Consider the following 230,686-nt stretch of genomic DNA (forward strand, 5'->3'; position numbering starts at 1 on the left):
CTTGCCATTGATCTGAACGGGCATTTCCATCTGAGATTCCACCAGCAGTGCCTCATCCCACGTGGGCCATGGGATGTATGCCAGCGTGGTATCGTGCCCAAGTACCTGCCACAATTCCTCTGCCACGTGGGGTGCGTAAGGCGAAAGCAACAGCACCAACTGTTCCAGCACCGTTTTCGATTGGGTGGGCAGTCCATTCAGGTGGTTGGTGAACTCCATCATCGCGGCAATCGCGGTATTAAATCTCATGCCGGCGGTGTCTTCGCTCACCTTTTTAATGGTGCGGTGCAACATGCGTGCGGTTTCTTCCGCAGGTTCGCTCTCTTCCACGTGAGGGTGTAGAATAGGTGTTTCTGCACGTTCATCGACAATCAACCGCCAGACACGTGCCAGAAAACGATAGACCCCTTCCACACTTCGCATGTTCCAGGGCTTGATTGCTTCCAGCGGGCCCATGAACATTTCATACAGTCTTAATGAATCGGCCCCATATTCGGAAACCACGGTATCGGGCGAGACCACGTTGCCACGCGATTTCGACATTTTGAAGGCACGTGCGTCAATCCGCAGGTCGGGCTGGCCTTTCAGGACAAATCCCTCGCCTTTTTTCTCCACCTGTTCATCCGTCAGGGGAATCTGGGCCAGTTTTGCCTGAGTTTTGCGGTGCGTTGCCACCGAACCATCGAATTTTACATCTTTGGCAGAAATCCACTCCCCCAGTGGGGTGATTTTTTCTTTGGTTTTGCCTGGTCGCTCTTCGTCTGGCACCTGTTCTACCAATGCGGTCTGAAAGCCGGTGTGTTCGGTATCGCCCAGAATCATCCCCTGGTTTACCAGTCTCTGAAATGGTTCCGGCGTCGGAACATAACCCCGATCGAACAGCACCTTATGCCAGAAACGGGAATACAGCAGGTGCAGCACGGCATGTTCTGCCCCACCGACATACAGATCAACGGGCAACCAGTATTTCACCTTATCTGCGGCACAGAATTCCTTATCGTTGTGGGGATCTAAATAGCGAAGATAATACCAGCACGATCCCGCCCACTGTGGCATGGTGTTCGTTTCGCGAACGTAGCGTTTGCCGTCCCGCACCACGTGGATCCAGTCCTGGGCCTTCATCAGCGGGCCTTCCGGGCTGCCAGTGGGCTTAAAGTCTTCCAGTTCCGGCAGTTGCAGCGGCAACTCTGCCACATCCAGTGGCACAATTTTGCCTGTTCGTTGCCCCTGTTCATCCACCTCATGCAGGATGGGGAACGGTTCGCCCCAGTACCGCTGCCGACTGAATAACCAGTCGCGCAACTTGTAATTGACCTTTTTCTGCCCCAGCCCACGCGATTCCAGCCACTTGATCATCGTGGCTTTCGCTTCAGCAGTGGGCAATCCATTCAAAAAGCCCGATTGAATCGCCTTCCCACCTTCCGTGTAGGCAGCCTTCAATTCTCCCACGGTGCTGCCGGTTTGTTCCAGCCACTCTGGCGTGGGTTCGACAACCGTCACCACGGGCAGGCCAAATTGTACGGCGAATTCAAAATCCCGTTCATCGTGGCCGGGTACCGCCATAATGGCACCGGTGCCGTAACTGGCCAGCACGTAATCGGCAATCCAGATCGGGACCGGTTCCTGATTCGCAGGGTTGATCGCGTACGCACCTGTGAACACACCCGTTTTAGTTTTTGCCATTTCGGTGCGTTCGAAATCGCTCTTCGATGCCGCTGCGTTCTGATATTCGGTGACAGTGTTACGTTGTTCGTCCGTCGTAATACTGGCCACCAGTGGGTGTTCCGGTGCCAGCACCATATAAGTGGCACCAAACAGTGTATCCGGTCGGGTGGTATACACTCGGATTGTCGCCTGATTGTCAGAATTTTCCCCCTGTAAGCGAAAATCAACCTCCGCACCTTCGCTCTGGCCGATCCAGTTGCGTTGCATTGTTTTGATCGATTCCGACCAGTCGAGTGGTTCCAGGTCGTGCAGCAGGCGTTCTGCGTAGCTGGTGATGCGTAACATCCACTGCCGCAAGGGTTTACGCTCAACGGGGTGCCCACCTACTTCAGAACGACCATCAATTACTTCTTCGTTGGCCAGCACCGTTCCCAGGGCGGGGCACCAGTTGACGGGGATTTCTGCCTGATAGGCCAGGCGGTGCTGATCGCGATACTGGGCAATGGCGGATTCCCCACCTGCGGCCACGTCGGGTGGGATCGGCAATTCGCTGATGGGGCGACCTTTTTTGGCGTCGGAATCATACCACGTATCGAATAGCAGCAGGAAAATCCATTGGGTCCACTTCACATAGTTTGGATCGGTGGTATCGACTTCCCGCTGCCAGTCGTAGCTGAAACCGAGCGACTGAATCTGCCTGCGAAAATTCGCCACGTTATTCTGCGTGGTAATTCGCGGGTGGACGTTATTTTTGATTGCAAACTGCTCTGCAGGCAGCCCGAACGCATCCCACCCCATTGGGTGCAGCACGTGGTAGCCTTTCATACGGTGGTAGCGGCACAGAATGTCGGTCGCGGTGTACCCTTCCGGGTGACCCACGTGCAGCCCCGCCCCACTGGGATAGGGGAACATATCCAGCACGTACAGCTTACCAGTGACCGTGAGTTCCGCTTCCCCAGGGTCGGGACAGCGGAAAGTCTGGTTTGTCTGCCAGTAATTTTGCCATTTCTGTTCAATAATCGCAGGATGGTAGTGCGGCATAATTCAGTTCAGGTAATCCACAATCGGTAATCTTTCAGTGTATACGAACGAGCAACAACGGGAGGCAAAAGTTCGAGGCGAATTCAAATGTGTCGCCTGCAAATGGTGGTAAAAGTTTGGTAACATCGCTGTGAATTGATTCAAAGACGCAAACACGAATGTCATCGAGTTAACTGATTTTAAATGAGATCACTTTGGGTGCCATTGCGGCCCAATTTGCTTCCGGGAAAATTGAAGTACGCCCGGATGAACTGAACCGTATTATTTGCACGTGTGCTTTTTGACGCAACTAATAGGAACATTGCGGTCGTTGGTCAATTAACATCTGCAGAAAGGAAATTATGCGTTAATTTCATCCGGGCCAATGATCTCTACAACAAGCAACTCCCCCTCACTGTCGAGAAAATATTCTTTCTTAGTTCGCTTGCGAAATCGCAAGTATTCTGTGGTGCCAACCTGCATGGTATGGCCTGCTTTTAGTTGAGCATCTGATTCCCAGAGATATGAAAATATATTCTCAAAGATGTCAAAATACTTCTGGCCTTCTTCGTGATCAGAGGCATAAACCGCAAAATCAGGGAGCGCCAAGAGATGTGCTCCGTAAGTTCGCATCCATACTCCAGATGTACCTTCGACTTCGTATTTAACGAATCCACAGTAAAGGACCAATAGTGGTAATGTTCGCAATAGTTCAACGATATCGCCACTAATGTCCGCCCCAGATAATGCTGCAGCAGGAAACGATGTGCATGCGTCCTCATTAAGCACTACTATGGCACCAAGCTGAGATAATGCACCAGCTACTGATGCAAGAGCGACATATTGTTCATGCGGTGATTTAACGTATCCGACATAATAGAGCAACACATGACTACTGTGTGCCCTTGCACGGTTTTTTAATTTCTTTGGGTAGTGGGATGGGGCAATACATGATTCAACAGGTTCTGCAGGCATTGGCAAATTGAATCCTACCAGTCTGACAACATGTTTTCCCCAGCCTACAAGTCCAATGATGGTACCTTCTTCGGCGAGAGCTGAATCAATCTCACATCGTGTTGCTGACATCGAGTAGTGGTATGACCGTAGTGCATCTGTCATTTTTTTTGACTGCAATCGGAATTGTCCATCAAAGAGAACCTGAAGGCTTAGTGACTTTTCGATCTTTGGATTCGCAGTCAAGGCTGAATGTTGATCGTCAGAACCTGTTTGACCAAAAAACCGTGAGAACAAACCCATCATCAACTCCAACGATTAAGCTCGCGAGCTTGCAATAGCAAGAATGAATTTATTGCAAACGCAGTTTAATTAATTTTGTTACGCCTACATCCATTGAATAAGTATATGATTCAACATTAAAATTGCAGTACTTTGGTAAATTTTCAGGTGAAGCAGATTCAATGAAAAAACGAAACCGCTGCTATCAATCACTCAGGAATTACGATCAAATTTTCGAATCCAAGACTTTGGGTGTCCACGAATGCTATGTTTTCCGAGGCGTCAAGAACAATTAGCAGTAGTCAAAACTGTTTGTTAGCTATACTCCCAACGTACAGGCCCGCCCCACTGGGATAAGGGAACATATCCAGCACATACAGCTTACCAGTGACCGTGAATTCCGCTTCCCCAGGGTCGGGACAGCGGAAAGTCTGGTTTGTCTGCCAGTAATTTTGCCATTTTTGTTCGATAATCGCAGGATGGTAGTGCGGCATAATTCAGTTCGGGTAATCCACAATCGGTAATCTTTCAGTGTATACGAACAAGCAACAAGGGGAGGCAAAAGTTCGAGGTAAACAACGCTGAATTTAAGTAATAGCTGCTACAACATTAGCAGGATGCTGCAGAAGCCGTCAGCTAAATACCATCAAAATTTGAAGGGCGTATAACAAGTTCCAATTTGAAATTTGCTGTATGAAATTGCAACTTGATCGTTCTAATCTCTTCAATTTTTGAAGGATTTGCTTAGCGCGGTTCGAATTACCCTGATGTAAGGTAATAACGCTTAAAACCTTGAAAACAAGTTGTGTTACTTTGTTTGACCAAGTTTGTGGATTACAACTTCACAACGTCGAGCAGCATGATGTTCTGCAATGCAGACTATTTGAGATGATTTAGGATGAATCAAATATTGGACTACAATTGGAGTAACGCCTATTTTGCTCTGTATTCCATATGACTCTATTGCCTTGCCATTGAAGTCGAATCGCACGCCCAAATTGGCTTCAGTAATAATACGTGCGTTCATGATAAAAAATTTCTTATCATCATGTAAAGAGATATTAAGAGCATCCATTGGCAATACTACAACTGGTTCTGGAAAGCTTGCATCACTTAACAACAACGTTGATTTCGTGACTCCAGGCCGAGTGTCTGCCGACGAACTGACTGTAACAAAATTGCCTATCGACGATATTTGAAAACCACGTTCACCACTAGTAGTAGTTTTTAATTTGATAGGAGAATCTAATATAGAACCACTTACAGGATATTGCGACATAAAAAACCGATTTGATGTATAAATAAATTCGCCACTCTTAGACATGTCTAAATTTTCGAAAGTTGTACCGGCTGGCATGCTTCGAGAGTGTAATACCCTCAACAGTTGCCCAGTTTTAATTTCGTAAATATAAAGAGAGGACTCGCCAATATTAGTAATATGTGCAACGTAAATATGCTTTAATCCATACTGCGATACAGCTCGATGGCCTTTTCGCATTTTGATAGTACGAGTGGTTTTAAGGTTTACAGGATCAACAATATAAATTTCATTTTTTTCGCTTCCAGTGACGAGCAATCCGTCATCGCAAACTGATAACCATGCACAAATACTGTTAAATGATAATTCTTTTATTATTGATAAGCTTTGAAAATCTAGTTTGTACAAAATCCCTTTTGATGGATTAAGGACAAAAAAGTGTTGATAGTCTGTTGACCATACAGCACATGCTTCATAGTAAAAGCTTTTAGAGTATGGACCCCTAGGAGAATCTTCGTCTGTAGCAAGATCTTCGGTTTTTAAATCGCATAAAGACTTGCTAATGATAGGTTTTAGTGGCAAAAGTTTTGAAATTGATGTTCGGAACTCTTGTTTTGAAGGGGTAAAGAGAATTGATCCAACTTGAGCAGAAAGTTTGTTGATGACCAGTTCAGGTTCGCTTACAAATAGTTTTGAATCAACATAATATTTCACTGCAACAAAGCTTTTGTTTACAATGCCAGTGCTGCGTGGCGTTTTGATAGTTACTGCTGCTTTTCCTTCGACAATTTCTATTTCGTAGCTCTTGCAAAATTTGTGATTCTCGATGGTTTTTCCAGGATTACTTGCATCCCATTCTCTAGCAAGTTTCAGCCCGTCTTCATCTGCTGGGAAATATAATAATGTGCATTTATTAATCTGTTTAAAAGGATCTAGAAATTCTGCCGTTAACAAATAGCTAATTGTTTGCTCGTCATGACTTACAATTTTTAGGGTATTTCTCGTTAGGCTGCCCTGTGCGATTTTATTAAGTTTGTACTTAGGTACAATAACATTGACATTTGTCCCAATGATTCCAGCTTTAGAAATCCCAATAAGTCTTCCTTTTTCATCAACTACAGGTCCTCCGCTACAACCAGGATTAATATCTGCATCAATCTGAATTAACTCTAGCTTGCCATCGTCGTCTTCACGCAAACTTGTTACTGCCCCTTTGCTTATCGTAATGCTAGGGTTGCGGTTGCTCCCGGCAACAAGTTTTCCAAACGGAAATCCAAGCGCATATACAGTCATCGTTTCAATTGGATCTACTTTATCAATCATACTCAAAGGTTCAGGGATGTTTTCTGATTCAATTCGAAGTATTGCAAGATCAGATTGTTTATCGGAAAAAACAACAGATCCTGAGATGGTTTTTTCTTCACTCGGCCTGCCACTATTCAATACTATGTCAATTGATTCAATTTTCTCTGCCTTAAGGGTTGGCATTACTACATGTGCATTTGTTGCGATATATCCAGTTTTACTATTCTTGTAAACGATAAACCCAGATCCAGTACCAAACGCATAATTCGATCTTACCTTGATAAATACGCTTGCAGCCTTGAGTTTTTTCAGAGATTCTGCAGTCAATCCATCAGCATAAAGAGACGTTTGCAGATAAATTAACAAAAGAGTACAGGCAAATATTCGAAGCACTTTTTTACTCCCAGGCAGTAGCAAACTTTCAAACTGCTTTATAACACGGCTTGTTGCAGCGTTCAAGCAGTTACCTGGAATTTTTGGTGAAATTCTTATTGTTGTGCTATTCTAATCAAACCTTGATCAGTTGCATTTGAGAATCAAAGCAGGTTTATTCCGTTAGACAATGCCCCTACATTCGAGATTCAATGGATGCGAACGCTCGACAACCGGAGCAAAATGTCAATCCATGTTGGTTGGTGGCGAAAGGCGTTTGTCTTCGTTGATTCATCGTTGGCATTTGGCAACATGAACAAAGTGATCATCGCAATCTCTTAAATCTGTGGGGGTGACCAATTTCCAGATTCATTAATTATCACTCATTTTTGTTGCCATGTACCACAGGTGTTCGTCGCTGCGTGGAGTTATTTTGTTCTGCAAACAAGATGGGTGCCTTTTCCCCTATCTGAAACCCAACTTGGGAAGGTACTGGTAACACAAGATTTTTTCCAAAAAGCACCAAAGTGTTGACTTGCTTCTGAAAATGAGATACAATCTCATTGAGATCGAATCTCAGGAGCATTGAGATGTCTTGTCCCTATGATGGAGACTGCAGCCAGTGCCACGACAGCACCGACGAGCTGATTTGTCGGTGCCTCGGGGTTACCCACGATGAAGTGGTGGGGGCTGTTGTTAGTTTAGGTATTCGCACAGTGCGGGAAGTTCGCACCGCTACGGGTGCTGGTGATGGCTGCACCTGCTGCCACCGAAAAATTGCTGCGGTAATCGAAATTTATTCCGCATCACCCGACATATTGTGTGCCAGGTAGTTGGACAGTCCCACGTTTTCGATTAAGTTTAATTGCGTTTCCAGCCAGTCGATATGTTCTTCCGAATCAACCAGAATCCGCTCCATTAAGTCGCGAGTGGCGTTATCGCCCAATTGAACAGCCAGGGCAATACCGGCGTTGTACGCTGCTGCACCCTTCGATTCCAGTGCCAGATCGTTGACAAACTGCTCTTTCACGTCGGTGCCCACGCGGATCACATCGTAGCGGGCAATTTCCGGCACCCCTTCCAGAAACAGAATGCGGTCAATAATCATATCGGCGTGTTTCATCTCGCCCATCGATTCTTCCCAGTGCTTGGCAGCTAACTTCATATAGCCCCAGTCTTTGCACATTTTCGATTGCACAAAATACTGGTTAATCGCGGTCAGTTCGATGGTCAGTGCGGCGTTCAACGCGTCAATTATTTCTGGTTTCCCTTTCATTATTCTCTCATACCTGTGTTCGGTGCGTGGGAGATGCCCCACAGCTTCATGAATAGGCCATTTTATGAAAAAATGCCCACCCACAGTAGAAAGAACTGATTACGATCGTTGACGTACTCGCACCCCGAAGTCTTGGCGGTTGATCGAAATCGTTGAGGAAAAAGACTTCACACTCAATCTACAGCATGTCCTTAGTTCTTTGGCAAAGACGGAGTCTCTGTTGGTAAGCCTCGGTCGATATTGTATCCCGGGTCTAGTAGTGTATCACCTTGGAATCCCAGGAAATCGATCTGGGCTTTCATCCACTCACTCTGCTTCTGCTGTTTGGCATAGGAGAGAAGCCGCGATTCAAGATCCTTTACCACTTCAGGGTTCTGGTCCGCAACATTCTCCTTCTCGCCAGGATCCAATTCCAGATCGAATAGTTCTGTTTTACCCGGCAGGAGTGCTATTTTGACGAGTTTCCACTTACCTTTTCGGATTGCCCCACGAAATGCCTCCACATTAATGAGAATATCCTCATGTGGCGATGGTTTTCCTTCCATGATTGTCGCAGTAGCATCCTTGCCATCAAAAGGTTTTGTCGGGTCACCTTTACCTTTGACAATAGACAGAATGGTTGGCATGACATCGACATGGTGTAAAGGTGCGTTCACCACTGCCGGTTTCAGTTTTCCGGGCCAGTTGACGATTGCGGGCAACCGGACTCCACCTTCGTGCAAACCACCCTTGCCACCCAGATAGGGTGCGTTTGAAGCAGGAGGTTTGGATCCAAGTTCAACACCCCCGCTGGCTTCCCGTTCTTCCGGCGAACGAGCACCCGTTGCAAAAAGTGCACTGGTCGCCCCACCATTATCAGAAGTAAACAGAATCAGTGTGTTATCTCGCATCCCCTTCTTTTCCAATGCCGAAACAATTCGACCAACCTGTGAATCAAGCCCAGTGATCATCGCGGCGTACTCACGCTGTTCTTTATTCGGGAATATATCTTTGTATGCATCAACATCTTCTTTCGGGGCTTGATAGGGAGCATGTGGAGCAAGTGAGGCAAAGTACAAAAACATTGGTTTTGATTTATTATGGCCTTCAATCAGTTTGACCGCCTCATCGCCAATCTGCTCGGTATAGTAGCCTTCTTCTTTGATGAAAGTGCCGTTACGCTGCCAGTCAATGATCCCGCCACGGTCTTTTGTGAAGTAATCTACTTCACCAACCACATTGCCATAAAAATGGTCAAATCCTCGCTGGTTCGGCCAGTATTTTTTGTCTGCATGGCCCAGGTGCCATTTTCCGACCATATATGTGCTGTAATTTACCTCTTTGAGAGCTTCTGGAAGGGTTTTCTCGTCAACAGGCAGGCCGTATTTATGGCTTGGGAAAATGACCAACGTCTGTAACCCGTGTCGCATTGGGTAACGGCCAGTCATTAGTGCTGCACGTGCAGGTGTGCAGACAGGCAAACCGTAGTAAGATTCTAACCGAACGCCGCTCTTAGCAAGTGCATCAATATTTGGAGTTTTGATCTTACTGCCACGGTAACCGAGGTCGGCGTTTCCGAGGTCATCTGCCAGAATAATGACAATGTTTGGTTTGTTGTCAGCGAGAGATATACTGTTCGAGTAACTCACACATATGGCAAAAAAGATAGATTGCCTGAAAAATCGTAACATACTGATCCTCCAAAATAGATAGGCTTCCGTTAGACTCGAACGGACCCCTTCGTTGCCTAAATTGTTCATAGCTTGTAGTCATTTGAATCAGATGATACGCACTGGCAGCCCTAATTTCTGTATTGACTTCGGACAAACTACACTTCCAGTATATGCCGTCCATTACTGCGGGTAATCAAATACAGGGATAATGCGATCAAACTGATTTCAGCTCTCATGTTTTGAAGTTATTCAAAGGAATCCAGCCACTTCAGGCAGTGGTGCTGGATATTCACTGGCAATTCCTCCCCACCGTAACGGTGGGCATCCAATGCTGCCAGAATCGATTCCATTTCATCGGCTAATTCTGTCGTAAATCCTATCAAAATAAGCAGTTGAGACAGTTCCGCTGGGGTCAGATGCTCCACATTCTGCTGGCACCGCCAAGACAGGTGGTTTGTCAGTATTTGCCGCAACTCATCTCCGCTGCCAGTCCAGTTTTGTACCTGTTCTGTAGCCCACGTGGTGTCGTACATTGCAATTGGCGTGGGTGGGATTCGCTTTCTTCTGCGATATTCATACCAACCCAGGCTCAGCAACAATATTCCGCCCCCCACGAGAACGATTCGCCACCAAATCGAGCGGGTGCTGCCCTTTGGCAAATCTGGTGGGGCCTCGACTTCCAGTTTCTCCCGCAGATTGCTTAAATCGGCCGCAGTTTCCACTTGTGGGACTTTAATGAATATTGGATCCGGCATTTCGATGGTGAACTGGGGATTCCCACCTGATTCGATCGTCAGTGGGGCAAGCTGCAGTGGCAAGTCCCCCGGATGAAGTGGAGAATATCGGTAACGAATTTCCCAAACTGCTTGATTTGTAAGCACTTGCGTTACCGGCTCCGTTGTGGACAGTGCCAGCCAGTGGGGATTGTCCAAAAGAGGATTGCTGGCAATTTTCACCACCAAAGGTGCAGGGCCCGAAACCTTTATATTCAAGCGAATGTCTTCATGAAGTGCCACTTCTGCCTTGTTGATGAAGAATTGCACCGTGACCTGCTGACTTCCTGAAAAGCGTGTCGCCTGCCATTGTGGTTCCGCACCCAGACCCAGTGTGGGGAGGAAAAGCAACATCAGCACGGTTGATTTCACTGGCGATGTTTCCTGATTCGTTGTTCTCGGCGGGCAAACAAATCCACCAATTTCGCAAAATGGTCGTCGGTGGTTGAAACTTCCAATAGATCAACACCCACCGTGCGGCAGGAATTTGAGGTATTTTCTGAAATTTTCTGAATTGATCGCAATATTTCGGCTTGAACCTGGCGATCGGAGAGGTTGAGCACCACTTGCTGTTGTGTTTCCGCATCGCGTAGCGTGCACCACCCGATGGTGGGGAGTTGTTGTTCCAGTGGATCGGTAATTCGGACGGCAATCAGATCGTGACGGTGGGCCGCAATACGAAGCTCTTTCTGGTAGTGCTGATCGATGAAATCGCTGAACAGCACCACAATGGCTCGTTTGGGAAGCAATCGGTGCGTATTCGCCAGCAGGTTCGCTAGCGAACCGCCAGGGTGCTTCGGTTGAAAGAACAGGATTTCCCGCACCAATCGTAACATGTGGGAATGCCCACGCCCAGGTTGCAGAAACAATTCCAGATCGGTGCTGCCCAGAATCAGTCCCACCTGATCGTTATTGGCCATCGCACTCAACGCCAATACGGCTGCCATTTCCGCAGCAACGGTGCGTTTCGTCCGGACGCGGGAACCAAAATCGTGGCTAGTGCTGACATCCACCACAATACACAGAGTTTGCTCTCGCTCTTCTGAGAATCTTTTAATAAATGGCTGGTTCATCCGTGCGGTAACATTCCAGTCGATGGTACGCACATCATCGCCGGGCTGATATTCGCGAACTTCGTCGAAAATCAGCCCACTGCCTTTGAAAATCGAGCGATAATCCCCACTGAGGCGGGATTGAACCAGTTTTTTGGCCTGCAGGTGGATTCGCCGCACCTGCTGAAGCATTTCTTCTGTCAGCACAGCCCACGTGGGGGTAAATTACATTCCTGTTATATTAGCAGTTTGAAATGCGAGTTTTGTTAACGAACCTGACCTTTTGCACGCACCGCACTAAGAATCTTTTTCAGTTCAGCCACCTTCTCTGGCATTTTTTCGTAGAGGTTCTGTTTTTGGGCGAGATCATTTGCCAGATTGTACAGTTCGCCTGGCTGGTTGTTTTTGGGGTAGCCGTTTTCCTGGTTGAACCAGGCGGGAACCGCACTGATACCGCCTGATTTCGCATCGATCAACACCCAATCTTCGTGCCGGACGGCATAACCATTGGCATTAGTATTGTGAATGATCGTTTTCCGTGGGCTGGTGCCGATTCCTTTGAAAGTGGAGAGTTGATCGTAGCTATCTTCTGCTGATCCCGCAGGGATCTGCGAACCAACCACGCTGGCGATGGTGGCAAAAAGATCAACCTGGCTGATCAGTGCATCGTTTACTTTGCCTTCAGGAACCACGCCTGGCCACTTCACAATGAAAGGCACGCGATGCCCACCTTCCCATAAGTCTCTTTTCAGCCCACGTAGCGGCCCCATACTGCGGTGCTGAAAATTTTTGATGCGATCATACGCATACCGTTCCGGGCCGTTATCTGCGGTGAAGATCACCAGGGTGTTTTTCTCAAAGCCATGTTTCTCCAATGCTGCGAGGATTCGGCCCACCGTGTCATCAGTCTGTACCATGAAGTCGCCGTAGCCGTTGGCCTTGGATTTGCCTGTAAATTCCTTCGTTGGCACAATCGGTGCGTGGGGCGAAGTAAACGGCATGTATAACAAAAATGGTTTATCTGCCTGCTGTTTGCCTAACCACTGCTCCGCTTTTTTGGTCAATTCCGGCATCACTGCCCAGAAATCCCAGTCCTTCACCGATGGTCCTTTGCGGGCTTCCCAACTGCCTTCTGCAGTTTTTGCCGTGGTTGTCAAAGAAACAGTGGGCACAGTGATCACTCGATCGTTTTCAAACCAGGCGTAAGGCGGGAAGTTCGGCACATCATCGCCAAAATAATAATCGAATCCGTGGGACAGTGGCCCACCGGGAATTGGCTTACTCCAATCAAAATCTGTAGGGGCATATCCCACATTTCCTTTTGGTTTCACACCAGCTTTTTTGATCGCATTCCAATCCCAGCCCAGATGCCACTTGCCAATGCAGGCGGTGCTGTAGCCTTTTGTTTTCAGCATTTCGGCAATTGTCTGCTTTTCATCATCCAGAATTGGTTGATCAAACGAATTCACGATCCCGTGAAACTTCCGCCAGTGATACCGCCCTTGCAGTAGTGCATAGCGACTGGGGGTACAGATCCCGGAAGAACTGTGGGCATCTGTAAATCGCATTCCCTGTGTTGCTAATCGATCCAGATTGGGCGTGGGAATCTTCGATTGTGGGTTCTGAACACCCAGGTCGCCATATCCCATGTCATCGGCATAAAGGATGACGATATTTGGCAATCGGGTGGCTGCCGGCTCCGCACTGCTGAGTGGTGCTGCGAACAAAACGGCACCCATTATTGCCAGAATGCAAAGCACTTGTTTCGAGAGGAAAATGTTCATTTGATACCACGAATGTAAAGATGTCTTTCTGAGCAAACATTAATTAGTATTTTATCATTTGCTTACATAGCAATTAACAAGCAAATAATTATCTTTGCAGTAAGATACTTACCGCTAAGTCAAATTCACTGCCAATTGGTAAGGATTGGTGCCCTGGGCTGGTGCCTGATCTCCCAGCGTTGCCAGTTCTTCTTCACTGCCGATCTGGCGAACATCGCGAATTCCCTCGGCGAGGAGTCTGCCTTGTGCAATCAGCTTTTCTTCAGGGTCTTCCAGCCCCACGATAATGACCGACACCGCGAATCCCTGGCGTTTCAAGTTGCCTAGTGCGATGGAAGAATCCACGCTGATATCCGCCACAATCGCAATCACGGTGGCGTCCCGCGGCAGGCGGTGCGTGGTTTCGGCCAGCAAACGGGGCAGAGTCATCTCATCGGTCAGTTCCATGCGGGCCAACGCTTCCCGCACCAAGGTGATCTGTTCAATCCCACGTCGCGTGGGAACGTGCATCGGTTCTAATCGATCAATAATTTCTGCCGCCTCTACGGCAGTGCGGGCCTGTTCGCGGGAAATAAAGCCCACTTCCACATCATCCCCACCTTCCTGGTCGATTTTCTGAAAACGGTACAGTTCTGCGGCATCCTTGGCATTGGAAACCAATCCCAATTGCTGGTTTTCCATCACCACCGCATAAGCCAGCGAAGCTGCCACCGTCGTAATCAGGTCCGAAGTAAACGGCTCTCGACGTGCGGCAAAATTCGATTGATGAAAATCGATTAATAAAGTTGCACCGGTCAGGGTGGTGGGTTCATAAATCTTGCACTGCAATTCGCCAGTCCGTGCGGTGGCACGCCAGTGCACCCGTTGCAACGGGTCGCCCCACTGGTATGGTCGCACGCCAGCGTTGCGGGTGGGGTCTTCAAAAAGGCGATGTGCCGAGTTCAGTTCGCCAATCGGCCGTTGTGAGCTGAAATTGTAATGGGGTAAAGGCACCACTTTCGGCAGCACCATCAGATAATAAGGAGGTGCCACCACCCGGTGGCGGCGGTGCATGCCAAACAGATCGCCCGTTTCTAGCAATACCGGACCTAACTGAAAATAACCCCGCCGTTCGCAGATAATGGTGTATTTCAGGTGCCGCACCCCACCAGTGGGAATACTGCACAGCTTTATTCGACGCGATTTGATCCGCACCCGCGGGGGTCGCATGCGTAAAAATGATTCCGGGAACAGGTCTTCCACCAGCACCCAGCCGATCGGAATGGTGCCACGATTGTGGATATCCAGTTGAATTGTTACTTCCGCACCAAGTTCCACGGGTCCGGTTATTTTCCACTGTCGTTTGACTTTGAGGCTGGCAATCCAGCGTTTGGTTAACCAGCGACTGGTCAGAAACACACCCAGCAGAATATACATGAAAAAGGCGATCAGCCCCGCCTGCAGGATCAACGCCCCCAGCAGCACGGCAAACAGAATCAGCAGCATTTTTCCCATATCCACAGTTTATGGATGTGGCAGGGAGAAGTGAAACTTCAGGAAGCCGATGTATCTTCATCAACCTGACTGCAAGGGGAATGAACCGTGGGACGAAGTGACTCCAGTCAGTTGTTGCCTAGCATGGATTCCCTTCTACCTCAGAGGACAAGTTGTAGTGACATTAGTCTTCAGTTGGAGTTGCTCCTGGGGCGTTAATTGTGCGGTGGAGACCGGCCACACAGACTGCCAGCAAAACTGAATCCCACCCGCGAACAGCAGAAACTCCCATCGTCCTCCACCCAGGTCTGTACAGTCAAACCCAATGATGTCCCAGGGAAGCGATGCCTCTTCTGGTTGTGTATCTGTGACTCCGCACACATGCTGCAATTGTGCAGCTTCAAACACTGCTACGGTGACAGCTTTCGTATCGGACCACGGAGCCACGGAAACCATCACTTTTTTCACGGAGATAGAAAGTTCCAGGAGTGCATGAGTGCCATAAGGGCCGTATAAATAGTTTTCGATTAGTGACGACACTCGCCCTCCATTTCCTGACAGTGTCCGCGATTGAGCAGAGCGCGGAGTGAATACGAAGCGATTCCTGCTCCAATCGCTAATTTAATTCTGTTTCTATCACGTGATCATATACTCAATCGGGACTTGCTTAGGTCCCGGGAGTTATCCTCGCCCCGCAGATGCGGCCACCTGATTTCCCCACGCAAGATGCTCCGCGCGAACGCCTTCTCTCGTGACCGGGCGCATTGTTGCGATGATGTCCAATGCCTCGGATTCGGTGATGCCGAGCCAACGTAAAAGGGCAAATGCCAGCATGCCGGTGCGGTGGATACCGGCCGAGCAGTGAACCAGTACCGATTCCCCCACCTCCATTGCTGCCACAAGCACTGCAAGCCCACGACGCAAATACATATCAGCTTCATCATCAGGGGCTTTGCCGTGGCCAACCGGGACCCACGTCCACGGCAATCCGACGGCCTTCGCCGCCCGCTCGATCTGGCCTGGCAGTTCGTTGCGACCCTGAATCGTGACAATCCGCTGACAACCAGCGTCGGCTAGTTTGGGGATGTCTTTGAGTTTCGGGCGATTCGACAACGCTAGCCGGCCTTGACCCAGCAACACCCAGGAAACTTCCACAGACAAAAACCATCCCAAGCTGAACAGGATCCGCGATTGAGCAGAGTCGCGAAAGTGGATACAAGGCGATTCCTGCTCCAATCGCTCACTTAGGTCGCTTGCGGGCAAGCTCCCAACCGACAACAACATTCTACTCGCGGGCGTCGCCGGTCAACTTCATCAGTTAGTTCGCCGTCGAACTAACTTCCGACCAACAACTTGTACTTTGTTCCTTCACTCGCAGCCAAGCCCTCAAAGAAATGATGGTCGGCGTCCTTGAAAAACTCTACTGTCTCATTGTTGAGCGTGAAGAGAGCCTCCCCCATCGTGAGCGCCCTGCCTCGCTTTCTCAAAACAACCTCGATCGTGTCGTCCTCGTCTTTCCATCCTGCTTCGTACACGACTGTAATGGGTGTGTTTGAGATTTGCTTGTTCGGATTCCATTCCGTCGAATCGGGGCTGATCTCCTGATTATAGTCGGTCACTTCAGCGACAAAGCCGTCGTAGGTGGTGTACTTTTTTTGACCGAGTGCCCAGTAAACATTGCTCATCAGGGTGCTCACGAGCGAATCTCCCGTATGTCGGACTATACTCGGCAGTACCCCCCGGCTTTGAGGTGCTTTGAGGGAGTGTCCAGTGCAGTGAATTGTAAGGATTGGCTTCACTCTCCGGTGCACTGATCCCGATGCGATTCCCACCCGGCGAAGCCACCGCTGAGCAACCGGCCCAACTCCTCGGGTGAACCGACAACGACGGCTGACGGCCAACGGCTCTTGACTCGCTGAAATTGCTCAGGGCTCGCGACGACCACCACAGCGTCTTCCATGACCGGTGTGGCGGCCATACCGCCGACGTGACACAGCTCCCACAAGAACTTGACCACTTCCGGTGTCAGGCCTTGAAGCGAGACCATCAGGCCGTCACATTGTTCGGTCCCGGTTAACTCAGACGCGAACACCTCTGCCGACCCGCCGTCTTTGAACTCGACCGCGTAGCACCCGAATTCGTCGGGCGTTGCGGCACCGGCCGACTTGAGCAGCTTGCGGACAGCCACGCGCTCCGAGTCGGTCAGGCCGTCGTCCATCGGCACCGACTGCATCTTGCCGGTGAAAGGATTTTTCCGCTTCGTAGTCCGCGTACCGAGGTTGCAGGTTTGGAAGTGTATGTCGAAGCTCACTCTCCGTCTCCCAACTGATTCGCGATTGAGCAGAGTCGCGGAGTGATTACGAAGCGATTCCTGCTCCAATCGCTTGTTAGGCTGCATGTGACCGTCACCTTTACTATATGCTCAATCAAGGGACACGTTAAGCCGGCCCCAGTCCAGCTTAACGCTCACATTCACCGGGCCGCGGCGAATGATTCTGATCTTGCCAAGCCGCGCGGCCCGCGGCTCCGGTGCAATGTGTGGTTATGCACCTTTTCGACGGAGTAGACAACCTCTTTGCAGTGCGGTCGCTTCGATGTCTCGATTGTTTGCGAACTTGCCATAGTCTTGATCGACTAATGCAAACAGAGCAGTCGATGGCGACTTTCCAGATGCGATTTGAAAGGATCCAACATTCGCGTCAATTTCGCCGAATGATTCGATCACCAAGACCGGGAGTTGCGACCATGTCCGAAGACTCGCTTGAAGTATCGGCCCGCAGTTTTCAAGTGTGATCTCATCTTCTGGAACAATGCAGTGAAACTCAATTCTGGTTTCCAAGTTCATTAGAAATACGCGACAAGAAGAAAACGGACTGACTCGGAGCATTATCTGGCGATAATCGTGGGACACATCCTGTGTAAATCCAAGAGTAAAGTCAGAGTCGAGTTTTGATTGATTCCATTTAACGATCTCGTCGTATGGCATTGCCGGGTCACAGCCCCACGGAAACACGCCGTCAAATGAAAGGTTGTCGTCCATAAATGCGGCGTAGAAGCGAGAAACAAGTTGGTGTCGTTCCTGCTTCGAGAATTCCCAAGTGATGGAGGTATACCCCGGCATGAGTCAGTTACATAACGGGGCCGCGATTGAGCAGAGTCGCGAAAGTGGATAAGTAGCGATTCCTGCTCCAATCGCTCAATTAGGCCGCCTGCGGCCATCACAGAAAGTATATTCACAATCGTGGAAAGGGTACGCTGGAAACACAGCGGGAGACGCATTCACTCACTGTCATCTTCCTCATCGTCGTCAACACCCTCATCTGCGTCGTCTCCCTGAAACTGTACTTCGCAAGGGCCCCCATTTGCCTCGGCGACTGCCTGCGAGAGCGCATTTTGAACTTCAGGAATCCACTTGTAGGAACTGCTGATGATCACCGGATAGTCAGGATTGCTGCGTGAGGAAAGCGTACGCGTCGGACCATCAGAAAACTCTTCGATCGACGACATGTCGTTCCCAATATCCTCTCTATCGAAAATCGTCTGGATTGCCTGCTTGATCTCGCTGATGCGGCTTGGATCGTAGCCGCTCACTTTGACCGATAGATGCAAGTTGACAGACATAGATGAAGCCTCAATCGTTTGCGGGTCATTCCGCCGCCGAACGGTCCAGGCCTGCTTAACGACCAAGCTAAGCAGCGGATGATTCGACGGTCCTTGCTCAGTACCTCCACCAAGCCTGCGACCCGTCAATGTGCAGCAAGAACTCGTCGATGTCCTGCCCCGCCTTCACCGACACCAAACGCAGCCCGGGGGCGGCGATAGACTCCCAAGCGGCCTCCCACTCGTCCATCCGGCCGGCGTTGAGTAGGGCCAACTCCCGCTCGAACAAAGGGCGCACGACCTCGAACTCGGTAGTCGGCTCGAACGTACCGTTGTGCCACGGGAAGTCGTCGTCGGTGTGCGTAAGCTCTCAGAGCAACTCGTCACCACGGTAGAAGCGATAGTCCCCCACAGTGTCCTCCTCGGCCTAACGTAAAAGGCTCAGTTGCCACCCGCCCGCGGAGAGCAGGCTCCAAACCGACAACCATATCATATAGCGGGAGTTGCCAGTCAGCTGCAACCGGTGGTTCCATCAGGGAACTCCCAGTTACCTTCTATTACCACACGAACGCCGATCTCAAATGGTTGATGTCGCATAACCACTGCGCATGCAAAAGTACAATATGAGGAACACCCTCAATTTAATGTATTTTACTCAGTCGATCCAAGGAGTGCAACGAATAAACGCGAATGCTATACAAAAACATACAGGACATGGGCAAATCTAGATTCCCGCCTGAGCGGGAATGACGGGAATTGTGCTAATTCAAAATGTTGGCAATAGTTCGGTCTTCCTGAACTCGATTCCCCGCCTGCGTGGGAATGACGGTAATTGTTCTAATTCAGAATGTTGGTTAAAGTTCGGGCTTCTTGAACTGGAATCCCACCTGCGCGGTAATGACGGTTGTGGGTACAGTCTGAAGGCAATCGCGGTTCATGCCGTCGGCTCACAAGGCACTCCCAATTAATATGGTAAACAAACTCCATGTCGCGAAAAAATAATTCTCCATAACCACTTATCAGAAAAGAACTTACAGAAATTTTTCCAAATTATTCCCCAAAAGTCTCCATTTTTGTGCAATAAAAAAGTTTACAAAACGAATAGAACTTTGAAACTTCCATTCTTGTAACCAAGTAATCATTTCAGGTGCGTTTGAATCAGGAAGATGCTGCACTCGTAAAACGCTGCCTCGCACGCGAACCTGGTGCGGTGGAAACGCTGGTTGACACCTATTCCAACCAGGTGTATGCCGTCTGTCTGCGGTATCTGCGCCATGCACAGGATGCCGAAGATATTACCCAGGAAACGCTGGTGCGTGCGATCCGCAACCTGCACCAGTGGGACCCGGAACGGCCGTTGAAGCCATGGTTGTACAGAATTGCAGTTAACCGTTGCAAAACGCTATTGGCTCGCAAACCACTGAACACCGTGGCTCCTGAGGTGCTACAGGCGACGACTTGTACCCGCACCCACGATGGGGATGGGGATGAATTATTAGAAAATATTCATCTTGCCCTCCTTCAAGTACGGGACGACTACCGCAGTGCGTTCCTGCTGTTCCACGAACAGGGGTGCAGCTACGAAGAAATCGCCGAAATCCACGAACACCCCGTGGGCACGATCAAGACCTGGCTGTACCGCACGCGGGGGGTTGTTTTTGCGTATTTAAAGGAAAAAGAATTGCTGCCAGCGGACATGGACCGTCCTAACGCCTGATCAATATCGAGAATGTAGATGAAGCTGGACGATACGAACACGAATATCCCACCGGACTGCCAGGCAGCCCAGCTGACATTGCAGGTGCTGCTGGATGGCGATCCCCACTGGGATCGGCCGGAAGTGGCTGCTCACCGTGCCGTGTGCCCATCGTGCATGCACGATTTTCAGATGGCCGTGCAAATGAATCGAGCTTTTGCGGGTGCATTGCCACCTGCGATGCGGCAAGGTTTTAAGGCAGAACTGCTTACAAACGTAGTGGCACATACAGCGGCACCGGTTTCCCCACAACCCTCGTCACGCACCGTGCGGAAGCGTGTGGGCAGTGTCTTGATAGCCGTTTCGTTATGTATTGCGGTTGTGTTTGGCCTGCAACCCACCGAACAGCACGTGCGAACTGGCAGTTATCGCATTGTGGCAAAATTAGCCCCCACGCCAAAACAGGAACGCCTGGGCACGTCTATTGAAGAAATTCGCGACTCTTTAGCCCAGATCGGCGAAAAATTGACCCCCACGCTGCCAGATTGGAAGCTGGGCAAAGTCGATCCGCTCGTCGATCCTGAATTGCCCGCACCAATGGGTGAAATGGACAATATTCTTGTCAGCACCCGAAGTGGGGCGAAACGCAGTGTCGAACCACTCTCCAATTCCGCCCGCAATGCAGCGAACTTCTTCTGGAAGACTACGCCGAAATCGTTATGGAAGGCCCAGCCATGAAGCCAATCTTCTCCCGCTTCACTGTCGCTTTGTGGGTTGCTCTCGGATTTTTTATCAGTCTCTTGCCCGCAGTCGAACCGATTGACCTGGTTCCCAACGACAGCGAACTGGTTGTGGTGCTGCGAAATCGGTCCACGGACAGTGCCACACCCAAACGAATCGATGTCCTGCAGGTTGTGCAACAGATCCCACTGCTGCAACAGGTGGGAGTTGATGCGATTGATCTGCAAAATTTGTTAAAGAATCTTAATGGGATTCTTGCCACGTTGGAGGTAACCCCACAGCAATTGCAGCAGGAAATCATTGGCGAGCAGTTGTTGTTTTATTACCGAGAAAAATCGAACGTGCGTGCAGAAGAAGGTGCCGTGGTGGTACAACTTCGTGATACCGCTCGGTTCACCACCTTGCTGGAAAAAATCAACCAACTGCAGGTGGAAGGAGGGGAACTTGGCAAAGTAGTCTCCTACAAGACCGATACTGGCACCATTTTTGAACGCACCAAGCCGGCAGGTGTTGAAGACACCAGCGAATTTTACATTCTGAAAGACAAAATTTTTGCGATCAGCCCCAACAAAGAATCGCTGGAAACGTTGCTGGCCCAACTGAGTGGCAGAAAAAAGGCAGAACCGTTCTGGCGGCAACAACTCGAAGCCCACCAGCTCCAGCAGCACCCCGTGCTGGCAATGGTCAACCCGCGGGCACTGGATGCCACGTTACAGAACGATCTGCAACAGGCAGGTGCGGGTGAAAAAGCCTTTCTTTCCGAGTTCAGCAAATACTGGCAGAAAACCGAATCGATTGGCCTGGGCCTCACTGTGGGCGAAAATCGGCTCGATCTGCAGCTTTCGTTTCGCCTGCAACCGCTGAATCTGCCCACTGCGGAACGGACGGCTTTGGAATTGTTGGCCACGCCATCTGACCTGTGGCAGATCATCCCCAATGATGCGATGTTTGCCTACAGTGCCCACACAGATTGTGCGGCACTATCCACCATCTTCAGTCGCTTTCTGCTGCCTGCAGATCAACAGGAAATTGTGAGCGAACTATCAAATGTGCTGCACCCATTTCTGGAAGAACACCCACTATCTGATGTGGTTGGTGGGATTTCCGGCCCCAACGCACTGTGGGTGGCCCTGCCCACTGCAAAAAAACAATGGGTGCCGAATGTGACGCTGGCTGTCAAAACTAAAGCGGGTGATTCGGGCGAACCAGCACGCAGAACGTTTCAGCGGTCGATGGATTTCACCTCCCGACTGGTGGCCCTGCAATGGAAAGGTTTTCGCGTGCGAACCGACCAGCTCGGCACGGTGAAACGCACCACCGTGCGGTATGATAAGCACTTCCCAACTGGGCTGGCACCCAGCTTTGCCGTCAAAGACGACTATCTGCTGCTGACATCGCAGCCGGATCTGATTGCCGATTTCACCGCACCCACCCCACAGGTGGGGAAAGAAACAGGCACCACCTTGATGCGGATCTCTTTTCGGTCGTGTCGCACCTATCTGCAGCAGCACAGTGGGGAGATCAGCATGTACATGCAACGCGAATTTCCCGGCAGCATCACGAAGGCAGAATTAGCCACCATGGAACAGGCACTGACCGGGCTCGATCAGATGGAATTGAAACTCCGCCCCACGAAAGATGGATTTCGTTTCAATCTTCAGTTACAATTGACACCCAAATAACAGGGGTTTCCCATGCAACTTGGTGCGTTTTCCATCAGCCTGGCAGTCAAAGACCTGCAGGCATCCCGAGATTTCTACGAAAAATTTGGTTTTACGGTGTTTGGCGGCGATCCCACGCAAAACTGGCTGATGATGCGGAACGGCGACCACGTAATTGGGCTATTTCAGGGCATGTTTGAGAAAAATATCATCACCTTCAACCCCGGGTGGGATCAGCACTGCAATACCTTGTCCGATTTTGCCGATGTGCGACAGATTCAGCAGCACCTGAAGGCGGCGGGGATTCAACTGACTGCAGAAGCTGATGAATCGGGCACTGGCCCCGCCCACTTGACCGCAATTGACCCCGACGGCAACCCGATCCTGATCGACCAGCACGTGTAGGTTAGGCAAATTGATTGCCATTCATCGTCATTTCACCAGCACCGCCGGGAAACCAGTGCTGAAATCCTGAAGTCTACCCAAGAAATTGACACCCACCGATAACCGTCATTCCCACGCAGGCGGGAATCCAGTGCAGTTGCTATTCCAGTTCGACGGATTCTTTGTAGCAGACTTCTCTGGGCCCGCGGGCATCAATTGCATCGACTAACTATTAGAGTTTGCATAAATCTCAGTTAGATTAAACGGTTTTTGGCCGCCTCCAAGTTAACGCATCCGTGATTGCGATATACTAAGGGGAATAGCCGCAGGCTGCCTGCGCGGACAATGAGAAGCATGGATAATGGCCTAGAAACTCGCTTGGATCTAATCAAATGGGAAGATTTTCTCATCCATGTGGTTTCGATTCGCGAGAAATCCCATCGCTTATCGTCGAACTGAATAGTGATTGCGAACGTGTGAACCTGCACGCTGCAAATAAACTTTGGAATGTGATTTCTCACCAAGGTAACGTTGGCTCAAATTCTGTACCAACGCTGCCATTCCTGATTGAGCGACTAGCGACGAGCAGCATAGTTGTTCAGAGTGAGATATTGGACATCATTTTCCTATTTTCATGCGCTGCCTGTCCAAAAAATGCAGAGAACTGGGCAGTTGAATTGCGTGCATTACTCACTGCGAATCGAACTCATTTTGAAAGACTGTTAGAATCTCAAAACGAAGAAATTACTTCATATGCGGAATTGATTCTGGAAAAGTTGGATGCAACCAGTTGCAAACACATCGACCACTGAACAGCGGAGGCTTGAAGGTGACGATCCTTGAAAAGTTTGAGTTGCGTTTGATTTCAGTCGGGCCACATCGGCTCGAAGTGATTCGGTTCGTTAGTCGGTTACTTCAACTTTCGTCTGCCGAGGCACGACGCCGAATCGATGTTGGTGATGTGCTTCTAGCCGAAGGTGAAGGATACCTCGTCCCACCAATGCGACTTACCGAACTCCACGACGAATTCGGTCGTTTGGGCGCAAGTGCACTACTGGTAAAGATCGATCTAATGTGATTGACTAAATGTTCTCGTTTTTCGTTGCACTAATCACACAAGAGATTATTCTGAATTCAATCAAGGCGGGCGGCCAAAGTGAATGATTGGATAAGGAATCGATTCATGTCCACTTTGAGTGCAACCGGTCATCCGGGCAAGGGTAATAAGTGGGACAGATTGAGCTGTTTGCGGAACCTGTCTGTTCTTTGGTATTCCTGGTTAGCCAGGTAAATATGAAAATCTCTGGTTCGACCTGCCAGATCAATTGCTCGGGCGTGTAGCATTGCCTGGGCCCCTTTCGTTTTCCATCTCATTCCCGTGCGGCACATTCGATCCATCACCAGGTGCCGACAAGCCCCTTCAATCACCCCAGTTGCAATCGGCAGCCCTTGCTGCAAATAGCTGTCATATCTCATCCGGTGGTAGTTCTTTTCAAAGTAGTTGCAAACCTGATTAATCTTCTTTAACTTTTCTGCTTTCAATTCGCTTTTTGTCGCTTTCTGACGGATTCCCGAAACCACACTTTTCACATCTCCCTTCAGGATTCTCAATAGGCGGTCTCGAGCAAACGCTTCCTGATGTTCACGGTGAGACTCAAACACTTTTGCCGCATCCACACATAACTGGCAACATGAATGATATCCAGGATATCAATTGTTTCGTATGAATCGAAATTGACATCAGATGCTTCCCACAAACTGGTCTGACCATCCATCAGCCGTACCAAAGGCTGACCTGATTGGTGGCGACGTTCGACCTGTTCTGCTGCCCACACCATCGCGTGGTGCGTGCCTCTGATCAGCACCCTCCGCATCACATTGCGACAAAAATCCCGCAACCACTTTGCCCACCGGTTCGGGGCGTTTCTCCTCACGATTCGAGTTTTCTCGAAATAACGCTGCGACAATCTCTTCAGCCGTTCGAAAATATTCATTCACGGAATATACGGTCGCCAGCGTCGCCATACGCCGATTACCAGGAAAATACCGTTGATCAAACGCTGGAATCGCCTTCGTCTTGCGAACCATGGGGACTCCTTTGGCATCGGCACTCACCACCAGAATCTTTCCCTCTGCTGTTGGTGCAGGAATTGGGATCTCATTCAGAAACTGTTCTGCAGATTCACTCAGATTGTGGATATTTCGTTCCAGAGTATCGACCGGACTCTTTTGCAGATACAACAAAGAAATCACATCTGATGATTCCTGATACGACATCTTTGTGCTGAGATAATGCATGACCTCGCGAAACCACGGAGAATATGTGTTTGCTGGCATCTGAATCATGACATCCACAGGATACAAATCATCTTGCGGCCAAGATCGACGCCATAAACATACTGCTCAAACCGATGCTCACCAAAGATCGTTCGGATGGACCGTTGTCGGGGTTCTTCGCTGCGATGAAGCACTTCACCTGTTTCTGTCTGGATCTTTTCTCCCACGTCGCCATCGCCAAGCATTTCCAGGTACAACGAGATTGCTGAAGCACCAATTTGAGCAACCGATTGTTGAACATGTTGCTCGAAATCACGAATCGGCATGCATTCCTGTACAGCACGATTGACTTCTGATGCGAGTCGATCAAATAGGCCAAACAGGAAGTTGGGGTTGATTGAAGAAGATGTGTCTGGGATAATCATTATTGGGTCTCCTGCGATGTTTGGTTGTCAGAACCCCTGATATCGCAGAAAGACCCATCTTTTTACACCCCAATTTGCTAAATCAGTTACCCAACCCTCCCGAATGACCGGTTGCACTCGTCCACTTTCGCGACGCTGCTCAATCACAGTACCAATAAACCGCAACGCAACATGTCACTTACACTATTAAAAAACATTATTCCGCCACCAGCAACTCCATCTGAGGTCGGTACGCTCTCTCAATGGCGAGACTTTGAAAATTCACTCGGTATTCAACTACCGGCGGACTATCGCGATTTCATTTTCACTTATGGCAGCGGGCTCTTCGCCGGCTTCTACCTAGTTTACAATCCGTTCTCAACATCGCAGTACATCTCGCTATTGCCTTCGATCACTCGTGTGTGCAGTATCAATCGGGAATCCAAGAAAGAGTTTCCCGATCGGTTTCCTTACTCGTATTATCCGGAAACGAACGGCTTGCTTCCGTGGGGCAATGATGAAAACGGCAATGACTACTTCTGGCTGACAAAAGGTAAACCAGATGAGTGGCAAGTTGTACAGGATGAGAATCGTGGAAAAGGTATCCAGACTCACCCGTTTACTTTTACTCAGTTCCTCGTCAGTATACTCAAAAAGGAAACGCCACCTCTAGCTAGTGGCTACAATAGAAGAAGATTACGTGTTTGAATCTTGGACTGGATCATGAAGACCGATTCAACATTTTTCTTCCAACGTCCAGTTTCATTCCTAAATTCCGTCGACAAAGCTACCTGGATTAAACATTGAAGTCAGATCGAGGAAGTGCCCAAAATTCAGCCAAGCTAATAACAGAATGCTGTTACCGACGCCGGGCAATAAAAAATGAGAGGAACCTAATTTATTTCGTCGGAATCGGGGTGCAAGCGCTGCAAATGCTCAATTGCTTCTTTCAATTCCACCAGGGTGGGGTTTACGGACAACGCACTCTGGAATGCCGCCAGTGCCTGACGTGGTTTGTTCATTCGCAAATAACATTGGCCGGAACCCGCGATAGCACCAAAGTGAAATTGATTCAAATCGAGCACGCGGTGGCAATCATCGAGCGATCTCTTGTATTCCCCACGTTGAAAATAAACGATTGCCCGCTGATTGATTGCCTCGGCAAAATCCGGCTCTTCATCAATCAGTTCGTTCAATCCTGCCAGAATCTGCTGTGATTCTGTCAGACGCAGCAACCGCTTCAATTCCGAGGTGGCAGCCACAGAACCCGCGCGGAACCAGAGTTCCCATAGTGCGTCCGAGGCCATTTTTGCGGTATCTTCATCTTTATCGTGCAGGAGTGCCGCCAGATAAGGATTTGAACCCATGGTGCCGACCAGGCTGAGTGCCAGTACTGCCGCCCGACGCATTTCGGCATTCTGGTGCTGCAAGGCACGTTGCAAAGTGCCTTCGGAATAGCGAGTCTGCACTTCACTGCGGTAAGTGCGCAGAGCCTGCCGCATCTCGTATGCCCACAGATCAATGTCATCGGCGGGCATTCGTTCGGGAAGTTGCTGGTACAGGTCAATCAATAATGGCTTTGGCACCGTGGCATCTCGTCTAATAATGAATGAAAAATTAATGAATACACCAGCAATGATTATCGATTCCCTGACTTTGCTTTTGGCATCGGAACAGCCATTGGCATTGGTGGGGTGGTTACCACCGGATTCGCATTCTTTTTGAACTTTGTCACTTCGCTGGAAAGCACTTCGACCGATTTCAGCAATTGAGCATCATTCCCTTGCTGCGATTGTTCGGGAAGGTTTTCCACAACGAAATCTGGCTGCACGCCCACTTTTTCCATGTTGGTTCCTGTCACGGTAAATACTCCTGTCCGTGGTAGACGTAAACGCGAGCCATCAATCAGTGTGGTGCTGGTGGTTCCAATCACATACCCACCTGTAGGTACACCAACCAGTTTTCCATAACCCAATGTGCGGTAAGCACTTGGGAAGATTTCGGCATCGCTGTACGATCGCTGATTGATCAGCACGGTGGTGGGTTTTGTCCATTTGCGATCGTCACTGCGGAGCACCAGACCATCCCCACCTTCACGGCGACGGAAAATAGTATGTTCCCTGGCACCCAGATAGTTCAGCACCTTGTCGTGCGTGAAACCACCACCGTTGAACCGCACATCGATAATAATACCGTCCTTGTCAAAGTGGTCGGAGTAGAGTGAGCGGACAAACTTTTCCAGGCCATTATCATCCATGCTGGGGATGTGAATATAGCCAAGTTTCCCGTTACTTGCTTTCAGTACCGCTTCCTGATTCTGTTTCACCCAGCGATCATACACCAGCGGGGAAATAGTGCTGTTGGAAACCCCACGTACCAGCACAACGGTGCTGGTTTTCAGATCGGCGGGATCATCCGCGACCAGCAGTTCCACCATCGAATTGATTTTGCCATTCAGCAGGCTACTGACATTGACAGAATCTTTGATGGCCACTTTGTTGATGGCAATCACAAAACTGCCTGGTTTCAATTTGCTGCCACGCACATCAGCGGGGCCGCGTTCCAGAATCGCCTTCACTTTCAGCCCCACCCCACGGTAGGTGGGGTCGAATTCAATGCCCAGGTCCGCAGTGGTTTCTGCAGGCGATGTCGAACTGCCGGAAATCCCCAGGTGGGAGGCGTTCAACTCACCCAGCATCAGGCTGATCAGTGCATACAGGTCTTCTTTCGAAGTTACGTGGGGCACCATTGTACGGTAGGTGGTGCGAACCTTGTTCCAATCCGCACCGTGGTGGGTGGCATCGTAGAAGCCTTCGCCCAGTTTTCGCCAGCTCTGCTCAAAAATCTGCATGTATTCCACATCGCGATCAATATTCATTTCAGCGGCAAAACTGATGGTCTTGGGATCGGCAGGTGGGGCGGTGCTGTTCAGCGTTGGTGTGGCCACCCGCAGGGCACCCGATTTATCCAGGAATGCCAGGCTGCCCGTCTTCGTCCAGCGCATGTAACGTGGGGCCAGGTTCCCTTGAGTCAACCGGACATTAATATTGCCCGTCACAGAAACCAGCCACAAGTCATCGCCACCGGTACTGCCTCGGTAGGCCACCAGTCGGCCATTTTTGGAAATCACCGCATTGCGTGCCTGGTTACTGCCCAGTCGTTTGGTTCGCTGGTGAATATCGTCCAGGTCGAACTCTTTGGGGACCGAAAAACTGGGTGGGGCCAGACCAGTAGATAACGGCTTCGTCAGCGGAATCGCATACACACCCATATTGCCTGATCGGAGGCTGAGAAAAGCAATATGATCCCCACCCCACGTGACATCCATATTGGAAGTCGCATAGCGGGTAATGTTCAGTGGGGGTTTGCTGCCATCGGCGGGTATCAGATACAGTTCGCTGGCAAAAAATGGATCGGATGCTGAATACACCAGCCATTTGCTGTCCGGCGACCAGTCGTAGTCACCCACCTGTGGGGTGGAGACAATCTGTTTTTTGTTGCTGCCATCGGCTTTCATCGTCCAGAGCATCCCTTTACTGATGTAGGCGATGGTATTTCCATCCGGCGAAAATGCTGCGTTGGTTTCTGCTTCTGGAGAATTGGTGAGCAATTTTAACTTGTATTTGCTTGCGGAATAGAGATCGGTGGCTTTGGGTTCATCAATAGTAACCAGCAACAGATCTTCCTGACCATTGCGGTCGGAAGCGAACATCAGGCTTTTACTGTCTGGTGCCCAGTTGATACCATGTTCAATCCCCCGCGTGGTGGTCAGTCGTTTGGTGGTGCCACCAGCCATTGGGGTCAGAAAGATTTCGCCGTGCACCACCAGTGCGGCTGTTTTATCGTCCGCACTCAGGGCAAATTCGCTGGCGTTGTCGGTAAAGCGTTTCTTTTCAACCGGATTGGATTTATCATCCGCAAATACTTCAATGGTAACTACTTGCTGCTTGCCGTTCTTGGTATCCAGCAGGCAGATGTTGGGCCCACATTCATAAACAATTTTCGACCCGCCGTGGGCAATTTTTGCTTTGCGCACCGCGTAATCTTTATGTTGCGTGACACTTTTTGGTGGGGCCAGTTTCGAGGAATTGACTGCTGAAAAGTCTTCTGGCAGTTCCTGCGAAACGATATTGGACAAACCATTGACTTCGGAGACGTAGTACAGCGTTTTCCGATTCGGGTGCCACATCGGGCTGCTGTCCTGGCCTTCGAACGGAGTGACCAGTTTTGCCTGGTCGCCATTTTTGGTAACCAGCCACAGATCATCATCGGAAGACCCACGATAGCCCTGTCGATACCATGTGCCACTGCCACGAGTAATCACCACATTACCTGTGGTGGGGTGCACCGCAATTTCCTTCGCTTCCAGGTAGGGAAGTTTGCGGACAAAACCACCAGTTACGGGGATTTCATACAACGCAGGTGTGGAAGGGTAAGTGACTTCTCTTGTGGAGAGAAAATAGATCGATTTGCCATCATTCGACCAGCCACTGACAATGTCGGTAGCGGAATCAAATGTTAAGCGTGTGGGTCGTCCCCCCATCGCCGAAACGACAAACACATCGTACTGGCCGTAACGGTTGGAAGAAAAGGCCAGCATTTTCCCATCGGGACTGAACGATGGGTAATATTCGTGGGCACTATGCTGGGTAATCGCCCGTGCCACGCCACCACTGGCAGGAACGGTCCAGATATCCCCCTGATAGCTGAACGCAATGGTATCTCCATTGGGAGAAATATCGGGCGTTCTGCCAAACTGAATCGGTGCCGCCTGAAGTGGGGTGATGCCGATTGCAACAAATAAACAAATAATAACGGTTTTCACGAATATACCTGTTAAGTAGACCAGCGAAACGAAACAGCTTATGTGGGCGTATTTCGTCTTTCTTCACATTAAACTCTTCAGACAATTTTAGCAAGCAGTCGTTACTTCTTTCCCAAATTACCCATCCTCAAGTGGTTCCGTTGTACCCAATAATCCGAAAATGAGTGATTATGTGAAGAAAATGAGTGAAGAATTCATGAGATAAAGCCGAACATGGCGGTTATTTTAACATTCAAACAATTTTCAGTGTTCCACGTGGAACACTGACACATGTACGAATGTCAGCGCAATTTGATAAATGGTGGGTGTAGTCCATGTGGAATTGGAATTAGTGGCTGCAGGCAGTACAGCCAGGTCTTGAACGTTCCCATGGGGGTGTCTGTAGCTGTAGGTGATTGCTTCATAACTGCACACCAGCTAGTGGCACTGCAGAATCATCACCCTCCAAATATTATTGATGGAGTTGTACACTAACAGCAATTTCCTCTTCGCTTCATCCGTTCGTTGGAAGCTCACTGGAGGGTACTTGGTGAATATGGTCTCTTTGTTTGTGTTATTCTCTTTTTGCAACAACTTGTGTGGACAGCTTTCTGAACCTGCCGCAAGCGAAATTCAGAAAATGCAACAGCAGTTACACAGTGATACTGCAGAGGAACGACTGAAAGCGGTCATTTTCTGGAACCAATATGCAGATTTAAAAACCGTTCGTCAGGTGCTGCCCATGTTAAGAAAGATGGTGCAACACGAAAATGACGCGAAAGTACGGCAATTTACAGTCGAATCTTTGGGAATGATCTCTTTCAAACAAAAACTACCATGTCCCACAGAATTGATTGAGGCAATCCATGATCGGGAAGAATTTGTCCGATATCAGGCGCATGCTAGCTTGTTAATGTTTCCTGAATTGCCTGATGCAGGGTTCCCGATTATCGCCAAAGGGATTCAGTCAAAAGATTTGGGGATAATCTGCGATTGCCTTTACCTGTTGGGCCGTTATTACCCAAGAAATGCACAGTCAAAAACACTAGTTGCTGAAGCAAAGAAATATCCCCACCTGGAAGTCCGGCATTCTGCCAGATACGCAGAGTTTCGCATGACAGACGATTTGACAGTTTATCTGAAGTATCTCGTGCAAATGCGGGAGCAACCGGAAACAGTGCTTACATCTGGCGTATCTGAAGAACAGAGAACGAAGGAACGACAGTCCCGAAATTTATTCAACATCGGAAGCGCGATATCTCTGATTAAATGGAGCAACGATTCTCCAGAGAAATTGGGGAAAGCTTTATTAAGGCTGATAGACGATGCCGATTCCAATATCAGGCTGGGTGCGGTGCGAAACATTGAATTAACGGCACAAAAACGCGAAGTTCCAAGAAATAACCCGCTTGATGAACTGCTGAAACCGATGGAATTAATCAGTCCGGAGAAAAAGAAGGGGCCAGAAAAATCTGCTGTTTTACGTTATTTAGAAGAGAAGAATATTATTGAGAAACTGGATATTATTGCCCGTACTGATCGGGAAGAAGAGATTCGGGAACTGGCAAAAAAAGCAATCCGCACTATTCAACAACTGCCAAATTAGGGCATCATCATTTTATTTTTATTCTCACCGGGCCTATGGCTCTGAGATTCCCATGTAGGGTTCCCGGAAATATTTGGTAATTTCTAATATTGAAAGTGCTTTACTTTGTAATTGTTATTGGCACCATCAGTCCACGCCATCCACTAGTGGTTCTAGATGCCACAACCAGGGCTGGCTCGTCTCCGGCGACTCGTGCGAGCACAGCACCATCCGGACCCCAGATGGTGCTGTTACCCACCGATGCAAGGGTGCTACGGGATGCAGCCTGATTAGCCATCACCACCAGCATGCCATGCTCCACGGCTATCCGTGGGAATCGTGGGGTATCTGTGGCGTACCATTCGTTATTCAGGAAGACGCTGGCAGCGTACACAGAAACCCCCGCTGTTGCGTATGCCGCTGGGTGGGAACTTTTCGATGAATCTGCACAGATTGAAAGGCCTATAGTTTCGCCGTGGGTTTCAATATACTTGTGTGTCGTCCCAGCCGTAAAATAGTCTGATTCGTTCCCACCTAAATGCATTTTGGCATAGATATCGACCGTTCCATGGTCACTGAATACGAAGGCGCCCAGATATGGCTTCGATTGCTGGTTCTGAATTGCCGATCCAACCACGATCTGCATTTGGTGGTGCTTCGCCAGGTTTGAAATGGCGGCCACACTGTCATCGGAGGGGCTAAACGCACAGTTTTCTGACATTTAAGGCTCGTAACCCATGAGAGAAAGTTCAGAAAACACTAGAAAATGGACATGGTGACGTGCTGCCACCTCAATTGCAGTGATGTGTTCTTGCAAATTGCCGTCGAGATCGCCACGATTAGCGGGAATCTGGGCGGCAGCGATTTTCAACGGGCTCATGCTCAACTCTTCGTTTTGTTCTACGACGGAAAGTTTATGGACGCTGCAGCACTTCAATCGAACATTTTTTCATCGTTTCTTTGGGGCCGGATAATCGAAATTCCAGATCCTTCACAAAATTAAACCGGATTACATACTCCCCATCTTCGGGAAAGACCCCCTTAAACGTTTTTCGGTCTACTTCCAGTTTGTTGGCCCACCAGGCAACCTCCACCATGTGCTTTCCAGGTGGGAGGTCGGCTTTCAGATCGAATCCGGTAAGCAGACTGCCTTCGCCCCAATACTTACCATTTAAGTAGACTTTCAGAATATTGGTTTCCAGTTCCTGTTGGTTGCTGGTTTCCACCCAGAGTACATTTTTCCGCACCACCGGTTCTGGTGGGCAAAAAAAGCGAAACTGCACCACTTCCCGTGTTGTTTTTTGAACTGGCGGAGGTGGTGGGGGAAGTGGGGGTAGTTTTGGTGCGTCGAGCTTCGGAGGCAACGGTGGCGGAACTGATTTCCGGGTTTCTACCTCCAGTTTGGGTGCCATTTCATGAGAGATCTCTAACAACTTGGCGAGCACCGCCGTAAATGATTGTGGGCGATAGCTGGGTGCATCATCCAGACAGCTATCCAGTAACTCCCGCAGACTGTCCGGAGCAGATTTTTCTTTGAAGTGCCTCGAACCTGGATTTGGTGTCTGAAATAGTGCGTAGCAGACTGTTTTCGCCCAGCCGTAGACATCCGAGTACGGGCCAGGCAGCACCCCAGGCAGTTTCCCCATCTGTTCAGGTGCGGCGTAATCGATTGTGCCTGCAATGGTACTTCCCATCAGCGTCTTCCGACGTGCGGTGCTGGCATTTGAAATCGATTCCACTGTTTCACGCTTTAAGGCGAGGCCAAAATCGATAATTTTGGCTCGCCAGCCTCCCTGGGTGCGTCGCACCATTACGTTGGCGGGTTTCAAATCGCGATGCAGCACCGCCTGACTGTGGGCCGCCACCATTCCTTCTGCCAGAATTTTCGCCAGCTCAAGCCCCGCTTCCAGATCCACTGGGCCATTGGTAGCCACGTAACTTTCTAAGGTGTGGCCTGAAAAATAATCCATGACTAAAAATGGACGCTGCTGATTCACTGGGTCGGTATAGCCACAATCCTGCATCCGAATGATTGCTGGGTGGTCAATTTTGCGTAACAGGCGACCTTCAGCGAAGACCTGATCGGCCTGTTGCTGCATCTGGTCGGCCAGCAGAGTTTTCACCGCCACATGGTCTTCCAGTTCGCGGTGCCGACATAAGAAGGTTACGCCAAAGCCGCCTGCGCCTAAGATCTTATCTGGTAAATACTTACGCATATCAAACGGCATCAGGCCCGGATTCAGTTCCACCGCACAGAGTAATTCTTTTAAGGCAAGCTCCCAATCGCTGGTGCTGTTCGATGATGCCGCACGTTCCAGAGCCACGCGATAAGAATTGAAGTGGGCCTGGGCGAGGTCGTCTTCTTCCAATAGCAGTTCGGGAAGAATGGAAAAATCTTCCTGAGCCTGTTCGAAATCCCCTGCGGCAAACTCAAGTTTTGCCACTGCATTCAACAAGGCAGGCCGTTCTCGACGTTCGCTTTCCGACATGGCCCGATATTCGGCTAAAAACTCCCGCACTTTCTGCCGTTCATCTTCCGAACGGATCGACATCCCATCATTCGGCTTCACTTCCGTTCCCTGGATCTCCAGACGATCCAGACGTTGAAGGACTTCTTCGTAGAAGGCACGGTTTTCCGCGGATTGGGACTGCATTTCGTCTTCGATCCGCAGCACCCCTTTGTGGGTGGCTTCAGCCAGTTCGGTCAGTGCCTGCAAGTGCTGCTCCAGCACCTGTTGGTGCTGATCCATCACCATGAGTAATTGCTGAAAATGGTTTTCCTGTGCCTGCTGGCTTGCTTCGAGGCGGGCAAATGTCATCCCCTGAAACAGCTCGCGATCTTCTTCGATGGCCCGCCGAAAGTAGTAACGCACCGCAATGGTGAGAAACGGTATTTCCCCACTGCGAAAACGGAGGAAACGTGGCAACGACTGCTGGCCGGCTTCTTCCAGTTTTCTGGCGATCTGGTCTGCTGACACCCATTCTGCATGCAATACAGAGGTGGGGTCGGTGAATTGAGCCATTTGTTGTTCGTGCTGCTTTAACTCCGACGCGCCAATAATCGCACCGCGCAGAGCCTTCGATTTGTTCAGGTGCCGGATTTCTTTCAGGCATTGCTTAAAAAACGCCTGTTTATCTTCGATCGTGGGGTCAAAAGGCACATTTAACAGTGCCAGCCTTAGCTGTTCCGCAAGGGTTCGATCATCGGCCCGTTTGGTGATGTTGTGCCAGATCGAATCGCCCGCAAGCGTTAATTCCAGCGTCTTCCAGGCTCGCTCAGTGACCCACGTGAGGGTTTTTGGCAGCCGTTGTGATTGGTCGTTAAAGCGTTCGAAAATGAAATTAAACGCTCGACCACCGTTAACCGGAATACCGGTCGCTTCAAAGGCCCCACCCACCACAAAACGGACAGCAATCAAGGAAAGTTCGGAAAAAAACATGTCTCACTCCTCGAAAGATAATTCCATTGTATTTGTGGGTGCGGCCGAATAATGAGGATTTTATCACAAATATGATTGACGCACCGTTTTACATGTCAGGCACGCAGGGGTGAATTTGAATTATTCAAAGAGACTTGCAAATTTCATCGGGAGAAGTCCTTTTGAAAACTTTCCTTTAAACAATGTACTGCCTGTTCGCATTGTTGTGAAATCGCTGACCAGCTCTGACGGTTTGGCTGCAGGTGCTGAAAATCGAGTGGTGGGCCTATCATGAGTTTGATCGTACCTTTCCGGATCATTTTCTTACCAGGTGGCAGAGCCTGAAAGCACCCGCTGAGGTAACACGGCACCACTGGCACGGGCAAACCTGCCACCAGCATACCCAATCCGGCCTTGAAAGGGGCCATTTCCCCAGTGCGACTTCGGGTGCCTTCCGGAAAAATAATCAGACAACAGTTTTCCTGCAACAGTTTATCACGCATCTCCAGCAGCGTGCGGTGGCAATTCTGATATCTCCAGATTGGCAGAGCGTTCAACAACCGTGTGGCCAGCAATGATTGCCACGACGTTTGAAAAAAATGATCCCCCGCAACAACCGGATAGGTAATTGCCCGCACCGATGCTTTCAGTGCGGAAGTCAATACGAATGCATCCAGGTGGCTACTGTGGTTGGCAATCAGAATGTAGGGCCGTACTTTTGGCAGATTTTCGAGACCATGGAAAGTACAACGATGAAATACCCGCAGGTACTGCCGGGTAAACATGCCGATCATGCAGTTCAGGCTGGTGGTAAACAGTCCTGGCTCTCGGCGCATGCTGTTGAGTGCCGAACCCGATTGCAGGGCAACATCGCGTGCTGGTTGATATTGCCAATCCTGCATAGTGCGAACTCCTTAGAGTGAACCTGCTGGTGTGTGATTGCCCACACCCATGAAATAATTGAGGTAATAGAAAATCGCCGGTGCCACCAGAATAATACTGTCAAACCGATCCAGCAAGCCTCCATGGCCAGGTATCAAAGACGACATATCCTTGATGCCGATATCACGCTTGACAGACGAAAGCATGAAATCGCCGCATTGCCCAAGCATGCTGATAATCAGCCCCATGAACAAGCGGTGGAGAGGATGTTGCAGGGGTGTGTTTTCAAACACATAATACCCCACGGTGAATACGAAGAGTGTGGTGAAAAAGATCGAACCTACCGCGCCTTCAATTGTCTTGTTTGGGCTGGTGTGGGGCAGCAGTTTATTCCTGCCGAATAGCTTACCCACGGTAAAGGCTGCGATATCGTTCAGTTCCACTGCAAGAAAAATCAGAATGAGAATGGCTCGGTAGTTATCATCATTAGAAAGATAGCTCAGGTGCCCCAGACAGCTTCCAAACAGTGCAAAACCCAGCGTTGCCATGCCTATTCGCTGGATATACCCTTTGGGTTGATCCTTCCAGATTGCCACGATGGCAATGCAACTGATCGACAGAGGAAAGATTGCTACGAAAAAGCGATACCATTCATCCCATGCAGCAAAGTTCAGCAGCAGGATTCCCAAAACCACCACCCCACTGACGAGGTGTTCGCGAAAAAGTCCTGTTGCGCGGGCATACTCCCGGTAACAGAGCAAACTAAGCAGAGTAATGGCAGCAATCGTGGCAGATTTGTGAACAATAATCGGAATCAGAATAATCAGTGCCAGGATCAGCCAGGATCGATAACGTTGCTGCAGTTCCTGCACCAATGTCCGACTGATGCTGGTGCCACGCTTCAATATTTGAATAATCAGATAGCTGATGATAAATAACAGAACCAGAAATGCGATTAGAAAGGTTGTTTTCGCATCATACACCACCGGGAAGTGCTTTTCAAAATACTGGATCATTGTGGGGCTTCCCGAAGTTGATGTGAAATTCGCCACAGTCGCCTGAAACTGGTGATTGCTGAACCGATGACGATCACCATCAGAGCAATTGCGGGCAGATCATAGCTTTCATGGTGCCAGACCAACGCGCGTGGGAAAGCACAATAAATAGCGGCTACAATCACGACTGCCATGCGATGTTGCTTTGCCATCGGCCCGCAATAGTAGTGGGGCGTACCTGCAGCCTTGCCTGCCGTTCGGAGATATGCTGTGAACAGTGCAACCAGAGCAGCAATATACCCCAGGGTACTGTTGCCACCATGAGCATAACCTAACCCTATGAGTACACAACTATCTGAAATGCGGTCAGGTAATTCGTTGTACAATTCACCCACTTTGGAAGCGGTATTGCTGGCGATTGCCACCATGCCATCGAGCATATTTGCCAGTAAACGAACTGCAATCAGTAATGCGGCCAACAGCCAAAGCCACCACATTCCCGGTAGATGCCCGGTGGCATACAGGCACCCACCTGCCAGTATGCCAGCGCCCATCCCTGCCAAAGAAATGGCGTTGGCGGAAATTCCCAGTTTTACAAGAACATCTGTCAGTCGGTGGGAGAACTTCCACTCTCTGGCAGCAATTGGCCGACGATCAACTGGTTGGTAAGAAGGATCTGCCATATTGCTGCATGAGAATGATTCACCAACTCTTTGATCCAGAAGATCGAAAATTATTCCAGAGAAATCGATGACGGGTCATATTCTCTCGAAACTAAGCAAAAACGGAATGAGTTACTGGCCGGCGATGAAGATCAGGGGGCGTTTAGTGGTATCCGGTTCTGCCCGGCGGAGAAGTTCCCGCACCATCCATGGGACGTTACCTTCACCAAACAACAGAAAGCCCAGCGTGCCGCTCATTGGTGATTCTTCCGTCCAGCCAAAATGAATCTCCGGTGGGCGATCTCCCACTTTGCTCATTTCCAGTGCCACTGCCGCCAGTGTGTGCGAAATCGAAGCCGCATTACTGATTTTCATCACATACTTCCCTTCCTGCTGCGTAATTCGCAAGGTGGGTTGCTGAATGAACTCACTTGGGTCTGATTTTTCCACTTCAATGAAGGTAATCATCAACTCCGGTGGGATACGGTGCTCTTTGCGGACTATCGCTTCCTTTTCTTCCAGTGATCGCTGGCCTGGACGGTGGGGCACCAGAATGGAGGCTTCCAGGTGACGAATCGCATCCCACAGTAGTTTCGAAGTCACATCTGGTATCACAAACCCTTTGAATCGCAGTTCACGGGATCGCAAAATCCGCGATGTCAGTGACAGCACCAGTATGGTCAGAATAAAGCAGGCTGCGATCTTGATCCCCGCTGATTTTTCGATGATGTTATCGACCAGGGTATAAAGCAGCACAAATGTAATGATGATGTAGCCTTTGTGCAGGCGTTGCCACCTGCTCCCTTTGCGATTGCGGAAAATATCAATCACACTCGACAGCCCATCGCTGAACATCAACACTAACACACCCGTAGCATAGGCGGCACCCTGGGCCTCCACATTCGCACGGAAGATCAATGTCACCAGTAAGTTAATCGAAGTAAACATCAGCACCAGAGGTTTGATGGCAGATGCCCACTCAGGTGCCATCCCATACTTCGGCAGATACTGTGGGACAATGTTTAATAAACCAGCCATGGCACTGGCACCAGCAAACCAGAGAATCAGGATAGTGCTGAAGTCGTACAATGTGCCAAAAGAACTGCCAAATAAACCACAGATTTTCCTGCCATCAGGCGATTCACCATGCGCCAGATACGCCAGAGCACGCCCCGCAGCAGGTGGGGATGGCCATTTTTCTGGGTTCTTGATTGGTTTGCCCGCTTCATCGACAGGTGGCTCGCCAGTCGCACTCACCGGTGTAATATCGCCCGGTGGGATCAGAATAGTGACAACCATCGACGAACTCATCAGCATCACCGACATAATGCAAGCTGCTGTCAGCAGTAATTTTCTGGTGTTGCGAATCCGCCCAGTAGGCTGTTCTGCAGTGTCGCCCTCTTCACCTTTCACCAGTGGCATCACAGCAATGCCCGTTTCAAAACCGCTAAGCCCCAGAGCGAGCTTGGGAAATAAAAGCAGGCAGACAACGATTGTGGTGAATAACCCCGTACCGCGGATCGGTGTATCGTGCAGATACCAGTTGCCCACGCGGACATTATGAAACCACGCCTGAATCCGTTCGGGATGGTCGATGAGAAACAATAATCCGCTGCCCACAACGACCAGATTGAGCACCAGAAAGAGGCCAACAATACCCACAGCCAAACCAATCACTTCACGAAATCCGCGCATAAATACCGAACCGAGAAGCATCAGAAAGAACATTGTTACCAGCACTTGTGGGAGGGTGCCTTCTTTCCAGCTATCAGGCAGTTGCCCCTTCAGCACCGGATTGTGTAACAAGTGTTGCGAAGCATCTGCCGCCGACAATGTTTTCGTAATCACAAAATCGGTGGCGGCAAAACCCAGCAGGGTCAGCACAAGGATTTTGCCAGGCCAGCCACTCACCAGACGGGCCAGCATGCCCAGCGAACCCTGGCCGGAAAACGAACGAGATGCCACATATCGATAGAGTGGAAGTGCCCCAAACAGGGTGATACAGACCAGCACTACCGTAGCAAAAGGTGCCAATAATCCTGCACTACGATAAGCAATGGCAGGTTGATAACCGAGGGTGCTGAAATAATCGACCCCGGTAAGACACATGACCCACAGCCAGAAATGTTGTGGGTGTCGCGGGTGGGCATGCGACGATGCAGAATCCGACATAAAGAACGGTTGCTCTTTGCAAGTGCACGTTGCTTTAGGCAGCAACGTTCGAGTACATTTGTCGCTTATTGTACAACGATTTTTCGAAGCAGGACCCGCACCAGTGGGTTATTTCGTGGCATTCCCCGCCTGAGGTGCTTTCAATTCTGCCGCTGCGGACAGTTGTTCCTGCCAGAAGGTCAGTTGTTTCTGTACCTCATGTGGTGCAGTGGAACCATAACTGCAGAAGGCATTTAACGCATTTTCAACGCCCAGCACCTGGTACACTTCTTCTGAAACACCTGGGCAAAACTGCTGAAACTGCTCCAGTGGAAGCTGGTTTAACCTCAGGGAATTTTCTTCGCAGTGCCGCACCAATTGCCCCACTGCTTCGTGGGCGGTACGCATCGGAACGCCTTTCTTGATAAAAAATTCCATCAGCGTGGTGGCATCCAGAAAACCATATTCCAGTCGGGCGATAATGCGATCCTTACGAAACTGGGCGGCCTGTACCAGCGGTGCTGCCACGCGGAGTGCTGCCAGCACGTTATCGAACGCATCGAAAATGGCTGGTTTGTCTTCCTGCAGATCGCGATTATAGGCAGTGGGTAAGCCTTTCAGCAGCATCAGCAGATGGGTTAAATTGCCCAGCACCCGCCCGGTTTTGCCGCGGGTCAATTCCAGCACATCCGGGTTCTTTTTGTGGGGCATAATGCTGGAACCAGTACAGAAGTCGTCTGGCAACGCAATCGCTTCAAACTCGGTGGTTGTCCAGAGAATCCATTCTTCACACCACGCACTCAGGTGGATAGCGATCATCGACAGGGCAAAAACGAACTCCGCAGCAAAGTCGCGATCGCTGGAAGTATCAAGGCTGTTGCGGGTAACGCTGGCAAATCCCAACTGCTCTGCAACAAAATGACGATCGATCGGCAGGGAGGTACCAGCCAAAGCAGCCACACCCAGCGGCAGGATGGCAACACGTTTCCGGCAGTCGAGCAGTCGTTCGCAGTCCCGTTGCAGCTTTTCCACGTGGGCCAGGCAATAATGGGCTGCCAGCACCGGTTGTGCACGCTGCAGGTGGGTGTAACCTGGCAGAATTACCGTGCGATCTTTTTCGGCGAGTTCCAGCCAGGCCCGCTGGAGTTGCTGCACTTCTTCCACTAACGTATCCGTGGCATCCAGCATCCACAATTTCAGATCAGTGACCACCTGATCGTTGCGGCTGCGTGCGGTGTGCAGCTTTCTGCCCAGGTCGCCAATTCTGCCAATCAGTGCACTCTCAATGTGGGTATGAATATCTTCAAGCGAATGATGATACGTCATTTTGCCGGCTTCAATTTCCGCACGGATTTCATCCAGGTGGGTGCAGATCGTCTCAGCTTCTTCGTGCGTCAACAGCCCCACGTGGGCCAGCATGCGGGCATGCGCCTGGCTCCCCAGTACATCGAAACGGTATAGGCGTTTATCGAATGAAATCGATTCGGTGTAGTCTTCTACCAGTTTGGCAGTTGGCACCCGAAATCGCCCACCCCAGGTTTTTTGGCTCATCACATATCCATCGCAAAAAAGCTACACCAGGAAAGGCGTACTATCCCTTCCCAGTGCAGAGAGTAAGTAACTGTTCTATTTTCAATCCCCAGTGGGACAACAGTACCACGGATCGGAATGACAGGATTCATTCCGGCATCCCTAGCTGAACTTCTCTGAAAAGTAATGACAACGCTCTCATCTATCCCCGCCATGCAACAGTAGCGGGTTACAATGGAACACAAAAACAGATTGTCAAAGAACATCAAAGCATGGAATTTATTCCACTTACATATTAATATATCCTCGTGAACTTTGTCCAGCAAAATTTTGTTGGCAAATTCGCCTTGGTTTTCAGAAAAATGCGTGCGCAAGCGTCTGCTGGAAAAGAGGTTACAGAATTTTGAACTTTTTTGGATTTTTTTGCAAAATTGATATCACCTGTGCTGTAACAGTGAAATAAATACTGTACAGAACGTGGTGAAAACTGCCCACGCAAATGGAATGATCAACGATTTAGCTGATGGCTTCCATGAACGCTTTGAGAGCGCGTGCCTTCAATTTGACCGTAGCAGGTTTGGCTTTGGTGATCATCATTTCGCCAGGCTTGAATGGGTTGGGTTTCTGCTGCCCACCTTTGGTCGCTGGTTTTTCAATCGCACTGACTTTGAACAAACCAGGCAGGATCAAGGCACGGGGGCCTTTCTTGCTGAGTTGCTGGACCATGATGGTCGACAGTGCATTGAAGAACTCGCCCGCTTCTTTGCGGGTCTTACCGGTAGCTGCAGCAATGGCATCCAGCAGTTCACTTTTGGTTAATGCTTTCTTTGCCGGTTTAGCAGACTTCGCTGCTGGTTTCGCTGCCGGTTTTGCGTTTTTGACGCTCTTAGCCATGAACATTCCTCGTTAAAAATAGCGTGGTTATCATCAAACCATTAATGCGAACTTAAGGAACGAACGATACCTTGTCAACTGAAATTTGGCTGAATTTGCCTTGTTTTGTAGATATTTTTGCGAATTGATGCTTTGAAAGCCCTATTTTTTCCGAAGTCGTGGGATATCAGCCTCCATCGAACGGTGGATGTCCGGTAAAATAACACCCTGGAATACCTCCCACAAAGGAACGAAAAATGTCGGCGTTAGTCTTGCGATTTCTCTCATTGTTACTGGGCTTTGGCCTGCTAGTACTAGGCTTCGAATTGCCCAACCCGACACGGATTGAAGAATCGTTTCTGGGCATCCACAAGATCGGTTCCGGCACGGAAGATCAATTGGACAGTTTCCAACAGCAGATCAGTTCGTTACGGCAGTCGGACTGGCAGGAAACCACCCGCAAATTGCGCGAACAGACGGCAGTTTATGCTGATATCATCACAAAACAGCCACTCGATTTCGAGCAATTAGCCAATCTGGTGAAATTGCTTGATGAAAGTGCGTCTTCACTGCGGAAGTTTTCAACCGATGTCGATGCCAAACAACTCGAAAATCTGGCGAAAGCAGTGGGAGGCTTCGCTGATTTCATGGAACAGACTACCAAGCTGGCCAATAAAGAACAGCAGACGAAACTGGAAACCGCCCTGGCCGAAATGAAAGTTCAACAGGAACAGTTAAAGAAACTGGCGACCACTGTGCCACCCAGCTTGGCCACTGCCAAAGAAGTGTATGGAAGTCTGGATAAGTTTGAGCTGGGGATTGTGAAGCTGAAGGAACTGTTTCAGGAAGAACAACTGGACGCGATGAAAGATGGGATGGCTGGGCTGGAATCCTCGCTGGAATCGACCGCCAAACAAGTGGATAGTGCGGGTGGCTATACCTATCCGGTGATTACGATTGAAAATTTCAAGCCGAAGGTTTCCACCAAGCCTTTCTGGCCGGATGCACCCAAAGTGGCAGAAGGCCTGCGGCAGGCACAAAAAGGCTCCCAGGCGGGGCGGGCCCAGATTGATGCGATGAAAAAGAATCTGCCCGCAGTTCAGACAGCTCTGGATGAAGGGGTGAAAAGCCTGGGACTCACCAAACAATCACTGAAAGCAGTCATCGATAATCAGGATTCACTGGAAAAAGCGTTTCAACACACCCCCACACGGCTGGCAGATCTGATCGAATCTTTCGGACAGATCGGCAACCAGATTGTCCGGGTAATGCAGGCAATGAAGCAACTGGATGCCGTCAGTACCACATTAAGGCAATCCAGTAAAGAACTCAAGCAGACCTCCGAGCAGTTTCCACTGTTTTTGCAATCACTGTCGAAATCAGCTGCGATTATGGAACAAATGAAAACCCAGCTCCAGGTGGTAGTCGACAATCGGGATAAATATTCCTCGGCTTTGGATTCCAGTTCGAAACTGGCGGAAGCACTGCACAAATCGGTAACACCGATTGAAGAACGGATTGATGGTCGTTTGGCGGCACAAGAAGAGTCGCTGGCCAAGGTGAAAAGCGGTCTGCACGATTTTAATGAAACTTTGCCAGTGCTGGGGAAGCAGGCCAAAAATACCCTGTTCATTATCCGTGGGATCATCTGGGTGCTGGCTGCAATGTTGATACTGCACGCATTGTGGAGCTTTCAGACGGCACGGAAAGTGGCGAAAGAATAAAAACCTTCAATATTATTGAATCGCAATATTGCTAAATTGGCTTATTTCGTTAATTCGGTTTTTGCACGTTGCCAGTCGCCCACTTCAGCCTGAACATCAACCATTTGCTTGTTCCGCCAGACTTTCATCGCGATTTTTTGCCAGCAGGCATTGCTGCCACCAGATTGATCAGTTGGTTCTCGTTCAGAATCTTCACATCATCGACAAACAGAATAATGTCAGAAACTTTCAGGCCAGCGGTTGCTGCGGGCGTGTTCGGGTAAACAATTTCCACCAGTGCCCCACGGACTTCGTCCAGCCCCAGGCGGGCGGCTTCACGTGCGGCAATCCCTTCCGTAAGCTGGACACCAGATAACCCCGATTTACCGCCCCACGCTCAATCAGTTGGCGTGCGACCCGTTTCACCATATTTACAGGAATGGCGAACGCCACCCCACTGTTGCTGCCAGAGTGGGACGCAATTGCGGTATTTATACCAATCACCTCACCCTGCATATTGACCAGCGGCCCCCACTGGAACCTGGGTTGATGGCGGCATCGGTCTGCAAAAAGTTCTTAATGCGGATGCTGCTGCCCAGGCTGACCTGTCCACGGTCGCGGGCACTGATAATGCCATGGGTAACGGTGCGATTCAGCCCGAACGGCGAACCGAAGGCCAGCACCCAGTTCCCTTCCCGACTGCGATCACTGTCGCCCAGCAGTGCGGGCTGTCCCAGGCTGGCATCAATTTCCATGACAGCCAGGTCGGATTCTGCATCCACCCACACGCGGGTTGGGTTGATAATCTTTTCGTTATGGAAGTGAATCACAATCTGATTCGGTTTCGCACCGGAAATCACGTGATTGTTGGTAATCACATACCGCCCCGCCAAGCCTTCCAGTTCCACGATCACACCAGAACCAGATTCTTCGGTGGGCTTCAATTTGCCCGGTGCAGGTGGCTTGGTGGCCTCAATCGACACCACAGAGGGGGATAGTTTGTGGACAACTGCCTCAAACCGGTCGTTTAACGCACCCGTGGCATCGCCAGACGAGGTCAGCGTGACTACTGGTTCCGGTGCAGGACGATTACCAGCATTTAAGCCATTGGCCGGCATATTCCAGATGCTGCTACCCACCACGCCACCGGCAAAGGTACACAAGCCAAAAAAAATGGTTTTTGAAACTGTTTTCATCTTTGTGCAGCTCGTTGCTTTACCCATTTTGCGAAATTCAAAACTGTCCCGCAGTTTGATGCCAGCCCTGTGGAAAACTATCCCACCCAACTGGTGCAATTCCTTTGGCCCCATCTCCCAGCGCATCTGCCATTACTGACAGATTTGTTGTCTCCGACACTCTACTTTAGGGTGGGAGGTCAAGTCTGCAGTGATTTTGCGGGTTAGGCACCAAAAATTCCCCACACAGACTCGCTACAGGTGGCATAATGCCACTGATCGGTTGTTTGTGGGAAATCGCCCATGGCGAATCTGCCCCTACAAGCAGAAAAATCGGCTTATTCGCTACCGGACCATGGTAAGTGAGTTCAACCCACCGAGACGCTCCATTGTGGGATGAAAGTCAAGACTGAACGGGCAATCCAGAAGAGTAAAACTGTCTCAAAAGAGAAAAGGCGGTTAGATCACGATATCCTGTTCTGGCTTCGTGTCGTTCGAAGCGGATACCCGTAGGTGCTCAGTATCAGCCGCCTGATGATGCGCGTGGCAGAAAAATCGTGCAATTCCAGAACAATCCGTAATCAACCACCTAAAATAACCGCTTTGCGGATCAGGATTCACCACAAGGAAAATTCATGCGGAAGAAGTTCATTGCAGGAAATTGGAAAATGTACACCACTGCCACACAGGCGGTAGATCTGGCGAAAGCCGTTGCGGGTGGGAGTTGCCCAGCCAACGTGCAGGTGGCAGTTTGCCCACCCAGTGTCTGGTTATCGTCGGTGGGCGGTGCCATTCAGGGCACATCGCTGGCACTTGGTGCCCAGAATTGCCATTTTGCCAAAGAAGGTGCTTACACTGGCGAACTTTCTCCACAGATGCTTCTGGAAGTGGGCTGCAAATACGTGATTGTGGGGCACAGCGAACGTCGACATGGCCTGGTAGAACCAGACCTGTTCCTGAACCGTAAGGTGCACGCAGCCACCAACGCTGGGCTGTCGGTCATTTTCTGTGTGGGTGAACTGGAAAGTGAGCAAGCCAACCAGCAGACCGAAGCGGTACTGAACTTTCAATTGTCGGCAGGGTTGGCTGGCTTGTCTGCCGCACAGGCCGCACAGGTGGTGATTGCCTACGAACCGGTGTGGGCCATTGGCACCGGCAAGGTCGCCACACCTGCACAGGCACAATCCGCGCATCTCTTTATCCGCCAACGGTTTGCGGCACTGTTTGGTCAGGCTGCCGCTGACCAGCTTCTGATTCAGTATGGTGGCAGTGTGAAAGCTGATAACGCCAAAGAAATCCTGCACCAACCGGATGTCGATGGTGCTCTGGTAGGTGGGGCGAGCTTGAAGCCAGATCAGTTTCTGGCAATTATTGCTGCGGGTGCTGTATAGTCACGACGAGTTGTCTCAATTGAGAGACATAGTATGGGAAATCGCACGCAATTTATTGTTCGGCAGCGAAATTGGCTGTATGTGCATGAAAAAGTCTTTGCACGTGCTCCAGGAGAGCGGGTCATTGCTCATTATGAAAATGCTGCCGATGCAGAAGCCGATTGTCTGCAACGCGAATCTGCGGTGCGTGCCCAATGGAACCCGTTCTGGTTTGGCACCACATTACACCATTTGACAACCTTTCCAATACCCATCCTGCGGGACTGGTTGCAGGATGCCGGGCTGTCGCCACCAGATTCAACAGACATTGCAGATTGGGCGAAGTGGTACGAAGAGCTGCCACGTTCTCCTGAACAGACCCACCACCTGTGGCAGGGTCTGAATCGGCTGCAATTTCACGATGTGGTGGCTCGCGACCCGGACAAGACTGCATACGCCATCATGGAAATCGTTTGGTCGTACGATGATCAGTATTATCATGCTGCCCACGAAGGGGGTAAGGTTCAGAAGGTCTATCGCAATCGGGAAGCAGCAGACCAGGAATGCCAACGACTGATTTCGTTATACCGACAACAAATGGGTTTACCGCATCGAGGTACCTATTCCAGAAATCATGCTGAAGCACTGAAAAATGAATATTCGGAAATTGAACGTATACGTCTGGAAAATCAGTTGCCACCCTATGAGGTGGTTGAGATTGATGTGGAATGAGCAGCCCCACCTACCTGATTGTGCGTGCCGTCATCTACAGTGGTGCTGATTCGTACTATCGCTTTCCCAAATTTGCCCCAAATTACATGAATTCGGACGATCGCCAGAGAGTGTATCCAGAAAAACTTTTCTATGATTTGTCGCTGGTAGAAGCAGAATTAACTGCACTGCACCGTGAGTCGGTGGCCCGTTACAATCCGATCATGCTGCGGGAGTGCATCGCGATGCTGTTTCCGGCAGACAATTTATTTGCCGCACCACTTTCCCCAGAACAACTGGGCATTTCGGTGCCTGCGTTTAATGAATATCAGGAAGAATTTTTTGTCACAGAAGAACAATACCGTTGGTGGGAACAGTCTTCCCCCACGTGGGATCAACAGCAACTGGAAAGTATCTGGGTCTACTTTCTGGGTAAAGTCAGTTTCTATCGCATAGAAACATTACTTCCCGAACAATTTGTTGATGGTGTCCAGGCTCAATAATAATCTGACACTTAATTGAACATCAGTGTTCCACGTGGAACACTGTCGGCTGTTTGAATATCAGAGTAAAAATATAACAACTTCATGATTGCTGTTTTTAACTGGTATTCCACAATTTTCAGGTTCTATACTGAACTTTTAGAAACGAATGGGTACCCACCTGGAATGACCCCACGTGGGCGAACATCATGTGCGGAATTTCTGGTTACTTAAGCGCAGATATTCACGAAACTGTCGATCCTAAGTTGCTGCAGGCAATGGGTTTACGCATTGCCCACCGTGGCCCGGATGGTGCCGGTATTTACCGTGGACCTGGCGTGGGCCTGGTGCACCGCAGGTTGTCGATTATCGACCTGGCCAGTGGCAGCCAACCGATGGGCAACGAAGACAATTCGATCCAGATTGTCTTTAACGGTGAAATTTATAATTTCCGCGAACTGCGGGACTGGTTGATCGGTCGTGGGCACCAGTTTCGCACGCACTGCGATACGGAAGTGATTGTCCACGGTTATGAAGAGTTGGGACGCGATATCGTCACCAAATTACGTGGCATGTTTGCATTTGCCATCTGGGACGAAAAAAAACGCCACTTGCTTCTGGCTCGCGATCGACTGGGGATCAAACCACTTTACATCTACCGCAATCAGCAGCAATTATGGTTTGCTTCCGAACCGAAAGCAATGCTGGTCGATGCCCGCGTACCACGGGAAATCAATGTGGAAGCACTCGACCAGTACCTCTGTTTCGGCATGGTGGTGGGACCACGGTCGATCTTTCGTGGGTTTGAACAACTTCGCCCAGGTCACACGCTGCTGGTGACACCGGGCAATTTTCAGGCAACGCCACAATGTTACTGGGAACCACGTTTTCTCCCTGAAGAACGCAACGAAAAGGATTGGCTGGAGGAAACCCACGCCAAAGTGGAAGAGGCCGTGCGTACCCACCTGATGGCCGATGTGCCAGTGGGGGCATTCCTCAGCGGGGGTGTGGATTCCAGCATTGTTGTTTCGAGCATGGCCCGCCAGCACACGGAAGAGATCGAAACGTTTTCGATTGGCTTTGCGGAACGGGATTTCAGCGAATTGCCTTATGCGATGGAAATAGCAATCCGCAATGGCACCCGCCACACCGAACGGATTGTGACGCCTGATGCTGTGCAGATGCTGGAAGAACTGACCCGGTATTACGATGAGCCATTTGGCGACACCTCTGCCGTGCCCACCTTTCTGGTGGCGAAACTGGCGGCAGAACGCGTGAAAGTGGTGCTTTCTGGTGATGGTGCCGATGAAGTGTTCGGTGGCTACCCACGTTATGCCCATGACGAGATGGAAGAACAGGTGCGGCAGAAAATACCACGCTGGCTGCGGCGATCCCTGTTGAATATCGCAGGTCAGGTCTGGCCACGCATTGATTGGCTGCCAAGACCGCTACGTTTGAAAAGTGCCTTGATGAATCTGTCAGTAGAAGCACCCAATGCCTACGCCAATAGCCTGGCTCATTGCCCTTTGCGTATCCGTCGCAAGCTGATTTCATCTGATGTGCTACCTTTATTGCGTCATTTTGATGCCAAGTCCAGCATTCGCAGCGATTTCCGGCAGGTGCCACGTGGCGATGTAGTGAATGGGATGCTATCCGTGGATACCCGCGTATTATTGCCGGATGATTATCTGGTGAAAGTCGACCGGGCCAGCATGGCGAATGGAATCGAAGTTCGCCCACCATTTCTGGACCATGAGCTGGTGGAACTGGCACTTCGGATGCCGGCATCGATGAAAATCCGCAACGGCTGTGGGAAGTATGTGCTGAAAGAAGCCTATCGGCGCGACCTGCCTCATGAAAATGTCAATCGCCCGAAACGTGGCTTCAATACCCCCATCGATCAGTGGATGCGTGGGGCACTCAAAGAAGTGTTTTACGATGAAGTACTGAATCCTTCCGGACCGATTGGTTCGCTGTTGCACTTACCAATGGCTCGCAAAATGTTTGAAGCCCACTTAAGTGGCAGCCAGCAGAATGGCCAGGTGCTTTGGCAGATACTGGTGCTCTCCCACTGGGCGAACCGGTATATGCAGCCCCCAGAAGATTTATCGCAGATTATCGACCAGCAGAGTCAGGACGTACCGTTGAAGGTGAATCGTGCCAGTATTTTGAAAGCACCCAAAGTTTCAATCCCGCGACAGTTTCAGCCGATACGCATTGCTTTTGTGGTGCACCTGATGCAGGTGGCGGGTGCGGAAGTGTTGATTCGAGAAACCATCCGCCAGTTGGGACAGTTCATTGTTCCGACAATTTTTTGTCTGGACAATATCGGTAGTATTGGCGAAGAGTTGCAGCGACAGGGGATTCCAATTGTCGTCCTCAATCGTAAAGCGGGTCGGGATTATGGTGTTGCCCTGCGGATGGCGAAAGAAATTCGCGACAGGAAAATTGAAGTTGTGCACGCCCACCAATACACACCGTTCTTTTATTCGGCACTTGCGAAATTACGAAATTTCGGCAAATTTCAACTGATCCAGACCGAACATGGTCGCCACTATCCGGACATTGTTTCCCCAGTGCGTCGCATGATCAATCGCTTGGTGCTGGATCGCCTGGCCAATGCAGTGAATGCGTGCAGTCATTTCAGTGGGAAAGCATTGTCGGTGATTGATGGCTTTCGTGGTGATCGGCTGCAGGTAATTGATAATGGCATCGATTTCGCACGATACCAGATATCGACATCCAAAACAGACCTTCGACAACAACTGAATCTTCCCACAGATCGAAAACTGATCGGGTGCGTTGCCCGCTTCCACCCAGTGAAAGACCATGCGATGTTACTGCGGGCATTTGCTCGGGTTACGAACAACGATCCCACGGTGGATCTGGTACTGATTGGTGATGGGGAAATGCGGTCCCACCTGGAACAGCAGGCGACGCGGGCTGGGGTGCGTCACCGCGTGCATTTTCTGGGGATTCGCAAGGATATTCCCCAGTTGATGAATGCACTGGATATCTTCAGCCTGACTTCTGTTACCGAGGCAGCTTCGCTGACATTGCTGGAAGCAATGGCGAGCGGCCTACCAGTCGTCGTCACCAATGTGGGAGGGAATCCAGAACTGGTACGACATGACACGGATGGTTTTCTGGTACCACGTGGGGATGATTCCCAGTGTGCCACTGCGTTCGAACAATTGTTAAGAAATCATGAACTTGCCCACCAAATGGGTGAGTCAGGCCGACAGCGGGTGCAGGAATTGTTTACGCTGGAACGCACCGTGGGACAATATTTCCGCCTGTATTGCAAATTGACCGGCAGAAAAACCCCCACTTGATTTGAAAGTGCTGTTAGGCTGGGTTCAAAATTGTTGTTGGGGTGCAATTCAAAATCGCAGGGGTTGCAGGCTTACAACCCCTGCCGCGAGTGGGACATTTCAACAATACTCTTCTGACATCTTTCCCACTATTTAGGTTCCCCAAAATTCTGATTTTCTGTCAAAAAAATGGGCAGAGGCGATTAATTATCGCCCATTTCCTGCAGCCGACCCGTTTCAATCAGGTATTGCAGTGCTTTTTCCTGGATGGCAAACTTCACTTTGAAAGAAGAGCCACCAGTGATCGACATCGTAAATGCGTCGCCAGTGGTGTACTTTCCTTTGAACACGGTTTTGGCAGCCTTCTTCAAGGCGTCAGCTTCTACCGGAGTGTCTGCACTGTCTGCCATCAAGGTGGCGAACCGGCTCATCGATACGGTCATGTTCATGATGCCCACATCGGCTGGTTTCGATTCCAGTGCGGTCTTCAGCACCGATTTTGCATCCGGGCCAAGGGTAATCAACAACATATCTTCACGAACTGCCAACATCACGTCCGATTTACCCAGAACAGCCTGTGCTTCCAGTGGGAGCATGTCGGCAACTTTCACCACGTGAACTTCGTGGTCGCCAATTTTGAAGGCGTTCAGTTCAAACAAGGCACTGATGTTGGGATCCAGTTTGGCAACCACATCTTTCACTGCTCGTTCAATCTTCTTGCCATCTTTCACTTTCAGTGCGGTCAGCGACGTGTATTGCTGATCTTTGTTTGGTCCAACCACGGTAGAACCGATATCGAGCTGACCTTCTTTCAGGGTGGGCAGGAGTGCGTCAATCAGTGGCTGTGCAATTTCCAGCACTTCGGCAGGTGCCTGCTTCTTGGCTTCCGCCAGCACATCGTCCACCAGGGTGGGGAACTGTTTTTGCAGTGCCTTTGCCATGGTCACGCTGAATACAAAGCTGAATGCATTCTTCTGACCAGCGATCGCCCCACCAACAACTGATTTGTTCTGGGAGATCGACAGAATATCTTTGGCCAGTTTGGTGGATGCCACTGGGGTTAATTCCAGTTCAACGGCAATTTCCTTGCTGACACTGTCCACATTCAGGTTGATGCTGAAGTCGCCGGTTTCGTTCAACAGGCTCTTCACGGTGGCAGCCACTTCATCGATACTGCTATCCACGAATGGCTTCAGCGATTTGATTTCGCCTGGGATGGGGCTGTCCTTGGCATCGGCCAGTGCGTTTTCAACAAAGCCTAAAGCTAGGTTTCGCATTTCTTCCGGCAGACGGCTTACGTGCAACGAAACAGATACCAGGTGTTCCGGCTTACCTTCCAGCACGGCTTCCGGCTTGGGCAGTTTGTCTTCAGCAATGTTCCCTGGGGTGTTGATGGTTGCCCAGGCGTATCCTTTGGAAAAGCGGAAGTACACCGTGAACGGTGAACCTTCCGGTGTGGTGGAGTAAACGCCATCTTTTTCGTTCACTTCCAACATGGCCCGCTGTTTCAGCAGATTCAGGAACAGGTCCTTGTTGGCCACCGGCAGCAACACCACAATGGGGCTTTCGGTAATTTCCGCACTCAGCGTGGCATACATGCCAAACGGCTTGGTGGTATCAACCCCTTCGATGCCATTTTTTGGATCTTTCAGCGAGTCGACCAGGTCGATTGCCTGCTTCACCTGTTCGCGGGTGTCTTCATCTGTGATCAGATTGGCAATGAAGCTCGCCGACTTCATCATCTGATCGACCGATTGAAGACGCACCACTACGGTGGGCTTGGGCGATTTGTCTTCTTTTTTGTCTGCACTGTATGCGGTCACTGGCAGAACAAATGCCAGTGCAAGTGCTGTCAAGCGAAACAACGTTTTCAAGTAATTCTCCTTCACTTTTCTACGGTATCCCTGTTATACCTTTGCCGTGTGGGAAAGGTGTCATGTTTTGCAAAAGAACTTTGTGGAAAGCCCCGTCTTGTGAATGCAATTCCACTTACGGAAATTAAGTTCACATATAATAGAACACATTGTACTGGAAATTATTTCACAAATTTGAAAGAAAAAATGAAATTTTGTTCAACAGAACCGCTTTTCATCATTTATTCATATTTCGATCAGGTGACGAAGTTTGCCGTAAAACTTCGTTTTGCCTGCGCGGGAATGACGTTGTGTGGCTGGTATTTTGCTTGGTTAGTACTTCCTATCAGGGGGTTTGCACGCACAAACTTCGGTTGGCTGTTTGAATTTAATTAGGAGTACTTCAGCAGTATTGCCCTGGATTCCCGCCTGCGCGGGAATGACGATTGTTCAAACAATCGTCTGAAGGCAAGTGGCGGTTTAGGTTTGAGTAGATTTGCCGACGTCATCGCTCACAGTAGGCATCGAATTAATTAAGATTATTTCATTATTTCCCAAACTTTGGAAAAATCTTCCTTTTGCTTGCTGCACTCGAAATAATAGTGGAAACCTTTCCCAATTTTTGGAGTCTCCCCATGGCACTTTCCGCAGCACAACTGGCCGAACAGAAAAAGCAGGCAGAAGAACTACTGTTTTCTGGCCCAGAAACGTTAGGCTTCGCAAAGGGGTTGTTTTTTGGTCATTTCAATGCCAAATTGCTGTTCCCTTACCCCAAACTGTCCGCAGAAAATGAAGAACGTGTTCGAAAGTCGGTGCAGGAGATGAAGACCTTTTGTGCAGAGCGGATTGATGCGGATGCGATTGATCGCCAGGCCGATATCCCACGTACTGTGATTGATGGTCTGGCCGAACTGGGTGTCCTGGGTATGGCGGCACCTGCAGTATACGGTGGGCAGGATTTTACCCAGCAGGGGTATTGCCGCGTCATGGAAGTGCTGGGCGGGCATTGTTCGTCTACTGCAGTTTTCGTGAACGCCCACCACAGTATTGGAATTCGGGCATTGCTTCTCTTTGGCACCCCGGAACAGCAGGCTCGCTGGCTGCCCGATCTGGTTTCAGGCAAAAAACTGGGTGCATTCGCATTAACAGAACCACAGGCGGGGTCCGATGCGGCCAATGTGCAGACCAATGCGACTCCCAGCGAAGATGGCAAAGGATTCGTACTGAATGGCGAAAAACGCTACATCACCAACGCTGCCCTGGCCGATGTGCTGACGGTGATGGCACGCACCCCGATCCGGCACAGCCTGGCAAAACCAAAATTACTGCTTTTCTGGTGACGCCGGATATGCCCGGCTTTGAAGTGGTGGAAGCACGTGCCGAAAAATGCGGTATTCGTGGGACGGCTACCGGCAAATTACGCTTCACCAATATGTATGTGCCAAAAGAAAATATTCTTGGCAGTATGGGCAAAGGGTTGAAAGTAGCCCTGACGGTGCTCGATTTTGGCCGCACCACCTTTGGAGCCACCTGCACCGGTGCTGCTAAAGCCTGCCTGCAGGCTGCAGTGACCCACGCCAACTCCCGCGTGCAATTTCAACAGAAACTGGCCGATTTTGAAATGGTGAAGAAAAAAATCGCCTTCATCGCGGCCCACGCTTTTGCGATGGAGGCTGCCACCACTGTCTGTGCGGCCTTCATCGACAGTGGTGCGGATGATTACATGCTGGAAACCGCCATTCTGAAAGTATTTGCTACCGAACACCTGTGGACGTGCATTTTTGAAACGATGCAGATCTATGGTGGAAAATCCTACTTTACCGATCAGCCACTGGAACGCTGGATGCGTGATGCCCGCATTAACACGATTGGTGAAGGTGCCAATGAGGTGCTGAAAGCTTTTGTGGCCGTGGTGGGTTCGCGAGCACCGGGCATGAAACTCGACGGTTTGCGAAAATCGCTGGCAAGCAAGCCAATTCGCACCATTCCGAAGCTGATCGGCTTTGGTATTTCCGAGCTGTGGCGACGGTCTGGCCGGCCCCACATTCCGGTGCAGCATGCAAGTTTACGTCCGTATGCCCGCGAGCTGGCGTATTATGTAAAAAAACTGGGATCCAAGTTGCCGTGGGTCTTTCTGGCGTGCCGCACGGAAGAGCGGTTTATTCAGGCACAGTATCTGCATGAACGAATGGCAGATATCGCCATCGACCTCTACGTGGGCAGTTGTGTCCTGAGCAAGCTCGATTCGATGCTGGCAACAGGCAAAGGAGTTGAATCCGAGGCGGACTATCAGGGAGAACTGGAAGCGGGGAAATATTTCTTAAACCTGGCGTATCGACGGATGGCAGAGAGATTTAAACAGTTGTTTGATCATGATGATGTTGCCACTACCCGTACCGCAGATGCGGCACTCAATCGCACTTTTGAGTAGTGTAAAGAGATATGAGTTAATTCTCATTTTTCAGATTTTTCACAATTTTTCCATTTTTTTACAAACCAATTAACTGTAAATGCGTTCTATTATTAGTGAATATGCGTTCCCATGTGTGGGTGCGTAAGAATTTTCACTTGTTCGAATGATTTTCTTGCAATAAGTGGGGGATTGGGTTAATATGAAGGCACCTACCATAATCATTCAATCCATGAAATTTGCATTTCCATTACTGTTATTGGTCCTGCTGAACGTGCCAGGGTTTGCACAGGAACAGCCCCCCACGTTCGAGCGAGACATTCAACCAATTTTAACACGCTACGGCTGTAACGCTGGTGCGTGCCACGGCAAGGCACGTGGGCAGAATGGTTTTGCACTTTCATTGCTCGGCTTCGACGCCAATTTCGATTACAACGCCATTGTGAAAGAAGCCCGTGGTCGCAGGCTCTTTGCTTCCGACATTGATCGCAGTTTGTTTCTGGATAAGGCCAGTGGTCGCGTGCCCCACGGTGGGGGAAAGAAACTGCCTGCAGATTCCGATGCATACCAGCTGGTGCGTCAGTGGATTGCAGCTGGGACGCCCCGCACACCATCGACGGCACCGAAATTAGCCAAGGTGGAAGTGAGCCCACGTGAAATCGTGGCCCGCTTCGATCAACAGATTCCGCTGAAAGTTACCGCAATTTATAGTGACGGTGGCAAGGTTGATGTTACCCACCTGGCAGCATTTCAATCGAACGATAGTGGGTATGCCAGTGTGAACGCATCTGGGAATATTACCGTGGGCGGTATCCCTGGTGAAGCAGCCATTACAGCACGGTTTGTGGATCAGTTTGCGGTGTGCAATGTGCTGATCCCACGGCCGGAAGTGGTGCCTGCAAACGTTTATCAGGATCTGCCACGTGCCAATATGATCGACGGCTTTGTGTGGGACAAACTGCAACGGCTGAACATTATCCCTTCGGCACCCGCACCAGAAGCAACGTGGCACCGGCGTGTGTATATCGATATCATCGGGCGATTCCCCACACCCACCGAGACAAAGGCTTTTCTGGACGATCGCTCTCCCACCAAGCGAGAGCAGTTGGTTGACAGATTATTGGCACGTCCCGAATATGCCGATCACTGGGCGAACAAATGGGCCGACTTGCTCCGCCCCAATCCTTACCACGCGGGCATCAAAGCCACGATGAATCTGGATACCTGGATTCGAGAGCAGTTTCGACAGAATCGCCCCTATGACGAGATGGTGAAGGAATTGCTGACCGCCCAAGGCAGCACTTTTCGCAATGGTGCCGTGGTGTTTTATCGCAATCGCCGACAGCCGGAAGAATTGGCAACGATGGTCAGTCAGTTATTTCTGGGCGTGCGGCTCGATTGTGCCAAGTGCCACCAACATCCTTCGGAACGCTGGAGCCAGGCCGACTTTTATTCCTTCGCTGCCTTCTTCAGCAGAATGGGCCGCAAAGGACAAGGGATCTCCGCACCGATTTCAGGTGGGGAAGAGATCGTTTATGTAAAGAACGGTGGCAAAATAGTTCACCCGCTGACCGAACTGGAAATGGCCCCCACGCCACTGCTTGGGAAACCGGTAGAAATTCCGGAAACAATTGACCCCACCGACCCACGTGCGTTGCTGGTGGATTGGATGCTGCAACCGGACAATCCGTTTTTTGCGAAAGTGATTGTTAATCGCGTGTGGGCAGAACTGATGGGCAAAGGGCTGGTGGATCCGGTGGATGATATGCGGGATACCAACCCGCCCAGCAATCCCGCGTTGTTAAATGCGTTAGCTGCCGAATTTCGAAAAATGAAATTCGACATGAAGAAATTAATCCAGTTAATTACCACCAGCCACGTTTATGGCCTCAGTGCGGAACCCAACGAAACGAATGCGGGTGACAACAGAAATTATTCCCGCCACTATCGTGTTCGCCTGCGGGCCGAAGTTTTACTGGATGCAGTCTGCGATATCACTGGCGTGCAGGATCGCTTCGAAGCAATGCCACTTGGATCGCGGGCAATGCAGGCCTGGACGGTGCGGTTCGATTCCAAGTTTCTGGACAGTTTCGGCAGACCAGATCCCAACCAGGACCCACCGTGCGAACGGGTCAGCGATTCTACCGTGGTGCAGGCACTCCATCTGATGAATGCTCCGGCGATCAGCCAGAAGATCACTTCATCGGAAGGTCGGATTGCGGAGTTCTTCAAGAAAAAAATGAGCACCGAAGCGATGGTGCAGGAACTGTACCTTTGGGTCTATTGTCGCCCGCCAACTTCAGAAGAATTAACCGCCTGCCTGGGCAAACTTGCCCCAAGGCAAAACCAGCGGGAAGCCATGGAAGACCTGCTGTGGGCATTATTGAATACACCGGAATTTGTGTTGAATCATTAATTTGTTCATGTTGTTATGAGCAGTGGGAGATCGAACGATGCGAAATCCAATTTTCTCTGGCAGTTCGCCCAGTCGGCGTGATGCCATTCAGTTGGGCTTAACCGCGCTGCTGGGTGGGGGATTGTCGCGTGCCATGAGCCTGCTTGCTGGCGAACTGGAACAGATAGCCCCACAGGCCAAGTCGTGCATTCTGATTTGGATGGATGGTGGACCCACGCACTACGAAACGTTTGATCCCAAGCCAGATGCCCCTGCAGAAATTCGTGGGCAGTTCAAAACTATTGCCACCAAGACCCCTGGGTGCCTCTTTTCCGAGCACATGTCCAGGCTGGCTGCGATGTCGGACAAACTGGCTGTAGTAAGGTCGATTCGCCACGATCAGGGAAATCATGGTGCCGGTAACCACTATATGATGACGGGTGCTCCCACACGGATTCCCGTGGGTTGCGGGGCGTTTGTCAGCTTTCATCCCAGCTTGGGCTCGGTGGTTTCCCACGAAAAGCCTGCCGCAGGTGGCTTGCCTTCTTATTTTTCGTTACCCAGCATGAGCCGTTCCGGTGGCCCCAACTTCCTGGGTGCCTCGCACGCACCATTTGTGGTGGATGGCGACCCGAACAGTGCCTCATTCATTGTGCGTGATGTAGCCCTACCTGCAGGTATCGCCGAAGCCCGCCTGGAAATGCGAAACGATCTTCGCCGAGAAGTAGATCGCTTTCAGCGGTTGCTTGACAAAACCACTGGTGACCCCGCATTGGCGATGGATGAACATTATCGTCAGGCTGCCGATCTGATGAAATCTCGCCCCGCCCAGGCAGCGTTTGATATTGGCAAAGAAAATGAAAAGACCCGCACGCGGTATGGCCGTAACCCATTTGGGCAACGGGCGTTGCTCGCACGTCGCCTGGTGGAAGCGGGCGTTCCCTTTATCACCATCAACGATGGTGGCTGGGATCACCACACCAAGCTGTTTGAAACACTCTCCAAGCGACTGCCCACGTGGGATCAAACGGTCTCCGCATTGGTCGAAGATCTGGATCAGCGAGGGATGCTGGATACCACGTTAGTGATTGCGTTAGGTGAGTTTGGCCGTACCCCGACAATCAATAAAGATGCTGGCCGAGACCACTGGTCGAATGCAATGAGCGTGCTCTTCGCAGGTGGGGGCATCCGTGGCGGTCAGGTGATTGGTGCCACCGACAAGAAAGGTTATGCCGCGGTCGAACGGGTGCTTTCTCCGGAAAACTTCGCATCGACAATTTACCGCAAACTGGGCATTCACCCCAGCAAAATTGTCTACACACCGGAAGGCCGCCCCACCCACCTGGTAAGCGATGCCACACCGATTAAAGAGTTGATGTAGCCCCATTTTCTCTGGCGAACCCTTCAACAAACTTCGCTATCATAGCTACGTCTGCCGATCTGGTACGGTTTTTTTCTGGGCAGCCTGAATAGTTTCCGATGAACAACGCCGACCAACCTGCCGAAGAATCATTGCCCACATCTGCCGAAGCAGTGGTTTCAGAACCAGCACCTCCACTGGATTTGCCCCACCTGATTGAGCAGATTGTGAAGCAATCAATTCGCCGCACCTGGACAGGGCTTACGGAAGACCAGTTATTGGCACAGTGCCAGGTGGATACCTACCGCGCCAGTGGGCCTGGGGGCCAGAAACGTAATAAAACCAGCTCCGCTGTGAGGCTGCGTCATCAACCCAGTGGCCTGCTGATCATTGCCGAAGAGAGTCGTTCGCAGCACGAAAACAAAGCGAAGGCTGCACGCAGACTCTATTGTGCGTTATTCATTGAAATCCGCGATCCCTGGCCTACGGATCTGTTATTGCCCCAGGTGGTGCAGGCCCACCCCGACTGGTCAAATGCACGCAGCAATGATGGCCGGGCGCATCTGAAAGCAAAAGATCCCCGCTTCTGGCCCGCAATTGGGCTGTTATTGGATCTCATGCACGCCATGGGCAGTAAAGTATCAGATATTGCCACGTTGCTAGGCATTTCTACCGGTAACCTGATTGATCTGCTGCAGGTAGACGATCATGTGTGGCAGCAGGCAAATCGCTATCGGGCAAAACATGGTCTGAAATCGCTGCGATAACCATACACTATTGGTAACAGCACCGTGAACCTTAGGAGAGAAAGAATGTCCCAGCCGGGGAATTTTTCCTGGATCAGCGAGCATGTAGCCGGTTGTGCCTATCCATACGATGTGGAAAGCCTGGTCTGGCTACGCGAACAAGGGATCGATATCGTCATTACGTTGACGGAAGACCCACTGCCCAAACAGGAAATCGATGATGCGGGCCTGATGAGTGTGCACATTCCCATCCCGGATATGCACGCACCAACGGTTGAAGAATTAAGGCAGGCCGTGGGGGTAATTGAAAAAGCAATCACCAATCAACGCAAAGTCGTGGTGCACTGTCGAGCAGGTATTGGCCGCACCGGTACCATTCTGGCAGCCCACCTGATTCAGGCTGGTGACTCCCCACGTGAAGCTATCACGAAAATCAGGCAGCTTCGCCCAGGTTCCATTGAAGTCGTGGAACAGGAAGACATTCTCTATCGTTTCGCCAATTGACGCACCACTTGGATCGATTCGTTCTTACCAATCTGATGTTTCCCTGTTGTTTCTAATGGAATATCGGTGCTCAAGCCATCTTTGCTCGTAAAATGGACAACTCACCTATAGTTCTTTCACGGGCGGGACGCCCGTGCTACAATTACGCTCAAATCCTTTCAACGTTGTGCGATATGCCACAAGACACCAGCGGGATCAACGATGTATGCAATCCGTAGCCCCCAGGGTTGCATCTCAGGTGCCTTTGGGGATGCCACTCCGAAGCGGTTTGGAAGATCCAGCGAAACGATATAAGACCAGTATTCATCAAGATTGTCGACTACAAGTTGCATCATGGAGTTGCTGGCCCAGTCTTCCTGAAAATAACGTTGAAGAATGAAACCACCGCTACCACATTCGAAAATCGCAACTTCACCGTCAAAAGTTATCTTAAATCCAAGGGCTTCATAGAAACGCTTGGATACTTCAAATTCCTTTGTGGGTAGAAAAGGACGAAGCTGTTCAGTTCCAGTTAGCATCTGATTTGGCATCCCGTTTCGAGTGATCACCGCGATTGAGCAGAATTGCGGACGTTGGTACCAAGCGGTTTCTGCTCTAATCGCTGGTTAAGCCGCTTGTGGCCTTCAATCATAGTGTATGCTAAACTGGGTCCCAGTTATCACCGGGTGGTAGGGCAAATTTTTGAATTTAGTTGCCTTTCTCCGCAGCCACTTCGGTACATGGCATGGTGCTTTGGCTGTTCGGTGCAACGACGATCGTGAATTACTGCGTGGCATTGCACATCGTGTTTCGAGTCAGTCTTTGGGTCCACGTGCAGGAAATACGAAGGTTCGTGAATTCCGATCGAAATATGGAAGCACGGTGGGGGATTCGTTGAAACATGCGAGTACTGCGTGGCAAGTCGCGTATGCAAGCGCCATCGGAGTGGTGTCGACAGGATTTGTGTTTAGACTATGAACAATGATTCCAACGCATTCGGAGTTTGGAATATAGCTCAGCGCGTATGCAGCGCCGAAACCTATTGATATTGTGTCAGGCCCATGCTGATCAACTTGTAAATCACCGTCGAGAGTCACGAGCGGGTGGTGGCCAGTACGCGCAACCACTGAAAGCGTGATTTCGGCGAAAACAGCCCAGCCACCGATTTGCTCGGCAAGTCGATATGAGCCAGTTGTAATTGTTGCCATGTTGAAGGTTCTGGCCTCCTGACTGGTCCGCGATTGAGCAGAATTGCGGACGTGGATATGAAGCGATTCCTGTTTTAATCACACACTTAGGCACCTGTAGCCGTCACCTTTACTATATGCTAAATCACGGATTCGTTACCTGGGACGGCGGGTTGATTCACCATTTGTAGACTCGCGATCTTGTCCTCCGTGTGCACGGGATTGTTCTGTCGCATTCTCGATTTGGGTTTGCTTAACGACTGAGACAGTTACAGAATGAGTCGATTCTTGTACGACCAACGACTACTGGGTTCGGTAAAGTACTATGTTGAATTTCTTCTCAATTGCAGCGTGTTTGTAGTGCGAGAATCTATTTGTTCCATTCTCTCGGCAACCACGCTACCAGGGCAGCTATGATTCCGGCAGCAATCAGCACCTCAATCAACGTGATTCGCGAAATGGATCTCTCACGCTTCGGCGATTCCTCGGGATTCGAATTGTGATCCGGCGTTTCGTATGGATTCATTCGCGTCAGGTCACTATTGGGTACTTGCTGACAGAACGGGTCCGCGATTGAGCAGAGTCGCGGAGCGAATACAAAGCGATTCCTGCCACAATCGCTGAAAATACTTATTTTATACTAAATCCCAGACCAGATAAGCCTGTCGCAAGCCAGCGATACGCTGAACTGAGCTTCTTATTTCAAGCGAGCGACGCAGCATCATCAATCAAAACGAACTGCTCATCAATTTGTTGAACTTGCTAGTTGGCTATACTTCGCCAGCAGACAATATGAGAGTCATAAAGAATAATTGGCTGTACGCGAGCGTAATGAGTTGACATGTAATCACGCATGAAACATCTGTATTTCATGCACTTTTATTCTTTACTTGCCGGAACCGATGATGTTCAGGCGGATTGCGCTGGGTTTGGAAAGGTCCACCACGATTGGTTCGCGGGTAATTGCTTCGGCAATATTTCCTGCCAGGTCGCGTGCGGCCATTTTCAGGAACACTTTGTGGGCGGGGAAATCGCTTGGGATTTTCCAGGCATACTGACCCGTATTTGCCACACGTCGGGCACTGGTCGTTCCTACGCCAATATTTTCACCAGGAACAATCGGAATCCAGGGGCCGTTGGGGCTTTCTGCCCATTCCAGCGTCATCGGCTCGCTGGTCAGGTGCTTGTCCGATGCTTCCCAACGCAGAATCAAGGTATTCTGATCGGCCTGGTGGGCATCTGGTTTGTAAATCTTCACGATTGGCAACGTCACATCCACTTCAATACGCAGGTCGGGTGCATCGCCATCTTTCGGTGGGGCCTGGGCCAGTCCTGCCCCACTGTGCAGGATTACTTTTAAGCCGTACGTACCTTCCACCTGTTTGTTTTCGTTCTTTCGCAGATCGATGATCAGTGGGGATTCCGGCTTCACAATTTCGTCCCACTTCGTCCAGGTTTTGCCATCATCTCGAGTAACGTAGATTTCCGCTTTGCCAATACCCGAAGTACCCTTGTTTTCCACATCGTAAGCCAGCTTGAAGCTGGTGGTGTTGATGTGTTGAATCTGGGGCAGGTTTGCTGCCTGAAACCGTGAGCTGATGCCTACTGGATCGGCACTGCCAGGAATCAGCATATCCTGAGGTTCTTTTGGCTTTTCAGTTGGTGCGGGCCCCGTGGCAGGCAGCTTAGGTGCGTCCGCAAAGGTTGGATCGGGGCGGGTATCGTTCCCATCTTTTCCTTTTTTGGGAGTATTGCCCACCAGCAGAGGTGGGGTGACTTCTTCTTTGCCGGTACCAGTTCCGGGTGGAGGTGGCAGCGGAGACAATTCCGGACCAGTCGTCGAAGTACGCACCAGATCGGCAGGAGTAGTGGCACTGACAACGGCGGCAGCAGGTAATTCCTGACTGCTGGATCCACTGTTGCCGGAAACGTCCATGCAGGTAATCCGCACGCTGACGGCGGCACCGCTGTTCACGTTGAACATGGTGGTACCTTCCAGTTCCGGACGCACCTGCAGGGCTTGCCAGGTGGCACCATCATTGCTGTATTCCATGCGGAAACGTGACCAATCGGGGTTCTTTTCCACGATTTTCCAGCCCACGGTGATGCTGTTGCCTTTGCGTTCTGCATTTTGAATGGCAACAACAGGCTTTTTGGTATCAATCAGCAGTTTCAGGTCGGGTGCGGCAGCGTAGACATCGCGAGGCAGGCGATCCCCACGGGTGCTGACCTGCACCATCGTAAACCAGTATTCCCCATCAGCACCCGCACGGAATGGAAAAAACTTATCCGTTTGCGGTTTTGCCACCGCATATTGATGCCAGGTTCGACCCAGATCGGGCGAAACATACAGGATCATTTCCCGTAAAGCAGATTCTTTACCAGGTACATAATTGATTGGTAATTTAATTTCCGCCTGATTGGTTGGAACCACTTGCTGTGGTGCCTGACTGGGAAGCAGCATTGCACCGATCAGCGACCATGCACTTAAACTCATTTGAAAAATCCCCCACGATCGAAAGCAGGTACGCTCAATCCCCCGTGGCAGCGCACCTTCCGGCAATTTGAGGGGTGAATACTTGTAAAAAAGGAATCCTACAAGTGCAAAAGATGGTAATTTTTACCAAAAATCAGCGTTATGAGATAATCTCAGGAAGCTTTGGGTGCCACTTCTGGAACGGTCACTGGTTCAGGCGAGCCATTTTTACATGGAAGTGACATCAGTACCTTCGCACCACGGCCTTCGACAATGGTCACTATTTCGCCTTGCTGTACGATCCGATCATCCTGATTCAGGACAATCCGCTTCCATTTGATTTCGCCCCGACGACCACGGCCACGAACCGTCTTGTCTACCACCTGTGCCTTCAGGCGGAGGGTATCTCCGATGTAGACCGGTTCAGACATCAGCCACTCTCCGACGCGAAGAAAAGCCAGGGTTCGCATCGGTGGGCAGTTCAACCCAAGGCCGCTGGCCATGGTGAACACCAGCAATCCATGCGCAATTGGCTGCCGAAAAGGTGTGCTTTTGGCGTAAACATGGTCCATGTGGATGGGATTAAAATCTCCACTGATACCAGCAAAATTGACGATGTCCGCCTGGGTAACTGTCCTGCCCACGCTTAGCCATTCCTGCCCGATTTCAACATCCTCAAAATATAAATGAAAAGAGGAAAACAACGGTGGAAAATCTCCGGTAAGAGTGCTGGCGGTCTGCAAATGTTTTGTTATTCTAGCAGGCGTGAAAAGTGCCACGCAGAAAATAATGGATTCTTCAGAACTTTTTGCGTTTCGTGGGGCATGTTGTACTATCGGCATGCCCCCATGTTACGATTGCGGGTTAATTTTCATCGGGTGGCGTTCGCTGTCGATCCCCACGTAGACCACTTCAGCTTCAGTTACATGAATTTCTTTTCCGGTGCGTTCCGCAATCACGTCAATATGCACCGTAATGGAAGTTTTGCCCACGCGGGTGATCCAGGTTTCAAACCGCATCACATCGCCCACGTAAACGGGTTCCTTAAACTCGACGCGGTTGAAAGCCACTGTGACAAAGGCGATTTCAGGTGAATTTCCAAACGCAATCGATTGCCTGCGTGCGGCAATTGCCCCTGCCATGTCGATATAGCTGAGGATTACCCCACCAAAAATGGTACCATGAGGATTGGTGTCGCTAGGCATCATCACCACTTGAATGGCGATATATCGTTCTGACATGGCTGTTTCCTGCAAAGTTTACCACGTTCATGTTACAAAAACAAACGCACGTGGGTTGCAAATCGATTAATGGCAATAATACAATACAGCAATATTGCGAAATGCCGATATTGTTAAAACGCAATATTGCTTGCAAATAGCTCTTTCAGGCCTTATTTCTTACTCAGCTTCACTATTTTGTTCGCGCCACCTGGCTTGAATGCTCTCTTTAACATCCGAGCAGCGTCTTTTGAAAACTTTTCCATTGGCGCGTTTTTCAAGTACCATTATTGATGACAACTTGCTGAAAGGATGACGAACGGTGACTGCGACGACCTCTCCAACTACTGAGGCCTGGGAAAGCTGCCTGAAAATGGCACAGAACGCCCGCACGGCATCGCGGGTTCTGGCAACCTGCACACGGTCGCCGAAAGATGCCTGGCTACTGGACTGTGCGGCACAACTGGAATTGCAGAAAGACAGAATTATTGCCGCAAACCAGTTGGATCTGGAAGCTGCCACAGAATTGCCCACTGCCATGCGGGAACGCCTGAAACTGAATGAATCCAGATTGCAACAAGCAGCAGATTCACTGCGTCAGGTTGCCCACCTGCCCGATCCGGTGGGCCGGATCCGTTCTGGCGAAACACGCCCGAACGGGCTGCAGGTGCAGAAGATCACCACACCACTGGGGGTGATTTTCTTCCTCTATGAATCTCGACCGAACGTAACCATCGATGCCGCAGCACTTTGCGTCAAAAGTGGCAATGCCGTTATTCTTCGAGGTGGGAAGGAAGCACTGCACTCCAATCATTGCCTCCATCAGCTAATGGTGGAACGATTACCCCTGTTTGATCTCCCACAGGATGCGGTGCAACTGGTGACCAGTTCCGACCGCACGCTGGTCAGCCATTTTCTGCAGATGGACCGCTATATCGACCTGGCGATCCCACGTGGGGGCGAAAGTTTGATTCGGCGGGTGGTTTCTGAAGCAAAAATGCCCGTTCTGAAACATTATCTGGGAAACTGCCACGTGTATGTGGATCGAGCCGCACCACTTCAGATGGCGGAAGAAATCATCATCAATTCCAAGTGCCAGCGACCAGGTGTTTGCAACGCCATGGAAAGCCTGTTAATCCACGAAGATCTTGCCGATTCTTTCGTTTCGAGAATTGGGGCAAAACTGCGGGAGCACAATGTGGAAATCAGAGCTTGCGAAATCACGAAAAACTACCTGTCTTATGCCACGAATGTGACAGAAAGTGATTATGCTGCTGAATTTTGCGATTTAATCGTGTCGATGAAGGTAGTGTCCAGCATTGATGCGGCGATCGATCATATCCGGCAATATGGTTCTGGCCATACGGAAGCCATTGTCACAATGGATCTGGCTGCAGCGAACCATTTTGTCCGTTCGATTGATGCCTCCGCAGTGATGGTCAATGCCAGCACTCGCTTTAACGATGGCTTCGAACTGGGTTTGGGTGCAGAAATCGGTATCAGCACCGATAAGATGCACGCACGCGGGCCATGCGGGCTGGAAGAATTGACGAGTTACAAATACGTGGTGACCGGAAACGGGCAGATTCGCAGTTAAGAAACTGCCACTGCATTCTCCGGATTTAAAGGAATGCAGTCATGTGGGTCGAAACGCTGATTGGCACCATCCTGACGGTCAGCGTGGCAGGGATGCTTTGGCGCAGACGTGTTCGGATGAACCGCCAGCCCATGTGGCAACCGCGGCACTCCCACGCCCACTTATTTGAACTGAGACAGTTGATTCCACCGGCGAGTGTCAAAACTGTTGGGAATCTGTTAACCATTGGTCTGCCACTTGGGCATAGCCGTGCAGGGAAAAAGTGTATGCAAGAACTGCGAAAACTTTGGGACCAGGCCGATTATCTGGGCGCGATTCAACTGCTGGAGGAGCAACTTCAGCAGGTACCGTCCGGCGATGCCATTGAATCCAGCAGATTCCTGGTGGACCTGGCTGCAGCAGCTAAAATTATGCAGATCAACGAAGCACTGCCCATGTTATTGGAGCAGTTCGATCGCGTCTGTACAGAATTGAAGCCGGAATATGCTGCAGAACTGGTGGGCTTTGTCGCATTTGCAGAATACCTGCAGTATCCGACGCGTAATGAATGTCGCTATGCCATGCGTGTGCTAAAGATTGTTATGGAATCTGTCCGTCGCAATCGACTACCGATGAGCATGTACGCGGATGCCTACTTTGGAGATGCCATTCGCCGCTTATGCGAACATTGCCCGGAGTTGGTTGATCCGTTGGTGATTCAGTTATTTGTAGAAGCCCGTCGACATGCCCGCCGGGTATTCCATCAACATGCCACGTTCCGAGATGATCCCGCCCGCCGTCAGCATGTGCGCTGGCAAATTGCCTACCTGCGGGATAGCGAATCGCTGATGGCAGAATATCTGCACGATATTTCTCAGGAATTGCCTTTTGCATTGGAAGAGGCCGCACCAGAGAATCGGTGGGATATTCTGGAATGCTGCCTATTACTGCGTGTTGATGTCGGCCTGCCAATTATTCAATTGTGGGGAGAGCTGAATTTTCAACAACAGTTGAAAGCCATTGAAGTGCTGTCGTGGTCCAAAGATGCAGAAATCCGCACCCACCTGGTGCAGCTTGCCAGCAGGGCGGTGCAACAAGGTTCGCCAGAGGAACAACTGGCCTGTGCCGCAATGAAATCGTTACAAAATTATCCTTGCGAACCAGTAGAACGATTGCAGATTCATTTCCTGGACAATGGGTCCAATGAAGCCCGCGTGGCCGCACTGGAAAGTATGGGCTGGCACGAACCGATTCTCCGAATTGATACGCTGTCGCGGCTCAACCATTTGAAGCAACACAAAAATCCAAGGGTACGTAAAGCGGCATTGGCTGCCTGTGCCCGCCTGGGTGAAATTGCAGCACTGAATATTCTGCGGGAATCGCTGCATCAACCTGCAGCGATTGCAATTGATGCAATCCGGATGATTGCCAACGAGGGGATCAGTTGGCTCTGGCCGGAACTGGATGAATTGACCGAATCGGACGACATGGATGTCCAGATGGAAGCATGGGAAGCTGTGGAACGCTTACGCGAGCAGTTTTTACCTCTTGCCATCGACTGATATGACTTCGGATCGTGCACCACCGTTGCCTATGCGATATCCAGTAACCTGGTGGACCAATGCACGCACCTTCCAGCAAAATTATTATCTGTACTGGTTGTCGGCCGTTGCTTTCCAAAACTGGCTGCCCCACGTGGGGGAAGAGCAGACAAGCCAAATATTCGGCCAGCCATTTGATCATTGTGGGGAGCAAGGGATTCTGCTTCGCACACAATTCTCTCTGGATGCAACCAATCTGACGCTCCTGGGCACTTCCAGTGGGCGTTTCCCCAATATTTTTCTCCCGCCTGGGTTGATGATTCCCCACGTGTTGTCCGCAACGTGGCTCGATCAGCAATTTCAGCGAGATTCCGACGAACTTTTGCTCGTCCAATCATGTGAACCGTGCCAGATTCTTCGCCTGACAGCCAGATTTCAGCCAGTCCAGCAGCTTGCGCAATACACCGCACCACCCGTAGTGGCTCATCAAACCCGTGCGTGGGACACAATAGAACTGCAGACCTTTCAGGAATTGCACCCCCACCCGGTGGTCAAGGTTGAAGTCGAAAATACAGCACTCGTTGACCCACAAACAACAATTGTGACATCGAGCTCTGCCACTCTGGGTGGGTACATCTCAAAAGCTCGCAGACTATTGACAGGCTTGTTCGCACATCTATCGTTACGCACCAAGCCAGAACCCGACCAAGCGAGTACCGCACCAACTTTTCTGAAAATCGGAGACGAATTACCGAAAAACGGAAGTAGTACATCGATTCTCCATCATTGCGAACACAGCATTGCCGTGCGGGAGTTTGCCACTTTCGGTTCCGTACCAATCGCCGATTGGGTCGAACTGGCAACTGCTTACGATGCATCACAGCAATATGAAGAGGCAGCAGCTATCTGGCAGTGGGTACTCTGGAAAGCACCCCGCCCTCATGCTGCCTGGGCCTGGGGTTGGCTGCGGGCAGAATCGAAGGCACTTTCCCATCTGACCAGTCTGCAGGACGTGACAAAAGTACTGCAATTGAAGGATAATCCGGCTTCCGCCAGGCAACTGGCGGCACTGCTTACCTGGACATCGCTGCAACCCACGTTTCCTGCGACAATTCAGGCAAATATCGGGGAATTCGCAAGCTGCTGGCAAGACATCAAGCACATCTGTCTGCCAAAGCAATCTGGCTGGCAGAACATGCCCTCCAACAGATCGTGGGTCAGGATGACCTGTTTCTGGCACGCACCAACGATCTGTTGTTGAAACGTTTTCGCACAGATGTTGGCACTTTGCAGGGGATTTTCCAGAAATCATGTGCTATCCCAGCCTGGATAATCGGAATGAAATGGCCAAAGCCCGCTCCTGGCTGGTGCAGCACCGCGAAACAGTACAAATGTGGTATCAGCAGCAACAGCCGCACTGCCAGATTTTTCGGAAACACTTACATATCAAGAACTTACAGAAAGTTCCTGACCAGACTCCTGCGATGATCGACCTGCTGTTTGCCTGGGCATATGCCAAATCCGGTGCCCACGATCAGGCGGGGGAATTATTCGATCAAACATTTGTGCAAATAAAAGATAGTTTATGGTTGCGAAGTCTGGCGACGCAATTCCAACAGCAGATCGGACAAATGCAGGTTTCGCACCCCTCGGTGCAACAATTGGAACCCACCACCAGTGCAGAACAGTATGTAGCGCAGCAATTTTGTGAGAATTCGCTCATATTCAGGCCCCACCCTGGACCCAATGCATACCAGCAATTTCTGGATTCGTATCGCGGTGGGACTCATTGTAAGGTAGAAAAAGACCGAACAGTTGAGGAATTGCTCGCACAGATGCAGTCCTCCCCAGCGTTGCTTGAAAGTGGGGAAGCAAAATGGCACCTGGAATCGATGATTCGCAGCATTCTGCACTCAAATAATCCGACACTGATTCAGACGACCGTTAGATTATTTGCAAAATACCACCGAACATCGAATGTACCTTTTGTCTCGTATATCTACTGGTACCATCTGTTACAAAAACTGCAGCAATTGCAATTAACTGACGAAATCCAAAAACTGGCAGAAGTTGCTAACGGCTGGCATGTACCCACAACGGGGCGAATATCACGCAGGAAGATGGTTCCAATTCTGGAAAAACTTCAGATGAAACTGGTGCTGTCAGGATTTCAGGATCAAGCTGGTTTGCATACCCTGTTGCAGGCGGTAAAACTGGTTCTGCGTTCTACGATGATGTCGATCATAAGTCGTCTGAAACTGAGTTGTTGTTATCTGCTGGCCATGCACCAACTGCCCAAAAATCTTGTTAGCTATGAAATAGAACAATTGTTGAAAATGCCCGATTTACTCCCCACCAATGGGGTCACTGATTTGTATTTTTCATTTGCCACATACCAGCTTGTCGAAACGGCCATGGTGGTGTTAACAAATCAACCACAAACTGACCTCGAAGACCCGCGACGATGGCAGGCAACTGCCGAGCAGGAAATACTGCGAAGAATTCAGCAGGATACGAATCGCCAACTTCATTCCTGAAATGAAAACTCAATCGGCCTTCGGTACCCACTCTGCCGAAATCTGGTGGGTGCGTTTGTGCTTCAGGATTACTTTGGTGCGGCCGTCGGGCATTTTTTCCTGCTTAATCAAAAAATGATCCTCATCAAAGTCCTTGTGGGCGGAAATGGCAGGCACGCCCGTTTTGCCTCGCCAATGTTCCAGATCAATTTTCTCCCACTTTCGGCTCTGGGTAGAGTAATAGGCACTGTCCAGAATCGCATTCACCACATAGCCATCGTAAAAAGTTTCCATCGGCTCGTTGCCACGTTCCAGACAGTCAAACATATCGGTAAACATGTCTGCATACCCCAGTGCGGTTGCCTCATCTGCCACGGGGAACAGCCAGCCGCCGTTGCCTTCTGCCTTTTCTGCCACGTAGTCCTGGGTGCCTACCGCGGTAAACATTTCTGTCCCTGTACGTAACCAATGATTCAGCCAGATGGTGCCATCCGTTCCGACAATCTCATCACGTAGATCCATGCCACCGCGGAAAGACCAACTGACTTCAAATTGGCCGATTGCACCATTTTCGTAACGCACCAAGCCAATGGCATGGTCTTCGGCTTCAATGGGGTGCACCTGGGTATCCGCCCAGCAGCTCACTTCAACAGGCCGGATTTCTTTCCCGATGAAGTTCCGGGCGATTTCGATGCAGTGGCAGCCCATATCAATCATCGCTCCCCCACCTGCTAATTGACGATCCCAGAACCAGTCACTGTGGGGGCCGGGGTGGGTTTCGCGGGAACGCACCCACATAATGGTGCCCAGGCTGCCCCGCTGGACGGCATGCAGAGCATTTAAGGTTTTGGGTGTATAGACCAGATCTTCCAGGTATCCGTGAAAAACACCCGCTTTTTCCACCGCTTCCAACATTCTGCGTGCCTCTGCGGCGGTGCGGCCCAGTGGCTTGGTGCAGAGAATTGCTTTTCCAGCGTTTGCAGCAAGCAGCACCGCTTCTTCATGCAGGTGGTTGGGTAATGCAACGATCACCACTTTGGTATCCGGATGCTCAATGGCGGCCTTCATGTCGGTAACCACCGTAGGAATGCCCCACCTGGTGGCAAAAACGGCACCTTTTTCAGCAGAACGCGAATAAACCACGTCTACCCGGTCTCGACTGCGTTTCCCATGCAGTGCCTGGGTATAAAAGCCAGCGATAAAGCCGGTTCCCAGCATCGCGATACCATTCATGATTGGTCCTTGTTTACAAGTGAAATGTTATGGTAGGATTCCTGTTCCTCGCAGTTTTGCAAAAATGGGGCCGGATTACAGGGCGGCTAGCGGTTTCCGCTGAATTATTTTAGTGGTCCCTGGCACCTGCCCCTTTCAGGACGATACTTCGAAGTTCTCCAGCGAGAAAGACAGAACCGGTAATACAAATGAAATCTTTCTCATTCGCCAGGTGCCGTGCAGCCTGCCAGGCGATGAGAGGATTATCATGAATTTCCACGTTCGTGGCACCCGCCAGGGTAAAGATCGCTGCCAGATCGCGGGGACTGGCACTGCGGGGATTGCTTTGGTACGCACAAAGGTGAATCGTGTCGAAAAATGTCACCAACACCTGTGCCATTCCAGCCAAATCTTTATCAGTTGACGCAGCAAAAATGAGGATTCGATGAGAGCCTTCGCTACTACGTAGGTACTTTGTGGTCAGCGTTTCAATCAAATAACGCACCGATGCCACATTGTGGGCAGAATCCACAATCACAACCGGTTGATCGTTCAACTGTTCGATACGGGCAGGCCAGTGGGTGTTTGCCAATCCCTGACGAAGTGCCTGATCTGAAATTGTCAGCCCACGTGCACGCAGGCATTCAATAGTGCGAATCACCCCTGCCGCATTCATCACTTGGTGCGTGCCGGAAAGTGATAAATGAATATTTGTTAATGAATAACCGGCTGACGAATAATCGAAGGTTGTTTCAATTTTTTGTACGTGCCCTTCCGGCAGAGGGATTTCGCACCGATTGACGAAGACCAGAAAATCCCGCCCCAGCATCGACAACGGAGCCTTTTCCGCAAGTGCAATTGATTCAATGACTTGCGACGATTCTGGATCGTTCGCCAGTGCCACAACGGGAACTCGTGGTCGGATAATGCCCGCTTTCTGATACGCGATTTCTGCGAGCGTGTTGCCCAGGATATTGGTATGGTCGTAACTGATACTGGTGATGACAGAAACGATCGATCTACAGACGTTTGTGGAATCAAATCGCCCACCAAGGCCCACTTCCAAGACCACCAGGTCAACCTGGCGGTAGAGAAAATGCAGCATCCCCAGTGCGGTAATCACTTCAAAAAAGGTGGGTGAAAATTCGCTGCCGAAGGTATCCATCTGAAGCACGGCATCGCGCAGGGTGACCATTCGCGTGCGGAGTTCATCCTGCGAAATTAGTTCGCCATCCACCTGTATCCGTTCGCGAATATCTTCCAGGTGGGGCGAAGTGAACAGCCCCACGCGATAGCCCGCGTGCTGCAGCACCGATGCCAGCATTGCCGCCGAAGAACCTTTCCCTTTGGTGCCAGCAATATGAATGCACCGCAGCCGCAGGTGGGGGTTGCCTAGCAAGTGCAGCAACAGTCGCATCCGATCCAGTTTCAGATCGCCCAGGTGGGGCTGTCGGCGTTCGTAATCGATCCGATGATACCAAAACTGAATCGCTTCTTCGTATGTCATCAGGTGGGGCCGCCAAAATTACATTTTTTCACGCAACCATTGTCCGAAATCATGATGAGAGAGGCAATTAAGCAATTAATTCAACAAAGAAACCAGTTTTTTGTCTCGCATTTCCACCTGACGGCGAAAAGTTCTGGCGAACTCCCCACTGTGGGTAACACAGATGAAAATCGATTGTTCCTGTTCGTGCAGTTGAAAGAGCAGATCAGTGATCGCACCTGCGGAAGCCTGGTCGAGGTTACCGGTGGGTTCATCGGCCAGCAGCATGGACGGTCGATGGATCAATGCCCGGGCAATTGCCACCCGCTGGCGTTCCCCACCCGATATTTTTGCTGGTGAATGGGTCATCCGGTGGGCCAGACCGACTCGTTCCAGCAGGTTCGTGGCCCGCTCCTGAAAATCTTTCCGGTTCCCATCCCGCGCAACCAGCGTGGGCACCAGAACATTTTCCAGCACGTTGCATTGCGGCAACAACAAGTGATCCTGAAACACAAAACCAATGTTTTTATTGCGGAACTGGGCCAGTTTCGGTTCGTCCAGTTGAAAAGGGTTCGTGCCATCGAACAGCACTTCCCCACCATCAGGCTGATCTAACGTGCCAAAAATATGCAACAATGTGCTTTTCCCGCAGCCAGAGGGGCCCACAATCGACAGCGATTCACCAGAAGTCATCTGCAAATCGACATCCGCCAGAATTTCCAGTCGGCTTTCCCCACTTGGGAACGATTTGGTTAACCCTTTTACTTCGAATTGCATCGCACTCCCCACCAACAAGACGACATGGGGATAGTTTAGGAGTAAATCGAAAAATGCCTGCCCGGAACTATGGCGTTGAGGGGCGAGGGCATTCAATTGGGAAAAATGTAGGCGATGAAAACGGGCAGCAGGGACTTTATTCGTTTTGGAAGACTTCGCCACCAGAACGGGAACCAAGTCCGTTCCATACCTGCAAGGTGATCGCATTGCGGAAAAAGCGAACTGAACCATCTGCCAATGCCCCGTTCACCCCACCTGTGTGGCGGCTGCGGGCAGAGACATAGTTATTGCCAATTGTCTGTGCCGCACATGGGGCACCTGGGATAGCAATACAATAGGTTTGTACATTGTCGCCCACCGTGGTATTCGGGCCGTAAAGTGTCGATAAGGTGGTACCAGCATGCACGGCATTCCAGATCCGCCCACGCACATCGTGAGCCGTTGTATCTTTGGATTGCAGGATTTCGCTGAACATCAGCGTATTGGAGGTGCCATCCGTAATACCAGCCATCGAAGTACGACTCCGGCCATAGAAAATACCATTCAGGTTCAATCCGTGGGGATCACCAGCGGGGGTAGCAAAGCCATTCCCGTGGACAGCCAGATAGCTGGTATGCAACCCTTGCATGTTTCCTGGAACGGTGGCTAACTTTGGTGCATTCCCGTCGGAAGGACATTGCAGTGTGGGAATGTTAGCCGTAGCAAATGTCTGCAGATAAGTGTAAGCCGTGGGTGATACCAGGTGGGCTTCAAACTGAGCACTCATTGCGTTCTGTTCCATGTAGGAAAGCAACGGCCCCACCCAGCTACTGCGGATGTTGTTCACCGCACCTGTGGGAATCGGCCAATACCCCTGGGGAACGCCGGAAGGAAATACACCGTGCACCCCTTCGTAATTGTGTGCAGCAAGACCTAACTGTTTCAGGTTGTTGGTGCACTTGGAACGATTTGCTGCTTCGCGCACTTTTTGTACCGCAGGCAGCAGCAGACCGATCAAAATGGCAATAATTGCAATTACAACAAGTAACTCGATCAGTGTGAAACCTGACCTCAAACTTCGAACCTTCATCAAACAATCCCCTAATATGAAATGGGATAAGGGAAAAAAGACTCCTATTACACTTCTAATGAGTAACTGCAAATGACGCAAGCAATCTTCTTGGAAAAATCGCGAAAATTTAGCAAATTGCCAGCAAAATAATGAGAAAACAATGAATATGAAATTTTGTTCATAGTAATAATTTTGGTAACCACTGAAATCCGGTTTCAATTGTGCAGGCCAACACTCTGCTTATCGTTTGATTGTTGCTTCTGAGAACTTTGGCTGTCGCGGTGTCCTTCTGCGGTCTATAATAAGTGCATGGATACTACAGAATTAGATTCAAACCCGTTCTGCACCATCGACGAAGCCCTGGCTGAGCTGCGTGCTGGCCGCATGATCGTATTGGTGGATGATGAGCACCGCGAAAACGAAGGAGATCTGGTTGTCGCTGCGGAAAAAGTGACACCAGAAATCATCAACTTCATGATTCGCAATGCCTGTGGACGGCTTTGTCTGGCGATGTCGGAAGAAATGTGCCAACGCGTGGGCCTGCAACTGCTGCCTGGGGTGAATCTGGATCCTTCTGCCACGCCATTTACCCACAATTTTGATGCTCGCTACGGCATTACTACAGGTATTTCAGCATTCGACCGGGCAAAAAGCATCCTGACTGCCATCGATGATAACGCCAATCCCACCGATCTGGTGTTTGATAAAGGCCATGTGGATGGTTTACAATCACGCGACGGTGGGGTGCTGGTGCGTGCAGGCCACACCGAAGGCAGCGTCGATCTGGCAAAACTGGCTGGCTTCAAACCAGCCGGGGTGATCTGCGAAATTGTTCGGGAAGACGGGCACATGGCCCGACTGGGCGATTTGCGCGAATTCTGCCAGAAGCACGACCTGAAAATGTGCACCATCGCTGAATTGATTAAGTACCGCCGATCGCGCGAAAAACTGGTGAAGCGGGAAATCAGCTTGAAACTGCCCACCCACCTGGGGACATTTGATCTGTTTGCCTACTCTTCGATCGTCGACAGTGACCTGCACGTCGCCCTGACTGTGGGTGATATCGGCGTCGAAGTCGATGGAATCACACCGAAATGTGCGGAACCGGTACTGGTGCGTGTCCATAGCGAATGCTTTACTGGTGATGTGCTGGAAAGTGCCTTGTGCGACTGTGGTTCTCAGTTGCATATGGCTCTACGGCAAATCCTGGAAGCAGGCCGGGGGGTGTTGCTCTATATGCGGCAGGAAGGCCGTGGGATTGGCCTGTTGAACAAGCTGAAAGCGTATAAATTGCAGCAAGAAGAAGGTCTGGATACGGTAGAAGCAAACCATCGCCTCGGTTTTGCAGCTGATTTGCGACATTACGGTATCGGTGCCCAGATTTTACGCGACCTCGGCGTGCGTGAAATCCGCCTGTTAACAAATAACCCCAAAAAAGTGGTTGGCCTGGAAAGCTATGGCTTGCGAATTATTGATCGGGTGCCGATTACTTCTGTAGCCAATCCCCACAATGAACGCTACCTGCAAACCAAGCGGGACAAGCTGGGACACATGTTTGAATAATCCGGGCGTTCGCTATTGTGAAAATTGCGTACCTTATTCATCGTTTCCCACCCGCAATTGGTGGTGCGGAACGCTGGCTGGAATTACTGGCCCAGTATGGTGTGCAAGCAGGTGATGAAATTGATGTCTGGACCACCACCGCCAACAAATTAGAATCTTTTCAGAAACAGCACTCAAATGAACTTTCCAGTGGCACCATGGTTCAGGATGGTGTCACCGTCAGGCGTTTTCCCCTGATCCGGTTTCCTGGCCGGAAATATCTGCTGAAAGCAGCATCGCTGGCTCTGAAAACTACTCGTTGGGGTAGTGTGCTGGCACCTTATAACCCAATCTGCCCAGAAATGTGGCGGCAGGCAGGCTCCCACTCCAATCGTTCAAATTATGATCTGGTGCACGCATTTGCTTTTCCGTTTGGTTTCATCATGGCGGCTGCCCACCGTCTGTCGCAACAACAGAAAATCCCACTGATCATCTCCCCATATCTACATCTGGGCAACCCACAGCAGCCCCACAATCGCATTCGCCGTGCCTATACCAGCAAATCACTGGCCTGGTGGCTGCGTCAGGCAGATTGCGTTCTTGTTCAGTCTTCACTGGAGCAGGCTGCGGTGCTGGAAATGGGTGTTGCACCAAAGCGAATCCGTCGCACTGCAGTGGGTGTGCCACCACTGAAAGAAACAGGAGATGCGGCACGCTTTCGGAAGCAATACGGGATTTCCTCTACCGCAAAACTCGTGGGGCATCTCGCCACGTTAAGTGAAGAAAAAGGCACCGTTGACCTGCTTGATGCCTTTCGATCTGTGCATATGCAAATACCTGATGCTATTTGTGTGCTGGCGGGACCATCCACCAGCCAGTTTACGAGTAGATTTCCACCGGATTCCCTCCCGCCTTGGGTGAAAATGGTGGGAGTGCTGTCCGAAGAACAGAAAAACGATTTCTATGAGGCAATTGACCTGTTTTGCCTGCCATCCCGCAACGATTCCTTTGGAATTGTCTTTCTGGAAGCCTGGCAGCACGCAAAACCAGTGATTGGGTATCGAGCCGGGGGCGTGGCAGACTTGATTTTGCACGACAGCGATGGATTTCTGGTGGAATGTGGCGATCTGAACCAACTTGCAGAAAAAATCGTGCAACTACTTACCAAAAAAGAACTTGCGGCGAAATTTGGCAAGTCCGGTCAGGCCCGCGTCGTGCGTGAGTTTACCGCAGACCAACGTCTGACGGAAATCCGCACGATACAGCAGGAAATACTTTGGCACGAAAAGATTCAATTTGGAAATCAAACGAATTAACAATAAGGCAGGCGTCTGAATATTGAAACCCACCCTATTACTTCGGGGCAGTTGAGTCCCCACCTGCAGGTGGGGTAGGATCTGTTGGTTTTGGTTCTGGAGTTGGTTCTACAGGTGCCGGTGCTGGTGGAGCAATTTCATCAGCGGGTGCTGCGGGCGTTTCTGGCACCGAAGCAGGTGTGCTGGAAACATCCGGTACAGTTGAAGGCGCCGGAGCCGAACTTGCCACCACAAATTGTTCCACAGGTGCCGGTGCTGGCGCTGGGGCAGGAGTCGGTGGGTTCGGAAGCGGTGCCGGTGCTGCCGGTGGAGGATCCAGTGGCTCATCGTCGATGTAGACTTCGTCCATATCGGTCTCATCCACCCGTTTCCGCATCAGCAGGTAGACCTGGGTGGCTGCTGTCCAGAAATAACTGTAGCTGAAACCGATTGTCAGCATGAATACGAGGGTAATCCAGAAGCCCACCATGCCGGCACCCATATGGTTGTACCAGGCAAAGTCTTTCATGTAGGCTTTCGCCGCTTCGGGATTGATGTATTCGCCGTCATCGTTGATGGCTGCGGGACTGCCTTCGGTGAGCAGTTGTTTCCAGCCCAGCGATTCCGGTGTGTAGACGCACAGATATTCTGGCGAACGGTCAGCGCCCCAGGCAGGGAACTTGGAAACGCCCCACTTGGCAAAGAAGGCGGTCAGCGAACCAACAAGTACCACGAAAAATACCAGAACTGCACCGTACACCAATGCACAGAGGCAATACCAAGCATAGTGCCATGGTGATTCATAAACGTAGTTGTATGATCGGCTGAAGGCGTCAAATGTATCGCTGCCTTCGGTAGACAAGGTGGGATACATCAACGGATAGCCCACGAGACCCAAAAAGAGCAACGTAATTGCCAGGCCACCTGCCAGTGGCAGGAACCAGAGCAGACCGTCAATCAAATCACCCAGCAGTGGAATCCAGTGCAGGACACCAAACAGGATGCAGCAGATCAGCACAAACAGAATCAGACCAAATGGCAGTGCGGGTGAAAGCAGATAGGAGATGTACCGTTTCCGGACATAACGAACTGCTTCTTTGATGCCCCCCACATCTTTGTGGGACAATTGCAGCACAGCCATACGAGTGATGATGCCGCCAAAGAAGGCCCACACTACTAACAGCCAGGTTACCAGACCTGCCAGATAGATGTAGACCCAGAACGAGGCACGCGAATCGAAACAATACACTACTGGGGTGACCATTTTCACGAGCGGTTCCATCAGGTTGGGAACCTGACCACCCAAAAACCAGACAAATACCGACTGGCGTTGTTCATAAGTTCCAGTGACAGTTGATTTCATCACATAGAAAGGATTCGGGCCACGATCATCGGCCCAGGGCATATAGCGGTATCGCCCACCAAAACCTTTTGCCAGATCGTAATTCATTGATTTCGAATCTGGGTGCTGCGACAGGTACCATTCGACGTAGCGTTTTGTGGCATCCTGATTCCCACGATTGGTGGGGCCAGCCATTTCGTACATCATCGCCCAGGTTGCCAGCCGTTCCTGATAATCTTTTTCAATTTTTACCAGGCGTTCGGCACGCAGCTTTTCTGCATCCTGGCCGTCTGGAACTTCTTTGTAGGAACTGGCTACTTTTTCGCGATCCGGCACCGACCAACTGTGGTAGAAAATGACAGAAAGCAACCACCAGCCCAGGGCGGTAACCAGAATGCCAATCGCAGCAACGAATAATTTGCCTGGATTCAGTGCAACCAGGAAAGTGCGAAAGATGGAAGTCCAGCTCGCTTGCGGTTTTTTCCAAGCGGGAAATCGCTGACTCCCTCCTCGATCCTCGGTCATTCTCGGCCCCTTATCTGTTGTATCGGATGGGTGCGCAGGGCATATGCCTGCGATTACGCGTCACAAAATGCAATTATAGGACACGATCTCTACCCGGCAATCACACGATTTATGCGAATTTTGTCGAATCTGCGGTATTGAGACTGGTTTCAATTCAAAGTGTACCAGAGAAGTTTTCGTAAATATTACCTTTCGGGTGCAGTGGGAATCTTCCTGCCATAGAATATCCAAATACAAGCTAATCCTGGTAGATCATCGTGCGGATACTTCTCTCTCTTGTTGCTTTCATCATTTTTTCACATTTGCGGATTTCAGCTGGTGAACTCTTTATTGTCAGTTGGAATGTGGAAAACCTCTTTGATACCGTGGACGACCCCAAAGTAGAAGGGGATGAAGAATTCACCGGGAGGCCCCAAAAAGTGGGATAACGAACGGTACAACCGCAAATTACGCAACCTCGCACGCGTGCTTGACAGAAATGAACGATGGGAAAGGGCCCGATATTGTGGGTGTGTCGGAAATTGAAAACCGCACCGTGCTGAAAGATTTAATTAACGCGATGGAACGCCTGAAGCGAAATTACAAAATTGTGCATCAGGATTCCCCCAGTGGACGCGGGATCGATACCGCAATTATTTACGATGCAGACAAAGTAAAACTGGCCAAAGAACAGTTCCATGCCGTGCCAGTCGAGCGAAAAGACACCCGCGACATCACTGAAGCCGAATTTTTACTGAATGATAAACCTTTCTGGGTGTTCATGAACCACTGGCCAGCACGCAGTAATCCTGAAGAAAATCGGATTATTGCTGCCAAAACCCTGCGAAAGAGAGTGGATGAGCTGTTGGAAAAAGACCCCAAAGCAGATTTTCTGCTAATGGGTGATTTCAACGATTACCCCACCAACGATTCGATTGTTAAGAACCTGCGTGCTGTGGAAGAGAAAGAAAGCCTTCCTGCAGGTGCACTCTACAATACAATGTGGCCAATCGAACGGGCAAAGCGTGGGACGTATGTTTTCCGCAACAAGTGGGAAATTATCGACCACATCATCGTTTCGCCTGGGATGCTGGATGACCAGCACCTGACCTGGAAGGTTACGCGGGAATCGGCCTTTCCTTACCAGATTTTCACACCGAAAGACGACAAGCAGATTCCACGCCCAAATCGGAATTTTTCAGGAAACATCTACCACAGTGCGGGGATATCTGACCACCTGCCTTTGGTTTGTATCGTCCAATATCGATAATTGCACATTCTGCTATATAGCTAATTATTTATGAAAACGACCGCTGCGTGGCACTTTTCCAATCCTGAACAGCTCATTGAGCTGGTAGAAATTCCTGTTACCGAAAATCTCCCTCCGGATGCGGTGCGGTTAGCGGTACGTGCCACATCGCTGAATTACCGCGATCTCATCAATGCCCGCCAACTGGCCAATCGCAATTTCAGTGGGGTGATTCCTCTTTCCGATGGTGCGGGCGAAATTATCGAAGTAGGCAGCGAAGTTACTGATTTTGCAATCGGCGACCGTGTCGCGGGCTGTTTTTTCCAGACCTGGCTTTCAGGTCCGTTTCAAATGGCCCACCACAAGGCAGCGTTGGGTGGTAGTGCACCTGGAATGCTTGCCAAAGAAGTGGTGCTGCCCGCCACAGGCGTAGTGAAAATCCCCGATTATCTCTCATTTGCAGAGGCAGCCTGCCTGCCCTGTGCCGCACTCACTGCTTTTAATGCGTTGTTCCAAAACACGGAGCAGCAAGCACTTACAGGCCAAACGGTTCTGCTACAGGGAACCGGTGGGGTATCGATTTTCGGGCTACAAATGGCAGTTGCAGCTGGTGCCAAGACAATTATTACCTCCAGCAGCGATGAAAAACTGAATTTTGCCCGGAAATTTGGTGCCCACCATGGGATCAATTACCAGCAAACCCCTGACTGGGGTGCTGAAGTATTAACAATCACTCATCAATCGGGTGTGCAGCACATTCTCGAGGTTGGTGGGCCAGGGACACTGGAAAAATCTCTGCAGGCAATTAGCACTGGTGGCAGAATTTCGCTGATTGGGGTACTGACCGGTTTTGGTGCCCCCACGTGCAGTCTGTTTCCGCTGGTATCCAAAAATGCCTGCCTGCAAGGGATTTATGTCGGTAGCCGCGAGCAATTTGTGCGAATGAACCAGTTTCTGACGCAGCACCAGATTCGACCTGTCATTGATCGCACGTTCAATTTTCAGGACGCTCGCGAGGCACTGAACTACCTGGCCAGTGGTCAGCACGTGGGCAAAGTGGTGGTGCACCACGAATAATATGAAGTGGGAACTACCACAGGAGTAATTGTTACATGGAGGCCGCACCATCATCGGAACGCAAAAAGATTCGATTTACTCGGAAAGAATGGCAATTACTTCTGATTCTGGCGGCAATCCAATTCACCAGTCTACTCGATTTTGTCATCATGATGCCACTGGCACCCATGTTGCGAAGTCAGCTCTCATTAAATCCTAATCAATTTGGCTATGTCGTTGCCAGTTATGGGATTACCGCCTTCATCGGAAGTATTATTGCATCCAGTTGGCTGGATCGGATGAGCCGAAAAACAGCACTGTTGGTGCTGTATGGCGGTTTTCTCCTGGCAACCGCCTGGTGCGGACTGGCGGAATCGTTTGAAATGCTGCTCACGGCACGCTCAGTTGCCGGTTTGTTTGGTGGGGTGGTGGGATCGGCGATTATGGCCATTATCGGCGATCATTTTCAGGACTCACGGCGTGGGACCGCCATTGGGTTGGTGATGTCCTCATTTGCACTGGCAAGTATTGCTGGTGTCCCATTGGGGCTGTTAATCGCAGAAAATGCAGGGTATCGGGCACCGTTTCTGGTCATTGCAGGTGGGGCGGCACTGATATGGATCTTTGCCGCGTTTGTGATGCCGCCAATGCGGGAGCATTTACAGCATCCCGATGCGAAAAGCCGGATCATCGATCTCGTACGGGTGCCTCGGTATTACTGGGCGTATCTGTTCAGCCTGACTTTGACCTTTGGCAGTTTCATGGTGATTCCGTTCATTGCCGACTATGCCACAAAAAACATCGGCACCAAAGAAACCCACCTGAAGTATGTTTATCTGGTGGCGGGGTGCGTCACATTGATTACCACCAATTTGATTGGTCGTCTTTCGGATCATTTTGGCAAATTAGTTGTGTTTCGCGTGGTTTGTTTCGGTTCCGTCATTTTTTCGCTGATTTTCACCCACCTGGGGCAAAGTTCGCTGGGAATGGTCTTTCTGGTCACCAGTGGCTTCATGGTATTTACTTCGGGTCGTATGGTGCCAGGTAGTGCACTGACCACCAATATGGTGAAACCGCAGATCCGTGCCGGATTTATGAGCCTGGTAACCGCACTGCAGTACGCAGGGATGGGCATTGCGAGTATTTTAGGTGGGCTGATTATTCGAGATTCATCAGGTGGAAAGCTGCTGGGTTATGGCACCATGGGGCTGCTGGCAGCAGCTTCAATGATGATCAGTATCCTGATTGCCGGACAACTCCGGCAGTATCCCACAACAGAAAGGTAAAATTGCTTACTCCCCCACCAGATATGTGGGGGAGATAAAAACGCCCAACAGGAAATTATGGTAATTCGACAGTCTTCAAGCTGGTGCCACTGAGGATCACCGCCTGAGTATCAGACAGTTTGTCTAATTGGGTAACATCTTTCCAATCTGCCAGTGAATCGTACTTCAAACCAGCCACGCCATTGATGCGGGTGGTGATTCCTTCGATCTTTTCAATGCCATCAAGGCTGACTTTCATCACACCACGAGCACTGTTGGCCATCAGCAGAAAGCCTTTGCCATCTTTGCTGTAGCTGATCATATCTAGTGGGCGGTTACGATTGCCCAGTTCAGCAACGGTTTTGCCTTTCACTTTGGCGCCATCTTTGACTTCATCGAGCGGAAACTTCACCAGTGGGGTGCAGGTGTAAGCAGCCAGCACGTTGGTTTTGCCATCGATTTCAACGGTGGTGAAGGTTCGCACGGGTGCCTTGGTTTCGTATTTGCCGTGGGCACCGTGATAGATTTCTACACCAGCACCTTTGGCAGATGCTTTGAAAGGATAGGGAATGGTTCGCAGGTTCGAAGCCCACTCTTCGGTGGTTAAACCGGACACAATCACGCTGTCTTTCACAAAGGAAATACTGGTGATTGCTTCTCCGCCACGGCCTGCGGAAGAATTAGACAATTGCACTTCAGCAAACATCACATCGGTTAAAGACATTTCGGTAGGTTTGCCATCGCTGCCTACCACAATAATGGTGGAAGCGGCATCAGGCCCACGACCACGCGAAACGGAAAAGTACACTTTCTTGCTGGTGGGGTGCACTTTCATATCGTTGATGACAATCCCTTCAGCGGTAGTGCCCAGTAAAGAGGCAATTGCTGCGGGAAGATTTTCCACGTTGACCGCTGCGGCAGCCATGGTGGCTTTGTCGGTGGTTTGAATGGCAACCAGTTTACCCGATTTACCATCGCCAATAAAGAGAACCCCGTCTGGGGCGAATGCCATTGCTGTTGCGGAAGCCAGTTTCGGCGTTCCTTTCTTCATTCCTTCGGCACCGTTCGCTGGCAGCACTGCCAACACGCATGCTGCACAACCTAACAAGAAGTTTCGGTAGTGTTTCATTGATGTATCTCCTGTAGAAACAGAGTCTATCTTCCCACAGATATGTGTGAGATCAAGCATATTTTTGACTGAATCGAAAGAATGAGATAAACATGAAAATCCAGCACGACCTGCACTTGTGGCAAATTCGGATCTGAATTACACTTCCAAGTGGGGATAAACGATGCAAACAGCATCATTTATTTTCACTAGATATCCCAATCTGCCAAAATAAATGGGAATTTTCTCATGGATGAGAGCATGACCAGCACAAAAACTGCCAAATCGCGATATAGCAATATATTCATCCGTTCCGGCCTGTTCATCCTTCTCATAGCGGTGGGTGTTTCGATCTGGCAGTATTCCAGCATCAAAACCTGGCACCATGTGCGAAAAGTGAAAGCAGCGACCGAACTGGCCGACGCCCAGCACCACGTGGGGAAAATTGCTGAACGTGGGGCTCCCGCTGTTCCTGTGCTGCTGGAATTATTGCAGTCGAACAATCCACTTGCCTGCAAAGCGGCTGCTGATTCGCTGCAAACCTTTACTAGTCAAGAAGATACGGCAAATTTACTGCTGGAACAGTTCCCCCAGCAACACGATCAATGGTCGCTGGAAGGGAAAGTCGCCAGTGTGGAACTTCTGACAAAACTGGCCCAATATTCTCCCACTGGCGTTGAGGTGGCACGCCAAACGATGGCCAAGTGGGTGTTGACCGATTCTGTGGTGCTGCGGGAACAGGCAATCGTTCTCTGCCTTCATGAAAAAATTCAGCAACCGGGGACTGTTGTCCCACTGTTGGATGATCCGGAACCGAAGGTGCGACGTGGGGCAATGCTGGCCGTTGGCCCCACAAAACTGGTTCCGGTTGAAAAACTGGTGACTTATCTGCACGATGAAGACCAGCAGGTGCAGGAATTATGTACGGTGGCACTGAAGAGTCGGGGTTTAACGTACCGCGATATCCATCTGGGACGGCTGTATTCGTCGCCGGACATGCACGCACGGCACCGATTGCTGGTGGAATTATTGTACGATAGTGAACGCGATGTAAGTGTCTGGCTGCAAAGGCTTTGCAGCGATCACGACCCCGCTATGCGTGCAGGTGCGGTGCGTGTTGCCGCCCGTCGAGAAGAACGGGAATTGTGGGAAGACACAAAACGAGTCGCCACGCAGGATCCCAACACCACAGTGCGACAGATTGCCGATTACTACAGTAGCCAGATCACTCCAGTGAACGCACGCTTAGAGTAAACGTAAATCTGATTCAGGGCTCTGTTAAGTCTCATTGTCTTTTGGCCCCTTCATGGCACAAGCCAATCGGCAAAATAACACTTTCTCCCCTCATCTTCATTCGTGCACTTTGAATTTGCTGATAGAATTATCGCAGTTGGAGAAAACTACTTCTTTTTTTCGTTGGGAACCACAATGACAGCCTGTTTACAAAAATTACTTCTGGTTGGAATTGCCGTAACAGCCTTCACGTTCAGTGGATGCAACAATTATGGCACAAAATTAATGTTTAACGGCGGGGAGCTGTTTTACACCTCGAAAGTTACGAAAGACGAAGCGAATGCACTGGGGAATTACCTGGTGAAGGGTGGCTTTTTCGATGGCGTCAGAAAATCAGTACAGTTGGATAAACGAGACAATGTGTACCTGTTCCGGATGGTGATGAAGCCGGAATTCGTGAATGACCAGCAGTACATCGATTTGATGAAAGTCTTCAGCAAAGAATTATCCGACGAGGTCTTTAATAAAGCCGCCGTTGAAATGCACATGTGCGATGAAAAACTGAAAACGATCAAAGTGGTTAATCCGTAATTTCATTTCCCACCATTCTACAGTTGTTCAAGTTCCTTCTTGAAATGGCACCTTCGAAAAAGTTTTGATGAATGCCATTGTCCAGACAATCAAGATCAAAGGACTCAAAACAGTTGCTATCACCAGGGCAGGCACAATTCCAAACAGGATTTTTTTCCGCATGCATGGTGGGCAAAAGAAAAACCCCTTCGACTGCCGAACGAAAAAAAATATCCCAAAGAAAAGATAATTCAGAATGTATAGCCGTGTAAAGCGGGAAGGTTTTCGACAACTCTCACATTCATACTCTTCATACACTTCTGGCCGTGGCTGCCATGCAGGAAGTCCGCTGTAAGGAGATGCCCGATGTTGTTTCGGCTGATTATCTTCTTCCTCATTCATCGAGAATATCTACCTTGAATCATTTGAGATGCCACGGTTGACGTAAAAGTTATCCTAATGGTACCCAGTTCCCATCTTCCGTCAACGCCTGTGGTACTCCCACTTGCAAATATCGCCATTCTGGGTTATGCCGTGCGGCATGAACAGCTACATTCTTCTTATGTGTCTGGGGATGACCCCCTCTGGCCTGGTGTGCGACAAAGCCCACGTGGATCTGGGGAAGGTGCGTGGCACATCCACTGTTGTACATTCGTTTGAAGTTAAGAATGCCAGCCAGGAGTCGTGCTCCATTACGGAGATTGCAGGCAGTTGCAACTGTTTTCGTAAGTCTATTGCCAGTAAGACCTTAGGTGCAGGAGACAGTACCACGATTCAGTTGGGAATTAACGCCCTTGCTCAACCCGAAGGGAAGCACCTCTGGAAATTTGTGGTTCGCACCGTGACAGCAGGTGGGGCAACCCAGGAACTGATTCTTTCATTGCGGGCCGAAATCGTGAAAGAAGTCCGAGTCGAGCCAATTTCCCTGGCACTCAGTGGGAGTCGCCCACTGACAGGTACTTTATCCGTGAAAGATAGTCGCATGAAAGGACTTCAGGTGACACGGGCCAGTACCTCTATTTTGGGTGTCGAGGCCAAACTGGTGACAGGAAAACCAGACCAGCAAGTCGAAATTGTGGTGGGAGAACAATGCCCACCTGGAACCTACACGGGTGAAGTGAGCATTTTCACCAATGACAGCGATTATGCAGAAATGTTGATCCCCCTGCGGGTGACCGTGACCGCACCGAATGCGGGTGTCAGTGTCTATCCGAAAGAACTGGATTTGCTGCTGGAGCCAGATCAGGTGCGTGCAGATGCCGTCTTTCGTTTGAAATCCCCCAATAATGAAAAAATTATCATTAAAAGTATCGCCAGCGACCACCCTGGGGTAACCTGTAGCTGGAAACCGGGGCCAGGCACGATGGCAACCGGGCTGATTTCCGTCGATACCACCAAATCTGCATTGAAAGAAGGCAAAATAATTGTGGAATTGGCAGAACCAAGCCAACAAAAAGTCGTTATCCCTGTTTTATGGTCAGGAGAGAAGTAGTGCAGAAAACCGATAATACTGGAAAGTGCATGAAGTAACCCGACAAAACACCCCACGTGGGGCTGGGGGAGTGCGATGAAAACTGCAAATGTTGATGAAAAAGCAAAAGAAACAGAAGAAGTTCTCCCACGTTACGCCGCAACGATGCAGCCGGAAACCCGCCTGTACCGCTTTGCCTGGTTTGTGTGGCTGATTTGCGTATTTCTGGGCATGATTCTCAGCCTGATTATGTATCTGAAAGACAAGTTTTCGTAACCCACGCGAACTGGCATGTTATGAGTAAATTCTCATTTTATGGGGTCTGATTACCACTTTTTTTGCCTGATTCCTGCCATTCATGAAGATAGTTGGTATTTCCCATCAACTTTTAATCTTTACTCGACTACAAAATAGGTCAGAAGTCACATTTCTCATCTTTTTTGGGGATTCACCGTGCGAGCGATTTACCTGCTACTTTTCGTACCACTGGTGGTACATGCCGATCCAGAAACCGGACCACAACCCAGATTGATCGCAGATTTTGATCTTTCGGAATATAAACCGGTAACTCAGGCAAAGACGACCAAATTAGCCCCACCTGGAACGAAAGTGGAAAGTTCTGGTCAGCCCGCTTACCTGGGTGTGCTGTTTGAACAAACACCTGGTGCCTTACGGGTAGTAGACCTTGATCCGATTTCGCCCGCAAAAGGCACGTTGAAAGCAGGTGATGAAGTTCGCAGCTTTGATGGTAAGTCATTTCCCCTGAATAGTTTACGCGATTTTCTGCTGACTAAGGAGCCTGGGGAGGATCTGAAACTGGTTATCCAGCGTGGGCCTGAAAAACTGGAAAGCACCGTGAAACTGGGCACCGCTTCCAAGCCATACACCAACGCACCCACCACCGGTGGCAGAACCCCGCGTGGCAGCTCCCGCGGGATGATTGGTATTCGCACGGAAAAAGTGAACAGCGGCATCCTGATTTCCAGCGTTACGGAAGGGCTTCCCGCCGAGAAGGCTGGCTTGAAAGAAGGCGATATTCTGATCAAAGTGGATGGCAAACCCACCAAAGACGTGGATAGCCTGACTGAGTTGATGACTGACAAACGTGCGGGTGACTCGGTGGAACTCGTTTACGTTCGTGGCACGAAAGAAGAAAAGGTAAAACTAACGCTGGCCTCACAGACAGGTGGCCAACGCCCACAGCCAGGTGGGGGCTGGGATACTCGGCGGAATACCACGTTTCGCAAACCGGTATATAATCTGGCAGTGATTGAAATTGCTTATCCGGATGTCGAATTTAACAAGAAAATCAGTGCCAAAAACTGGGAAGATGCCCTGTTCAGCAAGGGGGTATACAACCAGAAAAGTGTCACCGGCCAGACCGTCTATGGCAGCATGAACGATTACTACATGGAACAGTCATACGGCAAAGTTTCGGTGAAGGGTAAAGTTTTTGAACCAGTCGTCGTCAGCAAGAAACGCGATGAATACACCAGCGACCGAGTGAAAACTGCTTTATTGAGCGAGGCACTGGATGTGCTGGTGAAGAGAGAAGGCCGCGATGCCATGAAAGACTTTGATGGCATCTTTTTCATGTATGCAGGCCGTCGCGTACAGACCAATCGAGGTGGATTGTATTGGCCCCACCGCTCCAGCCTGAGCTATGGTGGGCAGCGCTACTCCTATTTCATCTGCCCGGAAGGTGGTGAAAATATGGCCGATATCAGCACCATCTGCCATGAATTTGGCCATATGCTTGGCTTGCCCGATCTGTACGCACGACCGGAAAATCCGGGGATGGAAGGTGTTGGTCGGTGGTGTGCGATGTCCAATCAGGCCCCAGGTGGGCGCCCACAGCACTTCTGTGCATGGTCGAAAGAGCAGATGGGCTGGGTAGAACCCGTGCTGGTGGATCCCACCACGCCACAGAAGTTGATTCTGTCCGACATTAATTCGGACAACAAACAGTGTATCAAAGTTCTGACGAAACCCGATGGCAGCGAATACTATTTGCTGGAAGTCCGCAAACAAGCCGGATTTGATAAAAGCCTGCCTGCAGAAGGCCTCTTGATCTGGCATGTGCAGGGTGGCAGACCGCTCTTAATGGAATCCCACGGTATCACTACGGCGGATGGCCCAGGCCGCTATCCGGAAGCAGTTCCATTCCCCAGCAAGGCCAACAATTCGTTCACCCCCTACACCACCCCATCCAGCAAATCAACAACCGGTGGGAAGCCGGTTTTCATTACCAACATCCGCAAGTTATCCGACGGCCGGATCACCCTGATGATCGGTTACGAATACTTCTAGGCTTGGATGATTTGAACGATTTACTTGAATGTAATTGTTCTTTCGAACTTCTCCTGATACGTGCCTGATAACTCGGCTCAACGCTGAACCGCTCTTTCCTGGGCAAATACATGGCAGTGGTATCCTGCCACTGACTTTTCTTGTTCGTGCTCACCGGCTGGAAACTGGTGGCACACAAGCCAGTCATACCCCTTCAACAATCAAGCCCCGATAGACGGCACCACGATGTCGATACTGGGCAGCAGCCTGATAGGCTGGGCTTTCGTACCAGGCACGGGCTTCTTCCAAAGTCGGGAATTCAGCGATGACGATCCCCTCAACTTCTGGTCCTTCAAGCGTAAGATGCTTGCCATAAGCAGCCAGCACCTTTAATGGATGGCCGTGTAGAGTTTCAGAAACACGTGCCCAATAGGCTTCCAGTTCCGACTGATCGATCGTCTTTTCTCGAATGAATACGACATAAGCTGGCATACTTTTCTCCTGTGTTGTTTAGAAAAAATCAATGAAAATTCGTTAGCGCAAACCACCAGATGCGAAAAGAACCGCATCGAGGCCTGCTTTGCTGGCGCTGTAGATTGAAAATCCGGCTGGATGTGAAATTGGTTTAGACAACAAATTGCAATCAAGAACTAATTTTCGCCCGGCAAACCAGTGAAATCGGTCGGGTAGATCTGGTCGACACTGCTGGGTGCGTAGGTGTGACTGTACAAATCGTCTTTCGTGGGGCGTGGTTCAGAAGCCACTTTTTCCACTGCGGCACTCGCTTCTTCCAGTGCCTCGTGGTAGATCGCTTCGGCCAGTTCCTGATGAATGACACCCGCGTCGATCAATTTCCGTTCAAACAACCGGACACAGTCTGGCTCGTGCTGAATGCGACTGGCACCACTGGATGAGGAATGCCCATGAAGGCGGGAAACTTCCACTTCCAGCAGGAAAGGCCGACGTTCTTTTCGGCAATATTCAAATGCACGCTCCAGTGCGTGCCAGACGAGAATAGGGTCGTTGCCATCCACCAGTTCGCCGGGGATGCCAAAAACTTCCCCACGGTCGCAGATTCGCTTTTCGCCATGCTGGGTGCTGGCTGGGGTAGAAATTCCGTAGCGATTGTTGGTAACCACCATCAGAACAGGCAATTCATCGCCCGGTCGGCTGCTCCAGATCATGCAGGAAGCAAAATCACCTTCTGCAGTACCTGCATCCCCACCCACAACAATGGATACACCCGTACCATCCGGAACCCGTTTCTGCATTTTGGCGGTACCGGGTGCCATCGTATACTGCACTTCAATCACACTGGTTACCGGCACCACATTCCAGGCGGGAACCGCATAATGTCCCACAAAATTTCTGCCACGCGAATGAGGATCGGTGGCAGTCATCGCCATTTGTCGGATATGGTCGATCATCGGCATGCCCATCGCCAGCAATGTGCCAGCGTTGCGGTAGTGCAGATGGAAATAGTCGAAACTGGGGCCCTTGCCAATGTTCGCCTGCAAGCCAAGTGCGACATTGAATGCCTCTTCGCCCGGCCCACCTACCCAGAAATAGCCTTCACCAGACTTGGACATTTTGATGGTGCGTTCTTCCAAAGCACGTGTCCGCACCATCAGTCGATACATTTCCAGGCATTTTTCGGAAGATAGCGACTCAAAGCCGCTGAAGATGCGGCGACCAGTTTTCAGAACCGAACCATGATTGGTATCATCGGCATCCGAAAAATGATGAGGTTGACTCGACATATCTGGCCCTCCGCACAAAGGGTTGTCAGACGGATAAGTTATGGGCAAATGCCACAATGCAAACAGTCAGACGATGATGGGAAAGGAATCGTCCACTGATGCGTCTGCCCACGGTGGGCATTAACCTAGTTTATTATAGAGATCGGTTCAAGGGTGGGCACTACTTTGCCATCGTTTTCAAAAAACCCCAGAATAACCTCGCTTTGAGTATGCCGATTTCTCGCCGCGTGTCAATTTGCTTTTGCAACAATTTTCAGGATCAGCCTGTTTTCTGGCTGGAAACACCTGTTTTGATCGCTTTTAGTAAAAAAGTCGGGTTGACCGCTTCAAACCGAATTGCTTCCAATTGCTCCACACTTCGGGAAATCTGAATCAGTAGCACGTGCACATCACCTGCAAGCCGTTTCAGCACCTGATAAGTCGAATTCAGCATTTCGAGTGTTCCTACGTTTACTACCAGTCGACCGCCGAATCGTAAAGCACTGTAAGATGCCTCAAGCAGGCGGGCAACTTCCCCACCATTGCCACCGACAAAAATTGCGTCCGGGGTGGGCAAATCTTCATAAACTGCTGGTGCGGTGCCCGAAACCGCCTGCAGATTGGAGACCCCGTACGTTTCCGCATTGGCAACAATCAGGTGGTAGTCGGCAGAATCCTGTTCGATGGCAAACGCCCGCCCTGGGTGCACCAGTTGGGCGGCTTCCAGTGCCACCGAACCGGAACCAGCACCGACATCCCAGAAAATGGTGCCCGGTTGCAAATCCAGTTGAGCAAGGGCAATTGCCCGCACCTCTGCCTGGGTGATCAGGCCCGTTTTGGGGCGACTTTGGGCAAAAACATCGTCCGGATTACCAAATCGCATCAATTGCTTCACAATTCTGGCAGAATCCGGCTTACCCGGCTTGCGACGCAGAATCATCACGTTCAGTGGGTCGAACTGCATCGATTGAATCTCATTCAGTTCCCCCTGGGTAATCCGCTCGTCTTTCCCACCCAGATTTTCGCAGACATAGGCCCGAAAATAGTCCAGACCGCGGGTGAGAAGTTCCCGCGCGATCCGTGCCGGGTGGTAGGTATCGCTGGTAAACAGCCCCACCGTTTCCGCGATGCGAATGCGATTCAGCACATCATCCAGCGATCGACTGGATAAATCGGTCAGATAGGCATCTTCCCACGTTTCTTTCACGCGGGCAAATGCCAGTTGCATACTGCTGACGTGGGGGAGTACTTCGAAGCGTTCTTTGCCGAGCCGGTCGCACAAATAACGTGCCACACCATAAAAGAGTGGGTCCCCCGTGGCGACGATCGCCATTGTTTTTTTGCCAAACTGCTGCTGCAATTGCTCGGTGATGCCACGCAGGTCGCTGCCAATGACCACCGGTTGGCCAGTAATTTCCGGCAATAGTTGCAGTGCGTTCGCAGATCCAAACACAATTTCCGCCGCAAGCACAATCTCGCGGGCACGCTGGGTCAGACCGCTGAACCCATCACCACCGATCCCAACAATGAAAACTTTCTCATTAAAAGTATTGGACACAGGAATTCCCTAACTTTGTTTGGTGCGTTTGCCCGGTTCTGTTTCAATGGTTCCAAAACTTGCTTCGTGCTGTCGGATGGCAGCAGTCAGACTGCTTAACAGACGTTTGGCAGAAGGATAACTCATTAAAATCCGTTGACTGAACTTTGCAGATTCTACTTGCCCACCCAGAATCAGACCAGAATGAAAGCCAAAGTCGATGATCAGCTCTTCAAAAGTGCCTCCCACGCGAAACAGATTGCAGTAGGTGGTGGTGACATTAGCCGGATTGAACTCCATCCGGATATGCTGCGGTTTAACCGAAGGTGGCACGGGTACCATCGCCCCACCTGCAGAAGCTTCATCAGACATCGATTTTTCCTTATTGCGAACAGCCTGCTTATCAACCATTGTAACAACTGGTTACCATTCGAAGTGGGGCACTGAAAACCCACACAGAGTGAGAGAAAAGATGGAAAATTCTTTAAGAATTACCCACTTACCATGGTATTATTTCTCAGGTGCCTGTCTGGATGATGGTTGGCCGGCAGGCAAGCACATCTTTACAGCCAGGAGTAATCTCATGAAAAAGAACAGTTTTGCTTTTGTGGTTCTGACCGGTTTTCTGTTGGGATTCACTTCCCCAGTGCATGCAGTTGAGCGTATTGAAGAGAAGCCTGTCAATAAAGAAGCCAATCCGGTCGCCATGTACCGTGCGGAGCAAGCGGGCGACAAATTAACAGTTTATGCCACAGGCATGAACAACACTTCCGGCTGGAAAAACGAACTGACAGTATTACCGATCGATATCTACCCACCCGAGTTTCAATTTACCCAGAAACGTCCAGACGGAATTGCTCTGCAGGTAATCACCAAGTTTGAAGTAAAAATTGAAGCAAAAGCTGCAAAACCAGTGGAATCGATCATTGTGCATGATGCCAACGGCAAGCACAAAGTAGAAGTGAAGCAAGTGAAGTGAGGAATCATGGCTGAACGCCCTTGAATTGGAATTGCCGCTAGCAACATCATATTGTTGTCAATCTGTACTCTCTGTTAAATGGTGAAAGCTGCGGCATCTTTGATTAAACGAATCAAGGTGGGCGATTCCCGCACATCCGTTCTACCAACCCTGAAATCCGGTTAACCGTTTTCAACTCTGCAAGAAATGATCGTCGGACCAGCCATCTTCGATCAAGTGCGGTTCGCGTGGTTCGTAGTAGTCCTTATGTTCCGCATCGCCACTTGCTCGACAGCATACTTCAGTCGCTGGCAAGGATTTGCCCAGTGCTCTTTCCTGCAGTAATCTGGCAATGTAGCGTTGAGCAATCTCGCAACCATCGGCAGGTGACATATCCCAATCGAAACTCAATGTGTGCCAATACCAGCAATAACGTCTCGGACAGCAAGTGCGAGACAAGTTCTCCCGTGGCTGGGCTAAATATTCTTGTGAAGGAATCACAATGTATAATATAATATATTTTTTCTAAATATCTTCTAAATGAGGCAACGATCATCATTCAATCATGTCTACTTGCTATCCGACACGATTACATTAGCCAGCGAGACAATTTTAGTTAAAGCAGGTGATTTGCCTGCATTCGTTGAATTGATTTCTTGAATGCAATTCATCAATTCCCCTACCCACTCTTCTCGAGAGCCAAAGATATCTTTTTGATTATTTATAGTTAGCTGTTCAATAGTATTTTTATAGTAATTAGGAAAAAGCAAATCGCCCGACTCAATTTCATGACCATTGTTATATCTCAGTGAAACACTCAAAAGAATGCAATAAATGTGTGTTACACACAACTGTCTTACAGGTAGGCCACTACTAGGGTCAATCAATGAAAAAAACTTTCCAACGCGGTAATTAAATACTAAGCGATCTGCCTCGCCACTTTTTATTATATGTGATACTTTTTGAGAAAACGTTGCAATTTTTGGATCGGCATTCTTCCCTGCCACGGAAAATCCAATTTCGCTCTTCAACTCGATAGGTTCATCGGAGTCGTCGAAATCCCCAACATCGTAAAATTGCGAAGGCAGCAGGATGCTGGCGGTTGGAAGTGTCATTGCACCCTCAGTCAATCGTAACTTCCAAACTTTCTTTATATTAAATCGCACATGTGTAAGCACTACTGGCTCGCTCATAGGATTTCTAAGCTGAAGATCGAATTGTGGGAAGCTGATTCCATCATTTTTCTGATAGTCTTCAGAAAATTCAAATGCTGAAATTTCAAATTTCCTAGGCTTGGATACGTCTTCTTTTAACGGTTCCTCAATAGTAGATTTATTCACAGACGATGAAAGATAAGTTAAAAACACTACAGATATGCTGGCTATTAAGAAACAGACAATAAAAACTATACTTGCTGAAATCGCAAATAGGCGAAATCTATCGTGACTTTTTGCGATATCTTCCAAGAGGACTTTAACTTTTTGTTCTCGAGTTAGATTGTCAACTGAAAATTTTCTTGCCGCTAGTCTCTCGTTTACATAGCTACTCCTTTCATCTTCAGGCAAACTTGTGATAGTGCGTTCCTTGAACTTGAGTCGCCTAGAGTATAAAAAAAATGCAACAGCAATAGCCAGACCAAGAAGTCCCAACGGCGTTGAGACTCCTATGGCGATTTTCCAAAGCACTGCCATCACATACTACTCCTGTCTAAGCTGGTCATGCTGAGATTACGAAATATTCCAATCTTTAAAGTAATCTTGTTAATCAGGCCATCTTCTTCTAATCCTAGCGAACTTGCATGTTTGCGCCAATCCCTGTTGGGGAATCCTTAGTTTCAATTGTAAAGGTAATATGGAAAATAAAGTAGAATCGCCACCGGTTGAGATTGTCAATTCCACTACTGAGAAAGTTCGGAAAGCAATAAATTCGTCAAATTGTTCAAGGAATGGAACGTTGATCAGAGTTGGGTTTTGGTTGAGTACCTGCGTGCCGCGAGGCGTGATCTGAATCAGACCCTTCTTCGGTGCAAACAGTAGCCCCGCCTTTGTCATATATGTCCTGGCCCAACCGACTCGATTGTCGAAAGTTGGTTGTTTTCCACTTGGAAGCAGTTCATTTCGCTCTTCTGTAGTCAAACTGTATTCTTCTGCAAGTTTGTCAATCGTAGATCGGAATGAATGCGTATTGCCATCAGAGGTCAAACGCAGTAACGGCAACATAATTGACTGGTAGTCTGGGATTGGCAAGGCGATTCTCAGGTAAGAAAGTCCCGCGATTGAGCAGAAGTCGCGTAGTTTGGTACAAAACGATTGCTGCTCCAATCGCATTTGAAGCCTTATTTAGCTGTTGCTCAATACAACTTAATCCCCTTCAACATTGATTGCAACAACAAACCTCTATTCATGGGTGGGAGCGGGTATTTCACCAACCTGCGGCAAAATGAAGAAATCTTCATCTCGACCCCTGTTTTGTGGGGGATTGCTTGACCTGAACGCCCACCCCACTATCATCTGTATGTGGGCATGTGCGTTCCACCAACCCGTGGTGCGGTGGTGCCTTTCGGAACCAAAGACCAATGATTTTCAGCGAAGTTGTCGTTACCACCGCTGGGGTAGAGTCTGCTTTTAACATTGCGGACTATTTTCCAGTGTTTATCTTCCTCGGCGTCGCTTTCCTATTCGCCGTGGGCACGTTGTGTGCATCTCAATTGACGCACCTGCTTGGGTTAAAGCCCGCTAAACCCACTACCGTGAAGTTAATGCCCTACGAAAGTGGGATGGATCCTGTGGGGTCTGCCCGCATGCACATCGACATTAAATATTACCTGATCGCAATTCTCTTTCTGGTATTCGACGTTGAGTTATTGTTCCTATATCCCTGGGCGGTAACGGCTTACGCCGATTCAACCCCCACCGCATGGAAGGAACTTTTTGGCCGAATCGTCTTCTGGGAAGTGATAGTGTTTATCTTTTCGCTGGTCGTCGGTTATATCTACGCATGGCGAAAAGGAGTTTTTCAATGGCGGTAGCTTTTCCCGACTTCATCGTCAGCAAACTGGACTGGATTGCCAATCAGGCCCGTGCCAACAGCCTGTGGCCGATGCCATTTGCCACTGCCTGCTGTGGCATCGAGTTAATGGCCACCGCGTCCAGTCGCTACGATATCGCCCGTTTTGGCTCGGAAGCGATGCGTTTCAGCCCACGGCAGTGCGATCTGATGATCGTGGCTGGTCGGGTGGTGATGAAAATGGTGCCCGTAATGCAACGGATCTGGCTGCAAATGCCAGAACCGAAGTGGTGCATCAGCATGGGGGCCTGTGCTTCTTCTGGTGGGGTGTTCGATACCTACGCGGTGGTGCAGGGGATTGATCGGTTTATCCCGGTTGACGTTTACGTGCCTGGCTGTCCCCCGCGTCCGGAACAGTTGATTCGGGCGGTGCTCGACCTGCAGGAAAAAGTAAAGGCTACTGGCACAGTCGATGCTAGCGAATTTGCCGAGCGGAATCTCTACACTGGCCCCAATCGGCTGGTGGAACAACTGGCACCAGAAGAAACGATTATTGTGCCCGGCGACTACAACACCGCAACCCGACAACAAAACTAAGCCCTTACACTGCAAGTACTTACAATGACAGAACTTCTGGAACAATTCCGAACCAGCTACCCACAGATTGTGGTGGAACCATCGCAGTTTCGTTCCAACCAGCGTTGGACTGTGCCTGCAGAACATCTGTTCGCCACCGCACAATGGTTGTCGGCCAAGGGCTTCGATCTGCTGGTTGACATCGCTGGTATTGATTATCTGCAATACCCCAACGCCACTGATCGCTATGGCGTGGTGTATGCCCTGGCTAATACTCAAACATCTGCCCGAGTGTTCCTGAAAGTGATGCTGAACGATCCCGAGCCCACGGTCGACAGTGTGTACCCCATCTGGAAGGGTGCGGACTGGCTGGAACGGGAAGTCTACGATATGTTTGGCATTAACTTCCTTGGCCATCCGGACTTGCGGCGAATTCTGCTGCCGGAAGGCTTTGTTTCGTACCCACTGCGAAAGGATTACCCAATGCGTGGACTTGGCGAGCGGCACAATTTCGAATCTGTCATCCGGTCCGAAAGTTAATTCAGTGGTGAATATGGAGTCTTTTTGATGCCAGTAACACTCGCGAATCCATTTCCCACTGCCACCGATGCACCGGAGAAGGAATTTCAGTACACACTGAACTTTGGCCCGCAGCACCCTGCGACGCACACCACGCTGCGGCTGGTGCTGACGCTGGAAGGGGAAACCATCATCAAAGCGGTGCCCGATATTGGCTACCTGCATAGTGGTTTCGAAAAACTGGGCGAAGACCTCGACTTTAATCAGTACGTGACGATTGTTGATCGGATGAACTATATTTCGCCGATTGCCAACGAAGTTGCGTGGCATCACGCAGTGGAAACGTTGATGGGGATCGAATTGACCCCACGATGCAAGTACATTCGTACAATTATTGCAGAATTAGCCCGCATCAGCGACCACCTGCTCTGCGTGGGGGCCTGTGCCCTCGACCTGGGTGGAATTACCGGCTTTCTGTATGCGTTTAACATGCGGGAAAAGGTGTACAACATCTTTGAACGGATGGCTGGCCAGCGTTTTCACCCCAGCTACACCCGCGTGGGTGGGCTGATGTTCGATGTGGATGATGGCTGGGTGGAACTGATTCGCAAGTTTATCCGCGAAGAGTTTCCGAAAGCACATGCCGACATCTGCAAGCTGCTCAATCGCAATAAAATCTTTCTTGACCGCACCAAAGGCGTTGGCGTGTTGTCGAAGGAAGAAGCGATCAGCCGCAGTGCTGCTGGACCAATCGCCCGTGCCTCCGGCGTGGTGCGGGATCTTCGTAAAGACGAACCCTATCTGGCCTATAACGATTTCGATTTCCGGGTGATCTGTGCCCGCGATGGCGATTGCCTCGCACGCTATCTGGTGCGGATGGAAGAAATGCGGGAAAGTGCCAGCATTATCTCTCAGGCGATTGAAAATATTCCCGTTGGCCCAGTCAACATCAGTGTGGATGATAAACTGACGATTCCAGATAAATCAGCCACGTATCGAAGTATCGAAGGTTTAATTCAGCACTTCGAGTTGTTCATGTGGAATCGTCGCTGGCAGCCACCAGTTGATGAATGTTACGCAGCCACGGAAGCGCCAAACGGTGAACTGGGCTTTTACATTGTTTCCGATGGGGAAGGTGGGGCGTATCGTGCGAAAACTCGACCGCCGTCATTTATCCATTTTGCCATGTTCCCCCACCTGATTGAAGGGCACACCATTGGCGATGTGCCTGCCGTGCTGGGTAGCTTGAACATTATTGCGGCAGAACTGGATCGCTAAACCAGCCGAACTGGGTGATTCGTATTATTTTTTGTTGGAAGTGTATTACGGGAAGTGATGATGGGTGTGCTAACAGCCGAAATCCGAGAAAAAATCGAAGCGTACATCCCACGTTACCCCAGCAAACAGGCGGTAACCCTGCCCGCACTCCACATTGTTCACGATGCTTTGCGGTGCGTGCCACTGGAAGCGATTCGAGAAATCGCCGAGATGCTCGATCTCGCACCGTCCGAAGTGCACGACACGATGACTTTTTACCAGTTTTTTCGGGAAGAACCGAACCCACTGGGCCAGACGCGGTTCTGGGTGTGTCGCAGCCTGGCCTGCCACCTGAAAGGTGCGGACAAACTAATAGCCCACTGTGCGGAAAAACTGGGAATTGCCCCCGGCCAGACCACACCCGATGGGCGGATCAGCCTGGAATTTGCCGAATGTATTGGTGCCTGTGAAGGGGCACCCGCCTGTTTAATTAACGATGAACATATGATGAACGCCACCACCGAGAAAGTAGATCAGTACTTCGCATCGGTAAACTCATGAAAATTAATGAATAATTAATGAGTTTTTGATGAGAGAGATTGGTGGCACCAGGGATTTTTTTGAGTAGATTATGGCACAGCATGAACCAGTTTTGCTCGCACGGATTGCCCAGCCGGATAGTCATCGGTTGGAAGGCTACCGAAAAGATGGTGGTTATTCCGCGCTCGAAAAAGCCCTGAAAGAGCAGGCCCCCGTCGATGTGATCAACACTGTGAAAAACTCTGGCCTGCGTGGTCGGGGTGGTGCAGGCTTTCCAACCGGATTAAAATGGACTTTTCTTCCCAAAGATCATCCGGGTCCAATCTATCTGTGCATCAATGCGGATGAAAGTGAACCGTGTACCTTCAATAACCGCATTCTCATGGAAAAAGATCCCCACCAGGTGCTGGAAGGGGTGATGCTGGCGTGCTACGCAATCCGCAGTCAGACTGCCTATTTTTACATTCGTTATGAATACGGCACCGCATACCGGGCGTTACAATCGGCGATTGATGAATTGTACGCAGCGGGCCTGTTAGGCAAAAACATTCTCGGAACCGAGTTTTGCCTCGATATTTTCCTCCACCGTGGGGCCGGGGCCTATATTTGCGGTGAAGAAACTGGCCTGATTGAAAGTCTGGAAGGGAAACGGGCCTGGCCACGCATCAAGCCACCTTTTCCCGCAATTGAAGGGGCCTTTCGCAAGCCCACCATTGTGAACAATGTGGAAACTCTGGCGTGCGTTACCCAGATCATGCGACGTGGCATCGACTGGTTCAAATCAATTGGTGTCGCACCAGATCCCAACAACCCACGCGATGCGGGCAGTTATGGACCGAAACTTTATTGTGTTTCTGGTCATGTGAACAATCCGGGCTGTTGGGAATTACCTCTGGGCGTCACCTCGCGAGAGTTGATCAATAATTATGCCGGTGGGGTCAGTAATAACCGCACGGTGAAAGCGGTGATTCCTGGTGGCCTGAGTATGGGCTTCATGACCGAAAATGAGCTGGATATCCCTCTCGACTTTAACGGACCAGGGAAAGTAGGCTGTCTTGGCCTTGGAACGGGTGCGTTGACTGTGATTGATGATCAGACCAGCATGATTGATGTGCTGCACAACGTCTGCCAGTTTTATGCCCACGAATCGTGCGGGCAGTGCACTCCATGCCGGGAAGGTACTGGCTGGATGCTGAAAATCACTGATCGTCTGCGCCGGGGCCTTGGGCGACGCGAAGATTTGGATATCTTAATCGATGTTGCAGACCGAATTGGTATTATGCCAGGAACCACTATCTGCGGCTTGTCCGACGGTGCGGGCTGGCCGGTCAAGAATGCCATTCGTAAGTTTCGGCAGGAATTCGAAGACGCGATTAAGTCCGGTCGAAAAAGCACCATCCAAAGTCTGGCGCTGGTGCATTGATTCTGAACCAGAGGTGCATCATGCGGTATGCTTTGTTGCTGTTGACGGTTGGGATTTTCACCACAGGGTGCGACAAAAAGTCGGACGAATCCAGTAATGCGGGTTCTGGTCCCAATCTGGCACCGGGTGTCGTCAATCTTCCTGGTGCACAGGGCGTTCGCAAGGCAGTTGTTCGCACCGTAACCGAAGCCGAATTGAAGAGCCTGCATACTTTTATGTACACGGCTTATGCCACCAACGGGAAGGTTCCCACCAGTCAGGAAACGTGGGCTGCCATTCAGCAGGCCGACCGCAAACTGGTCGAATTAATCCAGGCAGGGGTGTTGATTCTTATTCCCAACCCACAACCGGAAGGGATCTGGGCTTATCCTCAGGAATCTCTCACTAAAGGTGGGGCGGTGTTGACGCAACAAGGTGTAGAACGAAAAACGGTTCCAGAAATTCAGCAGTTATTGCAGCAGCAATAATTCATGCAGAATCTGAATTTTTCGTTCGGACAATAATTAAGCCCAGTTGATAATTTTTTGAGAGTAGTATGGCAACGGTATATGTGAACGACCAGCCGGTCGACATCGGGGAAGAGCGATTAAACTGCATCCAGGTTGCCCAACGTGCTGCCGTGGAAGTGCCCCACTATTGCTACCACCCCGCACTGACTGTAGTGGCATCGTGCCGCATGTGCCTGATTGAAATGGGCGACCTGAAAGATGGCAAAGTGACCATGATTCCCAAGGTTTTCCCCGGCTGCCAGACTCCTGTCAAAGATGGCACAGTCATTGTGACGGGTGAATACCAGAAGCGACCTGCCGATCTGCCACGATTGCCATATCCGGATAACTACGTCCCGGGTGATAAAGCCAAAAAAGCCCAGGCGGACACGCTGGAAGGCCTGCTGCTGAACCACCCACTGGACTGTTCGGTGTGCGACAAAGCGGGCGAATGCAAGCTGCAGGATTACAGTTTTACCTACGGTCGCAGCGAATCTCGACTGGTTGATGAAAAGAACCAGCCACCGAATAAACCTGAACTCAGCTCCAAAATTACCCTGTTCACCGATCGCTGCATCATGTGCAGTCGGTGCGTGCGGTTCACCCGCGAAGTTGCTGGTACTGCGGAGCTTCAGGTGGTCAGTCGTGGTCACCATGCGGAAATTGATGTATTTCCCGGAGAGCCACTGGAAAACAAACTTGCAGGGAACGTGGTTGATCTCTGTCCGGTGGGAGCCCTGGGCAGCAAAGATTTTCTATACAAACAGCGTGTCTGGTACCTCAAAAGCAACGACAGCGTTTGTGCAGGGTGCAGCACGGGCTGTAGTATTGAAGTCGATACCAACAAAAATGTTGTCTTTCGCCTGCGGCCACGGGAAAACCCCAGGCTCAGGGCTACTTCATGTGCGATGAAGGTCGCCATGGTTACCATTATTTGAACTCCAAAGTGCGGTTTTCCCGCACGGTTCAACGGGTGCCAGACGGAGCCACTACCAAATGGCAGCCAACGCCATACGTTCAGTCAGTGGCCAAACTGAATGAAGAATGGAAGCTTCGTGCAACCGCAAAACCAGATGGGGTGTGGGTAACAATTTCACCATTCCTGACGGTGGAAGAAGCCTATTTAGTTGCAAAGTTCGCCAAACAACTTTCGTCCAAAGCAACACTGGTACTGGGCCATGTTCCATTTGTGGGCGAGGACGACCAGTTTCCTAAAGACCGCCGCGGGAATGTGAAGCAGCCAGCAAAGTTCACCATTCGTGCGGAAAAAGCCCCCAACCGCCGTGGGGTGGAAGAAGTCCTGAAAAAGCTGCAAGGCGAGATCATTCCACTGGCACGATTAAATGATGCGATTCAGCAGGGCAAAGTGGAATCTCTGATCTGGACTGGCGGCTATCCTTCGACGGAACTTCTTGCAGGTCAGGCACTTACGTCATTGGAACGGGTCCCCTTTCTGGTGGCAACCTCGCTGTTTGCCGATGCGATTACTGCCCACGCTCATTGGGTGGTGCCCAGTGCTGGCTTCACCGAAAAAGATGGCACCTTTGTGAACCATGGCGATCTGGCACAGTGCCTGAAGAAAGCAACACAATCACCGGGTGAAGCGAGAAGCGAAGGTCAGTTATTCCACGATCTGCTGGGGCGGAACGGCTTGTTCCGCAGTGATCTGGTCCGCACCGAACTCGCCAAAGAAATCCCGTTTTTCAGCAAGTTGCCTGCAATTGTGCCAGAAAATGGCATCAAATTGTAACAATTGTGTAACTTTGTGAAAGAAATGGGAAATTTGGGAAAAATGCTCCCCACGCACGTAGCGGGATATTTTTTGAGGGAATGACAGCCATCTGGCACCGATTTTCGTATCAAATGGGAATCTATGACCGTTGAAGCTCTACTATTTTCGCTTGGCCTGATTGTGGTGGTACTTGCTGCCATTTTGGGCTCAGTTGCCTACCTGACACTGGCCGAACGGAAGATTTCCGCTTACGTTCAGGACCGAGTTGGCCCTAACCGTGTGGGCCCCTGGGGTTTGCTCCAGCCGATGGTCGATGGTATCAAGTTTTTCTTCAAAGAAGACCTGATCCCACGACATGTAGACCGTGTTTTCTACTTTCTTGCTCCTGCAGTGGGTGTGATCACTGCCTTACTGGCATTCAGCGTGGTGCCCTTTGCTCCCACTCCACCACCACCCAATCCTACGGCAATTAATGAGAATCTCTCAGAAAGTGTTGCCACCCACGAAAAAGTGGTAGAAGAATACCGCACCCAACGACTGTGGGCAGTCGCACCCGGCCTGGATGTGGGTATTTTAATGAGTTTTGCAATCGCCAGCCTGGTCGTTTATGGCGTCATCCTGGGTGGCTGGTCTTCCAACAGTAAATATTCTCTGCTCGGTTCACTTCGTGCCAGTGCTCAGATCATCAGTTACGAAATCCCACTGGGGATGTCTGTTCTGGCTGTGTTCCTGATTGCAGGCTCGGTAAATCTTGAAAAAATCGCCGCCTGGCAGGGGACGAATGGCTGGTTTATTCTGTACCAGCCACTTGGTTTTGTGCTGTTTATGATCTCCGTATATGCGGAATGTAACCGCACCCCGTTTGACCTGCCCGAAGCCGAACAGGAACTGGTGGGTGGTTTCCACACAGAATACGGCTCCATGAAACTGGGCCTGATGCTGATGGTCGACTACATCCACATGATTACCGCCAGCTTCTTCCTGGCATTGCTGTTCTGTGGTGGCTGGCACTTCCCAGGGATCAGCTCCATTGGTGGTACCGCTGGTATCATTGCACAGTTTCTGGTGCTGGGTGCCAAAGTCTTTTTCTTCCTGATGCTGTTTATTCTGGTCCGCTGGACAATCCCGCGGTTCAAGTTCGATCAGTTGATGTCGCTGGCATGGCAAATCATGATCCCGCTGTGCATCCTGAACCTGCTGGCTGTCCTTTGTCTGCGTGAGTTTGGCTACCCTCTGTGGGTGATGACGCCGATTTCCCTGCTGCTCTTTGTTGGTGCCGCCTGGTTGACCACGCGGGATAAGCCTCGCGAAGGCAAAAGTGCTAATAAAGCCAGCCTTCCTTCGTCCGAAACTGTTGGTGTAGCGTAACTTAGGAGAATTCTCATGGCGACATCCGAAAAGAATGTGCACTGGGTTGAAGCTCCCAAGATGGGCTTGCTCGAACGAATGTATATCCCCGCAGTGATGGCAGGACTTTCTACCACCGTGCGGCACATTTTCAGCCCACAGGTAAAAACGGAAAGTTACCCGGAACAGGAACCGGATCTACCCCCCAACTATCGTGGGGTGCACCGCCTGAATCGCGATACGGAAGGTCGTGTGAAGTGCGTCGCCTGCTATATGTGTGCCACCGCTTGCCCCGCACACTGCATTGATATTGTGGCTGCACCTGCACCCACCGAATGGAAAGACCGGGAAAAATATCCCGAAATGTTCGTCATCGACGAACTTCGCTGCATTTATTGCGGCATGTGCGAAGAAGCCTGCCCAGTCGATGCAATTGAACTGACCACGCTGTATGATCTTACCGGGTTAAGTCGGGAAGAGATGATTTTCGACAAAGAAAAACTGCTGAGTGTGTTTGATCAAACGACGAAAGCAGGCACCGACCCAGTCCGCACCCGTTCCGGAAAACTGGGGCCGGCTGCAGAATTACCCGTACTGAATTAACTGACTTGTATTCGTTGCCAGTTTCGATTGTGCAACGTTGGAGTAGTGTCTTCTGTGACTGTCACCACATCAGATGATGTCGTTCCCTGGACGGTGCTTGTACCAGTCATTCTGGGCGGTATCGGCGTGCTCTACCTGCTTCCGGGAAGTGCCGTACGACGCGCTACTGGTTTGAAGCTGCTTGCAGGCATGCTTGCAATCGCCGGGCTGGCAACCTTTTTGCTGGCTGGCCTGAGTGCAGCCTTCCCCAAATCGGCAGAAACAGTCATTTTTGCGGGATTCTCAACTGTAGTGGTGATCTTTGCACTCAACATGCTCAGCACCGTGAACGCAGCACGTGCTGCAATCTCTTTTGCCATGGTCATTCTGGGCAGTTGCGGGCTGTTTTTGCTTCTTGGTGCGCCATTTCTATCAGCCGTCACTGTGATTATCTATGCTGGTGCCATCATCGTTACCTTTCTGTTTGTCTTAATGCTTTCGCAGCAGGATGGTGTTTCCAGTGCAGATGCACGCACCCGTGAGCCAGCATTAAGTGTGATTGCTGGCTTTATGCTGTTGGGTGTGTTGTTTGTGGGATTACAGCGGGTCTACAACACCAACCAGATCGATGTGGTGATTTCAGAAGCGGAAGCACTCGCTACGGCAGATCAGATTCCAGAAGGCTATGTCTCGTCGGCCCCCACAGAAATGGGTAAGCCACCTGCACCATTGAAGGCGCAGGCGAAAGCCTTTATTGAGCGGGCTCAAAAAGCATTAATTCGATATCAACCCTATAAGAACCTGAACGATCCGGATATCAGCCATCACCTGGTACAAGTGGATAATGCAATCAAGGATCTTGAAAATTCGCCTTTCCGAGATGGCAACAAAGAAGATATTCAAACAGATTGTCGAACAATTGCGACTGGCTTGAAACAACTGCGGGTTGCTCTTGGCAACCGTACGAGCACAGAAAATATCCCTGTATCACCCTACGGTCAGTCTACGCTTCCACCGGGTGTAGTATCTGATCAATCGGGTGTGGTGGCCAAAAAGTTACCCGCAGCGAATGTTGCGGCAATTGGTCGAGTTTTATTCAGCGATCACCTGCTCGCCGTTGAGATGGTGGGCACTTTACTCCTGGTGGCTACTGTGGGGGCAATTGTGATTTCATCTCGCAAGGAAGGCCAGAAAGTATGATCACCTTGCAACATTACCTGGCAATCGGCCTGATCCTGTTTGTGCTTGGGATGATCGGCTTTTTGACCAGACGAAACGTTATCCTGATGTTCCTGTCTGCAGAATTAATGCTGCAGGGGGTTGTCATTAACCTGCTGGCCTTTTCCCGTTTTCATGGCAACATGCATGGGCAGGTATTTGGCATGATGATCATTGCCGTGGCTGCCTGTGAAGCAGGGATTGCGATGGCGTTATTCCTGGTGCTCTACCGCCAGAAGCGATCGCTGGATATTTCGCTGTGGCAGAACTACCGCGAAGATGGACTGCCAGAATCGATCGATACGGAACCGGTTGCTCCACCGGAAGTGGAAGAGCCAATGCCGAAATTGCCTGTTGCTGGCCGCGAACCTGATCGCACGAAGGAGAAAATCAATGTTTGAACCTTCGTATCTGCTTGGTTACGTCGTTCTGCTGCCATTGCTGGGTGCGGTTCTCACTGCACTGTTCGGTGGGGTGAAGGAACTCGCCCGCTTCAGCCATTATCCCGCGTTGATTGGTGCCGCACTTGCTGCAATCTGTGCTATTCTGGTTGCTGGCAAAATTGCCGATGCACCAGAGCAGGCGATTGAACTGTCCCTGGGGACCTGGTTTCAGGTGGAAATGGGCACCAGTGCCAAATTCTCAGTTCCTGCCACCCTGCGTGCAGATTCGCTGACAGGAATCATGATCTGTGTGATCAGTTTCATTGGCACCTGGATCGTACTGTTTTCGACTTCATACATGAAAGGCGAAACTGGCTACACCCGTTATTTTGCGGTGGTCAGTCTGTTCATTTCATCGATGTTGTTGCTGGTCACAGCGGATAACTTTCTGCTGATGTTTGCTGGCTGGGAAGGTGTGGGAGCCTGCAGTTATTTGCTGGTGGGCTTCTGGTATGCCAAACCGGCTGCCGCCAGTGCTGCCCGCAAAGCATTCCTAGTAACCCGGCTGGGCGATGTTGGCCTGATTATGGGCATTTTCCTGTTCTGGTACATGGGCGATCGCACAACAATTGTGTTCAACGACCTGTTTGCTACCGCAGAAAAAATGGCCACGACATTCCCCACCATGTTTCCGGTGGCTTGCCTGCTGACACTTTGTGGAGCCCTTGGTAAATCTGCCCAATTCCCGCTTTATGTATGGTTGCCGGATGCAATGGAAGGTCCCACGCCGGTTTCCGCACTGATCCACGCAGCAACAATGGTTACGGCAGGTGTTTATCTGCTGGCTCGCTGTTCTGCACTGTTTATCCTTGCGCCACAGATTCAGATTTTAATTGCTGTACTGGGTGGGATCACCGCCATTCTGGCAGCGTTCATCGCCCTGACTCAACACGATTTGAAACGTGTTCTGGCGTACTCAACCGTCAGCCAGCTTGGCTTTATGTTTCTGGCACTGGGTTGCTCCGGTGCAGTCTCCCCCACGATGGCCGTGCTTGCAGCAATCTTCCACCTGTTTACCCACGCATTCTTCAAAGCGGTGCTCTTCCTGTCTGCTGGCAGCGTGATGCATTCGATGCATCATGTGATTGACATGCGACAGTTTTCCGGCCTTCGCAAAGTGCTACCAATCACGCACTGGACCTTCCTAGCGGGTGCGGCAGCACTTGCAGGGTTGCCTTTGTTATCTGGCTTCTGGAGCAAAGACCTGATTCTGGAAGCGGCCCACAAAGCCGGTGAATCTAATGCCGTTTACGCTGGTGAATATAACCTCCTGTATTACGGTGCGTTGTTGACCGCCTTCATGACCGCCTTCTACACCTTCCGTGCTTATTTCCGTACCTTCTGGGGTGCGGAAAAGATGCCGGAAGCGCCCACCCTCACGAACCATGGGCAATGAAACTTCCCCTGCTGGTTCTGGCAGTTGGTGCGTTAGGCATTGGTGCGGCAGTTCAACCATTTAATCACTTATTCAGTGACTACCTCGAGAAATCCTCCGCATTCATTACCCTCGAAGGGGAACCATTCCATTACCACCTGGACTGGACCATGATGATCATCAGCACGGTGATTGCCGTTGCTGGTGTGGGGCTGGCGTGGGTGATGTATGTGCAGGCACCAGCGATTCCAGCAAAAATCGCCAAGTCACTGAAACAACTGTATTTCTTATCGCTGAACAAAATGTATGTGGACGAGCTTTACCAGATCTTGCTGGTTCGCCCACTGCAAATGCTTGCGATGCTCTGTCTGATTGTCGAACTGATCCTGTTTGATCTGGTTCGACTGGTTGCCAATATTCCCCGCTATGCCGGCGAAGTATTGCGACCTCTGCAAAATGGGCTGGCTCAGTTTTACGCACTCACCATGGTGATGGGTGTGGTGGCCTTACTTGGCTACTTAATTCTGTTTGCAAAATAATGGACCGGTGGAGTTTCGAACGGGATCTGTGCACCAATGTTATCATCTGATCTGATTCAACGTATCCTGCCGGTGTTACTTCTACTTCCCGTAGGGGTCGCAATCCTTCTGCGCTTCCTGCAAGGGAATCTCGCACGCCAGGCGGCACTTGGCTTTGCGATATTGCAGTTTGTGCTGATGGCAGTCGTCGGCCTGGGTGCACTGGAAGGGGTAGCAGGCAATCCCGAGAATGTCACCCAGAACCGTGCGGGTGACAGCCCGAATCTTGCAAAATTTAACGCAGGCCCCGTGTTCTTTCCACGGTTTGTGCCTGGCGACCCAGGCGTAGAACACCCCACGAATACAACGACGTGGACGATTCTGCCGCTGGCCAAATCAGCCGACAAATCTGTGGGCGTCCAGCTTTTCATCGGCCTCGACGGCATTAATATGTGGATGTTATTGCTGGCCAGTTTCATCTTCGTATCTGTGGTGCTATTTTCCTGGGATGCTATTGAAGAGCAACCTGCCCAATATTACTCCTGGTTATTCCTGCTGTACGCCGGTGTGCTGGGAGTATTTCTCAGCTTTGATCTGGTGCTGTTCTACATCTTTTTTGAACTCACTCTGATTCCACTCCTTTTCCTGATTGGCAATTGGGGTCCAGGTCCGAAGCGACGCGATGCTGCCTGGAAACTTTTCCTCTACACTTTGGCGGGTGGGTTGATCACCCTGGTTGGTATTGTTTCTCTCGTCATGTTCACTTACCAGAAGACGGGAGAACTCACCACTTCGATCCCACGCTTGATTGTGCTGGGGCAGAAGATTGTGGCTTCCAGTTCACCAGATCAGTTCACCTCCTGGTTACACACGGAAAACCTGATATTCCTGGCACTTGCCGCCGGATTCGTGGTGAAAATCCCACTGATCCCCGTACATACCTGGTTGCCTGGTGCCTACACCGAAGCACCCACTGGGGTAACGGTGATGATGTCTGCATTACTGGCAAAGATGGGGATCTTTGGTTTCCTGCGAATTCTGTTACCTCTTACCCCGCACGCTGCCATCAACCTTGGTGTGCCGTTGCTGGGAACATTTGCCGCCGTGGGGATCCTTTATGGTGCGTTCTGTGCTCTGATGTCAACGGACATTCGCAGAATCATCGCGTATAGTTCTATCTCTCACCTCGGGTTCTGCGTGCTGGGGATTCTATCCTTCAACGAAGCGGGCCTTGCTGGTGGTATTCTGCATATGGTCAACCACGGACTCAGCACCGGGGCATTATTCCTGCTGGTTGGTCTGGTGATTCGTCGATACATGACGGCGAACCTGCCTGACATGGGTGGCATCTGGAAGCGACTGCCCACTTTGACCTTCTTTTTCATGGTGGCTGCCCTCGCAAGCGTTGGGCTGCCTGGCCTGAATAACTTTATCAGTGAAATGCTGATGCTGGCAGGTGTCATCAACATTCGCAGTAGCCATGTTTCCGGTTTTGCTTTTGCAGGAATCGCCTGTGCCGGGATCTTCCTGGGAGCCTGGTATACTTTATCGCTGGTGAAAAACCTGTTCTTTGGCCCACTGAAAGAACCGGGCAATGTTGAAGTAAAAGACCTGACCACCCGCGAACGCTGTGCAGTAATTCCGTTGCTGGTGATGTGCGTGATCCTGGGAGTCTTCCCACAACTTGTCCTGGACAGCATGAAAGCAGATGTGGATTCCTTAAGCCACCTGGCAATGACAACGCGTTTACAGTTAGCACGATAACAAACCTTTGAAGACGAGCCGAGAATACCTGTGAGCATTGACGAAACCCTGCAACAGACATTTCGACTGGCCATACCAGAAGCCACCCTGGTCGGTGTCGCCTGCGTATTGTACCTGTTGGCAACCTGCAAAGTGGTTTCCAGACAACTGGCAGGCGTGGTTGCACTGGCTGGTCTTGGTGCCGCACTGATACTCGATCGTACCTTGACATTTCCAACGGAAATGATCCCCACCGTGGCACCGTTTCTGCCCAGCAACCTGGCCACTGCTGTGCGTTGGATTATGTGCATTTCTTCTGCCCTCTTGATATTGTTTGCATGGTCGGAAACTTCCGGCCATCGTGCCGCAGAATATTACGGCTCGTTATTAATTGCCACTGCGGGGGTCAGCCTGACGGCCAGTGCCAACGATCTGATTGCTCTGTTCCTGGCACTGGAAATGTTGAGCATCCCCACCTATGTGCTGTTGTTTCTGCATGGCAAAGATGTGGGCCGCACCAACGAAACGATGATCAAATACTTCATGCTGAGTATTTTTTCTTCCGGCCTGGCACTCTTTGGTCTCAGCTATCTGTATGGCATTTGCGGTAGCACCAACATTGCAGTTTTAAACAGCGTGGCACCAGTTGCCGTGTTGGCAGAACATCACACCACTGGCCTGATTGCTCTGGTCTTCATGCTGGCTGGGATCGGTTTTCGTATTACCGCCTTTCCTTTCCACTTTTACGCACCTGATGTCTATCAGGCGGGGCCCAGCGTTACGGTGGCATTCCTGGCTTTTGTCCCGAAAGTGGCTGGCTTCGTCGCACTGATCAAGTTAACCAGCTTTGCCGCTATTTCAGGAACTCAGGTGGGGCCGGAATTTCTTCGCAAAGCACTGCTGGTGCTTTGGGTGCTGGCCGTGGTAACGATGTTTGCTGGCAACTTCATGGCACTGCTGCAAAACAATCTTCGCCGATTGCTTGCCTATAGTTCTGTAGCCAATGCTGGTTACATGCTGATCGGTCTGGCAACAATGCCCACACTGGCGAACCAACCCACAACCTCCAGCACAATTCCATTCATTCTGCAAACCAGCGGGCACGAGGCGCTATTGGTTTATCTGGTTGCTTATGGGCTGATGACGATCGGTGCCTTCGCAATTCTTGCCTATCTGAACCACAGTGAGCGGCCTGTTCATACGATTGAAGACCTGGCTGGGCTGGCAAAAACAAATCCTCTTCCCGCTGCACTGCTTGCCGTGTGCGTCGTCAGCATGATTGGCTTGCCACTGACTGCTGGCTTTGTGGGTAAGGTGTTGTTGTTTGCGAACGCACTGAATACCAGCGCCACTGTGCCCATGCACGACATGCTGTCGGTGCTGGCCATCATTGGTGCCATCAATGCCGCGATTGCAGCAGGCTACTACCTGAAGGTGCTGGTTGCGATGTATCTGCGTACGGCCATCGAACCTGTGCGAACTTCTGGTGCACGCCACCTGCTGGTAGTGGGTGGTATCTGTGCCTCACTGACCGTCTTCTTTGGTCTCTATCCGAAGCCATTGTTTCAATTTGCCCACTGGGCCTTTGGAATGTAGTGTGTCCCACGTTCGGTGCTCCTGTCTTTGACATGGATTCATTTCCCACGCACCTAGACATATATCCACGTGCCAGGCGAACTGAGATATTTTTTGCCATTCCAAGGCTGATTTGAAGAGAACTTGCTTTCCTAAGTCTTTTCTGAATAAGTGTTTGTGATGATCGGAATTATTTTTGACTTTTTTGCCAAATAACGATCAAACAAATATAAGAATGCTTTGCTATGGCAGTTGTTACCAACGCACCGATCTGCACACGTTCATGCCGTGAATCAACAAGTAGTCAGCTTGGTTTTCGGTGGGCTTTTAATAATTCCAATACCCGCTGCATATCATTCGGAATGGGTGCTTCAAACTGCATCAACTGATTCAAACGCGGGTGGGTAAAACGCAGTCGCTGTGCGTGCAGGCACTGGCGGTCAATAATCTGCGTATCCTCCTCATTGGTAAGAAGTTGCGTCAGATCAGAGCGTTTTAACTGGTCCCTTCCACTGTACAACTTATCTGCCACCACCGGGCAGTCGATGCTTGCCAGATGGACGCGAATCTGGTGCGTCCTGCCCGTCTTCGGCTGCACACGTACCAGAGAATAGCCACGGAACCGCTCAACTACTTCATAAAAGGTGCAGGCATCCTTCGCCTGCATATCCTTGCGGTCTGCGGTGACGCACATCTTCACACGATCTGATGGGTGGTGTTTGATCCGAAGTTCAATATAATCGCTGTCGCGGTCGATTTCACCATAGGTAATTGCCACGTATTCCTTGAAAACGTGCCGGTGCTCAAACATCAGACCCAGTTCACGGTGAACGTTGGTGTCTTTGGCGACCAGAATCACCCCACTGGTATCGCGGTCGAGACGGTGGACAATTCCCGCACGGTAAGTGCCGTTGGCATTACTCAATTCCGTGAAATGGAACTGCAGAGCATTCACCAGTGTGCCCGACCAATTGCCCTTGGCGGGGTGAACCACCATGTTCGGTGGCTTGTTAATGACTGCCAGCCACTGATCTTCGTACAGAATATCCAGCGGAATATCTTCCGGTGGGGGCAAATCGTAATCCGGTGGGGGGAATTGAATCCGAATCTGATCCGCAGGGCGAATTTTGTAACTGGCCTTCACCGATTTCCCATTGACGGTGATATCGCCCGATTCGATCGCTTTTTGCAGCACACTTCTGCTGAACGACAGATAATTAGCAGCAAGGTAGTGGTCCAGACGCAGTCCAGCCGAGCGAGCCTTTACTTCGCATTCAATCACTTCTCCAACGGCACCCGTGGCCGGTGGGAAAAGCTCGTCAGGATCCACCAGGTCGTCTTCAGAAATCATGGCTCAGCCAGGCAAACTGCAAAAATGAGAAAAAATGGAGGAAATGACATTCGGGTTGATATCAGAACAACAGCACCAATTACTTTTTGGGTGGTGCTGGGGTTTCAATATCCTTCGCAGGTGGCGTTTTTGGCGGTGTTGGGTCGTCTTTCTTTGGTGCCGGATTGTCTTTGGGGTCCCCACCTTTGGGATCTACTTTTGGCAGGTCGTCAATCTTAGGAATCGGCACATCTTTGGGCGTAGGCATAGGAATGTTTACTGTCGGCGGTGGGTCTTTCTTTTCCTCAACAGGTAGCTCCGGCAGAGTGTAAATTGCTTTTTGCATCGCAATAAACTGATCTTTTTCTGAACTTAACTTACCCGCACGCTCTTTGTATTTCTTGCTGACTTCCAGGTCTGGGAAAACCGCCGCCGCCGCATTGTAATATTCCACCGCTTTGTCGACACTGCCCCAGGAATCTGTCCCACCTTCGGTGCTGGGCACCGAAACCAGCGTTTCTTCTGCCAGAGCCAGTGAACGGTAACATTCCTGTAACAAGGTCTTATCTTCTTTCAATTCGGAAGTCAGCTCGATCAGCAATTTGCGTGCCTGATCGATACTGGCAAATGCCTCACGACGCTGTTTCGCGTTGTTGGTCACCAGTTGGCCGATCCCCTCTTTACCGAGTCGAATACGGGCAAGATGCATCTTCGCAACGCTCCCACCGGTGGTGCCACGATGGGTGGTGATATATTTTTCCAGTTTTTCAACTGAATCGGCGTTCTCGAGGTCCAGAAAAATCTGATCCTGGGTACTGGTTCGTTCTCTGGAAAAATAATTCCACAACAGAACGCTGGCCACAATCAGAGCGATCACCCCAATAATGGTGTATAACCGCGTGCCACTGAAGAGGGTTTTCAGGTTCAGAATCGCTTTTTCCAGCGAATTTTTTTCCAGTTCTTTCCGTTCTTCCGCTTTCATGTGCGGCGGCTCCTCGCCTGTAAAGTCGTGATCAAAGCACTTCCGTAATAGCAAAGCATACGTATTTTTTGTTGCTGGTCAACGCACGTATGCAACTACCCAGACTTGGAGTCGTCGCAAATTCTCAGCCACAGAAAGAACCGCGGTGGTAATGCCATCAAAAATGAGAGAAATATTAGAATCGTATTGTCCTTTAGTCGTCTGCAACACCGTTTCCGGGTGCTTGTCGGTATGGGGCATACCCGTAATACTTTGGTTGGTCATCCAGCCGCACATGCAGCCACGAAACCCCTGCTCCAGCGGTGCTCAGCCACACAGGCACTTCATTGATACGCTGGAGCATTGCATTCGCAATCACCCGCCAAAGAGCATCTTGCTGATCCTTGGGAGCTTTCCGAACGAACGCAGCCAGATGACCATAACAGAACTCTTCAGCAACCGGGCAAGGCACCACAAGAATTGCATTCCTACCCAGATTGGGGAACACAACGATATCCGCTTCACCATCAGAGAAGTGTTCGCGGAAGGCCGTCAAATCAGGTTGCCGAGCCAGGCTGGGGTTATCAAGAAGGACGAATTCGAACGGTTGCATCAGAGTTTGAACTGTTATTGCTGGCGTCTCCCAGCGGAACGCGTTGTATGGGGAATCTGCCAGCCACGCGCTGAAGAGTGATCTGAAACCCACATCAACTTGCCAGCCTTGCAGAACATCGGCAACGGTTGCCGGTCGTAAGTCGAGTTCAACAGTGAAATGGAACCCCCTGTGATGAGATAATTCTTGCTTCTGAACACTCCACATATTGTGATCCTTAGCAGAACGAAATTCGTTTGAATGTGCACCTTTGATTGCTTTTACTTGAATCTCACCTGTGCATTCCGCTTGATCCGATGAGATAGTTCGCTGCTCAAAGTTTATATCCAAAGATCGTCGCGACCAATGAAGGTTCGCTCGAATGAATCGTATTTCGCCTGCTCTTCGGCAGTTGGTTCTCGCGTGGTGTCTTCACAGCCGATATACGGGGAAAGATCATAGTTTGCAGCTTCGATGATCATCATACCGCAGTCAAAGCAGTGCCTGGGCGCTTGATCGTGAAAATGGCCACCGCACAAACATGGCTTGAGTAAAGGTTCCATGGCAGCCATGATGTCCTGCCGCTCAGGGTCCTGACCGAGCGAGTTCATCAAGGTGGAAAAGTTTGGATCATAGTAACTGATTTCAACAGCCCGAGGACATTGGTCGCAATAAAGACGGTAATCATCGCAGAATGGCGAGTGAATAACGCGGAAAAGACGAGCATCACACTTCGGACATATGATGATAGCCGCATCAAGCCAGTTTTCGTCTACCATGTTTCCCTTTAAGTAGGTAATGCTCGAATAAAACGAAACAGCTTACGCCAGCGTTGCGGTGGGGCCGGCCTGGAAATCGACCACTTGCAGTTGGATGCTCGTTTGATCGTTCCACTCATTGATGACTGGTTTGTAAACCAGGCAACAGCGTCCCTCTTCAGACATCAGTTCTTCCAGGCGTTCACCCATGTTGAAGCCGACAGCACGCATTCTGGTATTGCCTTGTTTTACGCTGAACGAAAGCGTGCGTTCCCCACCTCCCACGCGACGTGGGCTGCCCACCACCTGCAGGTCGCCCGTCAGGAACTTCGGTTCCGGATTTCCCGGGCCATAAGGTTCGAGCAGATCCAACTGATCCAACAGCCGATAACTCCATACATTCAGAGGTACTTCTGCATCAATATTCAAGCGAGGTGGGCGAGGCATCGCATTGGGGAAGTTCGCCCGTGCGTAATTCTGAAACATTTCCCGAAAGCGGGCAAGGTTTTCCGGCCTGATTTTCGCCCCCACGGCCATAGGGTGCCCACCATAACCTTCCAGAAGGTGGTCGCACGCCTGCAAAGCCTCATTCAGCTTGAAGCCGGTGATTGATCTGCCCGAACCGGTAATTACCTCTTTATCTGGCACCTGGGCGAACATGATTGCCGGCCTGCCCAGAAAATCGACGATGCGGCTGGCCAGAATGCCCACCACGCCTGGGTGCCATTCCGGGTGGGCCAGCACCGCAGCCGGCATCGTATCCAGTGGTTGTTCTGCCAGCAGTTCTTTGGCCTGCTGAAACATCTTTCGTTCGATTGACTGCCGTTCGGAGTTCTGGCTTTCCAGGTATTCGGCAATTTCTTTGGCCTTGTCCGCACTGTTCGTGGTGAGCATTTCCACCACCATGGCGGCACAACCCAACCGACCAGCCGCATTCATCCGAGGTGCCAGGCGGAAACCTACGTCGCTGGAACGTAAAGGCTTATCTGAAAGCAACTTAGCAGCTTCCATCAACGCTTTCATTCCTAGCGAAGGGGACTGTCGCAGGTGCTTCATTCCCGCACGCACGATGATGCGGTTTTCGTCTTCCATGGGCACAACATCGGCAATCAATCCCAGGGTGGCGAGCCCGACGGAATTGAGGAGCACTTCACGGAAGGCGGGGGTTACTTTTTCACTGCCGCAGTGCCGCACCGCCAACGCCCACGACAGCTTGAAGGCCACACCGGCACCGGACAATTCGCCGAAAGGATAGCTGGTGTTAGGCAGCCGAGGGTGCACGCACACCGCAGCTTCGGGCAATTCTGCCTTCATTGTGTGGTGATCGGTGACAATCAGCTCAAGCCCCAGCTTGCGGGCTTCGCGGGCTTCTTCCAGACTGGCAATGCCGCAATCCACGGTGATCACCAACTGCACGCCACTGGCTGCCAGCGTACGTAACGCCTGCACATTGACGCCATAACCCTCTTCAAGGCGTTTTGGCAGATAATATTGCACATCCGCACCCATGTGCCGCAGGGTGGTGTAGAGAATGGAGGTGCCCGTGATACCATCGACATCGTAATCGCCGTAAACACAGATTTTTGCCCGACGATTGATGGCGGCCATGATCAGATCGACTGCAGCCACCACGCCGGGCAGTTGATCCGGCAAATACAAACCGCTGAACGGTGCACTGAGAAATCGCTTGGCCTGTGGGACATTTTCCACGTTCCGATTGAGCAATAACTGAGCCACCAACGGAGGCAGTTCACTGGCACGTGCCAGACGGTCAATCGCTTCGCGATCGTGTGGCATCAGCAGCCATTCTTTGCGAACCGCCTGTAATTCAGCCATGAAATTCCCCACCAGCGTACTGGACTATTGTAGTGTAAAAAATGCCACAGGAATTGCAAATGTTAAGTTTTGATGAGAAAGAGCGGCCAATTAGATTGCATGGATTGGTGTAATTTTCCGAGATGTAAAAGTGAAAATTGGCAATTTGCAAAGAAAATGAGAAAAATCTAAGAAGCGACTCTTAAGCGGGGCGAGTGGCTGTTATTGCCAAAGTTGCCCACATTTTTTTTGCCAGGTGTCTGGTAGTATTGGTGCTCCGGTTCCGGTGCTGGATGATGATACCAGAATACTTCCAGGATGATTTGACCAATCGTTAGAAAATCGCCAGAAAGCAGGATTCTGCGGTTCACCGGATCGCCATTCACCAGCGTGGTGCCACCCAGAGAATCAAGCAGTGGGCCGTCAGGAGTCACAGAAATGACACAATGGTGCTGCCGCACATCGTCGTCAAGAATACGCAGATCGCATGTCTCCGCGGTACCGATCCGGGTGCACGGCAACAACAGTGTTTTGCGTGCCCCCACCTTGGGGCCATTTCTGACCACAAGTTCTCCCGTAATTGGGCGGGGTCGAAACGGTACCTTCTTACTGTGCATGCTATCCTCGCAATTTCATTCAACAGGTAAGACACTTCAACGAGAAGAATCATCCCCATTTCGTGCCAAAAACACAAAAATATTGCAATTTTTACAACACTCCTATTTATGCTAAACGACCTAAGTTCTTTCAAAAGCCCAATTTGCGTAAATTATTCAAATTAACAAACAATCCAGGAAAATTTTTCCGGTTGTACTAATTAAACGGACGGCATACCACAATTTTAATGTATTTATGTTCACAATAGATGGTTTGATCGAGACAGTTATCACCCAGGATAGAAAAGTTTACTATGCCTATCAACTTAATAGGGTATTCACGACTTTAATTCACTCATGTTAGCAGGTGGGAAAGAATTTCACTGTGACAACGCTCAAATGATGAACGAAAACTCATGATGTATCACTCATTTTTGCGTCCACTTGGGTGGGTCTGGCAGAAAATATCGACTGGAACGAAAATATTGCTCATTCAGATTGCCCGCTTTATCCGATGTAAAAGGAATAGTTGTGGGTGCGTACCGATCTGCTGACAGATTTGGTGCGGCCGTTTTCCTATTGCACACTTGCAGCAGGAACGGTATTACCCGCCACGGAACATCACCAGAAGTCTGGGGAGGACATGATGGCCTTCCGGAATAAAGTCATTTGGCTCATGTCGTTATCCGCATTGATGTGGGTTGGCTGTGCCGGACCGAGAAACGGATTAAATCGACTGAGCAACGAAGAGCAGCAGGCGTTACTTGACGAATGCGGGCAGATTCTGGAACAACGTGCTCGCGAGAAAACGCAGGTCGTTGGTCGTGCTCAAATGCCGGACACATTACCCTCGGTACGTCTGGGACAACCAGGTATTTCTACCATTGGTGGCGATACGCCCCCGCCAATGATTGAAACGCGACCTGCAAAACCCGCTGACTTTCCAGGTGGGTTGAAACTGCCCGATGTGACGCCAGTTCAGAATCCGACGCAGAACAATGTGATACCAGTCGCAGCTTCTGCAGCTTCAACGGGCACAACCAGCACTCAGCCGAAAGAAGACGTTCGAATTGGTACCCCACAGATCAAAATTGTGGCAATGGTGGGCGAATCTGCCATCTACCATAACGAAGTTCGTGAAATGGTCTTCCAGCGGCTGGGTGAATTTGTCCGCTTGACCGGTTCGGAGCGTGCCAAAAAAGAAAAAGAAATTTACCGCGAAGAACTACGGCGAATTATCGAACGGGAATTGATTCTGGATGATATGAAGGCTTTTCTGTCTTCCCGCAAGCAGGCCCACCTGCTGACAAAACTGCAGGAAGCCGGAACGAAAGAAGCAGATGCCCAACTGGAAGGCTTCAAACGCGACCGTGGGCTGACCAGCGATGACCAACTGCGTGAAATGATGGCATCGCAGGGGATGAGCATGGAAGGTATTCGCCGCCAGTTGGAACGCACTGTGGTGATGCAGATCTACATGAAAGAGAAACTGCACCTGAACGATTACATGGAAACCGTCAGTCTGGCAGATATACGCGACTACTACTACAAACATCCCGATGAATTTCAGTCGGAAGATAAAGTGAAGTGGGAGCATTACACGGTGTTGAGCCGGTCTTTCGAGATTCCCACCCAGGCGAATCTGTACGCACAGCATTTTGTGAACAATGCCCAGAAAGGCACCAGCAAAGAAGAGTTGCTGAAACAGTTTACGGCCGTAAATGAAGGGATTGGTAACGGTGAAGAGCCTGGAAAAATCTTCCCCAGTGAATTAGAACCGACGGTGTTGAGCATGAAGCCCAACGAATGGCGGATTGTGCCCAGCGACGTGGGAGTACACATTATTCATGTTTCCGAACGGGCATATAAAGGTGTGCGTCCCTACGACAAAAAGGTTCAAACGGAAATCCGTGGGAAACTCAAGCAGCAGGTCTACGAACGGGAAGCCAAACGGCACGTCGATACTCTGTGGATCAAAGTCCAGCCGAAGATCTATCTGGAAGATTAAATCTTTTTCATTTAGACATCTGCAAGAATGGCATTTCAATCAAGTACATTTCTCATTTTGCTTTCATTTTTGTCCTAATTTCCACCTATAAATCACAAACCGTGGGGCACATATTGCACGTGGGGCGGAACTTGTAAAATGCAGATCACTTACATGTAATGTTCTTCATGACCAAAATATTTGAACTGCTTCAGGCAGAAGGCCGGGCTCGTCGTGGGCGGATTTCGCTGGCACATGGTACGGTAGAAACCCCCATCTTCATGCCCGTGGGCACCCAGGGCACTGTGAAGGGCCTCACCACCGATATGGTGCGTGCGTGCCACGCCCAGATTATTCTTGGAAATACCTACCACCTGGCGTTGCGACCAGGGGATGAATTAATCGCCGAACTGGGTGGACTGCACCAATTCATGAACTGGCAATGGCCAATTCTGACTGATTCTGGTGGTTTTCAGGTATTTAGCCTGGCAAAAATCCGCAATATCAGCGACAAAGGTGTACAATTTCAGTCACATATCGACGGAACTATCCTGGATCTCACTCCGGAACGTGCGATGCACATTCAGCAGAACCTGGGTTCCGATATCGCCATGGTGCTGGATGAATGCCCACCTGCAGATGGGACGGAAGCAGTCATTCGGGAGGCGATGGCTCGCACGGTGCGATGGGCAGAACGATGCCGGAATTATCCGCAACATCCTGCCCAGCAAGTATTTGCAATTGTTCAGGGTGCCACCAACGTGGACTGGCGGCGTGCATGTGCCGAGCCACTGATTGAAATGGATTTTCCCGGCTATGCCCTGGGGGGTTTCAGTGTGGGTGAAGCACCGGAAGAGATGCACCGGGTGCTCCCAGCATGTGCCGATCTGCTGCCCACAGAAAAGCCACGTTATCTGATGGGTGTGGGCAGGCCGCAGGATTTATTGGAAGGAGTTGCGGCAGGAATTGACATGTTCGACTGCGTGATGCCCACCCGCAATGGGCGAAATGCCAGTGGATTTACCGCAGATGGGCCGATTCGGATGAAGAACGCCTGCCACCGGCGAGATCCCCGCCCAATCGAGTCCGATTGCGATTGTTACACTTGTGAACATTACAGCCGGGGGTATTTGCACCATTTATTTCAGGCAGATGAGATGCTTGGCCCCACGTTGCTGTCGATTCACAACATCCGATACTACCTGCGGCTGATGGAACAGTGCCGCACCGCCATTGAAGGGCAAGTGTTTGACAAGTTCTATCGGGAATGCCTTGCCCGATGGTCTGATGCATCCTAGACTAGGCATTTGCTAAATTGCGACGAGAAAGATGATATATCACCTATTGTTCTCCTTATTTCTGTTTGCTGATGCTGCCGCACCACCTGCGGAAGGCGCTCCAAAGGCAGGCCCCCCTGGGCTGTTAAGCAATCCTCTGCTCCCACTATTGTTTGTTGGGATCATGATGATTTTCTTCTTCCGTTCCGGTTCGAAGCAGCGAAAACAGTTGCAGGAAACGCTCAACAACATGAAGCGTGGTGACCACGTGGTTACCCGTGGGGGCATTATTGGCACTGTTGTCAGCATTAAAGAAAATGAAGACGAAGTGACCATTAAAACAGACGAATCTTCGAACTCGCGGGTGCGGGTACTCAAAAGTTCAATCATCCAGGTCAAAACTGGTGATACCGTGGTGGGCGATACCAAAGCGTAAGTTAGCGGAAACATTTATTCGAATGGCTCGTCGGTAGGGATATCCGACGGAATGTTACAGGTGTTCAATGCGACGTTCTTTTCTTTCCAGGACGATCATTTGTTTAATTCCGACCATCATTGCGGCCTTTCTGGTCGGCAGAGCTTACATCCGAGACCCGGAAGGCTTCAGCGGTTTTAAACGCGGGATCGATCTGTCCGGTGGAACAATTCTGGTCTACGAAGTGGATCAGGAATTATCCAAAATCAATCAAAGCGGGCCTGATGATGGCGAACGCGCCAAAGCAGACTCGAAATTGGCCGATGCGTTGAAACGCCGAATCGACCCATTCGATAAAGAAGCGATCATCATTCGCCCATTGGGTGAAACGCGGATCGAAATCATCCTTCCTACAGGTGGGAGTACCGTCCAGCGGAAGGGCGATAAGCAGGCTCTCAGCACGGGTCGGATTGATGAAATCAAACGCACCATCAGCGAAGTGGGTAGCCTGGAGTTCCGCATTCTGGCAAACACCACCGACGATGCAGAAGCGATTCGTGAAATTGAGGAATTTCTGGCAGATGAAGCCAACGCTGATCTGTTAAAGGATCGTGCGAAGGCTGGATTGCCCCCACCACTGCCTCAGCGGTCTCCCGAAAATGCCAACCTGGTGCTGAATGAACCTGTCCGTTACGAGTGGGTGGAACTTGGCCAGCACGTTCGGATGGATATGGGGTTAAGTGAAGTCTACCCAGGTACCGGTCGCCAAGGCGATCAACGAGCAACATTCAAAGCCGATCGCTTGTCAAATCGCTTGCACCGCAAGTTCGTGAACAGCGAAAAAGGCACTTCGGAATCGGTTTATTACAGCCGCGATACAGTTTTCGCACGCCCGGACAACAAGAAACCAGGCGATACGGCAGAAGCAGCAACCAAACGGAAAGTGGTTGATTATTTTGTCCTTACTCGCGTTTCTCCCAAAGACCGCCTGCTGGTGGGGGGCGATGTCACAATCACTGCCACCCGCTCGCTGGATCAAGCAGCCAATCCAATCCTGAATTTCGCGTTTAACAGTCGCGGAGCGGATCGATTCTTTGAAATTACCTCACGCAATGCCCCCACCAGTAAATCTGGTTCGGGTACCATTCGCGAGTTAGGGATTATTCTGGACGGTTACCTGATTTCATCACCCACTATTAATGAAGGGATTCGTGAACAGGGCCAGATCAGTGGTAGCTTTACCACGGAAGAAGTGGACCGTATGGTCACGCTGTTACGGTCTGGTGCATTACCCGCCTCCCTGAAACCACTGCCAGTCAGCGAAAACACCATTGGACCAACCCTGGGTGCTGATACCATTCGCAGTGGAACACGGGCCGTGGGGATTGCTTTTGCTGCCGTTCTGGTATTTATGGTGATCTACTACCGCTTTGCGGGTGTCGTTGCCACGATCGCTTTGTTGGCCAACTTACTGCTGACCATTGGATTTATGGTGGGAGTGGATGCCAGCTTTACCCTGCCTGGCCTGGCAGGGATTGTGCTGATGTTGGGGATGGCAGTCGATGCCAACGTGCTGATTTATGAACGAGTTCGTGAAGAACGCGACCGCGGGATGACACTGCAAACAGCCATCCGGAACGGGTATGATCGGGCGTTCCCAACGATTATTGACACCCACCTTGCCAGTATTTTTACCGCAATCGTGCTTTACGTTGTGGGGAACGACCAACTGAAAGGGTTCGGGGTCAGTTTGACGGTGGGTCTGGTCATCAGCCTGTTTACCTCACTGTACATGACCCGACTGTTCTTCGATTTCTGGATGGATCGCAAATGGTTAACCCAATTGGCGATGCTGAAACTGTTCAGCCGACCCAATATTGGCTTCATGAAGATTCGCAAACAGATGTTCATGGCCACTGCGATCTTTACCCTGGTAGGACTTAGCCTGTTTCTGTTCCGTGGTCAACGCGGCTTAAACGTGGACTTTGTTGGGGGAACCGCTTATGGTGGTCAGTTGAGCGAACCCGTCGACATCGGCACCTTACGGGATCGTCTGTCTGAAAAACGCCAGCAGGAAAAACTGGCAATTAAAGAAGTTCGCGAAACCACTGACCCGAGCGGTAAGCTGCGGAACGCTTACGAAATTGAATACACCGATGGCCAGCGCACCATCATTGCCCTGGCAAACGCTCCCGAAGGGAACACCAAAGAAGAGCGGGAAGCAGCAGTGAAAGCTCGTGCTTCGGTACTGGCTGACTGGTCGGTGGAGCAGATCTTTACCAAAGATTCCTCTACCTTTGAATCGAAGTTCTTTACAGTACGCAGCACAGAACGCGAACCAGAGATTGTTCAATCGGCAATTACCCGCCTGATGACGAACGATGAAGGCAAAACACTGCTGAACCAGACCCAGTGTACCGTCAAACAGGATGGGGATAGCTGGATACTTGAATTCAGCACCCCTGTGTCGAAGAGCTTCATCATTACCCAGTTAGAGCGCCAGTTCCAGAAAGAACTGACTGACTACATCGCCAGCGATGTTTTTGATGTAGTCGTCGATGAAGCGAACAGCACCAACGGCCAGTATTCCTCTGCCCGAGTCAACATCATTAAAGATGCCAACGAGGGGATTGCGAATCTGGTTGCTGCGGAAAATGGCTTAAAGAATGTTTTTGAGGCAGTCAGCAAGGAAATTACCAGCAAGCCACTTCCAGAACGTCTGGAAACGTTCGACGGTACCCTTGCCAGCGAAACCCGTTCGCGAGCGTTGTATGCTATTCTGGCCAGCTGGATTGCAATTCTGCTGTACCTCTGGTTCCGTTTTGGTAACTGGACATTCGGTGCGGCAGCCGTGATCTGTCTGATCCATGACCTTTGCTTTGCACTGGGTGCAATCGCGATCTGCCATTACGTGCACGATACGATGATTGGTCAGGTGCTGGGCCTGCAGGACTTCAAGATCGACCTGCCCACCGTGGCAGCCTTGCTGACCCTGGTTGGGTACTCGGTGAACGATACGATTGTGGTGTTCGACCGGATCAAGGAAGTGCGGGGTAAAAATCCTGCACTCACCGAGCAGATGATCAATGACAGCGTGAATCAGACTCTTTCCCGTACGGTTCTGGCTGCATTCACAACCTTCCTAGTGGTGTTTGTGCTCTACGCCTTCGGTGGGGATGGTGTTCACCTGTTTGCCTTTGTGATGGTGGTCGGGATCGTTGTGGGTACATACTCTTCGATCTACATCGCCAGCCCACTGTTGCTGCTGTTCGGCGAAGGGAAGGCAGCCAATCAACAATTAGCAAACCAAGCCGCTAACGGCTGATATGCTGATCGGAAGTAGATTTTTCTGCCCAGCCCACCATTTTTTTCAACCGACCTTCCCATCTGATTCCAGGTGGGGTAATCTCAAAACCTGATTGTATGGGTGAAAATGCCCATGCTACGATAAGCTTCTTGTAACACGTGCGTCTCGCACGTGAGTTACCAACATGGGCGAGGACGCCCATGCTACGATAAGCTTCTTCGTAACACGTGCGTCTCGCACGTGAGTTGCCAACATGGGCGAGGACGCACAGGTTACAAAATCGAACGACTTTTCGATGATCGGTCAATAGTTGACGCGTCATCTATCCGCCATTTTGGTGGGTATCGTTCGGACATTCTTCACCACCTGTTCATAATAACTGTGATGGAGTTATTTCACACTGACGAACCGACAGAACCTGCCAGCACCACCACATTTGTGGATGTGGTGCTGGATCGTCCACTCGATCACCCATTCTGTTATTCTGTTCCAGCCGAAATCCAGCCCCACCTGGCAGTGGGGAAACGGGTAGAAATCCCGTTCGGACGTGGGGATCGCACCACCGTGGGCTATATTGTGGGAATTCACAACAAACCACCTGCCATGGGAACCAAAGCGGTGCAGCGTGTCATCGATGATGAAGCACTGCTCACCGACCGGTTGTTGCGTCTGACCCGCTGGATGGCAGACTATTACGTGTGCAGTTGGGGAACGGTGCTACAGGCAGTCCTTCCCGCAGGAGTGCGGGATTATTCCGGCACCCGCACCGCAGCGTTTGTGCAGGCAATGCCAGAAGCAGAACGCCCCCAGCCACTGCCCAAACTAACCACCAAGCAGCAGGCCACCTGGGAGTTGATTCTCGATTCGCCAGACGGAATCTCCATCAAAGATTGCTGCCAGAACGCTAAAGTGGGGCCCGCAGTCATTCAATCGCTGCTGGCAAAGGGCCTGATCCATAAGTTCACCGAACGGGTGGAAAATGTGGATGAAGAGCCAACCCATCAGCCCACGGCCGCACCCCTGGTGTTGAATCCCGACCAGGAACGAGTCTGGCAGGCAATTCAACGTGCCATCCAACAGAACGATTTTCAGCCGCTTCTACTGCATGGTGTCACTGGGTCTGGTAAAACGGAAGTGTATCTGCAGGCGATTGAAGAAGTGCTGCGGCAGGGCAAAGAAGTCATTGTGCTGGTGCCGGAGATTTCACTTACACCACAGACGATCGAACGCTTCCGTGGGCGGTGTGGGTCGATTGCCGTAATGCACAGCAACCTGACCGATCGGGAACGTGGCAACTACTGGCGGAAAATTGCCAACGGTCAGGTTCAGGTGGTGGTTGGGGCACGCAGTGCCATTTTTGCCCCCACCAAAAATCTGGGCCTGATTGTCATTGATGAAGAGCACGAATCGACGTTTAAGCAGGAAAGCACTCCACGTTATCATGGGCGGGATGTTGCGGTGATGCGGGCCAGACTGGAAAACATTCCCATTATCATGGGGTCGGCCACACCATCTCTCGAAAGCTGGGCCAACTCGGAACGGGGTCAGTACGTGCGGCTATCGCTGCCCAACCGCGTGGCAGAGCGGGCCATGCCACCCGTGCGTCTGATCGATATGCGATACGAACCTCGCCGCAAAGGTTTTTTTCGGGCAATTTCCCCCACCCTTGAAACGGAAATGCAGCACACCCTGCGTGGGCAGGGTCAGGTGATATTACTGCTCAATCGACGTGGTTTTGCCACCTATATTCACTGCCCGTCGTGCGGCTACGTAGCGGGCTGCCCCCACTGTGACCTGACCTTAACCTTCCACCGTTGTCGAAATCTGGTGATGTGCCACTTCTGTGGCCACGAAGAGGTGCCAGAAAAACAGTGCAATGCCTGCGGCCAGACCGCCATGCTTTTTCAGGGGCTGGGCACCGAAAAATTGCAGTTGGAAGTGGAAGAACTGTTTCCCAACCATCCCGTAGCCCGCATGGACAGCGATACGATGCACCGGCCCGGTGCCCACCAGCAGACGCTGGAAAGTTTTCGCAAGCACGAAACCCACATTCTGCTGGGCACGCAAATGATCGCCAAAGGGCTCGATTTCCCCAACGTGACCCTGGTGGGGGTGATCAATGCCGATGCCAGCCTGCACATGCCCGATTTCCGTGCAGGTGAACGCACCTTCCAGTTGCTGGCTCAGGTAGCAGGTCGGGCGGGACGTGGAGACCGGCCTGGTCAGGTGCTGATCCAGACCTACACGCCGGAACATCCCAGTATCGCCTGTGCGGCCCACCACGATTATCTGAAATTTGTGGCCCACGAAATTGCAGAACGGCAGCAGCACAGCTACCCACCTTTTCAGCGATTGGTGCGGCTGATTATTCGAAGCAAAAAAGAAGAAAGTGCCCGCGAAACTGCAGAACAACTGGCGGGTGCGTTTGAAAATGCGATCAGACGGATGAAGGAACGCCCCACTCCACCTGCGGGGGTGCGGATTCTGGGGCCGATGGAGGCACCGGTGTATCGTCTGAACGATTATTTTCGCTTCCACTTTCAACTGCAGTCCCGCAGTGCATCCGTGCTGCACGAATTACTGACCGAAGTCACTGCGGTAGTGCGTCCCACGTCGACCGTGGAATACCAGATTGATGTGGACCCGTACAACATGCTCTGATACTTGTATGGATATCGGTGTTCCACGTGGAACATTTTCAATGATTGCACGAATGTTTGATTGAGATAGTTTTTTCTATCAATTGTCACAAGTTTCATTTTGCCAAGCTTGAAAAATACCAACTAGTTGGTATGTTATTGTGATGGCAGCAAAACGTGGTGACGATACCAGAGTACGCATTCTGAATGCCGCACTTGGGGTGTTCCGGCAACAAGGTTACTCGGCAACGACAGTGGATGACCTCTGCCGTGCCAGCGGAGTGACCAAGGGTGCCTTTTTCCACCACTTCGAAAGTAAGGAAGCCGTGGCATTGGCCGCGATCGAATACTGGAACCACTTTACAGGGGTTCTCTTCGAGAATGCACCATACTGGCAAGTGGAAGATCCCCGTGCGAGGTTGCTGGCTTACCTCGACTTCCGGGCAGAGTTAGTTCAGGGTGATCTGGCCGAGTTCACATGCCTGCTTGGAACACTCGTGCAGGAAACCTTTGCCAGCCACCCTTCGTTGCGGGCAGCTTGTGGTATTGGCGTTGCGAGCCATGCTGCCACGCTCGTTCCGACAATTGAGGCGGCCAAGGCTCTGTATGCACCTGATGCCGATTGGGATTCAGATAGTTTGGCACGTTATACGCAAGTCGTTTTGCAAGGTGGCTTCGTTCTGGCCAAGGCGTTCGATCAGCGGCAAACCGTGCTTGATGCGGTCAACCATTTGAAGCGATATGTGGAACAGCTTTTACCGAAGGCATTTGCTGCGGATAGTTAGATGTTGAATATGAAACCAAATAACTAACAGGATTTAATGAAAATGACAATTCCCAAGAACATTATTTGCTTATGGTACGACAAAGAAGCCGAAGCTGCGGCCCGTTTCTATGCCAGCACGTTTCCTGATAGCAAAGTGGGTGCGATTCATCGCTCCCCTATGGATAACCCTGGCAACAAGGCGGGTGATGTTCTGGTCGTGGAGTTCACTGTATGCGGCATCCCGTGCATTGGACTGAATGGTGGACCGATCTTCCCGCATACCGAGGCATTCTCATTTCAAATCGCCACCGACACGCAGGAAGAAACAGACCGCTATTGGAACGCCATCGTGAGCAATGGTGGTGCTGAAAGCGAATGTGGCTGGTGCAAAGATCGCTGGGGTGTCAACTGGCAAATTACCCCACGAGTGCTGACCGAAGCGATAGCTGCCGGAGGGGAAGAAGCCAAGCGAGCCTTTGCTGCAATGATGACGATGAAGAAAATCGACGTTGCGACAATCGAAGCAGCTCGAAAAGGCTAACAACAAATCCACTGCAACCTTTAGAGGAGAATTCATGGCTCAAAGCAAACCAATCACAATCGAAATCGTTGTCCCCGTACCAGCCGCAGTGGCATGGCGTGCCTATACCTCTCCCGAGGCGATTACACAATGGAACCAGGCATCACCCGATTGGCACTGTCCTTCGGCAGAAGTTGACTTACGCGTTGGTGGACGGCATGTCGCCCGCATGGAAGCACGCGATGGCTCTTTTGGTTTCGATTTCGCCGCCACAATCGAAGAAATGGAAGAACCCCACGTGCTGACGCTGCGACTGGACGATCGCCTTGTACGCACAAGTTGCCGTTGGGATCGCAAGTCACAGTAACGGGTTAGCATTCTGTGAATTGCTGTTCATGGAGAAGTGGCATAAGTAACGCTATTCCAAAGCTTCGGGACAAAAATGCCACCAACGGACGTCTTTCATCCGTTCAAAAAGATCGTCGTCTCCTTTGATGATTCCTAGCCCCTCAGACTGAAGAACTTTGGCAACTGCGTTCACGGTTGCTGAGACTGTCTCCGGCGTATTAACCATCCTGTCACCGAGGTTTTTCTCAAGGGCAGGATTGGCCAACTTGAGAAAGAGTGTAAAAGAATACCTTTCTTGCATACCCAGACGGCCAAAATTAATGTAGACTTCGCAATCGTTAAGGCCGTGCAGCATTTCGATATAAACCGCCTTTGACTCGTACCGAACCTGAAGGTCAGAAGCAGTAATGGCGAAAAAGCCGTGATCCTTGACCAAGAACGCCAGGGCGTCCTGGGCCTCAACACGAAAACGTAAATCGCTTCTGGCTTGTGTCATACCTACTTCCTCGGCAGGTTCCAGAACCCGGTTTCTGGGTCGAACTTCCAACCATTCTGCATAAGGAACTCACGTTTCTTTTGTACATAACCTCCCATTTGCGTTGGCGGATGGGCTTGCACTCTTGCATTGCGATTCTTAGGCCAGCTTCGTACTCAGCCCAAGTGATTGGCCGATTAGCTAACAACGTTCACACCAACTGATACAGGCTCTCGTGTCTGTACAATCTTCGATGCCGAAACTACCAATTCAGAAGAACTGCAACGCACCGGCTGGCAGGCGATCCTCGATAGTTTTGCTGCTTATGCGGTGAGAACACAAGGATTGTAATCAGGTTGTTTGCCGTTTCCATCATTCAACAATATTGTCTGCCTTCTCTTCCGGTGCTTCCAGTGCCAGGGGCAGTTTGACTGTGAAGGTGCTGCCTTTGCCCACGACGCTTTCTACCCGCATCCTTCCCTGGTGCTGCTCAATAATCTGCTTACAGACGCTTAAACCCAGGCCGGTCCCACCGTGGCCTTGCGAATCGGGCGTTTTTGTGGTGTAGAACGGTTCAAAAATCTTGCGAAGTTGCTCCGGGGCAATGCCTACGCCGTTGTCGGCAATGCGAATTTCTGCCATGCCAGCGGCACGGTTTTCGCGAATATCGATTCGTAATTGCCCACCAGTATTCATTGCCTGCCGGGCATTAATAATCAGATTCATGATAATCTGTTCAATTTGCCCCACAATAACTGGGGCAATCGGCCGATGGTGGTAGCGTTTTTCGACGCGAATACGGTGCTTCTGCAGATCTTTCGCCGTTAACGTAAGCAGGTTTTCTACCAGATCCACCAGATCGGTGGGGGTGCGTTCCTGCGAACGCTGTCTGGCGAACCCGAGCATCCCACTGATGATGTGGGCAGCACGCTGGCTGGCCTGCATGATTTTGTCGTACGGCAGGCGATCCGCTTCCGACTTGGTTTGCTTCATCCCCAGCTTGGCATAATTCATGATGGTGGTGAGGATGTTGTTAAATTCGTGGGCCACACTGGACGCAATTTCTCCCACACTACTCAGCCGTTGTGCCTGCAATAACTGCTGACGCAGCACTTCCAGCTCTTCATTGGTGTTGGGTAAGGCTTCCATCGTCATCATCGAGCGTCTCCCAGCGGTTCCCAAGGGCGAAATGGGTGTTAAGACCCACACGAATTCATCGGATCGTGGTCGGCAGCACTTCATTGCATTCTTTGGAGTTGACTGCAAAAAACGCGCACCTTTTTTCGAGTGGAATGAACTCTTTCCCCAGCTTACGCGACTTGCCAATGGTGGAAAAAACCTGGGTAGCACAGGTAAGTGGTAACGAAATGAGAATCTGATGAGAATGCGGGTCTTCGATACCGGAGACGCACCGTTTGAGGAGAGCCTCAGGTGAAATTTTTCATATTTACTCCCTCGCAGCCCGAAACTGCGAATCTACCAGTACAAAAACTGGCAATAATGCCACTATATACTAAAATACACTTGAGCCTGTTTTATTCCTGAAATTCTGGATAAAATTGATTCAAATTCGCATTTTTCCTGCGTAAGTTATTACCAATAAAGAACTTGTGAAAATAAATTTTTTGGTGCCTAACAGCGGTTGAGGCAGCAATCGCTTCGAAATCCCCACCATGAAGTCTGCTACTTCGTGGGCCTGACAACGATTTGTGTGTTCATCCATAGTTTCCCACCGATCGCACAGGAATCAGCGAATCGTCTGATTCTGGGATCAATGCCAGGCAAGGCTTCGCTGGCAGCGAACCAGTATTACGCCCACCCACGGAATATATTTTGGCCACTGATCTGTTCGATTCTCGATATCAAAGCCGATTCGTATGAAACGCGGTGCCAGGGGTTGCTGCAATGCCGCATTGCCTTGTGGGATGTTCTGAAGAGTTGCACCAGAAGCAGTAGCCTGGATGCTGATATCGATGAATCTTCGATCGTCCCGAACGATTTCGGCACCTTTTTGACTGTCCACTCCGGTATTGAAGTGATCTTTTTTAATGGTGCGATGGCCGAAAAGATGTATCTTCGCAATGTTCTGCCGCACCTGCCCGAACAGCTTACTGGGATTCGCCTGGTGCGTTTACCATCCACCAGTCCCGCAAATGCGTCAATTTCCTATGAAGAAAAACGCATGACCTGGCAGCAGGTGCGTGCTGAAACTGAGTAACACATTGGAAAGCAATTGGATCCTTCAGAGCCCAAACTGAACATGCGTTAATCACCGATCAAATTACTCGAAAGCTACACTGTATAGCTGGATCTGTAAAATATGTTATGGAATTACGAGATATCCCGAAAAAAACACGGTTGTATGCTCTGTCCAGTATATCCCAACAATTATGTCTTTCCTGTGATTGCTTGTTTGGTTATTCCAGTAAACGACTGTTTTGGCTGCAACCAATGGGGAATCAAATGGACCATAGCCATCAACCATTATCAACCCTACTAACAAACTAAACTTTGATGCGTCTGCTTCACTGTTCGTATTAATTCTGGCATAGACACCGACTTTTACTTCCACTTTATCCGGAGAATGCCCTTCAACAATAGCTTCCCCAATTCTCTTAACCAACAGCTTATCTGATATGTCTTCGGCTTGTGCACTGGTGATCAAGAGAATTGCTGGTGACAGAAACACGAACGGCAAAAACTTTCTGGTCATCATACTACTCTGCGTTATTCGATTTTGATGTTAGTTAATTTCGTCACGGTAAGCAACACATGCATAGATAAAATGCACTCATCCAGTTCAAAAGATAAACCGAACTGCGGTTATGGTAATCGATCAAAATATCCTAATTTCCCTTGAAAAAGACCACGCTTAGTGGGGGGAGGGTTAGATTTAAGGAGTACGGGCGGCCATTCCAGCTAATCGACTGTGCGGTCATGCCACCCGAATTCCCCTGGCCGCTGCCCCAGTAAACTGTGGCATCGCTGTTCAGAATTTCCTGCCAGAAACCGCCGTAAGGCACTCCCACGCGGTAATTAGTTCGCACAATTGGGGTGAAATTGCACACCACCACAATAATGCGGCCATCGTCACCCAGCCGCATAAAGCTGTAAACGCTAGAGCCAGCGTCACTTGCGTCAATCCACTCGAAGCCACCATTGTGGCAGTCCCGCTGGTGCATCGCTGGTTCCTTGCGATACATCGCATTCAAATCAGTGATCCAGCGTTCCACCCCCGCGTGGGGCGGGTAATTCCGTTGGTGCCATGGCAGGCTTTCATCGTGTTTCCACTCATCCCATTGACCCCACTCGGCACCCATGAAGAGCAGTTTTTTGCCCGGCTGACCATACATATAGCCGTATAAGGCTCGCAGATTGGCGAATTTCTGCCAGTCGTCGCCAGGCATTTTGCTCAACAGGGAGTGTTTGCCATGCACCACCTCATCGTGGGACAGTGGCAGAACAAAATTTTCGCTGAAGGCATAAATCGTGCGGAAAGACAATTCATTCTGGTGGAACGTGCGGTGAATTGGATCGCGGGCGAGATATTTCAGCGTATCGTGCATCCAGCCCATGTCCCATTTCAGGCCGAAACCCAGCCCACCTGTCGAGGTGGGGCGGGAAACCTGCGACCAGGCTGTCGATTCTTCGGCAATGGTTTGAACGTCCGGAAATTCGCGGTAGACCACTTCATTAAAAGTTCTTAAGAAACTGATCGCTTCCAGATTTTCGTTCCCACCGTAGACGTTGGGGATCCACTCGCCCGACTTGCGGGAGTAATCCAGGTAGAGCATCGATGCCACCGCATCCACCCGCAGACCATCGAAGTGGTATTCTTCGAGCCAGAAAATGGCACTGGAGAGCAGGAAGGAACGCACTTCGTGGCGGCCGTAATTGAAAATTACGCTGCCCCAATCGGGATGATATCCCTGCCGGGGGTCAGCGTGTTCATAGAGGTGGGTGCCATCAAAAAATGCGATGCCATGTTCATCATTCGGAAAATGGCTTGGCACCCAGTCCAGAATCACGCCAATTCCGTGCTGGTGCAGGTAATCGATGAAAAATTTCAGATCGGTGGGGGTGCCGTAGCGGCTGGTCGCAGCAAAAAAGCCCGTTGTCTGATAACCCCACGAACCGTAAAAGGGGTGCTCCGTAATGGGCATCAATTCCACGTGGGTGAAGCCCGTTCGCTGGATATGCTCCACCAGTTTTTCTGCCATCTGGCGATAGTTCAGAAAATTGCCGTCTGCATCCCGCTGCCACGAACCCAGGTGCAGCTCGTAAATGCTCATCGGCGCTTTTAAGTCGTTATTCTGCCCACGGTTACGCATCCAGGACTGGTCCTGCCATTCGTAAGTCAGGTCTGCCACCACGGAGGCAGTTTTCGGTGGCAATTCGCTGGAAAATGCAAATGGGTCCGCTTTCTGGACCTCATAACCATTTGTGTGGGATTTGATGTAGTACTTGTACAGCGTTCCCACGGTAATTTCGGGCAGGAAACCAGCCCAGATCCCAGATGACCCCACCGGTTTCAGTGGGTGACTATTCGTATTCCAGAAATTAAAATCGCCAAGCACACTGACCCGCTCCGCACCGGGGGCCCAAACAGCAAAGTGCGTCCCCACCACGCCATTCTGGGTCATTGGGTGGGCACCCAGTTTTTGAAACAGCCGATAGTGCGTGCCTTCATTGAACAGATAAAGATCGTGATCGCCGAGCAACATGCGAGAAGGGTCGCTGGGTACAGTCATTGGCTACTTTTCAGAAAAATCTGATCCAAAGAAATCAAATTGTTTTTATAGGGTTTTTTCGAAAGGTGGCGTTCAAAACAAATTCCAGCTGCTCACACTGGCGCTCGTTTTTTTCGAAGTGTTTTCTTTGCGACATGGCGGCTTGACGTGCAATCTTCAGAAAAAACGTGGTAACTTGGTGGACGATGAAGCAAACTTCGCAAGGAAGGGAGAGCAAAATGGATTCCCGCGTTCGCGGGAATGACGGTATTCAGGTGGTCATCGGATTACTGGTGTTACTTCAAGTCTTTCGCCCTGGATTCCCGCCTTCGCGGGAATGTAGGCGAACGACGGTGATTATTTTCCCTGAACCAGGTCGGCAAAAGTCTGGGCAATAATGCCTGCTGCATCTGGTCCCACACTGTTTTCTTCGCCATACTGGTCTTTTTTGCGGTTGTAACAATACGGTGCTGCTTTATCCCACTGGCATTTGGGGATCAGATAGCCGATTTCATCATTGCCCAGCCCAATTAATAAACGATGTTTACTTTTCAATTGCCCGAAGATACTCGGTTCGATCGGTGCGGTGGGAAAATCGGCATTGGCGTCTGCAGGGTCCTGCACCTTGCCCAGCACCAGTTCCGGATAGATTTCACCAGGAATCACCGCAATTTCCACATCGCCCAGTTTCAAGTAGCCCACTTCTGTTTTCACTGCGGCAGGGTTGGTCAGGTTTTTCGAAATCTCGGCATTTTCAATGGAAGTGGTTTTCTTCCAGACAAACATCTGGCGTTTCAGTACCCCGACACGCCAGCCCAACTTGTAAAGTTCGTTCTCTACGGGCACCAGCACTTTCTTGCTTCTGGCCAATAGGGGAGTCAATGTGACAGGTTCGGCACTTTCCACTGCTTTCATCGCCACATCTGCCACCGCCAGCCCAAACAGTTCGGTTTTCTCCCACGTGCCATCTTTTAGTTCAACACCCTGCTTATTTTTGATCGGCACGTCTAATGAAGTCAGCAGTCCCCCCACGGTGCCGGTGAAGTACACCACCGGACAGCCATATTTTTTCTGCAAGGCGGTAACGGTATAGCCCACGTAATCTGCGGTGAGTTCGGTGTTTTTGGACGCCATCGTTTCCGGGTGGCAGTTCCATTGCACCATCAAGCCGATTGGTTTGTCTGTTTTGCCCAGAAATTGCAGCACATACAGATCATCGTGCTTGATGTATGGCTCGCGGTTATCCGTCAACAGTTCCGGTGCGGCCTTTTTGCCAATCTGGCAACGTGCGGGTTGCAGATTCGCTTCCGCCTGCTGAATCACTTTCACTATTTTCTCATTAAGAATTCTCATATATGCGGGGTCAACGCCCGATTTGAAAGGACTGCTGCCCCACAAACCCAGCGTATCCGGCCCTTCATGATTGTGGGTGGCAGAAACTCCAACGTACGTATAACCTTTCAACTGCTTGCGGACATCCAGCACAAATTCGTGAAACAGGCCCACCACATCGACAGAAACCAACGCTATTTTGCTGGTGCCATCATCCAGTACAATCGCTCGCGCCATGATCGGATCGTGCACTTTGTTGGCCCGCCGATTCATGCCAAAACCAGCCACATAAACTGGTGTCTGATCGCTGATGGTGGGGGTGACATCCACTTCCGCCAGCCCCACCTTCAAGGTGTCTGCAGCAGAGAGCAATTGCGTGATTCCCAGCAGAATAATGACCACTAATGTGCGAGGCATCTTCTTCCCTACCCAATCGAAGTGAATACGTATGATGACAGTATATTTTTCTAGCGTGGGGGTGGGACCAGAAAGCAGCCTGCCCACCACATATTGTGGGAATGTGCTATTCCATTGGGTGGGAAACGTATGCTTGCGACAGAGTCGATTTTGCAGTTCGGTGCGGGGCGATTTTTTCGTGCCATCGCCGATTTCTTTGTGCACCAGGCCCGCGAAGAAGGCCAGGCGATCGGCAAAATTGCTGTCGTGCAGTCAACCGGTGATGATCGGGCGAAAATCCTGAACGATCAGGGTGGGAAGTACCACGTGATTACCCGTGGGCTGGAAAATGGCCAGATTATTGACCGCATCGATGAAGTGGCCAGCATCAGCAGGGCCATTGTTGCCAGCGATCAGTGGGGCGAAGTCCTGAAAATTGCACAGTCCAGCGATCTGGCGTACATTCTTTCCAATACCACGGAAGCGGGGTATACACTGGACCCCAACGATTCCCTGGAAAGTGCACCACCGGCCTCTTTTCCGGCCAAACTGCTGCACGTGCTTTACCAGCGATTTCAGGCCGGTTTGCCACCCGTTACCGTCATTCCGTGCGAACTGATCGAAGGCAACGCACGGATTTTGAAAGGAATTGTGCTCGAACTGGCAACCAAGTGGGGCCTGCCAGCACCATTCCTGACCTGGGTAGGTGATGAAACCCCCTGGTTGAACACATTGGTCGACCGGATTGTGTCCGGTACGCCGAAAGATCATCCATTGCTGGCCACCGACCAAATGGTCACCGTGGCGGAACCATTTGCGTTCTGGGCGCTGGAAAACCACCCCAAGGCGGGGCCGTTTATTTCGCACCCGGCCATTACCAGAACTGACCGCGTCGAGCCTTATTTTCTTCGCAAGGTGCGTATTTTGAATGCAGCCCACACGGCACTGCTGATCCGTGCTGTCCCACGTGGGTTTAAAATTGTGCGAGATGCCGTTAACGATCCGGAACTGGGGCAGTGGCTGGAAAATCTGTTGTTCGGCGAAATTGTGCCCTGTTTAGGCGACCGAGTTGATTTGGGTAAAGAATTTGCCCGCCAAACGATTGAACGGTTCAAAAATCCGTTCCTGGACCACAAATTCAGCGATATTGCCTTGCACCATGCATCGAAGGTCGAAATCCGCCTGCGAACCACTGCAGGGGAATATCTGCAGAAGTTTTCCACCCAGCCCCCACTGCTGACCCAGGTGCTGGAAGAAAATGAATCTTTGAAAATGTAATAATATTGCAATATTGCAAACAATTCGGCATTCAGTTACCATGTTGTTTTTCTCGTAGGATTCTGCCCCCACGTGGGGTACAATCAAGCCACTTTCAGGTAAGGAATCAACCAACATGGAAACCTCTCGCAGACATTTTCTTCTTTCCAGTGGTGCGGCTGTCGGCAGCATCGTTGCCACACAGACCTCGTTCGGTGCCAGCGATACCATTCAGATCGGCTGTATTGGCACGGGTGGGCGGTGTCGCCGGTTAATGCAATCGGTCAATCAGGTCAAAGGCGTGCAGATTACCGCACTGTGCGACGTTTGGGAAGTTGCCCGCAACGAAGCAAAAAAACTGGCTCCAAATGCTGTGGTTTACGACGATTTCAATGAATTGCTGGCCAGCAAAAATGTCGATGCGGTGGTGATTGGTTCGCCGGATCACTGGCACGTTCCGATGACGATTGCCGCACTGAAGGCGGGCAAAGATGTGTATGTGGAAAAGCCACTGACCCACAGTCTTGCGGAAGGAAAAGCGATTCTGGACACGTTGAAGGCCCACCCACAGATCGTGCAGGTGGGCACCCAGCAACGCAGCATGCCCCACATTCAGGAAGCGAAACAGCTGGTGGAAGCGGGCAAAATTGGCGAGGTGTTGAAAGTAACCATGAGCTGGAACCGCAACACCGATCGAATTCGCCGGTTTAAAGATCTGGCGAAACTGGAACAGGTGAACTGGAAAGCGTTTCTGGGCAACGCACCCGACCAGAAGTTTGATGACTACCGGATGCGGAACTGGCGCTGGTTCTGGGATTTTGGTGGGGGTATCTTTACCGATTTGATGGTGCACTGGGTGGATGTCGCCCACTGGATTCTGAATGTGGAATCGCCCGTGAAGGCAGTCAGTCTGGGCGAGCATGTCGCCAGCAAGGGCGTATGGGAAACGCCGGACACCGTGCAGACGATCCTGCAATACCCCAACCAGTTGCAGATGCACTTTGAAGGCACTTTTTCGAACGCACGTCATGGTGCACGTATTGAGTTCATGGGGCGAGATGCCACCCTGTATATCGATCGTGGGGGCTATATTCTGACGCCAGAGCGAAATCGCAAGATTGAGCCCAGCGAAAAGATCATCGGCAAAGGCCCACGTGGGGCCGATTTTTACAACGAACCAGATGGGGAACTGCTGCACATTCAGAACTGGGTGGATTGTATACGTTCGCGAAAACAGCCCACAGCACCCATTTCAGGTGGGGTTCACTCGGCCAACGCAGCCCACCTGGCAAACGAGGCACTCCGAAAAGGCGGGGTAGCAACGTGGGAACCGGAGATGAAGCCGAAATCCAGCGAATAAATCGCAATATTCCGAATTGGCGATATTAGAATATCAGGTGTAATAGCGATTTTTGGCAAAATCACCCCGCGGTTGGAAAATTCTTGCGAACCACTTATTGCCAGAAACGCTCCATTAAATATCATTGATTTTCTAAGGGGACGTAGCTCAATTGGTTAGAGTACCGGACTGTCGATCCGGTGGTTGCGGGTTCGAGTCCCGTCGTCCTCGTTCAGAGCACACCACATTATTTCCAAATTGCCCACAAATCAAGCATTGTTTTCCAATTCACGCTTTCCGGCACAATAACTGATCGGTAGAGAACAGTCCAGCTGTCCCAAAAACATCAAAGTGTTGACGGATGCATCAACAACCGTCACTCCCGCGCAAAGTGGCAACGACATCCTAGACACCTTGCGCAAGCGATAAGCAAATACATCGTGTAGCTACAACGACACCGTGACCTCGAACGGTGGCCCCGAGTGGTGTGGTTCCCATCCAACTGACCGCGCTTTTTGGATGGCCGCTGCGACCTCGGACGGGTGGATATGGGTTGCCGCGATGTTCTGGTCGGTGCTGAGGACAAGTACCGCCCCCGGCTGATCAGCCGCCTGAACGACGATGCGGAGACCGGGTGACAACTCCCTCGCGATCCAGCGGTATGGCACCTGGTCTACACAAATTCGACGGGTGCCCTTTTTAGCGATCCCCACACAAACCTCCTCAGCCGATCGAGTCTGCGATTAGCAGTCGAGAAAGTGGATTACGACTCCAATATCTTACTAAAGTGAGTGCCAGCCGTAACCGTAAGTTTACCCTGAATCGCGATTGACGTTTATCTGCTGGCTAAAACTTGGAGGCAACCCACGGTAGCCAAGAACTATTGATTTCAGACCCCATCCGATCCGCCGCTCTGATTCACCGCATTATTCGTCACATTTTTAGGGACGGACGCGTCAACGGTGAGATTGTCGATACTTCCATCCGCAATCCCGTCAAGCACGGTGCGTGGAACTTCGAACGACCAAACATCTCCCTTGTCCAAATGGTAAGAAAACAGATAAATGTCACGGCGACGGTTAAGACGCCCGCCGCACAGGGAGCCAATCTGGATCGCATCATCGAAATCGATGTTCTCATCTGGGTCATTGGCAACTGCGGAGAGATACTCGCAAACTTCTTGCATGTCCGATTTCAGCTCTGGAGTAACGACGACTCTCATTTCCACGAGATGTCGTTCGATTTGTTTTCGAGCAGTCATTTGTGATGGAAATTCCGTGATCTCGGAATCCGGCGTACCAAGACGAAAGTCAATATGTTCGGACAATCTTTTCCGGTCGAAAAATGCACGGATCGCCTTGATTGCAAATATCGGTTCGACAAAGCTATCGTCTCTTGCGGAAAGTTGGCGTGACAAACCCGCGAATGAACGACTGCCATCGGAGTACGATGATGCGTACGAAACCAAACAGTCATTTGGGCCAGCCGCAAGAGACAGCATTACCATTCCGTTGTTGGTAACGACCAGAAGACGCTTTTCGTCACCGCGAACAAGCAGAAATGGATCATGGGATTTGTCGGTAACTGCTTCACCGTAAAACTTGGTGAATGCTGCGAAGTCTGCGTCTTTACTCAGCAGTGTTTTACCTCGGTATATTTGCATAGGTGTTTGAGTAGTGAACGGTCCGCGGTTGAGCAGTCGCGGATTGCTTAAAAAGCGATTGCTGCTCCAATCGCCCACTTCGATCGCAGTGAACCGTAATTTTAGTCTATCCTGAATTGCAGGCCGGTTAAGTCATCTTCTGACATGCCAACGTAGGAATTGAAGGTTGATTGCATGTCTGGTTGGCAATCTGGGCAGGTTAGGCAGGTGATAGAAGATCGTCTTTCGCCCGCCGATCAGGAGAAAATTGCGAACTTTTTTTCGCGAACCACTTGCTGATTGACCTGCTCCATAATATTGTTCTCATTACCCTTGTGCGGGTGTAGCTCAGTGGTAGAGCGCCACGTTGCCAACGTGGCTGTCGTGGGTTCAAGTCCCATCACCCGCTCTTTATAGCCTGTTCAGCCGAGATTGCGGGGTTACCGGGCAACTTAGTGGGTCAATTAACCCCAAGGTGCCTATAATCCCTACATCTCGGCTTTTTTTTTCTATCAACGGTTTTTAACGATACGAAGAGTGGTTGAATAATGTCGGATGTGATCACAATTCCCGAAGCCCCTGCCGATGCGGGGAAACTGCGGCAGACGATTGAAATTTCGACCAAAGCACCATGTGTCAAGCACGTGGTGGTGAAAGTCAATCGGGAAGATATTGATGGCTTGTTCAATGAGAAAGTCTCTGAGATCATGAAAGATCAGAAGAACGCCATGCCTGGCTTCCGGCCAGGTAAGGTGCCAAGAAGCTATCTCATCCGCAAGCACCGCAATGTGATCAACGACGAAGTGCGTCGCGATATTCTGACCGCCAGCCTCAACCAATTGGCAGAAGATGCCAATCTGGCACCAGTCGCACCACCCCAACTGGATCCTGAAGCAGTAGCGAATTTGCCTGAAGAAGGCCCATTCGTGTACGAGTTCGATATTGAGGTCCGGCCTGAATTTGAAGTCCCCGAATACAAAGGACTGACGCTCAAACGCCCCCACCGTGACTTCGATGATGCTGACATTCAACAGTACATCCAGAAGTTACTGTTGGATATCGGTGGGATTGTGCCACTGGCGGACGATCAACCCGTTGGTGCCAATTGCTACATTACCTTCGATCTGGCTGTAGAAGACGAAGGCAAGCCATTTTCCACCGTGAAAGACCAGACCGTGAAAGTGGCAGAGCGGATCAACTTTAATGATGGTTCGATTGTCAATTTCGCTGGCAAAGTGATGGGTGCTCTGAAAGGTCAGGTCGTCAACCTGGAAGTGACCCTGGGGGATGCGGTTCAGCCTGAAGCACTTCAGAAGAAAACTCTGGACGCCAAACTGACCATCAACAACATCTACGAGCCTGCCACGAAAGAACTTACGCCAGAAATGCTGGAGGAAATGGAGATCTCTTCTTCCGCACAACTGGAAGAAAAGGTGCTCGGCATCCTGAACCGGAATCTGGAACAGGAACAACGCCGCTCTTACCGCACCCAACTGATGCGGAAAGTGCTGGAAACCACCACCATCGAACTGCCGAAAGATCTGATTCTGCGTCAGGCACAACGCGTGTATAACCGATTGGTTATGGACATGCAGTCAAATGGTGCCACCGATGAAGAAATTGAATCGCGTCGGCGGGAACTTTCGATGGATTCGGTGCAGAACGTTCGAGTGGCACTGACCGAACAGTTTGTGCTGCAGAAAATTGCCGAACTTGAGAAAATTGAAATCGAAGATGCCGATATTGATGCCGAGATCGACCGGCTGGCAGGTGTTTACAACGAATCCCCACGCAAGGTGCGGGCCCAGTTGGAGCAGAACGAACAGATCGAAACTCTGGCTGGCGAACTGCTCGAGCGTCGTGCCCTTGACATCGTTCTGAATAATGCACAATACGAAGATGTCGAATATCAGCAGCAAACTGATTCGTCATTCGTAAACAAGTCGATTATTCCCGACTTCATGATCAAGCAGTTGCCCGCACCTGCAGCGACCACCGAAGCGGAATAGTCCTGTTTTGGAACCAGGTAACCTAACGAGGTCAATGTTGCATGTTTTCCCAAGATGCTCCGATGATGGGACCACTGTTTTCTCCGCAGGTTCAGCGTTCCCGAGATTATCAACGCACCCGCGAAATGTCGATCGGCTCGTTGCTGATGGAAAATCGCATTATCTTTCTTGGTGCGTACGATCGTAATCCCTATCCGGATATCAACGATCAGACTGCCAACGTAATTATTCAGCAACTGCTTTACCTGCAGTACGAAAACACGTCGCAGCCAATCCACATGTACATCAACTGCCCTGGTGGGTCGGTTACTGCCACACTGGCAATTTACGACACCATGCAGTTTCTGGAATGCCCCATTGCCACCTATTGCATGGGTCTGGCAGCCAGTGGTGCGGCATTAATTCTGGCGGCTGGCTCAAAAGGCAAGCGCTACGCACTACCCCACAGTCGCATCATGATGCACCAACCGTGGGGTCAGGTGGGTTACGGCCAGGTTTCCGATCTGGAAATTGAAGCCCGTGAAATGCTGAAAACCCGCAAGGTATTGGATGAAATTATTGCCCGCCACACCGGGCAGCCCATTGAGGTGGTTAATCGGGAGACCGAACGGGACCGTTACTTCAGCCCCGAAGAGGCCAAAGAGTTCAACATCATTGATCAGGTGCTCAGTCGCCAGTCGGAAGCGAAGTAAAGCGGTTATTCTATCTGTTGTTTGACCATCATGATCCGTCACTGACGGATAAGGAGAACGTTGATGCCATCCGTACCTTATGTGGTCTCTTCCGATGGGAAAGAACCACTGCTCTACGATATTTATGGTCGATTGCTGAAAGAACGGGTTGTTTTTCTGCAAGGCCAGGTGGATGATGAAAGTGCAGGACTGCTGGTTGCTCAGATGATGTATCTGCAGGCGGAAGATCCCAAGGCAGACATCCATTTCTACATTAACAGTCCAGGTGGGTCGGTTACCGCGGGAATGGGCCTGTACGATACGATGCAATATGTATCGTGCGATGTGGCCACCTACTGCATGGGCCAGTGTGCCAGCATGGGGGCCATGCTGCTGACTGCGGGTGCCAAAGGGAAGCGGTTTGCTACCCCCAACTCCCGCATTATGATCCACCAGCCCCTGGCGGGCCTGCGTGGGACCAGCACCGAGTTCCAGATTCATGCCAATGAATATATTCGCATGAAGAAGCACCTGAATCAGTTGCTGTCGCATCACACCGGGCAGACGATTGAGCAGATTGAAAAGGACACCGACCGCGATAACTTTCTTTCTGCCACCGAAGCTGCTGCTTATGGCCTGGTAGATGCTGTGCTGGACAAAATCCCCTTCGGCAAATCCTGATTCATCGATGAGAATCGCCTCATTGATGAGTGAATCTTCATAAAAACATCCTTCAGGCAGTAGCAGTACTGCCTGATTTTCGTTTCAAGACAATTCTCCCAAATCAGGCTGGGCATTATTTTCTATACATGAATTGAGTAGTCTGCAAACAGTGTTATTCCAGCCAGTTCTCTACCTGAAGCCCTTCGACTTCCTTAAAATCTCTGACGTTCCTGGAGACCAGGATGCTACGATGTGCCAACGCTATACAAGCAATGAGCATGTCTGCGCGGCCCATCTTTTTCAAATTTTTCTGTTTTTTCAGGTTTCCAAAGTGCTGAATCGATTTTTCGTCGAACCCCACACTGATAAAGGCTCCAAGTAGCTCTTCGGATTGCTGAAAACGCATCGCAGCCTTCGCCAACTCATCTTCAGTAGCCGCTTTCAAAAGACTTTCGCCACGTCCACGCAAAATTTCAACACGAGTGATGATGGAAACACCAAATTCTTGATCTGCAAATTTTCTAATCTTTTCCCTTACTTTTTCGTTCCCGTATGCAAAGTGGGTAAAGATGTCTGTATCAAAAATTATCATTCGCTGGCAGCCTCTCGCCAAACTTGAAGCTGAGCAAGTTGTTCAATGAGGTCGCCATCTTCCTTGAACACACCAAAGTGTTTCAGAATTGCCTGATTAGAGCCTGGTACTTTGGAAGATTGTTTTGGTTCAGACAGACTACGCATTCTATGTTCAAGCGCGGCAATCAGATCATTCCAAAATGGATGTTCAAGCATCCACAAAGAGGGAAATTTCTTGAAATCCTGTGCTAATTGGGGGCCAAATCGTAAAAAATCGACCAGTGAACGCTTCAGGAACCGCCATTCACCACCAATCTGTTGAGCAGGCAATGAGCCATTTTCAACCAATTCCAGCACAGCATCTTCGGTAACGCGAAGGTATTCAGCAGACTCTGAAAGAGTCATGATCTCAACACCTGCGAAATTGCGGCTTGATGGTTCTGAAATTGACACAAGTAATTCTCCAAGACAGATTGTTGTATTTTACATGGATTTGGGTACATTGCAATTAGATCGTGCAACAACATCCAGTGCCAAGTTCCATCGTTTTCCCCAAACTGAATACAATCAATTATTCAAATACTCTCCCAATATGGTTGTTGAGGTGCGTCTGATGGCATTTACCAAAGAAAGTGTTGGCGTGGGCTTCATCGGTGCGGGCGATATCGCAGTATTGCATGCGGAAGCGATTCGAAGGTGCCCCGGTGCCCACCTGGTGGGGCTCTGGAATCGCTCGCAGGAGCGTGCTACCCAGCGGGCAGCAGAGTTCGGGTGCAAAAACTACGCATCGGTGGAAGAACTTTGTGCCGACCCAGCGATCGATGCCGTATTTGTGCTGACAAATCTGGAAACCCACCTGGAATACACCAAAGCGGCTCTTACCCACGGCAAGCATGTACTGGTGGAAAAACCTGTGGGCGTTTCTGTTGCGGAAATTGCAGAAATGAAGCAATTGGCGGAAGCCAAAAACCTGGTGTGCATGCCCGGCCACAACTACATATACGAAGCCTCGATGAACCGCACCCGTGAACTGGCGGTCAATGGTGATCTAGGCAAAATTGTGTCTGCCTATGTAATGTATAACATCCACCATCCGGAAGATGTGGCCGCACGTTACCCGGGTGTGGTGCGGCAAATTCTGACCCACCATTCCTACATTTTGCTCTATCTGGTGGGCAAACCACGCAAAATCTGTGCAATGAAAGCCACCCTGCACTACGATAAAATCCCACAGGAAGATATCGCTATGGTGCAGATGGAGATGGAAAACGGTGCATTGGCCCACTTCTGTGCCAGTTTTGCCGCAGACGACCACGCCGCCGACCCCTGGACCGTGATGGTGAAGGTGATTGGCACTGCCGGCAGCACACGGTACAGCTATCGTGACCATGTGGAAATCAAGCCCGGTCTGGTGCACTCCCAGACTTATACGGCCTATCAGGGCTCGGTGATGAACGAAGTGAAGTATTTCATTCAGGAATCGATTTTCCGTGGTTTGCCCCCACTGTCGACGCTGGATGACGCCATCACGGCCCAGAAAATGATCGAAGCGTGCGAACAATCAATTGCCACCAATTCCGTTGTCACTCTGGAAGCGTAACCTCTGAAAAATTATGAAGTTACGCCAATTTACTGAAGATTTTATTGTTGAAGAGATCCCACGTATCCTCCCCAGTTCCGGTGGGTATTGCTTCTACAAACTCACCAAACGTGGCTGGACCACCCATGATGCCCTTGATGGGATTCGCAGACGCTGGAAAATCGACCAGCGGCGACTTTCGTACGGTGGTTTGAAGGATCGCCACGCACAAACGGTTCAGTATTTCACCATCGACCGTGGGCCCGCGTCCAATTTGAAGTTTCAAACAGTCGATGTCGAGTTCATGGGCTATGTGTCACGGCATTTTCAATCGTCAGACATCCTTGCGAATCGCTTCGATCTGGTATTACGAAGTATGTCGGAAGAAGAAATCAACGTGGCAACAACCGCTCTGGAACAGATCCAGCACGCGGGCATTCCGAACTACTTTGATGATCAACGCTTTGGCAGCCTGGGCACGGATGGTCGATTTATTGCCAAAGAGATGATCCTGGAACGGTTTGATGAGGCACTGAAACTGGCCCTGGCTGGGGAATACGCCCACGATCGTGCCGCAGCAAAGCAGGAAAAGGCATTGCTGTTGGAACATTGGGGCGATTGGCCAACGTTGAAGGCGAAGTTACCCAAAGGGCATGCCCGCAGCCTGATCACCTATCTGTGCGATCACCCCACAGACTTCAAGGGGGCCTGCAAGCGGTTGCGGCCCGACCTGCGAAGTTTATACTTGTCTGCATATCAGAGTTATCTGTGGAACAAAATTCTGGAAAAGTGGCTGCGTAACCACTTACCAGCAGAGGATTTAGGCGATTTTACGCTGAAATCCGGCCAGCACGTCTTCCCGACACGGGTGCCCACGGAATTGAAGGAAACGTGGCAGCACCTGCGCTTGCCATTGCCGTCCGCACGCTTGAAACCCCCACCGGATGCACCGTGGCTGGAAATTTTGTCGCAAGTCATGCTGGATGAAGGGCTTCCGTTGGATCAGATGCGGATTAAAGGAATGCAGGAACCATTCTTCTCGAAAGGGGAACGCCCTGCCTGTATCTGGGCCGAAAATCTGACCTGGGAGCACGCCAAAGATGACAAAAATCCAGGCAAGGAACTGCTGAAATTATCATTCCAGCTACCTGCGGGGTGCTACGCAACGATGTTAGTCAAACGGTTGACTAACTGACCGTGCTTCTGCGGAAAATTGCCCCACCTTTGAGTGCAGACGGGCAATCGCCTAAAATAACTTCCATGAAGATCGCATATATTACCGCCGGTGCTGCGGGCATGTTCTGTGGGTCGTGCATGAAGGATAATACCCTCGTGGCGACGCTGCAACGCCTGGGGCACGATGCACTGCTGATTCCCACCTACACGCCGATTACCACCGATGAAGAAAGTGTGGCAGAATCCCACATTTACATGGGCGGGGTGAACGTCTATCTGCAGCAGAAATCGTGGATTTTTCGACACACCCCTCGTTTTCTGGATCGGCTGCTCGATTTTCCCCGCCTGTTGCGGTGGGTATCGCGTTTTGCCAGCCGCACAAAATATGAAGATCTGGGCGACCTGACCATTTCCATGTTACTGGGGCGGCACGGCAAACAGGATAAAGAAATTGAACGCCTGGTGTACCACATCACGCGGGAGTTTCAGCCCGATGCGATCGTTCTCACGAATGTATTACTGTCTGGTGTGGTGCCTGCACTGCGAAAGCAAACCAACGTACCTATTGTGGCCACGCTGCAGGGAGACGACATTTTTCTCGAAGCCTTGCACGCGAAAGATCGTGAACGGGCGATTGAACTGATTGGTACCAACTGTGCGGACCTGTCCGGGCTGATTGCTACCAGCCAGAGTTACGCCACTGCGATGGCAAGCTATCTGCGACTGCCTGCAGAAAAAATGATCGTGGTGGCACCCGGGATTTCATTAAAAAGTTATGAGAACATTGCCGCCCCCAGCCCACGTGAGGAACCGGTGATTGGTTGTCTGGCACGGATCTGCCCGGAAAAAGGCTTTGATCGGCTGATCGATGCCTTCATTCAACTGCACCAGTTGCCAGACGCAAAACCTTGCCAGTTAAGGGTTTCTGGCTGGCTTGGTGATAATCAGCGGGAATACTTTGCCCGCACCTGTGCAAGATTGCGGGAACATGGCCTGGAAAGCCAGTTTCATTATGTAGATACGCCCACGTTGAAGGCTAAAATTGCATTTTTGCAGGACTTAGACCTGTTTGTGCTGCCTGCAGTGTACCACGAACCGAAAGGGATACCGGTGCTGGAAGCATTGGCATGTGGCGTGCCTGTCGTGGTGCCCGACCACGGTGCGTTCCCGGAACTGGTGGAACAGACGCACGGTGGTTGGGTTGTGGCTGGCAATCAGGTGGGGGATTTTGCCCAAACGATGCACCGTGTGCTACAAAATCCTGCCCACTGCCGCGAGGTGGGTCAAACAGGAAGACGAAATGTCTTTCAGTACTATTCTGCAGAAGTAATGGCCCAGCGTACTGTCGACTATCTGACCCACCTCGCAGCGCAAGTGCCTGCCCCACAACATGTTACCACTGGAGCCTGAAGTGACCACACCGTTTATTTCAACCCGCCGCGTGGAATTTGGCGAAACAGATATGGCTGGGATTGTCCATTTTTCGAACTTTTTTCGTTACATGGAATCTGCAGAAACCGACATGCTGATGTCGTTGGGATTTTCCGTCAATGGGGAGGAAAATGGGGTAGCATATGGCTTCCCGCGGGTCTCGGTGACGTGCGATTTTGCCCGCCCCGCACGATTTGCAGATCAGCTTCAGATCCACGTTGCGGTGGAAGAGATCGGCCAGAAATCGGTCCGTTATCGTTACACGTTTTTTGCTAATGATGTGCAGTTAGCCGTCGGAAGGATAACCGCCGTGCACTGCATCAAAGTAGATGGTCAGATGAAATCCCACCCACTGCCAGAGCGATTTCGCCAACAGTTGGAAAAGTATCTACTTGCCCCACCCACGCACAGTGCGGGGCAATCATAAGCACCGGGGTTTGCTAAGATTTCTGCACCGATCCCTGACGATTAACAGCCCTTAACCCTTGATCACGAAACAGAATTGCCGAGCATCCCTGATTCTGAAACTGGCAATAACCTGGCGTTGAGTGGCCAGATAACTCAGAAAAGATTCGATTTCCGCAGCCATCGTTTCTGGATGCTTTTTTGATTAACAATCCAATCCAAAGGTTTGTTCGGTAAGGATTATATAATGCAAGATGCGGTACTTTGCCCGTAAGATTTTTGAGAAAAATGATGAGATTTTGCTTGACAGAAGAAATTACCTCATGGAAAATAAATTAAATTAATCTTAAATGAATAACTTTCGGCACAAAGTCTATTGGTGTGTTATGTTGTCCGCATCTGAAACAGACTCGGCATTGAATCCACACTTCGACCTCGAGGCAAGCCAAAGTACTAGGAAAAGTGGAATGTCTCGTTTACGTCTAAAGGCGAAGCATTGGTGGTTTACTGCGCATTATCAATAAGCTAAAATTATTGTATACTGAAAAATCAACACATGAATGGCTACTACAAGAATGCCCAACAGCATACACACCATCGACTTCCTGATTGTTACGCCTCTAGACGAAGAGCGTGACGCGGTCCTGTCATTATTAGATTCACCACAGCAGTTACCGCCAGACCATGCGGACAACCGTGTCTACTTCGAATCGTTAATGCGTGCCGGACACGAAGACGGGCACCAAGGCACATACCGCATCATCGTCGTTTCACTCGTCGGAATGGGAACGGGGCAAGCATCAGCAACGACATCAGATGCGATTCGGCGCTGGTCGCCACGTTACGTGCTTGTCGTTGGAATTGCGGGCGGTGTGCGGAAGGCGGGAGTCGCGTTGGGTGATGTCCTCGTGGCGAGTCAGATTGCCGACTACACCCTTCAAAAACATCGGTCGGGAAAACCTATTGAGATCCGTTGGCAGGCACAGCCAGTTGACACTGGCTTGCTGGAGCGAGCACAGAACTTCTTGGGCAACGACTGGATCGACGCGATTCGTTGCGAGCGACCCGTCGAAGGCGAGCCGAAACGACATATTGGACCAATCGCAAGCGGTGATCACGTTGTTGCATCAAGCAAACTCCTTAAGGCTTATTCGAGGCCTTGGCCCAAGCTAATCGGTGTGGAGATGGAAGCCGCTGGAATTGCACGCGTTGTATTTCAATCAAAGCTGAAAGCGGGATTCTTTATGGTTCGCGGCACCTCCGACTTGGCTGACCCAGACAAGGATTCACCAGAAGTTGAAAGCTGGCGGACCTATGCCTGCGAAGTCGCCGCTGCGTATGCGATCACTTTTCTCCGTACCGGCCCTGTAACATTTGCAGAGCATGCAGATACAACTCCGTCGGCTTCGCAAGCCTCGCCACAATCGTTCTCCAACAACAGCATTTCCGGCGTCTCGAACTCGACGATTGTTCTTGGAAACAACATCAATATTGAGAAATGAGCGACCCATGATTCCCGTCGTAGACTTGGATTCAATTCGCGTATGCTGGCTCCAATTAGAAAAGGAAGGGTTCGTTCTCTACGGCTTTCTGTTGTACACGAACGCCGACACCGGAATCTGGTCCTTCATACATAACGGTGGAATGCTCGATCTCGACCACCTTACCGGCGACTGTTGTGCATTGTTCGTGCTAGATCGTCCACCTCGTGATTTTGTGGCTGACGCACAGCAGAATGACCATGTTTGGTATCGATATTTCTCCGAATCGTATGGAGTGCGTCCGGCCACTGCTGCGGAGGCAACCACGGTAGCTCATCGGCCCGTCACCCAAGGTGCCGGTTTTTCGAGCAACTCTCTCCATTCTCTATACGGCTGTGTGGTCGTGATCGGCTCCGAAAATCAAGTCGCGGCCGAATCGCTCTTGGGAGGACCGGCAATCGACCGTGATGAGATCGCCAAAGTTCTCGTTAATTTCGGCCTCGATTACAGCGCCGTGCCCTGCATTACTTGGTTTCGGAGTCTCGACGATACGGCGTTTGAAGTCGTCGATCTCAAAGAAATCACCGACCAACACTCCGCGCGCAATTTCCTTCGGCGGTATTTCACGAGTGCAACATTCAATCAGCTCTTTAGCGTTGTAAGGGTTTAGCAATGGCTAAGTCAGAACTGTTTTCACGCCACGCCGTAGCACCATTGCGGGAAATACTGTGGTCATCCCAGATTGATTCGCTTCCGGAAGAAGTGCAGAAGAGCGAGGCGTTCCTCTGGCTTTTGCGACGAGACGACTCTCGGTCGCCCCGTGCGAACTTCGAACGCAATGAATATGAAGACCAAGATTACCACCAGTTGTTTCGGCGACTCTCGAAATCCGGCGAGTGTGATCGGCAGACTCTGTCTCAGTTGTTGAAGCCAATCGCAAAATCACTGTTGGCTCCATTGCTACAGACACGATACGAGCAGGCGATCGACATCGGAATCCGCTGGCGCAATGCGAGCAACAGGTACCGCTGGGCACAAAGCAGCAATGTCCCAGATAACTTTGAAATGACAGTTGCTGCTAACCTAAAGGGGTTTGAAGCACGCGGGACACAGGTCGCTGAGGATGAATTCCGGACTGTATTTTATCAGTTTCTGCAGGATGCTGGGGAATCGGCTGACCGAGAACTTGGCGAAGTGCAGGCTGAATGGCGCAGGTGGGAACAGCAGGTCACGAATCTGCGTGAAGACCTTGTGGCGGTTGAGAATGAACTCAATGATCTGGAACCAACGTCGGCTCTCATTTACGCATGGCTGAGATTCTCGATCATTCGGGAGAGTTACGGTTCGTCCGAACGATCAAGTGCTTTCGAGATCGGTCCCCTGTTCTTTACTTTCTTCGTGAGCATGTTCGCTGACCGGAGGCACTGGAGGCATTCAGCAATCGAATTCCATGAAATCAACCGCATGTTGAACATGGTGATTAATGAAAAGAGGTACGGCCTCGCGCGTCGTCGCCAACTTGCTCAATTGGAGGAGAAGTGTAGAATTGACGATCCGTTCGATGCTTACGCGCCGCTAAAGCGACCAGCAGATCAGGAGTTGCTTACACTCGTCCAAGAGCACATGTTAGTTGACGGCGAGCCATCGCCATTTCTGAAACGATGGCTTGATCGGTTAACCCATTCAGGATATACTGGCGTGAATTCTGTCCCTTTGCCGTATCGCAGTAAGATTGACAGTGAAGCAGTTGACACTGCAGGCGACTGGGCAGACTCGAAAATAAAGCACGCGATCGGATCTCCTTATTCATCTAGACTCCCTCAGGGATGGGAAACGGTAAGCGAATGCTGTCGTCGAATTTGGGTTGACGATTGGGTCAAGTGGGTCGTAGATAACCTCACATCCCGTGAACAAAAGACGGTAGATCCTCGCTGGACGAAGAACGCAGTATTCGAATTCATAGAGGCAGTGCGGACACGGTTGGTCTCTCAAGGCTACAGCTTTGATGCACTTTCCGATGATGAGAAGGCAGCGATCTGGAATTCGTAGGCTATGAGAGGCGTCTAAAGGAGTCGTGCCTACTCAATCGATGGGAATGGCTAAAAGGGGACATTCTCCTTAAGGTGGGTTGGCTTAGGTTGACGAGTGTTCGGGCATACCATGCACATCCATAGTATCGCGAGGTAGGTTTGTTTACCAGGTCCTGAACCGGGGCAATGGACGCAAGCGCTAAGTGCGATTTGTACAGGCATCGCTTCGAAGTCCCTATGCTCAATCGCGGACCCCGTTGTTAACCTGCACCATCCGTGAACTGTGTGTGGCACTTTACCCCCGTAGGGCCTGGGAGTCGCTGACGCCGAGGTGGTGGTAGATCTGGATGCTGGCGTCGGACTTGTTGAGCGTGTAGAAGTGGATGCCACGCACCTGATCACCACTCTGGGCAATGTACTGAATATCGCTTCAAGCCGAAAGCCTTCAGGCTGAAGACGATTGTGGGAACAACCAAAAACAACAATATCGGTGCACTATATAGTCGAATGATTATATAGCCATTGCTGAACATTTGCCTGCGAACGCGGGACTGTTAAGGTAATCGAAACAGGTTTTTGGCATTATCGTGGAACACCGCCTGATGAACTGTTTCGGGGAATAATTGACGCACAAAGTCTCTGTAGATCTTCATCGGTGCCAGTGGCCAGTCGGTGCCATACAGGAACTTATCTGGCCGTTCGGTAAATTCAATCCCCTGTCTGATCCGCTCGATGGTGCGTCGCAGGATGCCACGTTCGTTCAAACTAGCAAAATAGTTTTCGTCACCCACCAGTAAACCAGACAGATCGGCCCACACATTCTCATTTTTGTAAAGAACTTCGGCAGCATCGGTAATCCAGGGATTACCAAAGTGTGCCATCACAAAATTGACCCCACGGTGGTCAACAGCTACTTCATCCACCAGCAATGGGTGGGCGTACTTCACCTTGGCAAAGTCCGAGTAATTGTCGCCGGTGTGAAAAATAAACGGCAACTGGTAGCGTGCCGCCAATTCGTAGTAGGGAATATAGTTTGGGCTGTCAGGTCCGTAATACAGATAACCCAGATAGCCTTTCAGGGCAATTACCTTGCCACTTTTGATCTGCTGCTCAACCTGTTGCAGGTGGTCTGTCGATGTTCGTGTCGGGTCGGCAATTCCAATCGCATACAACTGTGGGAGAAAAGCGGCAATACGAAGCGTCGATGCGATTCCAAGCGGATCTTCTGTGCTGCCACCAAGATGCCCCATGCCCAGGATTGCTTCAGTACCGGAATCGTGCATTTGCTGCTGCAGGATACTGGCAACAGAATCGGGTGGGCCATCAAGATATTCAGGAAAAGACCGCACACCAGGTAACTGTGGGGTGACGGCATGAATGTGCATATCAATCATCGCCAATCCTCGCAACTGCCAGTTAATAATATGGCAATTTTGCAATATCACAATTCAGAAAATTGGCTGCGACGATTATTTAAATGAAGTGTTATATATTTGATTGATTATATAACAAGATTGATTGGGATGAATTTCAACTCAACAAAAGTGGCTGAAAAATGAGAATTACTTCTTTTTCTCGAATTCATCCACATATTTCTTGGGGTTTGCATTGAACTCGTCGCGGCACCCACTGCAGCACACATAGTAGGTTTTGCCATTGAAACTGACGGTCATGGTGCCACGTCCACCGGTGACAATACACTCGTTGTCTTTCTTGCCAGCAGCCACCGAAGCACCTTCTTTGCTGTGGGCCACAGTCAGGTATTTGCGGGAGATACCAATGCCACGTTTTTGTTTGGCCACTGTGTAAATCAACCTGGCCCCGCCATTATTGGTGCTCATTTCAATGGTGTATTTATCTTTGGTTTCCGCATCGACACCCACCAGCGTCAGGCGTTTGGATTTGATGGTGCCAGTGAAAACGATCTGCTTTTTCTCTGGTGTGACTGCAGTCAATTCATAAACTTTTTTGGGAACCAGATAACGTAAGGTCCCTTCAGTAAAGAACTTACCATCGTTGAACTTGGCGGTCAGGGCCAGATCATCCCCTTTGATTTTCCACGACCAGGCCATCGATTCCTTCCACAATTCCAGTTTGGCCGTTTCTCTGTCTTCGCCATCCCCCTTCCAGTCGCCAATAAACTCATTAAATTCCTGTAATGCTTCTTTGGCGGTCTTAAAAGTTTGTGCGGTGGCAGGGAAAGCAAAGGCACCCACCAACAGGCAGCACGTGGTCAGTCGCAACAACATTGATTACTCCAAAAAGGTTATAAGGGTTTCGATAACATTCTGTGGCATTCAGTTCCTGTTTTTGAGAAAAATTCAGGAACTTTTCTTAACTTTGGCGGCAATATCTGTCATGATAGCAGAGAATCGGAGGTGGAATCATGTCCCAGAAGTTTCTCGTGCGGAAAAGAATCCGTGGGGAATATAATTACGATGATATTCCCGATCCAGTGGATCAGTTTATTGCGGTGTTTGACAGCCAGGAAACGGCAGCAGCCTATGTCACGCAGTACGACCGGGCTTATTTTCTGGAGCATCTGCCACTGACATTCGAATTTGCCGACAGTCCATTCGACAGTGGCTTTGCCAACGCCACCAGTTTTCCGGAGCCTATTTTCCGCGACTGGCTGCTGGATCATGGGATCCCGCTGCCAGTAGAGCAGCCAAAAGAAAAACCTCGCAGATATCGGGGGATGACAGAAGAAGAGTGGGATAGCGAGCAGAAATATATGGCTCGTCGCAATGAAATCATCGACTGGCAGCAATGGTGGTACGAATTAACGAGAGAAAATACGCCTTCGCGAGAGCAATTAGCCCACATCTGGCAGGCTCTGGATCGGTTCAGCAGCCTTGAAATTGTGGTTCAGGAATATGTGGAAGAAGTTGCCCCACATGCAGAGAAAGTGTTTGCTGTCGTGGAACAGACCTGGGAATATGGCGACGACTGGTATTATGGAGACAATAAATCACTGGCCGTTTACCGCACCTTCGAAGCTGCAATGCGGGAAGTGGAACGACGAAAGGCCGAACCGATTGATCATGAAGACTGGAACGGTGGGCCTCGTGAATTTCGAGTGGTCGAATTGGACTACATACCCGAAAATGCCGATTAATGAGTTAACAGCTACTGCCAATAATGGTTTAGGAACAATTTTGATGCGAATTCTGCAGATCCCCTCTATCCTGCAAATGCTTCTTGTGGTGGTGTGCAGCCCGGCTGTGCTGTTCGGTCAGGCGCCATCAGTCACAGAAATATGGGAAGCATCTTACATTTCCACCCCACGTGGTGCGGTGAAAAACGGCTATGTTCGCACGACTATACAACCGTTGAAATTTAAGGGTGATCAGGTGGAACTGTACAAGACCACCAAAGAGTTGCGACTTTCCAGCAAACGAGGTGGGCAACTGGTACAGTTAAAAGCCGACCTGATTACCGAAGAGACCCCCACCAACGAAGTGACTGCGGTTCGTGCCACCATGTATCTGGGGGCAGATTCCATTCAAAAACTGGATTGTGAAGTAGAAAATCAGAAAACGGTGCATATTTCGGCCACGGGTGCCACCACCAGCAAGCGGAGTTTCGACTGGGACCCCAGGTGCATTGGCATGCGGGCCGAAAACAACCTGTTTGCGGCAAAGAAAATCAAACCAGGTGATACTTTTACTTACCGCCAGTTTATCGCACAGATCACCTATTACATCACCATCGAAGTAAAAGTGGGTGAATTGCAGGAAACAATTGTCCCAGGTTTGGGAAAGAAAAAACTCCTGAAAGTGGAAGCCACTCCCGAAGCCTTGATTCTGCCGAACAAAAGCAAATTGCAACTGCCAATCAGCGTTTTTCTGGTCGATCCCATTACGTATGAGCCAATTGTCACCATTACCGATATTGCAGAACTGGGTGGATTGGTCACTACGGTGCGAACGACGAAAGCAATTGCCACCGCACCAAATGGCAATGTGCCCGATCTGATGGAAAGAAACACCATCTATCTGGCCAAACGCCTGCCACGACTGCATCAAGCGAAAAGTGCCAAATATCGCATCGGTTTTAAAGGCGACCTGAAACCGTCAGAATTAATCTCTGTCGATGAGCGTCAGAAATTAGATACCGAGAAAGAACAGTCGTTTGATCTGGTCATTACTGCCAGTCGTGTCCCACCAGAGAAAGATTCTGGTGTGGCTGCAGCGGAAGAGTTTACCCAGTCGAACGAGTTTATAGCCTCGGATGATGCCAACATCCAGAAACTGGCAGCACTGGCCGTGGGGGATGAAAAAAATCCCTGGAAAAAAGCACTGAAAATTGAACAGTTTGTCAATAATTACATTGACCAGGTGACATTTACCGAGGCTTTGACACCCGCTGATAAGGTTGCTGTTACGCGAAAAGGGGATTGCACCGAGTTTGCGATGCTGACCGCAGCCATTTGCCGTGCCAGTGGGCTCCCTTCCCGCACCGCGATTGGTCTGGTGTATGTCGACAATATTTTTGGTAAGCCGGGCCTGGGCTTTCACATGTGGACAGAGGTGTACATTAATGGGGCCTGGCTGGGGCTGGATGCCACGCTGGCTCAGGGTGGTATCGGGCCTGGGCATTTGAAAATTACCGACCACAGTTGGAGTGGGATAGTATCTTTTACTCCATTGCTGCCAGTGCAGCGATTTCTGAATGCCGCACCGAAAGTAGAAATTGTGGAATAATTACTGCTGGCGCAAAATTTTAAGAAAATGCCTGAATTTCTAACAAACAGTTCGATATTCAGCGTTCCATGGGATATATTCACTGCGAAGGAAACCCACCTGTGGGGGCTTTTTGCAAATAATTGATGAAAATTCGGAACATCTCGCCAGGAATGGCGATAATTTTGTTAACGGATAGAATATCCTTGCTTTAACGTCTATATTGGATGGAGTGAACTAAGTTCAACAACGTACTGATTCTATGGCGAAGGTTCACCAAAAGTATCGAGCAACTTCATTTTCATGGGCTGATTTCCGGTGGCTACCGGCAGGCTTTAGGAAAGCGATGTCGTTGTCTAAGTGTAACATGTGGCCGATCCTGGGAGCGACAGCGTGAGCGTGACCAACGGCCATCATCATCCGGACCATGCCATTGATTCAATGCAGGTTCAGGTTCGCCAGACTACCGGGTGGACCGCCCGCCCACCCATAGCTGGTGAAGTAGCGGTTCCTGTATTGCAGGAACTTGGCTGGACCTGTTCGATCGCCGTTAACAATTCCCCACCAGTACCACTTCTGGAACGTATACAGCAGATTCGAAAAACGGAAGAAGCAGAACAACTAACAGTAACACCCGCCAAATGGTGGGATGCTGAACTGGATACGAATCAACAACAGATCGTACAACAGGTACTATCAAAGCGGGACTTAATGATCATTGACGGGCCACCGGGTACCGGCAAATCACGGACCGCTCTGGAAATAATTCGGCAATATCTGGCTGAACAAAAACGGGTGCTCTGGTTGTGGCCCACTTCTGCAGATGTGGATCACTGTCTGCAAACCCCGTTGGTACAACAACTTCTACCTGTCCGTTTGTTGGCTTCCGGCGAAAATCGTGCCACTTTACCCATTGATATCAGTGCATGGACAGCCGCTGGCACACTGGACCATCTCAGTACCCAAATCTCGCTGCGACATCAGGATCAGTTACTCGACATTCAGAATAAAGTCCGGAATTTACGGCACCAACAGGATGCAGCCCACCAGTTAATGGAACAATGGCACGCCAATGAGCGTGCTGTGGCCAGCAGAAAGCAACTCGAAGAACAGAAAGTTCAACTGGCAGCAAATGTCGAGCAAAATCCACCCGCTCCATTAGCGCAGGAACTAGCCCATATCCGCAACCAGTTTCAGCAACAATTGGAAACACTCACGGAAGCGGTGGAGCAGGAACAGCGTCGACTGGATCAGGCGATAACAAACCGAGATTCAAGCAAAGCAAACATTGATGCCTGTCAGCAGCAACTGGAATTGAAAGATTCAGGCAAATGGTGGAACCCAACATATTGGCTGACGCCCGGCAAAGAGTCTGTTCATTCGAAAATGGAGCAGATTCAGACGCAGTATAATCTGGCGACATTGGAATGCAATCAGCTTGAGGACACGTTAGCCCAAGCGAAAGCAGAATTGCAGAAAGTACAGGGCCTGATGCAGGAAAAGGTGCATCACTTGCTGGAACGGGAAATTGCCCGCCAGAGCCACGAATTGGATCAGGAAATTGGCAAAACCAATAAAGTCACCCGAGAGTTTCAATCGCTTTACGACGACTACGTGCATCAATATTCCCCACCTGCCGACCTTTCGGTGGGCCAATTGGAAGCAGATTGTCGCAGCATTGCCGAACAATTGACTGGTCTTCAACAGGCAGAAACTGCCCACCTGCAGGCCGGTGAACTGATCACCCAGAATACTGCCGGGCTGGCAGACCATCTCCTTTTGCAATCCCAACTGGTGGTGGGGGCATTTGATTCCATTTCCCACGATCCCTGGTTGCAACAACTATTGCAGCAAGCCAGCTATTTCGATCTGGTGGTGCTGGAAGAAGCCCAGTTCATCTCTACCGAGCACCTTAATGCAGTTTCTGGACTTGGCCATTTGTTGTTGTTGACGGGTGACAGCTCTGCCAGCCGCCTGCATGGTTCGCCTGATTGTGTAGTTTCACCCGCATTCAGTGATCTGATCGATCAATTAGCACAGAATTCCTGGAAGTTGCATCGCGATCGCCTGCAATGCCAGTTGCAACCAGTGCCCGAAGAGCATTTGCCTTATCTGGAAGCAGAGCCGGTCACCGACCATGCTGATTACGTGCTATGGATTCTGAACGCACCAGACGAAAGTCCGGAGCTGGCACGCATTGACTTCCCTTTGACAGCGGGATTTGCTACGGCGAAAGCATTTGTTGCAAACGAACTGGATCTGATCCGGCTGCAGCCCATCCTTCCTGGCATTCGGTGGGAGACTACCACTGATTCAATCACTGTGCACTGGGGCCCACCGGAAGTGGTGGGGCAGGATCATATCGATCTGGGCAAAGGTGTGCGGGAACATGCCACTGGACCGTACACCATTGCTGTGGAATTTGCCACCGATGCTGGCTGGACGCTGGAATCGGCAAGGGCCTGGATTCAGGAGCATTTACCTGCCGGTGCGAATCGGGTTGCCCACCTGATTCATGCTAAACGTGCCTGTACGAGTCTGGCGTGCTGGCTGAAAGCGGCATTTGGCTTCCCCTATGCCACCAACACGAAGCTGGATCGGGACGAACATGTGATGTTTTTGCCCGTGCCAAAACCCGAAGATGCTGTGCCTGCCGCTGGACATTCCAACCCACGTGGCAGTGGGACGAAAAAAACACCCGCACCGCGGTTGCAGGGTGCTGGTTTTGAAGTCAATCTGGCAGAACGTCGCGAACGGGATACGGTTCCCGTGGATATTGCCCGACAATTGCCCCAGAAAGGGTGCGTCAATTACCGGGAAGCCACCGCACTGATTTCGTATCTGGAAGATAACATTAGTGGGCCTGTAGTGCTGACCTCGCCGATTCCTGAACAGGTGGAATTGTTGCGACTGCTTTGTGCTCAATCGAAGCGTGCTGCCGATTTTCAGGTGTTGCCGCCGAATGAAGCGGCCCGCACCGAAGCGGAAATTATTGCCCTGAGCCTCACTCGCAGCCACCGCACCCGTGCTGTATCGTTTGGTGCCTCGCCCAGTGTGCTGGCCAATATTGCCCGCTGTGCCCGAAAGAGGCTGATCTTTGCAGGTGATCCTGGCACATTGGCTCGCCGAATGGAATACACCGCACCCGTGGATCACCTGAACGAACAGGATTCCGAACGTGAACGGGTCTGGGTACGCGAACTCTCCTACTGCCAGAAGGCAGATAATTCCGGAAACCGACGTAAGAAAGTTTCCGCGAACTAACAAAGTATTACAAATTGTGGTCTATAATTTGTTCACTCTCCTAGCAATAACACGTGCTCACGCACGTTTCGGCTGAACAACTTTAATCTTCGCAACATTGTAATATTGTCTTATTTTCAAATAACAATATCATAATAGTGTGATATTGAAAGTAGTTGGTACGCATGAAGAAAATGACTCAGGAACAATACAGTCACCTTGCCCGTTGGTTTCAGGTTTTAGCAGATCCTACTCGACTGGCCATTATGTACGCTCTGCAGAAAGAGAGCAAACGAGTGAACGATCTGGTGGAATTGTTGGGCGCAAAACAGGCAAACGTCTCCAAACAGTTGGGCATTCTGCATTCTGCGGCTCTGGTCAGCCGCCAGCGAGATGGCACCACCGTGCATTACAGCATTGCCGATCCGATTGTTTTTGAAATATGCGATCTGGTGTCCTCCAAACTGCAAAACGATCTTCGGGATCAAATGGCAATGTTCGGCGAAGAACAGTAACCGCTTGCACCCAGGTGGGGGCTGTTCATGGCCACAATTTTCATCGCTGGGGTGGGCTCAGGTGGCATGTCTGTGCTCGATTTAGTGGCACGCGATCCGCTTGTCACTGAAATTATCCTGATCGATCCAGATTTCTATGCCCCCCACAATGTGCAGCGGCATTACTTCCCACCCGTCGATGTGGGCATGCTGAAAGTGGAACTTGCCAGGCGCTGGCTACAGGCAATGCGGCCGGAACTAAGCATTATCGCGGAACCGATTGACCTGCTCGATTCTAACCACCATGACTGGTTGGCTGATGTGAGCAACCGATGCGATCTGGGTATCTGTGCGGTCGATCGCGAACCTGCCAAGTTTCAATTCGACTTTTTGATGCGTACTGCCCACAAACCCTGGACACTGGGCGAGGTGCTCGCCGGCGGTATTGCTGGCTGGGTTCATTTGTTTCTGCCCGGTTCTGCCTGTTATGGCTGTGTCTGCAGCTACTTGAAGCGGGAAATCGAACTGGTTCAGGAACCAGTTCCCAATTACTCACAGCAAGAAAGCACATTGCCAGCAACCAGCATTCCGGCCAGTCGTGCGGCAATCAGCACAATGGGCAGTCTGCATGCCCACAGCAGCCTGCAACTGTTGCATCACCAGGAGTTGCCTTTTTCCAGCTTGCTTTTCCCGCTGCAGGTCGTGCCGGAAATATTCACCATTCCTTATCAGGCATTGAGTTACCAGTTTTCGCCACTGCCCGAGTGCCTGTTTTGCAGTGGGAGTTCCGCCGCGCCTGATGCGGAAAATCAAACCATGGACCAGCTATTGACAAGTCGGCTGCAGCAGTTGGGCGAAAACGGTTAAGCTGCTAAAAAATCGTCTGGTACCCATTTTCAGCAGGCATCTGATGGCGAAAGCCCGAAACACCCACTCCCGAAGCAAAGTATCGCCAGAAATTGTGCAGCAATTGAATCTTGGCACACGTGCTCCCGCCAACCTGATGGAAGGTTTGGTGGTAGATTTCGCCACGTTAATGAAAAACGCCTGCCCACGTGTTTCGGAAAGTCAACTGTTGAGATTTACGGCAGATTCTCCCACGATCACGAGACGAATGGCTATCGGTGGGCAGATTGTGCGGGAAATCTATGGCACCGACCTGGAAGAACTGTTACTCCACCCATCAGACACCGTGCGAGGCTGGGTAGCATTCGCCTGGCAACTGGAAGAAAGCTGGGACCTGGCTGCACGCATCAATCGCTTTCGGCCACTGGCAATCGATGAGCATTTTGGTGTGCGGGAATGGGCCTGGATGGCATTGCGACCACATCTCGTCGCAGACCTGGATAGTGCAATTCAACTTCTCAACCCTTGGGTAGTGGATGAGAGTCCGTTCGCTCGACGATTTGCCGTCGAAGCCACACGCCCACGTGGGGTGTGGTGCAGCCACATTACCGAATTGAAAACCCACCCGGAACGTGCTCTGACTTTATTGGAACCATTGCAGACCGAACCGGAAAAGTACGTTCAGGATTCTGTAGCCAACTGGCTGAATGATGCTTCAAAAACCCAGCCACAGTGGGTACAGCAAATATGTCAACGCTGGCTGAAAGCCCACCCTGCTGAAAAATCGACCGCACGAATCTGCCAGCGGGCCACCCGTAGTATCAAGGCTTAGCACCAGCACACGTTTACGTCCCACAGTAGGTGCGGTAGCGGGGCTGGTTTTCATCGGGCGATGCAGCAAAGCCTATATCCGATGGCACATCAAACGGTTTTTGCAGCACACTTAACAACTGATGAAAGGGCTCGTAATCGTTTTCACGTTCTGCAGCCTGCAAAGCATCTTCCACCAACGCATTCCGTGGGATCACCACCGGATTGACTTGCTGCATTCGCTGCACTGCCGCGTTGAACCCACCTTCTTCATGGGCAGTACGTGCCTGCCAACGTTTACGCCAGGCAGCGAAATCTGCATCATCCGCACAAAAAGTGGGTAGAGGCAACGAACGAAACGTATTGGTAAAGTCCTGCTTTTTGTCCTGCATCCATTCCAGCAACTGCACAATCAACGCTTCATCATCAGGCAATTCCTGCTGCAGGCCCAGCTTTGCCCGCATCCCACGCAGAAAGTATTGTTGAAAAACAGTTTCAAACGATTCAACCGCCTTGGTGGCAAAATCAACCGCATCATCGAGATCAACTGACAACATCGGAATCAGCGTTTCGGCAAAGCGTGCCAGATTCCACTGGGCGATTTTCGGCTGGTTGCCATAGGCATATCGGCCATGATCGTCGATAGAACTGAACACCGTATTCACATGGTAGCGATCCATGAAAGCACACGGCCCATAATCAATTGTTTCGCCTGAGAGTGCCATGTTATCGGTATTCATTACTCCGTGGACAAATCCCACGCACTGCCATTGGGCAATCAGGCGGGCCTGGCGATCAATGACTGCGTGTAGAAACGCACGATACCTTTCTCGATCTTGAAACGCCAGCAATTCAGGATCGTGCCGCTGGATGGTGTAGTCAGCCAGGATTTTCAGGTTTTCCACATCCCGACGTGCGGCAAAGTATTGAAACGTGCCCACGCGGATGTGGCTGGCAGCAATTCGGGTCAGGATGGCACCGGGAAGCATTTCATAACGAAATACCGGCTTGCCCGTGGTTACCACTGCCAGGCTGCGGGTGGTTGGAATATCCAGGGCGTGCATTGCTTCGCTGATTAGATATTCCCGCAACATTGGCCCAAGCACTGCCAGGCCATCACCACGTCGAGAGTAGGTGGTGGGCCCCGATCCTTTGAACTGGATATCCAGCAATGTGCCATCTGGCGTGCGATGCTCGCCAATTAACATCGCCCGCCCATCACCCAGTATGGTGAAGCCACCATACTGATGACCGGCATACGCCTGGGCAATGGTGTTGCTGCCCGCGGGAAGCTGTTTGCCGGAAAAAATTTCCGCAAGTTCCTCATCCGAACACTCACGGAAATCCAGCCCCATCTCCTCAGCAAGTGCGTGGTTGAACATCGCTAACGCAGGCTTCCCCACAGGTGCGGGCTGTGCCTGAGAGAAAAACGCTTCGGGCAATTGGGCATAAGAATGTTCAAACTTCCAGCCTGGATCGTGCAGCACAGCCATTTATTTCTTCTTTCCTTTCGGATCGAGGTTTTTCTTCATCTCTTCATCAGTTACTTCAGAAGCAACGCCATTCTGGGGCACATCCACTTTGCTGATCCACAACAGGGCATTCAGCACCAGCTTTCGGAAATCGTTGTTCTGCCAATTAATATGGAAGTGGCCACCGGTAAAGCCAACACCACGCCCACCATCAGGCCGTTCGGTGCACCACATCACATGCTCTGGTCTGCCTTTGGCTTCCTGGATGTGCTTGTAAGGCCCTTTCGGATAAACATAAGGGCCATCACGTGTAGCATCGGTCGGTGTGGCTGTTAAAATGGGTGTCACGCCCTGCAGTTCTGGCCGAAATCGCATGTTAAAGTACCATTCATCAAAGATGGCGAATGGCTTCACCCCACGACAGATCGGATGATCGGGCAGTTTGGTGAACTCGGCTTTCCACATGGGATTGCACGACCATTCATGTTCGTAGCACCCACCAATCCAGGTGCGGAACGCATCGCCCGGCTTCCCCTTGGGCACTTCCACTCCAAAGTGGCAGCAGAACAAACCCACGCCTTTGGCAATTAATTTGTCGATCCGCGGAATCCGTTCACCCTGAATCAGGGGATGTCTGCCCCCACCATCGGCGTAGACGAAAATGGCATCCGCCCCATCCAGCATGGAGTCGTCTTTGGGATAACCGTTCAGCACAATTTCCACATCCAGCCCAGCAATTCCTTGCAGGCACTTTTGAAACAGCAGCACCCCGGCGTTATGTTCGTGCATGCCAGGCCCGTGGCTGGGGGTGCCCGCAATCATCACGAGTTTCCGTTTTTTGGTGGGTTGTTCTGCCATCAATGGGAAGCCCACTGCGGAGGCAATAGTGGCACTGCCAGCAGCAAGAGCAGTACGACGAGAGGGAAGGAACATACGATCTCCAAACTGGTATGACAAAGTAATTGTTGGTACCGTTATCTTATCAGGCGATTCCACAACCAGGTGGGGTGCCCAACCATGCCAGAAAGTTAGCATGGATTTAATTTCACTTGTATATAATATATCCACGAGGTCATTCAAAAAAGAAGTTTTTTCACGTTATGTGGCTATTCTGAAAGAAACGAATCATCGTAAGTGATTAATTTGAAATAACTTGCAATTGAATAAACTTTTTTGTGAATTTTTACAAAATCGATATCACCCCATGGAATGAGTTGCGAATTTATAGTGTACAAAATGGTATTTTATTGGCAGATTTGCGAATGGTCGGAGCGCACCGGCGACACTGTGTGAAGTGATTTAACAGACATTTTACATCGCCTTGTGCAATTGCCTGATATGATTTCATTATTCGACTGGCACTGTTGAGGCAGGGCTGATTTTATGTACGGATTTTTCGCCGATTGCGTTGTTTTTGTACACGTTTGCTATGTTGCGTTCGTGGTACTGGGTCAATTATTCATCATGATCGGCTGGTTGCGGGGCTGGCAAGTCGCACGCAATTTCTGGTTTCGCATTACCCACCTGATCCTGATTGGGGTGGTTGTTTTTGAAGAAATCATCGATGTTCGCTGTCCTCTTTCGATCTGGGAACAACGCCTGCGGGAACTGGCAGGGCAGCCCACCAACAGCGATACTTTTCTGGGCAGAATGATGCACGCACTGATTTTTCATGATTGGCCACCTTACGTGTTCACGATTCTAAACGTAACGATGGGTACGATCATCCTGATCACGTTGAACTTCTTTCGCCCACGCTGGCCTGCGTTTGTGCGTCGGAGACTAACCAGGAAACCAGGTGCGTACGAAGTGGTCTGATGGTTTGCTTATTTTTGTTTTGGCTTGAGGTGATTGTCCAGATCTCTTCTCAAACGTGCAACGATTTCCGGATTGTCCGCAGCAATATTCCTGGTTTCCCCAGCTGTCGTTGTGTGATCGTATAACTCTGTCGAACCATCACGATGCTGAATCAGTCGATAACGATCAGTGCGAATGGTTTGAGCATTCCCAGTGTAGGAAACAGCGGCCCCACCGATCTCCTTCGGATCTCGCAGTGATTTCAACAACTGGTCGCGGTTCTTCAGAAAATCCGGGCGTTTCGTATCTGTCAGCTCGCAGATTGTTGGGAAAAGATCACGCGTTTCCACAATCGCACGAGTGGCTTCACCTGGTTTTTCTATCCCAGGGTAATGAATGATTAATGGCGACCGCAGCGATTCTTCGAAGAGGGAATGTTTGCCCCAGATCGCGTGTTCTCCCAGGTGCCAGCCATGATCGCCCCAGAGAATAATGATGGTGTTCTTTGCTGCGGGGGAATCATTCAGCGCGTTCAGCAGGTGACCAAGAGAAGCATCGGCATAACTGACGCATGCAGCGTAATGCCTGCGGACCTGAGTTGCGAATTCGGCATCCGTGTTTGGATTGCGATTCCACCGCTGATACTTCATGAACTCTCCAGAATTGTGCCACGTGGTCTTCCCTTTGGGTTTGTCGGGATGTGGTATTTTGGGCAGTTCGACATTGTCGTAGAGATCAAGGTATTTTTTTGGTGCACCGAACGGCAGGTGGGGGCGAAGGATTCCAACTGCCAGCAAAAATGGCTTTTCACCAGGCTGCCCCAACAGTTGGAGTTGTCGGATCGCCTCTGGAACGGTAACGCCATCCGGGTAGATCTCATCCCCACCGGCTTCTGCCTGAAAGACGGGCATTTCACCAACCTTTTCCCGAATCTGACCATTGGCCAGGCCATGCATCCAGCCACGTGGGTGCTTCCAGGCACCAGCAGGCAACAGATGCCGATCCCAGGCGCCAGGCATCTCGGGCTGTTCATCGTTGTTCCAGTCTGGTCCGCCACGCCCACCAGGGTGGTGCGATACTTTGCCGATGGAAACGGTCTGATAGCCGTGGTTCCGAAACCATTCTGGCATGGAGGGTGCGACCGCCTGTGGCTGGGTTTTCATTTGTGCGGCCCGACGAAACAAGGCATCATTGCCAGCGGGGCCGTAGCTGCCAGTCAGCAATGTATAACGGGAAGCTCCACAGGTGGGGGCCTGCACATAATGGCGGGTAAAGATCCGACTGCGTTTTGCCAGCGCATCGATATGCGGGGTTTTGATGTACCCCACACCATAGCAGCCCAACTCTGGCCGCAAATCATCCACACAGATCAGCAGGATGTTTGGCGGTGCGGCAGCTACTGCAGAAACACTGAAAGTGAATAGTATCAGGAAAATCAAGTAAAAGCGCATAATGTCAATTCCCTGGAAATGTAATGGTAGTTTTCAACTGAAAGTTATTGGAAAGACTTTGATGAGCATTTCGCAATAATATCTATGATTTCGCTGTGCTGCCAAGCTTCAACAATCCCGGTGCAGATGTGGTGCTGTGATCGTGCCCGCGGTACACTCCAAAGTCGTTGAAGAATAATCGCTTGGCGATGCGGTACAGAATATTCTTTTCCGGCACTTCCATGTTGGGCAGATATTGCGATGTCTTGGTGGTCATCTGCTGCAATTCTGCCATTGCCGTTTTACGTGCGGTAGAATCGGTGGCATCATGCTTCTTGATCACCAGTTCCAGCAGATCCGGGCGTTCCAGCACAATGCAGCCACGGGTGCTTTCCTGGCTGACCTGGCGAAAATCCCTTAGAAAGGCAGATTGCAAGAACTTGTCCCGCAGGTGCCGTGGGTCTTTTTCGTGCAGGATCGATTCCTTGGAAAACTGCACAATGGGGCATGGCTCGATATCGCCCCACGGATTGATATGATGGCTGATCCCTGTCGCAGCCGGGCACAGTGCCTGGCCTTCGCCATCGTAATAGGCATCCACAATCACGATCGGTTTTTTTGCCCGCATGTTCACCACGAATTCGCGGGCCTTCTTCGCCTGTTCTGGTGTCAGGCACATGTCCGGGTTGGGGTTTGGCCCCATCGGTCGATACACATGAAACCAGGTGTACATCACGCCCATTTCAATCAAGCGATCCACCCAGCGTTCCTGCAGCAGATCGTCGAAGTTCGTTTTGCACAGGCTGGTGCAGACACCTGTCAGCAGATTGTTCTTCAAACAGTTCTGGATGCCTTCCATCGTCTTGGACAAGACATTCATTCGCCCACGACGTTCATCGCTGATGATTTCCGTGCCTTCCACGCTGATCAGTGGGGTAACATTTCCCATGCGTCGCAGGCGTTTGGCTTTTTCATCGGTGATAAAGTGGCCGTTGGTAAAGATCTGAAAATAGCAATCGGGGTGGGCTTCCAGCATTTCAAATATTTTGGGGTGCATAAACGGTTCGCCACCCACAATGCCGAAAAACACATTCCCCATCTGCTTGGCTTCACGCACCAGACGGTGAAAAGTTTCTGGTTCCATTGCCTGCTGTTTGTGGGCAACATCCACCCAGCACCCCTGGCAACGCAGGTTGCAGGAATTAATGATCGATACATACAGGAACGGTGGGAAAAATTCCCCACGTTTCAGTCGCACGCGGTGCCGTAAGACCGACAGGGAACCTTTCACGCCCATGTTCCACATCAGTTTCCACAATAACCGTTTATCTGTTTCGAGCAGTGCCCGCTTTGCCATCTGAAAAATCATCACTCACCTGTCCCACATGATGTGGGGAAAGTTCTCTGAATCGGGCAGCCGCACCGGTCTTGAAAACCGGAGTAGGCCCAACGCATATTAATATTGCCATTTGAGGTGCGAAATATTGTGAAGATTGCCACATTTTCGCAAAATGGCGGAAAAAAGCTGGAAATTGTTCTCATTTGGCTTTCATTTTTGCCCAAAACAGCCATTTTCATTTGCCCGCGGGCTGATAGATGGTCAGTTTGCGAATGCGGCAGGTATCGTCAAAGGTGCCAAAACCAATTCGTCCTTTGCCGAAGGATTTGTCGTTGCCCACCATGATTGGCTTGGTGAAATCTTCGAAAAACACTTCGTAATCGCCCGTGCTTGCTGTGCGAACAATCCGCACCTTCTTCCAGGCATTGGAGCCCCACGTATTGCCTTTGTTGGTTGTTGTCGCATTCTTGATCCGTGGGGCCTTATTCACCACAAACACGTTGTTGGCGTGATCATCTGCCTTACTGGCAATGTGGCAGTAATAAAACTGGTCCGGATTCTGATAGCCAAACACAAACACCATATCTCGGTGGCCATATTCTTTGCAGGTCGACTGCACTTCGTAGTCGACGATAAAATCCCCCACCGTGGGGGTCTTCAATAACGCCAGATTAAACGGGGAGCGATGGGTTGGCTTGTATTTGCTGGCTTGAAACTGCTCCACAAACTTTTCGCCATCTTTCTCCACCCACTTCCAGGCTTTGGCATCAGTCAGGTCGAAATCTTCGAGAGATTTTGCAGACGTAAACTCTTGCTGGTAAAGGATTTTGCCAGGTTCCGCACCTTGTAAGCTGGCGCCCACCCATAGGAAAGTAAAGAGCAGACTGTGCGGCAGAAAAAAAGCGGTGCGATGCATGGAGAGATCCTTTTTCTGAATGAGGATAATCTATTTTCCGAAGAAGTAGCCAATTAATGCAATCACGATAGCTACTAATGCTGCAGCGATTTCAAGGTATAATTTCAAGTATGATAATTTACTGTGAGTGGATTCTGAAGTGCTGTGTGTGCCTGATGGTACGTCAGCAACTGTTACAACGGGGCACACAATATCCTGAACCAGTGTGCGTTGAGGAGTTTCGTTTTCAATGGAAACTTCCGATGCATTCTGTGCATTCAGAAAATCATTAGAACTAGTTTGTTCTAAGTTCTCTGGTGGATTACAAACAATGGTTCTCTCTCGCTTGGATGGGATGTTGGCCGGTTGTCGAAAAGGATCTGGGCTATGTTTGTGTACTTTAGGGAGATTAAAGCGGTAACCACATACTGCACAATTAGCAGACCTGCCCGCCATTGCATCTGGATATTCGCTGCTGCTGGTACAATTTCTGCAATTTAAAATCATAAAACACCAAAATTACGGCAATCGATAACTCGATCTCAAAGATCGGTCCACGCTACAGATAGAAGCAATTGATCTAATGCAGGATCCATTTTAGGCACAAATTGTGTTAAATGATTCCATTTATTGTGTATTTTATCAGTAAAGTCTGAATTGCCAAATAAGCTACCCACTAACCAATTGCTTCTTGATTCAACAATTCTGTGCAACAAGATCATTGGATTATCTCTTGAGGTATCAAACAACCAAATAATGTTGGATCGTTTGAGAGTTGGAGTAGAAATCAGTAGCCGGTTCTTGGCACTTATGACTAAGTTGCTTCTTGATTCATGGCGAAATGAAAAGCGATTCAGTAACTCACACGCATTCACTTTGTCATTAGGCAACCATTTAGAAATGGTGTTTTTTGTGAAAAAAGTGCCATCAGGCAATGAAAGAATAAACTCATCAGCTAACATCGAAATGTCACGAAACTTGGCTTCAACTACTGATTGGTACAACTTTACTAAATTACGATGATCATGTGAGAGTTGAGAAGGATTGTTGTTTGTAACAATTGGACGCACAGGGACGGGTTGTGGTTCATCTAAGTGCACATCAATTTTGAAATCATAGGTGCCTTCGCGCTCTGGACGTATTGGACCTAGCAACTCCAAAACATTCTCAACCAACTCTGGGGTTGGTTTGGTGCGTGTTTTTAAATATGCGAGTTTTAGAATTGAAGGATTACGGCCAATAGCCTTACGGTTAACGCAGAACGGATCTGTTGTACGTATTCCAATTAGCCAACCATCAAAGCATGGCTTTTCAAAACGAATAACACCATCTGTGCGTGATAAGTCAACTTTTAAGATGCTATCCACGCCGCTGTCCAACATTTGAAGAAAATTATTGGGAAGTGCATAGAAATTGTCTCGCGCCCAACCTTCTCCCTCGACAAACCACATATGTACAGCAACTGGCGCTTCAAATGTTTTCAATTAGATACAAATTGGATATAGTTAAAAACAAAAACTTAATTTTCAAGCAACACTTTATCATTGCGATATCTTTCGATATACAATTTTGCCTATGTAGCGAAATCCAAGGATACCACCTGCAATAGCACCAGCAATAGATAAAATTACAGCAAAATAAGGAGCCCACAGTTTACCGTGACGATACAAATTTTCATCTACTGATTTAGAATCATCCCAACAACCTGTTGTTAAAGAGATTGAAGTCACTGCAAAAAATATGGCAATTTTATTCTTCATAACTAATCATCTTGCCTTATCGGCGGCAACTAATAAAGGGATAGCGACTAATGCAAGGGGTATCATACAAGCGAGACCTGTGAGAATATATGGTAGAACAAACCCAATTCCCCACCCGATAAAATAACCTATGATTGCCCCAAGTGTTATACATAAGATAGCAAGTGTAACTTGTGTGTTGAATTCATTATTCTCAGCATCCTTAGCAATTTTTTCGATTCGTCGTACTTCGTCCTGTTGTTCAGTAATGGCTTGGTTTGCCAACTCTGCTGCACGAGGTAAGCCCCAGATTAATGGCTCATGAATCCACTTTGGGTTAATTGTGCCAGCAGTTGGCACGTTTTGTCCAGGAGCACAAGATGTTCCGAAACAAGAAACAGGAAAGACTTCGTAGAGATTGTAGTCCTTCAACGCTCTCAGCGCACGATGCATCCCACGCCAACGATCCTTCGAACTTAAATACTCTAATAATACAGATTGCATTTCGATCAAGTTGCTATTCATATGTTGTGAAAAAACCTGATCAACTTTGGTAAAGGCAACCGCCACTGGACGATTTTTACTTCCGTGCTGCGTTGAGGTTTCTTTGCATCGCTGTAGTATGTAGTCCAATGTGTTTAGTTGGTTAACTGCTTGCGAATCGTCGGAAAGATCAACCATTACCATCAACAAATCGCACTCGTCAATAAATTGTTCAAGACCAAGCTCCCTTGCCTGTTTGATCGTATCTTCAGATGCACCACGGTTGACCAGAATGCCAGCATAATCCATCGTATGGATTGCGTAACTAATAAGTACGTTTCCAGAAGCATCCTCTGTATGCATCTGAAATTTCAATTCGCTCGGGCGAGCAAGTCCAGTAGCGTCAGGGAGATTTCCTCTGTCCAGAGCTTCCCACATTGGATTTAAGTACCTGATGGTCGGCGAGTCCAGGTATCTAAATAGAACACCATCGAAATGAGCTTGTCTTCCGTATAACACAGTGTGCCATATTGTTTTTCCTGCTTCAGGTAGTCCTATCGTGCCTAACTTCAAAGAATATGTTTGGGCCATTAAAATGATCCACTTAAACTGCAGTCCGCTGGCAATGTAGATAGTTTAAAGTTATTTTAACAAGCGAACAGTTGTGCACAAGTCGTAATTTTTAGAAATTGTCACTTTTTTGACGAACCAATACTTTGTGCATCCGTGCAAATCACGCAAACAGTTCCGCAATCGGTTTGCCACCGTCGGTAATGGGAACTGGACGGGCTCCATCGTACAATTCGTGGGCTGGATCAATCCCCAGGCTGGCGTGGATGGTAGCATGAAAATCGGGAATGGATACAGGTGCTTCGAGGATTTTTTTGCCAAGATCATCTGTAACGCCCAAGGCTCCCTGGTGCTTGAGGCCACCACCTGCCAGCACCATGGAAAATGCCGTCCCCTGGTGGCCACGCCCGCCTCGACCGTCAAATTCCGGTGGGCGACCAAATTCCGTAGCAACCACAATCAGGGTTTTGTCGAGAAGTTTCTGCTGTTCCAGGTCGAGAATCAAGCCAGATAAGGCGGTATCCAGTTCCCGAATCAGCAGGTGCTGGTTGTCGATCCCTTCGTTGTGCACATCCCAACCGGTGCCATTGATAAAGTTCAAATTGTGGGAAACTTCAATGAATCGCACCCCCGCCTGCACTAATCGACGTGCCAGCAGGCAGCGTTGGCCGAATTCCCCACCATAGGACTGGCGGACGGTAGACGATTCTTGCTGTAAGTTGAAGTGGCGCATAAACTTAGGGCCAGCAAGCTGCAACGCTTTTGACTGTGCTTCCAGATATTGCTGCACATTAGCATCTGGCGTGGTGCCACTTTGATGAATATTTTTTAATAAACTTTCCCGGCGTGCGGCCCTCTTGGGATCCACATGTTCTGGTCGGGTAAAGCCTGCGGGGCCACTTTCGGTATCTACCAGATAAACGAAGCCACTGTTGGCACCAAGAAACCCCGGCCCACGGCTGACGTTGGGGTAACCGATCAGCATGTAGGCAGGCACATCGGGATTGGCCGCACCCCGCTGGTTGGCCACAATTGAACCAATGGAAGGATAGGTCACGGTGCCTGAAATCATTCGCCCAGTGTGTACCAGGTTGGTGGCAAAAGCGTGCTCATCGATCACTTTGTGGTTGACGGAACGCACAATGGTGGTGCGATCCATCAATTTTGCGGTTTGCGGGAGATGTTCGGCTACTCGCACCCCACGCACATTGGTTTCGATGGAATCGTACAGGGAGCCGGCCTTTTTATCCTTCCCCTTGGAAATGCCTTTGGCTTTGGGGTCGAAAGTATCCAACTGCCCCATGCCACCGCCAAGCCAGATAAAAATGCAATGTTCTGCTTTTCCACGCACGGTGGGCAGCGATTTAGCCTGCAGTGCCGCACCCACGCCCAGTGCGGTACTTGTTGCGAGAAATTTCCTGCGATCCATGGTTGAACTCAATGGGAAGGTATGTTGCATATATTTTACCACGTACTGCTCAGTGGCTCAACTGAAATGATTGGCACCAGAAAATTTATGCCAATAGCAGTTTCCACGTAATCCACGTCGCATCTAATAAGTTGGATTGCCAGATTAGCCGAATTGTACTGTCTTTGTGGCACCGAAATTGCCAGTTCTCTAAGCCCACTGCGACGCTCAGCGGAAACCTGGGTTCACTCAATATCGCCTGCAAAGAGATATTCCATTTCTTCATCATCTGCATCGGGATCGAGCACCCATTGACTCATTGAGGTAAACTTAATGCCCGCCTCGCGGAGCGCTTCCTGCCCAGTATTCGTGAGGCAATTGTAACTTAACTCAAGATTTAACATATTCTTGCAGCCAGGGCAGGTGGCCAGCAAGCTTGCGCCCGCATCGGTCACTTTACCATGTTTCAGGTCCAGGGTTTCCAATTGATTCATCAATTCAGAATTGACCAGTACTTTCACGCCTTCATCACCAGCATTACTCAATCTCAAACGAAGGTGCTTCAACGATTTCAGATTCTTGCTGTTTGCCAAATGGCGATAATTTTTTACCTGTAAGTAAGGTTCATCATCAAAATCCAAAGCCTTGGGGTGAAAGAGCAAGTGGGTTAATTGTCCCAAAGAGTCGTTCGCTGCCAGTTTGTCTGTGGCGTAGTTTCTGGAATGATAAACCAATAACACTTTCAGGTTGGGCATTTTCCGTGCGAAGATCTGGCTGGTGGCAGGATCGTGACACAAAAGTTCCAGTGATTCGATGTTGGGCATCTGCCGAACGAACGCATCAGCGTATTCTCCCGGAGTGTGGCAGTTATAGTATTCTTCTGGTGCCTCTTCCATGGAAGGTAGGGTGTAATCCCCTTCTCCAAGCCGAAATTTACGGATATTGGCCAGGTGCTTCCAACTGGCCATCACAAACAGCGATGCTGCCCCCTCTTCTGCACCATCGGTGTCTGGCCCTTCCTCATATTCTCCAGGTTCTTCATAGGAACACGCGCCGATATACAATTCCCGGACCATGCGGGTTACTGGCGTCGCTACAAACTTACGAGCTTGTGTGACACGGAGATAAGGAAATTCCGCCCGTGCCAATATTCCACGCACAAACGTAAATTGGGCACGTTCATATTCGTTGTCCTGTTCAAACTCGGCCAGTGTATCCAGCCAGGTGGTGCGGTATTCCGCAAACAGGGCTTCTTCCTGTTTGCGAAGTTTATCCCGTTCTTTGCTGGTAAGCGATTCATCTTCCAGTGCCAGTTGCACCGTAATCAACTCTCCCCAGGGGTCGCCATTTTCCAGCAGATAGTCTGCCAGTGCTGCGTGGGCGGCACGGTCTTCGGGGTGGGCAAGAATGGCTGCTTCCAGTAATTCCTGCGTGGACCGCTCCGGTTCCGATCCGGCAGTGGTTTCCACGTAACCTTTCCCGGTTTTTTCTTTGATCAGCTTTTCCATCTGCTTGATCGCCGCTTCTTCGGTGGGGAATGATTTGGTTTGCTTCTGGCCATCGGTGCCCAACCGTCCGTAATGTACCAGCACATCAGTGCCAACACATTCCACATTCCAGAACTTATGCGATTTTGCATCGCTGTAGGTGAATGTTCTCTGCATCAATGATTCTCCTTCAACATTATTTCAGGTGATTAAGGTAAAATTTCCTCAGGTGGGCCACTGCGGGTAATTTCACCCGCTTCCATGACAATCAGACGCTTTGCCACCTTGCGTGCAAAATCCATCGCGTGGGTCACAATCAGCATTGTCTGCCCGGCTGCAGCCAGTTCGCTGATCACCCCCAGCACCTCTTCGGCCATTTTGGGATCCAGGGCACTGGTGGGCTCATCAAACAGAATCACTTCCGGCTTCACTGCCAACGCACGGGCAATGGCCACCCGCTGCTGCTGTCCACCGGACATTTCTTCTGGTCGTGCCTGCAATCGGTGGGACAGGCCAACTCGCGTAAGTAGTTCTCTGGCAAGTGTTTCCGCCTGTTCCCGAGGCTGATTGAGCACCAGCGTGGGGCCGCTCATCACATTTTGCAGTGCGGTCATGTGGGGGAACAGATTAAATTGCTGGAAAACCATCCCCACCTGACGGCGAAGTTGCACGAGTGTTGATTTGGGCGTGGTATCGTTGGGCGAAATGGTCAAATCACCCACCTGGATGGTTCCAGAAGCAAACGATTCCAGGGCGTTGATGCACCGCAACAGGGTACTTTTGCCCCCACCCGACGGGCCGATCATTCCGATCACATCGCCTTTTTCAACGCGAAGATGAATATTTTTTAATACTTGATTGGTGCCACGAAACTTATTGAGCTGTTCGATGGTGATCATATGATGGTGCTCCCACGTTTCAGTTTGTTTTCGTAGCGACGTGCTAATAGCGATGCAGGGAAACTGATCAACAGATACAGGCCACCCACCACCAGTGCCAGTTCCAGAGCAATGTTGGGATCTGATTTCAACTGGTAATACAAACCGGTCAATTCGGTAATCAAAATCATGGAACAGATCGAAGTATCTTTGAAGAGTGCAATAAAATCATTCGTTACGGGTGGGATGACAATCCGAAAAGCCTGCGGCAGAATAATTTTGCGAATCGCCGTTGGTGGGGTCATTCCCAGTGCCAGTGCCGCTTCCATTTGACCTTTGGGAATTGCCTGAAGGCCCGCCCGATAGTTTTCCGCTTCCCACGCGGAATAGTTGATTGCCAGTGCCAGCACACCCACAAAGAATGGCTCCATGGAAGCGATGTAGATCAACGGTTGCCAGCCGATCGACCGCGCCAGGGATGGCAAGAGAAAAAACCAGACAAACATCTGCAGAATCAGTGGGGTGCCGCGCAGTACTTCAACGTAGGCAGCCAGCGGAATTTTCAGCCAGCCTGGGCCGTAAACTCGCCCCACCGCGACCAACACACCCAACAGAATAGCAATTGGCATCGACAGGCAGGCCAGGGCAATCGTCATGCCGGCTGCTTTCAGGATTCGCCCACGAATATCCCACAGATTGATGCTTTTCCGCCCATCATCGGGTGGGGGCCATGGTTTTTCATGAAGTTCTTTTAATAATTTTTGTTCATCGGTCCACAGATTGTATTTGCGGTAAATTGCCTCCAATTCACCGGATGCAGTGGCTTCTTTAATTGCCTTCGACAGGGCATCGCGTAACTCCCTATCCTGTGGGCGAGTCAGGATCACGTAATACCCCGCACCTGCAGGCTTTCCCACAACTTTCAGTGCGGGCCAGACGCCACCTTCGATGTAATGAATCGCTGCGGGCGAATCCTGCACCGTGGCATCCAGTCGTTCCCCTTCTTGCAGTAACTGAAAGACTTCCGAAACATCTTTCGATGGGATCAGTTCGACAAAATCGCCAAAGTTATCCCGTAAATAGGTTTCTGCAAAAGAGCCACCCAGCACTGCAACACGGTATTTGGTTTTCGTCTTTTTCAAGTCTTCCCAAGTTTTCACCTGCGTATCGTCTTTGCGAACAATCAACCGCAGCGAATACACGAAGTAGGGCACCGTTGAAGGGAGCTCTTTTTCCCGTTTCGAAAGAAATTCGTAACCGTTCAGGGCAATGTCGATATTGCCCCGCAGCACGGTATCGGGGATGCTGTCCCATTCTCCCTGCACAAATTGAGCGGTGCGGCCTAGTTTTTTGGCCAGCAAGTTGGCAAGATCCACTTCAAAGCCAGTATCGCCAATACCGGGCTGTTCGAAAATAAATGGGGCCCCACCTGCTTTGTCGCCACCCCACTTCAGAGGTGGGCCTTGCCCCCACAGTGGTGCGGCAAACAGGCACACTGCCATGCTGATAACGAATGAACGGAACAAGTCGTTCTCTCCTAAGAATTGCTGTAAACAATGTACTGGAAATCAGCCAGAATTGACAATGAAAATACAGTGGTGTTTCTGGAACCGAGCTCACTGGTTCCGCATCCTGTCACAATGATGATGTTGTCAGTAATGACGAATTGCCACTTGCTAAATAAGGCACTGGTTCTCCAGGCAGTGGTGGATGAGGGATCAATCGATGGATGATTTGCTGAATTAATTGTTCCAGCCCACGGTGCGTGGTGGCAGAAACCAGTTCCCAACCTGGTGGGGCAACAAAATCGGGCACCAGATCGGCTTTGGTAAACACCGGAATGATATTTTCCGTAACTTCTTGTGGGAGAGGACTTTCCTGCAAGGTGGTGGCATCAATCAGGTGCAGCACCAGGTCGGCTGATTCGATCGCACGTTTTGCCCTTAGGATACCGGCACTTTCCAGTTCTTCCGATGTTTCACGAATCCCTGCAGTGTCAGTAAATTTCAGCACCCAACCGTAAAACGCACCCGTGTATTCGACGAGATCCCGTGTCGTGCCATGCACTTCGGACACCACGGAACGCTCGTAGCCGGCAATTGCGTTTAACAGGCTGCTTTTGCCCGCATTGGTGGCACCGGTGAGGGCAATTTTCCATGGCTCGAGCAGGTGGGCGCCTACTGATGAGTTTTTTCTCAGAATTTCCTGTATGGCAGGATCATTCGATTGCATCGCACGCACGTACGCACCGTGGGCCTGATCGAGCAGAATATTGGCAATCCTCACTGTCTTCGCGTGGGGCACTAATGCCCAGGCAGCAGGATCAGCTATTCCCACGGGGGTGGGGGGCAGTCCTGGCGTAACTCCATGTTCAGCAAGGGTTTGCAGCAACTGCTCCAGAATCAGCGGATTGCCGTGCGTGTGGATTTCCAGCCACTGTTCGTTTGGAAACACCAACAGCATCTCTTCCCCAGTGGGCAACCAACGCACGAAAAAGTAGCGATTGGTCAGTGGTGACACAGGAAATGGTTTCTGATTGATCCGTTCAAACAGATGTTTGATAGATTCCCACGCGGGCAAATCGACAGAAATGACCCCAATAGCACCTCGACCGGTGCCCGTCAGCACACTTGCAGTGGGTTGTTCACTCATGATTCGCACGCTAACGTGGGGAAAAGTGAGGGTTCTTTCATATCTTCCGCCCCTTCCACGGTGCGACGAAAGTGCCAGAACTCGCTGGCAATTGCGTTTTTCTCATCAGGCAGAATCGTTTCCCGAGCAACTGCCTGCCACTGGGTACGATCCCGCACAAATTGCCTGGGGAAGTAGGCTGTTCCAGGCAACTTGGGATCTACTTCCACATCGACAATTGTTAAAAAAATCTCATCTGCTTGCGGGTAACAGAGATCGTAGATTTGTCCCCCACCAATCACCATCAGGTTTGGGCAATCGCGCGTTTTCTCTAACGCTTGATCCAATGTGTGAACGATCTCAAATCCCGCAGCATTCCAGTTGGTTTGGCGGGTTAACACAATATTTCTTCGGCCATCCAGCGGTTTGCCGATATGTTCGGCAGTGGTGCGGCCCATCAGCATTGCATGGCCCATCGTCAGCCTTCGAAATCGCTGCAAATCGTTCCGTAACCGCCAGGGAATGCCAGCTGCGTTGCCAATGATGCAGGTACGGGTACAGGCAGCAATCAGGGTAATGCTGGTTGGCATATCAAACAGCAACCTCCCCACGTAACGGTGGGTGGGACTGATAATTTTCCAGCACAAACCAATCAGCCTGGAGATGATCAATCGACGTAAGTTGTTGAATGATCTGCAGTTGTGGCAATGGCAGTGGGGGACGTGTCAACTGATCGTCCACCGCATCCAGATGATTGGAATAAATGTGGGCATCGCCAAATGTGTGGATGAAATCCCCCACCTCAAGGTGGGTCAGTTTCGCAATAATATGCACCAGCAGTGCATACGATGCGATGTTAAAGGGCACGCCAAGAAACAGGTCAGCAGAACGCTGATACAACTGGGCAGAGAGCCGATTTTCGGTGACATTGAACTGCACCATCGTGTGGCACCCGGTGGGCACCTTCGGATCGGGCATGTCAGCCGGATTCCAGGCAGTGACAATCAGCCTGCGGGCTTCCGATGCGTTCGGATTCGCTTTCACTTTTTCAATATTGCGAATTAAGTCCGCAATCTGGTCGACTTCACCAGCGGGTCCTTCCCAGTGTCGCCATTGTTTGCCGTAAACCGGCCCCAGATTGCCTTCCGCGTCGGCCCACTCATCCCAGATGGTGCAGCGGTTCTGCTGCAGATAGGCAATGTTCGTTTCCCCACGCAGAAACCAGATCAGCTCGTGGACAATTGCTTTCCAGGGCATTTTTTTCGTGGTGACCAGTGGGAAGCCAGCCTGCAGATCGAAGCGGATTTGTCTGCCAAAAATACTACGCACCGTCGGGCGGGTGTCATCACTACGCAAAACCGCCCGCTGCTCTTTGACCACTCCGTGGTGCCGCACTTCACGCAATAGATTGAGATAGGCATCCATCAGTTCGTCTCATCCAGGGGAATATCTGCCACGGACGAAAACACCCGCGTGGGACGATAAGGAAACTTTTCAATCATATCGCGGGTGGTGACACCAGACAGCACCAGGGCGGTATCCATGCCGGCTTCCATGCCCGCAATCACATCGGTATCCATGCGGTCACCCACCATAATGGTTTCGTCCGAATGGGTGCCCAGCGTGGCCAAAGCTTTTCGCATCATCAGTGGGTTGGGTTTGCCCACAAAATACGGGCTGACACCAGTTGCCCGCTGGATCATGGCTGCCACCGCACCACAGGCGGGGATAATTCCCGATTCTGCAGGTCCGGTGGGATCGGGATTCGTCGCAATAAACCTGGCACCCGCCACAATCAGACGGATTGCCTGGGTAATCTGATCGAGCGAAAAGGAATTCACTTCACCGAGTACAACATATTCAGGCGATTTATTGGTCAGTGTATAGCCCGCTGCGTGCATCGCATGGGTCAATCCCGATTCACCTACCACGAAAGCGGTACCATTTGGCCGCTGGGTGGACAGAAACTGAGCAGTCGCCATCGCAGAAGTAAACAGATTTTCTTCCGGAATGGCAATTCCTTCCGAATTCAGGCGGTGCGACAGATCCCGCGGGGTGTAGATGGGGTTGTTGGTAATCACCAGGAAGGGGATCTGGCGTTTTTGCAACGTGGTGATGAACTCTGGTGCCCCCGGTATGGGTCGCCTTCCGTGTACCAGCACGCCATCCATATCGAGTAAAAAGGCTTTTTTCTGCAAAATCATGTGCCTGACTGCTCCAATTGGTGTTCGTGAACATCACCGCGGCTAACGTAGTCGGCTCACAATGCATTATTATGTGGTGTATGTTTGAGAACGTTGCCTGGGTTACCACTACAAAAATGAGGAAAAATTAAGAATTTCTGGTGTTCATGATTGTCATTTTCCCCCAAGATTCGAGCGAAACGATAATAATTGCCACGAACCCTGCTTTCAACCGCCCCACCGGCGTATTGTCGTTAAGAACAGGAATTGTATGGGAAAGTGAGTAAGACGAAAGGTGTCCAGCCAAGGCCAAATTGAACGAACCAGCTTGTTCTTATAACTACCAGTTTGAGACTTCAGATTCGTACAGTCTGAAAAGCATTCAATAAAGAAAGCAATGCGAAGAATCGCAAGGTTATCTTGTAGTGGAGGCGGCGGGAATCGAACCCTTGCAAGATTCCCCGGTAAACGAGGCATTTGCTAACCAGCGCGGCACAGAATCCGGCACACTACCCAAAATTGATGCCGATTTGCAACAGTTCATCCGCTTGTGGCCAACCCTGCCGGAGTCGATCCGCAAAGCGATCAAAGCGATGATTGAATCCGTCCAATAACAATCGTCTGGACATCTAACTGTCCTCAAGGGACGGTATTCCAAAATACAAGGACACTATTAAAAAAAGGGATTGTCCTGTTGAAACAATTCGTTGAGTGCAGTTAGTTTGCGTCTTTGCATCAAGAAATAAAAGACAAATTCAACAGAAGAAAAAAGGTGTCCCTTGGGGACAACTATCCAGGACAACTCAGTTTCTCAAATTTAATGTACATATTGCCACTAAATTGTCCATCACACACACATTCACGCTACGCGATTGTATAGGTTAATTGTTGTAGTTTTCATCCCAGGATAGTAGGATACAATTCACTGCCCTATGCTGCGGGGCTGTTCGAACAAAACGAATGGGTACCGATGGCGAACAACCACTCCGAAATCGAAAAACGACTCTGGGCTTCTGCCGACGAGCTACGGGCGAACAGCAAGCTCAAGTCGTCGGAATACTCCGTGCCCGTGCTGGGATTGATCTTCCTACGCTATGCCGACCACCGTTTCACACAGGCGGAAAAGGAACTGGCGGGAAAAGGAACCGGGCGGCGGGCTATCGGCAAGGAGGATTATCAGGCCAAGGGGGTCATGTTCTTGCCACCCAAGGCCCGCTTCTCTCACCTGCTTACCCTGCCGGAAGGCGATAACATCGGCAAGGCCATCAACGAAGCGATGAAGGCGGTGGAAGCCGAGAATGAAGAACTCAAGGGCGTGCTGCCCAAAAACTACACCAAGATCGAAAATTCAACACTGGTCGCCCTGCTCAAGACGTTCTCACAACTGGCCGTAGATGCCGAGGGGGACACCTTCGGCAAAATATACGAATACTTTCTGGGCAACTTTGCCCGTGCCGAAGGTCAAAAGGGCGGGGAGTTTTTTACTCCCACTTCGCTGGTTAAGCTGATCGTGCAAATTATCGAACCGTACCACGGGCGAATTTTCGACCCCGCTTGCGGTTCGGGCGGTATGTTCGTCCAATCCGCCGACTTCATCAAAGCCCACAAGCACAACCCCAGCGTCGAAATCTCCGTGTATGGTCAAGAGCGGGTCGATGAAACCCGGCAACTCTGCCTGATGAACTTGGCTGTTCATGCCCTCTCTGGCGACATACGGCAGGGGAACACCTACTACGAAGATTTGCACGAATGCGTTGGCAAGTTCGACTTCGTGATGGCCAATCCGCCGTTCAATGTGGACAAGGTTGATAAAGAAAAAATCAAAGACGATCCCCGCTTCCCGCTGGGGATGCCCAAGGCCGACAACGCCAACTACCTCTGGATCGAATTATTTTATTCTGCCCTGAATGCGAATGGGCGGGCGGGCTTCGTGATGGCCAACAGTGCCGCCGATGCCCGGCAATCGGAAATGGAAATTCGGAAGAAATTGCTGCTGGCCCATGCCGTCGATGTGATGATCGCCATTGGCCCGAACTTTTTTTACACCGTCACGCTCCCCTGCACGCTCTGGTTCTTGGATAAGGGCAAGGCCAAGACCGACCGCAAGGACAAAGTATTATTTATCGACGCCCGGCATATCTTCCGGCAGGTGGATCGTGCCCATCGGAAATTCAGCCCGAAGCAAATTGAGTTTATCGCCAATATCGTCCGCTTGTACCGGGGCGAAACGCCCGAATTCATCGCTGGGGATGATGAAGACTTCCCCGGTGAAGAACCCGACCTGAAAGGAACGTTTCCCAAGCTCAAGTACGCCGATATTGCCGGGCTGTGCAAGGTCGCCACGCTCAAGGAAATCGAAGCCCAAGGTTATAGTCTCAACCCCGGTCGCTACGTCGGCGTGGCGGAAAAGGGGGACGATGATTTTGTTTTTGCCGAGCGGCTGGAAGAACTCAACGAAGAACTCGAAGTTCTCAACAGCGAAGCCCGTGAGTTAGAGGAACGCATTGCAGGCAATGTTGCCAAGCTGTTGGAGGCGGCAACATGAAGTTCAAGGACTTCGTCACCCTTCAAAGAGGATTCGACCTTCCTAGAACCCAGATGGAAGAAGGACCACACCCGGTCGTTGGTTCAACTTCGATCATCGGATACCACGCTGAGTTCAAGGTGTCGCCACCCGGCGTTGTCACGGGACGGAGCGGATCACTTGGCAAAGTGCAGTATTTGACGGTTCCTTATTGGCCGCATAACACAGCGCTGTGGGTGAAAGATTTCAAAGGAAATTACCCCCGCTTTGTTTACTACTGCATTCAAACGCTTGATTTTGCACAATTCAACGCTGGTGCTGGCGTTCCGACATTGAATCGAAATCATCTCGATTCACTCGATGTGTCCGTTCCCGCCCTCGCCACTCAACGCAAAATCGCCGGCGTGCTGTCGGCATATGACGACCTGATTGAGAACAACACCCGACGAATCGCCATTTTGGAAGAAATGGCCCAAGCGATTTACCGGGAATGGTTCGTCAACTTCCGCTTCCCCGGCCACGAAAAAGTAAAACTAATCAACTCACCGCTGGGCAAAATTCCAGAGGGGTGGAAATGGGCGAAGTTGAAGGACGTTTGCGATTCGGTCAACTACGGCTACACGGCAAGTGCCAATAAGGAAGTTGAAGTTGGCCCACGGTTTTTGCGAATCACCGATATTGTCCCCACCTCGATTGATTGGGAGAACGTGCCATATTGCGAAGTCGATGAAGACGACGCTGCAAAATACGCTCTCGGTGAAGGGAACATTGTGATTGCCCGCACCGGGGCGACCACGGGATATGCCAAACGACTCCACAAGCGGCATCCGAAATCCGTGTTTGCTTCGTACTTGGTTCGGATCGTTCCCAGCGAAGCGATGGGCAAGCACTACATTGGCCTGATTGTGGAATCCGACGATTACAAGGCGTTTATAAAAAGAAATCTCGGCGGTGCTGCACAGCCGCAAGCTAACGCACAGGTTCTCACTTCTCTCGATGTGCTGGTGCCTTCTCCCGACGCGATTGCTACCTTTGATCGGCAAATCGAACCGATGGCCGACCAGAAAGAGATTCTTCAAGAAAAGAACCGCAACCTTCGCAAGACCCGTGACCTGCTGTTGCCCAAGTTGATCGGCGGGCAACTGGACGTGGAAGAACTCGACATTGATGCCGGGGAACCGCTGGAGGCCGAAGCCGAGTAGCCTATGCCAACTTACAAGCCCCTAGTCCTGAATAACCGTGTCCTTAGCTTGCCGAAGGCTATCGTAGCACCCGAACTTGGGGCACGCACGGTCTTGACCAACGAGCCGTGGGATTTTGTTGACCTCGCCCTTGTTCGCCAAAAAAAGACCGATGCTCAATTTTACTGGCAACAGGCGAGAGAGTTTTACACCGTCGCGCAAGGTCTGCCGGTCCAGTCGGCACCGTTGCTTTTGTATTACGCCTTTATGAACGCAACGAAGGCGCTGCTTTCTTCAAAAGGCATCACCTTCAATCCGTACCACGGCGTCGCAGAATGGAAACCGGCAGCTGGAACGAAGGGACTGACCGCAGGTGTAAAGATCAAGACCAACGGCATTCTTCCTTCACTTGCGTCTTATTACGATGAAAAGGAACCTTCAACACAACACACGCTTAAGGACATACTTTTCAACCTGCCGTACATTCACCGGACCTACTGCCTCACTTACACTTCGCAGTCCGAAATGTTCGTGCCGATTATGAAGCCCGTGTTCGTCGTGGAGCAAGGCACCAAGAACGTCTATTTCTCGGCTCAACTGTCGGCTCATTACGATGCTGCCATATACACCAATCGCCTTCCCGCTACCTTCACTGCGAATAATGGTGCGTTGCTTTCTTCATTGTACGTGGAAGTCACTTCGACACGGAAGCCTACTGCTGCGGACATGACTACCTTGGCGACCTTTGCGAAGTTGTTTCGGAACGATTTGTTTTATATCAACGGGGCACAAACGCTCTGGTACGTCAAGGCGACTGTCAAGGGCAAGAACCGCTTGCTTCGTCAATCAACCACTTTGACGCTTGCCGCCATGCACAGGCTAAGTGAAGTGTGTCGTTACGCCCCGATGGAACTTGCCAAGTACCTTGAAGGGCAAAAGAACTGGTTGCTCAGTGAATTCATCCGAATGTCGGGTACGCAGTTTATTGACGAAATCGCTTCTGAAATCACGGGCAAGAACTTCTTGGTCCCCAACGTGCGACCGGCTAACTGAGGGTGTCGTGTGAAAGTTTATGTTGCATGTGCCCTGACTCACGTTCCCCGCAACCATTTTGCGGATTACACCGGCTTCTTGCACGGCTTAGCGGGTCGTCTGTCGCGCGACGGTGGGCATGAAGTGAAGTACGCACTGGTAAACAGTGATCCGCAATTGGCAACGAAGCCTTTCGATGAACGTGCCCGGTTGTGTTACCTCTGGGACGCTCGGATGGTCCAAGACGCCGAAGTGGTTGTAGCAGAGTGCAGCTTCCCGTCAATTGGGTTGGGAATCGAGTTACAAATCGCAGCCGAGAACGAGACGCCCATCATCATTATATTTCGGGACTTTCACGACAATCGTGCCGCCCCTGTCAATTACGTCAACCCCGATCATACCGAACATGAATTGCAAATTGGTGATGGCTTTGTGTCGTTGATGGCCCTTGGTCTTCCGACTGTTTTCAAAATTCATCGGTACTCGCAAGAAGAAGAGGCCATCCGACAAGTGAACGAGTCGCTCAAGTTGCTCGAACAGTAAGGTGGTGAAGTCATGCCGCTACAAGAAACCGACTATTCCGAGAACGCCTTGGTCGAACAACCGGCAATTGCCCTCTTTGAAGAATTGGGCTGGCCGTCCGCCAATTGCTTCTATGAAAAAGTCGGCACCACGAATTCTACCTTGGGCCGGGAAACCACCAACGATGTGATACTCTGGCCCCGGCTGAGAGCGGCTATCGAGAAGCTCAATCCCGATATTGCAAGTGATGCCGTGCAACTGGCGATGGACGAACTGGCGAAGGACCGCAGCGCCATGAGCCTCGCCCATGCCAACCGGGAGATTTACAAATTACTCAAGGACGGGGTGAAGGTCAGTTTTCAAAACGACGACGGCGAAGAAGTTGATGAAACGGTGCGGGTGATCGACTGGAACGACCCCGCCAACAACGATTATTTTCTTGCTTCTCAATTCTGGGTGTCAGGCAACATCTACAAACGCCGGGCTGATCTGGTCGGGTTTGTCAACGGCCTGCCGCTGCTGTTCATCGAATTAAAAAAATCCCACGGCAAGCTGGAACATGCCTACAAGCACAATCTGAAGGATTACAAAGCGACTATCCCGCAACTGTTCTGGTTCAACTCGCTCATCATCTTGTCGAACGGGAGCGGGGCTAAAGTCGGCAGCGTCACGGCGGGCTGGGAACACTTTTCCGACTGGAAGCGGATCAACAGCGAAGGCGAGCAAGGCATCATTTCGCTGGAAACGGTGATCCGAGGGACATGTGAGCATTCCCGCTTTCTGGATCTGACTGAAAACTTTACGGTTTTCGATGAGTCCAAGGGCGGGCTGGTAAAGGTGACAGCGAAGAACCATCAATATCTTGGCGTCAACAATTCCGTTGATGCCCTGCAAAAGATAAAACAAAATCAGGGGCGGTTGGGCGTGTTCTGGCACACCCAAGGGAGCGGTAAATCGTTTTCGATGGTGTTCTTTTCGCAAAAGGTGTTGCGAAAGGTTCCCGGCAACTGGACCTTCCTGGTTGTCACCGACCGGGACGACCTCGATAATCAGATTTACAAAAACTTCCGTAATACCGGGGCCGCTACCGAAGAGTGCCAAGCCAATAACGGGGCACATCTGAAACAGCTCTTGTCCGAAGATCATCGCTTCATTTTTACACTCATTCAAAAATTCGGAACCAAGAAGGGAGAGAAGTACCCTAAGCTCTCCGACCGCAACGACATTATCGTAATGACCGATGAGGCCCATCGTTCACAATATGACACGCTGGCCCTCAACATGCGGAATGCCTTGCCCAAGGCGGCGTTCATCGGCTTCACGGGCACGCCGTTAATGGCGGGGGAAGAAAAGACCAAAGAAGTATTTGGCGATTACGTTTCGATTTATAACTTCCGCCAATCCATCGAAGACGGGGCCACGGTGCCCCTGTTTTACGAAAACCGTATCCCAGAACTGCAACTGGCCAACGAGAACTTCAAGGAAGATTTGGACGCTCTGATCGAAGCGGCTGAGTTGGATGATGAGCAGGAGAAGAAGCTAGAGCGGGAATTTGCCCGTGAGTACCACCTGATTACCCGTGACGACCGCTTGGAGAAAGTGGCCGAAGATTTAGTTGCTCATTTCATGGGCCGGGAACAGGGCGGTAAGGGGATGGTCATTTGCATCGACAAATTGACCGCCGTGAAGATGTACGAGAAGGTCAGAAAGTATTGGGGGGCGTACCTTGCCGATTTGAAAGCGGAACTCCCGCTGGCCGACGAACTTAAACGGCCGGGGCTGGAGCAAAGAATAAAATACATGGAAACCACCGATATGGCGGTGGTCGTGTCCGGCCAGCAAAACGAAGTCGATTATTTTAAGGACAAGGGCTTCGACATTACCCGACACCGGGAACGGATGGTGAAGGAGGACTTGGAAACCAAGTTCAAAAACGCAGACGATCCCTTCCGGCTGGTCTTTGTGTGTGCCATGTGGTTGACCGGGTTCGATGCCCCCAGCGTCTCGACGATCTACCTCGATAAGCCGATGAAAAACCACACGCTCATGCAAACCATTGCACGGGCTAACCGGGTGTTCGGGGAAAAGAACAACGGGCTGATTGTCGATTACGTCGGCGTGTTCCGTGACCTGCAAAAAGCGTTGGCCATCTACGGGTCATCCTCTGGCGGCGGGGTGAAAGATGGTGAATGCCCTATCCAGAAAAAAGATGAACTGGTTGCCGCCCTGATCGATGCGATAGCCGAGGCGACCGCATTCTGCACCGAGCGGGGTGTCAATCTTACTCCCATTTTGACTGCTGCGGGTTTTCAGCGGGTCGCCTTCCTTGACGATGCCGCTACCCATCTGGTTGATAAGCAGGTAGTTGCCGCCGTTGATGATTCGGTGGAAAAAATCATCGTCAACGACGATCTGAAAAAGAAATATATTTCGTTGTCGGGGCAGGTGGTCCGGCTGTACAAGGCGATTTTGCCCGATCCCAAGGCCAACGAGTTCGCACCGATCAAAACCTGTATTGCGGTGCTGGCCGAAAAAATCCGCTCATTCACCGAGGAAGCCAGCATTGATAATCTGATGGAAAAGGTCGGGCAACTGCTGGACGAATCCATCGCCACGGTCGGCTATGTTATCCACGCAACGGAAGAATCATCGCTCATTGACCTGAGCCAGATTGATTTTGAGGCGTTGAAGGCCCATTTCGCCAAGGGCCGCAAGCACACCGAGGCCGAAAAACTCAAGATTGCCGTAAGTAAGAAACTGACGACAATGGTCCAACTCAATAAGACCCGCACCGACCTCTTGGAAAAATTCAAAAAGCTTATTGAAGAATACAACAAGGGGCTGGACGTTGACACGTTTTTTGCCAAGCTATTGTCGTTCACAAAAGAATTGAGCGAAGAGGACAAACGGGGAGTATTGGAACAACTAAACGAAGAAGAATTGGCCGTTTTCGATATTCTGATGAAGCCCGAACTCGAATTATCCGAGGCGGACAAGAAGCAAGTAAAGGCAGTTGCCCGGAAACTGCTGCAAACGCTCAAAGAAGCCAAGTTGGTACTCGATTGGCGGAAGAAGCTGCGGACCCGTGCAGATGTTTTTTCAACGGTCAAAACCGTGCTGGACGACCTGCCCCGAATGTTTACGCCGGAACTGTACCAGCAAAAATGCGACACTGTTTATCAGCACGTATACGACAGCTACCAGGGCGAAGGCCAGAGCATCTACCAGTCAGCGTAAACAATTTCGATTTTCCTTAAAAAAACCGAACCAAACTTGACATTTACACGTTTTTTTGCCACAATAGGTGAATATAAGTATAGGAGTGCTGTTTTGGAATTAGCACTTTCTCCCACTTTAAATGATCGTCAAAAACGGTTTTGTTTAGAGTATCTTGTTGACCAGAATGCGACACAAGCTGCCCTACGAGCTGGTTACAGTCCGCTTTCTGCCCGCCAGATCAGTTCCGAACTCATGGCTCGACCTGATGTTAGGACCGAAATCGACCGCCTGTCTGCAGAATGTGCCGGAAAGTTGCAAATAAGTGTCGACTGGGTTTTGCAGTCTCTGATGGAAGAATTGCGGATTGCCCAGGGACAGGTGCCAGGCCCATCAGGTAAGGTTAAGTCCAACCCAGGGAAATGCATTCGCATCCTTTACCTGTTAGGGAAATTTCTAGGTATGTGGAATGGTCCCACGAAACGTGAGACAGTACCTGAACCTGTCCCTATGGGACAAAACTTCGACTTATCAAAACTATCTGATGATGAACTAGAAATGCTGAACAAAATTACAAAAAAGGCATGTGGTATCACCAACTGACAACTCTGTAATCGTCAGCGCCTGTTGAGGAGAATTTTTTGAATTGTTAAACTGAACTGAACGGGAAGGTTCGGCGGGTTGCAAACCGACGGACCAAGCGAACGGGGATCGGTGCGGGGATTCACCTTTCACTCGCCCGACCCCGTTCGGTCCGTACTTGAAAGGTGATGGAATGAACGAGAATACTAGGCCAATGCCCACTGGTGCATTTGCGCATTTCGACCTACCAACCATTTTCCGTGCCGCTGTAGAACTCGCCGAAACAATCGCGGGTATACCTGAGGGCATCTTTGATGTTGAAGATACTGCGGAAAACATGCCACAAAATTATGAAGAATTGGTATCTCCAAAATTTGAATGGATATTTGAAAAAGAGAAATATACTAGGCGAATTCGGGAAGAAACTCAGCGATTGAAGCTGTCCTTGGGTGCTATCGGACCGCTCGAATTTCGCAATGGTGAAACTGATGGAGGTCCACAATGGGATAGCTACAAGCAAAGATTCATTAACACAGTCCATGATCGGGTTGTAAGGCTTGCCCTGTATAAGTTGGCCCTGGCCGCAATTGATCTTTCAGGTTTTGGATATTGGAAAGGGCAACAGCAAATGCGAGAATCTGGGTTTCAGTTGCTCAAGTGGGGATTAGCTCAACTTTGGAAAGGCATGTCCAAAACAGAGCGAGAGCTCGTAAGGGACCGCTTGTCACACACCGAAAAGGTGATTGGGTGGCCATCGGACGAAAATAACGACCCAATGGCTTACAACGGACCCGAGGAAATCCCAATAAGTCATCAGAATCGAATTATCGCTAACTTCTATTCTTGTCCACCAAGCTATCTGGACGATTTTCATAACTCTGAAAATACTCGGATCCGGCAAGAACTGGAAAGGTATCTGCGACGAGCAAGCCTGGATCAGTTCGTCGAGATGGCTGATGAAACTTTTCAAGCACTTGAGTCGATTGCCGCTAGTGATTTCGATTCCCAAAAAGAATGGCTCGATTTGCGATATAAAGCCTTCTGGAATTTGCAGTGTTTAATGAGAGCAAACGACATAGCACCCGTTACAGGCTGGCCCGATGCAGCGATACAGCATCGAACAGTGCTAGCCGATTCAGCCTCGGTTTTATTTAGAATCATTGGTGGAACTACAGAAATCACATCAACGATCAAGCCAGCGGAAGAGGAAGAGTCGATGAAACGATTCAAAGACGCAATCCTGCATCTTAGAAACGCTATCGAAACTCAATTTATCGAACACCTGCTCGCTGGCCCTGATGATGTAAGATTATCACCAAAAGAAAGGTCAATGCTTGAAGTCCAACTTCGGATACCACGACCCCCAAAACATCATAAGAAACTAAATCAGATCCTCAATAATCACTTGGAAGTGCATCCGCAAACGTCAAATTCTAAGCGAAAATTGAAAAAAAATGGTGAATCATCAACTGAGTCCCTATTGCTAGCTGCTCTGACTTTGCATCACGAGTACAGCGAAGGAGGTTGTATGAACCATGAACCGATAGGTTGCAGAAAATTAGCTGAATTAGCTGGAGTATCCGCAGGTTCTGCTACGGCATTTTTCAAAAAGCATTTTGAACAAAAGCCAAACGTAGGGTACAAAGGATACAAAATAAAATGTCTAAATGGCCAAATTAAAAGATTTTTTATGCAGTTGGAAAGGGAACCTCGATTTAGTCAGCTTAATTTTGATCCGGAAGAGATTTAATTGATCGTACTGTATAAACTCTTGAACACTTCAGGCGTTTCATTTCTAAACACCTCATCGGCAAACAAGGATAGTGCTACAAGTGATCGAGCACTCAATATCAGCTAATTTTTCGTCTATAAAGGCCGTTCAGCGTTCAGTTAAGTATCTGAACACGTCAGAATTTTTCATTTCAGCGCAAGTGTCTGTTTTTCAAGGCAGTTACGTGCAGTCAGCCAAGTGTTCAGCAAAAAAATCCTGAACACTGTGACATAGGTATGGGGCTGCAATTTGTGGTCCGAACTTATGGGCAAAAGAAAATGATTAATTCAAATCAGACAGAAACGAACAAATTAGCCCTTCGACCGCGGGAGGCGGCCCGAATGCTGGGTATCAGCGAACGAACCTTATGGACATGGGTCAAACAAGGCAGGATTCCGTGCGTACGGATCGGCAACGACAAACGAAAAATCACCCTATTTCCAGCAGATCAGCTGAAAGATTGGCTGGCACAGCAAGCCACCTGCAACGAAACGCTTTAAATCCATGAAACAAAGAAGCCCCCGTGGGTCAGATCTCGGGGGCTTCGCAATCAAACACAAGAATTGTTATGATACCAAATTTTGACATGCAGGAAAAGCCTGAACTACCGCCTTGGGGAACGCGGTTCAGCGAAGAACGATTGGAATTGCTGACTGAAATTGAGAAGGCATCCGAACGACTAAAGCTGGCACAGATCTCAGGTGACCCCGAAGAAATCGAAATAGCTGAACGAGAGCATCAAGAGCTTTACGACCGATGTGCCAAGCATCGGGTAGAAAATGTTAACAACACTCTCGCATTACTGAGAATGACTTGTCAGGATGACCCTGGCAGCGTGGCCCAAATTTTTGAATCGATTATTCAAAAGAAAGCCCGCGAAGTAGTTCGACCAGTGGCATTGGCAGTAGCCCGTTTGGAGGATCGCCAATGAGTGACATTATGGATGAGGCCCGCGAACTTGTCGTCAAGAAACCTAAAGCCAAAAAAGGAACGGTTAACTCGGCCAAGGAAAAAGTAAGGCTAAAACCTGTACTTATTCGCATGGCTGATGTTGAACCCGAAGAGATTCGTTGGTTATGGCCAGGACGGTTAGCAATTGGCAAGCTCTCTCTATTGGCGGGAATGCCCGGACTTGGGAAATCATTCTTGACCTGCGACATGGCCGCACGAATTTCACGTGGTTGGAAATGGCCTTGCAGCGAAGACCGTGCCCCATTAGGCGATGTATTGCTCATCGCGGGCGAAGATGGCATTTCGGACACCATCTTACCCAGGCTGATTGCAATAGAAGCTGATGTGAATCGTATCTATGTTTTGAAGGCGGCTAAGGTGATTGAAGAGGATGGCAAAGAAGCCACCATTGCCTTCGATCTTTCCAACGTGGAATTGATCCGTGACGCACTCGACGAGTACCCCGAATGCAAATTGGTAGTGATTGATCCAATCGGAAATTATATGGGCGGTAATGTAGACTCGCACCGAGACAACCAAGTGCGTTCTGTCTTGACTCCGCTAGCCGACATTGCGGCTGAACGTGGAGTAGCAGTCTTATTAGTTGCCCATCCCCCAAAATCTGTCAGCCTCAATGCAGACGACAATGTTCTTGGGTCACGTGCCTATACCGGAATCGTCCGATCTGTTTTTCATCTCTTGGCCGATCAGGAAAACAAGCGAAGGCGACTGTTTCTATCGGGCAAGAGTAATATTGGAGCATTGGCCCCCGGCCTAGCGTTCACGATTGATGGCAACCCCGCACGGGTTGAATGGGAACTGGAACCTCTCGAAGGATTCTATGCCAATGATGCCATGCTCTCAATTAGTTCCGACCGTGGCCGAAAATCTCACAAAAGGAACGAAGCTATTGAATGGCTGAAAACTATTTTGGCCAATGGTCCCATGGATAGTACGGATGTTATTGAAAAAGCGACAACTGCTGGCTTTTCAGAAAAAACCATTCAACGTGCAAAAATTGAGCTTCAGATTATTTCCCGCAAGCACGGGTACACAGGTAATTGGCAATGGGAATTACCGATCGAAGGTGACCACAATGCCGAAGATTGCCAGGTACCTGACCAAAGATTGCCAGTAGCGGAACAATGTGGCCATCTTCCGGAAAAACCTGCAGAAAACACTGAATTTTTGGGCAATTTGATCGAAGATGGCCAAATTCCAAACGATCTGACAATCTTCGATGAATTACCTTTGAAAGCTGACAGCAATACAGGAACCACTGCAAATGGACAAAATGACACCATCTGTATTTGAACTACTCAATGAAATTGCCAAATTGGGTGTGAAAGTGTCACACCAGAGTGGAAACCTAATCCTAGACCCAGCAAGTAAAGTACCACCGAGTACAATTGAGCGCGTCAGAGAAATGAAGTCTGAATTGGTGAAATGGTTGACAAATGCCCAAACGGTTCACCCCGAGCACCAGCAGATGTTTACCCTCATTGCGATGATGAAACAAGCTCAGGAAAGGCTGGTGCGAGCACTTGATGACGAAGGGCGAAAAATAGGGTGGCCCCGTATTCAGTTGTCGACTCATCTGCATTTGTTGGAAGGAGAGCAGAACTGGAAAATTTTTTTAACCCATCCTTGTCGTGATCCAGACCTATTAAAGTTATTGCTCGACGCGATACTACTGAAGCGAACTGCGTACACTGGGTCAGGAAAATAATTTTACTGCAATTTACAAACAAACTGACATTCTGAAAACTTTCAGCAAGCAGTTATAGTAACAATTCGATATTTCGTGAAAGGACGTGAAGATTATGGCAACGATTGGAAATGATACAAATGGGCGGAAGCGAATTTTATTCGTGGCACCCGATGGAAGCCGGAAAACAATTCGGCTGGGCAAATGCGACAAAAAGAATGCCGAAGCAATCGTTCGACATGTGGAAAATCTTCTCGCAAGTAAAATGAGCGGGCAACCAGTACCGCGGGAAACTGCGGCCTGGCTTGCAAATGCGGGCGAGCAACTTAAGGACCGACTTGCACGTGCAGAACTGATCGAACCGGTACAAACCATGACTGTGGCTGATTTTTTGAATCAGTGGCAGGACAACAAGAAAGCAGCGGGACACAAAATTGCTTCAATGGTCGCATGGGGACAAACCGCTACCGAATTAACCAAATTATTCGGCAACAGAGCGATTGCAAGTTTGACCCATGCCGATGGTGAGAAATTCCGAGCCACGATGCAGAATCGGGGATTAAGGCCCACGACCATTTCGAAAAGGTTGGGGCATTCAAGACAAATGCTAGAAGATGCAGTGCGACTGGCACATATCACCGTCAACCCTTGGACACATGTTCGACAAAGAAGTGGTGATCAATCGGAACGCCGCGCCTACGTTTCACTGGATCAAATTCAACAAGTTATTGAACACTGTCCGTCGGTTCACTGGAAACTGTTAGTAGCTTTAGCCCGTTATGCCGGTGTGCGAGTGCCATCGGAAGCGTTTTCGCTGACATGGGGCGATGTGGACTGGGAACGCGGGCGATTGAATGTACCATCACCCAAAACGGAACACCTTGGGAAAACTCATCGTGTGATTCCATTATTTCCATTGTTGCGCCCGTACCTGGAAGAAGCTTTCGATCAGGCGATTGAAGGGAGTGTGTACGTTTTTCCAGAACAGTGGTTAAAGCGTGCCCAAGGACCACGGGGGTGGGCAAATGCAAATTTAAGAACAACCTTTGAGAAAATCATCCGTAGAGCACATGTGGAACCTTGGCCAAGAATGTTCCACTCATTACGGGCAAGCTGCGAATCCGATCTGGCCCAGAGTTTCCCACTGGCCATTGTTACGAAATGGTTGGGGAATACACCAAGTGTTGCCCTGCGTCACTACGTGGATCCTACAGATGTGGCATTTGATCAAGCGTTGGTATGGCAACCCAAGGCAAAAAGCGGCACAGAATCCGGCACACCAGTGGCACAAAAAGCGGCACAGCAACCAGATGCAATGAGTTGCAACGAGACTATCGATTTGACGCAAAGTGTTGCGAATCAAGAAGATATGCAACATCCTGCAAGTTGTGACAATTACATTGTCTTCCAACATATGGAGGCGGCGGGAATCGAACCCGCGTCCCGTGGTACTTCCAGATAAACTTCTACGTGTGTAGGCACCATTTTAGTGAACTTGCGTTCCTTTTGCTTCGCTTTGCTCCCAGTGCCAGGATCGCCGCATCGCTATCGGTCAGTTTATTTAGTTCAGTTCCGCCACCGAGTCACCTTATATTGCTATAAAGTTCTGGATCCAAACGAGCCTGGTTTAACGACCATCGAACTGCCTTCCAGGCGAAAGCATTTCGGATGGGACAGCGGTTTATTACGCTGCCAGAGAAAACTGCGGGTTAGCAGTTGTTATGCGATCAGCTTTTTACGTGGCCAACTGATCAACCACGACACGCCATCTATCCTTCAAATTACCCGGTCGAATCCAAATCGCCCCCTTTCACTAAACAACCCGCCAAGTGGGATACATTGTCCTCAGCCTGCGCTGGCTCTTCTGACCCCACTACAGTAGATCGTCATTCTACCAAAAAGATTCTACTCTGGTGGGCAAATCTAATTTTTGGCTGCACTTCACCATGGGGATTCTGCCAGATCCATTGATCTCATGCCGGATATTGCGACAATAACTTTTTACAACGGGTTACCACGGAGTTGCCATGTTTACGCTAAGTGCTTTTGCCGACGAAATTTCGCCCAACCCACTGGAACAGATTCAGGTACTGAAAACCTGTGCGATCCGTTACATCGAATTTCGTTCCATTTACTCCACCAACGTGCTGGCACTCAGCGATCAGCAGATTGCCGAATTCAAGAAAGTTCTCGACGATCATGGCATTGGCATCAGTGCGATTGGGTCTCCAATCGGCAAAATCAAAATCGACGACCCGTTTGAGCCACATCAGGCAAAGTTTTTGCGGGCGATCGAGCTCTGTAAAGTCTTTAATACTCGGAACATACGCATTTTCAGTTATTACCCACCAGACAACTTCGACGGCAACTGGGAACCTTGGCGCAGTGCGGTGTTTGATCGTCTGAACGACCATGTGGCGGTGGCGGCCAAGCACAATGTGCAGTTATTTCATGAAAATGAGCACCGAATTTATGGCGATTCGCCAGAACGACTGGCTGATTTGTATGCCAATATCCAAAGCCCGCACTTCAAAGCGGCCTTCGACCCCGCCAATTTTGTGTTCTGTGGGTACGATCCAATTGCCGGGTGGGAGGCAAGCAAGGCACACATGGCTCATTTTCACGTGAAAGACTGGGCAACAGGTGCCCCACACGGCAGTATCCCTGGTGAAGGGGAAGGACAGTTTCCACGCATCGTAAGTGAAGCAGTGGCAATGGGTTACAGCGGTTTTGCGACGATGGAACCTCACCTGTTAGGTGGGGGACCAACCGGTGGCATGACCGGACCAGAATTGTTTCCGAAAGCCGTGGCTGCATTCCGCAAAATTGTGGAACAGGCCGGGGGAAGCCACCAGTGACCCATTTACGGACAATTCATGTCCGATTGAACGACCCCAGAACCAACAAGCCCGCACCATGCTGGGTGAATATTCTCGATTCACAACAGCGAGAATATTTTCCACTTTCCCGCACAACACGGTTTCCCACTGGACGTGCAGAACTGGTGGGTGGGGTTTTGTTTGAACATGGCAAACGCTGGTTTGTCAACGATGGTTCGTTCGAAATACTTCTGCCCGTGGAAGAAAACCTGCAAATTTCCTGCAATCGTGGTCCTCACGCACCCGTGTTACAACAGGAAATGGTGATTGCACCCGGCCAAATGACAATTCGGCTGACTTTGCCTGAACCATTGCCAGTTTCAGACGAATATTGTCAGGTCGATGCGCGTGCTCATTTTGTTTCACCTGGTTATGCTGCCTTGGAAGGCGCTGCGGTGGGACTGGATCTGGTGCACCTGCTGATCACTCCCGCCGATTTTCCTTCCCCGGATGGGCATTTGTATGAGACAGCAGTCAATACCGAATCTTTCAGCGGACAGGCAATCGCTCACTCGCACGAAAATTGCCAGGTGGTTGTCAACACGCTGAATACCCACACGATGCGGGGTCGCCTGGGTCTGCTTTACTGCCACCGGCAGGTGCATCCGTTGTCGTTTGGTTACCTGGAAGATACGGACGACTGGACGCTGAGCGACTGGCGGGATCAGTGCCACCGCAAGCACGGGATGGCTGTCTGGGTGGATGCGTATCGGGCCGAAAAAGGCCTTCCAGGTGGGGAAGCACTTGCTTTGGCTGTGCTGGGGAAAATTGATGCATTAGAATTTGATGAGCAACCTCGGCAGGTATCTTTATTGCCCCACTGGTATCGCCTGCTGAACGCGGGCATCAATTTACCCATTGTGGGCAGCAGTGGGAAAGATTCCAACCGCACCGCAGTGGGAAGTTTTCGCACGCTGACGCCGAAACTGCCTGAATTTTCTCACCGCACCTGGACGCAGCAAATCCTTACAGGACAAGCAGTTATTACGCGTGGACCGATCCTGCAGGCCAACATCAATGGACAACCATTCTCCAGCCAGTTGCATCTGGAAGCTAGCACCGTGTTACATTTCGGTGCGACAGTACATTCCCCCACGCCGGGTGGGACTTTGGAATGGCTGCACCAGGGGAAAGTGATCCACAAGGCAATCATTAGCGAACCACTTACCAAGGTCGATTTTCAGCTGGAGCAGCACCAGTCCGGGTGGTATGCAGCTCGAATCATCGACCCTTCCATGCGGGAAAAATCCCTGATTGCTCACACAGCACCGTGCAGGGTGCAGGTTGGGGAGCAGGGCTTGCCTATTTCCAAACCGGCCACAGAATCGTGTATCAGCGAAATCAACGCAACCATTGAATGGGTAAAGACATACGGTCGTTTTCAACAGGAAAGGAATCGCACGGTTATTCTGGAAACATGTCAGGCCGCACTGGATGTGCTCGATCGTAACATCGCAATATTATGATATTGCAATTAGCCTTCTGAATACTTCTTGAACGCACGTGGGAGATAATTCAACAAATCGCTGGCAATCAGCGAATTCTGTCCCAGTTCGTCTGCGGCAAAATCACCGGCGGTGCCGTGTAACCATACACCCAGGCGGGCTGCGGCAAAATCATCTAAACCAATCGCCAGCAAACCAGCAATCATCCCGGCAAGTACATCCCCACTGCCACCAGTCGCCATTCCAGGATTGCCCGTGCGATTCACATAGCATGCCTTGCCGTTGCTGACCACCGTGCCACTGCCTTTCAGAACAATCGTCTGTTCGACTTGTTGTGCGTACCAGTTCGCCTGGGCAATTCGCGACGTAACCTCTTGTGGGACAATGTGTTGCGTCAGTCGCCGAAATTCTCCCGGGTGGGGTGTCCACACTGCGGGTGCGGTGCGCTTCGTAAGCTGTTCCGTAGACACGTGTACCAAAGAATTCAACCCATCTGCATCCAGCACCATGGGAATGGAAATTTCCTGGTAGCACCGCAAAACGAATTGTTCCAGGGCGGTCGATCTACCGATCCCAGGCCCCAGCACTATCGTGGTGGCTGAATTGGCAAACTGCATGACGGTTTCAATCGCATCCAGAGAAATCCGTCCCTGTTCATCCTGTGGCAACGGAATAGTGGTATAACAGGGATTGAAACTGGCAACGATGGGCAGGATTTGTTCTGGAACTGCCACCTGTACCAGTCCCGCACCACAGCGAAGTGCGGCAGTTGCGGTGAGGCATGCCGCACCGGACATGCCGAGTGAACCTGCCACTACCAACACTTTACCAAAATTGCCTTTGTGACCATCTTCCGGCCGTGGTGGTAAGGCAGGCAACGTAAAAATTTCTGTAATCATGAAAAAATCTTCATTGGTTGGGCAGTTAGCGGAACGGCTGAATGGTATTAAAGGGCTGAGGGTTTTAGTCTTACCGGATTGGCGATGTACGACATTAACGGATGACTTTCGTTTTCAGTTCGCTGATCATCCGATCCAGCTCATCAAGGGGTTTCGCCAGCAATTCTTCTGCGGGAGTGATCGGTAAGCTAAGAACTTCCTCAAAGGCCTGAATTTGGCCGATTCTTCGTCCAAAATTCGTGCCCCGCTCTTCGCCTAGTTTGATACCTTCTTTCATGCCTTTTTCCTGGGCAATTTCTTCAAATGAAGTTACGAATGGCATTTGATACTCCTGAAATAATTCAATTCGAAGTTCATTAAACTCTTCACGCAATTCATCTGGTAATTTTAGCAGCCAATCGAGCAAACGCATAATATTCCAAACTTCGTCATCAGCTAATTTTCGCTCAAACAATTGCCGAATCAGTCGGCATTTATCGGCAAAGCGAAGTTCTGCGTTGCCGTGCGTCAACAGACTGCGAATGCTGGCGGCAACAACCAGTCCCACCGGGCTGCGGTGCGTCGTTAAATCATCCAGTCGGTGGGCATAGTCGAGCAGTTTGACTGAATCGTATTCAAATGTGCTGCGAGTTCTGCGGTTGCGATACTGGTAACTACTCGGACGCCAATTGGGATTATTATCTGCGAGGATTGCATAACTGCTGACCTGATCACCGTATTTATCCTGAATCCGTTTGAAATAGTCAAACATTCGTCTTGGAAACTGGGCGTCCTGCTGGGCCTGAACTTCGAAATGCACAAATACCCACGAAATACCACCGGTTTCATCGGAATCTGCCAACTGATAGAGTCCATCGGCACGTAACAATCCAGATTCAGAATCCGGCAGCAAGGTGGGCAATTCGCTGTTTAACGAATCGTACCCTTGGGACCAGTCAAACGTAGCGTGCGCTTCTGGGAACAGGATCTCGAAAATATCCGGCAGATAATTTTCCAGCGTCTCTTTCCAGGGGGAATCAAATTCGCGATTCATCGCAGGGCCTGTAGAACGGTGGTTTCAAAATATTCTAATTGTTAGAATTACGATCGAAACAAAAAACCAAGCAGAAAAATCGTGTGCTCTTCAGGCCATTAATCGCAGAGTGCTACGGCCCGCTATAGTTTGGTTATGTGCTGCCTCTGCAGAAGACCTGTGGTTGTTTGCAATGTCACTTACCATTCTCTTCAGAACGTGCTATTCTGGACAATGGCATTTCTATTTCACAGGTGAAGTATGTTTCAGATCGCATTATTGATGGCACTGAATTTCTCATTGATTGCAGAGAAGCCCGCCTCCAAAACTGAAAAGTTTTTCAAAAATATCGACGGTGAATGGAAAGTAGAGTCCGTCTATTTGAATGGAGAAAAAACCACCGTTCAAGCTGAAGATGGTGATGTGGAAATTAAGGAGAAAAAGTTTTTCACACAGGGAACAGCCCGCCTGAAATTTTCATCGGTAGATCCTGACACCGACCCGATTGTGGTAGATTTTGTTCCTTTGAATGAAGGTAAAGAAGGCGACATGAAGCTGGAAGGGATCCTGCAGATCAAAGAGGACAAAATGACCATAGTGATCAGTTTGACTCCGGGTAACCGTCCTACTTCATTGGATCAGCCCACGGAAGCCGGCATCATCCACGTGGTGCTCACAAGAAAGAAAATGAAATGATCTTCATTTTCTAAGGGCGGCTTAACTCGCCCGAATGACCAGGACTGGGCAGGGGGCATACTTTACCACACCCTGTGCCACACTGCCCATGATGATCTCTCTCAGCCCCGTGCGACCGTGGGTCGCAATCACGATCAGGCTGATCTCATTTGACTTGGCGTAATTGGTGATCACATCCACGGGGTCGTCACCTAAACGCACCACTTCAACACGGCGAATTTTTCCGGTTTCTCCCAGCAAACCAGCCAACCATTGATCATAGGCACTTTGTGGTTGACCGGGCTCGATCACACCCGTAACTCCATACTGCTGAGCCATTTGCGAAATGTCTTCAACCACATGCAGCACGTGCAGCTCTGCCCCAAGCGTTTCTGCAAGATTGTGGGCATAATCCACCGAATTGTTTGATTCTTTGCTGAGGTCTGTCGCAACCAGAATTTTTTCCCATTGAATAGCCATGTTGTCTCCCACCGAAGTCTTAGTGTGCAACCATTTTCCAGGAAACCAAGGTGAGACGCAAGAAGAAATCAGATTGGGGGATATTGTATAATTTAATTGCTATATATAATATTGGTTATGAAAAGATGTGCTCCTCCACAATCCGCTTAAGTGCGGGGTAATTACCGCCGATCCGTAATTGCGGCGAGGGTCTCGGTATCAGGGTTGAGAATTAGTTGCTTCAGACCAGGCCCGAAATGCAGCAGTCCGCTCCATATCCGTTGAAAATCCGAGAGAGGAAGGCAGGAATAATCGTTTGGAATCCATTTTCAGATTGTTGAAACCAAATAGAACCGGGTCTTTACCTGCGCGGTAGATTGTTGCTGCAAGTGCGATATCTCGTAGCTGAACCTGCGTTTTGATTCCCTTTTTAAAAATGGTGTCACAGATAGTATCATCATTTAATAAGGCAGCAATCAGCGTATCGTCCTTTTTGTCTTTTGCCTTCGCAACCGTGAGCAGTGCATCCTGCTTTTCAAGAACTGACACTTTTGCAGCTAGCAGGGTTGCTCGGGCAAGTTCGAGTTTTTTATCCCCTTCATATTCGATCGGCAAAGGGGCAATGTTCTCAGACCAGGCAACATATGACTTCCGAAGAATGGCAGGTGTATCTTTTGCAGCTGCGTAACTTCGACCCCATTTTTTGATAAAGAGTACCGTGGCAGAACGGAGTGTTTCTGGAGAAATCTTCGACTGACACTGCGTGCCAAGAATCATGAAGGTAATCAGAGATTCTTCGGTCACTTTGTATCTGCATATTCCACGGGAAAATTGTGAGCTGCTTTGTTGACGTATGTTTGGAGGACCATTGATCAAATCCTGAACTCGGTTACGATAAAGTTCATCGAAGTTGTCGGAGTCATAGACAAATGCTGTCCACAATTCGACTTCTGCGTCGTACAAAGTATCAAACGCATTCCGTGCAGCAGAACCACCCAGTGCAACTTTCGCCCTGCTCCAGCAAAAATTTAACTCGATTCTGGGTAACAGTGCCTGACAACGAACCTGAATTTCAGCATCTTTATTTTCGAGAATTGCTCGGATGAGTGCAGGTTTTGCTTCAATTCCGAAAGTTTCCAGATCACGGCTTGCCTGCTCCCGCACCTTGAAAGCAGGATGACCAAGCAACTCAATCAGATTCTGGATTTTCTCTTCATTAGTGGGTTTTGTCAATGATTGGTTAAGCTCAATAGTGGTAAACTGTGCCACCCAGATGGAAACCGAACAAATGACAGTCTGAGAAATAAAACAGAACATTATTATTTATCCAATCAGTTTGCTAGTGAGAGAAGATAGAGGGAGTCAATATTTTCAACTTTGATTGATTTCGAACTTTTCAGGATCGCGATTACCTCTGGAGACGCAGCACGGAGACGTGGTAAATTGACGCCTTTGCTTACTTGTGTCAGTGAGCGCGCAACTTCTGCGGAATCAAGATATTCCAGACCAAGCAGCACCGAGTAGTTACTTTTAGCGACGACTGCTGCTGCTTCAGGTGAAAGTCGAGTGGCTGCCGGGAGAGTAGGTCCATAAGTATTCTGCAACAAACGGCCTGCCAATTCAGGAGAATCCAGCTCAACAATCTGTCGCAAATTGAAAAACTGTTTGTATTTGATCAGTGTTGTAACGGAATCTTTGGAAACGAATTCCAGATTTTGCAACGTCCAGGATATTTGCCGTGCAAATTTTTCAGCGAGTGGCACTGAATCCAGCTCCCGCAGTTCGATCTGTAAATTTATTTCTAACTTTGCCAGAGACCCGGCCGCCTGTTTAGTTAATCTTCTTACCCCTGGACCTGCAAGGAAAAGATAACGCCCTTGAAATGTTGAGAAGGCTTCAGCAGATTGATCAGGAAGTTCTCCCAGCCCAAAGAAATAAATGGTCCCATGATATTTTGCAAGTTCCAGAGCCACTTCAGGCTTCAGTGTTGGCAAAGTGACACCTACTGCAAAATAATCGCCACCAAATTTTAAGTTGGGAGTGTTTGACAAGCGGACGTATTGGTTTAATATTTTGATTTCCTTATTGAGTCGGCTGACCAGAGTTCGCGCAGATTTCGGCGAGAGATCGATCAGGTTAGGAAAGGAGAATTGCCGTGTTACGTTATCTTCCGAATTATCAAACGCTTCCACCAACTCTTCAGGAATGCTGGTCAGACCAAGAGTAACATCTCTACTTTGTCGGGTAATTGATTTGATCATTTCCACGGAGTAATCTTGTAACGCAGGAAATGAGATACTTTGCCACTTGCGTTGGGTCAGTAGTAGAGCCGTTTCGGGGCTGAGTTCTTCGAGAACTGGAAAAGACAGAACACCGGATGGAGCGAATTCGAGCATCCCATCACGATTTTTCCTGGTAGCTTCTGGAAGCTTTCCTAATGCATCTGCAGCGTCCCTGGAGATTGAAGTCACATTTGGAAACGAATTACTCGCCGTACCAAGTGCTAAAGCAACGGCAGGGGAATCCAGATTCTTCAGCCTGGGCAAAGAGATAATCCCAATCATGCTAAGCGCGTCCCGTTTTTCTTGCACCAACTTGGAAAGAACGCGAATCTGCTCCTGTGTGAGTGAGGATACATCACGCAAGGTTACAAAATTACCACCCCGTAAAAATCCTTCCAAGCTCTCGGCAGGGAGTTGCTGTGTGCCGACCAATGTTACCCGGACACGAACAGGGTTCTGTGTGATCGCAGATACTACTATTGGAGTAACTGCGCTGGCAGGTAGATATATGCCACCCAAATAAAGGCCAGAGCTCTTGATATTGCTGAACAGTCTGGCCTGTTCGACAGTGATTTGCCGAAGATTGGGAAGAAACACTCGTGATCCCTGGATCAATACCTTTGCCAGAGCCATCGAGTCAAGCGAGGCCAGATTAGGCATGTACAGGATGCTTGAAGTCTCTGCCAGTTTGTCCTGAACTTCGACGGGAATCTTCGTGATAGCGCTGAGTGTGAGCCCTTTCGTGTTTCTCGCCAATACATCTGCAATTTCTGATGACATCGAATAGAGGTACGGGAAAGAAAGTGCTGATTTGCGCGAAACAAGTTTTTGCGCCAACGGCACAGATTCGAGTTCAGAGAGTCCGGTCATTACCAATTCTCCGGGGAAATTGGCAATAGTGCTTGCCGCTTCAGGAGAAACAGAAGTCACCGAGTGAAGCCAGATGGATGCCACCTTACTGCCAGAGAGTACTTTCGCTAGTTCAGGCGATAGTGACTTGATCCCTAGAATCAGCATTTCACCACGAAATCTGGCAAGTTCTGCGGCAACTTCAGTAGTAATTGCTTCGGTTCTGCTTAATTGCATTATTTCCCAAGGAGATTTCGACTCTGTTTCTTTGACAAGCTGCCGGGCCACCTGAACCGAAAGTGGTATGGGGGCAAGTTCGGATTCTAAGCGGGGCTGAGGTGCCTGGATTCCGAACCCGATCGCAGGAAGTCTGCCTTGCTGGAACAACTCTCCAAAAGTCGGCGAGTTCGGAAGCAGAGGATTCGCTGGAATTTCCCATAGAACGTTTCCTGCTTTACGTGAACGGGAAAAAGCTTCACGATCTTTGATGGAAAGCAGCACGTTTGCGGCATTTCCGTAATCGTTGCGCGGTCCCCCACCGCCATAAAGGTGGCACACTATACAGATGTTGTTTGAATTTGAAATCCGATTAAGCTCGTCTATTTGTTGCCGAAGAGCTTTCGCTGCAGTGGGATCCTTCACACGTTCAATCGGTACGATTGCGCCTTCATACAAGCCGCATAGTGCGATAATTTCTCCGGGTTTTGCGAAGAATGCAAGAATGCAAAATACTAATCTGCAATAAATCGCCCAGGAAAACTGCAGGTTGCGTTGATTTGCCATGAACGTGTACTCCGAAGCAGATGGATCATCACATTGAAGATCAAACCGATTAAATTATGATAAAAAACTCATTATTGAATCGATGCGAATTCAACAATCTGCCCCTATTGCAGTTCAATTCGCGTTGGCATGATTCTCGAACTCATTTTCTAAATCGCAGGTATTATTGTTTGATTATTATAGGCTTGCAAAAAAACTTCAGGCAAATTCTACTCGTGCACGATCCGCTTGCAGGCGGGCATCGCATTCAGGAAGGTGCTGCCGTAACCTTTGGTCAGAACACGTGGGTCGAACAGCACAATCAGCCCACGATCGGTGCTGGTGCGGATCAGTCGCCCGACGCCTTGCTTCAATTTAATGACCGCCATCGGAATCTGATAATCGAAGAATGGTTTGCCACCGGCGGCTTCAATCGCCTCCAACCGAGCTTCTGTCAGTGGGCGATCCGGCACCAGAAAGGGCAGTTTGGTGATCATCACATTCTGAAGCTGATCACCTTTAACATCCACCCCTTGCCAGAAGGTATCCACACCAAAAAGCACGGCACGTGGGGTTTTGCGGAACTCTTCCAGCAATTTGGGTGCTGAAAGTTGTTCACCCTGAGTCAACAATGCGTATTGGTTCAATACACACCAGTCCCGCAACTGTTTGGTGGCACGCACCATAAACTGGTAGCTGGTAAACAGCACAAACGCGTTTCCCTGCGTGCGTTCCACAAATTTGGGGATCAGTTCAATGACTTTCTGTTCGTAAGCCGAGGAATACGAGCCAGGATCGGGCATATTCCGAAAAAGGTGCATTTCTGCCTGTTTTTCGTAATCGAATGGGCTGCCCAAAGCCAGTTCTTTCCCTTTTGGAACTCCCAACCGTTTGCGAAAGTGGGTAAAGCCCCCTTTCCCACCGGAACTAAGGGTGGCACTGGTGAAAATCACTTTTTTCACGCGGGAGTATAATTTTTCTTTGAGAGCAGAACTGACATCCGCCGGTGCGGCACACAATTGAATGCGATTGTTCTTCATCACCTGTTTTTCAATCCAGTAAACCTGTTCTGGATCGGTTTGATTCAGCCACCAGCGAATCGAATCCCGCAAGGTGGTACACCGCGTGATGACGCTTTCCAGCTCAATTTGCTCGTCCTTGACCTTGATTTCACTGCTGATTGCCTGCAGGCGGGTGATCAGTTTGCTTAATTCTTCGGAAAAGGTGTCCACAACGATCCCCGCCTGACGCACGCGACCGTTAAAATTGCCCTGCGCATCGTACCAGGTGCGGATCGAATGAAAAAACTGGTCCGCGTGCTGGCGGGTGGCCTGCAGCAAAAACAGGTCTTGTTCATCGCCATAAATATGCAACAGCCCACGTTGGGTGCGGGTGGAATGCAGTCGATTGAGCAGCATTTCGACGCCCACTTCGTGCAGATCCATCCCCAGGTGGGAGGCAGCCACGTCTTCCACCAGGTGGGCCTCATCGAATATTACTGCATCATAATTTGGCAATATACTTGCTTCGCCGGAACTACGCACCGCCAGATCGGTAAAGAACAGGGCGTGGTTCACAATTAACAGGCGGGCATTCTGAATCCCACGGCGGGCGTTGAAGTAAAAACACTTGTTGTAATCGGCACATTCCCGCCCCAGACAGTTGGAAGAATCGCTCTCCACTAAGTGCCAGATCGCTGGGGAGGGCAGGCCAGGCAGGTCGCTTTTACTACCATCTTTGGTTGCACGGGCCCAAGGCGCCAGTTGCAGCAATTGTAACTGGGCATCTTCCTGAAAAAGCAACTGTTTCCGCGAGGTGACCGCCACGCGCAAACGCCTGCGGCTTAAGTAGTTACTGCGACCTTTCACCAGTAACGGCCGAAAATCCTCTTCGAACACATCCTGCAGAAAGGGGATATCTTTCTGGATTAATTGTTCCTGCAACTGAATAGTATTGGTGGCGATGACAACGCGAAAATTTTCGTTGGCGAGAATCGCCTGAATTGCGGGCACCAGATAGGCAAACGATTTCCCCACGCCGGTACCTGCTTCCACCACCAGGGAATGGTCGTCCTGTAACGCACTGGCCACAGCTTCGGCCATCTGCATTTGTTGGGGTCGGGATTCGAATTCGGGTAATTGCTGGGCGATTCGCCCACTGGGGCCCAGGATTTCTGCTACTGACATATCCCCTATTATGGGGTGGTTGGGCGGAAATGCTATGCCAGTAGCAGATCTGACTGCCCAGGTGGGGGCCAGACAAGGAAGAATGACGCCTGCAACTATTGAGACTGAACCGATTTTGCATAGGCTTTTGGTAAGTTTTGAATTGATTTGTGGACAACAAAATGACCTCTCCAAGCAAAAATATCACCAGTGTTCTGCGCGAATCCAGAACTTTCCCCCCACCGCCGGAGTTTGCGGAAACGGCCTATTTTGGCAGTATGGAAGCCTATGAAGAAGTGGCAGCCAAAGCCGCCGCAGACCCTGTGGCGTTCTGGGAAAACCAGGCAGAAAACCTCCATTGGTTCGAAAATTGGCACACCGCCATGGACTGGCAATTGCCCCACGCAAAGTGGTTTGTGGGCGGGAAAATAAACGCCAGCTACAATTGCCTCGACCGCCATTTGCATTGTTCCCGCAAGAATAAAGCCGCCATTATCTGGGAAGGGGAACCGGGCGATACCCGCACCCTGACCTACCAGCAACTGCACCGCGAAGTGTGCCAGTTTGCCAACTGCCTGAAAAATATTGGTATTGTGGCCGGAGATCGCGTTACGATCTACATGCCAATGGTGCCGGAAGCAGTGGTCGCCATGCTGGCCTGTGCCCGCATTGGTGCCACCCACTCGGTGGTATTTGGTGGCTTTTCGGCAGATTCGGTGGCAGACCGCAATAACGATGCCCAATCGAAGCTGGTGATTACCGCGGATGGCAGTTGGCGACGTGGCAAAATTGTCCCACTGAAACAGAATGTGGATGTTGCACTGGAAAAATCGCCCAGCGTGCAGAAATGCATCGTGCTGAACCGCACCGGACATGCCATTGAAATGAAACCCGGTCGGGATCTCTGGTACCACGAATTAATGAGTGAGGCTTCAGTGGTCTGTGAAGCCACCCCACTAGACAGTGAACATCCCCTGTTTATTCTCTATACCTCCGGTTCGACAGGCAAACCAAAAGGGATTGTCCACTCTACCGGTGGATATCTGCTGGGGGCATCGTTGACCCACCGCTGGGTGTTTGACATCAAAGATGAAGACATCTACTGGTGCACCGCTGATATCGGCTGGATTACCGGCCACAGCTACATTGTGTATGGTCCGCTAGCAAATGGTTGCACCACCGTCATTTACGAAGGGGCACCGGACGCACCGAAACAGGATCGGTTCTGGTCGATCATTGAAAAATATGGTGTCAGCGTTTTCTATACCGCACCCACAGCGATTCGTGCCTTCATCAAGTGGGGCAATCAGCACCCCGATGCCCACGATCTGAGCTCGCTGCGCCTGCTAGGTTCGGTGGGGGAACCGATCAATCCGGAAGCCTGGATGTGGTACCACACGGTGATCGGGAAAGAACGCTGTCCCATCGTCGATACCTGGTGGCAGACAGAAACGGGTGCCATCATGCTATCGCCACTGCCAGGTGCGATACCCACCAAACCGGGAAGTGCTACCAGGCCGTTTCCGGGGATTCTGGCGGAAGTGGTGGATAAACAGGGGCACCGTGTCGCCGCTAACGAAGGTGGTTTTCTGGTAGTCAAGCATCCGTGGCCTTCCATGATGCGTACAATCTTCAACGATGATGAACGGTACCAACAACAATACTGGTCGCAGATCCCCGGCGCTTACTTTACCGCTGATGGTTCACGGTGCGACGAAGACGGCTATTTCTGGGTGATGGGCCGTGTGGATGATGTGTTGAACGTTTCTGGCCACCGTTTGAGCACAATGGAAGTGGAAAGTGCCCTGGTGGGCCACCCCAAAGTCGCAGAAGCTGCCGTTGTGGGACGTCCCGATGATCTGAAAGGCGAGGCGATTTGCTGTTTTGTTACACTGAAAGGCGAACTGGAAGAGACGGACGAGTTGAAGAAAGAACTTCGCGACCACGTGGCAAAAGAAATCGGGGCATTGGCCCGGCCCGATGAAATCCGCTTTGCGAAGGCCCTGCCAAAAACCAGATCGGGTAAAATCATGCGTCGACTGCTGCGGGATATTGCAGCAGGCCGCACCACAAGTCAGGATACTTCCACACTGGAAGACCTGTCGGTGCTGGCAAAATTACGCGAAGATGAAGAGTAAACGAATGTCGCATGATGATTCAATTTCCCAATCTTTGTACACAAATTGATTGACGCAGATTGGCTGGAAGATCATGGCGATGAACTTGGACAAGTTTCGTGACTGGGTTAAGTAGATGCAACGGTGCAGTCCAGAAAGCATTAGTGATTTGAATGTCACCCATGCCCGGTGTATCCCAATGTTCATCGAATACATCCAATGATGGAACTGATCTTGGCAGAAACCTCTACTGCTGAGCCGTCTGGTATCTAGAGGTTCTTCCACACGATTGAAGTTAATTAAACCATTCGTTTTAGGCCAACCAGGGGTCGGCGATTGAGCAGAGTCGCGGAGTGGATACAAAGCGATTCCTGCTCCAATCGCTCACTTACGCCGCACGTAAATGCCGCCTTTAGTATATGTTCAATCGCGGAAGTGGATGAGCTGGATGAAGGGATTGGTTAGCTACGTGTCTCGAAATAGCTAAATGCTGTGCGGTCTCGGATTGTTCGGCGTTCCTTCACTCTCCAGCGAGTCGGTCGTGCCGCTTGCGGGCCTAGATCGCTGAGTCGGGGAATTCGAACCGGCCTAGCACGAAGTCCTCGATCGCCGCCCGCACCTGCTTGGCACACACTACCGGCGGGACCCGGCCGACACCTGTACCCAGCCCCGGAAACGCGACTCGACGGACCCTCTCGGCGACGGGCTGGCCGGCCAACTCACCGCACGAGAACCGGCCCTTCAGGACGAGTAACAGAACCGCCCGCGTCGACAGGTAAGGGTGAACAGACCGGCCAAGGGTAGTCGGCACCCTCATCGTCGGAGCGGTGATCAGGTACGGAATATAGGTGTGTGCGGTCGGGACGATTTCGGCCTGCCCAACTAGAAGTTCGCCGCCGTGGCAGTTTCGGATACACGCCTGCACCTGGTCCTGCGTAGCAGGCCCGAAGAACTCGGAGTACAACCTATCGATGCCGCCGTCCATAAACCCGAAGCTGTTGGCCGGGCTGACCACCGCGTCGCAAGCCACGTCGAAGATCGACCCATGGTGGACTTCAACGCACCGCAAGTCGCCACACCATCGCTGCCACGCAGCTGCGAGCGGCTGATCAACGGCGGTCAACACGATACTCAGGTCATCAGCCATCGCATGCCCTCGCCAAATGGAGTTCGCGATTGAGTAAAATCGCGGACTGGATACAAAGCGATTCCTGCTCCAATCGCACACTTGAGCCACTTTTAGCCAACAACTTCAGTGTATGTTCAATGGCGGTCTCGGTTAAGTTCAACTTACCAGCTTAAAGGTACAGCGAAGCATACTGCAATTGTTTTCATCGGTGGCAGCGTGTCAGCCATGAAATCTTCACAATTCCGGCTTCGCGTTTTGCCCACCGATCCGGTAAACTGTCACCATTCATTGAAAAAGGACAAGCAAAGATGAAGAAAAGTCTGCGTGGTGGGCTGGCAGCACTGATTTCGGTGGGTGTGTTTATCTGGCTGGCAACGGCTGGGGATCAGCCCACACCGAAAGACCCTTCCAAAGAAGTTGTGAAACAGATCGTGCCGGACGAAGTTCGTTACTGGAAAGGGAACCTGCACACCCACTCTTTGTGGAGTGATGGGGATGATTTCCCGGAAATGATTGCCGACTGGTACAAGACAGAAAAGTATGATTTTCTGGCACTGACCGACCACAACGTGATTGCGGAAGGCGATCGCTGGATTCCCGTGAAAAGTGGTACACGAAACCACACCGTTGCAATGGACAAATACCTGAACCGCTTTGGCCCCAACTGGGTGGAGGTGCGAAAAGGGAAAACTGGGGACGAAGTTCGATTAAAACCATTACGCGAATTTCGTTCGCTGGTGGAAGAATCTGGCAAATTTTTAATGATTCCGGCAGAGGAAATCTCTGCATCCTGCCTGCGGGCTCCGATCCACATGAACGGGATCAATCTGCGGGATGTCATCAAGCCACAAAATGAAATGACGGTGGCAGAAACCATTCGAATGAATCTACGTGCGGTGGGTGATCAACAGCAGAAATCCGGCTGGCCGATGTTTACCTTCCTGAACCACCCCAACTTTGGCTGGGCAGTACAGGCAGAACAGATGGCCGTGGTGGAAGAACTGAAGTTTTTTGAAGTATTCAACGGCCACCCTTCGGTGCGGAACTACGGCGATGCGACCCACGCCAGCACCGAACAGATCTGGGATATTATTCTGGCGTTGCGGCTAGGTAAACTGAATCTGCCTCTGGTTTATGGTGTAGGTACCGATGATGCCCACCGCTACCACAAATATGCAATGACGGAATCGAACCCGGGCCGCGGCTGGGTCATGGTCAAAGCGCGGCATCTGACTGCCGAATCGATTGTCCGTGCAATGAATGCAGGCGATTTTTATGCATCATCCGGGGTGACATTGAAAGATGTCAGCAAAACACCGAAAGAACTGGTGGTGGAAGTGGCAGCCGAAGCGGGAATCGAATATCGCATCGACTTCATCGGCACTATGAAAAACACCCCGCTAACCGCTACACCAGTGCTGGATTCTGAAGGGAAACAACTGAATGTGACCAATCGCTACGATGCCAACGTGGGCAAGGTGCTACAAACTTCCAAGGGTTCGAAAGCAGTTTATCAATTTACTGGCAACGAACTGTACGTGCGGGCAAAAATTGTATCGACAAAGGCCCACCCACGACCTTATGAGAAAGGCGACATGGAAACCGCCTGGACCCAACCCGTTGTCCCGTAAGGGGTTAGACTCATTGCAGTAACCAAATTCTAATTTGAATTGCTTTTCATTTGGTTTTCGAGCATCTTTTTGTCAAAATACTCTCGCAACTCGGTCCACATTTGCCCAGAAATGCCCATCATCGAAAGTTCGACCCCCTCCAGACTTGGGAGCACCGTGGGATCAAGAAACTCTTTGGCACCATTATTGTGGATGGGATTTTCGCGTAAATCGAGCCGTTTTAATGAGTACATATTGTTGGCTCGGGCCAGCACCCGGGCACCATCATCGCTGATTCGGTTGTTTCCCAGATTTAAGTTTTCCAGATGACAGGCACCAGGCCAGTGGGCAATCACCCATGCTCCCTGATTTCCTAAGTCGTTGTAGGATAAGTTCAAATCGGTTATTTGATCTAACCCATTCATTTCCAGAATGTGGGACAAAACCGTGGCATTCAAACCGTTGTGCGACAAATCAAGGTGCTGCACCCTCCCGGTATTCGAACCAAACTGAAGTGATGTTCTACCGCGTTCTAATATAGCTAATTGGTTATATTGCAGCACCACGCGGGACAGATTCGGCAACCCAACGGGTGATAACACTGCCTGCAAACCAGCAAGTGTGATCTCGTTTTGTGAAACAATGAGATTTTTTAATGAATTCAGGTGTCGCGATCTTGCCAGGGAATATAGAAATTCATCGCCAATTTCGTTTTCGCTGCAATCCAGCGTCGTGAGTCCCGGCAAGTTGGTAGTGTTTGCCAGCAATGCCGCACCTTGCGAGCGAAGGCGATTCCGACGTAACTTCAAGGTTTGTAACCGTTCCAGGTGGGGCGAATTGGCTACCACCAGGCCAAGATCTTCGCCTAAATGCTGGGCAAAAATGGCAATCGATCGCAGACGGGCCACTCCGGGACAATCAAATAACTGAGAGAGGCAATTCCCCACATCGATAAAAGTAACGTGCTGAATCGGTGCGAGCCGAAAGATTTCTGCAAAATTCCGAATAAACACCTGTGCATCAATCACAATGCTTTCGATGAATCCCCGCTGGTATTCCGGCAGCACCGTGGTGAATTTCAGCAGTGCTTCGCGGTACATCCTTTTCAACTGCAACGACAGCATGTAAGTTCTTGCAGCCAAAACTTTTCTAGTGGGGTGATCAGTGGGTAAGCGATGCAACAGACATTGCAACCGAATAAACTCCCCACGGGGATTGTTTTGTGCATCCAGCCAGTCTGCATAAACCAATCTTGGCAAGTCATCATCCGGTTCTGCACAAATCGCTTCCAGAAATCGCTCGTGCAGGTTCATTTGTTCCATCTGTGCAGCATACCTGAAGAGATTCCAGAAATCTAGCACAAATCAGGCCGATGCCCGTACTGACCTGGAAAAATATGAGTGAATCTTAATGAATGCAGGTGACATCGTGCACGTGGGTAGTTTCTTCCCCACCTGCAGAGGAAAAGAGAAAGCTGGCTGCACGTCCAAAAGTTTTGACAAGATTCTCATTTGTGAGAACTTCTTCAGGATTTCCCTGCAGCACAATATTGCCACTTCGTAAGCAATAGACCACATTGGCATACTTTTTGACGATATGCAGATCATGGGAAACCAGCACCACAGTAACGCCCAGGTCTTTGTTCAATTGGGAAATCAATTGGTAAAACGGTTCCTGATCGGCAAAATCGATGCCCGCAGCGGGTTCATCCAACAACAAAATTTCCGGGGTGGGGTGGAGCGCAATCGCCAGTAACACCCGTTGCATTTCCCCACCGGAGAGTTTCGCGAGTTGAGATTGTAACAGGTGCTCGGCGTAAACTTTTTTCAGAATCGTTTTCGCAAGTTCTTTCGTAGCACGCGAAATCCCCAGTATCAGTGGGCGGCGTTGACAGGAGAGAGCAATGAACTCCAGCACCGTCAAGGGTAAGCGGGCATCGATTGACAACTTCTGAGGAACATAGCCCACCCGTTCCGGCAGGCCTCTTTTTCTGCCAGACGTGCACAAATGCAGCACATCACCTGAAAAGTGGTGCTCTCCCAGGAGTGTCTTCAAAAAGGTCGACTTTCCAGAACCATTCAACCCAATCAGGGCAGAGATCTGGCCTTTGGGAATAGCCAGAGTCAGATTCTTAAGAATGGGTCTACCTGTTAAGGTGACACATAAATTTTTAACTTCCAGCAAAGATTCCATCAGGACATCGCCGCCACCAGGTTGTCAATATTCATCGTAATCCGCCGCACATAGTAGTCGGCGGTCAGATCGTTTTCAGCACAGGTTTCCATTGGATCCACTTCCACAAACTGGGCATCTACATTTTGCTTTCGCAGTTCCTGCAGTAACAGGCGTGCGGAGGTGTGGGAAGGAAATTGTGGCTCTACGGCAATCAGGCGCACATTGGCCAATCGGCATTTTCTGGCCAGCGCATTGATGCGGGGTGCCGAGGGTTCGTGGCCCGCTTCCAATTCAATGGAATCGACAATGTCAACACCATAGGTGTCGCCGAAATAGACCAGAGAATCATGAAAACTGATCAGCCGACGATCCTTGCATTTGCTCAGTCGTTCTTTGCCAGTCAGGGCCAGTTGTTGCAATTCCTGAATAAAGCTCGCACCACGCGAGCGGTAACCTTGTTCACGTGAAGGATCAATTTTGACCATGAAATCAATCATCGCCTGGGTCATTGTCTGGGCATGCTTTGCACCCAGCCAAACGTGGGGATCGTGGCCATGATCATGTTCTTCGCCCGCACCGTGATCGTGGTGGCAGGCACCCTCCCGCAAATGGTGTTCCTTGATCGAGGCACCCAGATTGGCTACCTGCCAGCTGGGATTACCACAGTTCGAGCCCAATTTGTCTGCCAGCCCTTCATCCAGGCCGATCCCATTGATGACAAAAGCGGTGCAACCACGTGCCAGTTCCAGGTCGGTTACGGTGGCATCATTATGAAAGTGCGGCCCACGTGTCGTCAGCAGGCATTTTACGGCAGCATCTTCCCCAGCCACTTTTGCCGCAAAGCAATACAGTGGGGCAAAACTGGTCAGAATTTTTGGTTTATTTCCCGCAGATTTCCAGGGATCTTCTACGGAACTGATGCTGCAACCTGCCACCACGGGCAAAACACCAGCACTGGCAGCAAAAAACTGTCGACGATTCATCGTCTTACCTTTGTTTCAGTGACGCACATTAACTAAAACTCTGTGGGAGAGTCTACTACGCAATTATACGATGTTTTACCAAAATTTGTTCACAAGGCAAAGGAACAAACGATCCCGGGCCGGGCACCTTCAGCTGAACTGAGAGAACTGATAGTTGAGCTTAGAGCAAATAGGCACTGGCAATCGAAAAATAAATCAGAATGCCTGTCACATCCACAAATGTGGCGACGAAGGGACCAGACGCAAAGGCGGGATCGATGCCGAACTTTGAAAATACCAATGGCAACATCGAACCAAGCACTGTTCCCCAGATGCAGACAAAGGCCACCGATTGTGCGATGACCAGCGCAAAGAGCCAACGGTTCGCGGTTTCACTTCGCAACGAACAGCCTTCGGGGAAAATGTACTTCCGAAACCCTTCCACGTGGGATGGTTCTTCCAGAAACTGCTGCCCACTTGGTAGACCAATATAGGCGTTGGCGTGGCTGGGATCGCTAGCCAGAATGCGGGAGCCTGTCGGAATCTGTATTTCTGCACCCTTGTTCAACGTAACCTCTTTTGGTACAAGCACTTCGAACGATTCCTTTAGTTCTTTACGGGCACTGCGGACATCGTCGGAGGTAGTCGCACCCCGTAGCAGTCCCATCAGTCCCAGGGTCAGGCCCAACACCAGCCCCATTGTCAGTTCCCGTGTCAGGATTTTCTTCCAATCGCCAAAGCGGATAAACCCTAGCGCCAGTGCTCGCGTGGTGAGTGATGCCGCCTGGGAACCGGAATTCCCACCTGTGGAAATACAGAGGGGAACGAAGAAGCTCAGGGCGACAACTGCCGTCAGGGGTTCTTCAAACTCGGCCATCACCGAAAAGGTAGCCAATTCCCCAACGAACAACAATGAAAGCCAGAATGCTCGTTTTCGCCAGACAGTAAAAAAACTGGTTTGTGTAAAGTCCCCTGTCAGGGTGCCCACAGCGGCCTGTTTCTGCATATCCTCGGTGGCTTCATCGGTAATCACATCGATGACATCATCGTGGGTAACAATCCCCACCAATCGTCGCTGGTCATCTACCACGGGAATGGCTACCAGGTCATATTCCGCCAATTTGCTGGCCGCCACGGTCTGGTCGTCATCCGGTCGCAATGCCACCAGGTCGCCCGTATCCACGATATCCTTGATCGGAGTGAAGCGACCAGCCAGCACTAATGAACGTAAAGGCAGAATCCCCAATAACTTACGAGTGTTTTCCTGCAGGATGTAGATGTAGTAAATGGTCTCTTTGTCGGGTGCCTGAAGACGCAGCCTGTCGATCGCATAGCCAGCTGTAATCCCCAGGTGTAACAAGGCGTAATCGGTGGTCATAATCGACCCCACCGTGTTTTCCTGATAGCGAAACAGATTGGCAATATCCCGCCGTTCCGCTTCATCGACCAGTCGCACAATTGCTTCCATCGCCTGCGGATCGAGGCGTCGTAACAGATCGACGCGGTCGTCCGACGACATCACTTCAATCACTTTCGCCAGGTGGGACTGCCCCACACCACGTGCCAGCTCCACCTGCTTTTCCACAGGAAAGTATTCGAAAATAGCTGCCTGTTTCGGAAATTCGGTATTTTTCAGCACTTTCCAGACATCTTCTTCCGAAAATTGATTGTCCGACAGCACCGCCACAACGGTGGAAGGGTGGAGCATTTCGACAAAGGCTTTCATCCCTTTATCATTTTCATCAACAATCATTTTCCGGACTTCCGGAACGAACAGGGGGTTGAGCATGGTTGCTCCACCAAGCAAGAGATTTAATTGGGGACAAGGATAGTATTATCAATCAAGCGGGTTTGATCAAAATAAACCGCTAATGCCACCAATGCGGGGCGGTCAATTTCTGTCATCGGCTGCAAAGTCTGTTCATCCACAATTTCGATGTAGTCCAGCCTGGCATCAGGCATCGCATCGACAATGGCAATCATTTCCAGTCGCAACTGGCTGACCTGCCTGACGCCGGTTTTCAATTTGGCTTCCGCGTGCCGAAGTGCCTGTACCAGACAAGTCGCCTGCGTGCGTTGGCTCTCAGTCAGATAGCGGTTGCGGGAACTGAGTGCCAGCCCGTCTGGCTCCCGCACGGTGGGCACTTCCACGATGTTGACCGGGAACAGCAGATCCTTGACCATCTGGCGGATGACCCGCACCTGTTGGGCGTCTTTCTGGCCGAACCAGGCAATATCAGGTGATACTATGTGAAATAATTTGCCCACAACGGTGGTAACGCCCCGGAAATGGTGGGGACGTCGATCGCCGCAAAGTCCTTTGGATACTTCAGTTACGTCGATGTAGGTCTGAAAGCCGTCGGGATACATTTCCCCCACCGTGGGGGCGAAAATTGCATCCACCCCACAGCCACGACACAGTTCCTTGTCTGCTTCAAACGTGCGTGGGTAGCGGTCATAATCTTCATTGGGTCCAAACTGCACCGGATTGACAAAAATGGAGGTCACCAGGTAGTCGCATTGCCCACGTGCCGTGCGCATGAGTTCGGCATGGCCGTCATGTAAGGCGCCCATTGTTGGCACCAGGCCAATCAGTTTCCCTTCGTGGTGAATCGACCGTATTTTTTCGCGAATGAGGGCAATACTGGGAATGATTTCAGGCAGCACTTCCATTGACAAATCTTGATTCTCCGGCGGGGTTGAGCAGGAGTAGCATTTCCAGGTAGGAACGCGGCTCCATGCGGCTTAAATGCAGTTGCTGGGACAACTGATTCAGCAGTGGTTGGATGCGGGTTTCCTGCTCTTCGGACGCCAGGACTTCCAGTTCAATAAAATCCCCCAGCCCGCGGACACAGTCCAGGCAGGCGTGGATGGTAAATCCGTCCCGATTGAGTTGAAAGATTTCCCGCTCTTTATGAATTGTAGCAACCACCTGATATCGAAGTGCCTGAAAAAATTCTAATGCTTCTGAAAGTGTGGTCAGTAACGGCAGTTCTATTTCCTGCCTGCTCTTGGTAATTCCGGAACGGCGAGGTCCTTTATAAGTGACCATCAACTGGTCACCGATCAAACGCAGTCGCAGTGCTTCATCGGTCTGTGCAAAATCCCGGTCGGGCGGTTTCAGGTAAGTATCATCTTCCAGTTGGGTGCCCACGCATTCCGCCCCAAGCTGAATTAATAGCTCCCGAACCGATTCAAGGTGGGGTAAGGCATACTTAATTTCGATTTCGAGCATTTCCGCCCCGCTTTGTCTCGCTACAAGATAGGATAGGTCAGGATTTTCGATTGAACAAGAATGGTAACTGATGAGTACGCGACATCTTGTATGCACGGTGGCTGATTTACCGTTAAATGAATGCAAAACGATCGTGGTGGGGCAACAGCCGATCAGCGTCTTCCACACTCCGGATGGATTTTTTGCAATTGACGACCGCTGTCCGCACGCAGGTGCTTCGCTGGCAGGTGGTTACGTCGAAAATGGCATCGTTACCTGCCCATGGCACTACTGGAGAATCCGGCTTGCGGATGGTGCGTGGGCAGACAATCCTCGCATATGTATACAATCGTTTGGGGTTCAGGTGGATGAGCAGCAGATTTATGTCGTTTTGCCCACCTTGCCCACGGATTCCGGGCTACCTGTCATCACTTGACATTCTTTCAGCAAGAAATTCTGTTTCTCGGACAGGAAATCCTTAAATTATCTCAGATTTACCTAAGATGGTGAGTTGAAATACGAATAGTGTTACAGAAGTAAGATTTCTTGGTTTGTAACTCGTAGCGAGGAAATTTTCATGTCGACCCCTGAAACCCCACAAACACCGGTTTCAAGTACCCCCGCAGCTTCAAAGGCTTCGGCACCGAATGAGATCCGTATCATCAGCCACTCCAGCTTGTATTACTGGTGGCCAATCTGGTTTTTCGGTCTCGTCTTTGCTTTCTGGACTTTCCTCGAAGGGAACCGTCTGGCAATTATCCCAGCTGGTTCTGTCGCGGTGAAATCTTCGATTCAAGGTGCTGATGGCAATCCCGCTACCAAGATGACAATTTACGTCGAGGGGGATGGTCACCAACTTGCGAAACACACCAAGGCATTAACACCTGAAGAACAGAAAAAACGCGAAGAAGCGAAGACGCTGCCCAACAACCTGGAAATGGGTGCGGAAGCATCTCGAATTCTGACCCGCGTCAGTGCAAAATCATGGATGGGCCCACTCTTCCTGATTATTCTCAGTCTGGTAATCATCATTACCAACGTGCCGCTGCGGGGCTTGTGGTCGCTGGTGGCGATTATTGGCTGTGTGACTTTGTCGCTGTTCATCAGCTTGTTTGGCTGGTGGGACGATATCTTCAACGCATTTGGTGGCCTTCACATCTACATTAATATGGCGGGGTATATTTTCCTTGCGATCGTGCTGCTGATTGCTTGGCTTGTCGCGTTCTTTGTATTCGACCGACGTTCTTACATTGTGTTCACCCCAGGGCAGATTCGCGTGTGCGAACAGATTGGCGGACGCGAAAAAGTGTACGACACCATGGGGATGACCATTGAAAAGCACCGTGACGACTGGTTCCGTCACATCTTCCTTGGTTTCGGCAGTGGGGATTTAACGGTACGCACTGCAGGTGCTGATCGCCACGAATTCCGCATGCCCAACGTGGCGTTGATCGGTTTCAAAATCGGCCCGATCGAGCAGATGTTGCGTCAGAAGCCAATCTTCCAGTCGAACGACAATTAAAGAATGAGCTTTGCCTCAGGCCGAATGAAGTGAGCAAATCTTAATAATTGGTTCTTTTCCCAACAGATTCCCATCTTTGGCTTTGGGACAATCCAACAATTATTCCACCAGGCTGGCGACTGGGTAGGATCCCAGATTGTGGAATGTGTGGCATTGCTTTGCCAGACTGTTGAGCGTTTTTTTGACCTTCAAATCTTCGGAATGGCCGTCGAAATCCACGAAAAAAACATACTCCCCCTTCGCCTGTGGGTAGGGGTACGATTCAATCCAGGTCATGTTCACTTTGTTTTTCTTGAACTCGTTCAGAATATCCGCCAACGCACCCGGGCTGTGGGGAATCATGAACATGATGGCGGTTTTGTCATTTCCTGTGCGATCAGCAGCGTGGGAGCCAATCACCGCAAAACGCGTTTCGTTGTGGGGCGAATCCTCAATACTGGTAAACAGGATTTTCAGCCCAAATTGAACAGCCGCTTCACGTGAAGCCACCGCAGCTGAACCAGGAGTAGTTTTCACAATTTCTGCCGCTGCTGTGGTGCTGGTTACCTCATGCAGGCTGGCCTGGGGTAGATTTTTCGCCAGCCAGTTGCGGCACTGCGAAAGTGCCTGGGGCTTGCTGTAAACTCTGCGGATTTCCGCCTGTTCGCCGTTCGCCAGCAAGTTGTGGTGTACCCGCAGGCGAACTTCTGAGCAAATTTTAATCTCTGGCATCCGCACAAACATGTCCAGCGTGTCGGCAACGCGGCCATCAGTGGAATTTTCCAGTGGCACCACGCCATAATCGACATGTTCCCTCTCCACTTCTTCAAAAACGGCAGCAATGTTGCTCACGCCCACGAGTTCTGATGCACGGCCAAAGCGGTGCAGGGCAGCCAGGTAGCTGAAGCTGTATTCTGGTCCCAGATAGGCGACACGGTCGATTTTTTGTAACGCACGTGACCCACTGATAATTTCGCGATAAATCGCCCGAATCGTGACTTCCGGCAGTGGGCCATCATTGGCCGAAAGCACATTCGAAATGACTTCTTCTTCACGTGCGGGTGAAAACACACTCTCATTATTTGCCGACTTGACTTTGCCGATCCGACTGGCCAACTCCGCACGTTGATTGATCAATTCCAGAATTTTCAGATCCAATTGGTCGATCTGGGTTCGAAAACTTTTTAAATCTTTCGAACTGACAGGTAAGTCCGCGTTCTCTTTGGTGCGTTTGGGAGCCATCGCGCCTGCTTCCTTTGTGAAAATCTTCTCATGAAATTGGCCGCTTGAGCAACTTCAAAATCATGTACAACCTGTTCTTCGCTTCGTATTTTCAGGATATTGACTGAATGTCTGTTTTCAGTGGAAATTCAGAGATTGCTTTTTTTCAGAAATTGCCGCACCGCATCGCGCCAGGTGGGGAGGGGTGCAATTCCCCAAGTATCTAATCTTTCACTACTTAAGACGCTGTAAGCAGGTCGACGTGCGGGCTGTCCGTACTCTGCAGTGCGGATTTTCTGCACCTCAACATCAAGATTCGCATATTCGAATATTGTTTTAGCGAATTCCCACCAGGAGCACCCACCCTGATTGGTGATGTGGAAAACCCCCTGTGCGTGGACTGCCAGCAATTCGAGCGTTTTTGCTGCCAGATCACCCGCAAAAGTGGGAGAGCAGATCTGGTCATCGATCACTTTTAAGGTTTTTCGCTCTGCCAGCCGCAGCATTGTTAAGACGAAATTGTTCCCTTTGCCACCACTGCCGAGGTAGCTGTAAAGGCCGCAGGTGCGGATAATCAAGGCAGATGGACAGGTTGCCAATGCGAGATGTTCACCTGCTAATTTGCTGCACCCATAAACCGATACGGGTGCGGGTAGATCACCTTCACAATAAGGAATCGAACGCTGAGAATCGCCCCCAAATACATGGTCTGTGCTGAAATGTACGAACTTGATGCCACGTTGCTGGCATGCTTTTGCCAGGTGATGAACCGCATGGGCATTGGTGGCAAACGCAGCATCCGCTTCACTTTCTGCGCGATCTACAAAGTTATAAGCGGCACAATTCAGTACTACCGTAGGCTGGTGGGCATCAAGAAACGCTTCAATGCTGGGCATACTTTGCAAGTCGATGGAGCTACGATTCGCCACAACTGCCTGATCTAAAAGCAGTTGCGAAAATTCCTGACCAAGTTGGCCATTCCCACCGACAATGATTGCACGCATAGATTCCCACAGGCAAAGTGCTGTTCATGAAACAAGAATTATAGTATCCGAAGGCAATGAAGGCATTTGTGCACCGCTATCAGTGAAAGTGAACAACGAAGCCATATTCAACAGCTTTGGCTATTCACTCGGAAGCATTGCTTCAAAGTCGTCTTCAGAAATTACCGTTACACCCAGTTCGGTGGCTTTGGCCAGCTTGGAGCCTGCATCAGCACCAGCAATCAAGAGGGATGTTTTTTTGGAAACACTTCCTGCAACGGTGCCACCGTATGTTTTGATTAGCGATTCAATTTCGGTGCGTTTATACTTGGTTAGTGTGCCAGTCACCACCAGCGTTTTGCCCGCAAACACCTGGGCGTGGGTGGTGGTGCTGACTGGTTGCTCCATGCATACTCCAGCCGCCTTTAACTGCTGCACCAGTTCTATACCGGTGGGGCTATGGAAGAAATCGAAGATATATTTCGCCCTTTTTGGCCCCAAACCTTTTACAGTTGAAATCTGATCTTCGCTGGCAGCCACTAACTGATCCATCGTTGGGAACTCTTTGGCAATAATTTCCGACAGGCTGTCCCCCACCGTATAGATGCTGAGTGCGGCGATTAATCTTGCCAGCGTGCGGCCTTTGCTCGCTTCAATTCCTTTTAACAGGTTGGTAGCTTTTGCTTTTTTAAACTTGTCGAGCGTCAGCAGTTGCTTTTCGGTCAGCGAATAAAGATCGGGAAGGCTTTTGACGAGTCCGCTTTCGACCAATTGTTTTGCTACTTCGTCGCCCAGTCCATCAATATCCATCCGCTCGCGGTTGGCATAGGAAATTAACCGTCCAGATAGTTGGGCGGGACACGTGGCCGTATTGGTGCAGCGGTAGCCGTAACTACTGTTACTTTCCTGCCGTTCTACCGCACCCTGACAGATCGGACAGGTGCTGGGCCAGACGAGTGGTTTTTCCTCTCCGGTTCGGGATTCCGTAATCACCTGAACCACCTGTGGTATGATTTCCCCCGCTTTTTCCACCACCACGGAATCACCCACACGGGCATCGAGCTGGTCGACAATGAAGGCGTTGTGCATGCTCGCTCGACTGACGGTAGTGCCTGCCAGACGCACCGGTGGCTGAAAAATGGCCACGGGGGTCAGCTCACCAAACTTGCCCACGGAAAGTTCAATTTCACCAATTTTGGTAATTGCCTGTTCCGCAGCAAATTTGTACGCTCGTGCCCACCGTGGGACTTTGGAAGTAAAACCGAGTTGCTCCCGCAACGCAAACGAGTTTACTTTTACCACCATGCCGTCGGTATCATAGGGCAAATCGTGGCGTTTCGTGTTCCAGGTATCGCAAAAGGCAATCACTTCCTCAATCGTCTGACAGTGGGCCGTGTGGGGGTTTACCTGCAAGCCCATTTCCTTAAAAAGCTCTAATAATTCAAGCTGCGTATTACAATTAATGTCGTCTGCATAACCGAAACCATATGCAAATAGCCGCAACTTCCGTTTGCGAGACTGCGCAGGATCGAGCAGTTTCAGGGTACCAGCGGTCAAATTTCGTGTGTTTTCGTACGGTTTCTCCCCTTCAGCCGTGCGTTCCAGGTTAATTCTCACAAATTCTTCATGAGTCATGTACATTTCGCCCCGAATTTCCAATCGATTCGGAACGCGCTCCCCCGCCAGTTTCAGTGGCACATCCAGAATGGTGCGTAAGTTGTGGCTGACATCGTCGCCGGTATCGCCATCCCCACGAGTGGCACCAAACTGGAAAATCCCACCTTCATAGGTCACGGAAATCGAAACTCCATCGATTTTCAGTTCCAACGTGTAGTCGACATGCTCTCCCGCAGCTGCTTTTCGGACATCTTTGTCGAATTTGATTAAGTCTGCCGAATCGTAGCTGTTTTCCAGAGACAGCATCGGCACCTGGTGGGTGATTTTGGCAAATCCTTCGATCGGTTGCCCACCGACACGTTGTGTGGGGCTATCCGGAGTTGCCAGTTGCGGGTGAGCTTTTTCCAGATCGACCAGCTCCTGCAGCAAGCGGTCAAACTCCCGATCTGAGATTTCCGGTTCCGCATCCACATAGTACCGCTGATTGTGGTAATCAATCTGCTGGCGAAGCTCGCTGATTCGTTGCTCGATACTCATCGTTTTCTCACAAATGAACTGCCGAAGGTTCTTTTCTTTGTACTTTTTTTCCGGCAGAATGCCTGTTTTCCCAAGTGGGATGAAATGTAACGAATAGAAAGTGCTCGAACCAGCTCAGTTGTCGATTTTCTCAAGGATGGGCACAAATGTGATCGTGCAATGAAATTATTGCTTCAGCAATGTCAGGACGAAATCAGTCATCCTGAATCACTTCCCCGCCCGCAATGGTGCCATATGCCTCCCATGCAAATGGGTTGATGCTGTTTTTCAGCATTCGCACCGAGCCATCACCAAACAGGGTGTTCACCCCTGCTGTATGGCGTGAAGTGGGGTCTTCCACATGCTGCAGGTTGTTGTTGGGCACGCGGCCTTCATCATGTTCTCCCGTATTGGTCAGAATCAGCGTGGGCGGACCTTCTGGCCCGTACGCAGGATTCAGTGGGGGATTATGAGAATCGGTAATCGCACCCACCCAGGTGGTCAGTGGCGAACGTTTGCTGTCTCGTTCGATAACAAAGATGGTGTTACTTGTCCCATCCGTAATGCCGGATGTCGAAATTTTGCTGTTACGCAGCAGAATACCTGTGTTCACATCAGGGTTATCAGTGACCTCGAAGGTCCCGCCCATCCCAACGTAGTTTGAAAAGGCGACATTGACTGAGCCTGTAGCGGTGGGAATCAAACACAATTCCTGCGAAGGCGAATCAGAGGGGCAGCGATATCCTTTCAGAATTGTAGTACGTACAGCCGCATGGAACGGATCGCTGATATCGCGGGTGATATCGATCTGTCGAAACAGATTTTCCTGCTCTAAATAGGGTAACAGATACGCACCCCAGCCCCAGCCTGGTCCAAGGCCATCCCCATTCACGGAAGCGGGTGTTGAAGTGTAACCTGGGCAAAAATGATCATAGGTGGCGTGATAATTATGCATGGCCAGCCCAATCTGCTTCAGATTATTAGTGCATTTGGCTCGATTGGCTGCTTCCCGCACTTTCTGCACGGCGGGCAGTAACAGGCCAATCAAAATGGCGATGATCGCAATCACCACCAGCAGTTCAATCAGGGTAAACCCCTTCTTTGTAAAACGCGGTTCCATGAATAGATACTCAACAATAGAAAATATAATTGCGTTAACACAAAGTATAACCAATGTAAACTCTGTTGCAACATAAATTCTTGAATTCCCAGAAAATAGTGCTGCTGGGCGAATTTTCACCTAAAATCGTGGTAATTCTTGACGCACCGAGTTTGTCGACGCATGCGATTCATCATTTTGGGTAATGGCCAGAAACCCCGGGTTCCACAGGAAGCAGATCGCCTGCACCGTCGCCTGGTAGAACTGGGTGCGGAGGTCCTGTTGATCGATCTGTTCCGGGAACGGAATCTACAGCAGGTTCAGGCAGATATCGCACTGGTCTTAGGTGGAGATGGAGCGATTTTGCGTGCTGCCAATCAGATGGCGACCAATCAAATACCCGTTTTGGGTGTCAATTTGGGCAGACTGGGGTTTTTGGCGGATCTGGACCCGGATGAGGTCACCAGTTGCCTGGCAGCCATTTTGCAAGGCGATTACACCACGACATCCCACCTGATGCTGGAATGTCGCCTTCAGACAAATGGTGCCTGCAGTACATTTCTCGGTCTGAACGAAATGATTGTCCGCAGTGGGCCACCGTTTAAAATGCTGGATCTGGAAGTGTTGGTAGATCAGCAGGTTGTTTCCCGATTTTTAGGTGATGGAATGATCATCAGCACACCAATTGGCTCAACTGCCCACTCGCTTTCAGCGGGAGGGCCAATTCTCGGTCAACAGATCGATGCGATGGTGATGACCCCACTTTCAGGTCATACACTTACCGCCCGCCCACTGGTCGATTCAGCCGATAAAGTGTACACGATTCGAGTTCGAAATGCCGAGGGTGCATGGCTGGTGGTTGACGGTCAAACAATTGCCGAAGTGTTTGATGGTAATGAGTTGCGGGTGTCTCGGTCGCCAACGGTCTTTCGGCTGGTGAAAATTCCCACCAAGAACTATTACCACACACTGCGGGAAAAACTTCACTGGGGAACCACCCCAAATTACCATGTCGAACCAGATGGAAATCAGTAACGTAATAAGGTTCATTCGCGCTATAATGTTGGCAAATTACTGACATGAATTCATTTTTTGATCTCATTCCGGCCAGTTTAGTCGTTGCCGTGGCACTTGTTGCTGCAGCAATTCCCTGGGTATGGTCATTGGATAGCCGACCATTCAAACAATGGATTAATAATACAACTGTCCTGGGGTATCTACTGGGTGCGGTAGGTGCGATCACCATAGGATTGGCATACTGGATGAATTCTGTTGTCGAAGTGAAACTGGTGGAAGACCGCGGGTATGTTTTTGCATCCATATTGCATTTTGAATTAATTCTAGACCTTTTTGTCGCGTTGCGTTATTTGCCAGTAGCCATTTCACCGAAAGGTGGGGCGGTTGCAGTCGCTGCGATGCGTGAAGCGATCCGTCAACCGATGTACTGGTTAATTATGATTGGTTCTGCATTGCTCATTCTGTTGTTCATGTATGTGCCTTACTTCACACTGGGCGACGATTATACCCTGTACAAACTGGTCGCGTTCGACGTGATTTTGTTATTCCCAGGTTTATTCGGGTTACTGGTAGCAAGTATCACCATTAATGAAGAAATTGAAGGCCGCACCGCCATCACGGTGATCAGTAAGCCAATCAGCCGCCGCCAGTTTTTTATTGGCAAGTACATAGGGCTGTTAATGGCCTGCCTGACGATGGCACTGGTGTTAACCTGGGTGCTGACTTACGCACTGAATTACAAACTGACTGCAGAACCGCTGGACGAATCGAGTGACCTGCTGATGCAGAAGATGTCAGATCAGGTATCTCCCCATGTCGCACAGGCACTGCCCGATGTGAAAGGAAATTCTCTTGGCAAGGGAATGGGTGTCTGGATGGGAGAAACATTTGCCCACCATATGGGAACAATTCGACTGTTTGGACAGGTGATGGTTTTGCTGGCGATCTGTACCACGCTGGCAACGCGGATGCACTTTGTCATCAATCTGGTGATCTGCCTGGGTATTTACCTGATGGGCAACCTGGCACCAATCATTCTCCATGCCACCAGAACACAGGAAAATGATGGCACGGGCATGCAACTGATTAACTTTATCGCCAGATTATTTGATGCGGTATTTCCATCACTGAATTCGTTCGGGATGGGGCCAGCCATTGTGCGGGATTCCCCACTGGAGCCGATGCAGTTTCTGGTGTTTGTGGCCACCGTGCTCTTTTATGGCGTTCTGTATTCCGGAATTGCACTTCTGTTGGGTTTGTTTCTGTTTGAAGATCGCGATTTGTCGTAGTGACCTCAACCGCTTAAGGAAGCGACGAGAGCGAAGTAGAGTAGCACGATGGGATTGTTCGATTTTCTGTTCGGCAGCAAGAAACGAAGCAATGTGGTGCAGACATGAGTGAAATTCTTCCCGGTCGCTATCAGCACTACAAAGGCAACGAGTACACCGTCGTCGGCACGGCTCGGCACAGCGAGACGCTGGAAGAACACATCGTCTACCGGCAGGAGTACGGCGAACACGGGCTGTGGGTGCGTCCGAAGCAGATGTTTTCGGAGACGGTGAATGTCGATGGAAAGGACGTACCTCGTTTTCAACCCATGGGGTTGAGCAGTGAGCAGGTCGGCGATGGCGTCACCAATATTTTTGATGATCTCCCTTCGTATTTGCCAAAAGAAGTAGTGCAGACGCTCATTCGTGCCGCCGACGTGCGCATTGAACGGATCATCTCCCATGGTCACTTTTCAGCAGTAGACTTCTGGTACGACCAATCGCAGGCCGAATGGGTAATCGTTTTAAAGGGGGCGGCGAGGTTGCAGTTCGAGGATGGTATGGTCGAAATGAAACCCGGTGACTTCATCAACATTCCGGCATTCAAGAAGCATCGAGTCGACTGGACGACACCAGATGAGCCGACCGTGTGGCTAGGCGTGCGGTATGGAGGAACTATCTGATGCAACCTCAACCCTGATCTGCGTTCGAGATGCTCCCTTTCTCACATATCCCTCAGCCAGGCGCCTTTCCAGTATGTATAATTTTGAAAAGACATATCTTTTGGTACACCACACATGGCAGAACAGTTTTGGATCGGGGTTGACTTGGGTGGCACCAAGATCCTCACAGGCTTATTCGATTCGCAGTTAAATCTGGTACAGAGAAAAAAAACAGCCACCAACGCCAGTGAAGGCGGGCCTGCCGTGGTTGCCCGTGTGGTCGAAACAGTGCACGCCGTTCTGGCGGAACATCAACTGACCACCGACCAGGTTGCCGGTCTGGGGCTGTCCGTCCCTGGTCAGGTGGTGCTGAATACCAAAGTGGTTCGCTTTGCACCCAACCTGAACTGGCGGGATTTTGACCTGGCACCACTCCTGCCGACTACCTGGCAATTTCCCACCGTGGTGCAGAACGATGTTCGCATGGGAACTTATGGGGAATGGAAAAAAGGTGCGGCCATTGGCGCTCAACACGTCTTTGGGATCTTTCCCGGTACTGGTGTGGGTGGGGCATTAATCCTCAATGGCGACCTTTTTCACGGTTTTCATGGCCACGCCGGCGAAATTGGGCATATTGTGCTGCAATGGCGAAAAGGCCAGACCCTGGAAGATATTGCAGGTCGGAAAAATATCGTCAAGCATGCCAAAGCGATGCTG

Annotated in this window: 203 protein-coding genes, 2 tRNA genes, 1 other RNA gene and 1 pseudogene (1 of these 207 cut by a window edge); 106 read left to right on the plus strand and 101 right to left on the minus strand. The window is 50.3% G+C overall.

Features of this window, described 5'->3' with window-relative positions:
• The 4 genes from leuS to R3B84_10060 all read right to left on the minus strand — a co-directional run.
• Positions 1–2,706: leucine--tRNA ligase (leuS, locus tag R3B84_10045; GenBank protein MEZ6140900.1), on the minus strand; the 2,706-nt coding region annotated here is incomplete at its 3' end.
• A 339-nt stretch (positions 2,707–3,045) separates the two neighbouring features.
• Positions 3,046–3,945, minus strand: coding sequence for a DUF4261 domain-containing protein (locus R3B84_10050; GenBank protein ID MEZ6140901.1), 900 nt, complete (start codon positions 3,943–3,945; stop codon positions 3,046–3,048).
• 278 nt (positions 3,946–4,223) lie between these two features.
• Positions 4,224–4,415 carry a hypothetical protein gene (locus R3B84_10055; GenBank protein MEZ6140902.1) on the minus strand — a complete coding sequence of 64 codons (192 nt, stop codon included), beginning with the start codon at positions 4,413–4,415 and terminating at the stop codon, positions 4,224–4,226.
• A 314-nt stretch (positions 4,416–4,729) separates the two neighbouring features.
• A complete protein-coding gene (locus tag R3B84_10060; protein MEZ6140903.1) occupies positions 4,730–6,943 on the minus strand; it encodes a trypsin-like peptidase domain-containing protein in 2,214 nt (737 codons plus the stop codon).
• Positions 6,944–7,446: 503 nt separating this feature from the next.
• On the opposite strand from R3B84_10060, the gene R3B84_10065 reads away from it, so the two are divergent.
• Positions 7,447–7,689, plus strand: coding sequence for a (2Fe-2S)-binding protein (locus R3B84_10065; protein MEZ6140904.1), 243 nt, complete (start codon positions 7,447–7,449; stop codon positions 7,687–7,689).
• Here the strand turns inward: R3B84_10065 and bfr are convergent.
• The 12 genes from bfr to R3B84_10125 form a co-directional block, all read right to left on the minus strand.
• Positions 7,653–8,132 (minus strand): bacterioferritin, encoded by a 480-nt coding sequence (gene bfr / locus R3B84_10070; protein MEZ6140905.1) that lies wholly within the window; start codon positions 8,130–8,132, stop codon positions 7,653–7,655. The two genes, R3B84_10065 and bfr, sit on opposite strands and share 37 nt — an antisense overlap.
• A 191-nt stretch (positions 8,133–8,323) precedes the next feature.
• Positions 8,324–9,802 carry an arylsulfatase gene (locus R3B84_10075; GenBank protein MEZ6140906.1) on the minus strand — a complete coding sequence of 493 codons (1,479 nt, stop codon included), beginning with the start codon at positions 9,800–9,802 and terminating at the stop codon, positions 8,324–8,326.
• 227 nt (positions 9,803–10,029) lie between these two features.
• Positions 10,030–10,929, minus strand: a complete 900-nt coding sequence (locus tag R3B84_10080; protein ID MEZ6140907.1) for a hypothetical protein — start codon at positions 10,927–10,929, stop codon at positions 10,030–10,032.
• Positions 10,926–11,816: a DUF58 domain-containing protein gene (locus R3B84_10085; GenBank protein MEZ6140908.1), complete on the minus strand. Its 891-nt coding sequence runs from the start codon at positions 11,814–11,816 to the stop codon at positions 10,926–10,928. Before R3B84_10085 ends, R3B84_10080 begins: the two co-directional genes overlap by 4 nt.
• 59 nt (positions 11,817–11,875) lie before the next feature.
• The gene (locus R3B84_10090) at positions 11,876–13,393 is read right to left on the minus strand and encodes an arylsulfatase (GenBank protein MEZ6140909.1); all 1,518 of its coding nucleotides are present in this window, start codon (positions 13,391–13,393) and stop codon (positions 11,876–11,878) included.
• Between the two features lie 114 nt (positions 13,394–13,507).
• The gene (locus R3B84_10095; GenBank protein ID MEZ6140910.1) at positions 13,508–14,878 is read right to left on the minus strand and encodes a DUF58 domain-containing protein; all 1,371 of its coding nucleotides are present in this window, start codon (positions 14,876–14,878) and stop codon (positions 13,508–13,510) included.
• A gap of 144 nt (positions 14,879–15,022) precedes the next feature.
• Positions 15,023–15,406: a hypothetical protein gene (locus R3B84_10100; protein MEZ6140911.1), complete on the minus strand. Its 384-nt coding sequence runs from the start codon at positions 15,404–15,406 to the stop codon at positions 15,023–15,025.
• Between the two features lie 141 nt (positions 15,407–15,547).
• The gene (locus R3B84_10105; protein MEZ6140912.1) at positions 15,548–16,144 is read right to left on the minus strand and encodes a tyrosine-protein phosphatase; all 597 of its coding nucleotides are present in this window, start codon (positions 16,142–16,144) and stop codon (positions 15,548–15,550) included.
• A 56-nt stretch (positions 16,145–16,200) separates the two neighbouring features.
• Complete coding sequence (locus R3B84_10110) at positions 16,201–16,563, minus strand: hypothetical protein (protein MEZ6140913.1); 363 nt, start codon at positions 16,561–16,563, stop codon at positions 16,201–16,203.
• A 98-nt stretch (positions 16,564–16,661) separates the two neighbouring features.
• Entirely contained in the window at positions 16,662–17,177 is a 516-nt protein-coding gene (locus R3B84_10115; GenBank protein ID MEZ6140914.1) for a hypothetical protein, read from the minus strand.
• Positions 17,178–17,408: 231 nt separating this feature from the next.
• Positions 17,409–17,987: a hypothetical protein gene (locus R3B84_10120; protein MEZ6140915.1), complete on the minus strand. Its 579-nt coding sequence runs from the start codon at positions 17,985–17,987 to the stop codon at positions 17,409–17,411.
• Positions 17,988–18,145: 158 nt separating this feature from the next.
• Positions 18,146–18,487: a hypothetical protein gene (locus R3B84_10125; GenBank protein ID MEZ6140916.1), complete on the minus strand. Its 342-nt coding sequence runs from the start codon at positions 18,485–18,487 to the stop codon at positions 18,146–18,148.
• Between the two features lie 1,126 nt (positions 18,488–19,613).
• On the opposite strand from R3B84_10125, the gene R3B84_10130 reads away from it, so the two are divergent.
• From R3B84_10130 to R3B84_10150, 5 genes are all read left to right on the plus strand, one after another.
• The gene (locus tag R3B84_10130) at positions 19,614–20,183 is read left to right on the plus strand and encodes an RNA polymerase sigma factor (protein MEZ6140917.1); all 570 of its coding nucleotides are present in this window, start codon (positions 19,614–19,616) and stop codon (positions 20,181–20,183) included.
• 18 nt (positions 20,184–20,201) lie between these two features.
• On the plus strand, positions 20,202–20,900 hold the full coding sequence (locus R3B84_10135; GenBank protein ID MEZ6140918.1) for a hypothetical protein: 699 nt from the start codon (positions 20,202–20,204) through the stop codon (positions 20,898–20,900).
• Positions 20,897–22,585: a hypothetical protein gene (locus tag R3B84_10140; GenBank protein MEZ6140919.1), complete on the plus strand. Its 1,689-nt coding sequence runs from the start codon at positions 20,897–20,899 to the stop codon at positions 22,583–22,585. Before R3B84_10135 ends, R3B84_10140 begins: the two co-directional genes overlap by 4 nt.
• A 12-nt stretch (positions 22,586–22,597) precedes the next feature.
• Positions 22,598–22,969 (plus strand): VOC family protein, encoded by a 372-nt coding sequence (locus tag R3B84_10145; GenBank protein MEZ6140920.1) that lies wholly within the window; start codon positions 22,598–22,600, stop codon positions 22,967–22,969.
• A gap of 371 nt (positions 22,970–23,340) precedes the next feature.
• Positions 23,341–23,760: a hypothetical protein gene (locus R3B84_10150; GenBank protein ID MEZ6140921.1), complete on the plus strand. Its 420-nt coding sequence runs from the start codon at positions 23,341–23,343 to the stop codon at positions 23,758–23,760.
• Positions 23,761–24,154: 394 nt separating this feature from the next.
• Here the strand turns inward: R3B84_10150 and R3B84_10155 are convergent, their stop codons facing one another.
• The 3 genes from R3B84_10155 to R3B84_10165 form a co-directional block, all read right to left on the minus strand.
• Positions 24,155–24,610 (minus strand): hypothetical protein, encoded by a 456-nt coding sequence (locus R3B84_10155; GenBank protein ID MEZ6140922.1) that lies wholly within the window; start codon positions 24,608–24,610, stop codon positions 24,155–24,157.
• Between the two features lie 78 nt (positions 24,611–24,688).
• Positions 24,689–25,294 carry a hypothetical protein gene (locus R3B84_10160; protein MEZ6140923.1) on the minus strand — a complete coding sequence of 202 codons (606 nt, stop codon included), beginning with the start codon at positions 25,292–25,294 and terminating at the stop codon, positions 24,689–24,691.
• Positions 25,291–25,650: a hypothetical protein gene (locus R3B84_10165; GenBank protein MEZ6140924.1), complete on the minus strand. Its 360-nt coding sequence runs from the start codon at positions 25,648–25,650 to the stop codon at positions 25,291–25,293. The genes R3B84_10160 and R3B84_10165 overlap by 4 nt, the downstream gene beginning before the upstream one ends.
• A gap of 171 nt (positions 25,651–25,821) precedes the next feature.
• Here R3B84_10165 and R3B84_10170 point away from each other — a divergent pair, with 171 nt between their 5' ends.
• Entirely contained in the window at positions 25,822–26,337 is a 516-nt protein-coding gene (locus tag R3B84_10170; GenBank protein ID MEZ6140925.1) for an SMI1/KNR4 family protein, read from the plus strand.
• A gap of 185 nt (positions 26,338–26,522) precedes the next feature.
• Here the strand turns inward: R3B84_10170 and R3B84_10175 are convergent, their stop codons facing one another.
• Both R3B84_10175 and R3B84_10180 read right to left on the minus strand, forming a co-directional pair.
• A complete protein-coding gene (locus R3B84_10175; protein ID MEZ6140926.1) occupies positions 26,523–27,215 on the minus strand; it encodes a HEAT repeat domain-containing protein in 693 nt (230 codons plus the stop codon).
• A 53-nt stretch (positions 27,216–27,268) separates the two neighbouring features.
• Positions 27,269–30,454, minus strand: coding sequence for a S41 family peptidase (locus R3B84_10180; GenBank protein MEZ6140927.1), 3,186 nt, complete (start codon positions 30,452–30,454; stop codon positions 27,269–27,271).
• Between the two features lie 529 nt (positions 30,455–30,983).
• Here R3B84_10180 and R3B84_10185 point away from each other — a divergent pair.
• Positions 30,984–32,039 carry a hypothetical protein gene (locus R3B84_10185; GenBank protein MEZ6140928.1) on the plus strand — a complete coding sequence of 352 codons (1,056 nt, stop codon included), beginning with the start codon at positions 30,984–30,986 and terminating at the stop codon, positions 32,037–32,039.
• A 100-nt stretch (positions 32,040–32,139) separates the two neighbouring features.
• On the opposite strand, the pseudogene R3B84_10190 reads toward R3B84_10185, so the two are convergent.
• The 9 genes and pseudogenes from R3B84_10190 to R3B84_10230 all read right to left on the minus strand — a co-directional run bounded on the left by R3B84_10190 (position 32,140) and on the right by R3B84_10230 (position 42,551).
• Positions 32,140–32,898 (minus strand): annotated as a pseudogene (locus tag R3B84_10190) (carbon-nitrogen hydrolase family protein).
• A 34-nt stretch (positions 32,899–32,932) separates the two neighbouring features.
• A complete protein-coding gene (locus R3B84_10195; protein MEZ6140929.1) occupies positions 32,933–35,458 on the minus strand; it encodes a protein kinase in 2,526 nt (841 codons plus the stop codon).
• Between the two features lie 143 nt (positions 35,459–35,601).
• Complete coding sequence (locus R3B84_10200) at positions 35,602–36,339, minus strand: lysophospholipid acyltransferase family protein (GenBank protein MEZ6140930.1); 738 nt, start codon at positions 36,337–36,339, stop codon at positions 35,602–35,604.
• Between the two features lie 12 nt (positions 36,340–36,351).
• Complete coding sequence (locus R3B84_10205; protein ID MEZ6140931.1) at positions 36,352–37,335, minus strand: phosphatidate cytidylyltransferase; 984 nt, start codon at positions 37,333–37,335, stop codon at positions 36,352–36,354.
• Complete coding sequence (locus tag R3B84_10210) at positions 37,332–37,997, minus strand: CDP-alcohol phosphatidyltransferase family protein (protein MEZ6140932.1); 666 nt, start codon at positions 37,995–37,997, stop codon at positions 37,332–37,334. The genes R3B84_10205 and R3B84_10210 overlap by 4 nt, the downstream gene beginning before the upstream one ends.
• Positions 37,998–38,108: 111 nt before the next feature.
• On the minus strand, positions 38,109–40,148 hold the full coding sequence (locus tag R3B84_10215; protein ID MEZ6140933.1) for an amino acid transporter: 2,040 nt from the start codon (positions 40,146–40,148) through the stop codon (positions 38,109–38,111).
• Between the two features lie 108 nt (positions 40,149–40,256).
• Positions 40,257–41,678, minus strand: coding sequence for an argininosuccinate lyase (gene argH / locus R3B84_10220; GenBank protein ID MEZ6140934.1), 1,422 nt, complete (start codon positions 41,676–41,678; stop codon positions 40,257–40,259).
• Complete coding sequence (locus tag R3B84_10225) at positions 41,678–41,809, minus strand: hypothetical protein (protein MEZ6140935.1); 132 nt, start codon at positions 41,807–41,809, stop codon at positions 41,678–41,680. Before R3B84_10225 ends, argH begins: the two co-directional genes overlap by 1 nt.
• A gap of 364 nt (positions 41,810–42,173) precedes the next feature.
• Positions 42,174–42,551: an HU family DNA-binding protein gene (locus R3B84_10230; GenBank protein MEZ6140936.1), complete on the minus strand. Its 378-nt coding sequence runs from the start codon at positions 42,549–42,551 to the stop codon at positions 42,174–42,176.
• A 236-nt stretch (positions 42,552–42,787) separates the two neighbouring features.
• Between R3B84_10230 and R3B84_10235 the strand changes: the two genes are divergently transcribed.
• Positions 42,788–44,254 carry a hypothetical protein gene (locus tag R3B84_10235; protein MEZ6140937.1) on the plus strand — a complete coding sequence of 489 codons (1,467 nt, stop codon included), beginning with the start codon at positions 42,788–42,790 and terminating at the stop codon, positions 44,252–44,254.
• Between the two features lie 228 nt (positions 44,255–44,482).
• On the opposite strand, the gene R3B84_10240 is transcribed toward R3B84_10235, so the two are convergent.
• The gene (locus tag R3B84_10240) at positions 44,483–44,737 is read right to left on the minus strand and encodes a hypothetical protein (GenBank protein ID MEZ6140938.1); all 255 of its coding nucleotides are present in this window, start codon (positions 44,735–44,737) and stop codon (positions 44,483–44,485) included.
• Complete coding sequence (locus R3B84_10245) at positions 44,734–45,429, minus strand: trypsin-like peptidase domain-containing protein (GenBank protein ID MEZ6140939.1); 696 nt, start codon at positions 45,427–45,429, stop codon at positions 44,734–44,736. The genes R3B84_10240 and R3B84_10245 overlap by 4 nt, the downstream gene beginning before the upstream one ends.
• A gap of 614 nt (positions 45,430–46,043) precedes the next feature.
• Between R3B84_10245 and tpiA the strand changes: the two genes are divergently transcribed.
• From tpiA to asnB, 4 genes are all read left to right on the plus strand, one after another.
• On the plus strand, positions 46,044–46,799 hold the full coding sequence (gene tpiA / locus R3B84_10250; GenBank protein MEZ6140940.1) for a triose-phosphate isomerase: 756 nt from the start codon (positions 46,044–46,046) through the stop codon (positions 46,797–46,799).
• A gap of 33 nt (positions 46,800–46,832) precedes the next feature.
• Positions 46,833–47,510 carry a hypothetical protein gene (locus R3B84_10255; protein ID MEZ6140941.1) on the plus strand — a complete coding sequence of 226 codons (678 nt, stop codon included), beginning with the start codon at positions 46,833–46,835 and terminating at the stop codon, positions 47,508–47,510.
• Positions 47,507–47,992 carry a hypothetical protein gene (locus R3B84_10260; protein ID MEZ6140942.1) on the plus strand — a complete coding sequence of 162 codons (486 nt, stop codon included), beginning with the start codon at positions 47,507–47,509 and terminating at the stop codon, positions 47,990–47,992. Before R3B84_10255 ends, R3B84_10260 begins: the two co-directional genes overlap by 4 nt.
• Positions 47,993–48,180: 188 nt before the next feature.
• Positions 48,181–51,306, plus strand: a complete 3,126-nt coding sequence (gene asnB / locus R3B84_10265) for an asparagine synthase (glutamine-hydrolyzing) (GenBank protein MEZ6140943.1) — start codon at positions 48,181–48,183, stop codon at positions 51,304–51,306.
• A gap of 182 nt (positions 51,307–51,488) precedes the next feature.
• Here the strand turns inward: asnB and R3B84_10270 are convergent, their stop codons facing one another.
• Positions 51,489–53,159 (minus strand): hypothetical protein, encoded by a 1,671-nt coding sequence (locus tag R3B84_10270; GenBank protein MEZ6140944.1) that lies wholly within the window; start codon positions 53,157–53,159, stop codon positions 51,489–51,491.
• A gap of 614 nt (positions 53,160–53,773) precedes the next feature.
• Here R3B84_10270 and R3B84_10275 point away from each other — a divergent pair.
• From R3B84_10275 to R3B84_10300, 6 genes are all read left to right on the plus strand, one after another.
• The gene (locus R3B84_10275) at positions 53,774–54,478 is read left to right on the plus strand and encodes an acyl-CoA dehydrogenase family protein (GenBank protein MEZ6140945.1); all 705 of its coding nucleotides are present in this window, start codon (positions 53,774–53,776) and stop codon (positions 54,476–54,478) included.
• Between the two features lie 8 nt (positions 54,479–54,486).
• Positions 54,487–55,569: an acyl-CoA dehydrogenase family protein gene (locus R3B84_10280; GenBank protein ID MEZ6140946.1), complete on the plus strand. Its 1,083-nt coding sequence runs from the start codon at positions 54,487–54,489 to the stop codon at positions 55,567–55,569.
• Positions 55,570–55,780: 211 nt separating this feature from the next.
• Positions 55,781–57,964 carry a DUF1549 and DUF1553 domain-containing protein gene (locus R3B84_10285; protein MEZ6140947.1) on the plus strand — a complete coding sequence of 728 codons (2,184 nt, stop codon included), beginning with the start codon at positions 55,781–55,783 and terminating at the stop codon, positions 57,962–57,964.
• A gap of 37 nt (positions 57,965–58,001) precedes the next feature.
• Positions 58,002–59,324 carry a DUF1501 domain-containing protein gene (locus R3B84_10290; protein MEZ6140948.1) on the plus strand — a complete coding sequence of 441 codons (1,323 nt, stop codon included), beginning with the start codon at positions 58,002–58,004 and terminating at the stop codon, positions 59,322–59,324.
• Between the two features lie 98 nt (positions 59,325–59,422).
• Positions 59,423–60,070 carry a peptide chain release factor-like protein gene (locus R3B84_10295; GenBank protein MEZ6140949.1) on the plus strand — a complete coding sequence of 216 codons (648 nt, stop codon included), beginning with the start codon at positions 59,423–59,425 and terminating at the stop codon, positions 60,068–60,070.
• A 45-nt stretch (positions 60,071–60,115) separates the two neighbouring features.
• Positions 60,116–60,553, plus strand: a complete 438-nt coding sequence (locus R3B84_10300) for a dual specificity protein phosphatase family protein (protein MEZ6140950.1) — start codon at positions 60,116–60,118, stop codon at positions 60,551–60,553.
• Between the two features lie 158 nt (positions 60,554–60,711).
• Here R3B84_10300 and R3B84_10305 read toward each other — a convergent pair whose 3' ends face one another.
• The 4 genes from R3B84_10305 to R3B84_10320 form a co-directional block, all read right to left on the minus strand.
• Positions 60,712–61,083, minus strand: coding sequence for a hypothetical protein (locus tag R3B84_10305; GenBank protein MEZ6140951.1), 372 nt, complete (start codon positions 61,081–61,083; stop codon positions 60,712–60,714).
• Between the two features lie 1,522 nt (positions 61,084–62,605).
• Positions 62,606–64,216 (minus strand): hypothetical protein, encoded by a 1,611-nt coding sequence (locus R3B84_10310; protein MEZ6140952.1) that lies wholly within the window; start codon positions 64,214–64,216, stop codon positions 62,606–62,608.
• A 152-nt stretch (positions 64,217–64,368) separates the two neighbouring features.
• Entirely contained in the window at positions 64,369–64,899 is a 531-nt protein-coding gene (locus tag R3B84_10315; GenBank protein MEZ6140953.1) for a MaoC/PaaZ C-terminal domain-containing protein, read from the minus strand.
• A gap of 147 nt (positions 64,900–65,046) precedes the next feature.
• Positions 65,047–65,436 carry a hotdog domain-containing protein gene (locus R3B84_10320; protein MEZ6140954.1) on the minus strand — a complete coding sequence of 130 codons (390 nt, stop codon included), beginning with the start codon at positions 65,434–65,436 and terminating at the stop codon, positions 65,047–65,049.
• Between the two features lie 301 nt (positions 65,437–65,737).
• Here R3B84_10320 and R3B84_10325 point away from each other — a divergent pair, with 301 nt between their 5' ends.
• The 4 genes from R3B84_10325 to R3B84_10340 are packed head-to-tail and all read left to right on the plus strand — an operon-like array spanning position 65,738 to position 71,069.
• Complete coding sequence (locus R3B84_10325) at positions 65,738–67,012, plus strand: glutamate-5-semialdehyde dehydrogenase (protein ID MEZ6140955.1); 1,275 nt, start codon at positions 65,738–65,740, stop codon at positions 67,010–67,012.
• A 41-nt stretch (positions 67,013–67,053) separates the two neighbouring features.
• Positions 67,054–68,553 (plus strand): HEAT repeat domain-containing protein, encoded by a 1,500-nt coding sequence (locus R3B84_10330; protein ID MEZ6140956.1) that lies wholly within the window; start codon positions 67,054–67,056, stop codon positions 68,551–68,553.
• 1 nt (position 68,554) lies between these two features.
• Positions 68,555–69,793: a hypothetical protein gene (locus tag R3B84_10335; protein ID MEZ6140957.1), complete on the plus strand. Its 1,239-nt coding sequence runs from the start codon at positions 68,555–68,557 to the stop codon at positions 69,791–69,793.
• Between the two features lie 49 nt (positions 69,794–69,842).
• Positions 69,843–71,069 carry a hypothetical protein gene (locus R3B84_10340; GenBank protein ID MEZ6140958.1) on the plus strand — a complete coding sequence of 409 codons (1,227 nt, stop codon included), beginning with the start codon at positions 69,843–69,845 and terminating at the stop codon, positions 71,067–71,069.
• Between the two features lie 9 nt (positions 71,070–71,078).
• On the opposite strand, the gene R3B84_10345 is transcribed toward R3B84_10340, so the two are convergent.
• The 4 genes from R3B84_10345 to R3B84_10360 form a co-directional block, all read right to left on the minus strand.
• Positions 71,079–72,281, minus strand: coding sequence for a Gfo/Idh/MocA family oxidoreductase (locus tag R3B84_10345; protein MEZ6140959.1), 1,203 nt, complete (start codon positions 72,279–72,281; stop codon positions 71,079–71,081).
• A 109-nt stretch (positions 72,282–72,390) separates the two neighbouring features.
• Positions 72,391–73,767, minus strand: coding sequence for a folylpolyglutamate synthase/dihydrofolate synthase family protein (locus R3B84_10350; GenBank protein ID MEZ6140960.1), 1,377 nt, complete (start codon positions 73,765–73,767; stop codon positions 72,391–72,393).
• Between the two features lie 75 nt (positions 73,768–73,842).
• A complete protein-coding gene (locus tag R3B84_10355) occupies positions 73,843–74,685 on the minus strand; it encodes an ABC transporter ATP-binding protein (GenBank protein MEZ6140961.1) in 843 nt (280 codons plus the stop codon).
• Positions 74,660–75,592 (minus strand): DUF1559 domain-containing protein, encoded by a 933-nt coding sequence (locus tag R3B84_10360; protein MEZ6140962.1) that lies wholly within the window; start codon positions 75,590–75,592, stop codon positions 74,660–74,662. The genes R3B84_10355 and R3B84_10360 overlap by 26 nt, the downstream gene beginning before the upstream one ends.
• A 291-nt stretch (positions 75,593–75,883) precedes the next feature.
• Between R3B84_10360 and ribA the strand changes: the two genes are divergently transcribed.
• Positions 75,884–77,137, plus strand: coding sequence for a GTP cyclohydrolase II (ribA, locus tag R3B84_10365; GenBank protein MEZ6140963.1), 1,254 nt, complete (start codon positions 75,884–75,886; stop codon positions 77,135–77,137).
• 17 nt (positions 77,138–77,154) lie between these two features.
• Positions 77,155–78,432 (plus strand): glycosyltransferase family 4 protein, encoded by a 1,278-nt coding sequence (locus R3B84_10370; GenBank protein ID MEZ6140964.1) that lies wholly within the window; start codon positions 77,155–77,157, stop codon positions 78,430–78,432.
• 37 nt (positions 78,433–78,469) lie between these two features.
• Here R3B84_10370 and R3B84_10375 read toward each other — a convergent pair whose 3' ends face one another.
• On the minus strand, positions 78,470–80,278 hold the full coding sequence (locus R3B84_10375; GenBank protein ID MEZ6140965.1) for a hypothetical protein: 1,809 nt from the start codon (positions 80,276–80,278) through the stop codon (positions 78,470–78,472).
• 478 nt (positions 80,279–80,756) lie between these two features.
• Here R3B84_10375 and R3B84_10380 point away from each other — a divergent pair, with 478 nt between their 5' ends.
• From R3B84_10380 to R3B84_10390, 3 genes are read left to right on the plus strand one after another with little or no spacing between them, the layout of a single operon-like run.
• Complete coding sequence (locus R3B84_10380) at positions 80,757–81,527, plus strand: hypothetical protein (protein ID MEZ6140966.1); 771 nt, start codon at positions 80,757–80,759, stop codon at positions 81,525–81,527.
• 30 nt (positions 81,528–81,557) lie between these two features.
• Complete coding sequence (locus tag R3B84_10385; protein ID MEZ6140967.1) at positions 81,558–82,583, plus strand: NAD(P)-dependent alcohol dehydrogenase; 1,026 nt, start codon at positions 81,558–81,560, stop codon at positions 82,581–82,583.
• 35 nt (positions 82,584–82,618) lie between these two features.
• On the plus strand, positions 82,619–83,848 hold the full coding sequence (locus R3B84_10390) for an MFS transporter (GenBank protein ID MEZ6140968.1): 1,230 nt from the start codon (positions 82,619–82,621) through the stop codon (positions 83,846–83,848).
• 55 nt (positions 83,849–83,903) lie between these two features.
• Here the strand turns inward: R3B84_10390 and R3B84_10395 are convergent, their stop codons facing one another.
• The gene (locus R3B84_10395) at positions 83,904–84,956 is read right to left on the minus strand and encodes a hypothetical protein (GenBank protein ID MEZ6140969.1); all 1,053 of its coding nucleotides are present in this window, start codon (positions 84,954–84,956) and stop codon (positions 83,904–83,906) included.
• Between the two features lie 240 nt (positions 84,957–85,196).
• On the opposite strand from R3B84_10395, the gene R3B84_10400 reads away from it, so the two are divergent.
• The 5 genes from R3B84_10400 (at position 85,197) to R3B84_10420 (ending at position 90,519) form a co-directional block, all read left to right on the plus strand.
• Positions 85,197–86,189 carry a hypothetical protein gene (locus tag R3B84_10400; GenBank protein MEZ6140970.1) on the plus strand — a complete coding sequence of 331 codons (993 nt, stop codon included), beginning with the start codon at positions 85,197–85,199 and terminating at the stop codon, positions 86,187–86,189.
• Positions 86,190–86,363: 174 nt separating this feature from the next.
• Entirely contained in the window at positions 86,364–86,759 is a 396-nt protein-coding gene (locus R3B84_10405; protein ID MEZ6140971.1) for a hypothetical protein, read from the plus strand.
• A 553-nt stretch (positions 86,760–87,312) separates the two neighbouring features.
• The gene (locus tag R3B84_10410; GenBank protein MEZ6140972.1) at positions 87,313–88,230 is read left to right on the plus strand and encodes a DUF1573 domain-containing protein; all 918 of its coding nucleotides are present in this window, start codon (positions 87,313–87,315) and stop codon (positions 88,228–88,230) included.
• A 75-nt stretch (positions 88,231–88,305) separates the two neighbouring features.
• Positions 88,306–88,485 (plus strand): hypothetical protein, encoded by a 180-nt coding sequence (locus R3B84_10415; protein ID MEZ6140973.1) that lies wholly within the window; start codon positions 88,306–88,308, stop codon positions 88,483–88,485.
• Between the two features lie 177 nt (positions 88,486–88,662).
• Positions 88,663–90,519 carry a M6 family metalloprotease domain-containing protein gene (locus R3B84_10420; protein MEZ6140974.1) on the plus strand — a complete coding sequence of 619 codons (1,857 nt, stop codon included), beginning with the start codon at positions 88,663–88,665 and terminating at the stop codon, positions 90,517–90,519.
• A 183-nt stretch (positions 90,520–90,702) separates the two neighbouring features.
• Here the strand turns inward: R3B84_10420 and R3B84_10425 are convergent, their stop codons facing one another.
• The 4 genes from R3B84_10425 to R3B84_10440 form a co-directional block, all read right to left on the minus strand.
• Entirely contained in the window at positions 90,703–90,990 is a 288-nt protein-coding gene (locus R3B84_10425) for a DUF1330 domain-containing protein (protein MEZ6140975.1), read from the minus strand.
• Positions 90,991–91,148: 158 nt separating this feature from the next.
• The gene (locus R3B84_10430; protein ID MEZ6140976.1) at positions 91,149–92,258 is read right to left on the minus strand and encodes a thiamine pyrophosphate-dependent enzyme; all 1,110 of its coding nucleotides are present in this window, start codon (positions 92,256–92,258) and stop codon (positions 91,149–91,151) included.
• A gap of 259 nt (positions 92,259–92,517) precedes the next feature.
• On the minus strand, positions 92,518–93,795 hold the full coding sequence (gene cbiE, locus R3B84_10435) for a precorrin-6y C5,15-methyltransferase (decarboxylating) subunit CbiE (GenBank protein ID MEZ6140977.1): 1,278 nt from the start codon (positions 93,793–93,795) through the stop codon (positions 92,518–92,520).
• 9 nt (positions 93,796–93,804) lie between these two features.
• Entirely contained in the window at positions 93,805–94,146 is a 342-nt protein-coding gene (locus R3B84_10440) for a DUF3467 domain-containing protein (GenBank protein ID MEZ6140978.1), read from the minus strand.
• A 100-nt stretch (positions 94,147–94,246) separates the two neighbouring features.
• Between R3B84_10440 and R3B84_10445 the strand changes: the two genes are divergently transcribed.
• Entirely contained in the window at positions 94,247–94,753 is a 507-nt protein-coding gene (locus R3B84_10445; protein ID MEZ6140979.1) for a hypothetical protein, read from the plus strand.
• Between the two features lie 171 nt (positions 94,754–94,924).
• Here the strand turns inward: R3B84_10445 and R3B84_10450 are convergent, their stop codons facing one another.
• The 3 genes from R3B84_10450 to R3B84_10460 form a co-directional block, all read right to left on the minus strand.
• Entirely contained in the window at positions 94,925–95,125 is a 201-nt protein-coding gene (locus tag R3B84_10450; GenBank protein MEZ6140980.1) for a hypothetical protein, read from the minus strand.
• 176 nt (positions 95,126–95,301) lie between these two features.
• Positions 95,302–96,423, minus strand: coding sequence for a hypothetical protein (locus tag R3B84_10455; protein ID MEZ6140981.1), 1,122 nt, complete (start codon positions 96,421–96,423; stop codon positions 95,302–95,304).
• Between the two features lie 69 nt (positions 96,424–96,492).
• Positions 96,493–96,978, minus strand: a complete 486-nt coding sequence (locus R3B84_10460) for a winged helix-turn-helix domain-containing protein (protein MEZ6140982.1) — start codon at positions 96,976–96,978, stop codon at positions 96,493–96,495.
• 329 nt (positions 96,979–97,307) lie between these two features.
• Between R3B84_10460 and ndhC the strand changes: the two genes are divergently transcribed.
• From ndhC to R3B84_10545, 17 genes are all read left to right on the plus strand, one after another.
• Positions 97,308–97,760, plus strand: a complete 453-nt coding sequence (ndhC, locus tag R3B84_10465) for an NADH-quinone oxidoreductase subunit A (protein MEZ6140983.1) — start codon at positions 97,308–97,310, stop codon at positions 97,758–97,760.
• Positions 97,751–98,335, plus strand: a complete 585-nt coding sequence (gene nuoB, locus R3B84_10470) for an NADH-quinone oxidoreductase subunit NuoB (GenBank protein ID MEZ6140984.1) — start codon at positions 97,751–97,753, stop codon at positions 98,333–98,335. The genes ndhC and nuoB overlap by 10 nt, the downstream gene beginning before the upstream one ends.
• Before the next feature lie 24 nt (positions 98,336–98,359).
• Positions 98,360–98,854 (plus strand): NADH-quinone oxidoreductase subunit C, encoded by a 495-nt coding sequence (locus R3B84_10475; GenBank protein ID MEZ6140985.1) that lies wholly within the window; start codon positions 98,360–98,362, stop codon positions 98,852–98,854.
• Positions 98,855–98,881: 27 nt separating this feature from the next.
• The gene (locus R3B84_10480; GenBank protein MEZ6140986.1) at positions 98,882–100,111 is read left to right on the plus strand and encodes an NADH-quinone oxidoreductase subunit D; all 1,230 of its coding nucleotides are present in this window, start codon (positions 98,882–98,884) and stop codon (positions 100,109–100,111) included.
• A gap of 57 nt (positions 100,112–100,168) precedes the next feature.
• Positions 100,169–100,651 (plus strand): NAD(P)H-dependent oxidoreductase subunit E, encoded by a 483-nt coding sequence (locus tag R3B84_10485; GenBank protein MEZ6140987.1) that lies wholly within the window; start codon positions 100,169–100,171, stop codon positions 100,649–100,651.
• Positions 100,652–100,721: 70 nt separating this feature from the next.
• Positions 100,722–102,053: an NADH-quinone oxidoreductase subunit NuoF gene (gene nuoF, locus R3B84_10490; protein ID MEZ6140988.1), complete on the plus strand. Its 1,332-nt coding sequence runs from the start codon at positions 100,722–100,724 to the stop codon at positions 102,051–102,053.
• 20 nt (positions 102,054–102,073) lie between these two features.
• Complete coding sequence (locus R3B84_10495; GenBank protein ID MEZ6140989.1) at positions 102,074–102,520, plus strand: hypothetical protein; 447 nt, start codon at positions 102,074–102,076, stop codon at positions 102,518–102,520.
• Positions 102,521–102,588: 68 nt separating this feature from the next.
• Positions 102,589–103,479 carry a 2Fe-2S iron-sulfur cluster-binding protein gene (locus R3B84_10500; GenBank protein ID MEZ6140990.1) on the plus strand — a complete coding sequence of 297 codons (891 nt, stop codon included), beginning with the start codon at positions 102,589–102,591 and terminating at the stop codon, positions 103,477–103,479.
• Positions 103,443–104,291, plus strand: a complete 849-nt coding sequence (locus R3B84_10505) for a molybdopterin-dependent oxidoreductase (protein ID MEZ6140991.1) — start codon at positions 103,443–103,445, stop codon at positions 104,289–104,291. Before R3B84_10500 ends, R3B84_10505 begins: the two co-directional genes overlap by 37 nt.
• A 123-nt stretch (positions 104,292–104,414) precedes the next feature.
• Complete coding sequence (nuoH, locus tag R3B84_10510; GenBank protein MEZ6140992.1) at positions 104,415–105,641, plus strand: NADH-quinone oxidoreductase subunit NuoH; 1,227 nt, start codon at positions 104,415–104,417, stop codon at positions 105,639–105,641.
• A gap of 15 nt (positions 105,642–105,656) precedes the next feature.
• Positions 105,657–106,223 (plus strand): NADH-quinone oxidoreductase subunit I, encoded by a 567-nt coding sequence (locus R3B84_10515; GenBank protein MEZ6140993.1) that lies wholly within the window; start codon positions 105,657–105,659, stop codon positions 106,221–106,223.
• A gap of 45 nt (positions 106,224–106,268) precedes the next feature.
• Entirely contained in the window at positions 106,269–107,402 is a 1,134-nt protein-coding gene (locus R3B84_10520; protein ID MEZ6140994.1) for an NADH-quinone oxidoreductase subunit J, read from the plus strand.
• On the plus strand, positions 107,399–107,821 hold the full coding sequence (nuoK, locus tag R3B84_10525; GenBank protein MEZ6140995.1) for an NADH-quinone oxidoreductase subunit NuoK: 423 nt from the start codon (positions 107,399–107,401) through the stop codon (positions 107,819–107,821). The genes R3B84_10520 and nuoK overlap by 4 nt, the downstream gene beginning before the upstream one ends.
• The gene (locus R3B84_10530) at positions 107,814–109,259 is read left to right on the plus strand and encodes an NADH-quinone oxidoreductase subunit L (protein MEZ6140996.1); all 1,446 of its coding nucleotides are present in this window, start codon (positions 107,814–107,816) and stop codon (positions 109,257–109,259) included. Before nuoK ends, R3B84_10530 begins: the two co-directional genes overlap by 8 nt.
• The gene (locus R3B84_10535; protein MEZ6140997.1) at positions 109,256–109,777 is read left to right on the plus strand and encodes a hypothetical protein; all 522 of its coding nucleotides are present in this window, start codon (positions 109,256–109,258) and stop codon (positions 109,775–109,777) included. Before R3B84_10530 ends, R3B84_10535 begins: the two co-directional genes overlap by 4 nt.
• Positions 109,778–109,813: 36 nt before the next feature.
• Positions 109,814–111,520, plus strand: a complete 1,707-nt coding sequence (locus R3B84_10540; GenBank protein ID MEZ6140998.1) for an NADH-quinone oxidoreductase subunit M — start codon at positions 109,814–109,816, stop codon at positions 111,518–111,520.
• 30 nt (positions 111,521–111,550) lie between these two features.
• Positions 111,551–113,095: an NADH-quinone oxidoreductase subunit N gene (locus R3B84_10545; protein ID MEZ6140999.1), complete on the plus strand. Its 1,545-nt coding sequence runs from the start codon at positions 111,551–111,553 to the stop codon at positions 113,093–113,095.
• A gap of 283 nt (positions 113,096–113,378) precedes the next feature.
• Here the strand turns inward: R3B84_10545 and R3B84_10550 are convergent, their stop codons facing one another.
• The 6 genes from R3B84_10550 to R3B84_10575 all read right to left on the minus strand — a co-directional run bounded on the left by R3B84_10550 (position 113,379) and on the right by R3B84_10575 (position 119,147).
• The gene (locus tag R3B84_10550; protein ID MEZ6141000.1) at positions 113,379–114,425 is read right to left on the minus strand and encodes an RluA family pseudouridine synthase; all 1,047 of its coding nucleotides are present in this window, start codon (positions 114,423–114,425) and stop codon (positions 113,379–113,381) included.
• A 79-nt stretch (positions 114,426–114,504) separates the two neighbouring features.
• A complete protein-coding gene (locus R3B84_10555; GenBank protein MEZ6141001.1) occupies positions 114,505–115,386 on the minus strand; it encodes a hypothetical protein in 882 nt (293 codons plus the stop codon).
• 193 nt (positions 115,387–115,579) lie between these two features.
• Positions 115,580–115,978, minus strand: coding sequence for a hypothetical protein (locus tag R3B84_10560; GenBank protein ID MEZ6141002.1), 399 nt, complete (start codon positions 115,976–115,978; stop codon positions 115,580–115,582).
• A 320-nt stretch (positions 115,979–116,298) separates the two neighbouring features.
• Positions 116,299–116,736 (minus strand): hypothetical protein, encoded by a 438-nt coding sequence (locus R3B84_10565; GenBank protein MEZ6141003.1) that lies wholly within the window; start codon positions 116,734–116,736, stop codon positions 116,299–116,301.
• 42 nt (positions 116,737–116,778) lie between these two features.
• Positions 116,779–118,551, minus strand: a complete 1,773-nt coding sequence (recJ, locus tag R3B84_10570; GenBank protein ID MEZ6141004.1) for a single-stranded-DNA-specific exonuclease RecJ — start codon at positions 118,549–118,551, stop codon at positions 116,779–116,781.
• 167 nt (positions 118,552–118,718) lie between these two features.
• Positions 118,719–119,147, minus strand: coding sequence for an FHA domain-containing protein (locus R3B84_10575; GenBank protein ID MEZ6141005.1), 429 nt, complete (start codon positions 119,145–119,147; stop codon positions 118,719–118,721).
• A gap of 514 nt (positions 119,148–119,661) precedes the next feature.
• Between R3B84_10575 and R3B84_10580 the strand changes: the two genes are divergently transcribed.
• The 8 genes from R3B84_10580 (at position 119,662) to R3B84_10615 (ending at position 130,404) form a co-directional block, all read left to right on the plus strand.
• Positions 119,662–121,134 carry a peptidylprolyl isomerase gene (locus tag R3B84_10580; GenBank protein MEZ6141006.1) on the plus strand — a complete coding sequence of 491 codons (1,473 nt, stop codon included), beginning with the start codon at positions 119,662–119,664 and terminating at the stop codon, positions 121,132–121,134.
• 167 nt (positions 121,135–121,301) lie between these two features.
• Positions 121,302–122,411, plus strand: a complete 1,110-nt coding sequence (gene tgt, locus R3B84_10585) for a tRNA guanosine(34) transglycosylase Tgt (GenBank protein MEZ6141007.1) — start codon at positions 121,302–121,304, stop codon at positions 122,409–122,411.
• Positions 122,412–122,442: 31 nt separating this feature from the next.
• Positions 122,443–122,826: a preprotein translocase subunit YajC gene (yajC, locus tag R3B84_10590; GenBank protein ID MEZ6141008.1), complete on the plus strand. Its 384-nt coding sequence runs from the start codon at positions 122,443–122,445 to the stop codon at positions 122,824–122,826.
• A gap of 67 nt (positions 122,827–122,893) precedes the next feature.
• Positions 122,894–126,130 carry a protein translocase subunit SecD gene (gene secD, locus R3B84_10595; protein ID MEZ6141009.1) on the plus strand — a complete coding sequence of 1,079 codons (3,237 nt, stop codon included), beginning with the start codon at positions 122,894–122,896 and terminating at the stop codon, positions 126,128–126,130.
• Between the two features lie 366 nt (positions 126,131–126,496).
• Positions 126,497–128,773, plus strand: a complete 2,277-nt coding sequence (gene priA, locus R3B84_10600) for a primosomal protein N' (GenBank protein MEZ6141010.1) — start codon at positions 126,497–126,499, stop codon at positions 128,771–128,773.
• 142 nt (positions 128,774–128,915) lie between these two features.
• Positions 128,916–129,536 (plus strand): TetR/AcrR family transcriptional regulator, encoded by a 621-nt coding sequence (locus R3B84_10605; GenBank protein MEZ6141011.1) that lies wholly within the window; start codon positions 128,916–128,918, stop codon positions 129,534–129,536.
• A 42-nt stretch (positions 129,537–129,578) separates the two neighbouring features.
• Entirely contained in the window at positions 129,579–130,058 is a 480-nt protein-coding gene (locus R3B84_10610) for a VOC family protein (GenBank protein ID MEZ6141012.1), read from the plus strand.
• 34 nt (positions 130,059–130,092) lie between these two features.
• Positions 130,093–130,404: an SRPBCC domain-containing protein gene (locus R3B84_10615; protein ID MEZ6141013.1), complete on the plus strand. Its 312-nt coding sequence runs from the start codon at positions 130,093–130,095 to the stop codon at positions 130,402–130,404.
• Between the two features lie 51 nt (positions 130,405–130,455).
• On the opposite strand, the gene R3B84_10620 is transcribed toward R3B84_10615, so the two are convergent.
• Positions 130,456–130,881, minus strand: a complete 426-nt coding sequence (locus tag R3B84_10620; protein MEZ6141014.1) for a hypothetical protein — start codon at positions 130,879–130,881, stop codon at positions 130,456–130,458.
• Between the two features lie 351 nt (positions 130,882–131,232).
• Positions 131,233–132,018 (minus strand): ATP-binding protein, encoded by a 786-nt coding sequence (locus R3B84_10625; protein MEZ6141015.1) that lies wholly within the window; start codon positions 132,016–132,018, stop codon positions 131,233–131,235.
• A 484-nt stretch (positions 132,019–132,502) separates the two neighbouring features.
• Between R3B84_10625 and R3B84_10630 the strand changes: the two genes are divergently transcribed.
• Entirely contained in the window at positions 132,503–133,078 is a 576-nt protein-coding gene (locus R3B84_10630; GenBank protein ID MEZ6141016.1) for a DNA-deoxyinosine glycosylase, read from the plus strand.
• A 105-nt stretch (positions 133,079–133,183) separates the two neighbouring features.
• Here R3B84_10630 and R3B84_10635 read toward each other — a convergent pair whose 3' ends face one another.
• The 3 genes from R3B84_10635 to R3B84_10645 form a co-directional block, all read right to left on the minus strand.
• A complete protein-coding gene (locus R3B84_10635) occupies positions 133,184–133,576 on the minus strand; it encodes a hypothetical protein (protein ID MEZ6141017.1) in 393 nt (130 codons plus the stop codon).
• Between the two features lie 130 nt (positions 133,577–133,706).
• Positions 133,707–135,611 carry a 1,4-alpha-glucan branching protein GlgB gene (glgB, locus tag R3B84_10640; protein ID MEZ6141018.1) on the minus strand — a complete coding sequence of 635 codons (1,905 nt, stop codon included), beginning with the start codon at positions 135,609–135,611 and terminating at the stop codon, positions 133,707–133,709.
• 336 nt (positions 135,612–135,947) lie between these two features.
• Complete coding sequence (locus R3B84_10645) at positions 135,948–137,339, minus strand: neutral/alkaline non-lysosomal ceramidase N-terminal domain-containing protein (GenBank protein MEZ6141019.1); 1,392 nt, start codon at positions 137,337–137,339, stop codon at positions 135,948–135,950.
• 129 nt (positions 137,340–137,468) lie between these two features.
• On the opposite strand from R3B84_10645, the gene R3B84_10650 reads away from it, so the two are divergent.
• From R3B84_10650 to R3B84_10660, 3 genes are all read left to right on the plus strand, one after another.
• Complete coding sequence (locus R3B84_10650; GenBank protein ID MEZ6141020.1) at positions 137,469–138,596, plus strand: altronate dehydrogenase; 1,128 nt, start codon at positions 137,469–137,471, stop codon at positions 138,594–138,596.
• A 115-nt stretch (positions 138,597–138,711) separates the two neighbouring features.
• A complete protein-coding gene (locus R3B84_10655) occupies positions 138,712–139,935 on the plus strand; it encodes a Gfo/Idh/MocA family oxidoreductase (GenBank protein MEZ6141021.1) in 1,224 nt (407 codons plus the stop codon).
• A gap of 136 nt (positions 139,936–140,071) precedes the next feature.
• Positions 140,072–140,145: transfer RNA gene (locus R3B84_10660), tRNA-Asp, on the plus strand.
• Between the two features lie 658 nt (positions 140,146–140,803).
• Here the strand turns inward: R3B84_10660 and R3B84_10665 are convergent.
• A complete protein-coding gene (locus R3B84_10665) occupies positions 140,804–141,655 on the minus strand; it encodes a hypothetical protein (protein MEZ6141022.1) in 852 nt (283 codons plus the stop codon).
• Positions 141,656–141,893: 238 nt separating this feature from the next.
• Here R3B84_10665 and R3B84_10670 point away from each other — a divergent pair.
• From R3B84_10670 to R3B84_10685, 4 genes are all read left to right on the plus strand, one after another.
• A tRNA-Gly gene (locus R3B84_10670) sits at positions 141,894–141,965 on the plus strand.
• Between the two features lie 139 nt (positions 141,966–142,104).
• On the plus strand, positions 142,105–143,565 hold the full coding sequence (gene tig, locus R3B84_10675) for a trigger factor (GenBank protein ID MEZ6141023.1): 1,461 nt from the start codon (positions 142,105–142,107) through the stop codon (positions 143,563–143,565).
• Between the two features lie 41 nt (positions 143,566–143,606).
• Positions 143,607–144,257 carry an ATP-dependent Clp protease proteolytic subunit gene (locus R3B84_10680; protein MEZ6141024.1) on the plus strand — a complete coding sequence of 217 codons (651 nt, stop codon included), beginning with the start codon at positions 143,607–143,609 and terminating at the stop codon, positions 144,255–144,257.
• 63 nt (positions 144,258–144,320) lie between these two features.
• Positions 144,321–144,917, plus strand: a complete 597-nt coding sequence (locus R3B84_10685; GenBank protein ID MEZ6141025.1) for an ATP-dependent Clp protease proteolytic subunit — start codon at positions 144,321–144,323, stop codon at positions 144,915–144,917.
• Positions 144,918–145,071: 154 nt separating this feature from the next.
• Here the strand turns inward: R3B84_10685 and R3B84_10690 are convergent, their stop codons facing one another.
• Positions 145,072–145,491 carry a type II toxin-antitoxin system VapC family toxin gene (locus R3B84_10690; GenBank protein ID MEZ6141026.1) on the minus strand — a complete coding sequence of 140 codons (420 nt, stop codon included), beginning with the start codon at positions 145,489–145,491 and terminating at the stop codon, positions 145,072–145,074.
• A complete protein-coding gene (locus tag R3B84_10695; protein MEZ6141027.1) occupies positions 145,488–145,877 on the minus strand; it encodes a helix-turn-helix domain-containing protein in 390 nt (129 codons plus the stop codon). Before R3B84_10695 ends, R3B84_10690 begins: the two co-directional genes overlap by 4 nt.
• Here R3B84_10695 and R3B84_10700 point away from each other — a divergent pair.
• The 8 genes from R3B84_10700 to R3B84_10735 all read left to right on the plus strand — a co-directional run bounded on the left by R3B84_10700 (position 145,876) and on the right by R3B84_10735 (position 154,028).
• Entirely contained in the window at positions 145,876–147,072 is a 1,197-nt protein-coding gene (locus R3B84_10700; protein ID MEZ6141028.1) for a Gfo/Idh/MocA family oxidoreductase, read from the plus strand. The genes R3B84_10695 and R3B84_10700 overlap by 2 nt on opposite strands.
• Positions 147,073–147,085: 13 nt before the next feature.
• Positions 147,086–148,246 carry a tRNA pseudouridine(13) synthase TruD gene (gene truD / locus R3B84_10705; GenBank protein MEZ6141029.1) on the plus strand — a complete coding sequence of 387 codons (1,161 nt, stop codon included), beginning with the start codon at positions 147,086–147,088 and terminating at the stop codon, positions 148,244–148,246.
• A gap of 65 nt (positions 148,247–148,311) precedes the next feature.
• Positions 148,312–149,637, plus strand: a complete 1,326-nt coding sequence (locus R3B84_10710; GenBank protein ID MEZ6141030.1) for a glycosyltransferase family 4 protein — start codon at positions 148,312–148,314, stop codon at positions 149,635–149,637.
• A gap of 1 nt (position 149,638) precedes the next feature.
• Positions 149,639–150,085, plus strand: coding sequence for a thioesterase family protein (locus R3B84_10715; GenBank protein ID MEZ6141031.1), 447 nt, complete (start codon positions 149,639–149,641; stop codon positions 150,083–150,085).
• Positions 150,086–150,638: 553 nt separating this feature from the next.
• On the plus strand, positions 150,639–151,565 hold the full coding sequence (locus R3B84_10720) for a 5'-methylthioadenosine/S-adenosylhomocysteine nucleosidase (protein MEZ6141032.1): 927 nt from the start codon (positions 150,639–150,641) through the stop codon (positions 151,563–151,565).
• A gap of 7 nt (positions 151,566–151,572) precedes the next feature.
• Positions 151,573–152,214 (plus strand): hypothetical protein, encoded by a 642-nt coding sequence (locus tag R3B84_10725; GenBank protein ID MEZ6141033.1) that lies wholly within the window; start codon positions 151,573–151,575, stop codon positions 152,212–152,214.
• Between the two features lie 2 nt (positions 152,215–152,216).
• Positions 152,217–153,593 carry a hypothetical protein gene (locus R3B84_10730; GenBank protein MEZ6141034.1) on the plus strand — a complete coding sequence of 459 codons (1,377 nt, stop codon included), beginning with the start codon at positions 152,217–152,219 and terminating at the stop codon, positions 153,591–153,593.
• Between the two features lie 312 nt (positions 153,594–153,905).
• On the plus strand, positions 153,906–154,028 hold the full coding sequence (locus R3B84_10735; protein MEZ6141035.1) for a hypothetical protein: 123 nt from the start codon (positions 153,906–153,908) through the stop codon (positions 154,026–154,028).
• 100 nt (positions 154,029–154,128) lie between these two features.
• Here R3B84_10735 and R3B84_10740 read toward each other — a convergent pair whose 3' ends face one another.
• Both R3B84_10740 and R3B84_10745 read right to left on the minus strand, forming a co-directional pair.
• Positions 154,129–154,968: an amidohydrolase family protein gene (locus R3B84_10740; protein ID MEZ6141036.1), complete on the minus strand. Its 840-nt coding sequence runs from the start codon at positions 154,966–154,968 to the stop codon at positions 154,129–154,131.
• A 168-nt stretch (positions 154,969–155,136) separates the two neighbouring features.
• The gene (locus R3B84_10745; protein ID MEZ6141037.1) at positions 155,137–155,823 is read right to left on the minus strand and encodes a hypothetical protein; all 687 of its coding nucleotides are present in this window, start codon (positions 155,821–155,823) and stop codon (positions 155,137–155,139) included.
• Between the two features lie 137 nt (positions 155,824–155,960).
• Here R3B84_10745 and R3B84_10750 point away from each other — a divergent pair, with 137 nt between their 5' ends.
• The 6 genes from R3B84_10750 to R3B84_10775 all read left to right on the plus strand — a co-directional run bounded on the left by R3B84_10750 (position 155,961) and on the right by R3B84_10775 (position 163,674).
• Complete coding sequence (locus R3B84_10750) at positions 155,961–156,692, plus strand: hypothetical protein (GenBank protein ID MEZ6141038.1); 732 nt, start codon at positions 155,961–155,963, stop codon at positions 156,690–156,692.
• Between the two features lie 43 nt (positions 156,693–156,735).
• Positions 156,736–158,280 carry a transglutaminase-like domain-containing protein gene (locus R3B84_10755; GenBank protein MEZ6141039.1) on the plus strand — a complete coding sequence of 515 codons (1,545 nt, stop codon included), beginning with the start codon at positions 156,736–156,738 and terminating at the stop codon, positions 158,278–158,280.
• Between the two features lie 372 nt (positions 158,281–158,652).
• A complete protein-coding gene (locus R3B84_10760; protein MEZ6141040.1) occupies positions 158,653–161,523 on the plus strand; it encodes an AAA domain-containing protein in 2,871 nt (956 codons plus the stop codon).
• A 164-nt stretch (positions 161,524–161,687) separates the two neighbouring features.
• Positions 161,688–162,017, plus strand: a complete 330-nt coding sequence (locus R3B84_10765; GenBank protein MEZ6141041.1) for a metalloregulator ArsR/SmtB family transcription factor — start codon at positions 161,688–161,690, stop codon at positions 162,015–162,017.
• Positions 162,018–162,044: 27 nt separating this feature from the next.
• Complete coding sequence (locus tag R3B84_10770) at positions 162,045–162,863, plus strand: ThiF family adenylyltransferase (GenBank protein MEZ6141042.1); 819 nt, start codon at positions 162,045–162,047, stop codon at positions 162,861–162,863.
• Positions 162,864–162,906: 43 nt separating this feature from the next.
• Complete coding sequence (locus R3B84_10775) at positions 162,907–163,674, plus strand: DNA alkylation repair protein (protein MEZ6141043.1); 768 nt, start codon at positions 162,907–162,909, stop codon at positions 163,672–163,674.
• 13 nt (positions 163,675–163,687) lie between these two features.
• Here R3B84_10775 and R3B84_10780 read toward each other — a convergent pair whose 3' ends face one another.
• Positions 163,688–165,145, minus strand: a complete 1,458-nt coding sequence (locus R3B84_10780; GenBank protein MEZ6141044.1) for a YdiU family protein — start codon at positions 165,143–165,145, stop codon at positions 163,688–163,690.
• A complete protein-coding gene (locus R3B84_10785) occupies positions 165,146–166,057 on the minus strand; it encodes a ThuA domain-containing protein (GenBank protein MEZ6141045.1) in 912 nt (303 codons plus the stop codon).
• A gap of 450 nt (positions 166,058–166,507) precedes the next feature.
• On the opposite strand from R3B84_10785, the gene R3B84_10790 reads away from it, so the two are divergent.
• Complete coding sequence (locus tag R3B84_10790) at positions 166,508–166,942, plus strand: DUF2784 domain-containing protein (GenBank protein ID MEZ6141046.1); 435 nt, start codon at positions 166,508–166,510, stop codon at positions 166,940–166,942.
• Positions 166,943–166,950: 8 nt separating this feature from the next.
• Here the strand turns inward: R3B84_10790 and R3B84_10795 are convergent, their stop codons facing one another.
• The 15 genes from R3B84_10795 to R3B84_10865 all read right to left on the minus strand — a co-directional run bounded on the left by R3B84_10795 (position 166,951) and on the right by R3B84_10865 (position 181,985).
• On the minus strand, positions 166,951–168,372 hold the full coding sequence (locus R3B84_10795; protein MEZ6141047.1) for a sulfatase: 1,422 nt from the start codon (positions 168,370–168,372) through the stop codon (positions 166,951–166,953).
• Between the two features lie 82 nt (positions 168,373–168,454).
• Complete coding sequence (locus R3B84_10800; protein ID MEZ6141048.1) at positions 168,455–169,720, minus strand: radical SAM protein; 1,266 nt, start codon at positions 169,718–169,720, stop codon at positions 168,455–168,457.
• Between the two features lie 205 nt (positions 169,721–169,925).
• Positions 169,926–170,606, minus strand: coding sequence for a hypothetical protein (locus tag R3B84_10805; protein ID MEZ6141049.1), 681 nt, complete (start codon positions 170,604–170,606; stop codon positions 169,926–169,928).
• 30 nt (positions 170,607–170,636) lie between these two features.
• Positions 170,637–171,092 carry a hypothetical protein gene (locus R3B84_10810; protein ID MEZ6141050.1) on the minus strand — a complete coding sequence of 152 codons (456 nt, stop codon included), beginning with the start codon at positions 171,090–171,092 and terminating at the stop codon, positions 170,637–170,639.
• A 35-nt stretch (positions 171,093–171,127) separates the two neighbouring features.
• Positions 171,128–172,069, minus strand: a complete 942-nt coding sequence (locus tag R3B84_10815; protein MEZ6141051.1) for a hypothetical protein — start codon at positions 172,067–172,069, stop codon at positions 171,128–171,130.
• A gap of 57 nt (positions 172,070–172,126) precedes the next feature.
• A complete protein-coding gene (locus R3B84_10820) occupies positions 172,127–172,345 on the minus strand; it encodes a hypothetical protein (GenBank protein MEZ6141052.1) in 219 nt (72 codons plus the stop codon).
• Positions 172,346–172,351: 6 nt separating this feature from the next.
• A complete protein-coding gene (locus R3B84_10825) occupies positions 172,352–173,398 on the minus strand; it encodes a GTPase domain-containing protein (protein MEZ6141053.1) in 1,047 nt (348 codons plus the stop codon).
• Between the two features lie 142 nt (positions 173,399–173,540).
• Positions 173,541–174,806 carry a DUF1501 domain-containing protein gene (locus R3B84_10830; GenBank protein MEZ6141054.1) on the minus strand — a complete coding sequence of 422 codons (1,266 nt, stop codon included), beginning with the start codon at positions 174,804–174,806 and terminating at the stop codon, positions 173,541–173,543.
• Between the two features lie 224 nt (positions 174,807–175,030).
• Complete coding sequence (locus R3B84_10835) at positions 175,031–176,449, minus strand: WGR domain-containing protein (protein MEZ6141055.1); 1,419 nt, start codon at positions 176,447–176,449, stop codon at positions 175,031–175,033.
• A 32-nt stretch (positions 176,450–176,481) separates the two neighbouring features.
• Entirely contained in the window at positions 176,482–177,171 is a 690-nt protein-coding gene (locus tag R3B84_10840) for an amino acid ABC transporter ATP-binding protein (GenBank protein MEZ6141056.1), read from the minus strand.
• A complete protein-coding gene (locus R3B84_10845; protein ID MEZ6141057.1) occupies positions 177,168–178,676 on the minus strand; it encodes an ABC transporter substrate-binding protein/permease in 1,509 nt (502 codons plus the stop codon). The genes R3B84_10840 and R3B84_10845 overlap by 4 nt, the downstream gene beginning before the upstream one ends.
• Positions 178,677–178,785: 109 nt before the next feature.
• Positions 178,786–179,802 carry a GTPase gene (locus R3B84_10850; protein ID MEZ6141058.1) on the minus strand — a complete coding sequence of 339 codons (1,017 nt, stop codon included), beginning with the start codon at positions 179,800–179,802 and terminating at the stop codon, positions 178,786–178,788.
• Positions 179,799–180,371, minus strand: coding sequence for a dihydrofolate reductase (locus R3B84_10855; protein MEZ6141059.1), 573 nt, complete (start codon positions 180,369–180,371; stop codon positions 179,799–179,801). The genes R3B84_10850 and R3B84_10855 overlap by 4 nt, the downstream gene beginning before the upstream one ends.
• A 1-nt stretch (position 180,372) precedes the next feature.
• Entirely contained in the window at positions 180,373–181,206 is an 834-nt protein-coding gene (locus R3B84_10860) for a thymidylate synthase (GenBank protein MEZ6141060.1), read from the minus strand.
• Positions 181,206–181,985: an HAD-IIA family hydrolase gene (locus tag R3B84_10865; protein ID MEZ6141061.1), complete on the minus strand. Its 780-nt coding sequence runs from the start codon at positions 181,983–181,985 to the stop codon at positions 181,206–181,208. The genes R3B84_10860 and R3B84_10865 overlap by 1 nt, the downstream gene beginning before the upstream one ends.
• A 404-nt stretch (positions 181,986–182,389) precedes the next feature.
• Here R3B84_10865 and R3B84_10870 point away from each other — a divergent pair, with 404 nt between their 5' ends.
• From R3B84_10870 to R3B84_10930, 13 genes are all read left to right on the plus strand, one after another.
• Positions 182,390–182,578: a hypothetical protein gene (locus R3B84_10870; GenBank protein ID MEZ6141062.1), complete on the plus strand. Its 189-nt coding sequence runs from the start codon at positions 182,390–182,392 to the stop codon at positions 182,576–182,578.
• A gap of 356 nt (positions 182,579–182,934) precedes the next feature.
• Positions 182,935–184,509, plus strand: a complete 1,575-nt coding sequence (locus tag R3B84_10875) for a class I SAM-dependent DNA methyltransferase (protein MEZ6141063.1) — start codon at positions 182,935–182,937, stop codon at positions 184,507–184,509.
• Positions 184,506–185,690 carry a restriction endonuclease subunit S gene (locus tag R3B84_10880; protein MEZ6141064.1) on the plus strand — a complete coding sequence of 395 codons (1,185 nt, stop codon included), beginning with the start codon at positions 184,506–184,508 and terminating at the stop codon, positions 185,688–185,690. Before R3B84_10875 ends, R3B84_10880 begins: the two co-directional genes overlap by 4 nt.
• 93 nt (positions 185,691–185,783) lie before the next feature.
• Entirely contained in the window at positions 185,784–186,722 is a 939-nt protein-coding gene (locus R3B84_10885; GenBank protein MEZ6141065.1) for a YaaC family protein, read from the plus strand.
• 9 nt (positions 186,723–186,731) lie between these two features.
• Positions 186,732–187,244, plus strand: a complete 513-nt coding sequence (locus R3B84_10890; protein ID MEZ6141066.1) for a hypothetical protein — start codon at positions 186,732–186,734, stop codon at positions 187,242–187,244.
• 12 nt (positions 187,245–187,256) lie between these two features.
• Positions 187,257–190,460, plus strand: coding sequence for a type I restriction endonuclease subunit R (locus R3B84_10895; GenBank protein ID MEZ6141067.1), 3,204 nt, complete (start codon positions 187,257–187,259; stop codon positions 190,458–190,460).
• A gap of 93 nt (positions 190,461–190,553) precedes the next feature.
• Positions 190,554–191,042, plus strand: a complete 489-nt coding sequence (locus R3B84_10900; GenBank protein ID MEZ6141068.1) for a terminase small subunit — start codon at positions 190,554–190,556, stop codon at positions 191,040–191,042.
• 172 nt (positions 191,043–191,214) lie between these two features.
• Entirely contained in the window at positions 191,215–192,771 is a 1,557-nt protein-coding gene (locus tag R3B84_10905; GenBank protein MEZ6141069.1) for a hypothetical protein, read from the plus strand.
• 299 nt (positions 192,772–193,070) lie between these two features.
• The gene (locus R3B84_10910) at positions 193,071–193,292 is read left to right on the plus strand and encodes a helix-turn-helix domain-containing protein (GenBank protein MEZ6141070.1); all 222 of its coding nucleotides are present in this window, start codon (positions 193,071–193,073) and stop codon (positions 193,290–193,292) included.
• Between the two features lie 68 nt (positions 193,293–193,360).
• Entirely contained in the window at positions 193,361–193,723 is a 363-nt protein-coding gene (locus R3B84_10915; protein MEZ6141071.1) for a hypothetical protein, read from the plus strand.
• On the plus strand, positions 193,720–195,057 hold the full coding sequence (locus tag R3B84_10920; GenBank protein ID MEZ6141072.1) for an AAA family ATPase: 1,338 nt from the start codon (positions 193,720–193,722) through the stop codon (positions 195,055–195,057). Before R3B84_10915 ends, R3B84_10920 begins: the two co-directional genes overlap by 4 nt.
• Positions 195,029–195,472, plus strand: coding sequence for a hypothetical protein (locus tag R3B84_10925; GenBank protein MEZ6141073.1), 444 nt, complete (start codon positions 195,029–195,031; stop codon positions 195,470–195,472). Before R3B84_10920 ends, R3B84_10925 begins: the two co-directional genes overlap by 29 nt.
• A 94-nt stretch (positions 195,473–195,566) precedes the next feature.
• Complete coding sequence (locus tag R3B84_10930) at positions 195,567–196,913, plus strand: site-specific integrase (GenBank protein ID MEZ6141074.1); 1,347 nt, start codon at positions 195,567–195,569, stop codon at positions 196,911–196,913.
• On the opposite strand, the gene ssrA is transcribed toward R3B84_10930, so the two are convergent.
• Positions 196,864–197,259, minus strand: a transfer-messenger RNA (tmRNA) gene (ssrA, locus tag R3B84_10935). The two genes, R3B84_10930 and ssrA, sit on opposite strands and share 50 nt — an antisense overlap.
• Before the next feature lie 219 nt (positions 197,260–197,478).
• Between ssrA and R3B84_10940 the strand changes: the two genes are divergently transcribed.
• Positions 197,479–198,309 carry a sugar phosphate isomerase/epimerase family protein gene (locus tag R3B84_10940; GenBank protein MEZ6141075.1) on the plus strand — a complete coding sequence of 277 codons (831 nt, stop codon included), beginning with the start codon at positions 197,479–197,481 and terminating at the stop codon, positions 198,307–198,309.
• Positions 198,306–199,796, plus strand: a complete 1,491-nt coding sequence (locus R3B84_10945) for a hypothetical protein (protein ID MEZ6141076.1) — start codon at positions 198,306–198,308, stop codon at positions 199,794–199,796. The genes R3B84_10940 and R3B84_10945 overlap by 4 nt, the downstream gene beginning before the upstream one ends.
• An 8-nt stretch (positions 199,797–199,804) precedes the next feature.
• On the opposite strand, the gene R3B84_10950 is transcribed toward R3B84_10945, so the two are convergent.
• Together R3B84_10950 and R3B84_10955 are read right to left on the minus strand one after the other, a co-directional pair.
• On the minus strand, positions 199,805–200,674 hold the full coding sequence (locus tag R3B84_10950; GenBank protein MEZ6141077.1) for an NAD(P)H-hydrate dehydratase: 870 nt from the start codon (positions 200,672–200,674) through the stop codon (positions 199,805–199,807).
• Positions 200,675–200,768: 94 nt separating this feature from the next.
• Entirely contained in the window at positions 200,769–201,707 is a 939-nt protein-coding gene (locus R3B84_10955) for a hypothetical protein (protein MEZ6141078.1), read from the minus strand.
• Positions 201,708–201,947: 240 nt separating this feature from the next.
• Between R3B84_10955 and R3B84_10960 the strand changes: the two genes are divergently transcribed.
• Positions 201,948–202,382, plus strand: a complete 435-nt coding sequence (locus R3B84_10960; protein MEZ6141079.1) for a TIGR03067 domain-containing protein — start codon at positions 201,948–201,950, stop codon at positions 202,380–202,382.
• A 21-nt stretch (positions 202,383–202,403) separates the two neighbouring features.
• On the opposite strand, the gene R3B84_10965 is transcribed toward R3B84_10960, so the two are convergent.
• The 4 genes from R3B84_10965 to R3B84_10980 all read right to left on the minus strand — a co-directional run bounded on the left by R3B84_10965 (position 202,404) and on the right by R3B84_10980 (position 208,899).
• Positions 202,404–202,841 (minus strand): universal stress protein, encoded by a 438-nt coding sequence (locus R3B84_10965; protein MEZ6141080.1) that lies wholly within the window; start codon positions 202,839–202,841, stop codon positions 202,404–202,406.
• A 198-nt stretch (positions 202,842–203,039) separates the two neighbouring features.
• Positions 203,040–204,137, minus strand: coding sequence for a hypothetical protein (locus R3B84_10970; protein ID MEZ6141081.1), 1,098 nt, complete (start codon positions 204,135–204,137; stop codon positions 203,040–203,042).
• Positions 204,138–204,151: 14 nt separating this feature from the next.
• The gene (locus tag R3B84_10975) at positions 204,152–206,734 is read right to left on the minus strand and encodes a hypothetical protein (GenBank protein ID MEZ6141082.1); all 2,583 of its coding nucleotides are present in this window, start codon (positions 206,732–206,734) and stop codon (positions 204,152–204,154) included.
• Positions 206,735–206,943: 209 nt separating this feature from the next.
• Entirely contained in the window at positions 206,944–208,899 is a 1,956-nt protein-coding gene (locus R3B84_10980; protein ID MEZ6141083.1) for an ATP-dependent DNA helicase, read from the minus strand.
• 161 nt (positions 208,900–209,060) lie between these two features.
• Here R3B84_10980 and acs point away from each other — a divergent pair, with 161 nt between their 5' ends.
• The gene (gene acs / locus R3B84_10985; GenBank protein MEZ6141084.1) at positions 209,061–211,016 is read left to right on the plus strand and encodes an acetate--CoA ligase; all 1,956 of its coding nucleotides are present in this window, start codon (positions 209,061–209,063) and stop codon (positions 211,014–211,016) included.
• A gap of 535 nt (positions 211,017–211,551) precedes the next feature.
• On the opposite strand, the gene R3B84_10990 is transcribed toward acs, so the two are convergent.
• Entirely contained in the window at positions 211,552–212,142 is a 591-nt protein-coding gene (locus tag R3B84_10990; protein ID MEZ6141085.1) for a macro domain-containing protein, read from the minus strand.
• A gap of 290 nt (positions 212,143–212,432) precedes the next feature.
• Here R3B84_10990 and R3B84_10995 point away from each other — a divergent pair, with 290 nt between their 5' ends.
• Complete coding sequence (locus tag R3B84_10995) at positions 212,433–213,755, plus strand: hypothetical protein (GenBank protein MEZ6141086.1); 1,323 nt, start codon at positions 212,433–212,435, stop codon at positions 213,753–213,755.
• Positions 213,756–213,784: 29 nt separating this feature from the next.
• Here the strand turns inward: R3B84_10995 and R3B84_11000 are convergent, their stop codons facing one another.
• From R3B84_11000 to cyaB, 6 genes are all read right to left on the minus strand, one after another.
• Positions 213,785–215,056 (minus strand): TIGR02996 domain-containing protein, encoded by a 1,272-nt coding sequence (locus R3B84_11000; GenBank protein MEZ6141087.1) that lies wholly within the window; start codon positions 215,054–215,056, stop codon positions 213,785–213,787.
• An 85-nt stretch (positions 215,057–215,141) separates the two neighbouring features.
• A complete protein-coding gene (locus tag R3B84_11005) occupies positions 215,142–215,927 on the minus strand; it encodes a metal ABC transporter ATP-binding protein (protein ID MEZ6141088.1) in 786 nt (261 codons plus the stop codon).
• Positions 215,927–216,892: a metal ABC transporter substrate-binding protein gene (locus R3B84_11010; GenBank protein MEZ6141089.1), complete on the minus strand. Its 966-nt coding sequence runs from the start codon at positions 216,890–216,892 to the stop codon at positions 215,927–215,929. Before R3B84_11010 ends, R3B84_11005 begins: the two co-directional genes overlap by 1 nt.
• Positions 216,893–217,052: 160 nt before the next feature.
• Positions 217,053–218,660, minus strand: coding sequence for a magnesium transporter (mgtE, locus tag R3B84_11015; GenBank protein MEZ6141090.1), 1,608 nt, complete (start codon positions 218,658–218,660; stop codon positions 217,053–217,055).
• Positions 218,661–218,683: 23 nt separating this feature from the next.
• Positions 218,684–219,544, minus strand: a complete 861-nt coding sequence (gene panC, locus R3B84_11020; GenBank protein MEZ6141091.1) for a pantoate--beta-alanine ligase — start codon at positions 219,542–219,544, stop codon at positions 218,684–218,686.
• Positions 219,528–220,106: a class IV adenylate cyclase gene (gene cyaB, locus R3B84_11025; GenBank protein MEZ6141092.1), complete on the minus strand. Its 579-nt coding sequence runs from the start codon at positions 220,104–220,106 to the stop codon at positions 219,528–219,530. Before cyaB ends, panC begins: the two co-directional genes overlap by 17 nt.
• Positions 220,107–220,176: 70 nt before the next feature.
• On the opposite strand from cyaB, the gene R3B84_11030 reads away from it, so the two are divergent.
• The gene (locus tag R3B84_11030) at positions 220,177–220,521 is read left to right on the plus strand and encodes a Rieske 2Fe-2S domain-containing protein (protein MEZ6141093.1); all 345 of its coding nucleotides are present in this window, start codon (positions 220,177–220,179) and stop codon (positions 220,519–220,521) included.
• A gap of 141 nt (positions 220,522–220,662) precedes the next feature.
• Positions 220,663–221,607, plus strand: a complete 945-nt coding sequence (locus R3B84_11035; GenBank protein MEZ6141094.1) for a hypothetical protein — start codon at positions 220,663–220,665, stop codon at positions 221,605–221,607.
• A 99-nt stretch (positions 221,608–221,706) separates the two neighbouring features.
• Here the strand turns inward: R3B84_11035 and pheA are convergent, their stop codons facing one another.
• The 4 genes from pheA to R3B84_11055 all read right to left on the minus strand — a co-directional run bounded on the left by pheA (position 221,707) and on the right by R3B84_11055 (position 227,043).
• Entirely contained in the window at positions 221,707–222,828 is a 1,122-nt protein-coding gene (pheA, locus tag R3B84_11040; protein ID MEZ6141095.1) for a prephenate dehydratase, read from the minus strand.
• Between the two features lie 128 nt (positions 222,829–222,956).
• The gene (gene rfbD, locus R3B84_11045) at positions 222,957–223,811 is read right to left on the minus strand and encodes a dTDP-4-dehydrorhamnose reductase (GenBank protein MEZ6141096.1); all 855 of its coding nucleotides are present in this window, start codon (positions 223,809–223,811) and stop codon (positions 222,957–222,959) included.
• A gap of 120 nt (positions 223,812–223,931) precedes the next feature.
• Positions 223,932–225,944 carry an NAD-dependent DNA ligase LigA gene (gene ligA / locus R3B84_11050; GenBank protein MEZ6141097.1) on the minus strand — a complete coding sequence of 671 codons (2,013 nt, stop codon included), beginning with the start codon at positions 225,942–225,944 and terminating at the stop codon, positions 223,932–223,934.
• Between the two features lie 193 nt (positions 225,945–226,137).
• Positions 226,138–227,043 (minus strand): DUF1559 domain-containing protein, encoded by a 906-nt coding sequence (locus R3B84_11055; protein MEZ6141098.1) that lies wholly within the window; start codon positions 227,041–227,043, stop codon positions 226,138–226,140.
• A 162-nt stretch (positions 227,044–227,205) separates the two neighbouring features.
• Here R3B84_11055 and R3B84_11060 point away from each other — a divergent pair, with 162 nt between their 5' ends.
• From R3B84_11060 to R3B84_11075, 4 genes are all read left to right on the plus strand, one after another.
• The gene (locus R3B84_11060; GenBank protein ID MEZ6141099.1) at positions 227,206–228,057 is read left to right on the plus strand and encodes an NAD(+)/NADH kinase; all 852 of its coding nucleotides are present in this window, start codon (positions 227,206–227,208) and stop codon (positions 228,055–228,057) included.
• Positions 228,058–228,101: 44 nt separating this feature from the next.
• Positions 228,102–229,328, plus strand: coding sequence for an ABC transporter permease (locus R3B84_11065; GenBank protein MEZ6141100.1), 1,227 nt, complete (start codon positions 228,102–228,104; stop codon positions 229,326–229,328).
• A 104-nt stretch (positions 229,329–229,432) separates the two neighbouring features.
• A complete protein-coding gene (locus tag R3B84_11070) occupies positions 229,433–229,990 on the plus strand; it encodes a DUF1653 domain-containing protein (protein MEZ6141101.1) in 558 nt (185 codons plus the stop codon).
• Between the two features lie 114 nt (positions 229,991–230,104).
• On the plus strand, positions 230,105–230,686 hold the 5' portion of the coding sequence (locus R3B84_11075; protein MEZ6141102.1) for an ROK family protein. 390 nt of this gene lie beyond the right edge of the window; only the first 582 of its 972 coding nucleotides appear in the window; its start codon is at positions 230,105–230,107; the stop codon falls past the right edge of the window.

This window comes from Zavarzinella sp. (assembly GCA_041399155.1).
GTDB lineage: Bacteria > Planctomycetota > Planctomycetia > Gemmatales > Gemmataceae > JAWKTI01.

Excerpts from the sequence above, each read along its gene's own strand:
- R3B84_10050 (MEZ6140901.1), bottom strand. The coding sequence starts at position 3,945 with ATGATGGGTTTGTTCTCACGGTTTTTTGGTCAAACAGGTTCTGACGAT.
- R3B84_10055 (MEZ6140902.1), bottom strand. The coding sequence starts at position 4,415 with ATGCCGCACTACCATCCTGCGATTATCGAACAAAAATGGCAAAATTAC.
- R3B84_10065 (MEZ6140904.1), top strand. The coding sequence starts at position 7,447 with ATGTCTTGTCCCTATGATGGAGACTGCAGCCAGTGCCACGACAGCACC.
- bfr (MEZ6140905.1), bottom strand. The coding sequence starts at position 8,132 with ATGAAAGGGAAACCAGAAATAATTGACGCGTTGAACGCCGCACTGACC.
- R3B84_10075 (MEZ6140906.1), bottom strand. The coding sequence starts at position 9,802 with ATGTTACGATTTTTCAGGCAATCTATCTTTTTTGCCATATGTGTGAGT.
- R3B84_10090 (MEZ6140909.1), bottom strand. The coding sequence starts at position 13,393 with ATGAACATTTTCCTCTCGAAACAAGTGCTTTGCATTCTGGCAATAATG.
- R3B84_10095 (MEZ6140910.1), bottom strand. The coding sequence starts at position 14,878 with ATGCTGCTGATTCTGTTTGCCGTGCTGCTGGGGGCGTTGATCCTGCAG.
- R3B84_10120 (MEZ6140915.1), bottom strand. The coding sequence starts at position 17,987 with ATGCCGGGGTATACCTCCATCACTTGGGAATTCTCGAAGCAGGAACGA.
- R3B84_10125 (MEZ6140916.1), bottom strand. The coding sequence starts at position 18,487 with ATGTCTGTCAACTTGCATCTATCGGTCAAAGTGAGCGGCTACGATCCA.
- R3B84_10135 (MEZ6140918.1), top strand. The coding sequence starts at position 20,202 with ATGAAGCTGGACGATACGAACACGAATATCCCACCGGACTGCCAGGCA.
- R3B84_10140 (MEZ6140919.1), top strand. The coding sequence starts at position 20,897 with ATGAAGCCAATCTTCTCCCGCTTCACTGTCGCTTTGTGGGTTGCTCTC.
- R3B84_10145 (MEZ6140920.1), top strand. The coding sequence starts at position 22,598 with ATGCAACTTGGTGCGTTTTCCATCAGCCTGGCAGTCAAAGACCTGCAG.
- R3B84_10150 (MEZ6140921.1), top strand. The coding sequence starts at position 23,341 with ATGGGAAGATTTTCTCATCCATGTGGTTTCGATTCGCGAGAAATCCCA.
- R3B84_10160 (MEZ6140923.1), bottom strand. The coding sequence starts at position 25,294 with ATGATTCAGATGCCAGCAAACACATATTCTCCGTGGTTTCGCGAGGTC.
- R3B84_10165 (MEZ6140924.1), bottom strand. The coding sequence starts at position 25,650 with ATGATTATCCCAGACACATCTTCTTCAATCAACCCCAACTTCCTGTTT.
- R3B84_10170 (MEZ6140925.1), top strand. The coding sequence starts at position 25,822 with ATGTCACTTACACTATTAAAAAACATTATTCCGCCACCAGCAACTCCA.
- R3B84_10195 (MEZ6140929.1), bottom strand. The coding sequence starts at position 35,458 with ATGTTTTTTTCCGAACTTTCCTTGATTGCTGTCCGTTTTGTGGTGGGT.
- R3B84_10200 (MEZ6140930.1), bottom strand. The coding sequence starts at position 36,339 with ATGCAGGATTGGCAATATCAACCAGCACGCGATGTTGCCCTGCAATCG.
- R3B84_10205 (MEZ6140931.1), bottom strand. The coding sequence starts at position 37,335 with ATGATCCAGTATTTTGAAAAGCACTTCCCGGTGGTGTATGATGCGAAA.
- R3B84_10210 (MEZ6140932.1), bottom strand. The coding sequence starts at position 37,997 with ATGGCAGATCCTTCTTACCAACCAGTTGATCGTCGGCCAATTGCTGCC.
- R3B84_10215 (MEZ6140933.1), bottom strand. The coding sequence starts at position 40,148 with ATGTCGGATTCTGCATCGTCGCATGCCCACCCGCGACACCCACAACAT.
- argH (MEZ6140934.1), bottom strand. The coding sequence starts at position 41,678 with ATGAGCCAAAAAACCTGGGGTGGGCGATTTCGGGTGCCAACTGCCAAA.
- R3B84_10225 (MEZ6140935.1), bottom strand. The coding sequence starts at position 41,809 with ATGAATCCTGTCATTCCGATCCGTGGTACTGTTGTCCCACTGGGGATT.
- R3B84_10230 (MEZ6140936.1), bottom strand. The coding sequence starts at position 42,551 with ATGGCTAAGAGCGTCAAAAACGCAAAACCGGCAGCGAAACCAGCAGCG.
- R3B84_10235 (MEZ6140937.1), top strand. The coding sequence starts at position 42,788 with ATGTCGGCGTTAGTCTTGCGATTTCTCTCATTGTTACTGGGCTTTGGC.
- R3B84_10245 (MEZ6140939.1), bottom strand. The coding sequence starts at position 45,429 with ATGAAAACAGTTTCAAAAACCATTTTTTTTGGCTTGTGTACCTTTGCC.
- tpiA (MEZ6140940.1), top strand. The coding sequence starts at position 46,044 with ATGCGGAAGAAGTTCATTGCAGGAAATTGGAAAATGTACACCACTGCC.
- R3B84_10255 (MEZ6140941.1), top strand. The coding sequence starts at position 46,833 with ATGGGAAATCGCACGCAATTTATTGTTCGGCAGCGAAATTGGCTGTAT.
- R3B84_10260 (MEZ6140942.1), top strand. The coding sequence starts at position 47,507 with ATGAGCAGCCCCACCTACCTGATTGTGCGTGCCGTCATCTACAGTGGT.
- asnB (MEZ6140943.1), top strand. The coding sequence starts at position 48,181 with ATGTGCGGAATTTCTGGTTACTTAAGCGCAGATATTCACGAAACTGTC.
- R3B84_10275 (MEZ6140945.1), top strand. The coding sequence starts at position 53,774 with ATGGCACTTTCCGCAGCACAACTGGCCGAACAGAAAAAGCAGGCAGAA.
- R3B84_10280 (MEZ6140946.1), top strand. The coding sequence starts at position 54,487 with ATGCCCGGCTTTGAAGTGGTGGAAGCACGTGCCGAAAAATGCGGTATT.
- R3B84_10285 (MEZ6140947.1), top strand. The coding sequence starts at position 55,781 with ATGAAATTTGCATTTCCATTACTGTTATTGGTCCTGCTGAACGTGCCA.
- R3B84_10290 (MEZ6140948.1), top strand. The coding sequence starts at position 58,002 with ATGCGAAATCCAATTTTCTCTGGCAGTTCGCCCAGTCGGCGTGATGCC.
- R3B84_10295 (MEZ6140949.1), top strand. The coding sequence starts at position 59,423 with ATGAACAACGCCGACCAACCTGCCGAAGAATCATTGCCCACATCTGCC.
- R3B84_10300 (MEZ6140950.1), top strand. The coding sequence starts at position 60,116 with ATGTCCCAGCCGGGGAATTTTTCCTGGATCAGCGAGCATGTAGCCGGT.
- R3B84_10305 (MEZ6140951.1), bottom strand. The coding sequence starts at position 61,083 with ATGCCAAATCAGATGCTAACTGGAACTGAACAGCTTCGTCCTTTTCTA.
- R3B84_10310 (MEZ6140952.1), bottom strand. The coding sequence starts at position 64,216 with ATGAGTTTAAGTGCATGGTCGCTGATCGGTGCAATGCTGCTTCCCAGT.
- R3B84_10320 (MEZ6140954.1), bottom strand. The coding sequence starts at position 65,436 with ATGTCAGAACGATATATCGCCATTCAAGTGGTGATGATGCCTAGCGAC.
- R3B84_10330 (MEZ6140956.1), top strand. The coding sequence starts at position 67,054 with ATGTGGGTCGAAACGCTGATTGGCACCATCCTGACGGTCAGCGTGGCA.
- R3B84_10335 (MEZ6140957.1), top strand. The coding sequence starts at position 68,555 with ATGACTTCGGATCGTGCACCACCGTTGCCTATGCGATATCCAGTAACC.
- R3B84_10340 (MEZ6140958.1), top strand. The coding sequence starts at position 69,843 with ATGTGCTATCCCAGCCTGGATAATCGGAATGAAATGGCCAAAGCCCGC.
- R3B84_10345 (MEZ6140959.1), bottom strand. The coding sequence starts at position 72,281 with ATGAATGGTATCGCGATGCTGGGAACCGGCTTTATCGCTGGCTTTTAT.
- R3B84_10350 (MEZ6140960.1), bottom strand. The coding sequence starts at position 73,767 with ATGACATACGAAGAAGCGATTCAGTTTTGGTATCATCGGATCGATTAC.
- R3B84_10360 (MEZ6140962.1), bottom strand. The coding sequence starts at position 75,592 with ATGAAGGTTCGAAGTTTGAGGTCAGGTTTCACACTGATCGAGTTACTT.
- ribA (MEZ6140963.1), top strand. The coding sequence starts at position 75,884 with ATGGATACTACAGAATTAGATTCAAACCCGTTCTGCACCATCGACGAA.
- R3B84_10375 (MEZ6140965.1), bottom strand. The coding sequence starts at position 80,278 with ATGACCGAGGATCGAGGAGGGAGTCAGCGATTTCCCGCTTGGAAAAAA.
- R3B84_10380 (MEZ6140966.1), top strand. The coding sequence starts at position 80,757 with ATGAACGATGGGAAAGGGCCCGATATTGTGGGTGTGTCGGAAATTGAA.
- R3B84_10385 (MEZ6140967.1), top strand. The coding sequence starts at position 81,558 with ATGAAAACGACCGCTGCGTGGCACTTTTCCAATCCTGAACAGCTCATT.
- R3B84_10390 (MEZ6140968.1), top strand. The coding sequence starts at position 82,619 with ATGGAGGCCGCACCATCATCGGAACGCAAAAAGATTCGATTTACTCGG.
- R3B84_10395 (MEZ6140969.1), bottom strand. The coding sequence starts at position 84,956 with ATGAAACACTACCGAAACTTCTTGTTAGGTTGTGCAGCATGCGTGTTG.
- R3B84_10400 (MEZ6140970.1), top strand. The coding sequence starts at position 85,197 with ATGACCAGCACAAAAACTGCCAAATCGCGATATAGCAATATATTCATC.
- R3B84_10405 (MEZ6140971.1), top strand. The coding sequence starts at position 86,364 with ATGACAGCCTGTTTACAAAAATTACTTCTGGTTGGAATTGCCGTAACA.
- R3B84_10410 (MEZ6140972.1), top strand. The coding sequence starts at position 87,313 with ATGACCCCCTCTGGCCTGGTGTGCGACAAAGCCCACGTGGATCTGGGG.
- R3B84_10415 (MEZ6140973.1), top strand. The coding sequence starts at position 88,306 with ATGAAAACTGCAAATGTTGATGAAAAAGCAAAAGAAACAGAAGAAGTT.
- R3B84_10425 (MEZ6140975.1), bottom strand. The coding sequence starts at position 90,990 with ATGCCAGCTTATGTCGTATTCATTCGAGAAAAGACGATCGATCAGTCG.
- R3B84_10430 (MEZ6140976.1), bottom strand. The coding sequence starts at position 92,258 with ATGTCGAGTCAACCTCATCATTTTTCGGATGCCGATGATACCAATCAT.
- R3B84_10440 (MEZ6140978.1), bottom strand. The coding sequence starts at position 94,146 with ATGTCTGATGAAGCTTCTGCAGGTGGGGCGATGGTACCCGTGCCACCT.
- R3B84_10445 (MEZ6140979.1), top strand. The coding sequence starts at position 94,247 with ATGGAAAATTCTTTAAGAATTACCCACTTACCATGGTATTATTTCTCA.
- R3B84_10450 (MEZ6140980.1), bottom strand. The coding sequence starts at position 95,125 with ATGTCACCTGCCGATGGTTGCGAGATTGCTCAACGCTACATTGCCAGA.
- R3B84_10455 (MEZ6140981.1), bottom strand. The coding sequence starts at position 96,423 with ATGGCAGTGCTTTGGAAAATCGCCATAGGAGTCTCAACGCCGTTGGGA.
- ndhC (MEZ6140983.1), top strand. The coding sequence starts at position 97,308 with ATGATTTTCAGCGAAGTTGTCGTTACCACCGCTGGGGTAGAGTCTGCT.
- nuoB (MEZ6140984.1), top strand. The coding sequence starts at position 97,751 with ATGGCGGTAGCTTTTCCCGACTTCATCGTCAGCAAACTGGACTGGATT.
- R3B84_10475 (MEZ6140985.1), top strand. The coding sequence starts at position 98,360 with ATGACAGAACTTCTGGAACAATTCCGAACCAGCTACCCACAGATTGTG.
- R3B84_10480 (MEZ6140986.1), top strand. The coding sequence starts at position 98,882 with ATGCCAGTAACACTCGCGAATCCATTTCCCACTGCCACCGATGCACCG.
- R3B84_10485 (MEZ6140987.1), top strand. The coding sequence starts at position 100,169 with ATGATGGGTGTGCTAACAGCCGAAATCCGAGAAAAAATCGAAGCGTAC.
- nuoF (MEZ6140988.1), top strand. The coding sequence starts at position 100,722 with ATGGCACAGCATGAACCAGTTTTGCTCGCACGGATTGCCCAGCCGGAT.
- R3B84_10495 (MEZ6140989.1), top strand. The coding sequence starts at position 102,074 with ATGCGGTATGCTTTGTTGCTGTTGACGGTTGGGATTTTCACCACAGGG.
- R3B84_10500 (MEZ6140990.1), top strand. The coding sequence starts at position 102,589 with ATGGCAACGGTATATGTGAACGACCAGCCGGTCGACATCGGGGAAGAG.
- R3B84_10505 (MEZ6140991.1), top strand. The coding sequence starts at position 103,443 with ATGTGCGATGAAGGTCGCCATGGTTACCATTATTTGAACTCCAAAGTG.
- nuoH (MEZ6140992.1), top strand. The coding sequence starts at position 104,415 with ATGACCGTTGAAGCTCTACTATTTTCGCTTGGCCTGATTGTGGTGGTA.
- R3B84_10515 (MEZ6140993.1), top strand. The coding sequence starts at position 105,657 with ATGGCGACATCCGAAAAGAATGTGCACTGGGTTGAAGCTCCCAAGATG.
- nuoK (MEZ6140995.1), top strand. The coding sequence starts at position 107,399 with ATGATCACCTTGCAACATTACCTGGCAATCGGCCTGATCCTGTTTGTG.
- R3B84_10530 (MEZ6140996.1), top strand. The coding sequence starts at position 107,814 with ATGTTTGAACCTTCGTATCTGCTTGGTTACGTCGTTCTGCTGCCATTG.
- R3B84_10535 (MEZ6140997.1), top strand. The coding sequence starts at position 109,256 with ATGAAACTTCCCCTGCTGGTTCTGGCAGTTGGTGCGTTAGGCATTGGT.
- R3B84_10540 (MEZ6140998.1), top strand. The coding sequence starts at position 109,814 with ATGTTATCATCTGATCTGATTCAACGTATCCTGCCGGTGTTACTTCTA.
- R3B84_10550 (MEZ6141000.1), bottom strand. The coding sequence starts at position 114,425 with ATGATTTCTGAAGACGACCTGGTGGATCCTGACGAGCTTTTCCCACCG.
- R3B84_10555 (MEZ6141001.1), bottom strand. The coding sequence starts at position 115,386 with ATGAAAGCGGAAGAACGGAAAGAACTGGAAAAAAATTCGCTGGAAAAA.
- R3B84_10560 (MEZ6141002.1), bottom strand. The coding sequence starts at position 115,978 with ATGCAACCGTTCGAATTCGTCCTTCTTGATAACCCCAGCCTGGCTCGG.
- R3B84_10565 (MEZ6141003.1), bottom strand. The coding sequence starts at position 116,736 with ATGGTAGACGAAAACTGGCTTGATGCGGCTATCATCATATGTCCGAAG.
- recJ (MEZ6141004.1), bottom strand. The coding sequence starts at position 118,551 with ATGGCTGAATTACAGGCGGTTCGCAAAGAATGGCTGCTGATGCCACAC.
- R3B84_10575 (MEZ6141005.1), bottom strand. The coding sequence starts at position 119,147 with ATGCACAGTAAGAAGGTACCGTTTCGACCCCGCCCAATTACGGGAGAA.
- tgt (MEZ6141007.1), top strand. The coding sequence starts at position 121,302 with ATGACCAAAATATTTGAACTGCTTCAGGCAGAAGGCCGGGCTCGTCGT.
- yajC (MEZ6141008.1), top strand. The coding sequence starts at position 122,443 with ATGATATATCACCTATTGTTCTCCTTATTTCTGTTTGCTGATGCTGCC.
- secD (MEZ6141009.1), top strand. The coding sequence starts at position 122,894 with ATGCGACGTTCTTTTCTTTCCAGGACGATCATTTGTTTAATTCCGACC.
- priA (MEZ6141010.1), top strand. The coding sequence starts at position 126,497 with ATGGAGTTATTTCACACTGACGAACCGACAGAACCTGCCAGCACCACC.
- R3B84_10605 (MEZ6141011.1), top strand. The coding sequence starts at position 128,916 with ATGGCAGCAAAACGTGGTGACGATACCAGAGTACGCATTCTGAATGCC.
- R3B84_10610 (MEZ6141012.1), top strand. The coding sequence starts at position 129,579 with ATGACAATTCCCAAGAACATTATTTGCTTATGGTACGACAAAGAAGCC.
- R3B84_10615 (MEZ6141013.1), top strand. The coding sequence starts at position 130,093 with ATGGCTCAAAGCAAACCAATCACAATCGAAATCGTTGTCCCCGTACCA.
- R3B84_10620 (MEZ6141014.1), bottom strand. The coding sequence starts at position 130,881 with ATGACACAAGCCAGAAGCGATTTACGTTTTCGTGTTGAGGCCCAGGAC.
- R3B84_10625 (MEZ6141015.1), bottom strand. The coding sequence starts at position 132,018 with ATGATGACGATGGAAGCCTTACCCAACACCAATGAAGAGCTGGAAGTG.
- R3B84_10635 (MEZ6141017.1), bottom strand. The coding sequence starts at position 133,576 with ATGATGACCAGAAAGTTTTTGCCGTTCGTGTTTCTGTCACCAGCAATT.
- glgB (MEZ6141018.1), bottom strand. The coding sequence starts at position 135,611 with ATGACTGTACCCAGCGACCCTTCTCGCATGTTGCTCGGCGATCACGAT.
- R3B84_10645 (MEZ6141019.1), bottom strand. The coding sequence starts at position 137,339 with ATGCCTCGCACATTAGTGGTCATTATTCTGCTGGGAATCACGCAATTG.
- R3B84_10650 (MEZ6141020.1), top strand. The coding sequence starts at position 137,469 with ATGCTTGCGACAGAGTCGATTTTGCAGTTCGGTGCGGGGCGATTTTTT.
- R3B84_10655 (MEZ6141021.1), top strand. The coding sequence starts at position 138,712 with ATGGAAACCTCTCGCAGACATTTTCTTCTTTCCAGTGGTGCGGCTGTC.
- tig (MEZ6141023.1), top strand. The coding sequence starts at position 142,105 with ATGTCGGATGTGATCACAATTCCCGAAGCCCCTGCCGATGCGGGGAAA.
- R3B84_10680 (MEZ6141024.1), top strand. The coding sequence starts at position 143,607 with ATGTTTTCCCAAGATGCTCCGATGATGGGACCACTGTTTTCTCCGCAG.
- R3B84_10685 (MEZ6141025.1), top strand. The coding sequence starts at position 144,321 with ATGCCATCCGTACCTTATGTGGTCTCTTCCGATGGGAAAGAACCACTG.
- R3B84_10690 (MEZ6141026.1), bottom strand. The coding sequence starts at position 145,491 with ATGATAATTTTTGATACAGACATCTTTACCCACTTTGCATACGGGAAC.
- R3B84_10700 (MEZ6141028.1), top strand. The coding sequence starts at position 145,876 with ATGATCTCAACACCTGCGAAATTGCGGCTTGATGGTTCTGAAATTGAC.
- R3B84_10695 (MEZ6141027.1), bottom strand. The coding sequence starts at position 145,877 with ATGACTCTTTCAGAGTCTGCTGAATACCTTCGCGTTACCGAAGATGCT.
- truD (MEZ6141029.1), top strand. The coding sequence starts at position 147,086 with ATGAAGTTACGCCAATTTACTGAAGATTTTATTGTTGAAGAGATCCCA.
- R3B84_10710 (MEZ6141030.1), top strand. The coding sequence starts at position 148,312 with ATGAAGATCGCATATATTACCGCCGGTGCTGCGGGCATGTTCTGTGGG.
- R3B84_10720 (MEZ6141032.1), top strand. The coding sequence starts at position 150,639 with ATGCCCAACAGCATACACACCATCGACTTCCTGATTGTTACGCCTCTA.
- R3B84_10725 (MEZ6141033.1), top strand. The coding sequence starts at position 151,573 with ATGATTCCCGTCGTAGACTTGGATTCAATTCGCGTATGCTGGCTCCAA.
- R3B84_10730 (MEZ6141034.1), top strand. The coding sequence starts at position 152,217 with ATGGCTAAGTCAGAACTGTTTTCACGCCACGCCGTAGCACCATTGCGG.
- R3B84_10740 (MEZ6141036.1), bottom strand. The coding sequence starts at position 154,968 with ATGATTGATATGCACATTCATGCCGTCACCCCACAGTTACCTGGTGTG.
- R3B84_10745 (MEZ6141037.1), bottom strand. The coding sequence starts at position 155,823 with ATGTTGTTGCGACTGACCACGTGCTGCCTGTTGGTGGGTGCCTTTGCT.
- R3B84_10750 (MEZ6141038.1), top strand. The coding sequence starts at position 155,961 with ATGTCCCAGAAGTTTCTCGTGCGGAAAAGAATCCGTGGGGAATATAAT.
- R3B84_10755 (MEZ6141039.1), top strand. The coding sequence starts at position 156,736 with ATGCGAATTCTGCAGATCCCCTCTATCCTGCAAATGCTTCTTGTGGTG.
- R3B84_10765 (MEZ6141041.1), top strand. The coding sequence starts at position 161,688 with ATGAAGAAAATGACTCAGGAACAATACAGTCACCTTGCCCGTTGGTTT.
- R3B84_10770 (MEZ6141042.1), top strand. The coding sequence starts at position 162,045 with ATGGCCACAATTTTCATCGCTGGGGTGGGCTCAGGTGGCATGTCTGTG.
- R3B84_10775 (MEZ6141043.1), top strand. The coding sequence starts at position 162,907 with ATGGCGAAAGCCCGAAACACCCACTCCCGAAGCAAAGTATCGCCAGAA.
- R3B84_10780 (MEZ6141044.1), bottom strand. The coding sequence starts at position 165,145 with ATGGCTGTGCTGCACGATCCAGGCTGGAAGTTTGAACATTCTTATGCC.
- R3B84_10785 (MEZ6141045.1), bottom strand. The coding sequence starts at position 166,057 with ATGTTCCTTCCCTCTCGTCGTACTGCTCTTGCTGCTGGCAGTGCCACT.
- R3B84_10790 (MEZ6141046.1), top strand. The coding sequence starts at position 166,508 with ATGTACGGATTTTTCGCCGATTGCGTTGTTTTTGTACACGTTTGCTAT.
- R3B84_10795 (MEZ6141047.1), bottom strand. The coding sequence starts at position 168,372 with ATGCGCTTTTACTTGATTTTCCTGATACTATTCACTTTCAGTGTTTCT.
- R3B84_10800 (MEZ6141048.1), bottom strand. The coding sequence starts at position 169,720 with ATGATTTTTCAGATGGCAAAGCGGGCACTGCTCGAAACAGATAAACGG.
- R3B84_10805 (MEZ6141049.1), bottom strand. The coding sequence starts at position 170,606 with ATGCATCGCACCGCTTTTTTTCTGCCGCACAGTCTGCTCTTTACTTTC.
- R3B84_10810 (MEZ6141050.1), bottom strand. The coding sequence starts at position 171,092 with ATGATTTTAAATTGCAGAAATTGTACCAGCAGCAGCGAATATCCAGAT.
- R3B84_10820 (MEZ6141052.1), bottom strand. The coding sequence starts at position 172,345 with ATGAAGAATAAAATTGCCATATTTTTTGCAGTGACTTCAATCTCTTTA.
- R3B84_10825 (MEZ6141053.1), bottom strand. The coding sequence starts at position 173,398 with ATGGCCCAAACATATTCTTTGAAGTTAGGCACGATAGGACTACCTGAA.
- R3B84_10830 (MEZ6141054.1), bottom strand. The coding sequence starts at position 174,806 with ATGGATCGCAGGAAATTTCTCGCAACAAGTACCGCACTGGGCGTGGGT.
- R3B84_10835 (MEZ6141055.1), bottom strand. The coding sequence starts at position 176,449 with ATGCAGAGAACATTCACCTACAGCGATGCAAAATCGCATAAGTTCTGG.
- R3B84_10840 (MEZ6141056.1), bottom strand. The coding sequence starts at position 177,171 with ATGATCACCATCGAACAGCTCAATAAGTTTCGTGGCACCAATCAAGTA.
- R3B84_10850 (MEZ6141058.1), bottom strand. The coding sequence starts at position 179,802 with ATGAGTGAACAACCCACTGCAAGTGTGCTGACGGGCACCGGTCGAGGT.
- R3B84_10855 (MEZ6141059.1), bottom strand. The coding sequence starts at position 180,371 with ATGCCAACCAGCATTACCCTGATTGCTGCCTGTACCCGTACCTGCATC.
- R3B84_10860 (MEZ6141060.1), bottom strand. The coding sequence starts at position 181,206 with ATGGATGCCTATCTCAATCTATTGCGTGAAGTGCGGCACCACGGAGTG.
- R3B84_10865 (MEZ6141061.1), bottom strand. The coding sequence starts at position 181,985 with ATGATTTTGCAGAAAAAAGCCTTTTTACTCGATATGGATGGCGTGCTG.
- R3B84_10875 (MEZ6141063.1), top strand. The coding sequence starts at position 182,935 with ATGGCGAACAACCACTCCGAAATCGAAAAACGACTCTGGGCTTCTGCC.
- R3B84_10880 (MEZ6141064.1), top strand. The coding sequence starts at position 184,506 with ATGAAGTTCAAGGACTTCGTCACCCTTCAAAGAGGATTCGACCTTCCT.
- R3B84_10895 (MEZ6141067.1), top strand. The coding sequence starts at position 187,257 with ATGCCGCTACAAGAAACCGACTATTCCGAGAACGCCTTGGTCGAACAA.
- R3B84_10905 (MEZ6141069.1), top strand. The coding sequence starts at position 191,215 with ATGAACGAGAATACTAGGCCAATGCCCACTGGTGCATTTGCGCATTTC.
- R3B84_10910 (MEZ6141070.1), top strand. The coding sequence starts at position 193,071 with ATGATTAATTCAAATCAGACAGAAACGAACAAATTAGCCCTTCGACCG.
- R3B84_10915 (MEZ6141071.1), top strand. The coding sequence starts at position 193,361 with ATGATACCAAATTTTGACATGCAGGAAAAGCCTGAACTACCGCCTTGG.
- R3B84_10920 (MEZ6141072.1), top strand. The coding sequence starts at position 193,720 with ATGAGTGACATTATGGATGAGGCCCGCGAACTTGTCGTCAAGAAACCT.
- R3B84_10925 (MEZ6141073.1), top strand. The coding sequence starts at position 195,029 with ATGGACAAAATGACACCATCTGTATTTGAACTACTCAATGAAATTGCC.
- R3B84_10930 (MEZ6141074.1), top strand. The coding sequence starts at position 195,567 with ATGGCAACGATTGGAAATGATACAAATGGGCGGAAGCGAATTTTATTC.
- R3B84_10940 (MEZ6141075.1), top strand. The coding sequence starts at position 197,479 with ATGTTTACGCTAAGTGCTTTTGCCGACGAAATTTCGCCCAACCCACTG.
- R3B84_10950 (MEZ6141077.1), bottom strand. The coding sequence starts at position 200,674 with ATGATTACAGAAATTTTTACGTTGCCTGCCTTACCACCACGGCCGGAA.
- R3B84_10955 (MEZ6141078.1), bottom strand. The coding sequence starts at position 201,707 with ATGAATCGCGAATTTGATTCCCCCTGGAAAGAGACGCTGGAAAATTAT.
- R3B84_10960 (MEZ6141079.1), top strand. The coding sequence starts at position 201,948 with ATGTTTCAGATCGCATTATTGATGGCACTGAATTTCTCATTGATTGCA.
- R3B84_10965 (MEZ6141080.1), bottom strand. The coding sequence starts at position 202,841 with ATGGCTATTCAATGGGAAAAAATTCTGGTTGCGACAGACCTCAGCAAA.
- R3B84_10970 (MEZ6141081.1), bottom strand. The coding sequence starts at position 204,137 with ATGTTCTGTTTTATTTCTCAGACTGTCATTTGTTCGGTTTCCATCTGG.
- R3B84_10975 (MEZ6141082.1), bottom strand. The coding sequence starts at position 206,734 with ATGGCAAATCAACGCAACCTGCAGTTTTCCTGGGCGATTTATTGCAGA.
- R3B84_10980 (MEZ6141083.1), bottom strand. The coding sequence starts at position 208,899 with ATGTCAGTAGCAGAAATCCTGGGCCCCAGTGGGCGAATCGCCCAGCAA.
- acs (MEZ6141084.1), top strand. The coding sequence starts at position 209,061 with ATGACCTCTCCAAGCAAAAATATCACCAGTGTTCTGCGCGAATCCAGA.
- R3B84_10990 (MEZ6141085.1), bottom strand. The coding sequence starts at position 212,142 with ATGGCTGATGACCTGAGTATCGTGTTGACCGCCGTTGATCAGCCGCTC.
- R3B84_10995 (MEZ6141086.1), top strand. The coding sequence starts at position 212,433 with ATGAAGAAAAGTCTGCGTGGTGGGCTGGCAGCACTGATTTCGGTGGGT.
- R3B84_11000 (MEZ6141087.1), bottom strand. The coding sequence starts at position 215,056 with ATGGAACAAATGAACCTGCACGAGCGATTTCTGGAAGCGATTTGTGCA.
- R3B84_11005 (MEZ6141088.1), bottom strand. The coding sequence starts at position 215,927 with ATGGAATCTTTGCTGGAAGTTAAAAATTTATGTGTCACCTTAACAGGT.
- R3B84_11010 (MEZ6141089.1), bottom strand. The coding sequence starts at position 216,892 with ATGAATCGTCGACAGTTTTTTGCTGCCAGTGCTGGTGTTTTGCCCGTG.
- mgtE (MEZ6141090.1), bottom strand. The coding sequence starts at position 218,660 with ATGCTCAACCCCCTGTTCGTTCCGGAAGTCCGGAAAATGATTGTTGAT.
- panC (MEZ6141091.1), bottom strand. The coding sequence starts at position 219,544 with ATGGAAGTGCTGCCTGAAATCATTCCCAGTATTGCCCTCATTCGCGAA.
- cyaB (MEZ6141092.1), bottom strand. The coding sequence starts at position 220,106 with ATGCTCGAAATCGAAATTAAGTATGCCTTACCCCACCTTGAATCGGTT.
- R3B84_11030 (MEZ6141093.1), top strand. The coding sequence starts at position 220,177 with ATGAGTACGCGACATCTTGTATGCACGGTGGCTGATTTACCGTTAAAT.
- R3B84_11035 (MEZ6141094.1), top strand. The coding sequence starts at position 220,663 with ATGTCGACCCCTGAAACCCCACAAACACCGGTTTCAAGTACCCCCGCA.
- pheA (MEZ6141095.1), bottom strand. The coding sequence starts at position 222,828 with ATGGCTCCCAAACGCACCAAAGAGAACGCGGACTTACCTGTCAGTTCG.
- rfbD (MEZ6141096.1), bottom strand. The coding sequence starts at position 223,811 with ATGCGTGCAATCATTGTCGGTGGGAATGGCCAACTTGGTCAGGAATTT.
- ligA (MEZ6141097.1), bottom strand. The coding sequence starts at position 225,944 with ATGAGTATCGAGCAACGAATCAGCGAGCTTCGCCAGCAGATTGATTAC.
- R3B84_11055 (MEZ6141098.1), bottom strand. The coding sequence starts at position 227,043 with ATGGAACCGCGTTTTACAAAGAAGGGGTTTACCCTGATTGAACTGCTG.
- R3B84_11060 (MEZ6141099.1), top strand. The coding sequence starts at position 227,206 with ATGCGATTCATCATTTTGGGTAATGGCCAGAAACCCCGGGTTCCACAG.
- R3B84_11065 (MEZ6141100.1), top strand. The coding sequence starts at position 228,102 with ATGAATTCATTTTTTGATCTCATTCCGGCCAGTTTAGTCGTTGCCGTG.
- R3B84_11070 (MEZ6141101.1), top strand. The coding sequence starts at position 229,433 with ATGAGTGAAATTCTTCCCGGTCGCTATCAGCACTACAAAGGCAACGAG.